General features: G+C 62.3%; 226 protein-coding genes (2 of these 226 only partly in view). 132 read left to right on the top strand and 94 right to left on the bottom strand.

What is annotated here, in order from left to right; genetic code table 11:
* From K3762_RS14995 to K3762_RS14980, 4 genes are all read right to left on the bottom strand, one after another.
* Window positions 1-3,023, bottom strand: partial view of a hypothetical protein gene (locus K3762_RS14995; RefSeq protein ID WP_260010318.1) — the 5' portion only. Its footprint begins 2,719 nt before the window's first position; only the first 3,023 of its 5,742 coding nucleotides appear in the window; its start codon is at window positions 3,021-3,023; the stop codon falls past the left edge of the window.
* A gap of 119 nt (window positions 3,024-3,142) precedes the next feature.
* Window positions 3,143-5,776 (bottom strand): NEW3 domain-containing protein, encoded by a 2,634-nt coding sequence (locus K3762_RS14990; RefSeq protein WP_260010316.1) that lies wholly within the window; start codon window positions 5,774-5,776, stop codon window positions 3,143-3,145.
* A 60-nt stretch (window positions 5,777-5,836) separates the two neighbouring features.
* Entirely contained in the window at window positions 5,837-6,349 is a 513-nt protein-coding gene (locus tag K3762_RS14985) for a hypothetical protein (protein WP_132444215.1), read from the bottom strand.
* Window positions 6,350-6,768: 419 nt separating this feature from the next.
* Window positions 6,769-7,389 (bottom strand): response regulator transcription factor, encoded by a 621-nt coding sequence (locus K3762_RS14980; RefSeq protein ID WP_067624320.1) that lies wholly within the window; start codon window positions 7,387-7,389, stop codon window positions 6,769-6,771.
* 251 nt (window positions 7,390-7,640) lie between these two features.
* Here K3762_RS14980 and K3762_RS14975 point away from each other — a divergent pair, with 251 nt between their 5' ends.
* From K3762_RS14975 to K3762_RS14940, 8 genes are all read left to right on the top strand, one after another.
* Complete coding sequence (locus K3762_RS14975; protein ID WP_260010313.1) at window positions 7,641-8,123, top strand: molybdopterin-dependent oxidoreductase; 483 nt, start codon at window positions 7,641-7,643, stop codon at window positions 8,121-8,123.
* A gap of 78 nt (window positions 8,124-8,201) precedes the next feature.
* On the top strand, window positions 8,202-10,739 hold the full coding sequence (locus tag K3762_RS14970; RefSeq protein WP_260012830.1) for an ATP-binding protein: 2,538 nt from the start codon (window positions 8,202-8,204) through the stop codon (window positions 10,737-10,739).
* Window positions 10,740-11,273: 534 nt separating this feature from the next.
* Entirely contained in the window at window positions 11,274-12,242 is a 969-nt protein-coding gene (locus K3762_RS14965) for an iron-siderophore ABC transporter substrate-binding protein (protein WP_260010311.1), read from the top strand.
* A complete protein-coding gene (locus tag K3762_RS14960) occupies window positions 12,242-13,243 on the top strand; it encodes an iron ABC transporter permease (RefSeq protein WP_132444219.1) in 1,002 nt (333 codons plus the stop codon). Before K3762_RS14965 ends, K3762_RS14960 begins: the two co-directional genes overlap by 1 nt.
* Complete coding sequence (locus tag K3762_RS14955) at window positions 13,240-14,271, top strand: iron chelate uptake ABC transporter family permease subunit (protein ID WP_132444220.1); 1,032 nt, start codon at window positions 13,240-13,242, stop codon at window positions 14,269-14,271. The genes K3762_RS14960 and K3762_RS14955 overlap by 4 nt, the downstream gene beginning before the upstream one ends.
* Window positions 14,268-15,092 (top strand): ABC transporter ATP-binding protein, encoded by an 825-nt coding sequence (locus K3762_RS14950; protein WP_132444221.1) that lies wholly within the window; start codon window positions 14,268-14,270, stop codon window positions 15,090-15,092. The genes K3762_RS14955 and K3762_RS14950 overlap by 4 nt, the downstream gene beginning before the upstream one ends.
* Window positions 15,093-15,189: 97 nt before the next feature.
* Window positions 15,190-17,286, top strand: a complete 2,097-nt coding sequence (locus K3762_RS14945; protein ID WP_132444222.1) for a TonB-dependent siderophore receptor — start codon at window positions 15,190-15,192, stop codon at window positions 17,284-17,286.
* 60 nt (window positions 17,287-17,346) lie between these two features.
* Window positions 17,347-18,390, top strand: a complete 1,044-nt coding sequence (locus tag K3762_RS14940; protein ID WP_132444223.1) for a siderophore-interacting protein — start codon at window positions 17,347-17,349, stop codon at window positions 18,388-18,390.
* 7 nt (window positions 18,391-18,397) lie between these two features.
* On the opposite strand, the gene htpX is transcribed toward K3762_RS14940, so the two are convergent.
* The 3 genes from htpX to K3762_RS14925 form a co-directional block, all read right to left on the bottom strand.
* On the bottom strand, window positions 18,398-19,321 hold the full coding sequence (gene htpX / locus K3762_RS14935; RefSeq protein WP_132444224.1) for a zinc metalloprotease HtpX: 924 nt from the start codon (window positions 19,319-19,321) through the stop codon (window positions 18,398-18,400).
* A gap of 175 nt (window positions 19,322-19,496) precedes the next feature.
* Window positions 19,497-19,745: a DUF6552 family protein gene (locus K3762_RS14930; RefSeq protein WP_132444225.1), complete on the bottom strand. Its 249-nt coding sequence runs from the start codon at window positions 19,743-19,745 to the stop codon at window positions 19,497-19,499.
* Window positions 19,735-20,439 (bottom strand): SDR family oxidoreductase, encoded by a 705-nt coding sequence (locus K3762_RS14925; RefSeq protein WP_120351790.1) that lies wholly within the window; start codon window positions 20,437-20,439, stop codon window positions 19,735-19,737. The genes K3762_RS14930 and K3762_RS14925 overlap by 11 nt, the downstream gene beginning before the upstream one ends.
* Window positions 20,440-20,557: 118 nt before the next feature.
* Here K3762_RS14925 and K3762_RS14920 point away from each other — a divergent pair, with 118 nt between their 5' ends.
* Complete coding sequence (locus K3762_RS14920; protein ID WP_132444226.1) at window positions 20,558-21,445, top strand: LysR substrate-binding domain-containing protein; 888 nt, start codon at window positions 20,558-20,560, stop codon at window positions 21,443-21,445.
* 239 nt (window positions 21,446-21,684) lie between these two features.
* Here K3762_RS14920 and K3762_RS14915 read toward each other — a convergent pair whose 3' ends face one another.
* The gene (locus tag K3762_RS14915; protein WP_260010294.1) at window positions 21,685-22,674 is read right to left on the bottom strand and encodes an IS1595 family transposase; all 990 of its coding nucleotides are present in this window, start codon (window positions 22,672-22,674) and stop codon (window positions 21,685-21,687) included.
* Between the two features lie 365 nt (window positions 22,675-23,039).
* The gene (locus tag K3762_RS14910) at window positions 23,040-24,629 is read right to left on the bottom strand and encodes an ATP-binding protein (RefSeq protein ID WP_260010292.1); all 1,590 of its coding nucleotides are present in this window, start codon (window positions 24,627-24,629) and stop codon (window positions 23,040-23,042) included.
* A gap of 293 nt (window positions 24,630-24,922) precedes the next feature.
* Here K3762_RS14910 and K3762_RS14905 point away from each other — a divergent pair, with 293 nt between their 5' ends.
* A complete protein-coding gene (locus K3762_RS14905; RefSeq protein WP_067622831.1) occupies window positions 24,923-25,777 on the top strand; it encodes a fumarylacetoacetate hydrolase family protein in 855 nt (284 codons plus the stop codon).
* Window positions 25,778-25,837: 60 nt separating this feature from the next.
* On the opposite strand, the gene K3762_RS14900 is transcribed toward K3762_RS14905, so the two are convergent.
* From K3762_RS14900 to K3762_RS14890, 3 genes are all read right to left on the bottom strand, one after another.
* The gene (locus tag K3762_RS14900; protein WP_260010290.1) at window positions 25,838-27,910 is read right to left on the bottom strand and encodes an ATP-binding protein; all 2,073 of its coding nucleotides are present in this window, start codon (window positions 27,908-27,910) and stop codon (window positions 25,838-25,840) included.
* Between the two features lie 169 nt (window positions 27,911-28,079).
* Entirely contained in the window at window positions 28,080-28,943 is an 864-nt protein-coding gene (locus K3762_RS14895) for an alpha/beta fold hydrolase (RefSeq protein ID WP_132444229.1), read from the bottom strand.
* Window positions 28,940-29,077: a hypothetical protein gene (locus K3762_RS14890; protein ID WP_162931873.1), complete on the bottom strand. Its 138-nt coding sequence runs from the start codon at window positions 29,075-29,077 to the stop codon at window positions 28,940-28,942. Before K3762_RS14890 ends, K3762_RS14895 begins: the two co-directional genes overlap by 4 nt.
* Before the next feature lie 111 nt (window positions 29,078-29,188).
* On the opposite strand from K3762_RS14890, the gene K3762_RS14885 reads away from it, so the two are divergent.
* The gene (locus K3762_RS14885; protein ID WP_067622839.1) at window positions 29,189-29,794 is read left to right on the top strand and encodes a helix-turn-helix transcriptional regulator; all 606 of its coding nucleotides are present in this window, start codon (window positions 29,189-29,191) and stop codon (window positions 29,792-29,794) included.
* Window positions 29,795-29,806: 12 nt separating this feature from the next.
* Here the strand turns inward: K3762_RS14885 and K3762_RS14880 are convergent, their stop codons facing one another.
* Entirely contained in the window at window positions 29,807-30,028 is a 222-nt protein-coding gene (locus K3762_RS14880; RefSeq protein ID WP_132444230.1) for a hypothetical protein, read from the bottom strand.
* Between the two features lie 284 nt (window positions 30,029-30,312).
* Here K3762_RS14880 and K3762_RS14875 point away from each other — a divergent pair, with 284 nt between their 5' ends.
* Both K3762_RS14875 and K3762_RS14870 read left to right on the top strand, forming a co-directional pair.
* Window positions 30,313-32,829, top strand: a complete 2,517-nt coding sequence (locus K3762_RS14875; protein WP_260010287.1) for a PAS domain-containing protein — start codon at window positions 30,313-30,315, stop codon at window positions 32,827-32,829.
* Window position 32,830: 1 nt separating this feature from the next.
* Window positions 32,831-33,469 (top strand): response regulator transcription factor, encoded by a 639-nt coding sequence (locus tag K3762_RS14870; protein ID WP_260010285.1) that lies wholly within the window; start codon window positions 32,831-32,833, stop codon window positions 33,467-33,469.
* Window positions 33,470-33,572: 103 nt separating this feature from the next.
* Here the strand turns inward: K3762_RS14870 and K3762_RS14865 are convergent, their stop codons facing one another.
* Window positions 33,573-34,694, bottom strand: coding sequence for a Do family serine endopeptidase (locus K3762_RS14865; protein WP_132444232.1), 1,122 nt, complete (start codon window positions 34,692-34,694; stop codon window positions 33,573-33,575).
* Between the two features lie 162 nt (window positions 34,695-34,856).
* On the opposite strand from K3762_RS14865, the gene K3762_RS14860 reads away from it, so the two are divergent.
* The 6 genes from K3762_RS14860 (at window position 34,857) to K3762_RS14835 (ending at window position 40,579) form a co-directional block, all read left to right on the top strand.
* Window positions 34,857-35,528 (top strand): response regulator transcription factor, encoded by a 672-nt coding sequence (locus K3762_RS14860; protein ID WP_120351781.1) that lies wholly within the window; start codon window positions 34,857-34,859, stop codon window positions 35,526-35,528.
* A complete protein-coding gene (locus K3762_RS14855; protein ID WP_260010282.1) occupies window positions 35,525-36,874 on the top strand; it encodes a HAMP domain-containing sensor histidine kinase in 1,350 nt (449 codons plus the stop codon). The genes K3762_RS14860 and K3762_RS14855 overlap by 4 nt, the downstream gene beginning before the upstream one ends.
* A gap of 88 nt (window positions 36,875-36,962) precedes the next feature.
* Window positions 36,963-38,411 carry a cytochrome ubiquinol oxidase subunit I gene (locus K3762_RS14850; protein ID WP_132444233.1) on the top strand — a complete coding sequence of 483 codons (1,449 nt, stop codon included), beginning with the start codon at window positions 36,963-36,965 and terminating at the stop codon, window positions 38,409-38,411.
* A 1-nt stretch (window position 38,412) separates the two neighbouring features.
* Complete coding sequence (cydB, locus tag K3762_RS14845; RefSeq protein ID WP_067629754.1) at window positions 38,413-39,420, top strand: cytochrome d ubiquinol oxidase subunit II; 1,008 nt, start codon at window positions 38,413-38,415, stop codon at window positions 39,418-39,420.
* Window positions 39,420-39,530, top strand: a complete 111-nt coding sequence (locus K3762_RS14840) for a DUF2474 family protein (protein WP_082849496.1) — start codon at window positions 39,420-39,422, stop codon at window positions 39,528-39,530. The genes cydB and K3762_RS14840 overlap by 1 nt, the downstream gene beginning before the upstream one ends.
* Before the next feature lie 83 nt (window positions 39,531-39,613).
* Entirely contained in the window at window positions 39,614-40,579 is a 966-nt protein-coding gene (locus tag K3762_RS14835) for an NADPH:quinone oxidoreductase family protein (RefSeq protein ID WP_132444234.1), read from the top strand.
* Here K3762_RS14835 and K3762_RS14830 read toward each other — a convergent pair.
* Window positions 40,576-41,556, bottom strand: coding sequence for a DMT family transporter (locus tag K3762_RS14830; protein ID WP_260010276.1), 981 nt, complete (start codon window positions 41,554-41,556; stop codon window positions 40,576-40,578). The genes K3762_RS14835 and K3762_RS14830 overlap by 4 nt on opposite strands.
* A 103-nt stretch (window positions 41,557-41,659) precedes the next feature.
* On the opposite strand from K3762_RS14830, the gene K3762_RS14825 reads away from it, so the two are divergent.
* From K3762_RS14825 to K3762_RS14780, 10 genes are all read left to right on the top strand, one after another.
* Entirely contained in the window at window positions 41,660-42,181 is a 522-nt protein-coding gene (locus tag K3762_RS14825) for a CoxG family protein (RefSeq protein WP_260010274.1), read from the top strand.
* A gap of 63 nt (window positions 42,182-42,244) precedes the next feature.
* Window positions 42,245-43,174 (top strand): ABC transporter ATP-binding protein, encoded by a 930-nt coding sequence (locus K3762_RS14820; protein ID WP_260010272.1) that lies wholly within the window; start codon window positions 42,245-42,247, stop codon window positions 43,172-43,174.
* Complete coding sequence (locus K3762_RS14815) at window positions 43,171-43,932, top strand: ABC transporter permease (RefSeq protein ID WP_067629772.1); 762 nt, start codon at window positions 43,171-43,173, stop codon at window positions 43,930-43,932. Before K3762_RS14820 ends, K3762_RS14815 begins: the two co-directional genes overlap by 4 nt.
* A 60-nt stretch (window positions 43,933-43,992) precedes the next feature.
* Window positions 43,993-44,790 carry a S49 family peptidase gene (locus K3762_RS14810; protein WP_260010269.1) on the top strand — a complete coding sequence of 266 codons (798 nt, stop codon included), beginning with the start codon at window positions 43,993-43,995 and terminating at the stop codon, window positions 44,788-44,790.
* Between the two features lie 167 nt (window positions 44,791-44,957).
* Window positions 44,958-45,917: a calcium/sodium antiporter gene (locus tag K3762_RS14805; protein ID WP_260010267.1), complete on the top strand. Its 960-nt coding sequence runs from the start codon at window positions 44,958-44,960 to the stop codon at window positions 45,915-45,917.
* 12 nt (window positions 45,918-45,929) lie between these two features.
* A complete protein-coding gene (locus K3762_RS14800) occupies window positions 45,930-46,709 on the top strand; it encodes an SDR family oxidoreductase (protein ID WP_120351773.1) in 780 nt (259 codons plus the stop codon).
* 285 nt (window positions 46,710-46,994) lie between these two features.
* Window positions 46,995-48,863, top strand: coding sequence for an excinuclease ABC subunit UvrC (uvrC, locus tag K3762_RS14795; protein WP_067628891.1), 1,869 nt, complete (start codon window positions 46,995-46,997; stop codon window positions 48,861-48,863).
* A gap of 78 nt (window positions 48,864-48,941) precedes the next feature.
* Window positions 48,942-49,607 carry a CDP-diacylglycerol--glycerol-3-phosphate 3-phosphatidyltransferase gene (gene pgsA / locus K3762_RS14790; RefSeq protein WP_132444239.1) on the top strand — a complete coding sequence of 222 codons (666 nt, stop codon included), beginning with the start codon at window positions 48,942-48,944 and terminating at the stop codon, window positions 49,605-49,607.
* A complete protein-coding gene (moaD, locus tag K3762_RS14785; protein ID WP_132444240.1) occupies window positions 49,604-49,852 on the top strand; it encodes a molybdopterin converting factor subunit 1 in 249 nt (82 codons plus the stop codon). Before pgsA ends, moaD begins: the two co-directional genes overlap by 4 nt.
* A 3-nt stretch (window positions 49,853-49,855) precedes the next feature.
* Window positions 49,856-50,299, top strand: a complete 444-nt coding sequence (locus K3762_RS14780) for a molybdenum cofactor biosynthesis protein MoaE (RefSeq protein ID WP_132444241.1) — start codon at window positions 49,856-49,858, stop codon at window positions 50,297-50,299.
* A gap of 9 nt (window positions 50,300-50,308) precedes the next feature.
* Here K3762_RS14780 and K3762_RS14775 read toward each other — a convergent pair whose 3' ends face one another.
* The 4 genes from K3762_RS14775 to ubiA are packed head-to-tail and all read right to left on the bottom strand — an operon-like array spanning window position 50,309 to window position 53,998.
* Complete coding sequence (locus tag K3762_RS14775) at window positions 50,309-50,704, bottom strand: VOC family protein (RefSeq protein WP_132444242.1); 396 nt, start codon at window positions 50,702-50,704, stop codon at window positions 50,309-50,311.
* A gap of 24 nt (window positions 50,705-50,728) precedes the next feature.
* On the bottom strand, window positions 50,729-51,052 hold the full coding sequence (locus K3762_RS14770; protein WP_007118939.1) for a hypothetical protein: 324 nt from the start codon (window positions 51,050-51,052) through the stop codon (window positions 50,729-50,731).
* The gene (locus K3762_RS14765; protein ID WP_120351767.1) at window positions 51,039-52,964 is read right to left on the bottom strand and encodes an OmpA family protein; all 1,926 of its coding nucleotides are present in this window, start codon (window positions 52,962-52,964) and stop codon (window positions 51,039-51,041) included. The genes K3762_RS14770 and K3762_RS14765 overlap by 14 nt, the downstream gene beginning before the upstream one ends.
* A 59-nt stretch (window positions 52,965-53,023) precedes the next feature.
* On the bottom strand, window positions 53,024-53,998 hold the full coding sequence (ubiA, locus tag K3762_RS14760; protein ID WP_120351766.1) for a 4-hydroxybenzoate octaprenyltransferase: 975 nt from the start codon (window positions 53,996-53,998) through the stop codon (window positions 53,024-53,026).
* A gap of 12 nt (window positions 53,999-54,010) precedes the next feature.
* Between ubiA and K3762_RS14755 the strand changes: the two genes are divergently transcribed.
* From K3762_RS14755 to K3762_RS14745, 3 genes are all read left to right on the top strand, one after another.
* On the top strand, window positions 54,011-54,730 hold the full coding sequence (locus K3762_RS14755) for a 16S rRNA (uracil(1498)-N(3))-methyltransferase (RefSeq protein WP_259946114.1): 720 nt from the start codon (window positions 54,011-54,013) through the stop codon (window positions 54,728-54,730).
* Window positions 54,731-54,746: 16 nt separating this feature from the next.
* The gene (locus tag K3762_RS14750) at window positions 54,747-55,277 is read left to right on the top strand and encodes a hypothetical protein (protein WP_120351764.1); all 531 of its coding nucleotides are present in this window, start codon (window positions 54,747-54,749) and stop codon (window positions 55,275-55,277) included.
* Window positions 55,278-55,373: 96 nt separating this feature from the next.
* Entirely contained in the window at window positions 55,374-56,744 is a 1,371-nt protein-coding gene (locus K3762_RS14745) for a glutamate--cysteine ligase (RefSeq protein WP_260010253.1), read from the top strand.
* Window positions 56,745-56,778: 34 nt separating this feature from the next.
* Here the strand turns inward: K3762_RS14745 and plsY are convergent, their stop codons facing one another.
* The 4 genes from plsY to K3762_RS14725 form a co-directional block, all read right to left on the bottom strand.
* Complete coding sequence (plsY, locus tag K3762_RS14740) at window positions 56,779-57,387, bottom strand: glycerol-3-phosphate 1-O-acyltransferase PlsY (RefSeq protein ID WP_260010251.1); 609 nt, start codon at window positions 57,385-57,387, stop codon at window positions 56,779-56,781.
* Complete coding sequence (gene pyrC, locus K3762_RS14735; protein WP_260010249.1) at window positions 57,387-58,667, bottom strand: dihydroorotase; 1,281 nt, start codon at window positions 58,665-58,667, stop codon at window positions 57,387-57,389. The genes plsY and pyrC overlap by 1 nt, the downstream gene beginning before the upstream one ends.
* Window positions 58,668-58,918: 251 nt before the next feature.
* Complete coding sequence (locus tag K3762_RS14730; protein WP_120351760.1) at window positions 58,919-59,452, bottom strand: hypothetical protein; 534 nt, start codon at window positions 59,450-59,452, stop codon at window positions 58,919-58,921.
* Window positions 59,453-59,508: 56 nt separating this feature from the next.
* Entirely contained in the window at window positions 59,509-60,456 is a 948-nt protein-coding gene (locus tag K3762_RS14725) for an aspartate carbamoyltransferase catalytic subunit (RefSeq protein WP_120352278.1), read from the bottom strand.
* 108 nt (window positions 60,457-60,564) lie between these two features.
* Here K3762_RS14725 and K3762_RS14720 point away from each other — a divergent pair, with 108 nt between their 5' ends.
* The 3 genes from K3762_RS14720 to moaB are packed head-to-tail and all read left to right on the top strand — an operon-like array spanning window position 60,565 to window position 62,475.
* A complete protein-coding gene (locus K3762_RS14720) occupies window positions 60,565-61,329 on the top strand; it encodes a uracil-DNA glycosylase family protein (protein ID WP_132444249.1) in 765 nt (254 codons plus the stop codon).
* Entirely contained in the window at window positions 61,322-61,936 is a 615-nt protein-coding gene (locus K3762_RS14715) for a LysE family translocator (protein WP_260010245.1), read from the top strand. The genes K3762_RS14720 and K3762_RS14715 overlap by 8 nt, the downstream gene beginning before the upstream one ends.
* Window positions 61,933-62,475, top strand: coding sequence for a molybdenum cofactor biosynthesis protein B (gene moaB / locus K3762_RS14710; protein WP_132444251.1), 543 nt, complete (start codon window positions 61,933-61,935; stop codon window positions 62,473-62,475). The genes K3762_RS14715 and moaB overlap by 4 nt, the downstream gene beginning before the upstream one ends.
* A 9-nt stretch (window positions 62,476-62,484) precedes the next feature.
* Here the strand turns inward: moaB and K3762_RS14705 are convergent, their stop codons facing one another.
* The gene (locus K3762_RS14705) at window positions 62,485-63,297 is read right to left on the bottom strand and encodes a protein-disulfide reductase DsbD domain-containing protein (protein WP_260010243.1); all 813 of its coding nucleotides are present in this window, start codon (window positions 63,295-63,297) and stop codon (window positions 62,485-62,487) included.
* Window positions 63,298-63,461: 164 nt separating this feature from the next.
* On the opposite strand from K3762_RS14705, the gene K3762_RS14700 reads away from it, so the two are divergent.
* Complete coding sequence (locus K3762_RS14700; protein WP_120351756.1) at window positions 63,462-64,016, top strand: YqgE/AlgH family protein; 555 nt, start codon at window positions 63,462-63,464, stop codon at window positions 64,014-64,016.
* On the opposite strand, the gene K3762_RS14695 is transcribed toward K3762_RS14700, so the two are convergent.
* The gene (locus K3762_RS14695; RefSeq protein ID WP_132444253.1) at window positions 64,013-64,945 is read right to left on the bottom strand and encodes an L-threonylcarbamoyladenylate synthase; all 933 of its coding nucleotides are present in this window, start codon (window positions 64,943-64,945) and stop codon (window positions 64,013-64,015) included. The two genes, K3762_RS14700 and K3762_RS14695, sit on opposite strands and share 4 nt — an antisense overlap.
* Before the next feature lie 158 nt (window positions 64,946-65,103).
* On the opposite strand from K3762_RS14695, the gene K3762_RS14690 reads away from it, so the two are divergent.
* The 5 genes from K3762_RS14690 (at window position 65,104) to K3762_RS14670 (ending at window position 69,301) form a co-directional block, all read left to right on the top strand.
* Window positions 65,104-66,831 (top strand): acyl-CoA dehydrogenase, encoded by a 1,728-nt coding sequence (locus K3762_RS14690; RefSeq protein ID WP_132444254.1) that lies wholly within the window; start codon window positions 65,104-65,106, stop codon window positions 66,829-66,831.
* Window positions 66,831-67,907, top strand: coding sequence for an MBL fold metallo-hydrolase (locus tag K3762_RS14685; RefSeq protein ID WP_132444255.1), 1,077 nt, complete (start codon window positions 66,831-66,833; stop codon window positions 67,905-67,907). The genes K3762_RS14690 and K3762_RS14685 overlap by 1 nt, the downstream gene beginning before the upstream one ends.
* Window positions 67,908-67,910: 3 nt before the next feature.
* On the top strand, window positions 67,911-68,369 hold the full coding sequence (locus K3762_RS14680; RefSeq protein WP_132444256.1) for a DUF6173 family protein: 459 nt from the start codon (window positions 67,911-67,913) through the stop codon (window positions 68,367-68,369).
* Between the two features lie 155 nt (window positions 68,370-68,524).
* On the top strand, window positions 68,525-68,659 hold the full coding sequence (locus K3762_RS14675) for an aa3-type cytochrome c oxidase subunit IV (protein ID WP_067625061.1): 135 nt from the start codon (window positions 68,525-68,527) through the stop codon (window positions 68,657-68,659).
* Window positions 68,660-68,692: 33 nt separating this feature from the next.
* Window positions 68,693-69,301, top strand: coding sequence for a hypothetical protein (locus K3762_RS14670; protein ID WP_120351752.1), 609 nt, complete (start codon window positions 68,693-68,695; stop codon window positions 69,299-69,301).
* Between the two features lie 9 nt (window positions 69,302-69,310).
* Here K3762_RS14670 and K3762_RS14665 read toward each other — a convergent pair whose 3' ends face one another.
* On the bottom strand, window positions 69,311-69,637 hold the full coding sequence (locus K3762_RS14665; protein ID WP_067625053.1) for an AzlD domain-containing protein: 327 nt from the start codon (window positions 69,635-69,637) through the stop codon (window positions 69,311-69,313).
* Entirely contained in the window at window positions 69,637-70,359 is a 723-nt protein-coding gene (locus K3762_RS14660) for an AzlC family ABC transporter permease (RefSeq protein WP_132444257.1), read from the bottom strand. The genes K3762_RS14665 and K3762_RS14660 overlap by 1 nt, the downstream gene beginning before the upstream one ends.
* A gap of 55 nt (window positions 70,360-70,414) precedes the next feature.
* On the opposite strand from K3762_RS14660, the gene K3762_RS14655 reads away from it, so the two are divergent.
* Genes K3762_RS14655 through K3762_RS14645 form a run of 3 tightly spaced genes read left to right on the top strand, consistent with a single transcriptional unit; the run spans window position 70,415 to window position 73,664 of the window.
* Entirely contained in the window at window positions 70,415-71,299 is an 885-nt protein-coding gene (locus K3762_RS14655) for a formate dehydrogenase accessory sulfurtransferase FdhD (protein WP_409202458.1), read from the top strand.
* Window positions 71,300-71,301: 2 nt separating this feature from the next.
* Complete coding sequence (gene mobA, locus K3762_RS14650; protein WP_132444259.1) at window positions 71,302-71,904, top strand: molybdenum cofactor guanylyltransferase MobA; 603 nt, start codon at window positions 71,302-71,304, stop codon at window positions 71,902-71,904.
* Window positions 71,901-73,664 (top strand): bifunctional molybdopterin-guanine dinucleotide biosynthesis adaptor protein MobB/molybdopterin molybdotransferase MoeA, encoded by a 1,764-nt coding sequence (locus tag K3762_RS14645; RefSeq protein WP_132444260.1) that lies wholly within the window; start codon window positions 71,901-71,903, stop codon window positions 73,662-73,664. Before mobA ends, K3762_RS14645 begins: the two co-directional genes overlap by 4 nt.
* A 9-nt stretch (window positions 73,665-73,673) precedes the next feature.
* On the opposite strand, the gene K3762_RS14640 is transcribed toward K3762_RS14645, so the two are convergent.
* From K3762_RS14640 to K3762_RS14630, 3 genes are all read right to left on the bottom strand, one after another.
* Window positions 73,674-74,741 (bottom strand): hypothetical protein, encoded by a 1,068-nt coding sequence (locus K3762_RS14640; protein ID WP_240791571.1) that lies wholly within the window; start codon window positions 74,739-74,741, stop codon window positions 73,674-73,676.
* A gap of 14 nt (window positions 74,742-74,755) precedes the next feature.
* Window positions 74,756-75,226 (bottom strand): transcription elongation factor GreA, encoded by a 471-nt coding sequence (gene greA, locus K3762_RS14635; protein WP_067624274.1) that lies wholly within the window; start codon window positions 75,224-75,226, stop codon window positions 74,756-74,758.
* A gap of 142 nt (window positions 75,227-75,368) precedes the next feature.
* Window positions 75,369-75,749: a VOC family protein gene (locus tag K3762_RS14630; RefSeq protein WP_260010229.1), complete on the bottom strand. Its 381-nt coding sequence runs from the start codon at window positions 75,747-75,749 to the stop codon at window positions 75,369-75,371.
* Between the two features lie 85 nt (window positions 75,750-75,834).
* Here K3762_RS14630 and soxR point away from each other — a divergent pair, with 85 nt between their 5' ends.
* The 4 genes from soxR to K3762_RS14610 all read left to right on the top strand — a co-directional run bounded on the left by soxR (window position 75,835) and on the right by K3762_RS14610 (window position 80,816).
* Complete coding sequence (gene soxR / locus K3762_RS14625) at window positions 75,835-76,290, top strand: redox-sensitive transcriptional activator SoxR (RefSeq protein ID WP_067624292.1); 456 nt, start codon at window positions 75,835-75,837, stop codon at window positions 76,288-76,290.
* Window positions 76,291-76,416: 126 nt separating this feature from the next.
* Window positions 76,417-78,069, top strand: coding sequence for an electron transfer flavoprotein-ubiquinone oxidoreductase (locus K3762_RS14620; RefSeq protein ID WP_120351746.1), 1,653 nt, complete (start codon window positions 76,417-76,419; stop codon window positions 78,067-78,069).
* Between the two features lie 168 nt (window positions 78,070-78,237).
* Window positions 78,238-79,947 (top strand): tetratricopeptide repeat protein, encoded by a 1,710-nt coding sequence (locus K3762_RS14615; RefSeq protein ID WP_120351745.1) that lies wholly within the window; start codon window positions 78,238-78,240, stop codon window positions 79,945-79,947.
* Window positions 79,944-80,816, top strand: a complete 873-nt coding sequence (locus K3762_RS14610; protein WP_132444264.1) for a 4-(cytidine 5'-diphospho)-2-C-methyl-D-erythritol kinase — start codon at window positions 79,944-79,946, stop codon at window positions 80,814-80,816. Before K3762_RS14615 ends, K3762_RS14610 begins: the two co-directional genes overlap by 4 nt.
* On the opposite strand, the gene K3762_RS14605 is transcribed toward K3762_RS14610, so the two are convergent.
* On the bottom strand, window positions 80,813-81,811 hold the full coding sequence (locus tag K3762_RS14605; protein ID WP_132444265.1) for a polyprenyl synthetase family protein: 999 nt from the start codon (window positions 81,809-81,811) through the stop codon (window positions 80,813-80,815). The two genes, K3762_RS14610 and K3762_RS14605, sit on opposite strands and share 4 nt — an antisense overlap.
* A 55-nt stretch (window positions 81,812-81,866) precedes the next feature.
* Here K3762_RS14605 and K3762_RS14600 point away from each other — a divergent pair, with 55 nt between their 5' ends.
* The 3 genes from K3762_RS14600 (at window position 81,867) to K3762_RS14590 (ending at window position 83,111) form a co-directional block, all read left to right on the top strand.
* Window positions 81,867-82,082 (top strand): DUF2007 domain-containing protein, encoded by a 216-nt coding sequence (locus K3762_RS14600; RefSeq protein WP_040700850.1) that lies wholly within the window; start codon window positions 81,867-81,869, stop codon window positions 82,080-82,082.
* Window positions 82,079-82,846 (top strand): tRNA1(Val) (adenine(37)-N6)-methyltransferase, encoded by a 768-nt coding sequence (locus K3762_RS14595; protein WP_132444266.1) that lies wholly within the window; start codon window positions 82,079-82,081, stop codon window positions 82,844-82,846. Before K3762_RS14600 ends, K3762_RS14595 begins: the two co-directional genes overlap by 4 nt.
* A 100-nt stretch (window positions 82,847-82,946) precedes the next feature.
* Complete coding sequence (locus tag K3762_RS14590) at window positions 82,947-83,111, top strand: YdcH family protein (RefSeq protein ID WP_082849498.1); 165 nt, start codon at window positions 82,947-82,949, stop codon at window positions 83,109-83,111.
* Window positions 83,112-83,299: 188 nt separating this feature from the next.
* Here the strand turns inward: K3762_RS14590 and phbB are convergent, their stop codons facing one another.
* From phbB to K3762_RS14575, 3 genes are all read right to left on the bottom strand, one after another.
* A complete protein-coding gene (gene phbB, locus K3762_RS14585; RefSeq protein WP_067629533.1) occupies window positions 83,300-84,022 on the bottom strand; it encodes an acetoacetyl-CoA reductase in 723 nt (240 codons plus the stop codon).
* A gap of 76 nt (window positions 84,023-84,098) precedes the next feature.
* Window positions 84,099-85,274, bottom strand: coding sequence for an acetyl-CoA C-acetyltransferase (locus tag K3762_RS14580; protein ID WP_132444267.1), 1,176 nt, complete (start codon window positions 85,272-85,274; stop codon window positions 84,099-84,101).
* 164 nt (window positions 85,275-85,438) lie between these two features.
* Window positions 85,439-86,281: an EAL domain-containing protein gene (locus K3762_RS14575; RefSeq protein ID WP_260010217.1), complete on the bottom strand. Its 843-nt coding sequence runs from the start codon at window positions 86,279-86,281 to the stop codon at window positions 85,439-85,441.
* 106 nt (window positions 86,282-86,387) lie between these two features.
* Here K3762_RS14575 and K3762_RS14570 point away from each other — a divergent pair, with 106 nt between their 5' ends.
* The 5 genes from K3762_RS14570 (at window position 86,388) to K3762_RS14550 (ending at window position 90,727) form a co-directional block, all read left to right on the top strand.
* Window positions 86,388-86,957 carry a DNA-3-methyladenine glycosylase I gene (locus K3762_RS14570; protein WP_132444269.1) on the top strand — a complete coding sequence of 190 codons (570 nt, stop codon included), beginning with the start codon at window positions 86,388-86,390 and terminating at the stop codon, window positions 86,955-86,957.
* A 168-nt stretch (window positions 86,958-87,125) separates the two neighbouring features.
* Complete coding sequence (gene rpsD, locus K3762_RS14565; protein ID WP_007118979.1) at window positions 87,126-87,746, top strand: 30S ribosomal protein S4; 621 nt, start codon at window positions 87,126-87,128, stop codon at window positions 87,744-87,746.
* Window positions 87,747-87,933: 187 nt separating this feature from the next.
* Window positions 87,934-89,016, top strand: coding sequence for a histidinol-phosphate transaminase (hisC, locus tag K3762_RS14560; protein WP_120351740.1), 1,083 nt, complete (start codon window positions 87,934-87,936; stop codon window positions 89,014-89,016).
* Window positions 89,016-89,936, top strand: coding sequence for a prephenate/arogenate dehydrogenase family protein (locus K3762_RS14555; RefSeq protein WP_120351739.1), 921 nt, complete (start codon window positions 89,016-89,018; stop codon window positions 89,934-89,936). Before hisC ends, K3762_RS14555 begins: the two co-directional genes overlap by 1 nt.
* Window positions 89,933-90,727, top strand: a complete 795-nt coding sequence (locus K3762_RS14550) for an extensin family protein (protein WP_120351738.1) — start codon at window positions 89,933-89,935, stop codon at window positions 90,725-90,727. The genes K3762_RS14555 and K3762_RS14550 overlap by 4 nt, the downstream gene beginning before the upstream one ends.
* Window positions 90,728-90,734: 7 nt before the next feature.
* On the opposite strand, the gene K3762_RS14545 is transcribed toward K3762_RS14550, so the two are convergent.
* Entirely contained in the window at window positions 90,735-91,742 is a 1,008-nt protein-coding gene (locus K3762_RS14545) for a DUF2125 domain-containing protein (RefSeq protein WP_132444270.1), read from the bottom strand.
* Between the two features lie 66 nt (window positions 91,743-91,808).
* Here K3762_RS14545 and K3762_RS14540 point away from each other — a divergent pair, with 66 nt between their 5' ends.
* From K3762_RS14540 to K3762_RS14530, 3 genes are all read left to right on the top strand, one after another.
* A complete protein-coding gene (locus K3762_RS14540; protein WP_132444271.1) occupies window positions 91,809-92,339 on the top strand; it encodes a gamma-glutamylcyclotransferase in 531 nt (176 codons plus the stop codon).
* Window positions 92,340-92,410: 71 nt separating this feature from the next.
* Window positions 92,411-93,610: a biopolymer transporter ExbB gene (locus tag K3762_RS14535; RefSeq protein WP_132444272.1), complete on the top strand. Its 1,200-nt coding sequence runs from the start codon at window positions 92,411-92,413 to the stop codon at window positions 93,608-93,610.
* Window positions 93,610-95,547 carry a peptidoglycan -binding protein gene (locus tag K3762_RS14530; RefSeq protein ID WP_260010204.1) on the top strand — a complete coding sequence of 646 codons (1,938 nt, stop codon included), beginning with the start codon at window positions 93,610-93,612 and terminating at the stop codon, window positions 95,545-95,547. Before K3762_RS14535 ends, K3762_RS14530 begins: the two co-directional genes overlap by 1 nt.
* Window positions 95,548-95,563: 16 nt before the next feature.
* Here K3762_RS14530 and K3762_RS14525 read toward each other — a convergent pair whose 3' ends face one another.
* The 3 genes from K3762_RS14525 to gloB form a co-directional block, all read right to left on the bottom strand.
* Window positions 95,564-96,514, bottom strand: a complete 951-nt coding sequence (locus K3762_RS14525) for a M23 family metallopeptidase (protein ID WP_132444274.1) — start codon at window positions 96,512-96,514, stop codon at window positions 95,564-95,566.
* Entirely contained in the window at window positions 96,511-98,832 is a 2,322-nt protein-coding gene (gene clpA / locus K3762_RS14520) for an ATP-dependent Clp protease ATP-binding subunit ClpA (RefSeq protein WP_132444275.1), read from the bottom strand. Before clpA ends, K3762_RS14525 begins: the two co-directional genes overlap by 4 nt.
* Window positions 98,833-99,007: 175 nt before the next feature.
* Window positions 99,008-99,775 carry a hydroxyacylglutathione hydrolase gene (gene gloB, locus K3762_RS14515; RefSeq protein WP_260010200.1) on the bottom strand — a complete coding sequence of 256 codons (768 nt, stop codon included), beginning with the start codon at window positions 99,773-99,775 and terminating at the stop codon, window positions 99,008-99,010.
* Between the two features lie 63 nt (window positions 99,776-99,838).
* Here gloB and K3762_RS14510 point away from each other — a divergent pair, with 63 nt between their 5' ends.
* The 7 genes from K3762_RS14510 (at window position 99,839) to K3762_RS14480 (ending at window position 106,225) form a co-directional block, all read left to right on the top strand.
* Window positions 99,839-100,585: a class I SAM-dependent methyltransferase gene (locus K3762_RS14510; protein ID WP_132444277.1), complete on the top strand. Its 747-nt coding sequence runs from the start codon at window positions 99,839-99,841 to the stop codon at window positions 100,583-100,585.
* A 286-nt stretch (window positions 100,586-100,871) separates the two neighbouring features.
* Window positions 100,872-101,432, top strand: coding sequence for a F0F1 ATP synthase subunit delta (locus K3762_RS14505; protein WP_206054286.1), 561 nt, complete (start codon window positions 100,872-100,874; stop codon window positions 101,430-101,432).
* On the top strand, window positions 101,433-102,971 hold the full coding sequence (gene atpA, locus K3762_RS14500; RefSeq protein WP_132444279.1) for a F0F1 ATP synthase subunit alpha: 1,539 nt from the start codon (window positions 101,433-101,435) through the stop codon (window positions 102,969-102,971).
* Window positions 102,972-102,986: 15 nt separating this feature from the next.
* Window positions 102,987-103,868 (top strand): F0F1 ATP synthase subunit gamma, encoded by an 882-nt coding sequence (locus tag K3762_RS14495; RefSeq protein WP_067629562.1) that lies wholly within the window; start codon window positions 102,987-102,989, stop codon window positions 103,866-103,868.
* Between the two features lie 18 nt (window positions 103,869-103,886).
* Window positions 103,887-105,311 carry a F0F1 ATP synthase subunit beta gene (atpD, locus tag K3762_RS14490; RefSeq protein WP_067629563.1) on the top strand — a complete coding sequence of 475 codons (1,425 nt, stop codon included), beginning with the start codon at window positions 103,887-103,889 and terminating at the stop codon, window positions 105,309-105,311.
* Window positions 105,312-105,323: 12 nt separating this feature from the next.
* Window positions 105,324-105,764 carry a F0F1 ATP synthase subunit epsilon gene (locus K3762_RS14485; RefSeq protein ID WP_067629565.1) on the top strand — a complete coding sequence of 147 codons (441 nt, stop codon included), beginning with the start codon at window positions 105,324-105,326 and terminating at the stop codon, window positions 105,762-105,764.
* A 110-nt stretch (window positions 105,765-105,874) separates the two neighbouring features.
* Window positions 105,875-106,225, top strand: coding sequence for an H-type lectin domain-containing protein (locus K3762_RS14480; RefSeq protein ID WP_260010196.1), 351 nt, complete (start codon window positions 105,875-105,877; stop codon window positions 106,223-106,225).
* Between the two features lie 80 nt (window positions 106,226-106,305).
* On the opposite strand, the gene K3762_RS14475 is transcribed toward K3762_RS14480, so the two are convergent.
* Window positions 106,306-107,325: a ribose-phosphate pyrophosphokinase gene (locus K3762_RS14475; protein ID WP_120351729.1), complete on the bottom strand. Its 1,020-nt coding sequence runs from the start codon at window positions 107,323-107,325 to the stop codon at window positions 106,306-106,308.
* Window positions 107,326-107,427: 102 nt separating this feature from the next.
* Between K3762_RS14475 and K3762_RS14470 the strand changes: the two genes are divergently transcribed.
* Complete coding sequence (locus K3762_RS14470; RefSeq protein ID WP_120351728.1) at window positions 107,428-108,024, top strand: 2-hydroxychromene-2-carboxylate isomerase; 597 nt, start codon at window positions 107,428-107,430, stop codon at window positions 108,022-108,024.
* On the top strand, window positions 108,021-108,818 hold the full coding sequence (locus tag K3762_RS14465; protein WP_120351727.1) for an alpha/beta fold hydrolase: 798 nt from the start codon (window positions 108,021-108,023) through the stop codon (window positions 108,816-108,818). Before K3762_RS14470 ends, K3762_RS14465 begins: the two co-directional genes overlap by 4 nt.
* 4 nt (window positions 108,819-108,822) lie before the next feature.
* On the opposite strand, the gene K3762_RS14460 is transcribed toward K3762_RS14465, so the two are convergent.
* The 7 genes from K3762_RS14460 to K3762_RS14430 all read right to left on the bottom strand — a co-directional run bounded on the left by K3762_RS14460 (window position 108,823) and on the right by K3762_RS14430 (window position 114,148).
* Window positions 108,823-109,857, bottom strand: coding sequence for a low specificity L-threonine aldolase (locus tag K3762_RS14460; protein ID WP_132444281.1), 1,035 nt, complete (start codon window positions 109,855-109,857; stop codon window positions 108,823-108,825).
* Complete coding sequence (locus K3762_RS14455) at window positions 109,857-110,327, bottom strand: YcgN family cysteine cluster protein (protein WP_120351725.1); 471 nt, start codon at window positions 110,325-110,327, stop codon at window positions 109,857-109,859. The genes K3762_RS14460 and K3762_RS14455 overlap by 1 nt, the downstream gene beginning before the upstream one ends.
* Window positions 110,324-111,256: a bifunctional riboflavin kinase/FAD synthetase gene (locus K3762_RS14450; protein ID WP_132444282.1), complete on the bottom strand. Its 933-nt coding sequence runs from the start codon at window positions 111,254-111,256 to the stop codon at window positions 110,324-110,326. The genes K3762_RS14455 and K3762_RS14450 overlap by 4 nt, the downstream gene beginning before the upstream one ends.
* Window positions 111,257-111,317: 61 nt before the next feature.
* Window positions 111,318-111,761: a MaoC family dehydratase gene (locus K3762_RS14445; RefSeq protein WP_067940580.1), complete on the bottom strand. Its 444-nt coding sequence runs from the start codon at window positions 111,759-111,761 to the stop codon at window positions 111,318-111,320.
* A gap of 90 nt (window positions 111,762-111,851) precedes the next feature.
* Complete coding sequence (locus K3762_RS14440; protein WP_132444283.1) at window positions 111,852-112,724, bottom strand: TIGR01459 family HAD-type hydrolase; 873 nt, start codon at window positions 112,722-112,724, stop codon at window positions 111,852-111,854.
* Window positions 112,725-112,774: 50 nt separating this feature from the next.
* Window positions 112,775-113,695, bottom strand: coding sequence for a manganese-dependent inorganic pyrophosphatase (locus K3762_RS14435; RefSeq protein ID WP_260010179.1), 921 nt, complete (start codon window positions 113,693-113,695; stop codon window positions 112,775-112,777).
* Window positions 113,696-113,794: 99 nt separating this feature from the next.
* Entirely contained in the window at window positions 113,795-114,148 is a 354-nt protein-coding gene (locus K3762_RS14430; RefSeq protein WP_260010177.1) for an MmcQ/YjbR family DNA-binding protein, read from the bottom strand.
* 64 nt (window positions 114,149-114,212) lie between these two features.
* On the opposite strand from K3762_RS14430, the gene K3762_RS14425 reads away from it, so the two are divergent.
* The 3 genes from K3762_RS14425 to groL all read left to right on the top strand — a co-directional run bounded on the left by K3762_RS14425 (window position 114,213) and on the right by groL (window position 117,055).
* Complete coding sequence (locus K3762_RS14425) at window positions 114,213-114,893, top strand: DUF2161 domain-containing phosphodiesterase (protein ID WP_260010175.1); 681 nt, start codon at window positions 114,213-114,215, stop codon at window positions 114,891-114,893.
* Between the two features lie 166 nt (window positions 114,894-115,059).
* The gene (gene groES / locus K3762_RS14420) at window positions 115,060-115,347 is read left to right on the top strand and encodes a co-chaperone GroES (RefSeq protein ID WP_067267338.1); all 288 of its coding nucleotides are present in this window, start codon (window positions 115,060-115,062) and stop codon (window positions 115,345-115,347) included.
* Window positions 115,348-115,411: 64 nt separating this feature from the next.
* A complete protein-coding gene (gene groL / locus K3762_RS14415) occupies window positions 115,412-117,055 on the top strand; it encodes a chaperonin GroEL (RefSeq protein ID WP_132444287.1) in 1,644 nt (547 codons plus the stop codon).
* A 112-nt stretch (window positions 117,056-117,167) separates the two neighbouring features.
* Here the strand turns inward: groL and K3762_RS14410 are convergent, their stop codons facing one another.
* Complete coding sequence (locus K3762_RS14410; RefSeq protein WP_067629591.1) at window positions 117,168-117,596, bottom strand: response regulator; 429 nt, start codon at window positions 117,594-117,596, stop codon at window positions 117,168-117,170.
* Window positions 117,597-117,619: 23 nt separating this feature from the next.
* Window positions 117,620-119,650 (bottom strand): ATP-binding protein, encoded by a 2,031-nt coding sequence (locus tag K3762_RS14405; protein WP_260010156.1) that lies wholly within the window; start codon window positions 119,648-119,650, stop codon window positions 117,620-117,622.
* Between the two features lie 67 nt (window positions 119,651-119,717).
* Here K3762_RS14405 and K3762_RS14400 point away from each other — a divergent pair, with 67 nt between their 5' ends.
* From K3762_RS14400 to K3762_RS14390, 3 genes are all read left to right on the top strand, one after another.
* A complete protein-coding gene (locus tag K3762_RS14400) occupies window positions 119,718-121,166 on the top strand; it encodes an extracellular solute-binding protein (protein WP_311198985.1) in 1,449 nt (482 codons plus the stop codon).
* A 70-nt stretch (window positions 121,167-121,236) separates the two neighbouring features.
* Window positions 121,237-121,992: an ATP-binding protein gene (locus K3762_RS14395; protein WP_132444289.1), complete on the top strand. Its 756-nt coding sequence runs from the start codon at window positions 121,237-121,239 to the stop codon at window positions 121,990-121,992.
* 181 nt (window positions 121,993-122,173) lie between these two features.
* Window positions 122,174-123,022 (top strand): DMT family transporter, encoded by an 849-nt coding sequence (locus K3762_RS14390; protein WP_132444290.1) that lies wholly within the window; start codon window positions 122,174-122,176, stop codon window positions 123,020-123,022.
* Here K3762_RS14390 and K3762_RS14385 read toward each other — a convergent pair.
* Window positions 122,988-123,452, bottom strand: coding sequence for an NUDIX domain-containing protein (locus tag K3762_RS14385; protein ID WP_132444428.1), 465 nt, complete (start codon window positions 123,450-123,452; stop codon window positions 122,988-122,990). The two genes, K3762_RS14390 and K3762_RS14385, sit on opposite strands and share 35 nt — an antisense overlap.
* Before the next feature lie 63 nt (window positions 123,453-123,515).
* On the opposite strand from K3762_RS14385, the gene K3762_RS14380 reads away from it, so the two are divergent.
* Window positions 123,516-124,316 carry an alpha/beta fold hydrolase gene (locus tag K3762_RS14380; protein ID WP_132444291.1) on the top strand — a complete coding sequence of 267 codons (801 nt, stop codon included), beginning with the start codon at window positions 123,516-123,518 and terminating at the stop codon, window positions 124,314-124,316.
* Window positions 124,303-125,445 (top strand): alpha-D-ribose 1-methylphosphonate 5-triphosphate diphosphatase, encoded by a 1,143-nt coding sequence (locus tag K3762_RS14375; protein WP_260010152.1) that lies wholly within the window; start codon window positions 124,303-124,305, stop codon window positions 125,443-125,445. Before K3762_RS14380 ends, K3762_RS14375 begins: the two co-directional genes overlap by 14 nt.
* Before the next feature lie 2 nt (window positions 125,446-125,447).
* Here the strand turns inward: K3762_RS14375 and K3762_RS14370 are convergent, their stop codons facing one another.
* The 3 genes from K3762_RS14370 to K3762_RS14360 form a co-directional block, all read right to left on the bottom strand.
* Window positions 125,448-126,518, bottom strand: a complete 1,071-nt coding sequence (locus K3762_RS14370; protein WP_132444293.1) for a 5-(carboxyamino)imidazole ribonucleotide synthase — start codon at window positions 126,516-126,518, stop codon at window positions 125,448-125,450.
* Complete coding sequence (purE, locus tag K3762_RS14365) at window positions 126,511-126,996, bottom strand: 5-(carboxyamino)imidazole ribonucleotide mutase (protein WP_206054287.1); 486 nt, start codon at window positions 126,994-126,996, stop codon at window positions 126,511-126,513. The genes K3762_RS14370 and purE overlap by 8 nt, the downstream gene beginning before the upstream one ends.
* Window positions 126,997-127,091: 95 nt before the next feature.
* Window positions 127,092-127,316, bottom strand: coding sequence for a YdcH family protein (locus tag K3762_RS14360; protein ID WP_007119020.1), 225 nt, complete (start codon window positions 127,314-127,316; stop codon window positions 127,092-127,094).
* Between the two features lie 163 nt (window positions 127,317-127,479).
* Here K3762_RS14360 and K3762_RS14355 point away from each other — a divergent pair, with 163 nt between their 5' ends.
* From K3762_RS14355 to K3762_RS14345, 3 genes are all read left to right on the top strand, one after another.
* Window positions 127,480-127,893 carry an Hsp20 family protein gene (locus tag K3762_RS14355; protein ID WP_067267324.1) on the top strand — a complete coding sequence of 138 codons (414 nt, stop codon included), beginning with the start codon at window positions 127,480-127,482 and terminating at the stop codon, window positions 127,891-127,893.
* 4 nt (window positions 127,894-127,897) lie between these two features.
* Entirely contained in the window at window positions 127,898-128,116 is a 219-nt protein-coding gene (locus tag K3762_RS14350; protein ID WP_007119022.1) for a DUF1150 family protein, read from the top strand.
* A gap of 79 nt (window positions 128,117-128,195) precedes the next feature.
* Window positions 128,196-129,074 (top strand): PhzF family phenazine biosynthesis protein, encoded by an 879-nt coding sequence (locus tag K3762_RS14345; RefSeq protein WP_120351713.1) that lies wholly within the window; start codon window positions 128,196-128,198, stop codon window positions 129,072-129,074.
* A 59-nt stretch (window positions 129,075-129,133) separates the two neighbouring features.
* Here the strand turns inward: K3762_RS14345 and K3762_RS14340 are convergent, their stop codons facing one another.
* Both K3762_RS14340 and trxB read right to left on the bottom strand, forming a co-directional pair.
* Window positions 129,134-130,846: a bifunctional sulfate adenylyltransferase/adenylylsulfate kinase gene (locus K3762_RS14340; protein ID WP_132444294.1), complete on the bottom strand. Its 1,713-nt coding sequence runs from the start codon at window positions 130,844-130,846 to the stop codon at window positions 129,134-129,136.
* 193 nt (window positions 130,847-131,039) lie between these two features.
* Complete coding sequence (trxB, locus tag K3762_RS14335; protein WP_132444295.1) at window positions 131,040-132,044, bottom strand: thioredoxin-disulfide reductase; 1,005 nt, start codon at window positions 132,042-132,044, stop codon at window positions 131,040-131,042.
* A 216-nt stretch (window positions 132,045-132,260) separates the two neighbouring features.
* On the opposite strand from trxB, the gene K3762_RS14330 reads away from it, so the two are divergent.
* Window positions 132,261-132,761: an Lrp/AsnC family transcriptional regulator gene (locus K3762_RS14330; RefSeq protein WP_040700523.1), complete on the top strand. Its 501-nt coding sequence runs from the start codon at window positions 132,261-132,263 to the stop codon at window positions 132,759-132,761.
* A 1-nt stretch (window position 132,762) separates the two neighbouring features.
* On the opposite strand, the gene K3762_RS14325 is transcribed toward K3762_RS14330, so the two are convergent.
* From K3762_RS14325 to lgt, 5 genes are all read right to left on the bottom strand, one after another.
* Window positions 132,763-133,482, bottom strand: coding sequence for a Hint domain-containing protein (locus tag K3762_RS14325; RefSeq protein ID WP_132444296.1), 720 nt, complete (start codon window positions 133,480-133,482; stop codon window positions 132,763-132,765).
* A gap of 272 nt (window positions 133,483-133,754) precedes the next feature.
* Complete coding sequence (locus K3762_RS14320) at window positions 133,755-133,898, bottom strand: hypothetical protein (protein WP_165935549.1); 144 nt, start codon at window positions 133,896-133,898, stop codon at window positions 133,755-133,757.
* A 270-nt stretch (window positions 133,899-134,168) separates the two neighbouring features.
* Window positions 134,169-134,924 (bottom strand): peptidoglycan editing factor PgeF, encoded by a 756-nt coding sequence (gene pgeF / locus K3762_RS14315; RefSeq protein WP_120351709.1) that lies wholly within the window; start codon window positions 134,922-134,924, stop codon window positions 134,169-134,171.
* The gene (locus K3762_RS14310; protein ID WP_132444297.1) at window positions 134,921-135,979 is read right to left on the bottom strand and encodes a class I SAM-dependent methyltransferase; all 1,059 of its coding nucleotides are present in this window, start codon (window positions 135,977-135,979) and stop codon (window positions 134,921-134,923) included. The genes pgeF and K3762_RS14310 overlap by 4 nt, the downstream gene beginning before the upstream one ends.
* A complete protein-coding gene (gene lgt, locus K3762_RS14305; RefSeq protein WP_132444298.1) occupies window positions 135,976-136,860 on the bottom strand; it encodes a prolipoprotein diacylglyceryl transferase in 885 nt (294 codons plus the stop codon). The genes K3762_RS14310 and lgt overlap by 4 nt, the downstream gene beginning before the upstream one ends.
* 94 nt (window positions 136,861-136,954) lie before the next feature.
* Here lgt and K3762_RS14300 point away from each other — a divergent pair, with 94 nt between their 5' ends.
* From K3762_RS14300 to K3762_RS14280, 5 genes are all read left to right on the top strand, one after another.
* Entirely contained in the window at window positions 136,955-137,197 is a 243-nt protein-coding gene (locus tag K3762_RS14300; protein ID WP_067622764.1) for an accessory factor UbiK family protein, read from the top strand.
* Window positions 137,198-137,508: 311 nt separating this feature from the next.
* Window positions 137,509-138,009, top strand: a complete 501-nt coding sequence (locus K3762_RS14295; protein ID WP_067622761.1) for a YbjN domain-containing protein — start codon at window positions 137,509-137,511, stop codon at window positions 138,007-138,009.
* A 31-nt stretch (window positions 138,010-138,040) separates the two neighbouring features.
* Complete coding sequence (gene proC / locus K3762_RS14290; RefSeq protein WP_132444299.1) at window positions 138,041-138,856, top strand: pyrroline-5-carboxylate reductase; 816 nt, start codon at window positions 138,041-138,043, stop codon at window positions 138,854-138,856.
* Complete coding sequence (locus K3762_RS14285; RefSeq protein WP_067935119.1) at window positions 138,849-139,187, top strand: tRNA-binding protein; 339 nt, start codon at window positions 138,849-138,851, stop codon at window positions 139,185-139,187. Before proC ends, K3762_RS14285 begins: the two co-directional genes overlap by 8 nt.
* Window positions 139,184-140,134, top strand: coding sequence for a D-glycerate dehydrogenase (locus K3762_RS14280; protein WP_132444300.1), 951 nt, complete (start codon window positions 139,184-139,186; stop codon window positions 140,132-140,134). The genes K3762_RS14285 and K3762_RS14280 overlap by 4 nt, the downstream gene beginning before the upstream one ends.
* Here K3762_RS14280 and K3762_RS14275 read toward each other — a convergent pair.
* On the bottom strand, window positions 140,131-140,712 hold the full coding sequence (locus K3762_RS14275) for a thymidine kinase (protein WP_120351703.1): 582 nt from the start codon (window positions 140,710-140,712) through the stop codon (window positions 140,131-140,133). The genes K3762_RS14280 and K3762_RS14275 overlap by 4 nt on opposite strands.
* Before the next feature lie 87 nt (window positions 140,713-140,799).
* Entirely contained in the window at window positions 140,800-141,924 is a 1,125-nt protein-coding gene (locus tag K3762_RS14270; RefSeq protein ID WP_132444301.1) for a beta-ketoacyl-ACP synthase III, read from the bottom strand.
* A gap of 418 nt (window positions 141,925-142,342) precedes the next feature.
* Here K3762_RS14270 and K3762_RS14265 point away from each other — a divergent pair, with 418 nt between their 5' ends.
* The 3 genes from K3762_RS14265 to K3762_RS14255 are packed head-to-tail and all read left to right on the top strand — an operon-like array spanning window position 142,343 to window position 145,133.
* A complete protein-coding gene (locus K3762_RS14265) occupies window positions 142,343-144,046 on the top strand; it encodes a Tad domain-containing protein (RefSeq protein ID WP_132444302.1) in 1,704 nt (567 codons plus the stop codon).
* On the top strand, window positions 144,043-144,573 hold the full coding sequence (locus tag K3762_RS14260) for a TadE/TadG family type IV pilus assembly protein (RefSeq protein WP_120351700.1): 531 nt from the start codon (window positions 144,043-144,045) through the stop codon (window positions 144,571-144,573). The genes K3762_RS14265 and K3762_RS14260 overlap by 4 nt, the downstream gene beginning before the upstream one ends.
* Window positions 144,570-145,133, top strand: coding sequence for a TadE/TadG family type IV pilus assembly protein (locus K3762_RS14255; protein WP_132444303.1), 564 nt, complete (start codon window positions 144,570-144,572; stop codon window positions 145,131-145,133). The genes K3762_RS14260 and K3762_RS14255 overlap by 4 nt, the downstream gene beginning before the upstream one ends.
* Before the next feature lie 54 nt (window positions 145,134-145,187).
* Here K3762_RS14255 and carB read toward each other — a convergent pair whose 3' ends face one another.
* Both carB and K3762_RS14245 read right to left on the bottom strand, forming a co-directional pair.
* The gene (gene carB, locus K3762_RS14250) at window positions 145,188-148,547 is read right to left on the bottom strand and encodes a carbamoyl-phosphate synthase large subunit (RefSeq protein ID WP_260010124.1); all 3,360 of its coding nucleotides are present in this window, start codon (window positions 148,545-148,547) and stop codon (window positions 145,188-145,190) included.
* A gap of 168 nt (window positions 148,548-148,715) precedes the next feature.
* Entirely contained in the window at window positions 148,716-149,492 is a 777-nt protein-coding gene (locus tag K3762_RS14245; protein WP_120351697.1) for an alpha/beta fold hydrolase, read from the bottom strand.
* A 53-nt stretch (window positions 149,493-149,545) separates the two neighbouring features.
* Between K3762_RS14245 and K3762_RS14240 the strand changes: the two genes are divergently transcribed.
* Window positions 149,546-149,920 carry a hypothetical protein gene (locus K3762_RS14240; RefSeq protein ID WP_132444305.1) on the top strand — a complete coding sequence of 125 codons (375 nt, stop codon included), beginning with the start codon at window positions 149,546-149,548 and terminating at the stop codon, window positions 149,918-149,920.
* Window positions 149,921-149,938: 18 nt separating this feature from the next.
* Here the strand turns inward: K3762_RS14240 and K3762_RS14235 are convergent, their stop codons facing one another.
* Window positions 149,939-150,337 carry a cupin domain-containing protein gene (locus K3762_RS14235; protein ID WP_067916484.1) on the bottom strand — a complete coding sequence of 133 codons (399 nt, stop codon included), beginning with the start codon at window positions 150,335-150,337 and terminating at the stop codon, window positions 149,939-149,941.
* Between the two features lie 176 nt (window positions 150,338-150,513).
* Window positions 150,514-151,791: a serine hydroxymethyltransferase gene (gene glyA / locus K3762_RS14230; protein WP_132444306.1), complete on the bottom strand. Its 1,278-nt coding sequence runs from the start codon at window positions 151,789-151,791 to the stop codon at window positions 150,514-150,516.
* A gap of 181 nt (window positions 151,792-151,972) precedes the next feature.
* On the opposite strand from glyA, the gene K3762_RS14225 reads away from it, so the two are divergent.
* Window positions 151,973-152,734, top strand: a complete 762-nt coding sequence (locus K3762_RS14225; protein WP_120351695.1) for an NAD kinase — start codon at window positions 151,973-151,975, stop codon at window positions 152,732-152,734.
* 142 nt (window positions 152,735-152,876) lie between these two features.
* Window positions 152,877-153,074 (top strand): CsbD family protein, encoded by a 198-nt coding sequence (locus tag K3762_RS14220; RefSeq protein WP_132444307.1) that lies wholly within the window; start codon window positions 152,877-152,879, stop codon window positions 153,072-153,074.
* Window positions 153,075-153,140: 66 nt separating this feature from the next.
* On the opposite strand, the gene K3762_RS14215 is transcribed toward K3762_RS14220, so the two are convergent.
* From K3762_RS14215 to K3762_RS14205, 3 genes are all read right to left on the bottom strand, one after another.
* Window positions 153,141-154,382, bottom strand: a complete 1,242-nt coding sequence (locus K3762_RS14215; RefSeq protein ID WP_067631291.1) for a saccharopine dehydrogenase family protein — start codon at window positions 154,380-154,382, stop codon at window positions 153,141-153,143.
* Between the two features lie 19 nt (window positions 154,383-154,401).
* Entirely contained in the window at window positions 154,402-155,496 is a 1,095-nt protein-coding gene (locus K3762_RS14210; RefSeq protein ID WP_260010112.1) for a carboxynorspermidine decarboxylase, read from the bottom strand.
* A 227-nt stretch (window positions 155,497-155,723) separates the two neighbouring features.
* On the bottom strand, window positions 155,724-157,616 hold the full coding sequence (locus K3762_RS14205) for a propionyl-CoA synthetase (protein WP_260010110.1): 1,893 nt from the start codon (window positions 157,614-157,616) through the stop codon (window positions 155,724-155,726).
* A 189-nt stretch (window positions 157,617-157,805) separates the two neighbouring features.
* Here K3762_RS14205 and K3762_RS14200 point away from each other — a divergent pair, with 189 nt between their 5' ends.
* On the top strand, window positions 157,806-158,567 hold the full coding sequence (locus tag K3762_RS14200) for a MipA/OmpV family protein (RefSeq protein WP_132444311.1): 762 nt from the start codon (window positions 157,806-157,808) through the stop codon (window positions 158,565-158,567).
* A 142-nt stretch (window positions 158,568-158,709) separates the two neighbouring features.
* Window positions 158,710-158,820, top strand: a complete 111-nt coding sequence (locus K3762_RS14195) for a malic enzyme (protein ID WP_120351690.1) — start codon at window positions 158,710-158,712, stop codon at window positions 158,818-158,820.
* Window positions 158,821-158,878: 58 nt separating this feature from the next.
* Here the strand turns inward: K3762_RS14195 and K3762_RS14190 are convergent, their stop codons facing one another.
* Window positions 158,879-161,152 carry an NADP-dependent malic enzyme gene (locus K3762_RS14190; RefSeq protein ID WP_067940135.1) on the bottom strand — a complete coding sequence of 758 codons (2,274 nt, stop codon included), beginning with the start codon at window positions 161,150-161,152 and terminating at the stop codon, window positions 158,879-158,881.
* A gap of 221 nt (window positions 161,153-161,373) precedes the next feature.
* Between K3762_RS14190 and K3762_RS14185 the strand changes: the two genes are divergently transcribed.
* The 5 genes from K3762_RS14185 (at window position 161,374) to K3762_RS14165 (ending at window position 166,531) form a co-directional block, all read left to right on the top strand.
* Window positions 161,374-161,766, top strand: a complete 393-nt coding sequence (locus tag K3762_RS14185; RefSeq protein ID WP_120351689.1) for a cytidine deaminase — start codon at window positions 161,374-161,376, stop codon at window positions 161,764-161,766.
* Between the two features lie 4 nt (window positions 161,767-161,770).
* Window positions 161,771-163,075, top strand: a complete 1,305-nt coding sequence (locus tag K3762_RS14180) for a thymidine phosphorylase (protein ID WP_260010099.1) — start codon at window positions 161,771-161,773, stop codon at window positions 163,073-163,075.
* Window positions 163,075-164,265, top strand: coding sequence for a phosphopentomutase (locus K3762_RS14175; protein ID WP_260010097.1), 1,191 nt, complete (start codon window positions 163,075-163,077; stop codon window positions 164,263-164,265). Before K3762_RS14180 ends, K3762_RS14175 begins: the two co-directional genes overlap by 1 nt.
* Before the next feature lie 70 nt (window positions 164,266-164,335).
* Complete coding sequence (gene upp, locus K3762_RS14170) at window positions 164,336-164,977, top strand: uracil phosphoribosyltransferase (protein ID WP_067626049.1); 642 nt, start codon at window positions 164,336-164,338, stop codon at window positions 164,975-164,977.
* An 87-nt stretch (window positions 164,978-165,064) separates the two neighbouring features.
* Complete coding sequence (locus K3762_RS14165; RefSeq protein WP_260010094.1) at window positions 165,065-166,531, top strand: SPOR domain-containing protein; 1,467 nt, start codon at window positions 165,065-165,067, stop codon at window positions 166,529-166,531.
* A 76-nt stretch (window positions 166,532-166,607) separates the two neighbouring features.
* Here the strand turns inward: K3762_RS14165 and K3762_RS14160 are convergent, their stop codons facing one another.
* Together K3762_RS14160 and K3762_RS14155 are read right to left on the bottom strand one after the other, a co-directional pair.
* Window positions 166,608-167,621: a hypothetical protein gene (locus K3762_RS14160; RefSeq protein WP_132444314.1), complete on the bottom strand. Its 1,014-nt coding sequence runs from the start codon at window positions 167,619-167,621 to the stop codon at window positions 166,608-166,610.
* A gap of 84 nt (window positions 167,622-167,705) precedes the next feature.
* Window positions 167,706-169,331 carry an AMP-binding protein gene (locus K3762_RS14155; RefSeq protein WP_120351684.1) on the bottom strand — a complete coding sequence of 542 codons (1,626 nt, stop codon included), beginning with the start codon at window positions 169,329-169,331 and terminating at the stop codon, window positions 167,706-167,708.
* Window positions 169,332-169,425: 94 nt separating this feature from the next.
* On the opposite strand from K3762_RS14155, the gene K3762_RS14150 reads away from it, so the two are divergent.
* A complete protein-coding gene (locus tag K3762_RS14150) occupies window positions 169,426-170,358 on the top strand; it encodes a DMT family transporter (RefSeq protein ID WP_260010091.1) in 933 nt (310 codons plus the stop codon).
* The gene (locus K3762_RS14145; protein WP_260010089.1) at window positions 170,355-170,996 is read left to right on the top strand and encodes a sulfotransferase family protein; all 642 of its coding nucleotides are present in this window, start codon (window positions 170,355-170,357) and stop codon (window positions 170,994-170,996) included. The genes K3762_RS14150 and K3762_RS14145 overlap by 4 nt, the downstream gene beginning before the upstream one ends.
* A gap of 201 nt (window positions 170,997-171,197) precedes the next feature.
* Here K3762_RS14145 and K3762_RS14140 read toward each other — a convergent pair whose 3' ends face one another.
* The 7 genes from K3762_RS14140 to K3762_RS14110 all read right to left on the bottom strand — a co-directional run bounded on the left by K3762_RS14140 (window position 171,198) and on the right by K3762_RS14110 (window position 179,119).
* On the bottom strand, window positions 171,198-173,402 hold the full coding sequence (locus tag K3762_RS14140) for a 3-hydroxyacyl-CoA dehydrogenase NAD-binding domain-containing protein (RefSeq protein ID WP_260010086.1): 2,205 nt from the start codon (window positions 173,400-173,402) through the stop codon (window positions 171,198-171,200).
* Between the two features lie 21 nt (window positions 173,403-173,423).
* Window positions 173,424-174,638, bottom strand: coding sequence for an acetyl-CoA C-acetyltransferase (locus K3762_RS14135; protein ID WP_067630090.1), 1,215 nt, complete (start codon window positions 174,636-174,638; stop codon window positions 173,424-173,426).
* Window positions 174,639-174,656: 18 nt separating this feature from the next.
* Entirely contained in the window at window positions 174,657-175,295 is a 639-nt protein-coding gene (locus K3762_RS14130) for a glutathione S-transferase family protein (protein ID WP_067940122.1), read from the bottom strand.
* A 139-nt stretch (window positions 175,296-175,434) separates the two neighbouring features.
* Window positions 175,435-176,586 carry an acyl-CoA dehydrogenase family protein gene (locus K3762_RS14125; RefSeq protein ID WP_132444317.1) on the bottom strand — a complete coding sequence of 384 codons (1,152 nt, stop codon included), beginning with the start codon at window positions 176,584-176,586 and terminating at the stop codon, window positions 175,435-175,437.
* Between the two features lie 17 nt (window positions 176,587-176,603).
* Complete coding sequence (locus tag K3762_RS14120) at window positions 176,604-176,816, bottom strand: hypothetical protein (protein WP_067630099.1); 213 nt, start codon at window positions 176,814-176,816, stop codon at window positions 176,604-176,606.
* A gap of 50 nt (window positions 176,817-176,866) precedes the next feature.
* On the bottom strand, window positions 176,867-178,648 hold the full coding sequence (locus K3762_RS14115) for an acyl-CoA dehydrogenase C-terminal domain-containing protein (RefSeq protein WP_260010074.1): 1,782 nt from the start codon (window positions 178,646-178,648) through the stop codon (window positions 176,867-176,869).
* Window positions 178,649-178,717: 69 nt separating this feature from the next.
* Complete coding sequence (locus tag K3762_RS14110) at window positions 178,718-179,119, bottom strand: MerR family DNA-binding transcriptional regulator (protein ID WP_067630105.1); 402 nt, start codon at window positions 179,117-179,119, stop codon at window positions 178,718-178,720.
* A 183-nt stretch (window positions 179,120-179,302) separates the two neighbouring features.
* On the opposite strand from K3762_RS14110, the gene K3762_RS14105 reads away from it, so the two are divergent.
* Window positions 179,303-180,064 carry a LuxR family transcriptional regulator gene (locus tag K3762_RS14105; protein ID WP_259945864.1) on the top strand — a complete coding sequence of 254 codons (762 nt, stop codon included), beginning with the start codon at window positions 179,303-179,305 and terminating at the stop codon, window positions 180,062-180,064.
* Window positions 180,065-180,164: 100 nt separating this feature from the next.
* Window positions 180,165-180,389, top strand: a complete 225-nt coding sequence (locus K3762_RS14100; RefSeq protein WP_260010072.1) for a hypothetical protein — start codon at window positions 180,165-180,167, stop codon at window positions 180,387-180,389.
* 9 nt (window positions 180,390-180,398) lie between these two features.
* Here the strand turns inward: K3762_RS14100 and K3762_RS14095 are convergent, their stop codons facing one another.
* A complete protein-coding gene (locus tag K3762_RS14095; RefSeq protein WP_260010070.1) occupies window positions 180,399-180,779 on the bottom strand; it encodes a MerR family DNA-binding transcriptional regulator in 381 nt (126 codons plus the stop codon).
* 118 nt (window positions 180,780-180,897) lie between these two features.
* Between K3762_RS14095 and K3762_RS14090 the strand changes: the two genes are divergently transcribed.
* From K3762_RS14090 to K3762_RS14080, 3 genes are read left to right on the top strand one after another with little or no spacing between them, the layout of a single operon-like run.
* Window positions 180,898-181,320 carry a PaaI family thioesterase gene (locus K3762_RS14090; protein WP_067938691.1) on the top strand — a complete coding sequence of 141 codons (423 nt, stop codon included), beginning with the start codon at window positions 180,898-180,900 and terminating at the stop codon, window positions 181,318-181,320.
* A complete protein-coding gene (locus K3762_RS14085) occupies window positions 181,317-181,829 on the top strand; it encodes a PaaI family thioesterase (RefSeq protein WP_067938682.1) in 513 nt (170 codons plus the stop codon). Before K3762_RS14090 ends, K3762_RS14085 begins: the two co-directional genes overlap by 4 nt.
* Before the next feature lie 37 nt (window positions 181,830-181,866).
* A complete protein-coding gene (locus K3762_RS14080) occupies window positions 181,867-183,204 on the top strand; it encodes an MATE family efflux transporter (RefSeq protein WP_206054292.1) in 1,338 nt (445 codons plus the stop codon).
* Here the strand turns inward: K3762_RS14080 and arsC are convergent.
* Genes arsC through K3762_RS14065 form a run of 3 tightly spaced genes read right to left on the bottom strand, consistent with a single transcriptional unit; the run spans window position 183,201 to window position 184,929 of the window.
* On the bottom strand, window positions 183,201-183,542 hold the full coding sequence (gene arsC, locus K3762_RS14075; RefSeq protein WP_132444321.1) for an arsenate reductase (glutaredoxin): 342 nt from the start codon (window positions 183,540-183,542) through the stop codon (window positions 183,201-183,203). The two genes, K3762_RS14080 and arsC, sit on opposite strands and share 4 nt — an antisense overlap.
* Window positions 183,539-184,579: a quinone-dependent dihydroorotate dehydrogenase gene (locus tag K3762_RS14070; protein WP_120352272.1), complete on the bottom strand. Its 1,041-nt coding sequence runs from the start codon at window positions 184,577-184,579 to the stop codon at window positions 183,539-183,541. The genes arsC and K3762_RS14070 overlap by 4 nt, the downstream gene beginning before the upstream one ends.
* A complete protein-coding gene (locus tag K3762_RS14065) occupies window positions 184,579-184,929 on the bottom strand; it encodes a DUF952 domain-containing protein (protein WP_132444322.1) in 351 nt (116 codons plus the stop codon). The genes K3762_RS14070 and K3762_RS14065 overlap by 1 nt, the downstream gene beginning before the upstream one ends.
* Window positions 184,930-185,058: 129 nt before the next feature.
* On the opposite strand from K3762_RS14065, the gene K3762_RS14060 reads away from it, so the two are divergent.
* Window positions 185,059-186,615: a bifunctional UDP-sugar hydrolase/5'-nucleotidase gene (locus K3762_RS14060; protein ID WP_132444323.1), complete on the top strand. Its 1,557-nt coding sequence runs from the start codon at window positions 185,059-185,061 to the stop codon at window positions 186,613-186,615.
* 143 nt (window positions 186,616-186,758) lie between these two features.
* A complete protein-coding gene (locus K3762_RS14055; protein WP_132444324.1) occupies window positions 186,759-187,172 on the top strand; it encodes a VOC family protein in 414 nt (137 codons plus the stop codon).
* A gap of 83 nt (window positions 187,173-187,255) precedes the next feature.
* Here K3762_RS14055 and K3762_RS14050 read toward each other — a convergent pair whose 3' ends face one another.
* Both K3762_RS14050 and K3762_RS14045 read right to left on the bottom strand, forming a co-directional pair.
* On the bottom strand, window positions 187,256-187,588 hold the full coding sequence (locus tag K3762_RS14050) for a hypothetical protein (protein WP_150120555.1): 333 nt from the start codon (window positions 187,586-187,588) through the stop codon (window positions 187,256-187,258).
* 89 nt (window positions 187,589-187,677) lie between these two features.
* A complete protein-coding gene (locus tag K3762_RS14045) occupies window positions 187,678-188,574 on the bottom strand; it encodes a LysR substrate-binding domain-containing protein (protein ID WP_067938686.1) in 897 nt (298 codons plus the stop codon).
* Between the two features lie 97 nt (window positions 188,575-188,671).
* On the opposite strand from K3762_RS14045, the gene K3762_RS14040 reads away from it, so the two are divergent.
* Window positions 188,672-189,895, top strand: a complete 1,224-nt coding sequence (locus K3762_RS14040; protein WP_067630156.1) for an acyl-CoA dehydrogenase — start codon at window positions 188,672-188,674, stop codon at window positions 189,893-189,895.
* A 130-nt stretch (window positions 189,896-190,025) separates the two neighbouring features.
* Window positions 190,026-192,200, top strand: coding sequence for a thiamine pyrophosphate-dependent enzyme (locus K3762_RS14035; RefSeq protein ID WP_132444325.1), 2,175 nt, complete (start codon window positions 190,026-190,028; stop codon window positions 192,198-192,200).
* Window positions 192,201-192,422: 222 nt separating this feature from the next.
* Here K3762_RS14035 and K3762_RS14030 read toward each other — a convergent pair whose 3' ends face one another.
* The 4 genes from K3762_RS14030 to K3762_RS14015 are packed head-to-tail and all read right to left on the bottom strand — an operon-like array spanning window position 192,423 to window position 196,512.
* Window positions 192,423-193,655: a mandelate racemase/muconate lactonizing enzyme family protein gene (locus K3762_RS14030; RefSeq protein ID WP_132444326.1), complete on the bottom strand. Its 1,233-nt coding sequence runs from the start codon at window positions 193,653-193,655 to the stop codon at window positions 192,423-192,425.
* A 23-nt stretch (window positions 193,656-193,678) separates the two neighbouring features.
* Window positions 193,679-194,521, bottom strand: coding sequence for an NAD(P)-dependent oxidoreductase (locus tag K3762_RS14025; RefSeq protein ID WP_120351667.1), 843 nt, complete (start codon window positions 194,519-194,521; stop codon window positions 193,679-193,681).
* Window positions 194,522-194,533: 12 nt separating this feature from the next.
* Entirely contained in the window at window positions 194,534-195,313 is a 780-nt protein-coding gene (locus K3762_RS14020) for an HpcH/HpaI aldolase/citrate lyase family protein (protein ID WP_132444327.1), read from the bottom strand.
* Window positions 195,310-196,512 carry an FAD-binding oxidoreductase gene (locus K3762_RS14015; RefSeq protein WP_132444328.1) on the bottom strand — a complete coding sequence of 401 codons (1,203 nt, stop codon included), beginning with the start codon at window positions 196,510-196,512 and terminating at the stop codon, window positions 195,310-195,312. The genes K3762_RS14020 and K3762_RS14015 overlap by 4 nt, the downstream gene beginning before the upstream one ends.
* Window positions 196,513-196,752: 240 nt before the next feature.
* On the opposite strand from K3762_RS14015, the gene K3762_RS14010 reads away from it, so the two are divergent.
* From K3762_RS14010 to msrB, 4 genes are all read left to right on the top strand, one after another.
* The gene (locus K3762_RS14010) at window positions 196,753-197,301 is read left to right on the top strand and encodes a sigma-70 family RNA polymerase sigma factor (protein ID WP_120351664.1); all 549 of its coding nucleotides are present in this window, start codon (window positions 196,753-196,755) and stop codon (window positions 197,299-197,301) included.
* Entirely contained in the window at window positions 197,298-197,990 is a 693-nt protein-coding gene (locus K3762_RS14005) for an anti-sigma factor domain-containing protein (protein ID WP_120351663.1), read from the top strand. Before K3762_RS14010 ends, K3762_RS14005 begins: the two co-directional genes overlap by 4 nt.
* 170 nt (window positions 197,991-198,160) lie before the next feature.
* The gene (locus K3762_RS14000; RefSeq protein WP_120351662.1) at window positions 198,161-198,715 is read left to right on the top strand and encodes a fasciclin domain-containing protein; all 555 of its coding nucleotides are present in this window, start codon (window positions 198,161-198,163) and stop codon (window positions 198,713-198,715) included.
* An 82-nt stretch (window positions 198,716-198,797) separates the two neighbouring features.
* Window positions 198,798-199,280 (top strand): peptide-methionine (R)-S-oxide reductase MsrB, encoded by a 483-nt coding sequence (gene msrB / locus K3762_RS13995; RefSeq protein ID WP_260010044.1) that lies wholly within the window; start codon window positions 198,798-198,800, stop codon window positions 199,278-199,280.
* Between the two features lie 54 nt (window positions 199,281-199,334).
* Here msrB and hrpB read toward each other — a convergent pair whose 3' ends face one another.
* Window positions 199,335-201,758 carry an ATP-dependent helicase HrpB gene (gene hrpB, locus K3762_RS13990; protein ID WP_132444429.1) on the bottom strand — a complete coding sequence of 808 codons (2,424 nt, stop codon included), beginning with the start codon at window positions 201,756-201,758 and terminating at the stop codon, window positions 199,335-199,337.
* A gap of 80 nt (window positions 201,759-201,838) precedes the next feature.
* Between hrpB and meaB the strand changes: the two genes are divergently transcribed.
* Window positions 201,839-202,813, top strand: coding sequence for a methylmalonyl Co-A mutase-associated GTPase MeaB (meaB, locus tag K3762_RS13985; RefSeq protein ID WP_132444330.1), 975 nt, complete (start codon window positions 201,839-201,841; stop codon window positions 202,811-202,813).
* Here the strand turns inward: meaB and K3762_RS13980 are convergent.
* The 3 genes from K3762_RS13980 to K3762_RS13970 all read right to left on the bottom strand — a co-directional run bounded on the left by K3762_RS13980 (window position 202,810) and on the right by K3762_RS13970 (window position 204,992).
* Window positions 202,810-203,238 (bottom strand): PACE efflux transporter, encoded by a 429-nt coding sequence (locus tag K3762_RS13980; RefSeq protein WP_067935974.1) that lies wholly within the window; start codon window positions 203,236-203,238, stop codon window positions 202,810-202,812. The two genes, meaB and K3762_RS13980, sit on opposite strands and share 4 nt — an antisense overlap.
* A gap of 105 nt (window positions 203,239-203,343) precedes the next feature.
* Window positions 203,344-204,288 (bottom strand): tyrosine recombinase XerC, encoded by a 945-nt coding sequence (locus tag K3762_RS13975; protein WP_206054288.1) that lies wholly within the window; start codon window positions 204,286-204,288, stop codon window positions 203,344-203,346.
* Window positions 204,285-204,992: a DUF484 family protein gene (locus K3762_RS13970; protein WP_132444331.1), complete on the bottom strand. Its 708-nt coding sequence runs from the start codon at window positions 204,990-204,992 to the stop codon at window positions 204,285-204,287. The genes K3762_RS13975 and K3762_RS13970 overlap by 4 nt, the downstream gene beginning before the upstream one ends.
* 269 nt (window positions 204,993-205,261) lie before the next feature.
* On the opposite strand from K3762_RS13970, the gene K3762_RS13965 reads away from it, so the two are divergent.
* Window positions 205,262-206,182: a nitrilase-related carbon-nitrogen hydrolase gene (locus K3762_RS13965; protein ID WP_162931871.1), complete on the top strand. Its 921-nt coding sequence runs from the start codon at window positions 205,262-205,264 to the stop codon at window positions 206,180-206,182.
* A 63-nt stretch (window positions 206,183-206,245) separates the two neighbouring features.
* Here the strand turns inward: K3762_RS13965 and fsa are convergent, their stop codons facing one another.
* Window positions 206,246-206,899, bottom strand: coding sequence for a fructose-6-phosphate aldolase (gene fsa, locus K3762_RS13960; protein ID WP_067623130.1), 654 nt, complete (start codon window positions 206,897-206,899; stop codon window positions 206,246-206,248).
* A gap of 122 nt (window positions 206,900-207,021) precedes the next feature.
* Between fsa and K3762_RS13955 the strand changes: the two genes are divergently transcribed.
* The 4 genes from K3762_RS13955 (at window position 207,022) to K3762_RS13940 (ending at window position 212,233) form a co-directional block, all read left to right on the top strand.
* Window positions 207,022-209,211 (top strand): primosomal protein N', encoded by a 2,190-nt coding sequence (locus tag K3762_RS13955; protein ID WP_132444333.1) that lies wholly within the window; start codon window positions 207,022-207,024, stop codon window positions 209,209-209,211.
* A 379-nt stretch (window positions 209,212-209,590) separates the two neighbouring features.
* Complete coding sequence (locus K3762_RS13950; RefSeq protein ID WP_120351657.1) at window positions 209,591-210,823, top strand: MFS transporter; 1,233 nt, start codon at window positions 209,591-209,593, stop codon at window positions 210,821-210,823.
* A gap of 82 nt (window positions 210,824-210,905) precedes the next feature.
* A complete protein-coding gene (locus tag K3762_RS13945) occupies window positions 210,906-211,778 on the top strand; it encodes a 50S ribosomal protein L11 methyltransferase (RefSeq protein ID WP_260010040.1) in 873 nt (290 codons plus the stop codon).
* A 110-nt stretch (window positions 211,779-211,888) separates the two neighbouring features.
* On the top strand, window positions 211,889-212,233 hold the full coding sequence (locus K3762_RS13940; RefSeq protein WP_067942535.1) for a hypothetical protein: 345 nt from the start codon (window positions 211,889-211,891) through the stop codon (window positions 212,231-212,233).
* A 96-nt stretch (window positions 212,234-212,329) separates the two neighbouring features.
* Here K3762_RS13940 and K3762_RS13935 read toward each other — a convergent pair whose 3' ends face one another.
* A complete protein-coding gene (locus K3762_RS13935) occupies window positions 212,330-212,548 on the bottom strand; it encodes a DUF1127 domain-containing protein (RefSeq protein ID WP_120352269.1) in 219 nt (72 codons plus the stop codon).
* Between the two features lie 353 nt (window positions 212,549-212,901).
* Here K3762_RS13935 and ruvC point away from each other — a divergent pair, with 353 nt between their 5' ends.
* From ruvC to ftsH, 13 genes are all read left to right on the top strand, one after another.
* On the top strand, window positions 212,902-213,408 hold the full coding sequence (gene ruvC, locus K3762_RS13930) for a crossover junction endodeoxyribonuclease RuvC (protein ID WP_067916382.1): 507 nt from the start codon (window positions 212,902-212,904) through the stop codon (window positions 213,406-213,408).
* A complete protein-coding gene (gene ruvA / locus K3762_RS13925; RefSeq protein WP_067626450.1) occupies window positions 213,405-214,082 on the top strand; it encodes a Holliday junction branch migration protein RuvA in 678 nt (225 codons plus the stop codon). Before ruvC ends, ruvA begins: the two co-directional genes overlap by 4 nt.
* A 46-nt stretch (window positions 214,083-214,128) precedes the next feature.
* Window positions 214,129-215,148: a Holliday junction branch migration DNA helicase RuvB gene (gene ruvB, locus K3762_RS13920; RefSeq protein ID WP_132444352.1), complete on the top strand. Its 1,020-nt coding sequence runs from the start codon at window positions 214,129-214,131 to the stop codon at window positions 215,146-215,148.
* Window positions 215,149-215,179: 31 nt separating this feature from the next.
* Window positions 215,180-215,797, top strand: a complete 618-nt coding sequence (locus tag K3762_RS13915) for a hypothetical protein (RefSeq protein ID WP_132444432.1) — start codon at window positions 215,180-215,182, stop codon at window positions 215,795-215,797.
* Window positions 215,794-216,192: a YbgC/FadM family acyl-CoA thioesterase gene (locus K3762_RS13910; RefSeq protein ID WP_067626446.1), complete on the top strand. Its 399-nt coding sequence runs from the start codon at window positions 215,794-215,796 to the stop codon at window positions 216,190-216,192. The genes K3762_RS13915 and K3762_RS13910 overlap by 4 nt, the downstream gene beginning before the upstream one ends.
* A gap of 119 nt (window positions 216,193-216,311) precedes the next feature.
* On the top strand, window positions 216,312-217,007 hold the full coding sequence (gene tolQ, locus K3762_RS13905; protein ID WP_120351653.1) for a protein TolQ: 696 nt from the start codon (window positions 216,312-216,314) through the stop codon (window positions 217,005-217,007).
* A gap of 3 nt (window positions 217,008-217,010) precedes the next feature.
* Window positions 217,011-217,484: a protein TolR gene (tolR, locus tag K3762_RS13900; RefSeq protein ID WP_067626442.1), complete on the top strand. Its 474-nt coding sequence runs from the start codon at window positions 217,011-217,013 to the stop codon at window positions 217,482-217,484.
* Window positions 217,485-217,487: 3 nt separating this feature from the next.
* The gene (locus K3762_RS13895) at window positions 217,488-218,666 is read left to right on the top strand and encodes an energy transducer TonB (protein ID WP_132444353.1); all 1,179 of its coding nucleotides are present in this window, start codon (window positions 217,488-217,490) and stop codon (window positions 218,664-218,666) included.
* 1 nt (window position 218,667) lies between these two features.
* Window positions 218,668-220,014 carry a Tol-Pal system beta propeller repeat protein TolB gene (gene tolB / locus K3762_RS13890; RefSeq protein ID WP_067624240.1) on the top strand — a complete coding sequence of 449 codons (1,347 nt, stop codon included), beginning with the start codon at window positions 218,668-218,670 and terminating at the stop codon, window positions 220,012-220,014.
* A 100-nt stretch (window positions 220,015-220,114) separates the two neighbouring features.
* A complete protein-coding gene (pal, locus tag K3762_RS13885; RefSeq protein WP_067624244.1) occupies window positions 220,115-220,645 on the top strand; it encodes a peptidoglycan-associated lipoprotein Pal in 531 nt (176 codons plus the stop codon).
* A gap of 73 nt (window positions 220,646-220,718) precedes the next feature.
* Window positions 220,719-221,579, top strand: a complete 861-nt coding sequence (gene ybgF, locus K3762_RS13880) for a tol-pal system protein YbgF (RefSeq protein ID WP_132444433.1) — start codon at window positions 220,719-220,721, stop codon at window positions 221,577-221,579.
* 6 nt (window positions 221,580-221,585) lie between these two features.
* Window positions 221,586-222,857, top strand: a complete 1,272-nt coding sequence (tilS, locus tag K3762_RS13875) for a tRNA lysidine(34) synthetase TilS (protein ID WP_132444354.1) — start codon at window positions 221,586-221,588, stop codon at window positions 222,855-222,857.
* Between the two features lie 101 nt (window positions 222,858-222,958).
* Window positions 222,959-223,021, top strand: partial view of an ATP-dependent zinc metalloprotease FtsH gene (gene ftsH / locus K3762_RS13870; protein ID WP_067942389.1) — the beginning only. 1,854 nt of this gene lie beyond the right edge of the window; the window shows 63 of its 1,917 coding nt (coding positions 1-63); the start codon lies at window positions 222,959-222,961; its stop codon lies off the right edge, out of view.

Here is a 223,021-nt window from a genome sequence, read left to right as displayed (position 1 = left end):
CCGAAGCCGTCACGGCCCACCAGCGTCAGCACGTTCTCGCCCGAGCCCAGTTTCACCGCCACATATTCCAGCGCCTGCACGTTGTTCTTTTCCAGACTGGTGCGCTCTCCTACCCGGTCGCCGCCAAGCTCGCGGCCATTCACCAAAAGCGTCAGCGTCAAGTCAGCCTTGCCCTTAATCCGGATGTTCTGGGTGGCGCGGGTGACGGCGGTGTCTTCGGCAAAGTCGACAAAGCCGGGGGCGCTATCAAGGTTAGGGATCATGCTGTCGAGCGTTTGGCGCTGCGCCGAGGCACGGGCGGCTTGAGCCACAGAGGAGGCGTCGACCCCGGCCTCTTCGTTTTGTGCGGCGACCATGCCGGGGGTCAGCTGGGTGGTGGTGGCGATGCCAGCCTCGCCGCGCACCGACCGGGTGCTGCTGCGCTGGCCGTCGATCGGCAGATCGGTTGCATTCACGCCCGGGGTCTGACGTTTTCCGGCGAAATGATCACGACGTTTGCTGACTTCTTTGAGCGCTTCGGGGGTGCATTGGGCCACGGCAAAGTTCTCGGTTCTAAGCTCGCCCTTTTTCAGTGGCACCACGCGCGACCCACCGCGGCGCAGATCGTTGGTGCGGGTCACTTGCACCGCACTCCCAGCGGGGAGGGTTTCGGGCTGCACGAGGAAAGCGTGGGTCACCGGGCGCATGCCGTTGAGCGAATAGGCACCATTGATATCGGTCACAACAAAGAGCCCTTCTTGGGTCACGATGCGCACGCCGGGAATGCCCGGCTCATCCTCGGCGCGGTCGCGCAGACCGTTGCCGTTGCAATCCATGAACACGGCGCCCAGGACGGTGCCCTGCCGGGCAAAAACACCGCCCGAATTGTCGAGCCGTACCATCGCGCGGGCGGTCTGCGACTGCTGCAGCGCCCCGGTGCCTGCTTGGCGGCCCGACAGGATCGCGGTGTTTTCAATGCGGCCTTCGCGGGCTGCTGCAGAGAATTGCATCACATAGGACAGCTCATGGCTTGTCAGCGGCTCAAGCATGCCCACGTCAAAGCGCAGATCGCCGTTGCCGATCTCTTGCGGATCGTCCAGCGGCTCGCCGTTAAGGGTGACCGTGCCGGGAACAAAGTTCACACCATAGGCCGGGCGGTCGAGGATCTCGCCACCGATCAGGGCCTGATGCATGTTGTTGGTAAAGCTGAGCGTATAGGTGACGAATTCACCATGGCCCACGCTGTCGAGGTCCGCAGCCTTGTCCAAGGCCAGCGGCGTGCCGTAATTCGGATCCACCGGAATATCGGAGACAAAAAGCGCGCCGCCTGCGTGGTTGAAGGCGTTGCCCCAACCTGCATCCATCACCTTGCGGCCCATCCCGGCATAGTCCAGCCGGGCGGAGGGGAAGACCCAAGTGGGCGCATCCATCACGGCATAGCGGTAGTCGCCTTCGGGCATTTCGGAAAAGGTAAAGAACCCGCGTTGGTCAGTCTGCGTGCGGGCCATTTCATTGCCCGTACGCGCATCGACAAGGGCGACGGACACATCGGAAACCGGGGCGTTGGAGACGGAGTTGAACAGGAAGTTGCCGGGGTTGATCATCAGATCGTCCTCAAGCACCTCACTGTCGCAGGTCGCCGTGGCGATGAAGCTGTCGCCAAAGTCTGTGGCCATGACCTGATCCCCGGCGACGGCGGGCGACATCTGCGCCAACGGCAGGGCGGGGGTGAGGAAGATGCCGGTATTCGCGCCGGTCTCGGTCGCGATGATCGTTTCCACGTCGCCGGTCAGCATGCTGCGGATCGTCACCGCTGTGCTGTCGACCTCGGTGCTGACGTTGCAGGTGCCTGAGGTGAGACGCAGACGGGTGTCGCTGCCCGGTGTGCCATAGGGTTGATCGGCGCCGGTTTCGGGGTGCTCGAACACCAATGTGCCAGCTGTCTCCGACTCGCGGTCATAGATCACGGTGTTGGAGGCCAGCAGTAAGGTGCTCTCTTGGTTGTTGTAAAAGGCAGAGGCGGTGTTGTGCACCTCGACCTTGCCCAAGGCGGCAGGCACGCGCACCGAAAAGCTGGGATCGGTGGCATGGCCGATGGCGTAGTCGCCCTCATGAAAGAAGGCCACCGCATCTACATCGTGGGAAAGCCCTGCGGGGACCACGCTGAGGTATTGGTGCGCGGGGGCGCCGCGCATATGGACAAGGGCCGTCATGGTTCCCGAATCCTGCACCGTGTTAAACACGGTATTCAGCGGGATCGCATCGCGCAGCAAGACACCGGTCCGGGGTGTGCCGTCGATCACGATGGGCTGGCCGTCGATCTGCGGATAGCCAAAGGCGTCCCGCTCGGAGTCGTTGCGCAACCGCAGGGTGTAGGTGATGAGCGCGCCTTCGTCGTTTTCCGAGACGACCTGCTCTTTGGAAACTTCGAGCCCGCCTTCTTCGACGCGCGAGACTCCCACCGCTTCTTCGCTCAGGCTTTGGCCATCTTCGGTCACGGCAGAGGCCGTCAACATGCTGGCGAACTGGGTGCTTACAGGGGTGTCTGCGGAAATGCGGAACTCATAGATCAGTTGCAGCCGCTCTCCCGCCGCAAGCATGATGGGCGCGGACATGTCGACCGCCCGGTCTTCGACATCGATCAGGCCGTTGCCGTTCAGGTCGGGGAAAAGCGATTGGCGGGACATCATTTGGGCGCTGCCCTGTTCGCCAATGCTGAGCGATGTGGAAAGCGGCACGTTGCCGGTGTTGATCACGTCGAAATGGTAGCGGCCAAAGGCGCCGCGGGTCAGCAGAAGGTCGGAGTAGCCGGTCACTTCCAGCCCGGGAACTGCGGCGACTTCGGCCCGAACCGGGTTTGAGAAGACACGTTCCATGATGCCAAGGGAGGTATTGAAATAGCTGACTTCTGCCACGTTGCGGATGAAAGATCCGGCGGGGGCCGGGGCGGCGGCGGCGGTGTGGGGCAGAAGGCTCAGGCTCATTGCGGAGGCGCTGATCAGGGCCAGAGCCGGGCGGGCTTTAGACATAAGGAAACTGCGCATCAGCTTGCTCCTGTGCGATCCCTAGAAAGGGCATGAAATAATTGGGGAGACGAAAACGGGGGTAGAAGGGGGTGCCCCCGGGTGAGCGTTGCTCAGCCCGGGGGCACCGGAGAGGTCGGTTAGTCGTCGACCCGCACGGTGAACTCTACCCGGGCAAAGCCGCCGGGAAGGATCGTGCCATGTGTGCTCGATACGTTGGTCGAGGTGACGGTGGCCGTGCTGGTGCCCGGGAACAGGCTCTCTGGGCAGGCACCGCCACAGTTTGTGACCGCGGTATAGGCCGGTGCGGCGTCCGAGATGATCACGTTGTCCGCCGCAGAGGCGCCCGTGTTCTCGGCTTCGACCATGTAGCGGATGCACTGGCCGGGCTCGACATCAAGACGGGTCTTGGTGAAGGTGCCCACGGTGCCATCGCAGCCCGCGTCGATATACTGATACTTGCTCAGTGTGACATCGCCCGAGATGATGACCACGCGGTCTTCGACGGCGTTATTGGTCTGGTCGATATCGGTCCCGGTACCGTTCAACGTGTTGTTGATCGAGATCGTGCCGACTTCGGAGACACCTTGGGTGGCTGTCGATGGCGTCTGTACACGGTAGATCAGCGAGATGCTGTCGCCCGGAGCAAGCCCGTTGACACCCGGCGAAACACCGTCTGTCAGGTCATCAAAGTTGTCGATCACCGGCTCGGATGGATCGATCACGCCATTGCCGTTCTGGTCCCAGAAGATCGCGCCGGAGAAGTTGGTCAGACCGGATTCGGTGATCGACGCCTCGGTGATGGCCACGTTCCCTTCGTTCGAGATGGTGTGGAGGATGTCCACGATACCACCCGGCGAAGCCTGCGCGCTTTGGTTGTCGATGATCTTCACGTCGTAGATTTCGTTGACCGTGACTTGGTTGACGATACGGTCACCCTGTCCCGAGACGGAAGAGACGACCGCGATGTCGACCAAGGTATCGCCGGGCAGGGCGTCATCGGCCGGGGTGATCACCGCACGGATGGCCTGCGAATCACCTGCCGGGATGGTGCCTGTGTTCGACACGATCGACCCGTCTGGCAGTTGGAACTCAACCGTCCAGCCTGCGGGCAGGGCCTGATCCAGCGACAGGTTGAAGCTGTCCGAGGTCGGGCCGTTGTTTTCGACCAGCATGTCAAAGACGACAGATTCACCGGGGTCCGCCGTTTCGGTGATCCATGGGTTGCCACCGTTTGTCGGGGCCGCGCCATCACCTTCGGAACCGACCACGGCGTTTTCAAGGTCAACCGAAGCTGCCAGCACCGCGCCTGAGAATTCAGCGGTCGATACGTCAGAGACGCCCGAGTTGTCCGACGTGGTGGTGATTGTCGCGGTGTAGTTGGTGGTCGCGGTTGGTGTGACGTCTGATGGCAATGTGGCAATCAACGTCACCTTGGCGCTTTCCCCGATGGCCAGCGGACCAACAGAGCTTACCACCGGTGTGACACCATCCGCACCGACAAAGCGGAAGGTGGTACCGTTCGGGAAGTCCACATTGGCCACGTCGAGCTGCAGGCTGTCCGGGCTGTTGGAGAGGTTGGTCAGCACGAATTCCTGACGGATCACGCCGCCTTGGTAGACATCGCCGGTTTCCGTGACGACATCGTTGCTCGCGGCGTCATCGTCGGTGCCCGAGGCAATCGCCGCATTGGCGGTGCCGTTGGAGTTGATTGCCGTATCGGCAATCGCCACTGCATATTGGTTGTCCACGGTGACAGAGGCGGTGTTCGACGGCGGGAAGGCTGTGCCGTCAACGTCTTGGGTCGCCACGTTGGTGATGATGCCCGCATTGGCGGTATCCGCGATCACGGCACGGAAGGTCACCTCACCCGAGCGGCCAGAGCCGACAGAGGAGATCAGGAAGTTGACGTTTTGGCCGTCATCATAGTCCCAAGCGATTGTCTCGCCGGAGCCGTTTGTGGTGTCCACGACGGTGGAACCGTTGTCATCGTCCAGCGGTGTAGCAGAGTCAGACCAGCGGGCCGAGCCGGGAACGTAGGCCAGGCGGCCATCGAGCACGTCCTGCACAGAGTAGTTGTTGGCGGCAGCGAGACCGGTGCTGGAGTAGGTCAGCGTGATGGTCACTACGTCGCCCGCGTCGATGATGTTTGGATTGGCGCCGCCTGAGGGGTCTGCTGTCATCGATTTGACCAACTCGACAATCGCGTCGTTAGAGATTGTCAGCGTGTCCGTGTTGGTGCTCAGCACGGTGCCGTCGAGGGTCGAGGCCGCCGTCACGGTGATCGTGTCAGAGCCGGTCGCCGTGGAGGCGACGGAGGCTTCGATCACGATGCCGAACTGCTCACCCGGGGCAAGGGTCGGAGTCTCGGTCAGCGGTGTGGCGCTATCGGCCACGCCGTCCATATTGGCGTCGGGGTAGAAGACCAGTTGCGACGTATCAAGCGTGCCGGTGTCGGTTTCCACCGCGGTAAGAGCGAAGGCATCCGGGCCGTTACCATCGTTGGTAATGATGTGCGGCAGGAAGGCCTTGCCGCCGGGGGCGATCGTCTCGGAGTTGTCGGAGGTCAATGTCACGCCGGCAACTTGCTGAACGATCGTCTCAACGGTGTTGGAGGTTACCGTGATCGTGTCGCCCGCCGCGTTGGTATAGGTCGCGACGGCTTGGTTGCCGATGACCGAGCCCGCTTCGGGTGCCGCGAAAGCGACAGTGCCGATCACGGCGGTCAGAGCAACAGCGCTCACGGAGCGCAGGAAGGTTGTATGGTTTTTCACGTTAATATTCCCTAGTTCTATAGTAGTTGGAGAGAGAGAGTGGAGAGAGAGGCGCCGGAATTAGTTCAGGCGCACGCGGTAGCTGTTGAAGGCGGAGGCGCCTGCTTCGAGCGGTTCCGAGAGGGTCCAGCGCACGGCGGCGACGGCTTCTTCGGGAAGAGGCTCTTCGGTCATGTTGCCATTGGCATCGACGACCTTGCGGGTGGCGGGAACGGTCGACCATTCCAGCCCTTCCTGCTCTGGGTCCATCTCGGCCTGGACTTCAAAGACCGCGGCGACAGAGGTCACTTCGGCCCCAAGGGCGAGAGAGACGCCATCAGGAACCGGGGCGGCGATGACGAGCCCCTCCATCGCGCCTTCGGTCGTGTTCTGGTGGCGCAGCTCATAAGAGATCACCTCGCCCGGGCGGATCGTTTCACGCTCAACGAGGACTTCTTCGCCCTCGGCATTGGTTTCCACCACGCGGAAGGAGAATTCGCTCGTGAGCGCGTCGGCGGCAGCCGCGAAACCCGCGAGGGACAAGGCCGTACTCGCAATGAGTGTCTTGGATAATTGGGAGATATGGATACGCATCTAGTAGTTCCCTTGTGGGCCGGTGAAGAGCCGGCAGTTGCAATGAACGGACACGCTCATTGCGTTGTCCTGTTCTCATCTTCGGGGAATCGAATACCGATATCATCTGAGCGAAGGGTTAACTCGCTGAGCCTCTGGTCAGACGGTTAGTCGAAAGGATAGGCGCCCCTATCGGGTCGCGCCCCGGCCTATCATTTGGCGCGGGGATGGCGCTGGGGGCGGGGCGGATAGATGGTTAATTTTGCAGGGAAAAATGCAGTTTCCGAATCTTTGATCCGGTGCAAAACGCCATAGGCTAAACGCAAAAACGCCCGCGCGGGGCGGGCGATTATGGTTTACAAGCCAGAGGGCAAATTGGGCGCGCTACGGGGGGCCGCGCAGGGTCCGGGCCGGGGCGTTTCAGGCGGCGAAAACGGGCCTCAAACGAAGCCCGCGTCGCGCGCAATGATCGCTGCATCCGTACGATTCTTTGCGTCCAGTTTTCGGCAAAGTGTTTTCACGTGCAGTTTGATCGTCACTTCTTGCAGATCGAGGTCGCGCGCGATCTCTTTATTCGACTGCGCGCTCATCAATCCGCGCAGCACTTGGCGCTCACGCTCGGACAAGGCTTTCTCGAAATCCGTCTCTTCGGGATTGTCTTTGCCCGACATGAAGGTGACCGGGGCATAGGTCTCCCCGGCGGCCATAAAGCGGACCGCGTTGACCAGTGACTTGGCGGGCAGGGTTTTGGGCAGAAAGCCGATTGCCCCCATTTCCAGCGCCTGTTCGGCGATCAGCCGGGTGGCGGTGCCAGAAATCAGCCCGACGGGGCGGCCCTCGTTGATACCAAGCACGGTTTGCAGGCCCTGCAACCCTTTCATACCGGGCATCGTATAATCGAGCAGAACCAGATCGTAGGGCGGCTCGGACTTGATCTTGTCCAAGGCACCGGCCAGATCGCATGCCGCTTCGGTGACGGTCGCCCCATCGGCATCAAGGAACATGGCAATGGTCTCTCGAACCATGTCGTGATCATCGGCAATTAAAATACGCAAAGACATAATAGATCTCCTGAAGCCCAAATGGCCGGCGTTCTCTAATGGGTAGAGTGTGCCCGTTCGAAAAGAAAGATGAAAGCCCAAGGAACAAAGGACGCAAAGGCATGCGCCGCTATCCTTTGGTATGGCAGGGCGGGGCGCTCCGGGGCAGGCGCGCCTATCCTTTGGTATAGGGGGGATGCGCTTCTGCGCATTCGCGCCTCTCATTAGGTCAGGGTATGGTCAGGTCATAACGCCAGATAAGGAACCAAGACATGATTTTTCAGAATCTTAGCAAGACCATCACCGCAGCCGCGCTCACAATGGGCCTTGCTTCGGCGGTTGCCGCCCAAGACGAAGAGGCCGTGCTCAACGTGACGCTGGCCGGTGAAACCCATAACTTTACCCTGTCTGACCTGCAGTCGATGCCGATCTCAAGCTTTGAAACGACAACCATCTGGACCGATGGCTCGCAGGAGTTCGAAGGCGTTTCCCTCAAGGATCTGTTCGACACGTTGAACGTCGAAGACGGCACGATCACCGCGACGGCCATCAATGACTATGCTGTGGAAATCCCGATGTCCGACGCCGTCGAAGGCGGCCCGATCATCGCCTACTACACCAATGGCGAGGAAATGTCGCGCCGGGACAAGGGGCCACTTTGGGTCGTCTACCCTTACGACAGCGACATCGCCTACCAGACTGAACTGGTCTACAGCCGGTCGATCTGGCAGCTTGACCGCATTAGTGTCGAGTAACTGACAATGGCGCAGAGGGCTTGGATGAACGACGCAGGAAAATTCGGACCCGCGCGCGCCAGAAGCCGACAGGTATTGATGCTTATCCTCGTGGCGGGGATGAGCATCGCCGCCTATCTGGCCTATAACGTCTGGGATCGCATTCAGGCGCTCGACAGTGCGCAACAAGACCACGCCGAATGGGTTTTTACCCAGATTGAGATCGAGTTCCTCAAGACTGACCGCGCATTGGCGCAGGCGAAATCCGCCACGCCCGAGGCGCTGGAAGAGTTCCGCAAGCGGTTCGACATCTTCTACAGCCGCGTTTTGCTGGCCGAACGGATGCGCAATAACGCAAAGGCCAAACCCAAGATTCGCGAACTGCGCATCCTGCTGGATGGGTTCTTACCGGCGATTGATGGCACTGACGTCGAACTGGCCGCAGCGCTGGATGATATCGATACGATGCTGCGCAGCGTCGAGGATGTCCCGCGTGAGATTGCCTTGACCTCTATCGCCATCGCCAACGAGATGTCCCAGAACGAACGCCATGAGATCGTGCGACTGATCGCAGTGATGGCGGCGATCGTGTTGATCGTCACCCTTGCCTTGGTCGGCGCGGTCTACCGCCTGTCGCGGCAGGCCAGCCGGTTGAACCGCACCTCGCAATTGGTTGAAGAAAACCACCTGCGCCTTGCCACCACCCTTCAAGCATCGCTCGACGCCATCGTCGTTATCAACGACCACGGCGAGATCGAAGATTTCAACGGCTCCGCCGAAGAGATATTCGGAATCACCCATGAGGCCGCAAAGGGCAGGGACTATATCAGCCTGTTGATCCCGCCCGCCGACCGCAGCGTGCACCGCGAACGGCTTGAAAAATTCCGCCAGACTGGAGAGACGGAGGTCGCCGATAAGGGCCGCCGCGAGTTTGAAATGATCGACCAAACCGGGCGCATTTTCCCGGTCGAGATGTCCGTGTCGCAATCGCCCGTGGGGCAGGGGGCGCTGTTCATCGCTTATATCCGGGACATCACCGAAAAACGCCTCCGCGAGGCCGAGATCATTGCCGCGCGTGACGAAGCCCTTGTTGCCTATCAGGAAAAGTCGCGCTTCTTCGCCATGATGAGCCACGAGATGCGCACGCCCCTCAATGGTGTGATCTCGGCTTTGCAACTGCTGCAAGATGACCGGCTCGACGATGAGCAAAAGCGCTATCTCGATGCGGGGATGACCTCGGGTGAGATTTTGTTGGGCCATATCAACGACGTGCTGGCCATCGAGCGCAGCGAGGCGGGCACCTATGAACAGGTGCGTCAGACCTGTGACATGACGGTGCTGATGGCGGGAATCATCAACACGATGGACCCTCTGGCCGAGGCCGGGGGCACGCGGCTGCACCTAGATTTGACGCAGTTGGACGACAAGGCCATCGTGACGGACCCACGGGCGATCCAGCAGATTTTGGTCAACCTTCTGAGCAACGCGATCAAGTTTAGCCCCGGCGGTGATGTGACATTGCGCGGGTGGTTCGCCGAATCTGGCTCAGAGGGGGAGGAGTTCCACCTTCAGGTCGAGGATGACGGACCCGGCATTCCGGCGGGGGATATCGACCGTATCTTCGAAGACTTCGTCTCGCTCGACAGCCGCTATGAGCGGCGCACTGGGGGCACCGGTTTGGGGCTTGGGATCGTGCGTCGTTTGGTCAAACGTTTGGGCGGCGAGATTACCTGCGACTCGACCGTGGGAGAGGGGGCATGTTTCACGCTGCGCTTGCCGGTGAAACTTGCTGATCTGGCAGAGATCGACTGCGACGCCGCCCCCGACCCACAGAAAAAACGCGTCGAGATGCTGCCAGCAAAGCGGCTCAACCTGCTGCTGGTGGACGACAATGAGATCAACTGCGAACTGATCATGGCAATGCTGGAGAAGATCGGCCATGATGTCACCCTTGCCACCGGTGGGCGCGCGGCGATCGAGCTTGCCGAAGACGCGCCCTTCGATGCGATCCTCATGGATATCTCCATGCCCGAGGTGAATGGCATTCAGGCGACCAAGGCGATTCTCTCCGGCGATGGCCCCAATCGGGAGACGCCGATCATCGCCGTGACCGCCCACGCCTTGCCGAAAGAACGGGCGGAGTTCAGCGCGGTCGGGATGTCGGGGTTTTTGCAAAAGCCGCTGGATATGAAAGTGCTGCGTGCAAAGCTGCGCGAGCTTTCGGGGCGTGAGGTGATGCCGGAACAGGCCCTGCCAGAGCGTTTGGCCAGCGCGCAGACATCGGTGCAGGCGAAATCCGCGAAACGGCCTTTGTTGAACGAACAACAGATCGCGGACCTGATCGACCTATTGGGCGTGGAGAAACTGCGGGAGCGGATGGAAAAGCTTGGCCAAAAGGGCGCGGATGACCTGCCCGCATTGATGGCCGCCGATGGCCTGCCCGATTTGCAGGCGCAGGCCCATGCCATGGCCGGGATGTGCGGCATGCTTGGGGCGGACCGGCTGCACGGCCTGCTCAAGGAGATCGAGACCGCCTGCAAGACCGGCAAAGACGGCGAAGCGCGCGGGCTGTCAAAGGCTTTGCCCGAAACTTGGGACGCGACGCTGGCGGCAATGAAGGCGCAGGTCGGTCTGTAACGGGGGCGTGTCTGACCGGGGGGGCGGCAACCTATCCTTAAGACTAGCCCGTTTATACCCCCGCCCAGATGCAGCGATGCAAAGCGCGACCTATAGTTAGACATACCCGCCGATAGACGGGTCTGCACGAAGGCGTCGTTGACCAGAACAATGACCGCGTCCCAAGCTGGCAACCGGTTCATTTCGACCGTTTCGCCTGAGAATATGCTTCACGACGCGGGCCTTCTCGGGAGCTGCTGCCCGTTCCCCTACCCCAGGGAGTGGCTCCTCGATAGACTTGCAGCGATGCGCCCCACCGGTTTTCCTGTCCCTCCCCTCGGGGGAAACCGGGGGCGCATACGGGCGGTCTGGCGGGGCTGTTTCACCTATCTGTGCGTTTATCACGCTTGTCGCAGCCGCATCTGGGCCGACCGCGCGCACCTTCGCTTTGGCACGGCCCAACCCCACGATCCGATGAACTGCCCTGTTGCATCCCCGCCCACTGGGGCATAACAGACAATAGTTTACTAAAAGAATCGGATTAAGGGGGCCGCAGTGCTCAGAACATTGTCATTCATTTGCTTGGCCTTTGGCGCGACTGCCGCCTCGGCACAGGACTTTCCCGTCACCGTTGAACACGCCTTTGGCGAAACCATCATCGAAGAGCGGCCCGAACGGGTGGCGTCTGTCGGCTGGGCCAATCACGAGGTGCCCTTGGCGCTCGGCATCGTGCCCGTCGGCTTTGCCCGCGCCTCATGGGGGGACGACGATGGCGATGGGCTGCTGCCTTGGGTGATCGAAAAGCTTGATGAATTGGACGCAGAGGTGCCCACGCTTTTTGACGAGGGCGATGGCATTGATTTCGAAGCCGTGGCCAGCACCCAGCCCGATGTGATCCTTGCCGCCTATTCCGGTCTGTCGCAGTCGGAATATGAAACGCTCAGCCGCATCGCGCCGGTCATCGCCTATCCCGAAGCCGCATGGACGACGACATGGCGCGAGATGATCCGCCAGAACGCGGCGGGCCTTGGCATGGCCGAAGAAGGTGACGCGATGGTCGCCGAGATCGAAGAGCGTATCGCCACCGCCCGCGAAGAATATCCCGAACTGGCTGGCAAAACCGGGATGTTCGTCACTCACCTCGATCCGCGCGACCTCAGCACCATCGGTTTCTACGCCGCCGCCGACCAGCGGGTGCAGTTCCTGACCGACATCGGCATGGCAACGCCCCAAGCGGTGCGCGAGGCCAGCGAGGCCGGGAAATACTCGGGCCGTGTGAGTGCCGAGCGGATCGATCGGTTCGAAGACGTGGATGTCGTGGTCACCTATGGCGATCAGGCGCGGTTGGACGAACTGGCCAAGAACCCGCTGATCGCGCGTTTCCCCGCCGTCGCCCGTGGCTCGGTCGTGCTACTGGCGAATGACCCGATGGGCACCGCCGCGAACCCGACGCCGCTGTCGATCGACTATGTGCTCGACGATTATCTTGCACGGCTGAGCGCGGCCGCCACGCGCGGGGAATAATGCAGGTGCAGCGCCCCCAACGGCTGGCTGGTCTCGCGCTTTTGCTGGGCCTGCTGCTGCTGATGACCGGCCTGTCGCTGACCGTGGGCGCGCGTTCAGTGCCTTGGGCCGAGACCTGGGCGGGCATGACCGGCCGGATTGAGACCATCGGCGCTGCGGCGGTCGCGGTGCGGATGCCGCGCACGGCGCTGGCCATTCTCGCGGGGGGCGCGCTTGGCCTTGCGGGGGCGGTGATGCAGGGCATCAGCCGCAACCCACTGGCCGATCCGGGTATTCTGGGCGTGAATGCGGGCGCGGCGCTTTTCGTCGTGGTGGGCATCGCTTGGTTCGACATCAGCGGCGCGCAGAGCTTTCTGTGGCTCGGCATCGCCGGGGCCGGGGTGACGGCGGTTTTCGTCTATCTGATCGGCTCCGCCGGGCAGGGCGGGGCGACCCCGCTGAAGCTGACCCTTGCTGGCACGGCGACCTCTGTGGCGGTGTCGGCCTTTATCATCGCGGTGGTCCTGCCGCGCAATGACATCGCGGGCTCTGTGCAATCTTGGCAGGTGGGCGGCATCGGCGGCGCGAGCTTTGAGACGCTCTTGCCCGCCTTGCCCTTCGCGCTGGTCGGGTTTGCGCTAAGCCTCGCCTCGGCCCGGGTGCTCAACGCATTGGCCTTGGGCGAAGAGCTTGCCACCGGCCTTGGTCAGAGCGTCGCCTTGGGCCGGGTCATGGCGGCGGCGGGGGCTGTGATCCTCTGCGGCACGGCGACGGCGCTTTGCGGGCCGATTGGCTTTGTCGGGCTGGTGGTGCCGCATCTGTGCCGGATGATCGCAGGCGTTGATTACAAGCTGGTGTTGCCGCTCTCGGCCTTGGCGGGGGCCTCCATGCTGGGGCTATCGGACGTGCTAGGCCGGGTCATCGCGCGCCCGAATGAGTTGGACGTGGGCATCGTCACTGCCTTTGTCGGCGCGCCCTTCTTTATCTGGACGGTGCGCAATCACAGGATGCGTGGGCTATGAGCGATGTGACCTTCACCGCCCCGCGCAGCACCCGCCCCGTGGCGGCGGGCCGCCTTCAGGTGCTGGGGTTTCTGGCGGCGCTTGTGCTGGGCTTGGTGCTGCTGACGCTCAGCTGCGGACGGGGCTGCGTGCCGCCGGGCGATGTCTGGGCCGCGCTGACCGGTGCGCCGGAGGCGAATGCCGTTTTCGTGGTGACCGAGTTGCGTTTGCCGCGCGCGGTCATGGGGCTGCTCGCTGGGGCCAGCTTTGGCTTGGGCGGGGTGGCGTTTCAGATCATGCTGCGCAATTCGCTGGCCAGCCCCGACATCATCGGCATCAGCGCCAGTGCGGGGGCGGCGGCGGTCTTTGCCATCGTTATTCTGGCCCTCGATGGGTGGTTGGTGTCGCTCGTCGCGGTGGCGGCGGGGCTTGGGGTCGCGGCGCTGATCTGGGCGCTGTCCTCGCGCCGCGGCGCTGCGGGGGCGCGGCTGATCCTGATTGGCATCGGCGTCTCGGCCATGCTCGATAGTGTGACAGCCTATGTCTTGCTCGAAGCGCCCGCATGGGACCGGGCCGAGGCGATGCGTTGGCTGACCGGCAGCCTCAACGGTATGCAGCTTGTCCAAGCCCTGCCCGTGGCCGGGGCGCTGTTGGTGTTCGGAGGGCTGCTGGCCGTTACCGCCCGCGATTTGGAGGTGCTGCGCCTTGGCGATGACACCGCCGAAGCCCTTGGCGTGCGGGCCGATGCCACGCGGCTGCGGGTGACACTGGCCGCCGTCGGCCTTGTGGCCATCGCGACGGCTGCGACCGGGCCGATTGCCTTTGTCGCCTTCCTCGCGGGGCCCATTGCGGCGCGGCTCTTGCCGGGGTCCCGCGGATTGCTTCTGGCGGCCGGTCTGGTGGGTGCAGTGCTGGTCATCGCGGGTGACTTCGTGGGGCAGTTCCTTTTGCCCGCGCGCTTGCCTGTCGGCGTCGTCACCGGAGCAGTCGGCGCGCCCTTCCTTTTGTATCTCATCGTCCGCGCCAATAGAAATGGGGGCACGCTATGACCCACGACCACCGTCTTGAAACGCGCAATCTGGGCGCGGGCTATGAAACGCGCGTGATTTTGGAGGATGTCTCTCTCTCCCTGCCTGCGGGCAAGATCACCGCCATCGTGGGCGGCAATGCCTCGGGGAAGTCGACCCTGTTGCGGACGCTGGCGCGGATTTTGCAGCCCAAATCCGGCGCGGTCCTGCTCGATGGACAGTCGGTGCATCAGATGAAATCGCGCAAGCTGGCGCAGGTCATGGGGTTGTTGCCGCAATCGCCCGTCGCGCCCGAGGGGATCGCCGTGGCCGACCTTGTCGGGCGCGGGCGGCATCCGCATCAGGGGCTATTCTCGCGCTGGTCGGCAGAGGATGACCGCGCCGTGGCCCGCGCGCTCGCCGCGACCGGGACCGAAGAACTAGCCGAGCGCGATCTTGATACCCTGTCGGGTGGTCAGCGCCAGCGGGTGTGGATCGCCATGGCCTTGGCGCAAGAGACCGACCTGTTGTTGCTTGATGAGCCAACAACCTTTTTGGACGTCGCGCATCAAGTAGAGGTGCTGGACCTGCTTGTCGATCTCAACACCGCGCAGGGCACGACGATCGTCATGGTGCTGCATGATCTCAACCTCGCCGCGCGCTATGCCGACCACCTGATCGCCGTGGGCGATGGCGGCATCCGCGCCGAGGGGCCGCCCGCTGAGGTCCTGACAGAGGACCTGGTGAAAGCCGTCTTCGGCCTGTCGTGCCGTATTGTCAGCGACCCCGTTTCGCAGACCCCCTGCATGGTGCCGATCGGGCGCCATAAAATCGGGCAATCACGAAAAGAAGTCGCAGCTTAAAATAACTTACTAAATCAGTCAGATTGACTCTGGCGCCCTCCGTATCATAGGGGTAAGGAAATCCCGACTGATTCACTAGGTTATTACGGAGACCGCCATGCCCTCTTTTAAATTCATTCCCCTGCAACTAGGGCGCGGCTCTCTCAAGACGGCGCTATTGTGCTGTACGGCGCTGGTGCCCGGCGCAGTTTCCGCGCAAGCGACCTACCAGTTGGACGACGTGATCCTAGAGACCAGCGCGCAAACCTCAGGCGCGGCGGATGCCGAAACCGTGGTCGCCAGCGAACTCAGCAGCGGCGGCAAGCTGTCGGGAGAGATCATTGATATCCCGGCCAGCGTGTCTGTCATCACCAGCCGCGAGATCGAGGCGCGCGGTGCGGATAGTGTGGAGCAGGTGTTGAACTACACCGCCGGCGCCAGTACCGACAGCTATGGCGCGGACGACCGGTTCGACTATTTCATTCTGCGCGGGTTCGAGGCCTATACCTACCGCGATGGGCTGACATTAGGCCCGAACTTTGGGGCCATCCGCGAAGAGCCCTTTGCCTTTGAGCGTGTGGAAGTCATCCGGGGCGCATCGTCTTCGACCTTTGGCCTGTCCGACCCCGGCGGCTCGGTCAACTATGTCACCAAACGCCCGCGCGACGAGCGGTTTGGCAGTGTTTACACCTCGGTGGACTCCTACGGCAGCTTGGAAACCGGTGTGGATTTCGGCGACACGCTGGATGAAGAAGGCACGCTCAGCTACCGTTTCACCGGCCTGCTGCGCAACGGCGAGCTTGAGTACCCCTATTCCGAGAATGACGAGATCTTTGCGATGGGTGGCCTCACATGGCGTCCCTCCGATGCGTCTGAGCTGACCATGATCGTCGATCACCTTGACCGCGATTCTGTGCCCGGCAGCGGTGGTTTCCCGGCGGGCGGCGATTTTGACCGCAGCGACGTGTTCTACGGTGAGCCTGCCTATAACTACCGCGGCACCGAACGGACCACCGTTTCCGTTCTGGGCGCGCATGACTTTGGCAACGGGCTGAGCTTTGGCGGCACCCTGCGCTACAGCGACAGCGCGGATGACTTCGGCTATGCCTATGTCAGCGACTATACCCCGAATGACAGCATGGTGGACCGCGCGTACTTTGCCAGCGACGGCACGAGCGAGAACATGATCTCCGACCTGCATCTGACCTATGAGGGTTTCCTTGGCAGTGCGGCCAGCACCACCACGGCGGGGGTCGAATTCTCGTGGTCCGACGAGACCGATCAGCGCTTTTATGGCGCGGCGCCGTCGGTTGACCGCGACAACCCGAGCTACACAGGCCGTCCCACCAGCGTTCCGATTTTTGCCGATCTCGACACAGAGACGGAAGGCAAGGCGCTTTACCTTCAGCAAGAGCTGAACTGGAACGAACGTTTCATCGCCTCCTTCGGGCTGCGTCACGACTGGATCGACGTGACCGAAACCAACAACCTTGCCGGTACGGTGCAGACCAACGACATCAGCGAGACGACAGGCCGCGTGGGTCTGACCTATAAGATCAAGCCGAACGTTTCGGTCTTTGGGAACTACGCGCAGTCGGTCGTGCCCGCAGGCTTTGGCGTCGAGCCGGAAGAGGGCGAGCAGTTTGAGCTGGGCACGAAATGGCAGCCCATGGGCACCAATGCGCTGCTGACGGCCTCGGTCTATGACCTGTCGAAAAGCAACATCACCCGCACCAACCCGGCGACCAACCAGCCGGAAACCATCGGTGAAATCGGTGTCCGCGGCATCGATCTGGAAGCCAAAGCCGAGATGGGCGCCTATACCCTCACCGCGGCCTACAGCTATCTGGATGCCGAGATCAAAGAGAACGGCACCTCCGGCAACGTCGGCAACCGCCCCGGTCTGGTGCCTGAAAATGTCGCCTCGATCTGGGCCAGCCGGACATGGGAAAACCTTGGTCATGGTGATCTGACGGTCGGGTTGGGCGCGCGGTTCAACAGCGGCTATTACTACAGCGACAGCAACGCGACAGGCGAGACGGGCAGCTTTGTCGTGGTGGATGCGGCCGTAAGCTATGACCTGTCCGAGCAGACCACCCTGTCGGCCAATGTCACCAACCTGTTTGACGAAAAGCACACCTCCTACGGCGGTTTCTACGCTGACTTCTACAGCCCCGGCCGTGAAGTCACCGTGAAGCTGGCCCATAGCTGGTGAGCCTAAAGCGCGGCACCACCCTCGTGTGCCGCGCTTTTCTTTGACCGGGAGGAGCCCCAGATGACCATCGCCAAAGCCAAGACCACCATCCCGATGGACGCGCCGCAGGAGATGCTCTCGCAGATCCTGTCGCATCTTGTTGATGACCACGGCATGGCGTTTCGCGCCAAAGGGGCGACCGGTCATGTGTTTGAGCAAGACGGCTACCGGGTGGAGTTCGATCTTTGCCCGCGGGGGCTGGAAGTCAGCCTTCAAGCGCCCGGCGAAAACGCCATGCAATTCTCGAAAGAGGGCATGGTGCATCACGTGGCGGAGTTTGATCTCGCGCTGGCCGATCGCATCCGCTGGCAGGGCATCTCGCAAGAGGCCGGTGCCACGCCGCAGAACTTCCGCCTGCTGACTGTGTTGAACAGCGAAATCCTGTTCGAGGGGATGCAGCGCGTCACCCTGCATTACCCGGATATTGCCGAACTCGCCGCGCAGGGGCTGCATCTGCGGTTGATCCTGCCGCGCGATCCCAGCCGCGCACCCGTGTGGCCCGTGATGGGCGCCAACGGTGCGCCGGTCTGGCCAAAGGGCGCGGATGAGTTGCACGCGCGCTATGTCACGCTCAAGAATATCCGCGCCGCGCGCGAAGAGGTCGATATCGACGTGGTGCGCCATGGATCGGGCCTGATTTCGCAATGGGCGCAGAACGCCCATGCCGGGCAACGGATCGGGGCGATGGGACCGGTGGGCATCAGCGCCTTGCCCGAAGCCTCCTCCTATTTTCTGGCCGCAGATGGCACGGGGCTGCCCGCTGTGGCGCAGCTTTTAGCGCGCCTGCCAGAGGATGCGGTGGGCGATGTGGTGGCGGCCCTGCCGCGTGGCGTGTCCTATCGCGACTACCTGCCCAAGACCAAGCTGCGCGTCCATGCGCTGCCGCCCGCCGCGTTCGAGGCCGAGGTGCTAGGCCATGCGCAGGCGCTGACGGATGACGGTTTGGGCTATGCCTTTTTCGCCGGAGAGTTCCGGAACGCCCAGCAGTTGCGGGGGCATTTCAAAACCACCCTCGGCATGGATAAGACACGCCAGATTTGCACGGCTTACTGGCGGCGGGGCTGAGCGCGGCTTAGCGCCACGGCCCCGCGTCACCACGTCTGCCGGCCTTGGGGATACGGCTGCTGGTGGTGGGGCGGGCGCTCTCGGTCCGCACCGGGGCCGCCGTGGGCGTCATCGCACGCAGGGCCGCGATGCGGTTTTCCGTCGCCGGGTGTGTGGCAAAGAGGCTGTCATGTTTATGCGCGTGCAGCGGGTTGATGATGAACATATGCGCCGTGGCCGGGTTCCGCTCGGCGGCGTGATTGTCGATCCGCGCGGCGCCCATCGCGATTTTCTCAAGCGCTGAGGCCAGCCAGAGCGGGTGGCCGCAGATCTCGGCCCCGGCCTTGTCTGCGGCATATTCCCGCGTTCGGCTGATCGCCATCTGCACCAGCGCTGCGGCCAAGGGGGCAAGAAACATCATCATCAGCGTGCCGATCATCCCCATCCGTTCACGCGCGCCGCCAAAAAATAGGGCGAAGTTCGCCAGCATCGAAATTGCACCCGCGAAGGTGGCCGTCACGGTCATGATCGCGGTATCATGGTTGCGGATATGGGCCAGTTCATGCGCGATGACGCCCGCCAGTTCCTCGCGGCTGAGGCTTTGCATCAGCCCTTTCGTCACTGCCACGGCAGCATTGGCCGGGTTGCGCCCGGTGGCAAAGGCGTTGGGTTGCGGCGTGTCGATCAGATAGACCTTCGGTTCGGGCAGGCCCGCGTTCCGCGCAAGCTCGGCTGTGAGGGCATAAAGCCCGGTGCGGTCATTGGGGGAAACCGGCTGCGCGTTGTGCATCTTGAGCACCATGCGGTCGGAGTTCCACCACGTAAAGGCGTTCATCCCCGCCGCCACCACAAGTGCGATCAGCGCACCGCCCGATCCGCCGATCAGGTAGCCGACCCCCATGAAAAGCGCGGTCATCGCCGCCATCAGCATCGCTGTCTTTACATAGCCCATCTTGGTCTCTCGCGGTTGTCCTTTGATAGGAAATATGGGGCAGCTTTCGCGCTGTGCAAGGCAAGTGGCGGCGGGAGAGTTTGGCCCACGGTCCCGCCGCCGGATGCGATGTGCCGTTAGGCCGGGGCCGTTCCTGCGGGGCGAGTGGATCATCCCGCAGAGAACAAGGGGCCCGCTACTGGCTCGCCATCCCCGCCAGCATCGCGGCCATGGCAACGAGATGGACCAGCGTTATCGCCCGATCATTCCAAAGCACCCCGACGATCAGCCAGCCCAGAACCCCCACCACAAAGAGGTAGAGGTTCCAAGGCGTCCAGCCAAAGCCGGTGGCGGCATAGCCAAGGATCTGGATCACCGAAGCCACCCATTTGACCCAGAACGCCAGCTGCGCAGGGGCCGCGCCCGCGATCGCCTCAGACGCCACGGGTCAGCCCGCCGTCGATGCGCCAGTTCTGCCCGGTGACATAGGCGCCGCCTTCGGAGGCGAGCCAGCCGATCAGCGAAGAGACTTCAGCCTCGGTTCCATAGCGCCCCATGGGGATGCGCGCGCGGCGGTCTTCGGTCTCGGGCAGGCTGTCGATAAAGCCGGGGAGGACGTTGTTCATGCGGATGTTTTGGCCCGCGTATTGATCTGCATAGAGCTTGGTGAAACCCGCGAGCCCGGCCCGGAAGACGCCTGAGGTGGGGAAAAGCGGGTCCGGCTCAAAGGTGGCAAATGTCGAGATATTGATGATTGCGCCGCCGCCCTGCGCCGCCATGATCCGTGTCACCAGACGGGTGGGGCGGATCACGTTCATCAGATAGACATCCAACCCGCCGTGCCAGTCTTCGTCAGTCATCTCTAGGATGTCGCCTTTCGGCCCATGTCCGGCGGAGTTCACCAGCACATCGACGCGGCCCCAGCGGTCCATCGCGCCATCCACCAACTGCGCCAGCGCCTCTTGCGATTGGTTCGAACCGGTGATGCCAAAGCCGCCCAATTCGGCGCCAAGCGCCTCTCCCTTGCCGGAGGATGAGAGCACGCCGACCTTAAAGCCATCAGCGGCCAGTTTGCGGGCCGCCCCCGCGCCCATGCCGCTGCCGCCTGCGGTGATCAGGGCTACTTTTTCTGTTGTCATCGGATATACTCCATATGCTGTGCAGCGATTGCGCTGCGGTGTTATGGTCTTTTAATTAGGCACGGTACGCTGTGCTGGCCAGCCAGATGTATTGTCGTATGACTGTAGGAATTCTATCGTGCCCACAGACTTTCCACTGCCGCCCCTGAACGGCCTTCGCGCTTTTGCCGCGGCGGGGCGTCATATGAACTTCCGCGCCGCTGCGGATGAATTGGGCGTCACCCAAGGGGCGGTCGCCCAGCAGGTGCGCGGGCTGGAGGATCATCTGGGGCTGCGCCTGTTTCTACGCGAACCGCGCGGCCTTGCCTTTACCGACGAAGGGCGGGCCTATCATGCCTCTGTATCGCGGGCTTTTGAGCAGTTGAGCGAGGCGACGGATGCCCTGCGCAGTGCGCCCGCGCGGGTGACGGTCAGCGTGACACCGACTTTTGCGTCGAAATGGCTGATCCCCCGCTTGTCAGACTTCACCGAAGCCCATCCCGGCATCGACCTGCGCATCACGGCGACGGAGCGGGTGGCGAGCTTTCATGCGGATGGGATCGACCTTGCCGTGCGTCAGGCGCGTCCGCCTTTCGGTGCCAGTCTGCGGGCTGATCTGCTGTTCGCGCAGGAGGTTGTGGCGGTTTGCTCGCCCAGTTTGACGGCTGACGGCATGCCACTGGATGCGGTGGGTCTGGCGCGACTGACCCTGCTCCACGATACGCATGATCTTTGGCCGCGCTTTGCGCAAGAGGCGTTTGATAGCGCTGTAAAACCAGCGCGGCGGCTTCGGTTTAACCAAACAACGCTTAGTCTGGATGCCGCTCTCGCCGGGCAGGGGGTGGCGCTGGCGAGCCGCTTTTTGGTCCAGCGCGATCTTGAAGCGGGGCGGTTGGTTTGCCCGGTGCCTCATGTGATGGAGGTCGGGCAGGATTTCTATCTGCTTTCTCCGCGCCAAGGGGTTTCAAGTGCTGCGATCATCGTGCGCGATTGGCTTTGCACGGTGGCAAAACGCGAGGCAGGTTAGCCCGGCGCGCGGGCCTTCAGGCGTAGGAAGCTGTCCTCCCTTGCCAAAACATAGTGCTTTCGCTCTCCTCCGCGTCCAATGTGCGCTCGGATTGCTCGACCGCGCGGGTGAAGGGGCGATGTCATCTTCGGTCAGCTGATTGCGCCAACCCCACACCGAAGACGGCCTTCCCTCGTTGCACTTTCTGCTCAGCGGTCTGTCGAAACCTTTAGTAGTGTCCGCATTTCGTGTTGGTAAGTTTAGACAGCGCGCAAGACATCGCCGGGCGGCACCTTCCCGATACGGGCAATGAACCACTGCAAATACCCTTCGAGATACTTTGACGCCGGTCCCCTGAATGGCTTGATGAAGGTCTCATAGCGCGAATGAAGGTTGTTAATGTTCTGGATGTGATGAGTGGCAGATGCGGTCTTCTGTCCCGGCTTGGTTTTGATGACGAAGTGCTCGATACTGCTCGCCTGTGCGAACGCTGCGTAGGCTTTCATTCCATCAGTGCATAGCACGGAATCCGGTGCCAAAATTGGCGCAAGAGCCATATGTATCGTGCCGTTAGAACGGCCTGACACGAGTTGGAAGCGACGGGCACCACTGCGATCAGCCACCGTGAGTATGGGCAACTGCCAGCGCGAGAGACCTCGCATCATTGGGATGCCCTTCTTACCATACTCATACCAGCGCCGCCGAGGAGGCTTAGGATGACTTCCCTTGTTTTGTTGGTATCTCACCCATTCACGGGACCCCTTACGCGACTCTCGCTGGAATGTTTCGTCTGCCTCGACGATCCCAGCAAAGGCACTCGAAGACGCCCCAGAAAGCGCCCGCAGAATGATCATTCGCCATCGCCAAACGGTGTATTTGTTCAGGCCCAGAAGCCGAGATAACTGACGAATAGAAGACGGCGGCCTGTCTCCCAGCATATCTTTGACCACTTCCAAGAAAAGATCAGGGCGATGAAGATTTTGGATCTCTGACCCAGTGCGGCCGGTAAAGGTGCGCCCGCACCCAAGACACCTGTATCTCTGGATGTTAGTTCTTGTGCGGCCCCATTTCTCTCGGTCGCTGCATTGGCAGTGCGGACACCTACCACTGGCCCGGCCACGGCTCTCAATTTCGGTAATAGCCTCAGTTCTACGGCGCAGCTCCGTGATCCGGGCCTCCGCATCCTGGACCTGTGCCGGGTTAAGATCTCCCAAGCGCTTGATCAGTTTTCGAAAATCGTGTGGCTTCATAAGGTCCTCCGCATCATAAGCGAAGGGCTATATTGGCCATTATTGGCAAAACGATGGCTACCAACACGAAATGCGGACACTACTAAACCTTTTGGTTTCACGTTTAACACTTTGCCGATCCGGTCATTGGGTAGAGGCGGAAAATATCATCGCCCATTGGGATGAGGATGTGGCGCTGGCCTTGCCAGCCCGACCGATCCGGACCCGCGCGGGGCGGTCTTATGGTGGTTTTGCCCGATCATATCGACGCTGCCGATGTGGTGCGCAACTGGCGGCGGTGGTCAGCACCCCCGCGGGGACCGACCGCACGGGGTACGCGCTCCGGGCTCTCTTGGTCTAGCGTTTGGGGATCCTACGATGTGCCGTCAGGAGGCGGCCACCGCATCGGGCCGCCCTTTGAGAGTGGGGAAATCCACAAAAAGGGTCGTGCCCTCACCCTCGGCTGTTTCAAAACGGATTTCGCCGAGGTGCTGATCCACGATGGCTTTGACGATGCTCATGCCCAGCCCATGCCCTTCTTCGACGCGGTAGCTGGACCCGCGGGAAAACCGGTCGAACAGGACCGGTTGCAGCTCCAACGGCAAGCCGCTGCCGTGGTCCTTGACCCAAAACCCGGTGCCATCCTCCGACAGGCCAAGCTGGACCGTGCCCCCTTCGTCAGAGGCTTTGATCGCGTTGGACAACAGGTTTGACAACAGCCGCATGAGCCGCCCCTCGTGCAGCCGCAAAAGCGGGGCGGGGGCCTCGGATGGGGTCATTTCCAAACCGACACCGCGCTCTTTGGCGTAGGCGACCAAGGTCTCTGAGGCTTGGGCCAACAATGGCGCCAAGGGGCGCTCAGAAAAGCCGGATTGATCCGGTCTGCGCAGGGTTTCCACATCCAGAATATCCCCCACCATCTGATCGATTGCCCGCGCGTTTCGCAGCGCAAGTTCCAGCAGCTTGCGCTTTTGCGGCGGCAGGTCGCCGGGGCTGACCTCAAGCAAGCGCAGCGCCCCGGTAAGCGCGGTCAGCGGTGTCTTCATCTCGTGGCTGACCGTGGCGATAAGCTGATCCTTGGCGCGCTCAAATTCGCGCTGTTCGCTGACATCGCGCACCACCCCAAGATAGCCCAGATGTTCGCCGCGATCGGTCTCGACCTTGGCAGTGGCGACTTGGCCTTCGAAGGTCGAGCCATCGGCGCGGCGGCAGGCAACGGAAAACGCGCCCTGCGTGCTGGCCGTGCTGGCATTTGACAGCTCTTCGCCTATGCGCTCATAGCTGCCAAGGGTCTCATAGAGAACGGCCGTCTGCCGCCCCAAAAGCGCGTCGGGGGCATAGCCGAACAGGGTTTCGACCGCCGGGTTCACCAGCGCCACGCGGCGGTTGGGGTCGGCCATGATAATGGCCTCGGGCACGGCATCCACCATTGCCTTGAGCAGCCCGCGCTGTTCGCGCAGCGCACGGCGTTCGGATTGCAGGGACAGCTCGCTGCTCAGCCACCGGGCGAGGAATTGGACGAATTGGCTCTGCGCCTTGCTGAACGGGGCCGGGCGCGGGGCGGTGCCGGAAAAGTTCAACGTCCCAAACAGCGTGTCCCCGGTTTTCAGCGGCGCCCCGATATAGCTTTCCAGACCGAAATTCTTATAACACGGATGGGTCGAAATCTCTTGCTGACCGGCGTGGTGGAAAGAGGTCACATCGGCATTGGCAAGCGTGTGCAGGCAATAGGTGCCATTGATGTCAAAGGTGCTGCCGGGGGCAGGCGCCCAGTCAGGGCCGTGGACATAGACACATTCGTAAACCGGATGATCCACGCGAGAGACGATGCCGAGTTCAAGACCAAGCGCCTCTGTGCCCAGTTGCAAGAGCTTGGCGATTTTGTCTTCGACGGAAAGATCAGGCTCGACAGCAAGCATATAGAGTTGCCGCAGCGGATCATCGAAATCCGCCAAAGCGTTGTAAAAGTCGTTCATTATTGCCTCTGTCGTGGTCTTTGCACCTGACTTGGCGAGAAGGCAGATGTTTGACCCAAGGTATCCCCCTCACGCTCTGCTGCCAATGCCGCAGCGGGTGAATTGGGGCAAGAATGGGGCTTTTCACCCCGGTAATGCAGATAATTGTGGATTATCGGACGGGAGAGGGCGGCTAAGCGCGGCAAGTCCTGCCTCAGGAGGGCAGAAACCGGTGACCTTTGCAAAGCGGTGGTCATCGCCGTTTCTATGGCTATGGTACCGCCAACGAGGGTCGCCAAAGGGGAGAGTTGACCATGCGATTGATGCGATACGGGGCGCGGGACGGGGCAAAAACGCCGGTGGTGCTGGATGCGGCAGGGCAGGCGCGGGATGTCAGCAGCCTTGTGCCAGACTTCACGCCCGAAACCATTCCGACATTGCGCAAGATGTTGGATGGCGTCGATCTGGAAAGTCTGCCGCTGGTCGAGACCCAAGGCCAGCGTATCGCTGCACCGGTCAGCCAGCCGCGCAACATCTGGGGCGTGGGGTTGAACTATTCCGACCATGCGGCGGAATCGGGCATGGACGTGCCGACCGAGCCGATCCTGTTCACCAAGGCCAGCCGCACCTATTGCGGGCCGAATGATCCGCTCCTTTACTCCAAAGAGATGAGCAAACTCGACTGGGAGGTCGAGTTGGGCGTGGTGATCGGCCATACCGCGTTGAATGTCAGCCGTGATCAAGCGCTGGACCATGTGCTGGGCTATTGCGTCGTCAATGACGTGTCGGAACGCGCTTGGCAGGCCGAACGGGGCGGGCAATGGGTCAAGGGGAAGAGCTTTCCCAACTTTTGCCCCACAGGGCCGGTTTTGGTGACGGGCGATGAGGTGGGCGATCCCGGCAAACTGTCGCTCTGGGCCGAGATCAACGGAGAACGGCTGCAAAACGGCACGACCGAGAAGATGGTTTTTGATGTGGCGACGATCGTTTCCTACATGTCCGAATTCATCCAGCTAGAGCCCGGCGATCTGATCTGCACGGGCACCCCACCGGGCGTGGGCATGGGGTTCAAACCGCCACGCTACCTTAGCCCCGGCGACCGGGTTCGGCTAAGCGTCCAAGGGTTGGGCGAGCAAGAGCAGGTGGTGGAGCGGCTGCCCGTGCGTTGAAGGGGCCAGCCGCCACGGGTGCCACCGGCGAGGGCGATGGCGGGTGACAGGATCGGGTGTCTAGGCGACCTCGGCCGCGCGCGCTTCGGCGGCGGCGACAGCGATGGCGGGACGCAGGGGCAGGGTCAGCAAAAAGCTGCTGCCCTTGCCCATGATGCTGGTGGCGACAAGGCTGCCGCCATGGGCCGTGGCGATATCGCGTGAAATCGCAAGGCCCAGCCCGGTGCCGCCAAAGCGGCGGGTGGCGGTGGAATCAACCTGATGGAAGGGCTCGAAGACGCGCTCCAACTCGTTTTCCGGGATGCCGATGCCCGAATCCGTCACGCGGAATTCAACCACTTCCCCGCGGATGCGGCAGGTTAGCGAAATGGTGCCTTGGTCCGAGAATTTCGTCGCGTTGCTTAGCAGATTGATCAACACCTGCTGGATGCGTTTGCCATCCGCCAGCATCACGCCGGTTGCCGATTTCACGTTTAGCTCCAGCCCCTTGTCTTCGATCATCGGGCGTAGCTGATCGGCGGTAGGGGTGACGATATCGTCGATCTGCACTGGTTCCATCGCGATCGAAAGGCTGCCTGCGTCGATCTTGGCAAAATCGAGCACCTCGTTGATCAGGGTCAGCAGGTGATTGCCCGAACGCTCCACCGTTTGCATGATATCGCCCAGTTTGCCCATCGTGGCGGACAGTTTGGGCGCCAGCGTTTCACGGGTCTTGGGGTCTTCCTCAATAGCGGTACGAAGATCGCGCGCTGCCGGGGTGCGGTCGAAATGCCGCGCAAGGCGGACATGGCCCAAGATGACCGTCAGCGGCGTGCGCAACTCATGGCTCAGCACGCCCATGAAGTCGGTCTTGGCCTTGTTCGCGTCTTCGGCGGTCAGCAGCGCCTTTTTCAGATCGGTCACGTCAATGCGCAAACCCACGACGCTGCCGTCCTCCATCCGCCGGTCCGAGGTGCGGATGATGCGGCCATCGGGCATGCGCTGTTCGGTTTCAAAAGCGCCGTTCTCTCGTTTTTCCAACCAGACGCGAATCCACTCTTCTTCCTTGCCGATGGCATCGGGCACGATCCCACGGCGGATGCTGTCACGGACAATCTTTTCATAGGATGATCCGGGCTTCACCACCTCGCTATAGTTGTGGATTTCGCGGTATTTTTCATTGCAAAGCACCAAAATACCCTTGGCGTCATACATGACAAAACCATGGTCCAAAGCCTCGACGCCCGTGCGCAGACGTTCTTCGGCGAGTTTGCGGTTCTCGGCCAAGCCGATGATATACCAGGCAAAAATGGTGACCCCTAGGGCGCCTTGCAGACGCAAAATCCAGTTCAGCCAGAAGTCGGGACGATGCTCTGGCCAGCCGCCTTTGACGGTGGCGGCCAATTGCCAAGCGCCGAAAGCAAAGTTGAAGTCGAGCTCGATGGGGTCGATCAAAGTCATCTCGGGGTCGCCGATGATCGTCTGTTCGATCTCTCCCTCGGGGGTCAGCTCGCGGATGGCCAGATCGTATTTTTCGGTCAGTTCGGGGATGCGCAGCTGCGTGACGAGCGCGTCGTAATCCACAACCATGGAGAGGATGCCCCAAGGTTCGTTCGGGGCGGCGGCGGTGCTGGTTGAATCAAAGATCGGATGCCGCAGGATCAGCCCGCGCCCGCCTTGCACCAGATCAACCGGGCCGGTCACCAACCCTTCGCCGGTCCGGAGGGCCTCTTCGACCTTGGGCAGTTGCGCCGCGTTTTGGCGGTAGTCCAGCCCCAGCACGCCGCGATTGGCCTCATAGGGGTGGACGATCGTCACGACGAGATCGGGGGCCACGGCGAGGTTAATCACATCCGGGTTCTCGGCCATGAACTCGGCCGCGCGGGCGCTGAATTCGGACTGGGTGATTGTGGGGTTCTCACTGATGACCGTGGCCAACTCACGCAGCTTCAGGATCTGGTCAAAGATATCCGCGCGGATTTGTTCGCGGACTTCGATCAGCTCTAAGGTGGTATCAAGCTCCAGATTCTGCATGTAGGTCTGATATGACAGGGTCTCGATCCGGTGGCCAAAGCCCAGGACAACGCCGCACAACACGACCAGAACGATAATCCGTTTCGCACGCTGAGACAGCGCATTTCTCATTTTTTCCATGCCGGCTTTGCCCAAATCGGTCTCTGTCCTCCGCCCTCCGCGCTCCGGCCTTCTTAGTGCCGAATACGCCCTTGGGGTATTAGACTGCAGGGGGCTTTGTTGACGCAAGGAAAATACCCGGATGCAGACAAATGCTGGGCAACAGCGTCAAATTTGCAAGTGACGCCTTTTATCCTTGGGGCGATCGCCCCAGCAATTCAACCAAAACGCGGTGCAAAAGGGCGATATCCTGAGGGTTGGACATATTGGGCGCGTGGCCGCAGTCGGGGAATTCACTCATCCCGGGCCGCGGGCCGCTTTGGGTCATGCGCTCTGCAGCCTCGGGCAGCAACAGGTCCGACCGGGCGCCGCGCAAAAGATGCGTGGGCGTGGTGGTCCGGTCCCAACGGTCCCAAGTGGAAAGCTCATGGGCTGAGGCGGTGAACTGCACGGTGATGCGCGGGTCATAATGCAGGGTCAGCCGTCCGTCCCCCCGGCGGCGCAGCGAAGACCGCGCCATGCGCCGCCAATAGGCATCGGCCGCCGGGCCGAAGGGGGCATAGGTCTGGCGCAGCCACGCTTCACCTTCGGCAAAGCTGCCAAAGTCTGGCAGGCTGCCCACATAGGAGAGGATCCGGTTCACCGCCGTCGCGGGCAGTTCGGGGCTGATGTCGTTCACCACCAAGGCGCTGACCCGCGCGGTCTCGGGGCCCGAAGCCATGTGCATCCCGATCATGCCGCCCAAAGAGGTGCCAAACCACGCGGCGCGCTCAATCTGGAAGTGATCCAACACCCCTGTCGCGATGCGCGCATAATGTTCGACCGAATACTCCGCCTCAGGGCTGGCCGCCCAACTTGACCGGCCCCGCCCGATCATATCGGGGCAGAGCACGTGGAAATTTTGCGACAAGGTCGCGGCCACTTCGTCAAAGTCGCGCCCGGTGCGGGCGAGACCGTGCAGCATCATCAAGGCAGGGTTCTTGCGCTCGCCCCATTCAGTGACATGGATTTCGTGTCCCATGACGGGGATGAAATGGAAACGGGGGGAGGTCATCCGCGCGCGCCTTTCTGTATCAGGTTCAGCGCGCGGTTGGTGCTGCCATCCGCGCCGTCGGTGAATTGCGACAGCGGCGGTCTCCGCACCTGTGCGACCGGGGCCAGCTTGGTCATGGAACGGCGGCGATCCATCTGCGTGTCTTCATGGTATCCTCCCTAAACGGGCCAGCGCCATGTTGCGCCGTCTCCCCCCGTCGACTAGCTTAAGTTTTCAGCATCCGAAAAAGAAATAAACGGAGCAAGATGGTGGAAATACGTACCGATGATTGCTTCGAGACGGGGCGCTTTGCAGAGCTTGCCTTTGTGCATGCGCCCATCGGGCTGGTGGTGACCGAGAACCGCTGCATCCGCGATTGCAACAATGCCTTTGCGCAAATGTTCGGCTATGCGCGCGCCGACCTGCGCGACCAGCTTTTCGCCATTCTCTACCCCTCGGATGAAGAGTTCGTAAACATCCGCGACCGTGGCGTGGACCAGTTGCGCAAGACCAACACCTATTGGGACGAACGCATCATGGCGCGGCGCGATGGCAGCCTGTTTTGGTGCCGTGTGCGGGGCCATTCCTTCACGCCCGAACGCCCGCTCGACCGCGCGGTCTGGAGCTTTGCCGACCTCTCCGCCGAGCGGCCCTACCTGCCGCTTACCCGGCGCGAGCGCGAGATCCTGAGCCATCTGGCAGAGGGGCTGACCAGCAAGCAAATTGCGCTCAACCTCGATATTTCGCACCGGACGGTCGAAGTGTACCGCGCGAAACTGCTCAAGAAATTCGGCGTCAGCAATACCTCTGGCCTGTTTCATTCGTTGGGCGGCATCGACAGCGATCATGTGGTGTCCAACAGTTCTAAGTGACGCGCCCGGCGCTCAGCCCGCATCACTCTGCCTGTCGGGCAGTTTTGACTGCGCCGGGGGCGGGGCCGCCGCGTGGGGCTGATCCTCATCGTCGGGTTTCTCGGCAGCCTCGGCCATTGCGTCGGCCTGAGCGTAGAGGCTGCGGATCTCCATCAGATCGGCTTTGGTTGGCGCCTTGCTCTGTTTCGTCGTTCCCTCAAAGGGATGCGAGTCTGGGGTTTCACTATTTGTCACTGGCTAATCCGAATATTGAGCTTAAATCTCACGGCCAATTCCGTGGTGGGGCACAGAGTACCGAGCCCGAATTTCGACGCCAATTGGGCAAAGCCCCAGCCAAATCAGGGTTATCCCCTACAGGGGCGAACAAGGTGCTGAAATTGAGGCAGATATTTTCACGATATCATTTCAGTCGGTCGTATTTGCATCCGAAGACATGGTTAATGACCGCCTGTCAGGGTTTCCCCCAATAGACAGAGCGGCGGAAAAAGCCGAGGTTTCAAGGGAAAGTAGAGGTGCGCATGAGCTTGGTCGCGGCGTTCACATTGATTGCGCTGTGCGGAATCGTCTTGTCCGGCGTGATGATCGCAAAGCAGGTTGGCGATGCGGTAAACCGGTTTGCCGTGGCTGGCGAGATCGCGGTTTTGTCGATGTATATCGCCGTGGTGTTGGCGTCTGCGCCGCGCGGCGGGGCCTATAGCGACCCGGTCGAACTGGTCTTTGCGGTCGCCTCGTTTGCCGTTCTGGTGGCGCAGGTTTGGCGCGTGATGCGCAACCGACGCAAGCTTCAGGGCAGCGCCAACTCCGATGAGACCCGCAGGAAACTGCCCGATTTACTGAACGATGTGCCCGTGCAGGCGGCCTTTCTGACACCGGATATGACCTATGCCTTCGTCAATGATGCCTATAGCGCCTCCTTTGGGAAATCCGCCGATGAGATCGTGGGCAAACACCTGTCGCAGATTATCCCGCCGGACCTGCTGGAGGAGGTGTCGGACAACCTCGAAAAGGCGCTGGCCGGGCGGCAGGTCACATGGCGTTTCGATTTCTCGCGCCCGGTTCTGGCCCGCTCCCAAGGGGCGGCGATCTATCAGCCCCTATCCGACCGGGGGCAGGTGGTGGGGGTGCTGGTGATGATAATGGACCGCTCCGCCTCGCAGGACGCGGTGCATGACGCAGAGGTCAGCGCGGCGAAACACGCGCTCGCGGCTGAGGTGGCGGGGGTGGGCTATCTGGAATGGGATCAAGAGGGCGCGCTGGTTGATGTCTCTCCCGAGGTGGAGGCGCTCTTGGGCCGCGATGCGCAGAGTCTGCGCGAGATGTGGCAGCAGGGCCAAAGCTTTGTCGAGCCGCGCAGCCGCGCCACGATCCGCAACAACCTGCATATGGCTGGCAGCCGCCCCCGCGACGTGGTCGAGAATGTAAAGTTTCTGGCCGCCAACGGTCGCCAGATCGAAGCGCGCACCTGCATTCGCCGCTTGAACCGGGGGCGTCAGGTGCATCTTTTGGCCGCGATCCAAGATGTTACGGATCAGCAGAACGTCCTCACCGATCTGGTGGAAAGCGAAACCCGGTTTCGCGATTTCACCGAAAGCGCGACCGATTGGGTCTGGGAGATGGACGCCGATGGGCGGTTCACCTTCCTGTCCGGCGGGGGCCGTCAAACCGATGCGGAAACCCCGATTTTCGCTCTGGGCAAGACCCTCGCCGAGGCCGATCTGGCGCAAGACCAAGGCGATTTCGACCAGCTTCAGCAAAGATTGGCCGCCCGGGCGCCGTTCCGGGACTTGCGGTTGGTTCTGCCCCTCGGGGATGGGCGGGCGCGGCAAATCGACATGTCGGGCAAACCCTTTTTTGACAGCCACGCTCAATTGGCAGGCTATCGCGGCACCTGTTTCGACATGACCGAAATCGCCATGGCCGAGACTGAGCGCAAAAGCGCGCTGGAGGCGCTGGCGCTGGCTTTTGAGACCATCTCGACCATGGTGGCGCTTTTCGACAGCAACGACCGCTTGGTCTATTGCAACGAGGAATACCGCGCGACCTACGCCGGGATGGACGGCGACATCATCGGAAAGCACTTTGATGAGTTGCTCGCGCATTTCACGCGAACCGGCACACTGGCCACGACCGCCGAAGGCAAGGTCCGCTGGAGCGAGCAGCGGCGCGATCGGCGCAACACCCCGGCCAAGTTCTTTCGTGCGCGGTCTTCCAAGGGGCGCTGGTTGGAGGTGACGGATTACCCCGTGGCCGCAGGCGGGCTTTTGACCATCGCATCCGACATCACCGAAAAGGTCGAGCGCGAAGAGCGGTTGCACCGCCATGAAACGGCGCTGCAACTGCTCAACCGGCGCGAGACATTGGGCCAGATGACCGCTGCCATCGCCCATGAATTGAACCAGCCTTTAGCGGCTATTCACAATTTTGCCGCAGGCTGTGTGTTGCGGGCCAAGAACGACCAGCTTGAGAGAGAGGATATGATCGCCGTGCTTAATAATATGCAAAGCCAATCGGAACGGGCCAGCGCCATCCTGCGGTCCATGTCGAACTATCTGCACAGTGACGATGCCGACCGCCATGCGGTGCGCTTCGAAGATATCCTGCGCTCGGTGCAACTGTTGATCCAGCCGGAAAGCTCGGCCACCGGCGTCGCCGTGGAGATCGACGATCAATGTGGGGAGGTCGAGTTGACCTGCGCCCGGATCGAGATTGAGCAGCTTTTGATCAACCTGATCAAGAACGGCATTGATGCCTGCCGGGAAGCGGGTCGCCCTGATGCCGAAGTTTCGGTTTCTGCGCGGTGCGAGGCGGAGGAGATCGTGATCGACGTGGCCGATGCGGGCCGCGGATTTGCCCCGGACATGCCTGCGCAGACGGCCTTCAGCGCCTTCCGCTCGACCAAGGACAAGGGGCTTGGCGTGGGGCTGGCGATTTGCGAAACGATCGTTCTGTCGCATGGCGGGACAATCGCCGTGACGAAATCCGATGCAGAGGGGGCCTGCCTGAGCGTGCGTCTGCCGCTGGAGGTGCAAAAGTAAAATGTCAGAAAACGGGATCGTTTACGTCGTTGATGATGACGCCGCGGTGCGGGAGTCTCTGGTGTGGTTGCTGGGGTCTGTCGGGCTGCGCGCGATTCCATTTGCATCGGCGGCCGCGTTCCTCGACAGCTATGAGGACAGTGGCAACTGCTGCCTCGTCAGCGATGTGCGGATGCCGGGGATGAGCGGGCTGGAACTGCAAAAGGCACTGAATGCGCGGGGGATCAAAGTGCCGCTGATCTTGATGACGGCCTTCGGCGATGTCTCTACCGCCGTGACGGCGATGAAGGCAGGCGCGGTGGATTTCATCGAAAAACCCTTCAACAACCAGAACATGCTCGACCTCATCAACACCGCCCTTCAGGCCGATGCCGCGCGGCGCAAGGGCGAAGAGGCCGAGGTAGAGAATGCGCAGCTGCTGGCCCGGCTCACCCCGCAAGAGCATCGGGTTTTTGAACGGGTGGTGGCGGGGCTCTCGAACCGTGAGATCGGCAGTGAGATGGATATCTCCATCAAAACGGTTGAGGTGCACCGCGCGCGGGTGATGCGCAAGCTTGAGGCGAATTCGGTCGCGGAACTGGTGCGCTTTCATATCTACAATGCGCCGCCCGCCTCAGCCGAAGACAGCGAGCGCGCGTAAAAAGCCCCGGCAGTGCAGGACCACCGGGGCAGGCTGCCCAGCCCCGGCGAGGGTTAAGGGCTGGGGTTTCCCGGCGGCATGAGGGGCGCCGGGAAGGCATGGATCACGCCGGCTTGGGTTCCAGCGTGCCCACGGTCACGTCGAGGGTCTGCTCAGATCCTTTGCGCAGCACGACAACCTCTGCTGCCGTCTCAGGCGTGGTGGTTGCCACCGCGCGGGTCAGGTCGCGCAGATCGTCCACCTCTGTGTCGCCAAAGGACAGGATGATATCACCTTTCTTAAGGCCCGCTTTGGCGGCGGGGCTGTCCTCGGAAACCGCTTCGATCACCGCGCCGCGCGGCTCGTCATAGCCCAGCACATTGGCGACCTCGGGGGTCATCTGCCGGATTTGCACACCCAGCCAGCCACGCTCGACCAAGCCGTCATCGGCCAGATCGGCCACGATGGTCTGCACGAGGTCAGAAGGCACCGAGAAGCCGATCCCGACAGAGCCGCCACCCGGCGACAGGATCGCGGTGTTCACACCCACAACTTCGCCATCGTTGTTAAACAGCGGCCCGCCGGAGTTGCCGCGGTTGATCGCCGCGTCGGTCTGGATGAAATCATCGAACGGCCCGGCCTGAATGTCACGCGACAGGGCCGAAATGATGCCCGAAGTCACGGTGCCGCCAAGACCAAAGGGGTTGCCCACGGCCACGACTTCATCGCCGACGCGCAGGGTCTTGGAGGTGCCGAAGTCCACCTTGGGCAGGTCCACATCCGCGGCGACCTTTAGCAGCGCGATGTCGGTCATCGCGTCGCTGCCCACGACCTCGGCGTCAAAGCTGCGGCCATCGGCGAGCTTCACGGTTACCGTCTCGGCGCCTGCGACGACGTGGTGGTTTGTCACGATTTGGCCATCTTCGGAGATGATGAAACCGGACCCCAGACCTTGGCGCGGAGTCGCTTCGGCGCCGGGTTGGTCGGGCAGCATATGTTCAAACCGGCGGCGCAGTTCTTCGGGCATGCCGGGGGGCAGTTGCTGCTGGATCTGTGTGCTTTGCTGTTTGGCGGTCACTTCGATAAAGACCACGGCGGGAGAGACGGCCTCGACCAAGTCGGCATAGCCGCCAGCCGGGACGGCCAGCGCGGCTGTGGGCGCAAGCGCCAGCATCGGGGTCGCGGCGACGGCGGCGCTCAGCGCAAGGGCGGCGGCGCGGGGGGCCTTGGAAAAGGTCTGGTTCATGAGATGCTCCTTGCTGTGCATTCGGTGTTTCTGGACCCCTATTTGGGGCGCAGGTTTTACAGCCCCGTCGCAGGGGCTATACAAATTTGTGAGAATGCAGGCCGCAGGATGCGTGGGCCGCGGATTTGCCCTAAACCTTTGGTGATCCTACATGAGACTGCGATGAAACTGCTTGTTGTCGAAGACGATACCACCACCAGCACCTATATCGCGCGCGGCCTGCGCGAAGAGGGGCATGCGGTGGATGTGGTGGCCGATGGCCGCGACGGGTTGGTGCAGGCCACCACCGGGCAATATGACGTGCTGATCCTCGACCGAATGCTGCCGGAACTTGATGGGCTGACCCTCCTGAAAACCCTGCGCGGGGCAGGCAATGCCACACCGGTGTTGCTGCTCACGGCAATGGGCGCGGTCGAAGACCGGATCGACGGGCTGAACGCCGGGGCGGATGATTATCTGGTCAAACCCTTTGCCTTTGGCGAACTGTCGGCACGGGTGAACGCACTGGCGCGTCGTCCGCAGGCGTTGGAGCAGGAGACCACCCTGCGCGCCGGGGATCTGACGATGGACCTCATCAGCCGCCGGGTGACGCGGGCCGGGCAGGACATCGACTTGCTGCCGCGCGAATTTGCGTTGTTGGAGCATCTGATGCGCCGCAAAGGCCGGGTGCAGACGCGCACCATGCTGCTAGAGGCCGTCTGGGATATCTCTTTTGATCCGATGACCAATGTGGTCGAAACCCACATCAGCCGGTTGCGCGCCAAAGTGGACCGGCCCTTTCACACCGAGTTGATCCAAACCGTGCGCGGCGCGGGCTATAGGATCGACGCATGAGGGCGCGGCTGGCGGGGCTCTGGCGGTCGATGCCGCTGCGTCTGGCGCTTTTGCTGGTGCTTTTGTTCACCATCGTCAGCCTTTTAAGTCTCGCGGCAAGCTATGCGGTCACGCAGCGGTCGTTCGAGCAGGCCATCCGCGCCGATCTGGCGCAGGACATGGCAGGCTTTCGCGCCGCCCCGGGCGCCTCGGCATTGGCGCGGCTGGTCGAGGCGGAATCGCGTGAGACTGATCCCAACCGTCTGATCCTCAGCTATATCGGCCCGAATGGGCGTATCTACGGCAACGGGGCCATCGCGCGGGACAACGAGGGCTATCACATCGTCTCAATCGGCGCGGCGCGGGCGCAGTATACCGGGGTTTATCTGACCCTGACCGACACGCTTTATGGCGGGCTTTTGACCATCGCGCGCAGCCGGGCCGAGATCACGGCCCTGCGTGAGGTTTTCGTCAACATTCTGTTGGTCAGCCTTCTGCCCACGGTGCTGATTGCGCTCTCGGGCGGGCTGATCCTTGCCCGACGCTCTAAACGTCATGTTGAGGTGATCCGCGCCACGCTGGACCGGCTCACTGCGGGCGATCTGGCAGCAAGGGTCGCGCCGGGGGCACGCTGGTCGGATGACCTGCTGCGCATCGGAGAGGCGGTGAACCAGATGGCTCGGGCGCAGGAAACCTCCGTGGCGGCGTTGCGGCAGGTGTCACTGGATATCGCGCATGATCTGAAGACGCCGATACAGCGTGTCTCGGTGCATCTGGACGATCTGGATCGGGCCGAGGCCACGGGCGAGGACCGCGCCGAGCCGCTGGCCCGCGCCCGCGCCGAGTTGGACGGTATCGCGGCCATTTTCCAATCCCTGCTGCAATTGGCGCAGGTAGAGCAGGGCGACGCCCGCGCCCATTTCGCCCCCGTCGATCTGGCCGCGCTTTGCCGCACCATGATCGAGCTTTATGAGCCCGCAGCGGGGGAGCAGGGCAAACGTCTGCTCTGCGATCTGCCGGAGACATCGACCCATGTCACCGGCGACCGGGCGCTGTTGGGCCAACTGCTGGCCAATCTGATCGAGAACGCTCTGCGCCATTCCGGCGATGCCGAAGCGGTAGAGATATCGTTGAACCAGACGGCAGGACAGGTCGTGCTCACTTTAGCGGACAGCGGCCCCGGCATTCCGGCGGCGGACTGCGACAAAGTGCTGCAGCGGCTCTACCGGCTTGACCGCAGCCGGGGCACGCCGGGCCATGGGCTGGGGCTGGCGCTGGTCGATGGGGTGGCGAAACTGCATGGGGCAAGGCTGGAACTGATCGACAACGCGCCGGGGCTGCGCGTCGTGATAACCTTCGACAGTTAGCGCGCGCAAAGGACTGCGGCAATTTAGCCTGTGCCTCTCCCTCCCCCCGGTCCTATATAGGTCAGGAAACAACACGCGAGGGCTTCTCATGCTCGACGGTTACACCGCCGAAATCCTAGCGCGGGTGCAGTTTGCATTCACGGTTTCGTTTCACATCATCTTCCCGGCTTTCTCGATCGGGTTGGCGAGTTTTCTGGCCGTGCTGAACGCGCTTTGGCTGTGGAAACGCGAAGAAACCTATCTGAAGCTCTTTAACTATTGGAAGAAAATCTTTGCCGTGGCCTTTGGCATGGGGGTCGTCTCGGGCATCGTCATGTCCTACCAGATCGGCACAAACTGGTCGGTGTTTTCCGACAAGGCAGGGCCGGTTGTCGGGCCGCTGATGGCCTATGAAGTCCTCTCGGCTTTCTTCCTCGAAGCCGGGTTCCTTGGCATCATGCTCTTTGGCCGCAAAAGGGTCGGCGACGGGCTGCATATGTTTGCCACAGCGCTGGTGGCACTGGGCACGCTGGCCTCGGCGACATGGATCCTGTCGGTCAACAGCTGGATGCAAACCCCTGCGGGCTTTGGCATCAACGACGTCGGTCAATTCGTGCCCGAGGACTGGTGGGCGATCGTCTTTAACCCCTCTTTCCCCTACCGGTTGGTGCATATGGTGCTGGCGGCCTATCTGACCACGGCGCTGGTCGTGGGCGCGGTCGGCGGTTTGCACTTGCTGCGCGATCACGCCGACCGGGCCGCGCGGCGGATGTTCTCGATGGCGATGTGGATGCTTCTGTTGGTCACGCCGCTACAGATTTTTGCGGGCGACATGCACGGCCTCAACACGCTGGAGCATCAGCCCGCCAAGGTCATGGCGATGGAGGGGCATTACGACAGCCATCCAGATGGCGCGCCGTTGATCCTTTTCGGCATCCCGAACCCTGAGGAAAAGCGCATTGATTACGCGGTCGAGATCCCCAAGCTGTCTTCCCTGATCCTCAAGCATGATCTGAACGCGCCGCTGCCGGGGCTGGACACAATCCCGGACGAGGATGAGCCGCCCGTGGCAATTGTTTTCTGGTCTTTCCGCATCATGATCGCACTAGGTTTTGCGATGCTGGGGCTGGGTCTTTGGGCCGCACTCGCGCGGCTGCGGGGGCGGCTCTACGACGCGCCGCTGTTGCACCGGTTGGCGCTGCTGATGGGGCCGACCGGCTTTGTGGCGGTGCTGGCGGGCTGGATCACGACCGAGGTCGGGCGGCAGCCCTTCACGGTTTACGGGCTGCTGCGAACCTCTGAAAGCCTTGCACCGATTGAGGCACCTGCCGTGGCGACCTCGCTGATCGCTTTCATCGTGGTGTACTTTTTCGTCTTTGGCGCGGGCACGTGGTATATCGTGGCGATGATGCGCAAACCGGTTGTGGATCATGTGCTGGAAGACGAACGCGACGCGGCGCAGGATGACGCCGCGCAGGATGACGGGCCGATCCTTGCTGTCGGCGAAGAGGCGGCGGTCAGAGACAAAGCGGTCAAAAACAAGCGCGGGGATAGCTGAGATGTTTGGACTGGAACTTTCGTTCATCTGGGCCGGGATCATCGCCGGTGCCGTGCTGATCTATGTCGTCCTCGACGGGTTCGATCTGGGGGTTGGGCTGCTCTTTCCGATGACCAAGGACGAGGGCGAGCGCAACGTGATGATGAACTCGGTCGCCCCCATCTGGGACGGCAACGAGACTTGGCTGGTGCTGGGCGGCGGTGGGCTTTTTGCGGTCTTTCCACTGGCCTATGCGGTTGTCATGCCAGCGCTTTACATGCCGATCATCCTGATGCTGCTGGGGCTGATCTTTCGCGGCGTGGCGTTCGAGTACCGTTGGCGCACCAAACGTTGGAAGCCCCTGTGGGACATGGCGTTTTTCGGCGGCTCGCTGGTGGCCTCCTTCTGTCAGGGCATCGCCCTTGGCGCGCTGGTGCAGGGGATCGAGATCGAAGGCCGCGCCTATGCGGGCGGCTGGTGGGATTGGCTCACGCCTTTCTCGATCCTGACCGGGGTGGCGGTGACCGTGGGCTATGCTCTGCTGGGGGCCACGTGGCTCAACATGAAGCTTGAGGGCCGCATTCAGGCCCACATGCGCCGCCTCGCCTGGCCGCTGGCGGTGGCGACTTTGGTCTTCATGGGGATGGTCAGCCTTTGGACGCCGTTCACCGATGCCGTCTATTTCGAGCGGTGGTTCGCGTGGCCCACGGCGCTGTTCAGCGGCTTGGTGCCGCTTTTGGTGGCGCTTGCGGCCTTTGGGATGCTGCGCGGCTTGCAACGCAAGGCGGACATTCAGCCGTTCCTCTGTGCGCAGGCGCTGTTCGTGTTGGGCTTCATCGGCATCGGGATCAGCTTTTACCCGCATATGGTGCCGCCAAGCCTGACCATCGCCGATGCCGCCGCCCCCGATGAAAGCCTGATGTTCGCGCTGGTCGGCACGCTGGTGCTGCTGCCGCTGATCCTCAGCTACACGGCCTATGCCTATTGGGTGTTCCGCGGCAAGATCGACCCCGAGGAGGGCTATCACTGATGGGAAAATGGCTGAAACGCAGCGGCTGGTTCGTGGCGCTTTGGCTGGCCAGCGTCGCCTTGCTGGCGGTGGTGGCCTATGGCATCCGGCTGGTGATCATGCCCGGCTGACGCAGCGGCGCGTGCCTCGGGCCTTGCCAAGTGCGGCGGCATCTGGCCTCTTCAATCCCAAAGCAGCACGAAAGGACAGCCCGATGCGCGCCATGCAAGTCACCGCCTATGACGAACCGCTCACCTTGCAAGAGCTTGAGATGCCGATGCCGGCGCAGGGCGAGGTGCTGATCCAAGTCGATACCTGCGGGCTGAACTTTGGGGACCTGCTGATCATCAAAGGCACCTATCAGGAAAAACCGCCGCTGCCATTTACCTTGGGGATGGAGATGGCGGGCACGATCACCGCTTTGGGCGCGGGGGTCGATCACCTGAAAGTCGGGCAGCGCGTGGCGGCCTATACCGGATTTGACGGGCTGGCCGAATATGCGGCCATTCCCGCCGCGGTCTGCGTGCCGATCCCCGAAGAGATGACCGCCGTGGATGCGGCAGCTTTCCTCATCGCTTACGGCACCAGCCATGTCGCGTTGGACTATAAGGCGCGGTTGCAACCGGGTGAGCGGCTGTTGGTCTTGGGTGCCTCGGGCGGCATTGGCCTGACGGCGGTGGAACTGGGCAAGCTGATGGGGGCCGAGGTGATCGCCGTGGCACGCGGCGCGGATAAACTCGCAGTCTGCAAAGAGGCCGGGGCCGACCATCTGATCAATTCCGAGACCGACGACATCCGCGCGATCGTCAAGGAATTGGGCGGCGCCGATGTGGTCTATGACCCCGTGGGCGGCGATCAGTTCAAAGCCGCCATGCGCGCCTGCAACCCCGAAGCGCGGCTGATCCCGCTAGGTTTTGCCAGCGGTGAGGTGCCGCAGATCCCGGCGAATATCCTGCTGGTCAAGAACCTGAGCGTGTTGGGCTTTTACTGGGGCGGCTATGCCAAGATTAAGCCCTCGGTGCTGACCGACAGTTTCGCTGAGCTGATCGAATGGTATGTCGCCGGCAAGCTCAAGCCCCATGTCAGCAACGTCATGCCGCTAGAGCAGGCCAACGAAGCGCTGGCCCTGCTGCGCGACCGCAAGGCAACGGGCAAGGTGGTGGTCGAGGTGGCCCGCTAGGCCCGCCGCCCGCCCTGCAAACGTGTTACGCGCAGCGCCTTTTGGCGCTCGCGCAGGTAAACGAAAAGGCCAGAGGCGAGGATCAGCGCGATCCCGACCCAGACCTCCCAAACCGGGAGGTCACCGAAGACCACGAAACCCCAGAACACCGCCAGCGGCAGGCCGATATATTCGAACGGTGCCACGGTGGCGGCGTCGCCCAGCCGGTAGGCTTGGCTTAGGCAATAGCCGATCAGCGCGATGTTGAGGCCGATGCCGAGGAAGGTGAGGTAATCCTCTCGTGCGGGCCAAATCCATGCGCGCAGCAGGAATTGCAGCGAGGGGTTGCTGCCTTCATCCACGAAACGTCCATCGCCCGCGATCAGGAAAAACCCCAGCGACACGGCGACAAAAGCGGCTTGGATATAGACCATCAGGGCCGAAGCTTTGGAGTTCACGCCGAGCTTGCGGGTCATAAGCTGGTTCAATGCATAGGTCAGCGCTGCCAGCACCGGCAGCAGCAGAACCCAGCGGGAAACTTCGAGCGTCGCCGTAGAAGCCCAAGGGCGCATCATAATGACCACACCAATGAACCCCACGATCACCGCGCCAAGGCGCAGCGGGCCGACTTTTTCGCCCAAGACCGGGATCGACAGCAGCGTGATGAACAGGGGTGCGGCAAAGAACAGGGCCGTCGCTTCGGCCAACGGCAGGACCGAAAGCGCCAGAAAGAACGACATGTTCGAGATCACGATCAGCAGCCCACGCAGCAGGTGCAGCCCCGGCTGCCGCGTCTTGAGCAGGTGAAACCCGCCTTCAAGTTTGACCAGCAACAGCCCCAACACGATCCCGATGGCCGAGCGGGTGAAAACGATCTGATGCAGCGGATAGCCGCCCGACAGGCGTTTGATCAGCATGTCATTGACCGAAATCGCGGCCACGCCGAGAAGGATCAGCCCGATCGCCAGACCGGCGCGGTTATGGGGAGTGGTTGTCATGGCAAAGACCTACCAGCCCGGCGGGAAAGGTCCAGCGCTTTGACATTGGTTTGCGCAGAATTACCCGCTAGGCTGGGCGCATCGCTTTAAGGGAGAGCCAGCCATGCAGATGTCCGACACCCGCCAGATCGCCGCCACCCCGGCCGAGGTCTATGCAGCCCTTCTGGACCCTGAGATGCTGCAAACCTGCGTGCCCGGCGCCCAAGACGTGACCGGCTCGGTCGAAGACGGCTATGACGCCACGGTGGTGCAAAAGGTCGGCCCGGTGAAGGCGACCTTTAAGGGCCATGTGAAACTTTCTGATCTGGTGCCGAACGAAGCACTGATAATCACGGGCGAGGGCAAAGGCGGCGCTGCCGGTTTCGCCAAGGGCGGCGCGGAAGTGCGGCTTGCCGAAAAGGACGGCGGCACCGAGTTGAGCTATGATGTGGAGGCCAAGGTTGGCGGCAAACTGGCGCAGCTTGGCAGCCGGATCATCGACGGTTTTGCCAAGAAAATGGCGGATCAGTTCTTCGACAATCTGCAGTCTTCGCTCGAAGGCACGCCGGAAAAGGGCGCTGAGCCCGAAACCCCCGGCGAAGACGCCCCCGCCAAAAAGGGCTGGTTCGGCCGCGCCAAGACTTGAACGCATCTGTTCACCCAGCCCAAAGCCCGTTAGGTTGCCCGTCTTACCAAAGCGGAGACGACCATGCCGACAATCGTGGATATTCAGAACCTGCGTAAATCCTACGCGGGCGGTTTCGAGGCGCTTAAAGGGGTCAACCTACAGATCGAACAGGGCGAGATTCTCGCGCTCTTGGGCTCCAATGGGGCGGGCAAGACGACGCTGATCTCGACCATTTGCGGCATCACCACGGCGACCAGTGGCACAGTGACCGTTGGTGGCCACGACATTAAGGACGATTTCCGCGCTGCACGCACGATGATCGGGCTGGTCCCGCAAGAAATTAACCTTGAACCGTTTGAAAAGGTGCTGAACACCGTGCGCTTCTCGCGCGGGTTGTTTGGCCGTCCGGCGGATGAGGCGGTGCTGGAGAAAATCCTGCGTCAACTCTCGCTCTGGGACAAGAAAGACAGCCAGATCCGTGAGCTTTCGGGTGGGATGAAACGCCGCGTGCTGATCGCCAAGGCACTGTCGCATGACCCGCAGGTGCTGTTTTTGGACGAACCAACAGCGGGCGTCGACGTGGAGCTCCGTAAGGATATGTGGGAAATCGTGGCGGGGCTGAAAGCCTCGGGCGTGACGATCATCCTGACCACCCATTACATCGAAGAGGCCGAGGCAATTGCCGACCGTATCGGAGTCATCGCCAAAGGCGAGTTGCTGCTGGTCGAAGAGAAAGACGCGCTGATGGCGCGGATGGGTAAGAAACAACTCGAAGTGCAGCTCACTGAGCCGATTGCCGAAGTGCCGCTGGCGCTGCAATCACCGGATGTTGAACTGTCCGCCGATGGACGGTCTCTCATCTATACCTATGACACCAACGCCGAGCGGACCGGGATCACCAAGCTGCTGTCCAAAGTCGCCGAAAGCGGTTTGGTGCTGCAAGACGTGGCGACGCGGCAGAGCAGTCTGGAAGATATCTTTGTCGATCTGCTCAAGGAGGATGCGGCATGAACTGGACCGCGATCAAAGCCATCTACGCCTTTGAAATGGCGCGTTTCTTTCGCACCATCACACAAAGCATCATCTCGCCGGTGCTGTCGACGTCGCTTTACTTCGTCGTCTTCGGCGCAGCCATCGGCAGCCGTATCGAAGAGGTCGAGGGCGTGAGCTATGGCGCCTTTATCGTGCCGGGGCTGATCATGCTCAGCGTCATCACGCAGTCGATCTCAAACGCCTCTTTCGGCATCTATTTCCCGAAATTTATCGGCACGGTCTATGAACTGCTCTCGGCCCCGATCAACTTTTTCGAGATCGTCATCGGCTATGTCGGTGCGGCGGCCACCAAGGCGCTGTTCATCGGCACGATTATCTTGATCACGGCGTTTTTCTTTGTCGATATCACCATCCAGCATCCCATCGCCATGGTCGCTTTCCTGATCCTGACCTGCATCAGCTTCGCGCTTATGGGGTTCATCATCGGCATCTGGGCAGGGAATTTTGAGCAGTTGCAACTGGTGCCGCTCTTAATAGTCACGCCGCTGGTCTTCCTTGGCGGGTCCTTCTACTCAATCTCGATGCTGCCGCCGGTCTGGCAGGTGATCTCGCACTTCAACCCGGTGGTCTATCTGATCTCAGGCTTTCGTTGGGCGTTTTTCGGCTCTGCCGATGTGCCGATCCTGACCAGCCTTGCGGCAATCGCGCTGTTCACGGCGCTTTGCCTTGGCGTGATCTGGTGGATTTTCCGCACCGGCTGGCGTCTGCGGGCCTGAGGGCCGCGAAACTTCTGCGCCCGCCTTGTTTGCACCGGGTGGGCGTTCTACATGAGAAGAATGAGAATTCGGCTGCCCTTCCTAAAATCCCCGCCCAGCGTTTCCGTGATCCGGCTTGCCGGCATGATCGGCTCGCAGGGCCGTGCGGTGTTGAACGATGCCACGATGGGGCCGGTCATCGAAAAGGCCTTTGCTAAGGGCAAGCCTGCCGCTGTCGCGCTGGAGATTAACTCTCCCGGTGGGAGCCCGGTGCAATCCTCGTTGATCGGCGCGCGTATTCGGCGGCTGTCTGAGGAAAAGAACATTCCCGTCATCGCATTCGTCGAAGATGTCGCCGCGTCGGGCGGCTATTGGCTGGCTGCGGCGGCAGATGAGATTTACGCGGACCCAAGCTCGGTCGTGGGCTCCATCGGGGTGATCTCTGCCTCTTTCGGGGTGCATGAATTCATCCGCGAACACGGGGTTGAGCGGCGCGTCTATACGGCAGGGCAGAGCAAATCCATGCTCGACCCCTTCCGCCCGGAAGACCCCGAAGATGTCGCGCGGCTGAAAACGCTGCTCGAAGACATTCATGAGAACTTTATCGACCACGTAAAGACCCGCCGCGCGGGCAAGCTGCCCGAGGGGCAAGACCTCTTTACCGGGGAAATCTGGCTGGCGAAACGCGCCGCCGAACTGGGCTTGATCGACGGTGTCGGCCATCTGAAACCGCTTCTGAAAGAGCGCTTTGGTGACAAGGTGAAACTGCGCCGCTACGGTGTGAAACGCGGGCTGCTGTCACGCTTTGGCGTGCAGATGGTGCAGGACGCGGTGCAGGGCATAGAGGAACGCGCGGCCTATGCGCGGTTTGGTCTCTAGCCCATGGTTTTTAAGATCGTTTTGCTCTTTCTGGTGGCCATGGGCCTGCTCGCTTGGTTTGGAAAAATGCATTGGCTGGGGGGCAAACGCCTATCCCGGACCAAATGCCGTGACTGCGGACGTTACCGCATTGGCAAAGGCGATTGCGCCTGTAAGGGAGGGCGTTGATGCTGATGCCGTGGCTACTTTCGGGGCTTGGCCTCGTGATCCTGCTGTTTGCGGGGGATGCGTTGGTGAAAGGTGCGGTGAACCTGTCGCTGCGCCTTGGCGTGCCCGCGCTGATCGTCAGTTTGACGATCGTGGCCTTCGGCACCTCGGCACCGGAACTCCTGATTTCGGTCAAGGCGATCTTGGACGGGGTGCCGGGGCTGGCGCTTGGCAATGTGGTCGGGTCGAACACGGCTAACATCCTGATGGTGCTGGGCATTCCCGCTCTGTTGGCGACGATGCACACCTCTGAATGCAGCACGCGCAAGACCTATAATCAGATGATCGCGGCCTCGCTGCTCTTTATCGCGTTGGCCTTCCGCGGTGTGTTCGACTGGATCTCGGGGCTGATCCTGCTCTCCGGTCTGGCCTATATGCTCTACGACGCCTTCAGCGATGCCAAGGACCACCGCCGCGCCTGCCGCAGCGTGGAGGTTGAGGAAGAGGAAGAGCCCGAAGGCGCCGACCCCGACATGGCGGGCTGGCAGATTGCGCTGTTCCTGATCCTCGGGCTGATCGGCCTGCCCTTGGGCGCGAGCCTTTTGGTGGATAATGCGACGCTCATCGCCCAGACCTACGGTGTCAGCGACACGGTGATCGGCCTGACGCTGGTGGCGGTGGGCACGTCGCTCCCGGAACTGGCGACCACGGTGATGGCGGCGCTGCGCCGTCAGGCGGATGTGGCGCTTGGGAACGTCATTGGTTCGAACATGTTCAACCTGCTGGCAATTATCGGCATCGCAAGCCTTGTCGGCCCGATCTCGGTCGACGAAGCCTTCTTGCGGATCGACCTGTGGGTGATGCTGGGCGCGTCGCTACTGCTGATCCCCTTCGTCTATCTGGGGCGCGACATCACACGGCTTTGGGGTGTGGCGCTCAGCGCGCTTTACGGGCTTTATTTGTTAATCATCCTGATCTGAGGAGGGCGGCAGATGCGGCGGGCATTGGTGACCGGAGCCGGGCAACGTCTGGGCCGCGCCATGGCGCTCTATCTCGGGCAGCGGGGCTTTGACGTGGCGGTGCATTACGCCACCTCGCGTGCCGGGGCCGAGGCAACCGCCGCTGAAATCACGGCCATGGGCCGTCGCGCCGTGGCCCTGCAAGCCGACCTTTTGGACGATACCGCAGCCGGGGCGCTGTTGCCCCGCGCGGCAGAGGCGCTTAGCGGGCCGATCACCTGCCTGGTGAACAACGCCTCGATATTCGAGCAGGACGATATCGCGAGCGCCAGCCGTGAAAGCTGGGACCGCCATATGGGCAGCAACCTGCGGGCGCCCTTCGTGTTGACGCAGGCGATGGCGGGGCAGGGGCTGATGCCCAAGGTCGACGCCGGGGGCGAGCCGCGTGCGCGCGGTTTGATCGTCAATATGCTGGACCAGCGGGTGCGCAACCTGACGCCGGAATTCACCACCTATACGATCGCCAAGATGGGCCTTTGGGCAATGACGCGCACCACTGCGCAGGCGCTGGCCCCGGCGATCCGGGTCAATGGCATCGGTCCCGGCCCCACGTTGCAAGGCCCGCATCAAGACGCCGAAGACTTTGCCGCGCAGCGCCGCGGCACGGTTTTGGGCCGGGGGGCAAATCCAGAGGATATCACGGCGGCACTGGGCTATTTCATCGATTCGCCGGGCGTCACAGGGCAGCTTATCTGCACCGATGGCGGCGAACATTTGCAGTGGGATACAAGCCCTAAAAGCCCCCGAAACTGACGGCCATGCGGGAAGTTTTGCACCTCGTTAACCTATGTAACCAAAGTGTTACCGAAACCCTTTTGTTTTCAGGGGCTTGTTTCACGGCAAACAAAAAAATGAGCGAAATCAGTGCATTACGATCGTGCCTAAAAAACAGGCAAATCAGCGAACCATGTTAAAAACAAAGAGAAATCCAAGATGCCCAGAAGTTATCGGCAGAGTTATCCACATGTTTGGTGGACATGTTAAAGCTTGCCCCCATTGCCGTCCTATTGCAGCGAAGCACGAGAATCAGCGCCTGAGATGACCACGCCAAACGACAGCCCTCCGCCGCAAGGCCGCCAAGTGATTCAGGCCTATCTGAAGTCGCTCGATTCCTCGCCGGGCGTCTACCGGATGCTCGATGCGGAGAGCCGCGTGCTCTATGTTGGTAAGGCGCGGAACCTGCGCGCGCGGGTGTCGTCCTATGCGCGGCCGACGGGGCATTCGGGCCGCATTTCGCGGATGATTGCCAATACCGCTTCGATGATGTTTTTGACCACGAAGACGGAAACCGAGGCGCTGCTTCTTGAGCAGAACCTGATCAAGCAGCTCAAGCCCAAGTTCAACGTGCTGCTGCGCGACGACAAGAGCTTTCCCAACATCCTTGTCACCGCCGATCACGACTATCCGCAGATCAAGAAACACCGCGGCGCGAAGAAAGAGAAGGGCAGCTATTATGGGCCCTTCGCCAGCGCGGGCGCGGTGAACCGGACGCTCAACCAGTTGCAGCGGGTCTTCCTGTTGCGGGACTGTTCCAATGCGATGTTCGACAGCCGCACACGGCCCTGTCTGCAACACCAAATCAAACGCTGCTCGGCCCCCTGCGTCGGCAAGATCTCGGCCGAGGAATACCGCCAGACCGTCCGTGATGCGGAGCGGTTTCTGAGTGGCAAATCGACCGAGATTCAGGGCCGTCTGGCGCAGGATATGGCCGAGGCATCTGAGGCGATGGAGTTTGAACGCGCCGCCGCTCTGCGCGACCGGATCAAGGCGCTGACGCAGGTGCAAACGGCCCAAGGCATTAACCCGCAAGGGGTGAACGAGGCCGACATCATCGCGCTCCATATGGAGGGCGGACAGGCCTGCGTGCAGGTCTTCTTCATCCGTGCCAACCAGAACTGGGGCAATCGGGACTACTACCCCCGCGTCGGGGCCGATGTGGACGCCGCCGAAGTGCTGGAGGCTTTCATCGGCCAGTTCTACGACACCCGCGAGCCGCCGCGGCAGTTGATCCTGAGCAATGAGATCGAAAACCCCGATCTGATGGCCGAAGCGCTGAGTGGCAAGATTGGTCGCAAGGTGGAACTGTTGGTGCCACAGCGGGGCGAGAAGGCCGAACTGGTCGACGGTGCCCTGCGCAACGCGCGCGAAAGCCTAGCCCGCAAGATGGCCGAGACGGCGACCCAGACCAAGCTATTACAGGGACTGGCCGATGCCTTTGATCTGCCAAAACCGCCCGATCGGATAGAGGTTTACGACAACTCGCACATCCAAGGCACCAATGCGGTGGGCGCGATGATTGTCGCGGGCCCCGAAGGGATGATGAAAAACCAGTACCGCAAGTTCAACATCCGCGGCGATGACCTGACCCCCGGTGATGACTTTGGCATGATGAAAGAGGTGCTGCACCGCCGGTTTAAACGCCTGATTAAAGAAGACCCAGACCGAAGTCGTGGGCTTTGGCCCGATCTGTTGCTGATTGATGGGGGCGCCGGGCAGGTGAGCGCGGTGGCCTCGATTATGGCGCAGCATGGGGTGCAGGACATTCCGATGGTCGGCGTCGCCAAGGGCATTGATCGGGATGCGGGCAAGGAAGAGTTCCACCGTGTCGGCAAGCGCGTCATGGCGCTGCGGCACAATGATCCGGTGCTATATTTTGTGCAGCGGCTGCGTGACGAGGCGCACCGTTTCGCCATCGGCACCCACCGTGCGAAACGCGCCAAGGGGGTCAGTGCCACGCCGCTTGACGATGTGCCGGGCGTCGGGGCTGCGCGCAAGCGGGCGCTTTTGGCGCATTTCGGCTCGGCCAAGGCGGTGGGCCGCGCGAACCTTAGCGATCTTAAGGCCGTCGAAGGGGTGTCGGATGCGCTGGCAGAGACAATTTATGGCTACTTCCATGAAAAGGGTTAGGTATGCGTCCGCCGAAGGGCAGGCCGCTGGCGCGGTTTCGTCCTTTCAGCCGCGAACGGCGCAAGATAGGATAACGTCATGAAATGGAATTTGCCCAATATCCTGACCCTGCTCAGGCTGGTCGCGGCCCCCGGTGTGGCGGTCATGTTTCTCTATTTTACGCGCCCCTACGCCGACTGGTTCGCATTGGTGCTCTTCGTCGGGGCGGCGGTGACGGATTGGTTTGATGGCTATCTTGCCCGCGCTTGGGGGCAGGAAACCAAACTGGGCGCCATGCTCGACCCGATTGCCGACAAAGCGATGGTCGTGATCGCGCTGATGGTGATCGTGGCCTTCTCAAGCTGGTCGCCTTGGCTGGTGCTGCCCGCCACGCTGATCCTGTTTCGGGAAGTCTTTGTCTCGGGCCTGCGTGAATATCTGGGCGACGTTGCGGGCACTTTGAAGGTCACCCAACTGGCCAAGTGGAAGACGACCCTGCAGATGATCGCCATCGCCGTGCTGTTCTCGCAAGGTGTGTTCGAGCATTACCTCGGCATGAGTGTTTTCGGCATGGACCAGCAGATGATCGAAGCGATCCTTGATGGCGAGGTCGAAGATACTCTGGGGCTGGGTTGGAAACTCGCCGGGATGGAATGGGCCGGGCTGTTGGGGCTGGTCCTGCTGTGGATCGCCGCGGTGCTGACCGCCATCACCGGCTTTGACTACCTGCGCAAGGCGCTGCCACATCTGAAGGAGCCACGCTGATGGATGTTCTGTATTTCGCTTGGGTCCGAGAACGGATCGGCCTGCCCCGCGAGCGGGTGGAGAGCCAAGCCACCACAGTGGCCGAACTGATCGAAGAATTGCGCGGGCGCGAAGAGCGCTATGAAGTGGCGTTTTCTGACCTCTCCGCATTGCGCGTGGCCGTGGATCAGGAGTTGACCGACTTCGACGCCCCGCTGAATGGCGCGCGCGAAGTGGCCTTTTTCCCTCCGATGACCGGGGGCTGACCCATGCGCGTTTTGGTGCAGGAAGCGCCCTTTGATCTGGCCGAGGAAACCGCACGTTTCGCCAAGGGCGAGGGCGGCAGCGGTGCGATTGTGACCTTTACCGGCGTCGTGCGCGACAATGATGCAGGCACGCTGAGCGCGATGGAGATCGAACATTACCCGGGCATGACCGAAAAGGCGCTGCGCGAGATTGCGCAGCAGGCCGTTGCGCGGTTCGATCTGCAAGATGCGCTGGTGATCCACCGCCATGGGCGTCTGGTGCCGGGCGAACAGATCATGATGGTCGCCACGGCAGCGCGGCATCGCCGCAGCGCATTTGAGGCGGCGGAGTTCTTGATGGATTATCTCAAATCCCGCGCGCCGTTTTGGAAGCGCGAGATCACGGCTGAGGGTGAGGCTTGGGTCGCTGCAAAAGACGATGATGAGGCTGCGCTAGAGCGCTGGTAAGCCTCTGCTTCAGGCGAAGCGTCCGCCTTTTTCGATGACTTCGATCTGATAGCCGTCCGGATCCGCCACAAAGAAGAACTTCGCCACCGTTTCTCCGGCAGGGCGAAAATCGACGATGTCCCGCGGGGCGGCACCAGCCTTGAACGCGGTGTCGCGGGCGGCCTCAAGGTCTTCGACCACAAAGGCCAGATGGCCATAGCCGTCGCCCAGATCATAGGGCGTATCGCGGTCCTTGTTGACTGTCAGCTCCAGCTCGAAATCGCCCGAGGCGTCGCGCAGGTAGATCAGGGTGAAGCTGTCAAAATCCAAACGGTCCGCAATCTTCAGCCCGAAAACGTCTTCGTAGAATTTCACCGATGCCGTCTCATTGAAGACGCGGATCATGGAATGGGCGAGTTTGGCCATGGGAGCCTCCGGAAGGGCGTGGGGCTAGGCTTTCTGACGCTCGATATAGGCGCGCATCTCTTCGGCCTCGTGGCGGGCATCGCGCAGGCCGTCCATCGCGGCGCGCAGCTCTGCCTCGGTCTGGGCAAGCTGGTTGGTCAGTTCGGCTTCGCGCTGCTGCAGATAGGTGATCGCCTGATCGCGGGTTTCCTCGGCCTCGTGAAGCTCTTGGCTCATCCGGTCAAGCTGGGCCACATCATCGGCGGCCACACGGGTGAAGCGGTTCAGCAGCCAGTTGGCGAACCATCCCATGCAGAAGGCCACGAAAAGAATGATGGCTGTTGCCAGGACAAACTCAGTTCTGCTCATCACCGCTGCCTTCTTCGGTTTCGTCGGATTCCCCGATCTCTTCTGCCGTGGTATCGCCCGTTTCTTCAGCAGATTCCAGCGCTGTTTCGTCTTCGGGCGTCTCAGCCTCGGGTTGGATCAGGCGGAATTCGATGCGGCGGTTGGCTTCGCGGCCATCCTCGGTCTTGTTGTCGGCGATGGGGTTTTCTTCGCCGTAGCCCTTGGCAAGGAAGGACGAGGTCAGCACCCGGCGGGCGCGCAATTCGTTCAGAACCGATTCCGCGCGGCTTTGCGACAGCGACAGGTTCATCGATTCGCGGCCTTGGCTGTCGGTGTAGCCCTGAATTTCCAGCGGGATGTCACCGCAGCGTTTCAGCACCTCGGCGATATCATCCATCGTACCCAAAGCGGCCGCGTCGATCGTGGCGCTGCCCGGCTCGAAGGTGATCTTGCCGATTTTCAGGATTTCGCGAATCTCGGCTTCGCATTCTTCGGGTGTGGGCAGACCCGCGATGGGGTCGAGCTTTTCTTGATAGGTGATGTCGATGCTGTAATCCGCACCTTCGCCCAGCTTGTCAGCCAAGAGTGAGGCAACGGTGGTGTTCGCATCCTTGTTGCCGGTGTTGCCCATCACCTCAAGCCGGTCGGGCGTGACGTTGACAGAGCCGTTGGCCAGCGAGGCCATGGCCTCTAGCCCGGTCAGGACCCGGGTGGCCCAATCGTCCGGCAGGGTCTCGTCTAGACGTGCGGCGGTATAGACATTGGCCGATCCGAAATGCGATTTTGCGTAGCTGTCCGCCAGATCGCGTAACCCCTCGGTCGAGAGCCGTCCGCGCAGTTGCACCTGCCCCTCGGGAGAGAGGGTGGCGGTGAATTCGGGCGGGCCTGCGTCGGGGTCTTCGACTTTCGGCAGTTTCGCGGTCAGGGCGAAAACATCCGGAAGGGCGTTTTCCAACTCGCCCACAACGCGGTCGAAGGTGTTGGAATCGGTGCCGGGCGCAGCCAGCAATGTAATGTCTGCATCCGCGAAAGAAATGGCGCCTTGGCCCACGCGGCTCAGCGCTTCGATGGCCAGCGCCACGGCGCGGCCCCAGTTCGGGCTGGGCACACCCAGACCGATGGTGCAATCAGCACTTTCTGACGCGCCGGCGGCGATGCCCGCTTTCAGGATGCGGTTGGCGGCGGCTTCGGTATCGGCAGAGCAAGCATCGAAACGCGCGCCTTCGGCGTCGATCTCAAACCGCAGGGTAAAGGGGGTGATCACCGGGCGGGGTGCTGCAATGTCGAGCCGCAGCCGCAGGCTGGGCGGGGCCGCGCGCTGCAGTTTACGCTCCATCTGGGCCTTGGCGGCGGCGCTGTCGGCGATGGCGGTAATCGTCACGCGCCCCGCATCGACCGAGGCTTTGGCGCGGGGCAGGTCCGCCATGGCACGCACCGCAAAGTTCAGCGCGTCTTCCCAGCCTTCGGGGGCTGGATAGTCGGCAGCTTCCAACAGGTCAGTCACCGTGGCGTCACCCGCCATGTCATCAAAGGCGTCGATCACCGCCTCGCGGTCGGTGCTGGTGGGGATCAGGCCAATGATCGAGATGCCCGCATCATTGCGCAGAACCTCGGCAGAGAAACGCGGCGGGGCGATGCCGGATTGGGCCTCGACCTCCATCTCGTCGATCACGCGGGCGGCGTCGACCACGGTGCCTGCGGTCGACAGGGCGCGGAAACGCACGGCCTCGGTCGGGGCGATCCCGGCGAGGGTGACTTGCAGACCATCGGCCTGCACCTCGGCCCATGTCATGCCCTGATCGTCCAGCGCGTCACGCACACCGATTTCAGAAGTATCCTCGATCAACTGCACCGAAAAGCTTGCCGCCACGAGAGAGACCACCCCTGCGGCTGCAAAGGTCAGGGCGATCATGAAAATGGCGGAGAGGCGCATGGGCGGCCTTCTGGTTGTTAAGCTCAAGACTTGATACGCGCGTCCTGCCGGGGGTGCAATCAGGCCAGAAGACTTGCTGCGAAAAACAACAGCGGGATCATGCCGGTATCGCGGTTGGCGCGAAAGAGCTGCAAAAGCTTGGCGTTGTCCTTGGTGTCCAGCCCGCGCAATTGCCACGCCATATGCCACCCCATGGCCCAAGGCCCGCCAAGCGCAATCGCCAGCGCCAGCACCGAGGCCTCTGGCAGACCGGCATAGATCACGGCGATCCCCATCAAACCGACAGTCGCCATGAGGAAGCGCCGCAGCCATTTGCCCGAATTCTCGCCAAAAAGCCGGGCGGTGGATTTGACGCCGATCAGCGCATCATCTTCGGCATCCTGATGGGCATAGATCGTGTCATAGAACAGAGTCCAAGCGATCCCGGCGAGGTAGAGTACGATCGCAGGAGCGTGCAGTGTGCCAGCGTGCGCCGTCCACGCCAGCATCGCCCCCCAGTTAAAGGCGAGCCCCAGAAAGACCTGCGGCCACCATGTGAACCGTTTGGCGAAGGGATAGACAGCCACCGGCAGCAGCGCCAGCACGCCCATGGCAATGGCCGCTTGGTTAAAGGAAAGCAGGATCAGCAGCGCCAGCAGCATTTGCCCCACCATCCACGCCAGCGCCTGTTTCACCGTGACCGCCCCCGAAGGGATCGGCCGCGAGCGGGTGCGCGCGACCTTGCCGTCGATGTTGCGGTCGGTGATGTCGTTCCACGTACAGCCCGCCCCACGCATCAGGAAAGCGCCGATGCCGCAGCCCGCGAAAATCCACAGATCCTCCCACCGGGGCGCCTGATCGAAAAGGATCGCAAGGCTCAGCCCCCACCAGCAGGGCAGCAGCAACAGCCATGTGCCAATGGGCCGATCCGCGCGGCTCAGCCGCAGGTAGGGGCGCAGTCCGGCAGGGGCGTAACGGTCGACCCAATTGTCGGTCACAGCATCGGCAACAGGCGCATCGGGCGTAGCATCTGGCGAAGGCGGCTGGTTGTGCATATATCTGGCCCCATGAATGCGAAAATCAGATTGTATGTAGATCAGCCCTTGGGGCAGGGGCAAACGGTTCCTTTGGCGCGCGAGCAAGCGCATTACCTCTTTGGGGTGATGCGCCTGTCGGTCGGGGCCGGGGTGCTTTTGTTCAACGGGCGCGATGGCGAATGGCTGGCCGAGGTCGCCGAGGCGGGCAAGCGCGGCGGGGTTCTGACCTGCGTCGAGCAGAGCAAACCTTTGCAGATGCCGCCTGACCTGTGGCTGCTTTTCGCGCCGATCAAAAAGACCCGCACCGACTTTATTGTTGAAAAAGCCGCCGAGATGGGCGCGTCGCGCATTGTCCCGGTGATGACTGAATTTACCAACGCAGGCCGCGTGCAGCAGCCGCGCCTTCAGGCCCATGCGGTCGAGGCGGCAGAGCAATGCGGCGGCACCTATGTGCCCGAGGTGGCCGAGGCGGTGAAGCTAGGACGGCTGCTGGATCAATGGGACAGCAACCGTCAGATCATGTTCTGCGATGAGGCTTTGGCTGGCGAGAGCGGCGCGCTTCCCACGGGTGCAGGCGGGCCATGGGCCATTCTCATCGGCCCCGAAGGTGGTTTTTCGGAAGGAGAACGCAAGCGCTTGCACGGGTTTGATCATGCCCACGCCGTCACACTGGGGCCGCGCATCCTGCGGGCCGATACGGCGGCGGTGGCGGCGATGACGATGTGGCAGCAGGCTTTGGGAGACTGGTGATGCAAAGGATGGCCCAATGAGTTTCCTGCGCCAAGGGGCCCGCGACCAGCTTTGGCGCTGGCGCGAAGCGATCGTCGGCGGCGGGCTGATGCTCTTTGGGCTCTGGCTGGTGGCCGGGCCGGGCTTTTTGCTGGCGGTCCCGGGCTATGCGGCGCTTGCCGGGGGCGCGGCGCTGATCTGGATCGGCGTACAACGTGCCCGTTTTCGCGGTGAAGGTGACGGGGCGGGGGCCGTTCAGGTTGTCGAGGGGCAGATCACCTATTTCGGCCCGCTGACCGGCGGCACGGTCGCTCTGCGCGAACTGCAGCGGCTCAGCCTCGACCGACAGATGTTTCCAGCCCATTGGCGGCTTGAGCCGCGCGACGATAAAGCGCCCCTGCTGATCCCGGTGAATGCCGCTGGCTCCGAGGCGCTTTTTGACGCTTTCGCCGCCCTGCCGGGCCTGCGCACCGAGCGGATGCTCTTTGAGTTGCGCAAGACCCGCCATGACGCCGTTGTGATCTGGGAGCGCGCGCCGCTGCGTCCGGCGCATGTCTTGCTGCATTGACAGCCCCGGCAAATCCGCCCATCCCTGCTAAACACGACGCCAAGTCGTCACCTTAGAAGACACACAAGACGACCCTTCAAAACGGAGCCCTCGCAAATGTCCATTCCTCAATCCGGCGGCGGCCCGATCGAACATCATGACCAAATGGCGCAGTATCTGGCCGACGGCTGCAAGCCAAAAGAAGATTGGCGCATCGGCACAGAACACGAGAAATTCGGCTATTGCACCGATACCCATAAGCCGCTGCCCTATGAGGGCGACCGCTCAATCCGGGTGATGCTGGAAGGGCTGCGTGACCGTCACGGCTGGGCGCCGGTCGAAGAGGGTGGCAAGCTTATCGGGCTGGAAAAAGAGGGTGCGAACATCAGTCTTGAGCCGGGCGGGCAGTTGGAGCTGTCGGGCGCGCCAGTCGAAACCATCCATGAAACTTGCGATGAGGTGAACACCCACCTGCGCGAGGTCAAAGATGTGGCCGATGAGATCGGCGTGGGCTTCATCGGTCTGGGCGCCGCGCCCGAGTGGTCGCATGAGCAGATGGATTTGATGCCCAAGGGCCGCTACAAGTTGATGGACGGCTATATGCAAAAGGTCGGCACCATGGGCACCACCATGATGCGCCGCACCTGCACCGTTCAGGTGAACCTCGATTTCGCGACGGAAGCCGACATGGTGCAAAAGATGCGCGTCGCCGTGGCAATGCAGCCCATCGCCAATGCGCTTTTTGCCAATTCACCCTTCCTCGACGGCAAGCCCAATGGCGTGAAATCCACCCGCGGGTTGGTGTGGCGCAATCTGGATGATGCCCGCACTGGGATGGTGCCTTTCGTCTTTGACGAGGGTTTTGGGTTTGAGGCTTGGGTGCAATATGCGCTCGATGTGCCGATGTATTTTGTCTACCGCGATGGCAAATATATCGACGCGCTCGGCCAGTCCTTCCGCGATTTTCTGAAGGGCGAGCTGCCTGCGCTGCCCGGCGAGAAGCCGACGCTGAGCGATTGGGCCGATCATCTGACCACGCTCTTCCCCGAGGCGCGGGTGAAGAAATTCATCGAAATGCGCGGCGCCGATGGCGGCCCGTGGCGGCGTCTTTGCGCCCTTCCGGCCTTCTGGGTCGGGCTAATGTATGACCAGAGCGCGTTGGATGGCGCTTGGGATTTGGTCAAGGATTGGGATGCCGACACCCGAGAAGAGCTGCGTATCGCGGCCTCGACCCACGGCCTTCAGGCCGAGGTTGGCGGGCTAAAGATGCATGATCTGGCCCGCGAGGCGGTGGCCCTGTCAGAGGCCGGTTTGAAAGCCCGCGCCCGTCCCGGCGCAGGCGGGCTGGTCCCGGATGAGACGCATTTCCTCAACGCCCTGCGCGATAGTATCGAGACGGGCCGCGTGCCTGCGGATGATCTGCTGGCGGATTATCATGGGCCATGGAACGGCGATCTGAGCCGTATCTACGCCGAATATTCCTACTGAAACATGAATTGGCTGATGCCGCCTTCGGGCGGTGTCAGCCCTTCTGACCAATCCGCGATTCCGTACCGCTTCGAATGCGGCGAATGTTGTCGCGGTGCCGCCAAAAGATCAGCAGCGTCAGGGCGATGCCCAAAAGCAGCATTTCTCCATAGCCGAGGAACACCAGCAAAAAGGTTGAGCTTGCCGCTGCTGCCAGCGCCGACAGGGACGAGATGCGCGAGAGTGCCGCAGTAATCAACCAGACCGCACAACACGCCAGCCCGACAGGCCATGCCAGCGCCAGCATGAGGCCCAAAAAGGTCGCCACGCCTTTGCCGCCACGAAAACCCAGCCAGACCGGATAGCAATGGCCGATCATCGCGCCGAGCGCCGCCGCCTGTGCGGCATCTTCGCCCGCAAAGGCCCGGGCCAGCAGCACCGCCACGGCCCCTTTGGCCCCATCCAGCAATAGCGTCAGCGCCGCGGCCTTTTTGTTGCCGGTGCGCAGCACATTGGTCGCGCCGATGTTGCCCGACCCGATATCGCGCAGGTTGCCCAGCCCCATCAGCCGCGCCAGCAGCATGCCAAAGGCGATAGAGCCGATGACGTAGCCCGCCAGCGCCCAAAAAAGGATCATTTCAATAGAAGTGTCGATAGGGGGCATCAATTCGCCTCGTAAACGCAGGAGCCTGCTACATAAGTTGCCACGACCTTACCCTGCATCCGCATCCCGTCAAAGGGCGTGTTGCGGGATTTCGACCGCAGCGTCGCGCGGTCCAACACGAAGGGCGCGTCGGGGTTGAACAGCACCATATCCGCAGGCGCCCCCACGGCAATCCGCCCACCGGGCAGGCCGAGCCGTTTGGCCGGGTTCAGCGACAGCGCGCGCCAGAGCGTCGGCAGGTCCATCATCTCGGCATGGACCAATCGCAGGGCGGCGGGCAGCAGCGTTTCCAGCCCGACCGCGCCGCTGGCGGCTTCCTCGAAGGGCAGGCGTTTGCTTTCTTCGTCCTGCGGGGTGTGCATAGAGCAGATGATATCGATCAGGCCGCTGGCGACGGCTTCGACCACGGCGATGCGGTCTTCCTCGTCGCGCAGTGGCGGTTTCACCTTAAAGAAGGTCCGATAATCGGCCACGTCGAGCGCATTCAGCGTCAGATGGTGGATGCCCACGCCCGCGGTGATGTCGAGCCCGTTGCGCTTGGCGCGTTCCAGCGCGGGCAGGGCGCGTGCGGTGGTGATCTGGTCTGCGTGATACCGCGCGCCGGTCATCTCGATCAGGGCAATGTCGCGGTCCAGTCCCATGCGTTCGGCCATGGGCGACACGGCAGGCAGGCCGCGCAGCGAGGCGAATTTGCCGGAGGTGACAGCCGCCCCCTTGCTCAGCCCCGGATCCTGCGGGTGGGCGATGACGAGTGCACCAAGGCTGCGCGCATAGGTCAGCGCGCGGGAGAAGACTTTGGTATCCGTCACCACGCGATCGCAATCGGTAAAGGCGGCGGCGCCTGCATCCATCAGAAAACCGATCTCGGTCATCTCGCGGCCTTCGCGGCCTTTGGTAAGTGCGGCCATGGGGACCACATTCACCGGCGCTGCCTCATTGGCGCGGCGGGTGACGAATTCGAGTGTTTCGGGGCTGTCGATGGCCGGATCGGTATCAGGGCGCGTGACCATTGTGGTCACCCCGCCCGCTGCTGCGGCCAGCCCGGCAGAGCGGTAGCTTTCCTTGTGCCGCTCGCCCGGTTCGCAGACTTTCACGCCGATATCGACGATGCCGGGGGCGAGGATATGACCACCGCAATCGATCACCTCTGCGCCGTCGGGCGCTGTGGCGCCACCGACCAGAACCTCGGCAATCACCCCATCGCGGACCAAAACAGCGGCTGGCTCAAGCGTGCTGGCTTCGGGGTCTAGAAGGCGCAGGTTGGTGAAGAACTGGGTCATGGGCGGGCCTTTGATGCGATAGCGGATGCGCCGCTGTCATGCCCCAAATCGCCCCCCAGACCAAGCGGTTTTCGCGGTTTTCTGAGGCAGGTGTCGCCCTTAACCGCCGATCCAAATCATCATACCGACCACGCCAAAAGCCACCAGAAGGGCGACCATCGCAATACGGCCAGACATCTTGGGATCGTGTTCAGGTTCTTGCATGGGCCAGATGTAACCCGCCAGCACCAAGGGTGCCAGCGGTTTTCGCCTTAGGCCAGCAGCCACCAGATGACCAGCAGGATCAGCGCGACAACGGCCACGATCACCATCGTCTTGCCGCCACCGCCCTTTGCAGGCTCAGCCGGAGAGACGCGGGGGATGCCGGTGTAGGGCTGTGCGGCTTCGGCTTCCATCGCTTGCACGGGCGTGTCGGGGCCGCCTTCGGTATAGGTGCCGATATGGGTCAGCGCCGGGATCGGAGCCAGTTGCAGCGACTGCCCGGCGAAAGCGCGGGAGTAGACGATCATTACCCAGCCGTCGAGCGCGGCAAGCTTGCTGCGGTCCGTCTCGATCTGGTTGGGGTTCACGCCATTGCCGTCGCGCAGATAGCCCGCAAGCCCCAGTTGATCTAGGTCGGCAACCCGAAAGACCTCTGTATAGGCCGCGTCAATCCGCTCGACCCCAAGGGCGGCGGCCTGTGCGGTCTCATCATCACGCATGGCCCGCGCCTCGTCATCCGAGAGCGAGAGGGTGTAGACCCGGACTTTGCCGGCTTCTTGCGGGGCGACTTCTGTATGGGGCATGACGGCTTCCTTTAACTGTTCTCAGGAAAACGCCGCTTGGCCCATTGGGGTTCCGCTCAGATCGCGCCGGGCTGGGCGGCGATGTGGTTGCGCGCCAGCAGGTCCATTGCGGCCATGCGCACGGCGACGCCCATCTCTACCTGATCTTGGATCACCGAGCGATTGATGTCATCGGCCAGCGTGCCGTCAATCTCAACCCCGCGGTTCATCGGGCCGGGATGCATGACAATGGCATCGGGGCTGGCATGGGCGAGCTTTTCGGCATCCAGCCCGTAGCGGTGATAATACTCGCGCTCGGAGGGGATGAACCCGCCGTCCATCCGCTCTTTCTGGAGGCGCAGCATCATCACCACATCGACACCTTCGAGCCCCTTTTTCATGTCGTCAAAGACTTCGACGCCAAATTGGTCGATCTGGCTCGGCATCAGGGTCGGCGGGCCGACAAGGCGGATGCGGTTCTCCATCTTGCCAAGCAGTAGGATGTTCGACCGCGCCACCCGGCTGTGCGCGATATCGCCGCAGATCGCGATGCTGAGGCGGTGCAGCCTACCCTTGGCGCGGCGGATCGTCAGCGCATCCAGCAGTGCCTGTGTGGGATGCTCGTGCCGCCCGTCGCCTGCGTTGAGCACGGCGCAGTTCACCTTCTGCGCCAGCAGGTCCACCGCGCCGGATTGCGGATGGCGTACCACCAGCAGATCTGGGTGCATTGCGTTCAGCGTCATCGCGGTATCAATCAGCGTCTCGCCCTTTTTGATCGAGCTGGCCTGCATCGCCATGTTCATCACATCCGCGCCTAGACGCTTGCCCGCGATCTCGAAACTCGCCTGCGTGCGGGTGGAGTTTTCAAAGAACATATTGATCTGCGTCAGCCCGCGCAGCGCGTCCGAATGCTTGTTCGGCTGGCGGTTGCGGTCTGCATAGGTGTCGGCCAAATCCAGCAGGGTGGTGATGTCTGCCTGCGAGAGTTGTTCGATGCCAAGCAGGTGGCGATGGGCGAATGACATGGTGGCGATCCCTTCTGCTGTTGCCGCCTTATAGGCGCGGGCGGCTTGGCAGGTAAAGCGCAGCGATAGGGCATTTCGCCCCTCGCCTACAGGGCGTAAGCTGCGGCCATGGAATCATTCGATTATCATCAGGCGGCAGAGATGCTGGCGCGGCAGGTTGAGCTTGGCGCGACCGAAGCGATTTGCGACGCCCCGGTCAACCGCTATGAGGTGCCCGCAAGCCCGCCCAAAGCCAGTGCCAAGATCGGCAAAGGCCCCCAGCCTTTGCAGGCGTCGGAAACGCCCGACCCCGTCGCCTTGGCCCGCCGCGCCGCGCGGGGCGCGCAGACCTTGGAAGAGTTGCGCGCCGCGGTCCAAGGGTTCGAACATTGCGAGCTTCACAAGGGTGCGCGCAATCTGGTCTTTGCCGATGGGGTGCCGGGCGCGCCTTTGATGATCTTTGGCGAAGCGCCCGACCGCGACGAAGACCGCGCGGGCAAGCCTTTCGTGGGGCGCACGGGTCAGATGCTTGACCGGATGCTGGCGGCGATCGACATGGGGCGGGACCGCAATGTCTACCTGTCGAATATCCTACCGTGGCGCACGCCGCAGGGGCGCGACCCGAAACCGGATGAGATTGCGATGATGCGCCCCTTTGTGCAGCGTCATATCGAATTGGCCAAACCCAAGGTGCTGGTGCTCTTTGGCAATTGGTCCTGCCAGTCGCTGCTGGAAAAACGCAGCATCATGCGGTTGCGGGGCAATTGGACCAAAGCCGCCGATCTTTCTTGCATGCCGATGGTCCATCCCGGCTACCTTCTGCGCAACCCCGAGGCCAAGCGCGAGGCTTGGGCCGATTTGTTGAGCGTTCAGGCCAACTTGCGCGATGGTTGATGCGCTGACCCTTCTGGCTTTCGTGCCTGCCGCCTTGGCTCTGAACCTGACACCGGGGGCGGATATGATGTTTTGCCTTGGGCAGGGGCTGCGTTCGGGCCCGCGTGCCGCGCTGGCGGCGAGTGCCGGGATCTCCGCGGGCGCTTTGGTGCATGTGACGCTGGCGGGGCTTGGTCTTGGGGCGCTGGTGGCGGCGCTGCCTTGGGCGCTTGATCTGATCCGCTGGCTTGGCGTGGCCTATCTGCTGTGGCTTGCGGTTCAAACGCTGCGACAGGCTGGAAAGCCGCGCGACACGACGCCCGGCATGGGCGGCTGGCGGGCGTTTAACACCGGGTTTATCGTCAATTTGACCAACGCCAAGGTGATCCTTTTCGTGCTGGCCTTTCTGCCGCAATTCGTGGTGCCAGAGGCTGGGCCGGTCTTGGCGCAGTTCTTGACCTTTGGCGCGGTGCTGGCCTTGGGCGGTTTCGTCATCAACGGCGCGGTGGGAGTCTTCGCTGCCGGAATCGGGCGACGGCTGGCCGGGGGCGGGCGTGTGCTCGGTTGGATCAGCAGCGGCATTTTCGTGGCACTGGCCGCGCGTTTGGCAATGATGGAGCGGACATGAGCAGGATCGACGACAGCCGGGAGTTCATCCCCGTGAGAATTGCCGTGCTGACCGTTTCGGACAGCCGCAGCTTGGCCGAGGACCGTTCGGGTGATGTGCTGGTCGGACGGATTGAAGCGGCGAGCCATGTGCTGGCCGCGCGCGAGATCGTGACCGACGACCGACCCGCCATCGCGGCGCAACTGCGCGACTGGTGCGCGGACCCTGAAATCGACGTGGTGATCAGCACGGGCGGCACCGGGCTTACGGGGCGCGACGTGACCGTCGAGGCGCACCGCGATGTCTATGAGAAAGAGATCGACGCTTTCGGCACAGTCTTCACCATGATTTCAATGGAGAAGATCGGCACCAGCGCCGTGCAAAGCCGTGCGACGGGCGGGGTGGCGCAGGGGACGTATCTCTTCGCGTTGCCCGGCAGCCCGGGGGCCTGCAAAGACGCATGGGACGGCATACTGCTCAAGCAGTTGGACTACCGCCATATGCCCTGCAATTTCGTAGAGATCATGCCCCGGCTAGACGAGCATCAACGCCGCAAGTAGCGCCGTGGCTTAGCCAGAGGTGCAGCCCGTGATCTCGACACTGTGATCCTGCCCGATGACGGTGATCCGAATGGCAGAGCGGTCCAATGCCAGCGCCGTGCCGTTCTCGGCGATCATCTCTCCGCTGGCGACAAGTGTATTGCCCGACCGCTGGCTGTCCATCTCGCTCATCCACATGTTGGGGTTGCCGGGCTCAATCACCACGGTCTCCTTACCCCCGGCAGAGGGCAGGGCAAGCCGGGTTTCGATCTCCAGCCCCCGCGCGGTGGGGCGCAGGCTGCATTGGGCGCTTTTCAATCCAGCCTCGGCCCCCGAATAGGGCCGCGCTGCAAAGGCGGCGGCGATGGCCGGGGTGGGCTTGCTGTCACGGGTGTCGAGCAGGGCGCGCAGGCGGATGGTTTGTGGCAGGCAGATGTCACTGCACACGCCAAGGTCGATGCTGGCGTCCAAGCTTACCGGGGCACCGGGGCGGCGCGGGGTGATGGTCAGCGGCAGGATCACTTCGCGGGCATAGCCAATGGAGTTCACCCCGCCTTGGTCAAAGACCTTGGGCGCGGGCCATGTGATTTGCACATCGCGCATGTTGTCAGAGCCGGACCAGTCGAACTCTGGCGGAATGCCAGCGTCACCGGGGCTGCGCCAATAGGTCTTCCACCCCGGAGCCATGCGCAGCCGGATCGCCGCCACCCGCCGCCCGTCGGCCTGTTGCCAACCAGTGAGCAGATCACCCTGCAGTGGCGTGCCGACACCGTCCTGTGCGGCGGCGGGCAGGGCAAGGGCAAGGCAGGAAAGAACGGCGGAGAAGAGGCGCGATATATTCATGGGGTCTTGATGGGGTATCCATCCGCGCCTGCCAAGTCACATTTGCATCATCCATGTTTCGCCGATGGGGCGGGCGGCGGGCGGCATCTCTTGTTTTGTAGGGCGCAAGCGGCCATGTTTAAAGAAAGGTTACCTTCAGGAGGTGGGCGTTGACGGGTCAGACAATGGAACTGACGGGCAAACTGCTGGTCGCGATGCCGGGCATGGGCGATCCACGTTTCGCACATTCCGTAATCTATCTTTCTGCGCATTCAGAACAGGGCGCGATGGGGCTGATGGTCAACAAACCCGCCCCGGAACTGCGCCTGTCGGATGTGCTGGATCAATTGGTCGATGACACGCCGCCGCAGGCGAAATCTCTGGCCGTACATTTCGGCGGCCCGGTCGAGACGGGGCGCGGCTTTGTGCTGCATTCCGATGAATACCGCTCTGCCCTTGAAACGCTGCGGGTCGGCGATGGCATTGCGCTGACCGCCACGCGCGACATCCTAGAAGACATCGCCACCGGCAAGGGGCCAGAGCGCGCGCAGTTGATGCTGGGCTATGCGGGCTGGGGGCCGGGGCAGTTGGAGGGCGAGATTGCGCAGAACGGCTGGCTGACCTGCGAGGCCTCGCCAGAGGTGATTTTTGACCTGCCGGATGCAGAGAAATGGGCGGCGGCGCTCAAAACGCTGGGCATTGACCCCTTGGGGCTTTCGGCCTCAGCCGGCCACGCCTAGCGCGGGGCGGCGGCGCGGGCCAAACGGTCGTTGATCGCGCGGCCCAAGCCGTGATCGGGGATCGGCGCTACGGCGATGCTCTGTCCGGTGGCGTCCAACTGGTGCAGATGGTCAAAAAGCTTCGCCGCAGCCTCGGTCAGGTCGCCGGAGGGCGAGAGGTTGAGGTCGCAAACCATCGTTCCAAAGCCAAGCAACACTTCGCCCGGCCCAGCCGTTTCCGCGTTCAACCGCACCGCCGCGCCAGGGGCGTAGTGAGAGGCCAACTGCCCCGGCGCGATGATCTCTGCCCCATCGACGATCTCTAGCGGTTGCCCGAGCGCCGCCTCTATCGCCTCACTCGGCAGGCCGCCTGCGCGGAGCAGGGCAGGGCGGGGGCCGGTCAGACCGAGGATCGTGCTTTCCAAACCAACAGTGCAGGCGCCGTCATCCAGTACCGCCGCGATCTTACCGTCGAGGCCCGCCAGCACATGCGCAGCCGTGGTCGCGCTGATCTTGCCCGAGGGGTTGGCCGAGGGCGCGGCCACGGGACCGTTGAGTGCCTGCAAGACCTGCCGCATGGCGGGGTGGGCTGGCACGCGCACCGCAAGGCTGGGCAATCCCGCCGTGACCAGTGACGACAGCCCGCTGTCGGGTTTGAGCGGTAAGACCAATGTCAGCGCGCCGGGCCAAAAGGCCTGCGCCAACCGGTCGGCATCGTCGGTCCATTCCACGTATCGTTTGGCGGTCTCGATATCCGGCAAATGCACGATCAGCGGATTGAAGCTGGGCCGCCCCTTGGCGGCATAAATGCCCGCCACGGCTTCCCCATTGCGGGCGTCCGCGCCAAGGCCATAGACCGTCTCGGTCGGCAGAGCGACCAGCGCACCGTCTTGCAGCAGCTTCGCCGCGCGGGCGATGCCTTGGGGCGTGGGGGTCAGCGTCTCGGTCATAGCAGGGCTAATCCTGTCTAATCCTGCAGCATCCCGTGACGCCGCGTTTGGGTTGCGGGGGGCGGCCGGGCATTTCATGCTGGCGGCAACATAAACCAGCCTTTATCAGGGCCATGTTAGGCTTGCCAGATCAAGCGCGCCTTTCAGGAGGATATGATATGCCGTACCGCGCCGCCGTGGATGACTACCGTTTTCTGATCGAAGATGTGCTGGATTTCGCAGCCCTCCGCGCCACTGACCGCTACGCCGAGGCCACCGATGACGTGACCGGCGCAATTTTGGAGGAGGCGGGGCGGCTTTGTAATGACGTGCTGGCGCCCCTGCAACGTGGCGGCGATCTGCATCCCGCGAAGTTGGAGAACGGCATCGTGCGGACCTCTCCGGGTTTTGCCGAAGGCTTTGCCGCGATTGCCGAGGGCGGTTGGATCGGCATGTCGGCCGACCCTGAATTCGGCGGCATGGGCCTGCCGATGACCCTGACCAGCGCAGTCAACGAGATGATGAGCGGCGCTTGCCTGTCGCTTCAGCTTGCGCCTTTGATGAGCCAAGGCCAGATCGAAGCGTTGGAGCATCACGCAAGCGACACGATCAAGACCCTCTACCTGCCCAAGCTGATCTCGGGCGAATGGACCGGTACGATGAACCTGACCGAGCCGCAGGCCGGGTCGGACGTGGGCGCGCTCAGCAGCCGGGCCGAAGACAATGGCGACGGGACCTACGCGGTCTCGGGCCAGAAAATCTATATCTCTTGGGGCGACAATGATTTCGCGGGCAATGTCTGCCATCTCGTTCTTGCCCGGCTGCCGGGGGCACCCGCGGGCACCAAGGGGATCAGCCTGTTCCTCGTGCCTAAGTTCATCCCCGATGAGAATGGGGAGCCGGGCCAGCGCAATGGTGTCAGCGTAGTCAGCCTTGAGCATAAGATGGGTCTGCACGGCTCGCCCACTGCGGTCATGCAATATGACGACGCGACCGGTTGGATCGTTGGCCGCGAAGGCGGCGGCATGGCGGCGATGTTTACGATGATGAACAATGCGCGGCTAGGCGTTGGAGAGCAGGGCATTGGGGCCGCTGAAGGGGCCTATCAACTTGCGCTGGACTATGCGCTGGACCGCAAACAGGGCCGGTCGCCTGTCGAGGGTGGCACGGGCACCATTGTCGATCACGCCGACGTACGCCGGATGCTGCTGAGCATGAAGGCCGATATCTTTGCCTCTCGTGCCATCGCGCTGAGCTGCGCCTATGCCAGCGACATGGCGCGCGCCGGGCAGGGCGACGAATGGGCGGCGCGGGCGGCGTTCCTGACGCCGATCACCAAGGCTTTCGGCACTGACGTAGGCATGAGCGTTGCCGAGATGGGCGTGCAGGTGCATGGCGGCATGGGCTTTATCGAAGAAACCGGCGCTGCGCAGTTCAGCCGCGATGTACGCGTCACGGCGATTTATGAGGGCACCAACGGCATTCAGGCGATGGACCTTGTCGCCCGCAAAATGATGGACGGCGGTGAGGCAGCGAACCGGCTGCTGGACGAAATCGAAGCCGATGCCGAGACCGCACGCGACCCGTTCCCGCGCATGGCCGATGCCGTCTGGCAAGCCAGCGAGACCCTGCGCGAAGCGACTGAATGGATGACCGCGCAAAAGGACATGAACGAACGCTTCGCCGGGGCCGTGCCTTACCTGCGCGCCTTTGCCCGTGTGCTGGGCGGGCATCTGCATTTGCAAGCCGCCATGGCCGAGAAAGCCGCAGGCGGCAGCGGTGCACGTGAAAAGCTGGCGCGATTTTACATCCAACGCCTCTTGCCCGAGCATCAGGGGCTGCTGGCCCATGCGCAGGCGGGGGCCGAAGACCTCTATGCGCTTGATGTCGAAGACCTGAGAAGCTGATGACAGAACAGGCCACCCTCTCCGCCACCACGCCGAAACCGCCCAAGGGGCTGCGCTATCCATGGGACGTGCCCCCCGCCGAGGGGGAGGCGATAGAAGTGGCGCCGGGGGTGCTTTGGTTCCGCCTGCCGCTGCCGATGAAGCTGGATCACGTCAACGTCTATGCGCTGGACGAAGGTGACAGCTGGACGGTGATCGACACCGGTTTCGCTTCGCGCCGGGCAAAGGACATCTGGCAGGGGCTGATGGCCGGACCGCTGGGCCGCAAACCGATCTCGCGCGTGGTCGTCACCCATCATCACCCCGATCACATCGGCCTTGCCGGTTGGTTGCAGACGGAGCATGGCGCGAAACTGGTCACCACACGGACCGCATGGCTCACCGCGCGGATGCTGACGCTGGACGTGCAAGAGGTGCCGGTCGCCGAATCCCTGTCGTTTTATCGTAAAGCGGGCATGGCGGCGGAGCTCTACGACAAACGCGCCAACGAACGACCTTTCAATTTTTCCGACGTCGTGGCCCCGCTGCCGCTAGGCTTCACCCGGATCCGGCAGGATGACGTGATCCGCATGGGCGGGCGCGATTGGGATGTGCATATCGGCAATGGTCATGCGCCCGAACACGCCACCTTCTGGAGCCGGGATGACAATTTGGTGATCGCGGGGGATCAAATCCTGCCCTCCATCAGCCCCAACATCGGCGTCTACCCGACGGAGCCCATGGCCGACCCCATCGGCGAATGGTTGGAGGCTTGCGAGCGTTTCCTACCCTTGGCGCGCGAGGATCATCTGGTACTTGGCGGGCACAAACTGCCCTTCACCGGCCTGCCGACGCGACTTAAACAGTTGATCGAGAACCACCACAGCGCCCTGCGCCGCCTGCTGGCCTATATCGACACGCCGAAATCAGCCTCGGAATGTTTCGCGCCGCTGTTCAAGCGCAGCATTGGCGAGGCGGAATATGGCCTAGCGCTGGTTGAAGCCGTCGCCCATCTGAGCCACCTTTACCAAGCCGGAGAGGCCACACGCGTGCTGCGTGAGGCAGACGGCGCATGGGTGTATCAGCGCAAGGGGTGAGCGATGGGCGATCAGGTGAAAACGGCGGCCGAAGCCTATGAGGAGGCCGCACTGCCGCGTATGCATGAGGTGCATACAGGCGCGGATCAGCCCAAGTCAGGCGACCAGCCGCTGCCCAAATCGGTAACCGACAAGCCGGTGAAACAGAAGTCGCCAGCGCAATGGGCCTATGAGCGGGTCGTGCTTTATCTCAAGAATTTTGAAGAAAAGCTCGACAATGACCATGAGGCGGCGATTGGCTTTGCCGGGGGCGACGCCGGGGTGCTGCGGATCGAAGGCATGGGGTATTTCGACCCCGACATCATCACTTTTTACGGCGTCGATCCGGCAGGGGCGCGGGCGCAATTGGTGCAGCATGTGGGGCAGTTAAACGTGATGTTGCGGGCCCTGCCAAAGAAAGTGCCCGATGCCGCACCGCAAAGGATCGGCTTTCGTTTGGTCGCCGATCTGGAAGAGACCTGACCTGCACGACTCTTTCGCGTGCGCGCAAGTGTAAGATTCCCCTCTAGCGCGTAATTTCGCGTAACGCTAGTATGGTTTTCTGATTATCATCCCCCCGTGACAGGGTGTTACGAATAGGTTAATCAGCGCCAACAGATTGTCTTAGGGAGACGAAAATGGCTGAACACGAACACGGCAGCATGAATTACGAACCACAGCAAAAGACCTTTGACGGGTTCATGACCTTCGTGACGCGCAGCGCCGTTGTCATCCTGGCGATCCTGGTTCTGCTGGCGATCTTTGCCGGTTGATCACGCCCTATCCCTGCGTGAGAGGGTAACCCTTTGAAAACTCTCTTGACGACGATTGCGCTGGTAGGCGTTCTGGCTGGCTGTTCGGTGGATCAAAGCCCCGATAGCCCGCCCGATGTCGTGGCGCGTGCGGCCTATCGCTCGCCCGAGCCGCCCTCCCTCACTTTGATGACCATGGTGAACAACCGTACCGGCAGCGGCGGACATACTGCCCTGATGGTAAACGGCTCGCAGCGGGTGATCTTTGACCCCGCCGGATCGTTCCGGGACGCGCGGATGGCCGAGCGGGGCGATGTGCTCTACGGGGTGACGCCCGCGTGGCTGCAGGCCTATAAATCCGCCCATGCCCGCAGCACCTTTCATGTGGTCAGTCAGGAAATTCCCGTCAGCCCCGAAGTGGCCGAACGGGCGCTTCGGTTGGTGACCTCCAACGGGGCGGTGCCCGGTGCATTTTGCGCCAATGCCACCAGCGGCATTCTCAGCCAAATCCCCGGCTTCCAAAGCGTTGGGTCGACGTTCTACCCCGTCAAGCTGCAAGAGCGGTTTGAGACTCTGCCGGGTGTCACCACAACGAAATATTACGAAGATGATGAGGGCGATGTGATCGACGCCCTGCGTGCAGCGCAACTGGCCCGCCAGTAGCGCCCGCGCTTACCCCACCAGATAGAGCATCCCATAGAGCGCCGCGGCCCCTGACAGGATCGCGGCGAGCACGTTCTTGCTCGCCAGTCCCACGCCCAGCGTGACCACCGCCGCAGTCACACGCGGCAGGTCGAACTGCCCGTCCGTGCCCGAGGGCCAAAGCACCTGCGGTGCCACCAGCGCGGGCAGAATCGCCACGGCGGTATAACGCAGATGCCGCAACAGCCACGCGGGCATCTGCTTGTTGCCGACCAATCCGGTAAAGACAAAGCGCAGGAAAAAGCTGCCCAGCCCAAGACCGATGATCACGATCCAAAGTGAGGTTCTGTCGATCATCATGCCGTGCTCCCCGGTTTGCGCCGTTCCATCCACGCCTCGACCTGCGCGCCGGTGATCATGCCCGCGAGCCCCGCGATGATCAGCCCAAGCGCATAGGGCACATCGACAGCGATGAGGCTCACGATCACCGCAACAAGCGCCGCCGCCACATGGGCCAGTGTGCGAAACATCGGCGCGATCATGGCCAGAAAGGTGATCGGAATGGCAAAGTCCAGCGCCCAACTGTCCGGCACGCTGGAGCCAACCATCGCGCCAATCAGCGTGAAGATATACCAAAGCGGCACCACCGGCGTCACGGTTCCAAAGAAATAGGCCATCCGCTGCGGCACCGTCATCTGCGGTTCCCGCTCATATTGGGTCATCGCCGCCACATAGGATTGATCGACCGTCATATAGGCCGCCAGCGCCCGCTGCCACAGCGGCGCGCCGCCGATCCACGGGGTGAGAGAGGCCGAATACATGGCCATACGCAGGTTCACCGCCAGCGCCGAGGCCAGCACGATGGCCGTGGGTACGTCTTCTTGCAACAGTTGCAGCGCCGTGAACTGCGCGGCCCCGGCGATCACCACGATCGAGAATGTCAGCGTCTCGAATACGTTCAACCCGGCCTCTGTCGCCAATAGACCAAAGAGAGAGGCGAAGGGGATGATCACCAGCACGAAAGGCAATGCGTCAACGATACCTTTGCGATAGGCGGATTTGGTGGTGGTGATGGCCATGACGAACTCTTAAATATAATGTCAAAGGCTTAGACCTAACCGGAAGGGGATACAATTGGCCCGCGACAATGAACTTAGCAATTATCTGATCGCCCCCGATCCCACTGCTGTTCGACTGACGCGGAATGTCTCTGGCGTGGATCACACCGGCGCGGAGGTGGCGATCAATGTGGTCGAAGAACGCCCCCTGACGATATTCCTCAACCGACAAGAGATCGTGACCGCCATGACCATTGGCGATTACCCGGCCTATCTGGCGCTCGGCTTTCTGCGCAATCAGGGGATGCTGCGCCCGGACGAAGAGATCACCGGCGTCGACTATGACGAAGAGCTTGAGACCGTCGTCGTGCGCACCAAACGCGCCACCGATTACGAAGACAAGATGCAGCGCAAGACCCGCACCAGCGGTTGCGCCGTGGGCACGGTCTTTGGTGATATGATGGAGGGGCTGGCCGATGTGCGCTTGCCCGACACGCCGGTGCGCACCTCGGACCTTTACGCGCTGGCGGCCAAGATCAACCGGACGCCGAGCCTTTATCTTGAGGCCGGGGCGATCCACGGCACCGTGCTGTGCCAAGGCGACCGACCGCTGGTCTATATGGAGGATGTGGGCCGTCACAATGCGGTCGACAAGATCGCGGGTTGGATGCTCTCCGAAGGGGTCGGGGCCGAGGATAAAGTGCTCTATACCACCGGGCGGCTGACCTCTGAGATGGTGATCAAGACGGCGATGATGGGCATTCCGGTGCTGGCGTCCCGCTCGGGCTTTACCGCTTGGGGGGTGGAGATTGCGCAGCAGGTGAATCTTACGCTGATCGGGCGGATGCGCGGGCAGCGATTTACCTGTCTGGCGGGCGAGGGGCGGTTGATCCGCGACGCGGATCCGACCACCGTGGCCGAGGAGCCGCGCAAAAGCGGGCGCAAGGGCGCGAAGGATTGACCATGAAACAACCACTTGGCGTCATTTTGGCGGGCGGGCAGGCGACCCGTATGGGCGGCGGTGATAAGGGCTTGCTGCCGCTGGGGCAGGGCACGCTGCTATCCTCGGTGATCGACCGGCTGGAGCCGCAGGTCGCGGGACTTGCGCTCAATGCCAATGGCGATGCGGCGCGCTTTGCGGATCTGGGCCTGCCGGTGCTGGCGGATAGTATCGAGGGTTTCGCCGGGCCGCTTGCGGGCGTGCTGGCCGGGCTCGACTGGGCCGCCGAACAGGGGGCCGATACGATTGTGACCGCCGCTGCCGATACGCCTTTCTTCCCCTGTGATCTGGTTCCCCGTCTGCTACTCGCCGCTGATGATATGGCCCATCCGCTCGCCTTGGCCGCGACGCCGGACGTGAAACGCGGCACGGCGCGGCATCCGACCTTTGGCCTCTGGCCCGTGGCGCTGCGCGACGATCTGCGCAGCGCTTTGGCGGGCGGGCTGCGCAAGGTGGTGCTCTGGACCGATCAGCACGATGGGCGCGAGGCGCTGTTCCCCGATGAGGCCGCTTTCTTCAACGTGAACACGCCCGAGGATTTGGCGAAAGCAGAGGCGATGGCATGAGGGTTTACGGTGTCGTCGGTTGGAAGAACGCGGGCAAGACCGGATTGATGGAGCGGTTGGTGGCCGAGATCACCGGGCGCGGCTTCACCGTCTCGACCGTCAAACATGCGCATCACACTTTCGACGTGGACCACCCCGGCAAGGACAGCCACCGCCACCGCGTCGCGGGCGCGCGCGAGGTGCTGCTGGCCTCCGGCGCGCGCTTTGCCTTGATGCATGAGTTGCGCGGGGCCGAAGAGCCACCGCTCGACGCGCATCTGGCGCGGCTTTCGCCTGTCGATCTGGTGCTGATCGAAGGCTACAAACGCGATGGCCATCCCAAGGTCGAAGCGCACCGGGCCGAGACCGGAAACGCGCTGATCGCGCCGGATGACCCGACGGTGCGGGCGTTGGCCAGCGACGTGGCGCTTGAGATGGACCGGCCTGTTTTTGACCTGAACGACACCCGTGCGATTGCCGATTTCATCCTGCGCGAAGTGGGGCTGATCGCCGCCCCAACGGCACCTGCCACCACCGCACCCCCGCCCCTGCGCAACGATTGCTTTGCCCTCCCACCCGGCGTGCATTGGACCCCGGTGGATGATGCGCTGGCGCTGTTGAAAGAGCGCCTCCACCCTGTGACGGGGGCGGAAACCTTTCCCGCCGCCGATGCCGGGGGGCGTATCGTGGCCGAAGATGTCACAGCCCTCCGCGCGAACCCGCCGCTGCCGAACACGGCGGTCGATGGCTACGGTTTTGCCGGTGGGCGCGGCGAAGGGTTGCATGAGCTTCCGCTGGTGCCGGGCCGTGCAGCGGCAGGGGATCGCCCCGGCGCAGTGCCTGCGGGCCAAGCGATCCGCGTGCTGACCGGCGCGGCGCTGCCTGAGGGCGTAGATACCGTGATCCTGCAAGAAGACGTGACCGCCGAGGGCGGCATGTTGCGGTTTCACGGGCCGGTGAAACAGGGGGCGAACACCCGCAAAGCCGGAGAGGATGTACAAGCCGGCGATGTGATCCTCGCCGCAGGCACGCGCGTTGGTCCGGCGGAACTGGCATTGATGGCGGCAGCAGGTGTGGCAGAGGTGCGCCTACGCAAGCGATTGAAGGTCGGCGTGATCTCAACCGGCGACGAATTGGTCGAGATGGGGGAGGCAGCACGCGACGGGCAGATTTACGACGCCAACCGCCCCATGTTGCTGCAACTCGCGACGGACTTTGGGCACGAGACCGTCGATCTGGGCCGCGTGGCCGACGACCGTGCCACCCTGCGCAATCGGCTTGACGCGTCGGCGGGGCAGGTGGATGTGATCCTGACCAGCGGCGGCGCTTCGGCGGGGGACGAAGACCACGTCTCGGCCCTGTTGACCGAGGCGGGAGCGATGCAGCTTTGGCGGATCGCGGTGAAGCCGGGGCGGCCTTTGGCGCTTGGCCTGTGGCAAGGCGTGCCGGTGTTCGGGCTGCCAGGCAATCCGGTGGCGGCGATGGTCTGTTCGTTGATTTTCGCGCGGCCCGCCATGACGCTGCTTGCCGGGGGCGGCTGGCAGGAACCGCAGGGCTTTGATGTGCCTGCCGCCTTTGAGAAACGTAAAAAGGCCGGGCGGCGTGAATACCTGCGCGCCCGGATGCGCGATGGCCGGGCCGAGGTTTTCGCCTCCGAAGGATCGGGGCGTATCAGCGGGCTAAGCTGGGCCGAAGGGCTGGTCGAGTTGGACGAGACCGCGCGCGACATTGCGCCCGGCGATCTCGTCCGTTTCATTCCTTACGGCAGTTTTACCAGCTAAGGTCGCGCGTCAGTCGAAGGTGCCCGCACAGCGGCCCAGCAGCATAAAGGCGCGGGCAGTGCGGGTGTCAGCCAGCGATGAGATTTCCTCATCCGTTGCCTGTTTCTCGAACTCGGCAAAGGTCCGGTCAAACCGGCGCAGGAAGTGATGCGCGGCATCGCGAAAGATCGGGTCTTGCCGCATACGCGCATTGGCCAGTGCCAGTGAAGAGCGGTCGCGGATGCCACCCAAAGGCGCGATTGTACGGCCCCGCGCTCCGCTGGCGAATTGTCGCCAGACCTCGGGCCGCGCGCGGTCGGGGCGCAGGTCGTCCATATAGATGCCGTCTTGGCTGAGCAGGGTCAGCACGTCCTGCGCGGCCTGCACCAGTTGCGAGGCGGAGCGGTCTTTCAACGCACGGCGCAGCGCGTCGAACCCGGCTTGGTCTTCCGCCGTTTCGGGGAAGTTAAGCGCGCGGGTGAAATCCTCGGCAGAGAGCGGCTGTGTCTTGTCGCCCGCTTGCGTGCCAAGCGCCAGCGTCGGCTGGTCTTCGGCGGCGGGCGGTGTTGGCGCGGGGGCTGGGGTGACGGGGCGCGCAGTCTCGTCGCGGCCCTGAAGCCCGGCCAACGCGATCTCGGTCTTGCGGGCGCTGGCGGCGAGTTCATCGAGCTTGCGCGCGATGTTGCTGTCGCCCGCAGGTTTGTTGCCCTGCTGTTGCGAGATATAGGAATACCGGATGGCATCAATCGCGGCTTGTAGGCGTTGGATTTCCTCGCGCATGACCCGCCCGGCACGGGCGGCGGTGGCCCCGACCCAGATCATCGCGACCGGCAAGATCACCACCAACAGGATCAGCAGCCCGCGCAGCCCCCCGTCATTGGCCCCTTCCGGCACCTCTGCGGCAATGAAGGTGAAATAGATCGCCGTGCCAAGCAGCCAAAGCGCTGAAAGCGCGCTCGCGATGATCTCTATCTCGGTGATGCTGTTGGGTTTTGGGCGGTCGTATACGCCCATCGACGTAGGCCGCGCGGCGCCGTTCCCGCCGCGCGGGGCGCGGGGGGCTTGATCTTGGGGTGTCGAAGCGTCGGGCTCTGCCATGTCAGCCTTCCCGGTCAAGCGTAAACGATCTTGAGAACCTCATAGGACTTTTGCCCTCCGGGGGTGCGCACCTCGACGGAATCACCTTCGTCTTTGCCGATCAGCGCGCGGGCGATGGGCGACTTGATGTTCAGCAAGCCCTTTTCGATATTGGCCTCATATTCACCAACGATCTGATAGGTCTTCTCTTCGTCGGTGTCCTCGTCCACCAGCGTTACCGTGGCCCCAAACTTGATCGACCCCGACAATTTCTTGGGATCAATCACATCGGCGAGCGAGATCACGCCCTCAAGCTCTTTGATGCGGCCTTCGATGAAAGACTGCTTTTCCTTGGCGGAATGATACTCGGCATTTTCCGACAGGTCACCATGTTCGCGCGCTTCGGCGATGGCCTTGATGATGGCGGGCCGTTCAACCGACTTGAGCTGCTTGAGTTCGACTTCGAGCGCGGTGTGACCGTCGCGGGTCATCGGGATCTTTTCCATGGCGGTGTGCCTACATAATGAGGGCCGCACCCGGGTTTTCGCCGGGGGGCGGCCAATTGCGTGTTAACTTGGCAGATACCTGACCCAAACTGCCCGCCAATTGCAAGTGCCTAACGGCCTCAGGGTCGGCGGTTGACTGCCGTCAATCGTATTGCACGACCTCATATTCGATCCCGTCCGCATCGTGGAAATAAAACCGCCGTCCGGGCTCATAGTCGGCGTGGTTTCCGGTGGTGAAACCCTGCGCCAGCACGGTTTTTTCGGTGGCGTCGAGGTCATCCACCACGACCGCGATGTGGTTGAGCGCACCGATAGTTTCGTAGCTGGTGTTCGTAAGAGTGCCCGCATTGCCGGGATTGTAGAGCGCGACGTAATGCGCCTCGGTGCCGACATGTTTGGTGTGGCCCCCGGCCATGGCGTCGCCCTCCCATCTCAGGTGCCAGCCAAAGACTTCGCGCATCCAATCGGCGGTGGCGGCGGGGTCAGAGACGGTGAAATTGGCATGTTCAAGTTGCGCGGGCATGGCGTTTATCCTTTTTGTGATCGCTTGTGCCATCTGAGCGTAATTGTTAAACCTAACTTTAGGTCAAGAGATTTGTGAGGGCGAAATGGCGGTGAATGAGGGGCTGTCGATCGGGGCTTTGGCCAAGCGCACCGGGCTCGCCGTTTCGGCCATTCGCTACTATGAGGCGCAGGGGTTGATCGCGCCGTGGCGCAATGCGGGCGGGCAGCGGCGGTTTGATCGGGCCGATCTGCGGCGGCTGAGTTTCGTCATGATCGCCCAGCAATTCGGTTTCACCCTGCCACAGATCAAGGCTGAGTTGGACCGCTTGCCGGGCGGGCGCACGCCCACCAAGGCCGATTGGACCCGCATTTCCGAAGGGTTTCGCGCCGCCCTCGACGCGCGCATCGCCACCCTAAACAGGCTGCGTGACAATCTTGACGGCTGCATCGGCTGTGGCTGTCTGAGCCTCGAAGCCTGCGCGCTTTACAATCCTATCGACCAAGCAGGTGAAAAAGGCCCCGGACCGCGCTATCTGATGGGGGACGAACCGGCGGCCTGACAGGTCGCGCGTCATGTTATGTCGCTGAGGCCATGTTTTGCGCAATAAACGCAGGGTCGCGATTGCATTGCGCGCGGCGGTGGTTTAGCCAAATCCAAACCGAATTTGCCGTGAGGGAGCACCAAAATGGCCGAGATTGAACGCGAAGCGATGGAATATGACGTTGTGATCGTCGGCGCCGGGCCTGCTGGCCTGTCGGCTGCGATCCGGCTCAAGCAGTTGGACGCCGATTGCAATGTCGTGGTGCTGGAGAAGGGCTCGGAAGTGGGCGCGCATATCCTCTCGGGCGCGGTGCTTGATCCTTGCGGGTTGGATGCGCTGATCCCGGATTGGAAGGAAAAAGGCGCGCCGATCAATGTGCCGGTGAAAGAAGACAACTTCTATCTGCTGGGCGAGGCGGGCAAGCTGCGCATCCCCGAATTTCCGATGCCACCGCTGATGAAAAACCACGGCAATTACATCGTCTCCATGGGCAATGTCTGCCGCTGGATGGCCGAACAGGCCGAGGAACTGGGCGTCGAAGTCTTCCCCGGCATGGCCTGCTCTGAACTTGTGTTCGGCGAGAATGGCGAAGTCAAAGGCGTTGTCGCCGGTGAGATGGGCCGTCAGGCCGATGGCACCCCCGGCCCAAGCTATGAGCCGGGCATGGAGTTGCACGGCAAATATGTCTTCCTCTCCGAAGGCGTGCGCGGCAGCCTGAGCAAACAGGTGATCGCGAAATACGGGCTGGATGAGGGCAAAGAGCCGCAGAAATACGGTCTCGGCATGAAAGAAATCTGGGAGATCGACCCCGCCAAGCACAAAGAAGGCACCGTCACCCACACGATGGGCTGGCCGCTGAACAGCAACGCGGGCGGCGGGTCTTTCATCTATCACCTTGAGAACAATCAGGTTTACGTCGGCTTCGTCGTTCACCTTGGCTACAAAAACCCGCATGTCTTCCCTTACATGGAATTCCAGCGCTTCAAGCATCACCCGATGGTGGCCGAGTTGCTCGAGGGGGGTAAACGTGTGGCCTACGGCGCGCGGGCAATCACCGAAGGCGGCTATCAGTCGATGCCCAAGATGGTGGCCCCCGGCGTGGCGATGCTGGGCTGCTCGGTCGGCATGGTCAACGTGCCGCGCATCAAGGGCAACCACAACGCCATGCTCTCGGGCAAGGCAGCGGCTGAGGCCGCCTATGCCGCGATCCAAGCAGGGCGGGGCGGTGATGAGCTGACCGAATATGAGACGGATGTGCGCGAAGGCCCGATTGCCGAAGACCTCAAGAAAGTGCGCAACGTCAAACCGCTGTGGTCGAAATACGGGCTCACCGCTTCGCTGGCGCTTGGTGGCTTTGACATGTGGACCAACACGCTCGGCTTCTCGCTTTTGGGCACGCTGAGCCATGGCAAATCGGACGCCGAGGCGACCGAGCCTGCGGATAAGCACAAGAAGATCGACTACCCCAAGCCCGACGGGAAGCTCAGCTTTGACCGTCTGACCAACGTGGCCTTCTCGTTCACCAATCACGAGGAAAGCCAGCCTGCGCACCTCAAGCTGAAAGACCCGAGCATTCCGGTCGAGGTGAACCTGCCGAAATACGCCGGCCCCTCGGCCCGCTATTGTCCGGCGGGGGTCTATGAGTTCGTCGAGGATGAGAAAACCGGCGAGACGCGGTTCCAGATCAACTTCCAGAACTGCGTGCACTGCAAAACCTGCGACATCAAGGACCCGACGCAGAATATCGTCTGGACCACCCCGCAGGGCGGCGACGGGCCAAACTATCCAAACATGTAAACGGGTCGCCAACAGGCACAATCAAAGGACCGGCATGCGAGGGCGTGTCGGTCCTTTCTTTGTCTGAATCGGCGAAATCCTGTCGGCTGCATGCCTCATCGCGGCCCCGCCATTGCGCCCGGGCACAGAGATGATAGCCTGAGCGCAAAGCGATATGAGGCGGTTTGCATGTTTCGGAATGTCCTAGGTTTCACCAGCGTTGCGGCGCTTTGCATCGGCCTTTCTGCGCCACTGATGGCGCAGTCGATCGCGGGCCCCTATCTGGCGGGGCGGCATGCCGCCGTGAACAGCGATTACCCCGAAGCCGCGCGCTACTACACCGAGGCGCTGGCCCGTGATCCCAAGAACATCGAACTGATGGAAAGCGCGGTGCTGTCCTATCTCTCGCTTGGGCGTGTGGATAAGGCGCTGCCGCTGGCGCGCAACATGATCACCCTCGGCACCAAGAGCCAAGTGGCCGAGATGACCCTCGTGGCCGCGATGGCGAAAGAGGGTGATTACAAGGCCCTGTTAGAGCGGGACACATCTTCCATCGGCCCTTGGGTCGGCGGGTTGGTGCAGGCTTGGGCGCATATGGGCGCAGGCGATGTCACCGCCGCCATGGCTGCATTTGACGGCCTCAGCGAAGAGGCCGGGATGCAGGGCTTTGTGATGTATCACAAGGCCCTCGCGCTGGCGAGTGTGGGTGACTTCGAAGGGGCAGAGGCGATCTTTGACAGTGGTGCGGCGGGCGCTGCGGGCCAGACCCGGCGCGGGGTCATGGCCCATGCCGAGATCCTTGGCCAACTGGGGCGCAGCGACGATGCACTGGCCGTGCTCTCGGACGGCTTTGGCGCAGATACCGATCCCGAAATCGCGCGGTTGATCGAGGCCCTGCAGCAAGAGGCACCGGCCCCCTTCAGCCATATGCCCGACGCCCAAGCGGGTATGGCCGAGGTGTTTTTCACCTTTGCCGCCGTGCTGCGCAACGAGGCGGCGGGGGACTACTATGTGCTGCTCTACTCGCGCATCGCGCGCTATCTGCGCCCCGATCATGTCGATGCGCTTTTGCTGACGGCCAGCCTTTTGGAAAACCTCGGCGAGCATGATCTGGCGATTGCCGAGTACAAATCTCTGCCTGCCGACAGCCCCGCCTATCACGCTGCGGAATTGGGCCGCGCCGATGCGCTGCGGCGCTCGGGCAAGACGGCGCAGGCCATCGAAGTGCTGGAGCAACTCGCCCGCAGTCATGGGGAACTGGCGGTGGTGCATTCCACGCTGGGCGACATGCTGCGCGCGGAGGAAGACTATGAGGCGGCCATCGCGTCCTACGACGAAGCGCTGGCGCTTACGCCTGAAACCGCCCGCGCCCGCTGGGTGCTGTTCTACGCCCGTGCCATTGCCAAAGAGCGCAGCGGCGATTGGGAAGGGTCAGAATCCGATTTCCGCGCCGCACTTGAGCTGAACCCAGAGCAGCCGCAGGTGTTGAACTACCTCGGCTACTCGCTGGTTGAACAACAGCGCAACCTGGACGAGGCGTTGGACATGATCGAACGCGCCGTCGCGGCTAGCCCCGACAGTGGCTATATCGTCGATTCGCTAGGGTGGGTGTTCTACCGTTTGGACCGCTACGAAGAGGCGGTCGAGCAGATGGAGCGCGCGGTGGAGCTGGAGCCGGTGGACCCTGTGGTGAACGACCACCTCGGCGATGTCTACTGGGCCGTGGGCCGCCAGCGCGAGGCCGAGTTCCAGTGGCGTCGGGCGCTGTCTTTCGTGGACCTGACGGATGCGGATTCCGAGGCCGACCCTGAGCGGATGCGCCGCAAGCTGGAAGTCGGGCTTGATGCCGTGCTGTCCGAAGAGGGCGCGGCCCCGCTGAAGGTTGCTGCAGACGAATGAGCCTTCCGAACAATGGGGCACCCGCTGGTCCCGGCGCTGCGGCGTCGCGGATGGCTTGGGCCAAGGTGAACCTGACCCTGCATTGCACCGGCCAGCGCGCTGACGGCTATCACCTGCTGGATTCGCTGGTGGTGCGGGCGGGCGTGGGCGATGCGCTGCATGTGGCGGCTGCGAGTGATCTGACCCTGGCGGTCAGCGGCCCGCGTGCCGAAGGTGTACCGACCGATGCCCGCAACCTCATCCTGCGCGCGGCAGAGATGCTGGATGCCGGCGCAGGCCAAGGCGCGGCGCTGCATCTGGAGAAACATCTGCCCGCGGCGGCAGGGATCGGCGGCGGCTCTGCCGATGCGGCGGCGGCTTTGGACCTGCTTGCCGCGCATTGGGGCGTCCCATTGCCCGCAGACACGGCGCGGCTCGGGGCGGATGTGCCGGTCTGCCTGACACGCGGCCCGCAGCGGATGCAGGGGGTGGGGGAGATCCTCACGCCGCTTTCGCCACTGCCGCCCTGCCATATGGTGTTGGTGAATCCCGGCGTCGATGTGCCGACGCCTGCCGTTTTTTCGGCCCTGACCGATAAGAACCAACCGCCGATGCCGGAGGTGATCCCGACCTTCACGGGCTTTACTGAATTCATCGATTTTCTGGGCGAACAGCGCAATGACCTCGCCGCCCCCGCCATCGCGCGGGAGCCGATCATCGGGGCCTGTCTGGAGGCGCTGAGCGATGCGGCGCTGGCGCGGATGTCCGGCTCGGGCGCGACCTGTTTCGGTCTCTACGCCACCGCGTCGCAGGCCGAGAACGCGGCCCACCGCATCAGCAGTGCCGCGCCCCAGTGGTGGGTCGCCGCCGCGCCGATCTTGGCCGCTTAGCTGATCCGGCTGACGACGTAGTCGGCCAGATCGATCAACATGTCTTTCAACTCATGGTCGGGCAGGGGGGCAAGGGCCGATTGGGCCTTTTCTGCCCAGTCCCGCGCATCGCGCTGTGTTGCCGTCAGCGTATCGTGTTTGCCCAAGAGCATCAGCGCATGGTCGAGATCGCCCTCTTCCTGTTTGCCCTTTTCAATGGTGCGCACCCAAAACGCGCGCTCGGTCTCATCGGCTTTGGCAACGGCCTTGATCACTGGCAGGGTCAGCTTGCGCTCGCGGAAATCGTCGCCGACGTTTTTGCCCGTGGCCCCTGTATCGCCTTGATAATCCAAAAGATCGTCAACGATCTGGAAGGCGATGCCAAGCGCGTCCCCATAGTCGTAAAGCGCTTTGACCTGATCCTCTGGCGCGTCGGCAATTACGCCGCCCACCTCGGTCGCGGCCGAGAACAGCGCCGCCGTCTTGCCACGCACGACTTGCAGGTAGACCTGTTCATCCGTGGCAAGGTTCTGCGCGGCGGTCAGTTGCAAGACCTCCCCCTCGGCAATTGTCGCGGCGGCGTTCGACAGGATTCGCATGACGGGCATTGAGCCCGGTTCGGTCATCAACTGAAAGCTGCGCGCGAAAAGGTAATCGCCCACCAGCACCGAGGACTGATTGTCCCACAAAAGGTTCGCCGTGGGCCGCCCGCGGCGCTGCGCGCTTTCGTCCACTACATCGTCATGCAGCAGGGTCGCGGTGTGGATGAACTCCACCGTCGCCGCGAGATGGACGTGATAGGGGCCGCCGTAGCCGCACATCCGCGCTGCGGCCAGTGTCAGCATCGGGCGCAGGCGCTTGCCGCCAGCTTCGACCAGATGGGCGGTGACTTCGGGAATGCGGGGGGCGTGCTTCGACGCCATCCGCTCACGGATCAGGGCGCTGACCGCCGCCATATCATCGCTTAGATAGGCCGCCATGCGGTCGTGCGGTTTGGCCGTTGCATCACTTTTCATCATCATTTCCCGCGTCCCGCTCGACATGCCGGTGATCCGGCTCTACATCTTTGATATGAAGGAACTTTTGCGCAGCACCGATATGACCATCATCGCCTTTGCCACCGCCCTTCTCAGGGGGGAGGATATAGACTGCTTTGAAATGGACGTAAACATGAGCGTGCTCGAAGGCGGCATCGGGATTTTCCCGCGCCGCTTGATGGTGCACCCCGATGACCATGACGCCGCTTTGCGGGTGATGCGCGATAATGAGATTCCACTGGGGCTGTGACCCGTTTCGCCGAAGATGACCTGACCTGTGACGCCTTTCTGGGCGGCAAGCTGCACCTCTGGCAGCCGCGCCGGGGGCGGGGCTACCGCGCCGGGGTGGACCCTGTTTTGCTGGCCGCGAGCATTGAGGCCACGGCGGGGCAAAGCGTGCTGGAATTGGGCTGTGGGGTCGGTGCGGCGGTGCTTTGTCTGGGCGCGCGGGTGCCGGGGCTGGCGCTGACGGGGTGTGAGCTGCAACCTGCCTATGCCGAACTCGCGCGGCGTAATGGCGGCGCGGCGCTGGAGGTGGTCGAGGCCGATCTGACCGACATGCCCCTGCATCTGCGGCAGCGACAATTTGACCACGTTCTGGCCAATCCGCCCTATTTCGACCGGGCCGCCTCGGTTCAGTCCCGCGATCCGGGGCGGGAGGCCGCCTTGGGCGAAGCCACGCCCCTGCGACAATGGGTCCGCATCGCAGCGAAACGGCTGAAACCCAAAGGGCAGGCACATTTTATCCACCGCGCAGAACGGCTGCCCGAGATTCTGGCCGCCCTTCCGCATGAGATGGGATCGGTCGAAGTGCTGCCTCTGGCCTCGCGCGCGGGGCGGATGCCGGAGTTGATTCTTTTGCGTGCCCGCAAGAATGGCCGCGGTGCTTTTCGGCTCTATCACAGCTACGCTATGCACCTTGGCGCGCGGCATGAATCGGATGGCAACAGCTATGTGCCGGAAATCGAAGCGGTCCTGCGTCGCGGCGCGCCGCTGACTTATCCTACTTCTTAAGCGTTTTTTTACCAACTTCACCCCTATGCTGCGGTGCTGCGTGACTTGTGGGTCGCGCTGTGGTCCACTGAAATTCCACACACCAATCATGGAGGATTGTATGGCTTTGAACGCACATCTGGACACCCTGAAGCGCAAGCATCAGGCGATGAGTGAGGCGGTGGAAACCGCGCAACGCGCCCCCGGTATGGACGATTTACAAGTGGCTTCCATGAAGAAGGAAAAACTGCGCCTGAAGGAGGAGATTAGCCGCCTGTCGAGCTGACCTCACCCCGTGAATTGAGATTTTCATTCGAGGGCTGTCGTTTCGCTGGGGCGGGGCGGCAGCCTTTGCCTAGGGCAGGGGGATGCCAGAAGCGATACTGAGCGTGATGGGTGAACGGCCCCTCCCGCCGCAATGAAAAAGGCCAGCCCGTCGAGGGGCTGGCCTTTTCGATTCCATGCTGGCGTCGATCAAACGACGAATTGCGCGCCATTGGCTGAGATGGTCGAACCATTGATGAAGCCCGCGTCGTCAGAGACGAGGAAGGCCACCGCGCGGGCGATTTCCTCAGGCTCCCCCAGACGCCCCGCGGGGATCTGCGCGATGATGCTTTCGCGGACCTTCTCGGGCACGGCCATGACCATATCAGTCGCGATATAGCCGGGGCAGATCGCATTGGCGGTGATGCCTGCGCGCGCGCCTTCTTGGGCCAATGACTTCACAATGCCCAAATCGCCCGCCTTGGTCGCGGCATAGTTCACTTGGGCGAACTGACCTTTCTGGCCGTTGATCGAAGAGATCACGACGACACGGCCGAACTTCCGCTCGCGCATGCCGGGCCAGACCGGGTGGATCGTGTTGAACACCCCGGTGAGGTTGGTGGCGATGACCTCGTTCCACTGATCGGGGGTCATCTTGTGGAAAGGCGCATCGCGGGTGATGCCTGCGTTGGCGACAACCACCTCGATGGGGCCAAGATCGGCCTCGACCTGTTCGATACCGGCTTTGGAGGCGTCGTAATCTGCCACGTTCCATTTATAGGTCTTGATGCCGGTCTCTTCGGTGAATTTTGCGGCGGCTTCGTCATTGCCCGCATAGGTGGCGGCGACGGTATAGCCTTTGTCTTTCAGCGCGGTGGAAATGGCCGCGCCAATGCCGCGGCTGCCCCCGGTGACCAAAGCGATGCGTGACATGTAACTCCTCCCTCAAGGTAATGTTCTTGCAATTGCATGTTTTGGCGCGCAACAAAATTGCGCGCCAACTGTAGTTTTAGGGGCGCTCAAGACACATGGCAACACCCATACCGCCGCCGATACACAGCGTCGCCAAACCTTTTTTGGCCCCGCGGCGCTGCATTTCGAACAGCAGAGTGTTGAGCACGCGCGCGCCGGAGGCGCCGATTGGGTGGCCGATCGCGATTGCACCGCCGTTGACGTTCACGATTTCCGGATCCCAGCCCATTTCCTTGTTCACGGCGCAGGCCTGCGCGGCGAAGGCTTCGTTGGCTTCCACAAGGTCGAGGTCTTCTGGTTTCCAACCGGCTTTCTCCAGCGCCTTGCGCGAAGCATAGACGGGGCCGACGCCCATGATCGACGGGTCGAGACCTGCCGTGGCATAGGAGGCGATGCGCGCCAATGGGGTGATGCCGCGCTTTTCGGCGTCATCCGCGCTCATCAGCAGGGCCCCGGCTGCACCGTCGTTCAGGCCCGAGGCGTTGGCCGCAGTGACCGAGCCGTCTTTGGTAAAGGCAGGGCGCAGCTTTTGCATGGCTTCCATGGTGGCCCCATGGCGGATGTATTCGTCCTGATCAACGACAGTCTCGCCTTTGCGGGTTTTGATCGTGTAGGCGACGATCTCATCCGCGAATTTGCCAGCTTTCTGCGCGGCCTCGGCCTTGTTTTGCGAAGCGACGGCGAATTCATCCTGCTGGTCGCGGGAAATCTGCCATTTTTCGGCGACGTTTTCGGCAGTTTGGCCCATGTGGTAGCCGTTGAACGCATCCCACAGACCGTCGCGGATCATCGTGTCGATGAACTGCAGATCGCCCATCTTCTGACCCGCACGCAGGTTCTGCGCGTGGGGGCTGAGGGTCATATTCTCCTGACCGCCAGCGGTGACGATGTTCGCATCCCCCAGCTGGATGTGCTGGGCCGCCAATGCCACGGCGCGCAGGCCCGAGCCACAGACTTGGTTGATGCCCCAAGCGGCGCTTTCTTTCGGCAGGCCCGCATTGATATGTGCCTGACGCGCAGGGTTCTGGCCTTGAGCGGCGGTCAGCACCTGCCCCAAAATGGTCTCAGAGACTTCGGACGGGTCGACCCCGGCGCGGGCCACCAGTTCTTTTAGAACGGCGGCACCCAGATCATGGGCGGGTGTATTGGCAAACGCCCCGCCGAAACTGCCCACGGCGGTACGGGCGGCGGATGCGATGACGACATTGGTCATGATGTGACTTTCCTCTACCTTGTTGGGCGGGGGCACACCGACACGCGCCATCGTCGGGCGTGGGCGCTCCCGTCCCTCTATGGTAGTGATAGCGGATGCGCTGCAATGCGGCAACTGAGCAGGCAGCGCCACGCTGCCGACATGGCGTTACCCTCTTTACCCGGTCAGCCTGTGGCGCGCATGCGGTCGAACCCAAGCCAGGCGGGCCGGGTCGTGGGGGCGGCAAAATGGTAGCCCTGCAAACAGTCGACACCCATCTCGACCAGGACCGCTGCGTCGGCCGCGTTCTCCACGCATTCGGCCACGGTGAGCATGTCGAAATGTGTGGCGATCGACATCAGCGCGGCGGTCAGGGCGCGGTTGTCGGGGTTCGTCGCGATGCCCCGAATGAACTGCCCGTCGAGTTTCAGGATGTCGAAGTAGAAATCCTTGAAATAGCGGATCGCCGTTTGCCCCGCCCCGAAATCATCCATGGCAAAGCAAATGCCATAGGGCTGTAACTGATCCATAAAGTTCGCCACCAGTTCCGGCACCATCATGGCCGAGCTTTCGGTAATCTCTAGAATCAGCCGTTCGCCCAAGGTCGCGTCGCGGGCCAGCCAGTGGCGCAAGACGCGGGTCCATTCCTGATACCCGATGGAACGGGCCGACATATTGATCGACAGCCGCAATCTGGGGTGGTGGTGCAGCGCGTTCAGGCCAAGGCGCAGGGCCAGAACATCCACCTGCCGCCCGGTTTCCGTATCCTCAATCGTTGGCATGAAATCCTTGGCCGGGATCACGCGGCCAGTGGGATCCAGCAGCCGGATCAACCCCTCGTGAAAGGCGATGGACGTCGGATCGCTGGCCCGCATGACCGGCTGAAAGGCCAGCAGGGTCTGACGGTGCGCCACGGCGTCGCGCACCATTTCTAGGGTCGCGGCATCGCGCTGCGTTACCGCATGGTTAAGCGGGCTGTCCCCTCCGGGGGGGATATCGGCGATAGGGCGTTGGAATCGACGGGGCACGGCGGTACTCTTCTTTCTGTCCTGCCGTGGGTATGGGCGCAAAGGTGATAACACGGTCTTAATCAGCGGCGTTTTCCGCGGTGGATCACGGGCAGGAGACGCAAAGATGCAGCGCTGTGACTGGGCCGGGGAGGACCCGATTTACCAAGCCTACCATGACACCGAGTGGGGTGTGCCCGAATATAACAGCCGCGCGCTTTGGGAAAAGCTGATCCTGGATGGGTTTCAGGCCGGGCTGAGCTGGATCACGATCCTTAAAAAACGCGACAACTTTCGCGCCGCTTTCGCCGGGTTTGATCCGCATCAGATCGCCGAGTGGGGCGAGGCGGATGTCACGCGCCTGCTGGGCGATCCGGGCATCATCCGCCATCGGGGCAAGATCGAGGCCGCGATTACCAATGCCCGTGCTTGGCAGGAGCTTGAGGCACGCGAGGGCTTTGACAGCTTCATGTGGCGCTATGTGGATGGGGTGCCGTTGCAGCCCGGCTTTGCCACACAGGCTGAGGTCCCGCCGAAAACCGCGCTGTCAGAACAGGTGAGTAAAGACCTGAAGAAAGCCGGTTTCAAGTTCTGTGGGCCGACGATCACCTATGCGTGGTTGGAGGCCTGCGGGCTGGTGAACGATCATATTCTGACCTGCCACCGCCACGGCCCCTGTGCGGCGATGGCGCGGTAGGGCGGGGCGTATTGCCCCTGCTGAAATCCCCCGTTGACTCCCGGCCATGGCACCGTATAAGCGCCCCTTCATTGGTGTTGGTGGACCCCGCAAGGGGAAGCCTGTCGGGCTTCGGCCAAAGGACAACGCCCTTTACCGCCCCTCGGGGCCTTATAAAGGAGAACAGCCGTGACAAAACGCACAGCTGCCAAGCACAAACTAGACCGCCGCATGGGCGAAAACATCTGGGGTCGTCCGAAGTCCCCGGTGAACCGTCGTGAATACGGCCCCGGCCAGCACGGTCAGCGCCGTAAAGGCAAGATTTCCGATTTCGGTATCCAGCTGCGCGCCAAGCAGAAGCTCAAGGGCTACTACGGCGACCTGACCGAAAAGCAGTTCCGCCGCATCTACGGCGAAGCCGAGCGTGTTAAAGGCGATACTGGTGAAAACCTGATCGGTCTGCTTGAGCGTCGTCTGGACGCCGTTGTGTACCGCGCCAAGTTCGTTGCGACCGTTTTCGCAGCGCGCCAGTTCGTGAACCACGGCCACGTTCGTGTGAACGGCAAAAAAGTGAACATCCCCTCCTACCGCGTGAAAGAGGGTGACGTCATCGAAGTGCGTGACCGTTCCAAGCAGTTGGCTTCCGTTCTCGAAGCGGTTCAGCTGCCCGAGCGTGACGTGCCTGACTACCTTGAGACGGATCACTCCAAACTGACAGCAACCTTCGTGCGCACACCCGGTCTGTCCGACGTGCCATACCCGGTTGTGATGGAGCCGAACCTCGTCGTGGAATTCTACGCGAAGAACTAAGTTTCTTCGCCAGTCGACAATCGAAAGGCCGCGTGGTGCACACCGCGCGGCCTTTTTCTTTGCGCGGGGCCGGGCCGGGGCGCAGCAATGCAACAGCCTGTCCGGGGCAGGCGCGGATGCAGAATGATTCTGGCATCACCGCTGCGGCCCCGATAGAAGGGCGGCAGTAGCGTGAGGAAAGAGCGAGATGACACAGATCGCACCGCAACCGGGCATTATGGAGATTGACCTTTATCAAGGGGGTGCGGCGCATGTCGCGGGCCTTGATAATGTGGTCAAACTCAGCTCGAACGAAAACCCGCTGGGGCCCAGCCCTGCCGCCGTCGAAGCCTACCGCCGCGCGGCCTATGATCTGCATCGCTACCCGTCTTCCGATCATAGCGCGCTGCGCGCCGCCATCGCCGAGGTGCTGGGCCTTGATGCGGGGCGGATCATCTGCGGCGCGGGCTCGGATGAAATCATCGCCTTCCTTTGCCAAGCCTATGCCGGACCGGGGACCGAAGTGGTGCACACCGAACACGGCTTTGCCATGTACCGCATCTCTGCCCTCGCCGCGGGCGCCACGCCCGTGGAGGTGCCCGAGCGTGAGCGGGTGACCGATGTAGATGCCATCCTCGCCGCCTGTACCGACGCCACGCGGCTGGTGTTCATCGCCAACCCCAACAACCCGACCGGTACGATGATCGGTCTGGCCGAGATCGAGCGGCTGGCCGAGGGGCTGCCGCCGCAGGCGCTTTTGGTGCTCGACGGGGCCTATGCCGAATATGTCGAGGGCTACGACGGCGGAGCCGCACTGGTGGACCGGCGCGATAACGTCGTGATGACGCGCACCTTTTCCAAGCTCTACGGGCTGGGCGGTCTGCGCATCGGTTGGGGCTATGGACCCGCCCATGTGATCGACGTCCTCAACCGCGTGCGGGGGCCGTTCAACCTCTCACAGGCCGCACTCAACGCTGCCGAAGCGGCGATGCGTGATCGGGCCTATACCGACCACTGCCGGGCCGAGAACGCCCGCTGGCGCACATGGCTCGCCGATGCGCTGGCCGAGATCGGCGTGGCCTCGGATGTCTCGCTTGCCAATTTTGTGTTGGCCCGTTTCGCCAATCAGGCCGAGGCGGAGGCCTGCGACGACTACCTCAAGTCCCAAGGGCTGATCGTGCGCCGGGTGGCGGGCTACAACCTGCCCAACTGCCTGCGCATCACCGTAGGCGACGAAAGCGCCTGCCGCCGGGTGGTCCATGCGGTGCGGCAGTTCAAGGGGGGCAGCTGATGGCTCAGGTCTATGACAGGGTCGCTCTGATCGGGCTGGGGCTGATCGCCTCGTCGCTTTTCTGGGCGATGAAGCGCGGTGGGCTGGCGGGCGAAGTCACAGGCTATGCCCGTAGCGACGAGACCCGCGCCACGGCGCGCGAGATCGGCCTCTGCGACCGCGTCTGCGACAGCGCCGCCGAAGCCGTTAAGGGGGCCGATCTGGTGGTGCTCTGCGTACCGGTCGGCGTCATGGGGGCCGTCGCCGCCGAAATCGCGCCGCATCTGGCCCCCGGTGCCACGGTGACGGATGTGGGCTCGGTCAAGGCCGACGTAATCGCGCAGGTGGGGCCGCATCTGCCCGAAGGCGCGCATTTCATCCCTGCTCACCCGCTGGCAGGGACCGAGCATTCCGGCCCGCGCAGCGGCTTTGCCGAGCTTTTCGACAACCGTTGGTGTCTGCTGGTCCCGGTCGAAGGCACCGACGCGGACGCCATCGCCCGGCTGCGCGCGCTTTGGGAAGGGGCGGGCGCCAATGTCGAAGAGATGGACGCCGAGCATCACGATCTGGTGCTTGCGGTCACCTCTCATGCGCCGCACCTCATCGCCTATACGATGGTGGGCGTGGCCGACGACCTGCGCCGGGTGACCGACAGCGAAGTCATCAAATATTCCGCCGCCGGTTTTCGGGACTTCACCCGCATCGCGGCAAGCGATCCGACCATGTGGCGCGATGTGTTCCTGACCAACAAGGACGCCACGCTGGAGATCCTTGGCCGCTTCACCGAAGAACTTTTTGCCCTGCAACGCGCGATCCGCACCGGCGACGGCGATCATCTGCACGCCTATTTCACCCGCACCCGCGCGATCCGGCGCGGCATTATCGAGGCGGGGCAGGACACCGATGCGCCCGACTTTGGCCGGGGGGCACGCAAGTCATGAAGGGCTGGGCTGTCCTGCCGCTGATTGTGCTGGGGCAAGTCGCCCTCGCTGCGGGGCCGGACAGTTCGCAACGCCCGGTCCCGCGGGACAATGGGGATACCTTGCCGCTGATCGTCGTGCCCTCGGGCGCGATTGAACAGCCCAAGCGTGACCCCGCCGCCCGTGCTGCCGCTGAAGGGGGGCGGGGGATGGAAACCTCGCTTCGCCCCGCGCTGCGCAGCCGCAAGATCGAGAAAGCCGCCCGCGCACGTCGGCAGATGTTGGCCAAGGGCGCGGTCTGCGGAGACTTGGCAATACAGGGCACGCCGGTGGGCCGGGTGCCCGGCAAGATCAACGGTTGCGGGGTCGAGAACGCGGTTAAAGTGCGCTCCGTCTCAGGCATCAAGCTCAGCAATGCCGCGGTGATGGATTGCACCACGGCCAAGGCGCTGGACACATGGGTGCGCCAGTCGGCGGTGCCCGCTTTGGCGGGGCAGGGCGGCGGGCTGAAAGAGCTAAGGGTCGCGGCGCATTACGCTTGCCGGACGCGGAACAACCGCAAAGGCGGCAAGATATCCGAGCACGGTAAGGGCCGCGCGATTGATATCTCCGGGTTTGAACTGGCGGACGGCAGCTTGGTCACCGTGTTGAAAGGCTGGCGCGCCCGCCGCAGCAGCAAGGCGATGCGGCGGATGCACCGGGGCGCTTGCGGGCCGTTCGGCACGGTGCTTGGGCCAGAAGCGGACCGCTATCACCAAGACCATTTCCATTTCGACACGGCGCGGTATCGCAGCGGCAGCTACTGCCGCTAAGGCCCGCTTACGGCTGGATTAATCGCGGTGCCGAGCCAAGCGGAAGACCCGCAAGGACCATCTGCCCATCGGCAAAGACCAGATCAAGATCCAGACCGCCCGGCGTGCTGCCCCGCGCCTCCAACAGCCGCAGCATGGTATTCACCTGCCCGCGCATGGAGGGCGGCAGGAAACCCCCACGTTCGCCCGCATCAAGCAGTTTGGTCCAATTGGTGACCCGCAGGCTCAGCACCCCGTCGGGAATGCCCTCGGCATCAAAGGTCAGCGCGCCTTCGGCGCCCAGAGCCACGTCGCCCCATGCGGCATCGACATTCTCAACCGTCAGCGCATCGATCTGCGGCAGGGTGCCCGCCACCGCGCTGTGACGATCCAGCGGGCGGGCAAAGGTCACGGCCATCCGCGCAGACAGGATCGGCTGCCCGCCGGGCTGCACCGCGCCGTCCCCCAGAACCTTGCGCAGCAGCGGGCCGGGGGTGATTCCGCCGGGCAGCAAGGCAATGTCATAGTCCCGCGCCGCGCCCGAAGACTGCGTGACCCGCATCCGGGGCTCTTCGGCTTCCAGCAACAGCCCGTCGGGGCCATTGACCTCAAGATGCGTGCTGCGGAACTCAATCGCTTCGAGTTGCAGCGTGGTCCCGGGGTGCAGCGCCAGATCGGCACGCAGGTCACGTATGTTCAGCGTCAAGGGCAGCGCGCCTGCAGGCAGCGCGGCGCTTGCGACCGAGGCGCGCGCAGAAAGGTCGCCGGGCCACCAGACCGGGGCGGAAAGATCAAGCTGCGGGGCCTCAAATGCCAAGCCGCGGGCGGGGGCCGCCACGGCAAGCCCGCTCAGCCGGTTTTGCAAGGAGAGGGGGAATCCCGATTTGCTGATGTCCTTGAGCGTAACCTCCCACCCCGCCGCGCGGCGGGTGTCGAGCAGGCCGGTCAGGGTGCTTTGCATCTGCGTCGTCGCAGTGGCCCACCACGCGCCCCAAAGTACGGCGAGCACAATCAGCAGCCAAACCAGTTTCCGCATTTCGATAGCCCTTCAAATCGTGCTTCAGATGCGGTTTACCGAAGGCCAGCAGAAAGGACCAGCAGGATGACAATGTGGGTATTTGGCTATGGCAGCCTTTTGTGGAACCCCGGTTTTGAGGTGGCGGAAAGCGTGATCGCCACGCTGCCGGGCTATGCGCGGTCGTTCTGCATGCACTCGATCCACCACCGCGGCACGGTGGAGCAGCCGGGGCTGGTGCTGGCGCTCGACGAATCTGTCCGCTCGGCCTGCGAAGGCATGGCGATGCGCGTGGCTCCGGGGCAGGAGGCGCAGACGCTGGACTATCTGCGCGAACGTGAGCTGATCTCCTCGGCCTATGTCGAGAAAAACCTCACCGTGCATCTGACCGACGGCCGCGACGTGGAGGCGGTGACCTATGTGATCGACGCGGCGCATGACCAATATTGCGGCGGCTTGCCACTGGAAGAACAGGCCCAGATCATTGCACGCGCCGTAGGCGGCCGCGGGCCAAATACCGAGTATTTAATCAACACTGCCGTGCATCTTTCCGAAGTGGGCTTGCATGACCCCGCGTTGGAGTGGTTGCATGATCGCGTAAGGGCTTTGGCCTCATAAAAACTTGGCAACTCCGCGCCGTTTCAGTGTAAGCTGCGCCAAGAGCAGAATAGAGGGTCAGGAAAGGCCGCATGGCACAGCCAGACCGCAAGGCAAAACCGCAGTTTTCACAACCGGTGCGTCAGATTTCTCTGATGCTGATCGTATTGGCATTGACCGGCGTGGGCGCTTTTTTGGCCCTGCCCAGTGTGCTGCCGATCTTTGCCGCGAACCCATGGCTTAATGGGGTAATCATCTTTGTTTTCGTCGTCGGCGTGCTGGCCTGTTTCTATCAGGTGACGCAGCTGATCGGCTCGGTCCGCTGGATTGAGGATTTTGCCGCCGACAATGCCGAACCCGACGCGCAACCGCCACAGCTGCTGGCGCCTTTGGCGTCGCTGTTGCGCCAGCGCGGTGCGCGGATGCAGGTCAGCACAGCCTCGACCCGGTCGATCCTCGACTCTGTCGCCTCACGTATCGATGAGGTGCGCGAGATCACGCGCTATATCGTCAACATGCTGATTTTCCTTGGTCTTCTCGGTACCTTCTACGGGCTTGCCACGACCGTGCCTGCTGTGGTCGACACGATCCGCTCGCTCGCCCCCGGCGAAGGGGAGGCGGGGGTTGATGTCTTTGGCCGCCTGATGACCGGGCTTGAAGCGCAGTTGGGCGGCATGGGCGTGGCCTTTGGCTCATCGCTTTTGGGGCTTGCGGGCTCTCTCGTCGTCGGGCTGTTGGAGCTTTTTGCGGGCCACGGTCAGAACCGTTTCTACCAAGAGTTGGAAGATTGGCTAAGCTCCATCACGCGGGTCGGGCTGACCTCGGGCGACGATGTGGGCGACCAAAATATCATGGCCAGCGTGATGGACCAGATGGTCGAACAGATGGCCGAGATGCAGCAGATGTTCACCCAGTCCGACGTCAGCCGCGCCATGGTCGACGACAAGCTGGGCAAGCTTGCCGATGCCGTGGACCGGATGACCACGCGGATGGAGCATGACACGACGACGAACAACGCGCTTGATCGGGTGGCCGACGGGCAAGACCGGTTGATTGCCGTGCTCGAAGGGCAAGTGGCGGGCGAAGGGATCGACGCGGAGAGCCGGATGCGGCTGCGCTCAATCGACGTGCAGATGCTGCGCATTCTCGAAGAGATTTCTGCCGGGCGGCAAGAGACGATGGCCGAATTCCGCAAGGATATCTCACTGCTGGCCAAGGCGCTTTCCGGGCAGCGCGCGCCTGAGGCCCGTCGCCTGCGGGCCGGCGATGTCCCCGGTGGCGGGGACCAGTAATGGCACTTTCCCGGCGGACAGGCGCACGGTTTCAGGGCTCGATCTGGCCGGGGTTCGTCGATGCGATGACCGGGCTTTTGCTGGTTCTGATGTTCGTGTTGACGATCTTTATGGTCGTGCAATTCGTCCTGACCGAACGCATCAGCGGCCAAGAGAGCGAGTTGAACGAATTGGCCGGAGAGGTCGCGGCCCTTGCCCAAGCGCTTGGCGTCGAGGAACGCACCACTGCGCGGCTGGAGGCCCGGCTTGGGGCGCTGAATGCCTCACTGAACGATGCCCGCGATGAGGTCTCGCGCCAAGAAGCGGTGATCGCCGGGCTGACCTCTGAACGCGACGCCCAAGAGGCCGCGTTGCAGGCCGCCGAGGCCGAGATCACCGGGTTCGAGGCGCGGGTGGCGGCCCTTCTGGCTTCGCAGGCCGAAGATCAGGCGCGCATCGGAAGCTTGGAAGACCGCGAAGCCGCGTTGCTGGATGAGCAAGAGGCGCTGAACCTCGCGCTGAGCACCGCGCGGGAAGAGATCGACGCGCAGGCGGAAACGGCCCGGCTGGCCGCGGCAAAGCGCGAGGCGCTGGATGCGCTGGTGGCCGATCTGCGTGCCCAGAACGCTGAATCCGAGGCGGAGGTCGCAGCACTCAACGCCGAGGTATTAGAGGCTGAAGAGGCGCTCAGCGCCGAGGAAGCCGCCCGTCTGGCCGAAGCCGCAGCGGCGCAGGCATTGCGCGACCGGCTTGAGAATGCGGATGCGGAATTGACGGCCATGACCCTCTCGCTTGAGGCGCAGCGCAAGAAGGCCGAAGACACCTTGACCTTGCTGGCCGCCGCGCGCGCGGCGCGAAGCGATCTGGACAGTGAACTCGCCGCAACTCTGCTGAGCTTGGAGGCGGCTGAACAAAGCGGAGCAGGTCTCGAGGCCGAGCGCGCCGCGCTGGCCGAAGAGTTGGACGCGGCAGAGGGCACCGAAGAGGACTTGCGCGCACAACTGTCGCAGGCCGAGGTGACCGAGCAGGCGTTGAATGCCCGCTTGGCCGAGGCGCTGGCCCGCGTGCAGAGCCTTGAACAAGAGGGCGAAGCACTGAGCGGCTCGCAGTCGGATCTGCGCGAACGTCTGGCGCAGGCGCTGGCGGCAAAGCTTGCCGCTGAAACGCTGGCCGAGGACAAGACCACCGCCGCCGAGCGCCGCGCCGCCCTACTGGCGCAGGCCGAAGCGACCTTGGCCGACGAGAAGGCGGTCAGCGCCGAGGCGCAGCGTCAGACCGAATTGCTGAACCAGCAGGTCGCGGAACTGCGCGCGCAACTGGGCAACCTACAGGCGCTGCTCGACGATGCCGTGGCGCGGGATGCGGCAAGATCGGTTGAGTTGCAATCGCTCGGGTCCGAGTTGAACACCGCGCTGGCACGGGTGGCGGCAGAGGAACGGCGTCGCGCCGAGCTCGAAGCGGCAGAGCGCAAGCGGCTGGAGGAGGAGAGCAAGAACCTCGCCCAGTACCGCTCGGAATTCTTTGGCCGGTTGCGTGACCTTCTGGGCAATCAGGAGGGCGTGCGGATCGAAGGCGACCGCTTTGTCTTCTCTTCCGAGGTGCTTTTCGGGCCGGGCAGTGCGGTGCTGAGCCAAGACGGGCAGGGCGAGATTGCCAAGGTGGCGGGCATTCTGCGCAGCGTGGTAGACGAGATCCCGGCAGAGATCGACTGGGTGATCCGTGTCGATGGCCATACCGATAATGTGCCGCTTTCCGGCTTTGGGGCGTTCGCGGACAATTGGGAACTGAGCCAAGCGCGGGCGCTGTCGGTGGTCAAATATATGGTCAACTTCCTTGGCATCGCGCCGGATCGTTTGGCGGCCAATGGCTTTGGCCAGTACCAGCCCGTGGCCGAGGGCAATACCGAAGCCGCGCGGGCGCAGAACCGGCGGATCGAGCTTAAATTTACCGAAAAGTGAGCGGGGGAAAGCCGGCCTATTGCAGCGTCAACGCGCCGGTCTTTTCGTCAATCACCCGGCCATCGCGCAGCAGGGTAACCGTGCCGCGATAGCGCCCGGCGGGCCATGTTCCGGCGGCGGCGCGTTTGCCGATGGCACGAAACGACTGCGCCTGCGGTTTCTCTAGCACCACATCCCTTTCGATCACGGTGCCGCTTGGCCCCGCAAGGCTGAGGCGCAGCACGTCGTTCTTTTGGGTGCCATAGCTGTAACCGTAGATGACCAAGGCAGGCGCATCCTTGGGGAGGGTGTCGTGATTGGCATCGCCCGCCTTGATTTCATCATAGCTGGGAATGCGGTCCGCAAAGCCGAGCGCGATCAGCCCACCGGGGCGGTAGGGCGGGGTGTCTTGCCAGAGAGACACAGCTGGTTCCTCGCAGCCGTTGCCTTCGGGGGCGAATGGATCAACCGGATTGCCATTGTGGCGCAACGAAAGGTGAAGATGCGGGAAGGCGGCCTTGCCGGACTGGCCGACCAGCCCGAGAGCGTCGCCGACAGCGACCTCTTGCCCGTCCGTCACGCGCAGTGAGCCGCGTTTCAGGTGGCAGTACTGTGTTTCCCACCCGCGGCCGAGGTCGATCACCACGCCGTTGCCGCATTCGCGCCCTTGGACTTTCGAGAGTGGCGCGCCATCGGCCATGCCGTCTCGTAGCCCTTTGACCACGCCAGCCGCCGCTGCGCGAACGGTGACACCTGCCGCCATCGCTGCTCGGTCGGGCAGGGCGAAATCGGTGCCCTTGTGTCCGTCATAGGTCAGCCTCGAACAGCGGTAATCGTGCGCCGCGGCACTTGGGTCTTGGTCCATATACTGTTGGATGTGGCAATCCTGCCCGAGGGTGCAATCCAGCGGAAAGGCCAGTTGCACATCCTCCGCCAGCGCAGGGCTGGCGGAGGAGAGGATCAGGGCCAGCGCGGCCCGTGTGATCATTCCGCGGTGAGCAGCGGGGGCCGATCACCTGACAGGCGCTTGCTTTCGGTGCCCAAGACCTTGAGCGTCAGCGCGTCGTCCTTGACGCCAACCTTGACCACACCGCCTTTGGCCAGTTTGCCAAAGAGCAGTTCCTCGGCCAGCGGCTTTTTGATGTGCTCCTGGATCACGCGGCCCAAGGGGCGTGCGCCCATCTTGTCGTCGTAGCCCTTGTCGGCAAGCCATTCGGCGGCCTTCTTGCTGAGTTCGATGGTCACGTTGCGGTCCATCAGTTGCGCTTCGAGTTGCAGCACGAACTTTTCGACCACCCGCAGGATCACCGATTTCGGCAGCGGCGCAAAGCTGATGATGGCATCAAGGCGGTTGCGGAACTCCGGCGTGAAGGTCCGCTCGATCGCAGCGGTGTCCTCACCAGTGCGGCGTTCGCGGCCAAAGCCTACGGCCTCTTTCGCCTGCTCGGAAGCACCAGCGTTGGAGGTCATGATCAGTACCACATTGCGGAAATCCACTGTGCGGCCGTTGTGATCGGTCAGCTTGCCGTGGTCCATCACCTGCAACAGGATGTTGTAAACATCCGGATGCGCCTTCTCCATCTCGTCGAGCAGCAGCACGCAGTGCGGATGCTGGTCCACGCCATCGGTCAGCATGCCACCCTGATCAAAACCGACATAGCCCGGAGGCGCGCCGATCAGACGAGAGACGGCGTGTTTCTCCATATACTCCGACATGTCGAAGCGCAGCAGTTCCACGCCCAGCGTGTCGGCCAGTTGCTTGGCCACCTCGGTTTTACCCACACCGGTTGGTCCGGCGAAGAGGTAGTTGCCGATGGGTTTGTCCGGCTCGCGCAGGCCCGCGCGGGACAGTTTGATGGCTGAAGACAGCGCCACGATGGCATCGTCCTGCCCAAAGACCACCCGCTTGAGCGAGCTTTCCAGATCCTTCAGCACCACCACGTCGTCCTTGGAGACGTTTTTCGGCGGGATGCGGGCGATCTTGGCCACCACGGCTTCGACCTCCTTGGTACCGATGGTCTTGCGGCGCTTGGAGGCGGCCACGAGATGCTGTGCGGCACCCGCTTCGTCGATCACGTCGATCGCTGAGTCAGGCAGCTTGCGGTCGTTGATATAGCGGTGCGCCAGTTCGACAGAGGTCTTGATCGCGTCGGAGGTATATTTGACGCTGTGATGCTCTTCGAAATAGGGTTTCAGACCCTTGAGGATCTTGGTGGCGTCTTCGACCGAAGGCTCGCTCACGTCGATTTTCTGGAACCGGCGCGACAGCGCGCGGTCTTTCTCAAAGTGCTGGCGGAACTCCTTATAGGTGGTGGAGCCCATGGTGCGCAGCTTGCCGCCCTGAAGCGCAGGCTTCAGCAGGTTGGAGGCATCCATCGCGCCACCCGAGGTAGCACCGGCACCGATCACGGTGTGGATCTCGTCGATGAACAGCACTGCGTCTTTATGTTCTTCCAGCTCGGTCACGACAGCTTTGAGCCGTTCCTCGAAATCACCGCGGTAGCGGGTGCCAGCCAGCAACGCGCCCATGTCGAGCGAGTAGATCGTGGTGTTGGCCAAAACCTCGGGCGTTTCACCGGCGACGATCTTGCGTGCCAACCCCTCGGCGATGGCGGTTTTGCCCACGCCCGGATCACCCACCAGCAGCGGGTTGTTCTTGCGGCGGCGGCAGAGCACTTGAATGCAGCGCTCAACCTCACCCTCGCGGCCGATCAGCGGGTCGATATCGCCCTCGCGGGATTTGGCGTTGAGGTCCACGCAGTATTTCGCCAGCGCGGATTCCTTCTTGTCGCCATCGGTGACACCTTGGGCCTCTTCTTCGGCTTCTGGTGCGCCTGTGACGGGGCGGGATTCACCATATGCCGGGTCTTTGGCGACGCCATGGGCGATGAAGTTCACCGCATCATAGCGGGTCATATCCTGTTCTTGCAGGAAGTAGGCGGCGTTGCTTTCACGTTCGGCGAAGATGGCGACCAGCACGTTCGCGCCCGTCACTTCGGTCCGGCCCGAGGATTGCACGTGGATCGCGGCGCGCTGGATCACGCGCTGGAAGGCCGCCGTGGGTACCGCTTCGGAACCGTCAATGTCGGTGATCAGGTTGCTCAGATCATCGTCGACGAATTCGACCAGCGTTTCGCGCAGGTCAGAGACATCAACGGAACAGGCTTTCATGACCTGCACGGCGTCGGGTTCGTCGAGCAAGGCCAGCAGCAGATGTTCGAGCGTTGCAAATTCGTGGCGGCGGGCGTTTGCCAGCGCGAGGGCCGCGTGGATTGCCTGCTCAAGTGTAGTCGAGAATGAAGGCACGGGCGTGCTCCTTTTCGATCGGGGTCGGTGAGGTGCTGAGATATCTCAGGCCCCGGTCCGACCATGGCCTCATAGTATTAGAGTTTGGTTGATCATCGCCCATCTTCAAGAAGATTCTGGTCCGAATCGGTCACATTTGCCGTGAGCGAGGACTTTGGGCCATGATTGCAGGCATTCAGAACTGGTCTTTGCGCCTGCGGATTTCGGTGAACACTTCTGTGTCGGTGGCGTCTGGCATCCCCAATGTCGCGCGAATGGCCGGGTCGGAAGGGCGCAGGAAGGGATTGGTTTCTAGTTCCAGTGAAAGCGGCGAGGGGACGGTCGGCTGCCCCTTGGCGCGGGCGCTGTCGATGTCCTTGGCCCTTGATATAAGGGCGGGATTATCCGGATCAACGGTCAGGGCGAATTTTGCGTTGGTGGCGGTGTATTCGTGGCCGGAGCAGATCGTCGTATCGCCGGGCAGGGCGGCCAGCTTTTGCAGACTGTCCCACATCTGCGCGGGCGTGCCTTCGAACAGGCGGCCACAGCCAAGCGCCATGAGGCTGTCGGCGGTAAAGGCCGCTTTGGCATCCGGCACGTGAAAGGCGATATGGCCGACGGTGTGGCCCGAGACATCCAGCACCTCGGCCTTTAGCGCGCCAAGTTCAACGGTGTCGCCCTCTGCCATGTCGCGGTCTAGCGGGGGCAGGCGGTGAGCGTCGGCCTTGGCCCCGATCACTTCGGCGGGGAAGCGGGTCAGGACCTCGGCCAGCCCTTGGACATGGTCGGGGTGGTGGTGGGTCAACCAGACTTGGCTCAGCGTCCAGCCCCGGCGGTTAAGCTCTGCCATGATCGGGGCGGCTTCGGGTACATCGACCAGCGCTACCGCGCCGCTGTCATGGTCGCGCAGCAGGAAAGCGTAATTGTCCGACAGACATGGAATCGTGACCAGATCAAAGGCCATGGCGTCTTACCTCGCTGTGTTGTTATGGTCGGGTCAGAGTGACACTCACCAAGGCGGGCTGCAATGCATCTTGATGTACAGGATCTGCGCAATTTCTATTATCGCAGCGCGTTGGGACGTGCGGCGCAGAAATCCCTGCGCGGGCGCTTGCTGGAACTTTGGCCCGAAGCGAAGGGGCAGACCGTCGTTGGCTTTGGCTTTGCCGCCCCCCTCCTGCGGCCCTATCTCGCGGATGCACGAAGGGTGATGGTGTTGATGCCCGGCCCGCAAGGTGTGATGCCCTGGCCTGCGGGGATGCCCAATACATCGGTCCTTACCGAAGAGACACTTTGGCCGATAGAGACGGGGGCGGTCGATAAGCTGGTGCTGATGCACGGGCTTGAGACCTCGGAGCGGCCCAGTGAGTTGTTGGATGAATGTTGGCGCGTGCTGGGGCCGGGGGGCAAGGCCCTGTTCATTGTGCCAAACCGGGCAGGCATGTGGGCGCGGCGGGATCGCACGCCCTTTGGCTATGGGCGGCCTTATTCACCGGGGCAGCTGGAGACGCAGCTGCGCAAACATCAATTTTTACCTGAACGGCACCTTGGCGCGCTGTTCCAGTTCCCTTCACAGCAGCGAATCTGGATGAAATCAGCCCCTTTGTTTGAGAAAATCGGTCGCCAAATGCCAACGATGATGGGCGGTGGTGCGATCTTGGTGGAGGCGACGAAACTGGTCTACCCGCCGCGGGGTCGTCCGCAGCGCAGCACCGCGCGGCGCGCGATTGGGGTGTTGGAGGGCATCGGCGAGCCGCAGGCAAAGCCGGTCTAGGCCTTGCCGCTCTGGGCTAAGCTCGTATTGGGACCATGGATTCGCCCTCGGCCCGCGGGCGCGCCCACAACGGCAGCATTTTCCTGCGTCAAAAAGCCGTTTCATGCAGCAGCCCTTGTAATATTGCCGCGCGTGGGAACATTACCTGCCTATACTGTGTTGCCGGGCGCGAACCTGTCTGCTACATCGCCCCTGATTTAGACGTCTTGGGTAACTTCAAGCCGCGCCAACTGCTGGTGACGCGACATCTTCGCATATCCGGCGCTTATTGAACGAGAGGATGGACGTGTCCGAACCTGCTTCCATTTCCACCGGCATCGCGGAACGCTACGCGACAGCCGTGTATGATCTGGCCCGCGAGGCCAATCAGGTCGATGCCATCGAGGGCGATCTTGACGCGCTTGAAGCGGCCTTGACCGACAGCGATGACTTTCAGCGCCTGATCTCTTCGCCGCTCTATACCCGCGATCAGCAGGCCGGGGCGATCAAAGTGCTGGCCGACAAGATGGGCCTGACCAAGACCATGGCGAACACGCTGGCGCTGATGGCGCAAAAGCGTCGTCTGTTTGTGCTGCCCGCGCTGGTTAAATCGCTGCGCGAGACGATTGCCGAAGCCAAAGGCGAGATCACCGCTGATGTCACCACGGCCAAGGCGCTGACCAAGACGCAGGCGGACAAGCTGACCAAGTCGCTCAATGCCTCCACCGGCAAAAAAGTATCACTTCATGCGACCGTTGATGAAAGCCTCATCGGCGGTCTTGTCGTCAAAGTGGGCTCGAAAATGATCGATACGTCGATCCGTTCCAAGCTCAATTCCCTCCAGAATGTAATGAAAGAGGTCGGATAAATGGGTATCCAAGCAGCAGAGATTTCTGCGATCCTGAAAGACCAGATCAAGGATTTCGGTCAGGAAACCGAAGTGGCCGAAGTGGGTCGCGTTCTCTCCGTCGGTGACGGTATCGCCCGCGTCTATGGTCTGGACAACGTTCAGGCTGGCGAGATGGTCGAATTCCCAGGTGGCATTCAGGGCATGGCCCTGAACCTCGAAGCGGACAACGTGGGTGTTGTTATCTTCGGCTCCGACCGTGACATCAAAGAAGGCGACACCGTCAAGCGCACCAACTCCATCGTGGACGTGCCAATCGGTGACGAACTGCTGGGCCGCGTTGTTGACGGTCTGGGTAATCCCATCGACGGCAAAGGCCCCATCGGCGCGACCAAGCGCGGCATCGCCGACGTCAAAGCGCCGGGCATCATCCCGCGTAAATCGGTGCATGAGCCGATGGCAACTGGCCTCAAGTCCGTTGACGCGATGATCCCAATCGGCCGTGGCCAGCGTGAGCTGATCATTGGTGACCGTCAGACCGGTAAAACCGCTGTCGCCCTCGACGCGATGCTGAACCAAGCGCAGGTTAACGCTGCTGCTGGCGACGACGAAGGCAAAAAGATGTACTGCGTGTATGTCGCCATCGGCCAGAAGCGTTCGACCGTTGCTCAGCTTGTGAAAAAGCTCGAAGAAACCGGCGCGATCGACTACTCCATCGTTGTGGCCGCGACCGCGTCCGAGCCTGCGCCGATGCAGTTCCTCGCACCCTATGCCGCCACCGCGATGGCCGAGCACTTCCGCGACAACGGCCGCCACGCGCTGATCATCTATGATGACCTTTCCAAGCAGGCCGTGTCCTACCGTCAGATGTCCCTGTTGCTGCGCCGCCCGCCGGGCCGCGAAGCTTACCCGGGCGACGTTTTCTACCTCCACTCCCGCCTGCTTGAGCGTTCCGCGAAGCTGGGTGACGAAGCTGGCAACGGCTCGCTGACGGCTCTGCCGATCATCGAAACCCAAGGTGGCGACGTTTCCGCGTTTATTCCGACCAACGTGATCTCGATCACCGACGGTCAGATTTTCCTTGAGACCGAACTGTTCTACCAAGGCATCCGTCCTGCTGTGAACACCGGTCTGTCGGTTTCGCGCGTTGGCTCCTCGGCTCAGACCAAGGCGATGTCGAGCGTAGCTGGCCCGGTGAAACTGTCGCTGGCTCAGTACCGCGAAATGGCGGCCTTTGCTCAGTTCGGCTCCGACCTTGACGCCGCAACTCAGCAGCTGCTGAACCGTGGTGCGCGTTTGACCGAACTGATGAAGCAGCCGCAGTACGCGCCGCTGACCAACTCGGAAATCGTCTGCGTGATCTACGCTGGTACACACGGCTATCTCGACAAGGTCGCTCTGGCAGATGTCGGCCGTTTTGAGGCAGGCATGCTGGCGCATTTGCGTAGCAAGCACGACGACCTTCTCAAGGACATCACCAACAATGACCGCAAGGTCAAAGGCGAGTTGGAAGAGAAGATCAAAGCCGCCATTGACGGTTTCGCCGCCGACTTCGCTTAAACGGGAGATAAGGCAATGCCAAATCTCAAGGACCTGAAGAACAGGATCGCGTCGGTCAAATCGACCCGCAAGATCACCAAGGCCATGCAAATGGTTGCCGCGGCGAAACTTCGCCGCGCGCAGGAGGCTGCCGAGGCTTCGCGTCCCTATACTGAGCGGTTCAATGCCGTGATGGCAGGGCTCGCGGCCAGTGTCGGCGGCTCCGATAGCGCGCCCAAGCTGCTTAGCGGCACGGGTGAAGACAAAGTGCATCTGCTGGTGGTCATGACCGCCGAACGCGGGCTGTGCGGCGGCTTCAACAGCAACATCGCGAAGAAGGCGAAAGCCCATGCGCGTGAACTGCTGGCCCAGGGCAAAGAGGTGAAAATCCTCACCGTTGGCAAAAAAGGCCGTGATGCGCTGCGGCGTGACTTGGGCGACCATCTGGTCGGTCACGTTGACCTCAGCGAAGTCAAAAAGATCGGCTATGGTGATGCGCAAAACATCGCGCAGGACGTGCTGAACCGCTTTGACGCGGGCGAATTTGACGTGGCGACGATCTTCTATGCGAAGTTCGTGAACGTGGTGATGCAGACGCCGACGGCGCAGCAGATCATCCCCGCCAAATTCGAAGCAGACGCGGACGAAGACAGCGGTGCGTCCACATTGTTCGACTATGAACCCAGCGAAGAGGCGGTCTTGGCCGATCTTCTGCCGCGCGGGGTCGCCACGGCGATCTTCTCGGCTCTGCTGGAGAATGGCGCGTCCGAGCAGGGTGCGCGGATGTCGGCGATGGACAACGCCACACGCAACGCGGGTGAGATGATCGACAAACTGACCATCCAGTACAACCGCTCGCGTCAGGCTGTCATCACCAACGAGCTGATCGAAATCATTTCCGGCGCGGAAGCGCTGTAAGCAAATCGGAGAAACGACATGGCAAATGCTGTCGGTAAAATCACACAGGTCATCGGCGCTGTCGTTGACGTTCAATTCGAAGGCGACCTGCCGGAGATTCTCAACGCGCTCCACACCGAAAACCAGGGCAAAACGCTGGTTCTCGAAGTGGCGCAGCACCTTGGCGAAAACACGGTTCGCGCCATCGCGATGGACGCGACCGAAGGTCTGGTGCGCGGTCAGGCCGTGACAGACACAGGCGACCAGATCCGCGTGCCCGTGGGCAACGCCACACTGGGCCGTATCATGAACGTCACCGGCGACGCGGTTGACGAACAGGGTCCGGTAAACTCTGACGCGACACGCGCCATTCACGGCGAAGCGCCTGAGTTCGCTGAGCAGTCCACCGAGACACAAATCCTCGTGACAGGCATCAAGGTCATCGACCTTCTGGCGCCTTACACCAAGGGTGGTAAAATTGGTCTCTTCGGCGGTGCCGGCGTGGGCAAGACGGTTCTCATCATGGAACTGATCAACAACATCGCCAAAGTGCACTCCGGTCTGTCGGTGTTCGCGGGCGTGGGTGAGCGTACCCGTGAGGGCAACGACCTTTACCACGAGATGATCGAATCCGGCGTTATCGTCCCTGACAACCTCGTCGATTCGAAAATTGCACTGGTCTACGGCCAGATGAACGAACCTCCCGGTGCGCGGATGCGGATCGCCCTGACCGGCCTGACACTGGCCGAGCAGTTCCGCGACGAATCCGGTTCCGACGTTCTGTTCTTCGTCGACAACATCTTCCGCTTCACGCAGGCCGGTTCCGAAGTGTCCGCTCTGCTGGGCCGTATTCCTTCGGCTGTGGGCTACCAGCCAACGCTGGCGACCGATATGGGCGTGATGCAGGAGCGTATTGCGTCGACCAAATCCGGTTCGATCACCTCCGTGCAGGCCGTCTACGTTCCTGCGGATGACCTTACCGACCCGGCGCCTGCGACCTCCTTTGCGCACCTCGACGCGACAACGGTTCTTGACCGTTCGATCTCGGAAAAGGGCATCTACCCGGCGGTTGACCCGCTTGGCTCCACCTCGCGTCTGCTCGACCCGCTGATCATCGGCGACGAGCACTACAAGGTGGCGACAGACGTGCAGCAGGTGCTTCAGCGCTACAAATCGCTTCAGGACATCATCGCCATTCTCGGCATGGATGAACTGAGCGAAGAAGACAAACTGACCGTGGCACGTGCGCGTAAGATCGAGCGTTTCCTCAGCCAGCCCTTCGACGTGGCGAAAGTGTTCACGGGCTCCGACGGTGTTCAGGTGCCGCTGGAAGAAACCATCGCCTCCTTCAAGGCCGTGGTTGCCGGTGAATACGATCACCTGCCCGAGGGTGCCTTCTACATGGTTGGTGGCATCGAAGACGTGAAGGCGAAAGCCGAGAAAATGGCGGCAGACGCCGCTTAAGGAGCGCTGACAATGGCAGACACAATGCAATTCGACCTCGTTTCGCCGGAACGGCGGCTGGCATCGATGCAGGTGACGGCCGTGCAGATTCCGGGCACTGAGGGCGACATGACGGCCATGGCCGATCATGCGCCCACCATCACCACCCTGCGTCCGGGCCTTCTGCGCGTGGAAGGGCCGGAGGGCACGTCTGAATATGTCGTGACCGGCGGTTTCGCCGAAATCGGCGGTCAGGGCGGCGTGTCTGTGCTGGCGGAACGTGCCGTGGCGCGTGCCGACATGACGCAGGAGCAGATGGACAGCATGGTGGCAGAGGCGCATGCCGTCTACACCCGCGCCAAGGACAACTGGGAAAACGAACCCGGTCCCGTGGATGACGCAGCCAAGCTTTTGGCCGATATGGTTGCCGTTGGCGATCACATCGGATTGTCGAGCAAGCAGCCCAGCCTGTAATGCTTTGAAAATCAGTGAAAAGCCCCGCCTCGGCGGGGCTTTTTGCTTTTATGCCTCCCCCTGCTGCGGCATCATTGCGCGGTGACCCTAAATTCAAGCAGGCCCGAGATATGAAACGACTTCGCAGCCATACCATCGGCGTGGACAGTGGCGATGTCATGCTGTTTTCTGAGTTCGAAGACGGCGGATCGATGTGGACGGGCGAGGGCCAGCGCGAACGCCGCCGCCGGATCAGCTTTTCAGAACCCTTCCGGGAGCCGCCGCATGTTCAGGTGAGCATGTCGCTTTGGGACATCGACGCCAGCACCGTCACCCGCGCCGATATCGGCGCCGAGGTGGTGACCGAGACTGGCTTTGACATGGTGTTCCGCACATGGGGCGACACCCGCGTTGCACGGGCGCGTTTGGCATGGACAGCGATTGGCGCGGTGGGGGGGGATGACGACTGGGTCGTCGGCTAGGTGCATCGCTCGGTGGGGGAGAGCGGCCCAGCAGGGGGAGGGCGGCCCGCGGAGGCCAGCCCTAGATCACAGTCTGCGGCCTAGCTTGCCGCGTACATCCCGTCATAGATCGGGCCCAGCGTTTCCGCCTCGAACAGAGAAGAGACCGAGGTGCCGTTCCAGATGTTCAAGATCGCTTGGGCAAACATCGGCGCGGTCGGGACGATGCGGATGTTCGGCGCTTTCTTGATCGCAGGGGTCGGCGCGATGCTGTCGGTGATGACCAGCGATTTCATGACCGAGTTCTCGACCCGCTCAACCGCAGGGCCGGACATGACACCGTGGGTGATGTAGGAGTGTACTTCCTTCGCGCCATTCTCCAGCAGGACTTCGGCAGCTTTGCACAGCGTGCCAGCCGTGTCGCAGATGTCGTCTACGATCAGGCAGGTCTTGCCTTTCACGTCGCCGATCACGGTCATTTCAGCCACTTCGCCTGCCTTCTCGCGGCGTTTGTCGACGATCGACAGGGGCGAGTTGATCCGCTTGGCCAGTTCACGCGCACGGGCCACGCCGCCAACGTCGGGGCTGACGACCATCAGCTCATCCATCCGGTCTTTGAAGGCGTCTTTGATATCCAGTGCAAAGATCGGCGAGGCGTAGAGGTTGTCGACCGGGATATCGAAGAAGCCCTGAATCTGCGCCGCATGCAGGTCCATCGTCAGGATCCGTTCAATACCGCTGCCGGTCAGCATATTGGCGACCATCTTGGCGGTGATCGGCGTCCGGGCTTTGGTGCGGCGGTCCTGACGGGCATAGCCGAAGTAGGGCAAAACGGCCGTTACACGCGCCGCCGAGGAGCGGCGCAGCGCGTCGGCCATGATCATCAGTTCCATTAGGTTGTCGTTCGCGGGATTCGACGTTGGCTGGATGATGAACATATCCTCGCCGCGCACGTTCTCATAAACTTCGACGAAAATCTCGCCGTCGTTGAACCGTTCGACCCGCGCATCGACGAGCCCCACGTTAACGCCGCGATGCAGCGACATGCGCCGCGCGATGGCCTTGGCAAGCGGCATATTGGCATTGCCTGAGATCAGTTTTGGTTCTGAAGTGCGTGGCATAGGGGCTCCGGGGCAGCGGTAGGTTGCAGATTCGTGACGTTGACACCGCTTAGCATGCGCTTACGGTCGGGCAAAGCTACACCGCCCCCGAAGGAGAGCCAAATGGCCCGGATCGACTATTTTTTCGCGACCCTGTCACCCTATTGCTACCTCGCCGGGAATCGGCTTGAGGAGATCGCCGAAAAGCACGGTGCTGAGATCGTGTACAAGCCTTTCGACATTATCGCGGCCTTCCCGCGCACCGGCGGCATGCCCCCGGCAGAGCGTCACCCCAGCCGCAATGAGTACCGCGCGCAAGACTTGCCGCGTCAGGCGCGCAAGCTGGGTCTGCCCTTCAACCTCAAGCCCGCGCATTGGCCCACCAACGGCGCGCCTGCGGCCTATGCGGTGATCGCCGCGCAGAATGCCGGGGGCGGTGATCTGGGCAAGCTGACCCATGCCATCACCCGCGCCGTCTGGGCCGAAGAAAAGGACATCGGCCATGACGATGTGGTCCGGGCCTGTTTGGAAGAGGCTGGTTTTGACCCCGATCTGGCGAACAGCGGCTTGCTGCAGGGGGCCGAGACCTATGCCGCCAACCTTGAGGAAGCCGTCACTCAAGGTGTCTTTGGCGCCCCCTTCTATATCGTTGGGGATCAGCGGTTCTGGGGACAGGACCGTTTGGAAGACCTTGATCTGCACCTCGGGGGCAAGCTGTGATCCCAGAGGTCAACGCGCGCCGTTTCGGTCACGGCCCGCGCCCGGCCTTGGCGATCCATTGCTCGCTTGCGCACTCCGGTGCGTGGCGGGGCGTTGGGGCTGCCCTATCGGACGAGCTGACCCTGCGGGCCTTCGATCTGCCGATGCACGGGCGGTCCGGCGATTGGGACGGGCAGGGCAATATCCACGACGTAGCAACCGACATGGCGCTCAGCTTGCTCGAAGCGCCGATGGATCTGATTGGCCATTCCTTTGGTGCGACGGTCGCGCTGCGGCTGGCGATCGAGCACCCCGAATTGGTGCGCAGCATTACCCTGATTGAGCCAGTCTATTTCGCCGCTGCCAAGCAGGACGATCCTGACGCGATGGCTGAATACAATGAACAGAACGCGGCATTTGAGGCCGCCTTGGCCGAGGGCGACAAGGAGACCGCTGCACGGCTGTTCAACCGGGTCTGGGGCGATGGCACGAAATGGGACCAAATTCCCGAACCGACCCGCGCCTATATGGTGGATCGGATCGGTTTCATCCCCGCCTCTTCGCCCTTCCTCGGAGAGGACAGCGCCGGGTTGCTGGCGCCGGGCATGTTCGACCGCGCGTCAATGCCCGCACTGCTGGTGGAGGGGAGCGGGTCGCCCAAAGCTGCGCATGCGATCAATGCGTCGCTGATGCGCCGTCTGCCGAACGCGCGGCGGGTTTCAGTCGATGGGGCAGGGCATATGGTGCCGATCACGCACCCCGCCGAAGTCGCCGAAGCGATACGCGATTTCCTGAACGACGTGCCGCTGGCGTGACTGCTTAGAAGTGGCTTAGGAACTGGTCGATCTGGTCACGGCTGATCGACCAGTCGCAGACCATCCGCGCGGCCAGCATCTCGTTACCATCGCCGTCCAGCGTGCCATCCCAAAGGTAATAGCGCGCGCCTGCGTCATGCAACTTGCGGTGAATGGCGCGGGGGAAGCGGGCAAAGATCATGTTTGCCGCAGGCTCATGTAGGAATTCCGCCCCCGCTTTGCGCAGCCCTTGGGCCAGATGCGCCGCATTTGCGTTGGCCGTCTTGGCCGTTTCCAGCCAAGCCCCATCCGCAAGGTAGCCCGCCATCTGCGCCGACAGAAAGCGGTGTTTGGAAAACAGATGCGCCCCGCGCTTGCGGCGCAGCTCGAATTCCCATGCTTTTTTGGGGTCGAAAAAGACCACCGCCTCGACCCCCATGCAGCCGTTCTTGGTGCCGCCGAAGCTGACCACATCAACGCCCGATCTCCACGTCATCTCAGCCGGGGTGCAGCCCAGAGCCACCACCGCATTGGCAAAACGCGCGCCGTCCATATGTACGGGCAGGTCGTATTCCTTGGCCACCGCTGTCAGCGCCTGCAATTCTTCAAGGCTATGCACCCCGCCGCGTTCCGTAACCTGCGTGATCGACACCGGGCCGCGTTGCGGCGTGTGCACATCGCCCGCCGCCCGCGCGACGATGGCGCGGCGCAGGGCGTCGGGGGACATTTTGTCGTCGGTCTCTACCAGTGTCAGCTTGGCCGCACCTGCGTAGAACTCCGGCGCGTTGCACTCATCCTCTTCGATATGCGCGACCTTGGAGCAAAAGATCGTCTGCCACGGCTGGGTGTAGCAGGCCAGCGCCAGCGCATTGGCCGCGGTGCCGGTGGCGACGAGGTAGACCTCCGCCTCAGGTGCCTCAAACTGTTCGCGAAACTGCGCGCGCACCTCATCCATGATCTGGTCTTTGCCGTAGGGCATCGCGTAGTCGCTATTGGCCGCGATCACGCGCTCCATCACCTTGGGGTGGACGGGGCCAGCGTTGTCAGAGGCGAAAAACATCAGGTGGGCTCCTCGATAATATGGTCTTCCCATTCTTCGAACGGGGTATCAAATTCGGACACGGTATCAAATTGCACGCTGACCCCGGCGTCATGGACGCTGTCGGGAGTGCCGGTCAGCAGGGGGTGCCATTCGGGCAGGGGCTTGCCCTCCCACAGGAGGCGGTAAGCGCAGGTCTGGGGCATCCAATAGGCGTGGGTATCGAGGTTGTCGGGGCGCAGCACGATGCAGTCGGGCACGAATTCATGCCGGTTTTCGTAATGCACACAGCGGCAGGTGCTATCATCAAGCAGGCGGCAGGCGACGCGGGTCAGGGCCACTTCGCCGCTATCTTCGTCTTCTAGCTTGTTCAGGCAGCATTTACCGCAGCCATCGCAGAGCGCCTCCCATTCGGTCTGCGACATCTCTTTGAGCGGCTTCTTCTCCCAGAATTTCGGGGTCAGGCCCTTGCGGGGTATCGGATCGCTCATAGCGCCGCCAGAATGGTTCGAGCGCGGTCGCAGTCGGCCCCCATCTGGGTGATCAGCGCGTCGAGGCTGTCAAACTTTTCTTCGCCGCGCAGGTGTTCGACCAGCCCGACAGACAGCGGCGCGCCGTAGAGATCACCTTTGAAGTCAAAGAGATAGGTTTCCAGGTTGGCTTTGTTCTCACCGAACATGGGCCGCACACCAATGCTGGCCGCACCGTGATAGCTGCCCTTATGCGGCCCCGCGAGCACATCCACCAACACGGCATAGACACCAAAGGCAGGCGGGTGCAGCCCGTCAATCGACATGTTCGCGGTAGGAAAGCCCAACTCGCGCCCGCGCTGCTCGCCCGAGATCACCGGTCCGTCGATGCGGTGCCAGTGACCCAGCATCGCCGCCGCTTCGCGGGTTTCACCACGCGTCAGCGCTTCGCGGATCGCGGTTGAGGACACGGTGAGGTCATCGCGCTCCATCAGCGGGGCGATGGTGACGCCGAAACCATATTGCGCGCCGAAACGGGCGAGATCTTCCGCCGTGCCCGCGCGGCCCTTCCCAAAGCAGAAGTCAGCGCCCACAACCACATGCGCCAGCCCCAGCCCGTCGTGGAGCACGTCGCGGGCGAATGCCTCGGGGCTCAGGCTGGCCAGTGTGCTGTTGAATGCCAGCTCATAGAGCCGCTTAACGCCGATCTTTTCCAGCCGATGCGCGCGGGATTCGCGGCCCATCAGGCGGAAGGGCGGGGCATCGGGGGCGAAATACTCGCGGGGATGCGGCTCGAAGGTGACGACGCCAAGGGGCGCATCGGGGGCGGCACTCTGTGCAAGTTCGATCACCGACCGGTGGCCAAGGTGCACGCCATCAAAATTGCCAATCGCAGCGGTGGCACCGCGATCTGCAAGGTCGACGAATTGATAATCTCGGATGATCCGCATGTGCCTTGCCTAGCTGCGCGGCGGCGCAAGGGCAAGATGCTCAGGCAGCGAAACCGTCCCCTCAGTCTAGCTTGGCCGAGGGGGCAAGCACCGTGGCCTCACCGGCGAGCACCGGTTTGCCATCGACCGAACAGCGGCAGTCCATTTTTACGCGACGTTTGGCGATGTCCATGTCGGTCACTGTGACTTCGGCCAGCACCATGTCGCCGGGGCGCACGGGGCCAAGGAACTTGAGCGATTGCCCGAGGTAGATTGTGCCGTGACCGGGAAGCTGTTCACCAATCACCGCCGAGATCAGCCCGGCGGTCAGCATCCCATGGGCAATGCGCCCTTCAAAGATCGTGTCGCGGGCGTAATCGTCATCCAGATGCACTGGGTTATGGTCGGTAGAGACCTGCGCAAACATCTCGATATCCGTATCGGTCACGACCTTACGCAGATGGCGTGTCATCCCGATTTCGATGTCTTCGATGCAGATCGTCCCGCGTGGCATATTGTCCAACATGACGGCTCCTTGGTAACAAAGTGGCGCGTTCGCGCGTCAAGATGCAACTTTATTACTTTGCAGCTGCAGAAAATCAAGCCCTTTTCTGAGTTAGCGCAGGAATCCGATGGCATAGGTCGGGGCCGAGGCTTCGCGATCGAGATAGGCGCGGAGCTTGTCTTCGTCGGGTTGCTCGGTGGTCGCGGTTTCCGCGGCGGCCAGTCCTCCGGTGATGAACAGCGAATCGATGCCTTCGTCCATCGCGCCTTTGACGTCCGTCAGGATGCCGTCACCGATGGCGAGGATGCGATTGTCGGGGATGTCGACCTCAAAGGCGGCAAGGCGACGGCGGGCGAGATCGTAGATCGGGCCATGCGGCTTGCCGAAATAGAGGCTTTCGCCGCCCATCTCGGTATAGAGTGCGGCCAGTGCCCCGGCGCACCATTCGCGCACTTCGCCCCGGTCCACGACGATATCGGGGTTGGCGCAGAGCAGTTTCAGCCCGCGGGCGATGGCCTGTTCGAACTCGGGGCGCATGATCTCGGGGTCGGCCATCGGGTCGACCGGGCCGGTGCAGACGATGCCTTCGGCTTCGGCCAGCCCGACGGTTTCTACATTTACCGGGTTTTCGAGGATCGCAAGCGGCTCGAAAAACTTGCGCTCAGCGGGGTGGCCGATGAACCAGACCTTTTCGCCCACAGCACCGCGGAACATGGCAGAGCGCGCGGAATCGCCGGAGGTGGCGATGCTGTCCCATGCGTCTTCTGGCACGCCAAACTGCTGCAACTGTTTCTCCACGCCCGTGCGGGGGCGGGGGGAGTTGGTGACCAGCACGACCTTGCCGCCGGTCTTGCGATAGGCCTGCAAGGCCGCCACCGCATCGGGCAGCGCCTTGCGCCCGTCGTGAACGCAGCCCCAAAGATCGACAAAAAGCGCGTCATATTGATCGGAAACTTGCGGCAGGGCAGAGATAATGCGGGTCATGGGGCGGCCTTTCAAAAAGCGAGGGCGGGCACTTGGCCCGCCCGATTGGCTTACATCTTGAGGTTGGGGATGATCTGCTTTTTGCGGCTCATCACGCCGGGCAGCACGACCGTGTCGCCCGAGACCTCAGCGCCAAAGCTCTGCTCGGCGATATGTTTGACCATGTCGTTGGGCACCAGCAGCGTCGCCTCTTCTTTCAGGATATCGACGATGAACAAGAGCACCTGCGCGGCACCGTCGGCCTCGGCCACTTTCGGCATCTCAGCCATCAGCGCGTCCTTGCGCTCCAGCAGCGGTGCGGGGGAGGTGGTTTCCAGCACGCTCACGCGCAGGTTGGTGCCATCGAGGTCGAATTCCTTGCTGTCCATGCGCAGCAGTTCCGCCTCGCCGAAGGACGAAACGTCGGATTTCGCGGCGAACATCTCTGCAGCGTAGTCGCTGATGTCGACGCCCAGGTCCCGCGCGATGTCTTCGGCAATGGCGCGGTCTTCTTGGGTGGTGGTGGGGCTGCGGAATTCCAGCGTGTCAGACAGGATGCAGGACAAGGCAGCCGCTTTGACGCCGCGCGGGGCTTGCGCCCAGTCTTTGCCGATCATCTTGAACATGATGGTTGCCGTGCAGGCCAGCGGCTGGATGTTGATCTCAATCGGGCCGCGTGTTTCCAGCCCGGCCACCAGACGGTGGTGGTCGATGATGCCGGTGATGTCGGCCTCGTTGATGTTGGCGGGCAGCTCGGCTGGGTTGTTGGTGTCGACGATGACAACCTTGGTGTCGGCCTCAAGCGCGGTCAGGATTTCCGGCTTATCGAGGTTCCATTTGTCGAGCATGAACAGCGCTTCGGTGTTCGGCTCGCCCAGCAGAACGGGTTTGGCGGGGATGCCCTTAATCTCGTTAAGATACCAAGCCCAGACGATCGGGCTGCCGGTGCTGTCGGTGTCGGGGGATTTATGGCCAAAAACAAGCGTTGTCATGGGGTGGTCCTGTCTGTTCGGGTGGATTTGCGGGCCTTATAACAGGTTCAATTGGCTTGTCACCTGCGCCTGCTGCAATGCGGCATTGCGCGCCAGCGGCTAAAGCCCCAGTTCCGCGCGCTTCTTTTTGGAGAGCGCGGCGACGATCATGTCATAAGAGGCGCGGATGTGGTCGCGCAGGCTGTCATCGCTCAGCCCCGGCGCGGCGTAATGCTGTATCCACTTAAGCCCGCGCGAAGCCAGATAGGGCGCGGGCCGCAAGCCGGGGCTGTCGGAGAGCACCTCAAACCCCAGTTCAGTCACCTTGAAAGTAAAGGCGGACGCATCCTCGGCCCAGCCGCAGATCGCAAAGACCTTGCCGCCGACTTTCCAGACGTCAGCATTGCTCCATTGCACGACGTGGGATGTCTGAGGCAGGGCGGCGCAGAAGGCGTTGAATTCGTCGCGGGTCATCGCGTCAGTCTAGGGCTGCGCGGCCCCTTTGCATAGCGCCGCGCGATGGGGCAAGTTGCGCGCCATGAGCAACCCGCGCGAAACAGATCTTTACCCGCCGATCAAGGCTTTCCTTGAGGATCAGGGCTATGTGGTGAAGGCCGAAGTCGGCGCGGCAGATGTGGTGGCCCTGCGCGGGGCCGAGCCGCCGGTTGTGGTTGAGCTGAAGCTCGGCTTTTCGCTGGCGCTGTTCCATCAGTGTCTGGCGCGGCTGAAGGTGTCGGATGATGTTTACCTCGCCGTTGCGCGGCAACCGGGCAAACGCTTTGCCAAGGCGGTGAAGGACAACGTCACGCTGGCGCGGCGGCTGGGGTTGGGGCTGATTACCGTGCGGCTGTCGGATGGGTTGGTCGAGGTGCATTGCGATCCCGGCCCCTATGCGCCGCGCAAGAATGCCAAACGGGCGGCGATGCTTTTGCGCGAATTCGCCCGGCGGCAGGGGGATCCGAACGACGGCGGCCAGACCCGCGCGGGGCTGGTGACCGCCTACCGTCAGGATGCGTTGAAAATCGCGGTCTATCTGTTCGAAGCCGGCGCAAGCAAAGGCGCGCATGTGGCCCGCGCAACCGGTGTCTCGGCGGCAACCCGCATGATGCGGGATGACCACTACGGTTGGTTTGAAAAGGTCGACAAAGGCATATACGGACTAACGCCAACGGGGGCCGAAGCGGTGGCCACAGCGGGCCGTGTTTTGGGTGCTGGCTAACAGTTCCCGGCCCTGCAAAATTTTTCGAAGCCGTTGTTGACAGAACGCAGACTGCTGCTTAGCTATGCATCGTTATCACTCACAAGGGTTGAGTGCTAACGGCTGCACCCCTCGCCCGGAGGGGGTGGCTTGGAAGAGTAACTTTGAGCCTTAAGGAGCTGCAAAGATGGCATTGAAACCGCTTCATGACCGTGTGCTGGTAAAGCGTACCGAAAGCGAAGAAAAAACCGCCGGCGGGTTGATCATTCCTGATTCCGCCAAAGAAAAGCCTTCCGAGGGTGAAGTTGTTGCCGTGGGCACCGGCGCACGCAAAGACAACGGCGAGTTGATCGAAATGGCCGTCGCACCCGGCGACAAAATCCTGTTCGGCAAATGGTCCGGCACAGAGGTCACCGTCGACGGCGAAGAAATGCTGATGATGAAAGAAAGCGACATCATGGGGATCATCGCGTAAGCCACCCGGCTTGCCGACCCTCTGAAGACGCTCACATCAATCCAAGATTTTAGGAGAAGACAACATGGCTGCTAAGGACGTCAAATTTGACACCGATGCCCGTAACCGGATGCTCAAGGGTGTGAACATCCTTGCCGACGCGGTGAAAGTCACACTCGGCCCCAAAGGCCGGAACGTGGTTCTGGACAAATCCTTCGGCGCACCGCGCATCACCAAAGACGGTGTATCCGTGGCGAAGGAAATCGAACTGGAAGACAAGTTCGAGAACATGGGCGCACAGATGGTCAAGGAAGTTGCTTCCCGGACCAACGACGAAGCAGGCGACGGCACCACCACCGCGACTGTTCTGGCCCAAGCCATCGTCAAAGAAGGCATGAAATCGGTTGCCGCTGGCATGAACCCGATGGACCTTAAGCGCGGTATCGATCTGGCCACTGCCAAGGTCGTCGAAGCGATCAAAGCCGCTGCTCGTGACGTATCCGACAGCGACGAAGTCGCGCAGGTTGGCACAATCTCCGCCAACGGTGAAAAAGAGATCGGCCGTCAGATCGCAGACGCGATGCAGAAAGTCGGCAACGAAGGCGTGATCACCGTCGAAGAGAACAAAGGTCTGGAAACAGAGACCGATGTCGTCGAAGGCATGCAGTTCGACCGCGGCTACCTGAGCCCCTATTTCGTCACCAATTCCGACAAGATGACTGTCGAGCTGGAAGACGCGATCATCCTGCTGCACGAGAAGAAACTGTCGAGCCTTCAGCCGATGGTTCCCCTGCTTGAGCAAGTGATCCAGTCGCAGAAGCCGCTTTTGATCATCGCCGAAGACGTTGAGGGCGAAGCCCTGGCGACACTCGTCGTGAACAAACTGCGCGGCGGTCTGAAGATTGCTGCTGTGAAGGCACCGGGCTTCGGTGACCGTCGCAAAGCGATGCTGCAAGACCTCGCGGTTCTGACCGGTGGTCAGGTGATCTCCGAAGACCTCGGCATGAAGCTTGAGTCCGTGACCATGGACATGCTGGGTTCTGCCAAGAAAGTCGCGATCACCAAAGACGAGACCACTGTCGTTGATGGCGCAGGCGAGAAGGCCGAGATCGAAGCACGTGTTGCTCAGATCCGTAACCAGATCGAAGAAACCACCTCCGACTACGACCGTGAGAAGCTGCAAGAGCGCGTTGCCAAACTGGCAGGCGGTGTTGCCGTGATCCGCGTCGGCGGCATGACCGAAGTCGAAGTGAAAGAGCGCAAAGACCGCGTTGATGACGCCCTGAACGCGACACGTGCCGCTGTTCAAGAAGGCATCGTTGTTGGCGGTGGTGTTGCTCTGGTTCAGGCGGGCAAAAAGCTCGAAGGTCTGGCCGGCGACAACAACGATCAAAACGTTGGTATTTCCATCGTGCGCAAAGCACTGGAAGCACCGCTGCGTCAGATTGCTGAGAACGCTGGTGTGGACGGTTCGGTTGTTGCCGGCAAAATCCGCGAAAGCGACGACCTGAAGTTCGGCTTCAACGCGCAGACCGAAGAATATGGCGACATGTTCAAGTTCGGCGTCATCGACCCGGCGAAAGTGGTGCGTACAGCATTGCAAGACGCGGCTTCGATCGCTGGTCTGCTGATCACCACCGAAGCGATGGTCGCCGACAAGCCTGCTAAAGACGGCGCACCCGCCGGCGGCGGCATGCCCGACATGGGCGGCATGGGCGGCATGATGTAAGCCAGCCCTATTGGCTAAAGTTCAGGAGGCGTGCCAGCAATGGCGCGCCTCTTTCCGTTTAAAGGCAGCGACTATCCGGGTTCGATGGCCCTTTATCTGGTTCTCACGGTGATCAAGCTGGCAGTTCTACGATCCGCGAATAGGCATTGAGCATGCCGAGCGCATTGGCAAAGGTCTCTGACGGGTTTTCCTTCACGATATAGCCCGCGACATTCTTGCTATAGGCGGATTGCACGTCCGTGGGCATATCGGAGGTGGTGAAAACAAAAACCACCATCCGCTCCAACGCCGGATCGGCTCGGACAACTTCCAAGAACTCAAGCCCGCCCATGCGCGGCATATTGAGGTCAAGTGTGACGATATAGGGCGGCAATCGCCCATGCCGCTTCACCTCCTCCGCTAAAAATTCGAGCGCATGTTGCCCGTCGTGACAAACCGCCGTTTCGTTGACGATCTTCAACTTGCGCATCGCCCGTTGCATGGCCATCACGCTGACTTTGTCATCGTCTACGATAAGAAATTTCGCGGGCGTCGTTTTCATCCAATATTCCTTTTCGGCTTGGGTCACGCCGCCGCCGCCACGGCCAGATTGCGGTGCGTTTGCGTTGCCAATGGAAGCTCCACAACAAAGGTCGATCCGCGCTTTTTGTTGGGGTCGGAGACCAGCGTGATCTTCCCTTTCTGGTGAGACGCAAGCTTGCTTACGATGGCGAGGCCCAAGCCGCTCCCTTCAACCTCATCACGAGATTTAAGTGTTTGAAACAGTTCAAATATCTTCTCTTGGTGCCGAAGTTCTATTCCAGGCCCGTCATCGCGCACGCTTAGAACAACACGGTCCTGCTGCACCTCGGCATTAACATGGATGGTGCCATGATCCCGGTCATGGTGTTTGATTGCATTTGAGATCAGGTTGCCCAAAATCTGCTGCAACGGCGAAAGCTGTACGTCGATGATCTGGTTTGTCCCGGCAAAGCTAATTTTGAACCGACCCTCGGTGTCGGTATATCGGGCAAGGTCTGCCACCAATCGGGCAAGGTGCACCGGCTCTGGCGCGGGTTGGTCCTGTCCCGCCCGGGCGTAGTCCAAAAGATCGTTAAGAAGGCGGTTGAGCCGATCGATCCGTTGTTGTGACATAAGCAAATAGCTTCGGCTTTCCGCACTCAGCGCATTTTCCTCATCCTCAAGGACCCAAAGGCTTAGTTCATGCACCGCACGGAGGGGAGATCGCAGGTCGTGGGCGGCCACATAGGCGAATTTCTCGAGCTCAATGTTCGAGCGCCGCAACTCTTCCGCAGTTGTGCGGAACACAACTAATGCACGTGCCATCTCTCCTAGTTCGTCCTGCCCTCGCACGGTGACGGGGTGATCAAGGTCACCCTGAGCGATAGCCGTGACGGAATTGGTCAATCGATTGATGCGACGGTTAAACTGCCGCTCAACAACAAAGCCGTTGGTAAGGGCAATCACGAGAAGCGCGCTTCCAACGGTGAGGCCAACAGTCCATATGACCCGATGGATGGTGTCGCGCAGCTCATCTGTCGCGAGATCCACCCGCCGCAAAGTGTTCTGAGTAAGATCGGAGGATATGTCCGAAATCCTCACGATCATGGGCAGGTGTTCGGCTTGTAGCGTTTGAACGCTCTCGTGAAACTGCAGACGTGCCGTTGAATGTGCGAAGAAGCTTTTTTCGGGATCAAGCAGCACGTCGCGCAGCGCGTCGATTTGGCGGGCCAGCGACCGTCTACTGGCTGCTTCATGAATGCGCGGTAACCGGGTGATGGCATCCTGGAAATGCTCTTCGACAAGAAGTCGCGCGCGCTCAAGTTGAAGAAGTTGGTTCTGTAGCCCTTGTGAATTGATGATGTTAATAAGCGTGTCGAGACTTAGCCGAATGTCATTGAGATTAATTGCGCTCAACAACATGTCGGGAAAGCCTGAAGGGCGATTTTCTGGGGCAACATCACCGGATGCAAAGCTTCCTGAGACTTCACTCAGCAGGGCTTCGGTTTGCCGTGAAAGTCGGTAGGCTAACTCATCAATAATAGTATGATTCTGTACTTGGATTTGCTCGACAAGATCAAGCGTTGTGAGGATCTGGCCCTCGGCGCGCCGCATTTCCTGAAGGCTGAAAACTGTCGCATCAGATGCCCGCCGCGCCATATGCAGCCGTCCCTCCAGCCGCTCTGCCAGCGGGAGCGCGATCTCCATTGTCTTCAGATTTTCTAAAAGCTCAAAAGTTTTGTCGATTTTTGTTGTGATGTCTTTCCCGAGCGTATCTGGCGACACGGAGGTATCTAATTGATTAAGCTGCTCAATCGAAAGGAATACACCGTTCAAGGACCGCTCAATTTGCTGGGAAATAGCCAACGTAGGAAGGGCCGATTGGCTCAAATGAGCGTGACTGACCAGCACAGATCGCATCTGACCCGTAGCAGCCCATCCCGCAACGCCAATAATGGCCGCCACGAGAAGGAGCGCTGCCCTTAGGCGGGTGCTGATACGACTGCCGAGAAACTGCCGCAGCGACCATGGGGGATGCATCGTAGCCATGCTGACTGAATAGCTGGGACCAATTAACGCAATGTTAATCGCCACGGCTCTAAAACCGGGTTCATCAAAGCGAGAGGGGGCATCCCCCAGCCGCTGATTGGAGGATTGCAGTGTGTTAGGCGGGCGCAGGTTGACAAGGCGAAGGTTCTCTATCGGCCTGGGTGCCGGTCTTAGCACGCTTATCGCCGGTCCGGCATTTGGGGAGACGATTGATATAAAAGTGGCCGCGCGTGCCCGTGGTTTGGTTGGAGATGCCAGAACGCTCTCTGTGCTGCTTCCGGAAGGGTCACGTGCCAATCTTGAACCGGTCGCGGCGGTGTTTACGGAGCGAACCGGGGTGAAAGTCGACCTTCAAGAGGTGCATGTCGATCAGATCAATGCGGAGCTAATGCTAAATAGTGTACTTGGGGAGGCGAAATATGACGTTGCCCTGCCTGCGACCTTTGGGGTGGCAGACCTCGTTGCCGCAGGGGCAATCCACGCTTTGGATGACTACGCCGCACGCTATGAGCCGACGGGATTTCGCGACCCTATGCTCTATCAGGAAGGGGATAGGTTTGACGGTCAGAACTATGGTTTCCAAACAGATGGCGACGCCTATGTGATGTTTTACCATCGCGAAATGCTTCACGATCCGGATGAGCAGGCGCGCTATGCGGATCGTTTTGGTTATTCTCTCGCCATGCCAGAGACTTGGGTGGAGCTGGATCGGCAAATACGTTTTTTTCATGCGCCAGAAGCGGGTCGATATGGCGGGTTGTTGTTTCGCACGCCGGGGTATCTGGCGTGGGAGTGGTGGATTCGATTTCACGCCAAAGGGTATTGGCCGTTGTCCCCCGATATGACCCCGCAAATCGCTGAAGACCCGGGTGTAGCGGCGTTGGAGGAATTGATTGCGATTTCAGACAGCCTCGTCCCCGATAGCTCTAACCTTGGGCTGTTTGAAAACTGGGCGCGATACGCGAAAGGCGATGTCTATTGCAATATTGGCTGGGGCGGTACGCAGAAATATCTAAATTCTCCCCGGTCGTTGATGAGAGGGCGGATGATTTACGGCCCGACGCCCGGTGGGAAAGTTGGGGGGGAACTCCTTGCAACACCCTATTTCAACTGGGGGTGGAGCTTTGTGGTCAGCGCAACATCGGCACAGAAGGAACTCGCCTATTTATTTGCCCTATTTGCCGTCACACCTGAGATGTCGACACTGGCCGTTCGGCAGGCAGATGGCTTTTTCGACCCTTACCGAAAGGAACACTACAGCGATCCGGGCGTAGAAGATGCTTATTCAAAATCGTTTCTTAAGGTACATCGCGCGTCGCTTGACGGGGCAATTCCAGATTTCTACCTAAAAGGGCAATCTGAGTATTTTCAGGCTTTAGGAAGAGGGTTGGATCGGGCGCTGCAGGGCGAGGTTGCGCCGAAAATAGCCCTGAGCCGTGTGGCGCAGCAGTGGCAGCTTATCACCAGCCGGGCGGGGCGGGAGAGGCAAATACAAAGATGGGCGCGCCTTCGTCGAAAGTATCCGCCAAATGCGCGGCGTTTGCTGAGGGATATCACGTAATGGCAGCTTTACTCTTCGATCCGGCAGGTGCGGGGCTCTGTCCAACGGTCAAGCGTAGGGCGTTAGTGATATGACCCATCCCCAGCTATATTCGTCACTCGACGTTGAAATCCCTTTGGGGAAACAGCCAAATACGGCGCCGGACGCAGAGGAGTTTATCCATTTGGTAAGCCATGATCTGCGCGGTTCCATCCGCGCGCTATTGGAACTGCCAGAATGGATTGCCGAGGATATCGAGGAGTCTGGGCTTGAGGTAAGTCCTTCGGTGCATAGTTCCATTACTTTGATGAAGCGGCATACGCAGCGTTTGGATCGGATGCTGTTCGATCTGTTGCAGTATTCCCGCGCAGGGAAGATGGCGAATATACAAGAGGTTAGTCTCCAAGAGAAATTCGATGCTGTGGTAAAGGAAATTGGGCCGACCAGTGGTTTCCGGATCGATCATGACTTTGGTTGCGGCTCATTTCTTATTGATGAAGCAGACCTTCACACGCTCCTTTCGGCATTGATCGGAAACGCGATCAAGCATCATGATAAGTTTTCAGGAAGGGTCAAGGTGGCGGCATGGCGCGAAGGGTCTGCCCTGATGTTGACCGTTTCAGACGATGGGCCGGGGATTCATCCGCGATTTCACGAGCGTGTTTTCAAGCCGATGACCACGTTGCGATCCCGGGACGAGGTGGAAGGCTCCGGGCTTGGGCTGGCTTTGGTTCGAAAAATCGCCGGGAATTATGACGGACATGCCCGTTTGATTTCGACCGGTGCCGAACGCGGTGCGTTGGTAGAGGTGCGTTTGGAGGGAGGCAATATAGGCAGTGCAACATGAAACCCGAATGATCCTGGCAAAGGCATCTGGTTTCACCTGTCGGAATGATGCGCTGATTGGATCCCGTCATCCGATCGCGCTGGTCAAATCGAGGGGGTTTGTCATCACGACCCAGTTAGATTGCTATGTAGGGGGAAATCAGCGCTTGGCGCAGCTGGGTAGGGGGGCTAAGCGAATGGTCATGCAGCTTTTCCTTCTCTCCGCTCTCACCATGTGCGCTTTTGCGGCAAACTCCATTTTAACACGGATGGCAGTAGATGGTGGGCATATTGATCCTGCGGGCTTTGCGCTCGTTCGCGTCGCCGCAGGTGCTTTGGTTTTGGGGGTCATGGTGGCGCTACGGGGCGGGCGACTGCCGCTCTTGCGACGCAACAGGATCGGCGGCGCTGTCAGCCTTGCTGTCTATATGATTGGTTTTAGCCTCGCTTATCTAACGTTGGATGCCGGGCTCGGTGCGCTTATTCTTTTTGGTGTCGTGCAGATTACCATGTTTACCTACGCCGCGATGACCGGCGCGGCCCCCACCGCGCGGCAAATCACAGGCGCCGCCGCGGCCTTTGCCGGATTGGTGCTTGTTCTTTGGCCGGATGGGCAGGGTTCGACAGATATCATCGGCGCTGGGTTGATGGTCGCCGCGGGGATGGGCTGGGCCGCCTATACGATCATTGGTCGCACATCGGGCGATCCCTTAGCAGCGACTTCGGCGAATTTTCTGCTTTGCCTGCCTTTCATGCTTATCCTGCCTGCTTTGACAGGGTCGCATTTCAGTATGACGGGCCTGCTGTTGGGCGCGCTTTGCGGTGGGGTAACTTCGGGCCTTGGGTACGCATTGTGGTATGCGGTGCTGGCCCGGATCGACGGTGGCACGGCGGCGGTGGCACAGCTTAGCGTGCCGATCATCGCCATCCTTGCTGGCGCGCTGCTTTTGGGTGAACCGCTGGACCTCACGCTGCTTATCGCGACGGCGTTGGTTTTGGGCGGGATTGCTTGGGCGATCAGCGCAAGATCGGCTCCAACGGATCGTAGGTGATCGCCGCCTCCGCCGGACCAAAGGCGACTGCGCCGAGGCTGTCGGGCTTGTGTGGAATCTGCGCCAATTCGGATTTGGTGACCCATTGATGTCGGGTGACGATGGCTTCGTGATCCTTCCAGTCTGACGCGATCTGGGCGGGGCCGAGGATATGGCACCTGAAATAGATATCCACCTGATGAAAATCGCCGCTGGGGTCGTGGAATTCGTTGACCAGACAGGGCGCGCCGACCGAGATTGTCAGGCCCGTCTCTTCGAACACTTCGCGGCGCAGGTTGTCGGGCACGGAGGCGCCGGCCTCTACTCCACCGCCGGGGGCGCACATCAAACCCAGTCGATTGTCGGCATAGGCATTGACCAGCAGGAGGCGGTCCTCGTGCAACAAGACAGCGCGGGCGGCTAATCGGGGGCAGGGGCGGGGCATCGGCATACTTTCGTCAGGTAACACGGCAAGACCATTTCACAGTCCCGCCAATCAGTCTATCTGGAGGGCATGATGAAACCTCTCACCTTGCTGATCGCCGCGATTTGGCTGGCGATTCCTCTGCCTGCGGCGGCTGAAACGGCTGCGGGCCGCTGTGTTGTATTGCTGCATGGGCTGGCACGAACCGAGATGTCTTTCGCTGTTATGGAGGCCGCCTTGGCCGCCGAAGGGTACCGCGTGGTGCGCCCCGGCTATCCCTCAACCGAGGCCAATATCGCTGAGTTGACCAAGCAGACCTTGCCACAGGCGGTTGCCGCTTGTGGCACCGCGCAGATTGATTTCGTGACCCATTCTATGGGTGGTATTCTGGTGCGCAAATGGGTGGCAGAGGCTGGCGCCGACCGTGTCGGCCGCGTGGTGATGCTGGGGCCGCCCAATCACGGCAGCGAAGTGGTCGACGAGTTGGTCGAGAACCCCGCCTTTGAGTGGTTGAACGGCCCGGCCGGGGCCGAGATCGGCACCGGGGATGGGGCGCTCCCGAACCAATTGCCGCCTGTGCCGTTTGAGTTGGGCGTGATCGCGGGGTCACAGTCTCTAAACCCGTATTTCTCAAGCCTTTTGCCGGGTCCGGATGACGGGAAGGTCTCGGTCGCGTCGACCCGTGTGGCGGGGATGAAAGAGCATATCGTTTTGCCCGTGACCCACACTTTCATGATGAACAACCCGCGCGTTATCGCCCAGACCATGGCGTTTTTGAGAACCGGCAGTTTTGACCGGTCGATGACCTTTATCGATGGCGTATTGAACGCGATTGGCTGCCCCGAAGGCGGGTGCCTGCCGGGGTTGGGAGGGGACGATGCCAAACCTTGACCTGATGAACGCAGAGGTCCTGCATCCCGAAGGACTTAGCCGCGCGCCGCTGTCTTTTGCCGAGGGGGTGATTAATGACCGCCCGGTGGGGCGGAGCGTTGATTTAACCGGCTTCCAAGTGCTGCCGGGGATTGTCGATCTGCATGGCGATGCGTTCGAGCGGCATTTGGCACCGCGCCGCGGGGCGATGAAGCAGCTTTCCGAAGGGCTGGTCGCCGCAGAGGCGGAACTGGCGGCCAACGGCATGACCACGGCTGTTTTGGCCCAGTTCGTCAGCTGGGAAGGCGGCCTGCGGGGGCTGGGATTTGCCGATCAGGTCTTTAGCGGCATCCGCGACACGGCGCCGGAATTGGTCACTGATATCCGCCCGCAGTTGCGCTTTGAGACCCATATGCTCGACCTCTACGACAGTCTGCCGCGGCGTATGGCGGAGTGGGGCGTGGGCTATGTGGTGTTCAACGATCACTTGCCGCATGACCGCTTGGCGGCGGGTAGGATGCCGAAACGGCTGGTGGGGCAGGCGCTGAAGGCCGGGCGTAGCCCCGAGAGCCATCTGGCGCAGATGCAGGAGATGCACGCTCGGCGCGATGAGGTGCCAGCGGCCTTGGATCGACTGTGCGCAGAACTGGCGCAGCGCGGGGTCAAGATGGGCAGCCATGATGATCAGACCGCCGAGGGGCGCGGTCTGTGGCGGGCGCGGGGTGTGACACTGGCAGAATTCCCCGAAACGCAGGAGGCCGCCGTGGCCGCGCATGGGGCGGGCGATGCGGTGATCATGGGCGCGCCCAATGTGGTGCGCGGCGGGTCGCATAACGGCAATCTGTCGGCGCTGGACCTGATCATCATGGGGCTGTGTCACGCCTTGGCGTCAGACTACCATTACCCTTCGCCGCGCCGTGCCGCCCTCATGCTGGCGCAAAGCGGGCTGCTCGACCTTGCGGGGGCATGGGCGCTGGTCTCATCCGGGCCGGCGCAGGTGCTAGGGCTTACCGATCGTGGCACGCTGGCGCCAGGCAAGCGCGCCGATATCGTTGTGTTGGACAAGGCCACAGGCCGCGTCGCCGCCACTTTCGTGGCGGGGCGGGTAAGCTTCATGTCCGGCGCGGTTGCGGAGCGTTTCGTCGCCTGACCTCAGGCGCGAATGATCTGGTTCACATGGCCCATCTTGCGGCCCGGTTTCACCTCGGCCTTGCCGTAGAGATGCAGCGCTGTGTCGCGCGCGCGGGCAAGCTCTGGCACGCGGTCCATATCGTCACCGATGAGGTTGGTCATCACCACATCCGCATAGCGCTGACCATCGCCCAAGGGCCAGCCCGCGACGGCGCGGATGTGCTGCTCGAACTGGTCGATCGCGCAGCCATTCTGGGTCCAATGGCCCGAGTTATGCACCCGTGGGGCGATTTCGTTCACGATCAGCCCCTGCGGGGTGACGAAAAGCTCAACCCCCATGACGCCGACATACTCAAGCGCGTTAAGCACCCGACCGGCCAGCAAAACCGCATCGGTGCGCTGCGCGTTGCTGATCTTTGCCGGGACGGTGGTGGTGTGCAGGATGCCATCGCGGTGGACGTTCTCACCGGGATCGAAACAGGCGACTTCGCCCGTGGCGCTGCGCGCGGCGATGACGGAAATCTCGGCGCTAAAATTCACGAACCCTTCGAGCACCGAAGGCGCGCCGTTCATCTCGGCCCAAGCGGTGTCGAGGTCGGTATCGTCTTTCAGCCGCGCTTGGCCCTTGCCGTCATAGCCGAAACGTCGGGTCTTGAGGATTGCGGGCGTGCCGATCTGCGCCACGGCGGCCTTCAAAGTCGCGGCGTCGGTGACATCGGCAAAAGGCGCCACCCGCAAACCAAGGTCACCGAGGAAGGTCTTCTCGGTCAGCCGGTCTTGGGAAATGCGCAGGGCTTCGCGGCCCGGACGGAGCGGGGTGATCGCCTCAACCACGTCGAGCGCCTCGGTTGGGATGTTCTCAAACTCGAAAGTGACGATGTCACAGGCGCGGGCGAAAGCCTCTAGCGCGCTGTGGTCGTCATAGCCTGCGGTGGTCACCGCATGGGCCACATCGGCGGCGGGCGGGTTGGCGCCCGGCTCAAAGATATGGGTGCGAAAGCCAAGCCGCGCGGCGGCGACCGAGAGCATGCGCCCCAGTTGACCTCCGCCCAGAATGCCGATGGTGGCGCCGGTTTGCAGTGGCTCAGTCATGCGGCACCTCGGGGATTGAGGCGCTAAGCGCGTCGCGCCAATCGTCCAACCGCTTGGCCAGTTCCGCATCTTGCAAGGCAAGGATGCCCGCCGCCATCAAGGCCGCATTGGCCGCGCCTGCGGCACCGATGGCCATGGTCGCGACCGGAAAGCCGCGTGGCATCTGCAGGATGGAATAGAGCGAATCCACACCCGACAGCGCTTTGGTTTGCACCGGCACGCCAATCACCGGCACGCGGGTTTTGGAGGCCATCATGCCCGGCAAATGCGCCGCACCGCCAGCGCCCGCGATGATAACTTGCAAACCCCGGTCAACTGCCGTTTTGCCATAGTCCCACAGCCGGTCCGGCGTGCGATGGGCGGACACGATGCGCGCCTCAAAGGGGATGTGAAGCTCGTCTAACAGGGTCGCTGCTTCGCGCATGGTGGCCCAGTCGGACTGGGACCCCATGATGATGCCAACCGGGGGCGTGGTCATTGCGCAGGGCCTTCTCTTGGTGGATCAGAGCGCGCACTATACCCATCCCGGCCCATGTGGCAACGATGATTGCCGCAGGCAACAGAGATCAAAGTTTAGGCGATGATATCGGGGGTCAGGCGGTCTTCGATCTGGGCGATAAGATCCTTGAGCCGCAGCTTGCGCTTTTTCAGCCGCTGCAGGGTCAATTGATCGCCAGTTCCTTTTTCAACAAGAGCGTGGATGGCGTCATCCAGATCGCGATGTTCCCGTCGGAAGACCTCAAGCTCAACACGCAGCACTTCATCCGTTTTCATCGACAGATCGGTAGGGGCATTCATGGGTAGGTGATTCCGTTGGGCATCTGAACCTTGAATATAAGCGCTTGAGATCATTTGGCATAGCCCTTGCGCCCCTGCTTAAGCCCCCCCATATTCAATGCAACGGGTTGCCGGTTGCGGGGCCTGTGAAACACTGTCGCTTGACCTGATAAGGACGTGTCGCATGACGAAACTAACGCTTGCCTCTTACCCTCACATGCTGGGGTTTGAACAATTGGAACGGGTGCTGGAACGCAGCGCCAAGGCCGGAAACGAAGGTTATCCGCCGTTCAACATCGAGCAGACCTCTGATTACAGCTACCGGATCACACTGGCGGTTGCGGGTTTTTCGGAACAGGATCTCTCGATAACAGTTGAGGATAGACAGCTCGTGATCCGTGGGCGTCAGTCTGACGATGGCGAAGACCGGGTGTTCTTGCACCGTGGGATCGCTGCGCGACAGTTTCAGCGCTCGTTCGTACTGGCCGATGGGGTCGATGTGGGCGAAGCCGTTATGGAGAATGGTCTGCTGCATGTCGACCTGACCCGCGCCAAGCCTGAAACAGTGGTTCAAACCATCAAGATCAAGAAGGGGTAATATCATGCAAGACGCAATCACCCACGGGAATGACCGTATGGTCTATGTCAAAACGATCGCTGTCGCTGATCTGCCGCGCGAAGTGCGCGATCAGGCAGAAGGGCTCGAGCTTCTTTATGCGGTCCATGACGCCGAAGGGCAGCAGTTGGCGCTGGTTGGCGATCAAAAGCTCGCGTTCTCTTTGGCACGTGAGCATGACTACCGCCCGGTCATGGTGCATTGACGCCGACATTCACGACGATACGCTAAGCCCGATGCAAGGCCGCAGTCCGCTGCGGCCTTTTGTTATTGGGAGCGGGCGTATGGATTTCGATTTCGACTGGGTGGATGCTTTCACCGATCAGGTCTTTGGGGGCAACGGCTGTGCCGTGGTGCATGGCGGGGCGGTGCTGCCTGATGCCATTTGCACGGCCTATGTGCGTGAGACATCTTTGGTAGAATGCACCTTTACAGGGCCGTCCGAGATCGCAGACTTCAAGGTGAAATACTACCTCGCCAGCCGAGAGATACCCTTTGCCGGCCATCCGACCATCGCCACCGTCGCGGCCCTGCGCCATCGCGGGCTGATCGGTGAAGGGCCGCTGCGGCTGGAGACGGGCGCGGGTATCGTGGAGATAGAGGTCCGCGGTGCCCAGATCGCAATGACCCAGATCGCGCCGGTTTTCGGGGTCGAAGTGCCTGTCGATCTCGTCGCAGACGTGGGCGGTTTGGAACCGGCCGATATCATCGGGCAGCCGCAGGTGGTCTCTACCGGGTTGCCCTTTTGCATCACGGTCTTGCGCAGCCGCAGGGCGCTGGAAAGGCTGAAACTCGATCCCCGGGCGCTGGCGGATTACAACACCCATCTGGGGCAAGACAGCGATATGATGGAGCCTTTTTGGGTAACACTCGACGGCGCAACTTCGGCGGGCGATACCTATGCGCGGCTGCTATTGGCCCCGCCCAGCCCCGCCGAAGACCCTTTCACCGGATCGGCAACAGGCGCGATGGCGGCCTATCTCTGGGCGCGGGGGCTGATCGATAGCCCCCGATTTGTCGCCGAACAGGGGCACCTCATGGGCCGTCCGGGGCGGGCAGAGGTCGAAGTGCTGGGCCCCCGCGATGCGATCTCCGGGGTGCGCGTCGCGGGGCAGGGGCGTGTGGTGATGTCGGGGCAGGTCTTCATGCCGGAAACGGCCTGACCAAAACGCAAAACGCAGCCCCGAGGGGCTGCGTTTCCATTCTAGGAAGGCCGAGCGGTTTAACCCGCGATCAGCCCCATGTTTTCGAGCTTCAGCAACACCTGATGCGCGCAGTTATCGACCTCAACGTTCTCGGTCTCCAGTACCAGCTCGGCGTTCTGCGGCACATCGTAGGGGTCAGAAATGCCCGTGAACTCTTTGATCTTGCCTTCGCGCGCCAGCTTGTAGAGCCCCTTGCGGTCGCGGCGCTCGCATTCCTCGATAGAGGTCGCGACATGCACTTCGACGAAGGCGCCGAAGTTCTCTACATCCTCACGCACCGCGCGGCGGGTGGTGGCATAGGGCGCGATCGGCGCACAAATGGCGATGCCGCCGTTCTTGGTGATCTCTGACGCGACATAGCCGATGCGGCGGATGTTCAGATCGCGGTGCTCTTTGGAGAAGCCCAACTCAGAGGAAAGGTTCTTGCGCACGATATCGCCATCCAGCAGCGTCACGGGGCGGCCGCCCATCTCCATCAGCTTGACCATCAGTGCGTTGGCGATAGTGGATTTGCCCGAGCCGGAGAAACCAGTGAAGAACACGGTGAAGCCCTGCTTCGAGCGCGGCGGGGAGGTGCGGCGCAGTTCCTTGACGACCTCGGGGAAGGAGAACCACTCAGGGATCTCCAGCCCTTCGCGCAGGCGGCGGCGCAGCTCGGTGCCCGAGATGTTCAGGATGGTGACATCGTCTTTGTCCTTGATCTCATCCATGGCCTCATATTGAGCGCGTTCCTGCACCCAGACCATATGTTTGAAATCGACCATTTCGATGCCCATTTCCTCCTGATGCGCGCGGAACAGATCCTGCGCATCATAGGGGCCATAGAAATCTTCGCCGGCGGAGTTCTTGCCGGGGCCAGCGTGGTCGCGGCCGACGATGAAGTGTGTACAGCCGTGGTTCTTGCGGATCAGCCCGTGCCAGACGGCCTCACGCGGGCCAGCCATGCGCATGGCGAGGTTCAAGAGGCTCATCGAGGTGGTGGCGGCAGGGTATTTATCGAGCACTGCCTCATAGCAGCGCACGCGGGTGAAGTGATCGACGTCGCCGGGCTTGGTCATGCCGACGACCGGATGGATCAGCAGGTTGGCCTGCGCCTCACGGGCGGCACGGAAGGTGAGTTCCTGATGCGCGCGGTGCAGCGGGTTGCGGGTTTGGAAGGCCACGACGCGGCGCCAGCCCAGCTTGCGGAAATAGGCGCGCAATTCGTTGGGCGTGTCGCGGCGGGCACGGAAATCATAGTGCACGGGCTGCTGGATGCCGGTCACCGGACCGCCGAGATAGACGTTGCCCGCTTGGTTGTGCAGATAGTTCACCGCCGGATGCGCATCGTCATCCGCGCCAAAGACCTTCTCGGCCTCGCGTGCCTTATTGGGGGTCCAACGGTCGGTGATGGTCATGGTCGCAAGGATCACGCCCTCTTGGTCGCGCAGGGCGATGTCCTGACCGAGTTCCAGCTTTTCGGCGAAGGCTTCGCTGACGTCGAGGTTGATCGGCATGGGCCAGAGGGAGCCATCGGCCAGGCGCATATTCTCGACCACGCCGTCATAGTCTTCCTCGGACAGGAAACCTTTGAGCGGATTGAAACCGCCGTTCATCAAAAGCTCCAGATCGCAGATCTGACGCGGGGTGAGATCAAGGCTCACCAGATTGCCGGCTTCGATCTTCAGTTTCTGCGAAGACTCGTAAGAGACATAGAGTTCGGGGATCGGCGTCAGGTTGCTGGGCATCATAACTATCACTTTTCTTCAGGGGGCAGGCGGCTTCGGTCTTGGCTGCCATAGCTGCAAAAGGCGTAAAAAGTCTATAGTTCTAGGGGGTAGCGTATCGTTAAAGGCTGATATCCCGTGATCTCGGGATGGCCTGCAATTCGGGTGTGCAAGGGCGGCGGAAACCAGAATTATCTCCGCCGCGCCTTCGGTTGACTTAAACGTCTTCCTTCACTTCGGCCCCATAGCCAAGCGGAAGGGAGGTGTCTTTGCCCTCATCATCGCCCACTTCGGCCAGAAAACGCTCAGCTTCCAGCGCGGCCATGCAGCCCATGCCGGCGCTTGTCACCGCCTGGCGATACTTGTGGTCCGTTAGATCGCCTGCGGCAAAGACGCCGGGAATGGAGGTTTCGGTGCTGTCCGGTTTGGTCACGACATAGCCGCCCATGTGGGTTTCCAACGTGTCCTTAACCAATTCATTCGAGGGCGCGTGACCGATGGCCACAAAGACACCTTTGGCCGGGATATCAGTGATTTCGCCGGTCTTAACGTGTTTAACCTTCACACCTTCGACGCCCAGCGGGCTGTCGGTGCCATAGACTTCCTCAAGCTCGTGGAACCACAGCGGCTCGATCTTGGGGTTCTTCATCAGCCGGTCGATCAGGATTTTCTCAGCACGCAGCTCATCACGGCGGTGTATCAACGTGACTTTTGAGGCGAAATTGGTCAGAAACAGCGCCTCTTCCACGGCGGTGTTGCCGCCGCCGATCACCATAATCTCTTGGCCCCGGTAGAAAAAGCCGTCACAAGTGGCGCAGGCCGAGACGCCGAACCCTTTGAACTTTTCCTCGCTCTCCAGCCCCAGCCATTTGGCCCGCGCCCCGGTGGCAAGGATCACAGCGTCGGCGACATAGGTCGTGCCGCTGTCGCCTTTGGCGTGGAACGGGCGGCTTGAGAGGTCAAGATCGGTGATGATGTCGCCGATGATCTCGGTGCCCATCGCCTTGGCGTGGTCCTGCATGCGGATCATCAGGTCGGGGCCTTGCACCTCGCTGTCGCCGGGCCAGTTCTCGACCTCGGTGGTGGTGGTCAGCTGGCCGCCGGGCTCAATCCCTTGAACGAGGATCGGCTCCAGCATGGCGCGGCTCGCGTAGACCCCGGCGGTGTAGCCCGCAGGGCCGGAGCCGATGATCAGTACCTTGGTTTTACGTGTCTCGGCCATCTGGCGCCCCCGGGCTGTCATTGATATTGCCCGCCTCATATAGCGATAGCGGGGAAGCCGTTAAACCCCCACCGTCACCGCCCTGCCATTACGCTTGCGTGAGCAGGCGGCTGGATCGGCTCGATGGTGTGAGACAAAGAATATTGCGCCTGCGTGAAACTTTATTGCGCGTACCACGCAGGCTGCTATAAGAATCGAAAATTCACTGAGGATGATATGGCGGGTACACGACTAGATCCGATCGACCGGATGATCTTGGCCGAATTGCAATCGGATGGCCGGATGACGAATGTCGAACTGGCCAAGCGCGTGGGCATCTCTGCGCCGCCCTGTTTGCGCCGGGTCCGCACCTTGGAAGAACAAGGCTACATCAAAGGCTATCACGCCGATGTTGATGCGCGCGAACTGGGCTTTGAGGTGCAGGTTTTCGCCATGGTCGGACTTGCCAGTCAGGCCGAGGCCGATCTGAGCGCTTTTGAAGAGAAATGTCGCGGTTGGCCGTTGGTGCGCGAGTGCCATATGCTCAACGGTGAGGTTGATTTCATCCTGAAATGCGTGGCGCCGGACCTGTCGAGTTTTCAAAGCTTCCTCACGGGGCAATTGCTGACGACGCCGAATGTGGAAAGCGTAAAGACGAGCCTTGTGATCCGTGGGGCCAAGGATGATCCCGGCGTGCCCTTCGACGTGCTGGAAGCGCGGCTGTCGACCGCGCCCTGAATCAGTCCTTTGGGCTGTCTTCTGTGGTTTCAGGCGCGCGGGGATGGGCGAGGGGGCCGAAATCCGTCGCATGCGCGATCTGCGGAAACATTGACAGAAACCGATCCCGAAGGTTGGGCGCGGCGTCGCGCAGAGCCTGTGCACCGGGGTGAAAGGTCTCCATCTCCAACCCGCCTGCCTTGATCGCCGCATGGCGCGACAGGCAGATATGGAACAGGCGCACCGGGGTCGGCGGGGCGACCTCAATCACGTTGACCCCATCCAAAAACGCGCGAACCGGGGTCAGCATACGGGTGCTGCCCGCCTCTGCCCGCAGGTGAGGCGGCGTTTGTAGCACCCGTGCGGCGGGACCAAGGGTGAGGAACGAGCTGGGGCGCCCCTCTCCGAAACTGTCGGGCATGATGCGGATCAGCGAAAGCCGCCGCCCGCTGTCCGCCGGGATAAAGCTGCTGGACCCGATCCAGATCAATCGCGCCGGTTCCCCCGATGAGGTATTGATCATGTCGCCGGGCTGAAGGTCCTCAATGGCGATGTCGCCCTGCACCGTCTGGATCAGCGTCCCGCGGGCGAAGGCCGCAAAGGCGGATTCGAAAAGCGGCGCGGCGGGCGCAGTGTCTTGCCCGATATAGAGCGAACCATCGGCGCGCAGGGCGGCAACTTCATAGCTGCGCATTGGCGCAGGCGGCGGAACTTCAAGATCGGTGGCGGCGGTCTGTGTCATGCAAAACCCCTTATCTACCCGGCGCAGCGGGGCGGAACGCGGCCCTTTTGGGCGCGGACTGACAGGTAATTCGCCATGTTCTGCCGGAATTGTCAAAATATCCGGAATATTCACAGCCCATCCCGCGCCAATTTCCGCTAAAATCGCGGTATGTTTCTTGGCCCGGCTCTTGGCTGCCATATTTGCAGGAAAACGCCCCCCGAAACGAATCAACGTCCTGAGGGGCGGTCATTTGTACCGGACGCTTTGGCGCCGGTACCGGGGGAAACTTTTCAGGCGGTCTTGCGGACCGGGGCGTTGCCAGCGCGCTTTGCGATAAAGGCGGCGCGGCGCGCGCCACGCGCCCATGGCATGACGGTGTCCGTCTTTGCGGCGGTCTCGACGACGGACTTGATGAAGTGCGGGTTCTTTTTCATGGCTCGGTTCCTCTTCGGTCATGCGGGCATCGTTCCATTCACTATCGCAGTGCAATCGGGCCGGTTTTTGACGATGGGTGAGAAACTTGCGCAAATTTGACGGCTAAGTTGGGCGCTTTGGGGCGCGTAGGCCACAATCTATAAAGTGTTTAAAATCCTACAGTTATCGCCAGATCAGGAAACAATTGAGCAAACCGGATGCGATTACGTCCAGTCTGGCGACAGTAATGCGGCATGAAACGGGCGACCCTCGCCCCAATCTCGCCCCGTTCAGAGCGTGATGGCCGAGAGCAGGCGGCCATAGTCAGCCTCTTTGGCGTGGGTCGTGCGCCGGTAGGAATAGAATCGCGAGGCGTCGGCATAGGTGCAATGCCGCGTCCATTCCGCATGGCCCACACCCGCCGCGCGCAGACGGTTCAGGCCAAAGCCCGGCAAGTCGAAATGCAGACGGTCACCTTCGCCTTGGGCAAAGTAACGGGCAAACTCGGGGTCGGCGCTCATGAAGTTGTCAAGAAACTCTGGCCCGACCTCATAGGCGCGCTGGCTGATCGAGGGGCCGATCACCGCGGTGATCTTTTCGCGCGTGGCGCCCAGATCAACCATCGCATCGACGGTCGCCTCAAGTATCCCATCAAGCGCGCCGCGCCAGCCCGCATGGGCCGCGCCGACCACACCGGCCTGCGCATCCGCAAAGAGCACGGGCTGGCAGTCGGCGGTCAGGATCGACAGGGCGATGCCGGGGGTTTTGGTCACCAGCGCATCGGCGCGGGGCTTGTCGTCGCGCGGTTCTGTCACGGTGACGACGGTGGCAGAGTGGACCTGATGCACCCCGACAAGGTGGTCAGCGGGCAGGCCCATCGCCTCGGCAGCGCGGGCGCGGTTGATGCGCACAATCTCGGACTGGTCCGAGCTGCCGCTGCCGCAGTTCAGCCCGGAAAACACTCCCGATGACGCGCCGCCACGGCGGGTGAAGAACCCGTGCCGCAGAGGGGCAAGCGCATCGGATGTGAGAATTTCGAGCGTCATACTTCTGTCCCCGGGGGCGGGGTCTGACCTTTTTGGTAGAGCCCCATTACTTTGAACAGGTTTCCCATTTCCGCCGGGTGCGTCAACCGCCGATGTGCGGCAATGTGGCTGCCAAGCGCGTCACCGGTCAGGAGTTCGGCCAATTTCTGCGCGCGGGGGGTGATGCCCAAACGCTCAAGAAAAACGCCTTGGGTGACGACGCGGCTATGGGGGCAGGGGCAGGCGAGGGCGAGCGCCTCGAAATCGACATGAGCGGTCAGATCGGCATGGCCCGGGCTGGCCAGCGGGTCTACGGGGGCGTGATTCTGCAAGGCTTGCAGGGTGTCGCCCAAGGCCCGCCAATCGCCATAGTCGACGATCAGTGCGGCGCCGCCATGGGCTGCGATGCGGCTGCCGATCTGTTGCATGATCTCTGCCGCTGGGGCGCAACGCTCGACCAGATCGCCGTCCTTCGTATCCTCCAGCCGGTGCGTGAGGGCGGGCTGCGGGGTCACGGGCCCAAGGCCGAAGGCCAGCGCGCCCTCTGCCGCGCCGACCCGCCGCTCCGCCCAGCCTGCGCCTTGGCGGATGAACTGGCGGATCGGGAGCGCGTCAAAAAACTCGTTCGCAATCAGGAAAAGCGGCGCTTCGGGCAAGTCTGCAGCGCTATCCAACCAAGTGATGTCATGGCCTTGCAACGTCTCACGCTGCACGTCGCGCAGAGCGGGGGAGGCTTCGACCAGCGTAATCTTCGCAGCGGCCAGAAATCCCGGCACCTGCGCGCAGGCGCGCAGCATATCGGCCATCAATGTGCCGCGCCCCGGCCCAAGCTCGGCCAACGTGAAAGGCGCGGGCGCACCCTGATCCAGCCAGCTTTGCGCCAGCGACAGGCCGATCAACTCGCCAAACATCTGGCTGATCTCCGGCGCCGTTATGAAATCCCCCTCTGCGCCAAAGGGCGCTCGGGTCGTGTAATAGCCCCAGTCGGGATGCAGCAGGCAGGACTGCATATAGTCGTCCAGCCGCATCGGCCCTTCCAAGGCGATCCGCGCGAGCAGATGGTCCTTCAGGCTCATGCCTGCCGCCGCGCCCGAATGATCAAAAAGATGCCTACGGCAATCATCGGCAGCGACAGGATCTGCCCCATGGTCAGCCCCCAGCCGCCGATATGCCACGCCAGCCCCAGTGGGTTGCCGGGGGTGACGAATTGCGCATCTGGCTGGCGCAGGAACTCAACCGCGAAACGTGCCGCGCCATAGCCCGCAAGGAAGGTGCCGCCGATCAGGCCGGGCATTTTCAGCGCACCGCGTTTCCATGCCATCCAGATCAGCACGCCGCCCAAGACCAGCCCCTCCAGCAGCGCCTCATAGAGTTGCGAGGGGTGCCGGGCGCAGATGCCGGCCACGTCGGGGCAGAACTGCGCTGCCTCGCCGGGGAAGGCCACGCCCCAAGGCAGATCGGTCGGACGGCCCCAGAGCTCGGCGTTGATGAAATTCGCCAGCCGCCCCAGAAACAGGCCCGGTGCCAACCCCAAACACACCATATCTCCGGTCGAGATCACCGGGATGCGATGCCGCCGTGTATAGAAGAGTCCGGCCAGAATGACCCCAAGCGCCCCACCATGGAAGGACATGCCGCCCTCCCAGAGCTGCAAGATGGCGGCGGGGTTCGACAGGTAATAGGCCGGTTGGTAAAACAGCACATAGCCCAACCGTCCGCCAAGAATGACGCCCAGAATGACCCAAAAGAGCAGGTCCTCGACCTGACCGGGCTTCATGACGGGCGTGTCATTCTTCCACAGTTGTGGGCGTTTGACCGCCGCGGTGGCGATGCGCCAGCCCAGCAGAATGCCCACGATATAGGCCAGCGCATACCAGCGCAGCGCGAAGGTGGCACCAAACAGGTTAACCGAAAAAATTTCCGGCGCGATATCGGGGAAGGGGAGCATGGCTATCATGGTGCTGATTGAGCAAGGCCACGCGGGGAAGTCAACCTTGCGAGTAAGGGCTTCGCGCCCCATATAGAGGCTAACAAACCTCCGGAGGCCAGACATGCAGACCCGTAACAAGTTTTTCGATGACGTCTCACAGATGATGACAAACGCGATGGGCGTCGCCCAAGGTGCCAAGGATGAGGCCGAGACTGCCATGAAGGGCATGCTCGACCGTTGGCTCGCTGATCGTGATTTTGTCACCCGTGAAGAGTTCGACGCGGTGCGTGCCATGGCGCAAAAGGCCCGCGAAGAGAACGAAGCGCTGAAAGCGCGGCTCGACAAGCTCGAAACCAAGGGCTGAGGCCCGACCCTAGGCCAAATCTGATCTGCCGCCCCCAAGGTTGGGGCGGCGATCCTCCGCGCCGACTGAGACTAATTATGCCCCGGCGCAGCACCTCTCTCCAAATTGTAGACGTTTTCCACGATTTACCCACAAGTTATTGCGGTTATCCCCTATCAATTGTGGTTATCCCCAAGAAAAACCTTGCCAGACTGTTCCGCTAGAAGCACCATATCTTGTATAGGTGATGTGAACCTACACGCCTATTTGTGCAGGCTTCCATGAATGGTGGGCCACGTCCCGCCCCGTGGAACAGATTGAGAGGTGGCGAAATGGCCCTGTCCGAGCATTACCTTGAAGAAGACGTTCACCCGATTGATATCGTTGAAAATATCGCGGCGCACCATGATTGGGAGTTTGACCGCGTGGCGGATGACCAGATCGCCATGGCTGTCGAAGGCCAATGGCGAACCTATTCGATCACGCTGGCATGGTCTGCCTACGACGAAACGCTGCGCCTGATTTGCACCTTCGAGATGGAGCCGCCTGCCGAAAAACTGCCGCAGCTTTACGAATTGTTAAACCTCGTCAACGATCAATGCTGGGCGGGGGCGTTCAGTTTCTGGCCGGATCAGCAGTTGATGGTCTACCGTTACGGCTTGGTGCTGGCCGGTGGGCAGGTCGCGGGGCCAGAGCAGATTGATACGATGATCGGTGCCGCTGTCATGAGCGCCGAACGCTACTACCCCGCGCTGCAATTGCTCGTCTGGGGCGATCAAACCCCCAAGGCCGCGATGGACGTCGCCATTGCAGAGGCTTACGGCCGGGCGTAACAAAGTCCCCGAACAACTTCGGGGGATGACGATGAAAGACGGCAGAGTGGCGCGCGACGGCTTGGTTTTGCTGGGCTGTGGCAAAATGGGATCGGCCATGTTGGAAGGCTGGCTGGCAAAGGGACTGCCTGCAAGCTCGGTTTGGGTGGTGGACCCCAAGCCCTCCGATTGGCTGCAAAGCGCGGGCGTGAACCTTAACGCCACGCTGCCTGCCGCTCCGGCCGTGGTGCTGGTGGCGGTCAAGCCGCAGATGATGGCGGATGCGCTGCCGACGCTTCAGGCGATGGGCAACGGCGAGACGCTATTCGTCAGCGTCGCAGCGGGCACCACCATCGGCTATTTCGAAAGCGTCCTTGGCGGCGACACACCCATCGTGCGGGCCATGCCCAATACCCCCGCTGCCATTTCCAAAGGGATCACCGCCATCGTTGGCAACGCCAAGGCGGGCAGCCGATCTTTGGATGAGGCCGAGACCCTGCTCAGCGCCGTGGGTGAGGTCGTGCGTCTGACCGAAGAGGCGCAGATCGACGCGGTCACGGGGGTCAGCGGCTCGGGCCCGGCCTATGTCTTTCACATGATCGAATGCATGGCCGCCGCCGGGGTGGCCCAAGGCTTGCCCGAAGAACTGGCCATGCAATTGGCCAAGGCGACCGTGGCCGGGGCAGGGGCGCTGGCGATGCAGGCCGAAGAAGACCCCGCCCAGCTTCGCGTCAACGTGACCAGCCCCAATGGCACCACCCAAGCGGCGCTTGAGGTGCTGATGGATGAGACCGAGGGCTTCCCGCCTTTGTTGAAACGCGCCGTGGCCGCTGCCGCAGACAGATCGCGGGAGTTGGCCAATGGCTGAGATCACTTTCGACGATTTTCTGAAAGTCGACATTCGCGTCGGCACCGTGACCCGGGCCGAAGCCTTCCCCGAAGCGCGCAAACCGGCGATCAAACTCTGGGTGGATTTCGGCGCTGAGATCGGGGAGCGTAAGACCTCTGCCCAGATCACGGCGCATTATACACCCGAAACGCTGGTGGGGCGGCAGGTCATGGCCGTGGTGAACTTCCCCGCGCGCCAGATCGGGCCTTTCATGTCCGAAGTGCTGGTGCTTGGTCTGCCGGATAAGGACGGAGAGATCGTGCTGTTGTCGCCCGATCAAAAAGTGCCCGAAGGAGGGCGGATGCATTGAAAAAGATACTAATTGCCAGACCCTTGCCCGACGAGGTCACCGTCACCTTGACGGGCTGCGAAGTAACCGTTCGCGAGGAAACCGCGCCCCTCTCGGCCGATGAAATGCGCGCGGCTTTGCGCGACTATGACGGGGTAATGCCGACCTTGGGGGATGTATTCTCGGCCGAAGTCTTTGCCGATGTGCCCGTTCCGCGCTGCAAGATCCTCGCCAATTTTGGCGTCGGCTATAACCACATCGACGCGGCAGCGGCCCGCGCGGCGGGGGTGGAGGTAACTAACACCCCCGGCGCGGTCACCGATGCGACGGCGGATGTCGCCATGACGCTGATGCTGATGTCCGCCCGCCGCGCCGGCGAAGGGGAGCGGTTGGTCCGCTCGGGCGCGTGGGAAGGGTGGCACCCGACCCAGATGCTGGGGCTGCACCTGACCGGCAAGCGGGTCGGCATCGTCGGCATGGGCCGGATCGGGCAGGCCATCGCGCGGCGGTGTCACTATGGCTTCGAGATGCAGGTCAGTTATTTTAACCGCAGCGCGAAGGAGTTGGATTTCCCGGCCACCCGTGTCGAAAGCCTGACTGCGCTGGCCGAGGCCGTGGATGTGCTTGTCGTTGCCGTGCCCGGCGGCGGTGCCACGCGGCATTTGATCGATGAAACCGTGCTCGGCGCGATGCAGCCCCATGCGCATCTGATCAACATCGCCCGCGGCGATGTGGTGCAGGAGGCGGCGTTGATCGCGGCCTTGCACGCGGGGCGCATCGGTGGCGCCGGGCTGGATGTCTATGAATTCGAGCCCAAAGTGCCGCAGGCGCTGCGGGATCTCGACAATGCTGTGCTGCTGCCGCATCTGGGCACGGCGGCGCATGAGGTCCGCGTCGATATGGGGCTGATGGCTGTGGCCAATCTACAAGCCTTCATTGACGGAAGCACCCCGCCGAACCGGGTTTAGCCATCGCCCACGGCGGCGCGCCAGTGTTTGCGGCAGAGGGAGACATAGGTCTCGTTCCCGCCGATCTGCACCTGCGCGCCGTCGCGCATCGCTTGCCCTTCGGCGTCGCGGCGCACGACCATCGTAGCCTTCTTGCCGCAATGGCAAATGGTGCGCACTTCGCGCATCTCATCGGCCAGCGCGAGCAGCGTGGCAGAGCCGGGGAAAAGCTCACCCCGGAAATCTACCCGCAGCCCAAAGCACATGATCGGCACGCCCAGATCATCCACCGCGCGGGCCAGTTGCCAGACCTGCTCGACCTCAAGAAACTGCGCCTCATCGACAAAGATACAGGCGCAGGGGCCTTGCTCTAACCGGCTTTCGATCTTGGCCAAAAGGTCTTCGCCCGGGGCGAAGGTATCGGCCTCTTGCCCGATGCCGATGCGCGAGGCGATGCGCCCTTCGCCTGCGCGATTGTCGAACTGCGCGGTCAGCAAAAAGGGCACCATGCCCCGTTCCACATAGTTATGCGCCGCCTGTAGCAGCACCGTGGATTTGCCAGCGTTCATGGTGGAGTAATTGAAGTAGAGCTTTGCCATGGGCAGGGTGTTACGCCGCCCATGACAGCGGATCAAGATAGAAACCCCGACCCGTTCTCACGAGCGGGCGGGGCAAGGCGCGGGCGGTTAACCGCGCTTTTTAACGATCACCGACCCGACGGAATAGCCCGCCCCGAAAGAGCAGATCAGCCCCGTGTCCCCGTCTTGCAGGTCATCGGAATTCTTCGCGAAAGCGATGATCGACCCAGCGGAGGAGGTGTTGGCGTAGTCTTGTAGAATGTTGGGCTGTTCGCCTAGCTCAGGCTCTCGGCCCAGCACCTTGCGCCCAATGAAATCGTTCATCGATTTGTTCGCCTGATGCAGCCAAATGCGTTTAAGGTCGTCGGACTCCAGCCCATTGTCGGCCATATGCCCGCCGATATGATCGGCCACCATGGGCAACACTTCCTTAAACACTTTGCGCCCATTCTGCATGAACTGCATGTCGCGTCGGTCGCTCAGCCCGTCGGGGCGGGACCGGCGGAGGAAGCCGTTGTTGTTGCGGATGTTGTTGGAGTACTCAGTCGCGCAGCGGGTCGAGATGACATCGAAACAGGGGCCTTCGACATCTTCGGCACGCTCCAGCAGCGTGGCGGTGGCGACATCGCCAAAGATGAAGTGGCAATCCCGGTCGCGCCATTCGAGGTGGGCCGAACAGATTTCCGGGTTCACCACGAGGGCGGAGCGGATGGAGCCGGAGCGGATCATATCCGCCGCCGCCTGAATGCCGAATGTAGCCGAAGAACAGGCCACGTTCATGTCGAAGGCAAAGCCCTTCACGCCCAGAAGCTCTTGAATTTCGATGGCCACGGCGGGGTAGGCGCGCTCAAGATTGGAGGCCGCGCAGATCACCGCATCCACATCATCGGCGGTCTTTCCAGCGGCGGCGAGCGCCTTTTGCGCAGCATCAACGGCCATTTCCGCCATCAGGGAGGGTTCCTCATCCGCGCGCTGGCGCAGCAGGGGATGCATGACATTGGGGTCCAACACGCCGGATTTGTCCATGACATAGCGCTGCTCGATGCCGCTGGCTTTGACGATGAACTCTTCCGAAGAATGCGCCTTGGCCTCTAGGGTGCCCGCGCCGATCGCCTCGGCATTCTCGGCGTTGTAGAGGTCGGCATAGGCGTTGAAGGCTTCGACCAGTTCGGCGTTGGTGATGGTCTGCTGAGGCGTGAAAACGCCCGTGCCGGTGATGGCGGCTTGATACATCGGTGTGATCCCTTTCTCTCCAACGGCGTGGCTGGTCTACTAAAGCTGAGCAGCCCCGGTGGAATTGCAAGGGGCCGTTGTCATGGTCGGCGCACGCTGACGCAGGGGGCAGCAAGGTGCAGGTTCCATACTTTAGCGAAACCGCGCGGGACTTGCCACGGCTTTGAGGTGGCAGGCGTGTGAATGCCGCTACAGTTGAAAAATTTGATCGCCTATGACGATACGCGCTGGCTTGACTATGCAACCAGCAGGGCGCAGTGATCGCTCGTTAGCAATCATTAATTGAACAAGAACAGACAGATTTTTTTCAGGGCAGCGGCCATTTCGGTGCGTGATTTACAGGTCCATCAATGGCGGATGCTGCAGCCTAGAGCACAGAATTTGCTCACGAATTCAACCTCCGAAAAAGAGAGGTGTCATGAGGCGCAAAGTTATTAGTCGAATGCTTTTCGATCGGGTGAAGCGTTTTTCCAAGGACGAGACCGGCGGCATGCTGGTCCTCATGTTGGTCGTGTTTTTCGGCATTACGATCTTTGGCGGTCTGGCCGTGGATCTGGCGAACCACGAGCGGACGCGGACCACATTTCAGACCCACCTCGACAATGCCGTGCTGGCCGCGGCCAGCCTGTCGCAAAACCTCGACCCCGAAGAGGTCGTGCGCAGCTACCTGACGTCTGCGGGGCTTGACCCCTCCGAGGTGGCGATCGACACGAGCGAAGAAAAGATCGGCGGCATTCTGGTGGGGCGGACGGTCGAAGCCTCGCTTCCCGCCGGGCTGAACACTTATTTCTTCCGGTTTTTCGACATCGACACGCTCGGCATGACGATCACGTCAGAGGCGACCGAACGGGTGGAAGATATCGAGATTTCGCTCGTGCTCGACGTGTCGGGGTCGATGGGGGAGGAAACCAGCGACCGAAGCGGGATTAAGCTGACCCTGCTTAAGCGCGCGGCCATAGATTTCGTGGAGACAATCCTAAGCGATTCCGAAGAGGGGCGTGTGTCGATTTCGATTGTTCCCTATTCGACGAAGGTTAACGCAGGGGAGGCTCTGCTGGGCCAATATGCAGCAACCACAGAGCATAACTATTCGCATTGCGTAGATTTTGACGCGAATGATTACGGCTCCTTATCGATCGATCCCGACCAACAGATCCAGCGGACCGGACACTTTCAGTTCCAGAGCATGTCGACTTCTGATCGGGATCGTGGCCAGTGGGTTTGCCGTAAAGACGGGGGCTTTGCGATCACGCCACTGTCGGACTCGGTATCGGTACTGAGATCGCAAATTCTTGCCTTGACCGCCGAAGGGTCAACGTCGATCGATGTTGGTGCGAAATGGGGGTTGGCGTTGCTTGACCCCTCCGCGCAAGAGCCAGTGAACGGATTGATCAACGCCGGTTTGGTGGAACCTGAGTTCCAAGGCCGTCCACATCCGCATGGCGCTGAGAACAGCATGAAAGTACTGGTGCTGATGACGGATGGTGAGAACTATCCGGAATATCGACTTGAGCCCGAATATGCATCTGGCGAGTCCGACGTTATCCGCACTGATTACGGTTCGGTCGTGTTTTATACAGCGGATTCGGCGGAACGCTCAAACGAGTACGACGGGGATAATTCCTATCCCGAAGCCTACTTTTACGCGACCCATCCTTGGGGGTCCGACCGGATGTGGCATGACACCACACTGCTTAATCATCCTAGTTTAGAGAAATATAAGAGTCAGGGAGAGGAAGAGCGGCTCGACTGGCCCGAGGTTTGGGCAGAGATGTCCCCCTACTACTACGGATATAATCTCTATGGTCGGCGGCGATCGGTGACCTGGTGGGGCGGATCGCAGGTTTGGAGCTCCCTTGCGAGCAGCTTCTGGGCCAACATGCATAACACAATCAGTGCGAGCGAGAAGGACCGGCGGCTGCGTCAAATCTGCGGTGTCGCGAATACCGCTGGGGTCGTGGTCTATTCCATCGGCATGGATGTCGACAGTACCAACTCACTCAACCTCCTGAAAGATTGCGCCTCATCCGACGCCCATTATTTCGACGTTCAGGGTTTGGAAATCCAAACCGCATTCGACATGATCGCCGCGTCCATCTCTATGCTGAGGCTGACGAAATGATCCGCTTTCTCAAAGACCGCTTTCGCCGATCCGAGGCGGGCGGGGTCACCGTTGAGTTCGTCATCCTGTTGCCGCTGGTCTTTTACTTCTTCTTCCTTGCGCTTGAGACCGGTCTGTGGAGCGCGCGTGAGATCATGCTGCGCCGTGCCACGAATTTGGCCGTGCGGGACGTGCGTTTGGCGACTGGCGCCACGCCGGGCTATGACGCGATGAAAGCGCTGATTTGCGAGCGTTCGGTCTTTGATGCGGGCTGCCTAGAGAATATCCGGATCGAGATGCGCGCCTTGCCGATTGCCGATTGGGCTGACTTGGGCGGCCCTGCGCCTTGCGTGGACCGGGACGAAGATTTCGACCCGGCAAACGGCTTTCTGCCCGGCCAGCAGAACAACCTGATGATGATGCGCGTATGTCGTCTTTTTGAGCCACTTTTGCCGGGGACCGGTTTGGGCCGTCAACTGCCCGAAGGCTCCGACGGGCAATACGGCGTGCGGGTCACAACAGCTTTCGTAACGGAGCCACGCGGATGAGGGCGATTTCTTTAAAGCGTTTTTTCCAGTCCGAAGAGGGCAGCCAGACGATTGCCTTCTTGGTGCTGCTGCCTTTGCTGGTTTGGTCGATCATGGCGATGCTGACCTTCACGGATGCCTTTCGGGTGCGCGGGATGGCGACCGATGCCACCGCCGTCATCGCCGACAGCCTGTCGCGCCAGACGACGCCAATCACCGCCAATGACCTCTTGGGGCTGCAATCGGTCGCAGAGCAACTCACCGGGTATGAGGTCTCTTTGCGGATCACTCAGGTGCGCTGCATTCTGGACTGTGACAGTCTGGGCCGTCGGATCCTCGCGGTGGATTTCTCGCAGGGGATCGGTCTGGACAGCCTGCTTGATCTCGACTTTATCGCCGGTCTCTCGCGTGAGCGCGTGCCGCTGATGGCCGATGGCGACCGTCTGGTGCTGGTCGAGACAAGTTTTACCCACGAACCGATTGCGCAGATCGGCTTGGAAGCCAAAGAGGTCAGCGTGTCGCATGCCACAAGGATGCGTTTCGCGCCCCAGCTTTGCTGGATAAGGTGCGTCATCAGCTAAGCGGGCACTGCGCCGCCTGAAAAAAGGGGCTGCCCAATGGACAGCCCCGATTTCTTACCCCTGAAGCGCTTTCACACCGATTGCATCCTCGGCCTGCGCCTTGATCGCCAGTGCCGCGGCATGGGCACCTGCGGCGGTGGTGAAGTAGGGGATCTTGTCGTAAAGCGCGATAGAGCGGATCGACTTGCTGTCTTCGACCGCCTGCGCGCCTTCGGTGGTATTCATCACCAGATGTACATCGCCGTTTTTCATCATGTCGGTGATGTCGGGGCGTCCCTCGTAGACCTTGTTCACCACATCGCAGGCATGGCCATTGGCGGTGAGCCATTCCGCGGTGCCGCGGGTGCCGATCAAGGTAAAGCCTTGGTCCAGCAGGATTTCCGCGGCCTCCAGCATGTTTTGGCCCTTGTCGGCGTCCTTGACCGAGAGGAAGGCACAGCCGTTGCGCGGCAGTGGGTTGCCAGCGCCCATCTGCGCCTTGAGGAAGGCGCGGGGGAAGTCGCGGTCCCAGCCCATGACCTCGCCGGTGGAACGCATTTCCGGCCCCAAAAGCGTGTCGACGCCGGGGAAACGGGCGAAGGGCAGCACCGCTTCTTTGACGGAGAACCACGGCATATTCGGGTCGGCCAGTGTCATCGGATCGCCAAGCGGAAGGGTGTCTTCATATGCGGCCTGATCGGGGTAGGGCGGGCGCTGCGGGAAGTTGCTGAGCGGCTCCCCGGCCATGATCCGCGCGGCGATGGAGGCGATGGCGCTGTCCGTCGCTTTGGCCACGAAGGGCACGGTGCGCGAGGCGCGGGGGTTGACCTCAATGAGGTAAATCTCGCCGTCTTTCACCGCGAACTGGATGTTCATCAGGCCCACGACGTTGAGCGCTTTTGCCAGCGCGCGGGTCTGCTCTTCGACCTCTGCGATGATCTCGCGCGGGAGCGAGTAGGGCGGCAGGGAGCAGGCGCTGTCGCCGGAGTGAACGCCCGCCTCTTCGATATGCTGCATGATGCCCGCGACATGCACATTCTCGCCGTCGCAGAGGGCGTCGACATCCAGTTCCACCGCGCCCGACAGGTAGCTGTCGAGCAACACCGGGCTGTCGCCGGACACGACCACCGCATTGGTGATGTAGCGCTCGAGGCTGGCCTGATCGCGGACGATCTCCATCGCGCGGCCACCCAGAACGTAGGAGGGGCGGATCACCAGCGGAAAGCCGATTTCCTTGGCGATTTCCATCGCTTCGGCGTCGGAATGGGCGATGCCGTTGTGTGGTTGTTTCAAGCCAAGGTTCAGCACAAGCTGCTGGAAACGCTCGCGGTCTTCGGCCAGATCGATCATGTCGGGCGTGGTGCCGAGGATCGGGATGCCGGCCTCTTGCAGGCCATTGGCAAGCTTCAAGGGGGTCTGGCCGCCGAACTGAACGATGACGCCGTGCAGCGTGCCGTTCTCCTGCTCGACGCGCAGGATTTCCATCACGTGTTCAAAGGTCAGCGGCTCAAAGTACAGGCGATCCGAGGTGTCATAGTCGGTCGAGACCGTCTCGGGGTTGCAGTTGACCATGATGGTCTCATAGCCCGCGTCGGTCAGCGCATAGCAAGCGTGGCAGCAGCAGTAGTCGAACTCGATGCCTTGGCCGATGCGGTTCGGGCCCCCGCCGAGGATGACGACCTTCTTGCGGTCTGATGGCCGCGCTTCGCATTCCGCCTCGCCCATCAGCGGGCTTTCGTAGGTGGAGTACATGTAGGGGGTCTGCGCTTCGAATTCGGCGGCGCAGGTGTCGATGCGTTTGAAGACGGCTTTGACGCCGAGAGCCAGCCGCGCGTCGCGAACCTGCGCCTCGCGGCTGTCAGTCAGCATGGCGAGCCGGGCATCGGTGAAGCCCATCATTTTCAACTCGCGGAAGGTATCTGCATCGTCGGGCAGACCGCTGGCGCGGATGCCCTCTTCGGCTTCGATGATCTCGCGGATCCGGGCAAGGAACCACGGGTCGAACATGGTATGCGCGTGCAGATCGTCGTCGGACATGCCGTGACGCATCGCTTGGGCAATGGTGCGCATCCGGTCAGGGGTCGGGGCCGACACGGCTTTGATCAGCGCCGCCATATTCTCTGGCGCGTCGCCGGGCAGGTCGCTGTTGAGACCGGTGATGGCCACTTCGTCAAAGCCGGTGAGGCCCGATTCCATCGACGCCAGCGCCTTTTGCAGGCTTTCGTGGATTGTACGGCCGATGGCCATGGTCTCGCCCACCGATTTCATCGCGGTGGTGAGGTAAGGCTCGGCTCCGGGGAATTTCTCAAAGGCGAATTTGGGGATCTTGGTGACCACATAGTCGATGGTCGGCTCGAAAGACGCGGGTGTGACGCCGGTGATGTCGTTGTCGAGCTCGTCCAGCGTAAAGCCCACGGCCAACTTCGCCGCAATCTTGGCGATGGGGAAGCCGGTGGCCTTGGACGCCAGCGCCGAGGAGCGCGAAACGCGCGGGTTCATCTCGATCACGACCATGCGGCCATCGGCGGGGTTCACGGCCCATTGCACGTTGGAGCCGCCGGTCTCTACTCCGATCTCGCGCAGCACGGCGATGGAGTGGTTGCGCATGATCTGGTATTCTTTGTCCGTGAGCGTCAGGGCTGGGGCCACGGTGATGCTGTCGCCGGTATGCACGCCCATCGGGTCGATGTTCTCGATCGAGCAGACGATGATGGCGTTGTCGGCGGTGTCGCGCACCACTTCCATCTCGTATTCTTTCCAGCCCAGCAGCGACTCATCGACGAGGATTTGCCCCATCGGCGAGGCATCCATGCCCGAGCGGCAGTAGAATTCGTAATCCTCGCGGTTGTAGGCCACGCCGCCGCCGGTGCCGCCCATGGTAAAGGCGGGGCGGATGATCGCGGGAAGGCCGACGTATTCCAGCGCCTCAAGGGCGAGGTTCACGCCAGCGGCGAGGTCTTTCTTGCCGTCCTCGCGCTTGGGCGCGGTGACGATGGTGGCTTTTGGGTTTTCGATGCCCAAACGGTCCATCGCCTCGCGGAAGAGCTTGCGGTCTTCGGCCATTTCGATGGCTTCGCGCTTGGCACCGATCATCTCGACGCCGAATTTCTCAAGCACGCCCATCTCTTCGAGCGCGAGCGAGGTGTTCAGCCCGGTTTGGCCGCCCATGGTGGGCAGCAGCGCATCGGGGCGCTCTTTTTCGATGATCTTGGCGACGATTTCAGGTGTGATGGGCTCGATATAGGTGGCATCGGCGAGCCCTGGATCGGTCATGATCGTGGCCGGGTTGGAGTTGACGAGGATGACGCGGTAGCCTTCCTCTTTCAGCGCCTTACAGGCTTGAGCGCCGGAATAGTCAAACTCGCAGGCTTGTCCGATGACAATCGGCCCCGCACCAATGATCATGATCGACTGGATGTCGGTACGTTTCGGCATGGCGGCCCCCTAAATTTGCAAATTGTCCTGCCTTATAGGCAAGGCGGCTCTGGCTGCAAGGGGGGAATGGCCATCACGGCCCGAGAAATAAGGGTGGCGCTGTGGCTTCACCCCCTCAAGGGCAGCGATCGGGGGGGGCTTAGGGGGCTGCTGAAGGGATCAGCTTGGCTAGTCAGACCCTTCGGTATTAAGGAAGATGCGCAGCGTCGCCTCGAACTCGCGCGGTTTTTCGGCGTGGAGCCAATGCCCCGCGCCGGGAATTTTGGCAAAGCGCGCTTGCGGGAAAAGCGCCTTGATCGCCTCGCGGTGTTCGGGCTGAACATAGTCCGAGGCCCCCCCCGAGAGGAACAGGGTCGGTCCCTCGAATTGCCCGCTCACATCATCGGGCCAGCCGATGATCTTGGGCATCTCAGCCTCGAGTGCGTCAAGGTTCAGCCGCCAGCGTTTTCCGGGCACGTCGAGCGATTGGGTAAAGAAGCTCTGCAACGCGCGCTCTACCCCGGCTGTGGCCAGTTGCGCTTCGGCGTCCGAGCGGCGTTCGATCTGGGTGAGGTCCACGCCGCGCATGGCGTCGATGAACATCTGCTGTGTGTGCCCATAGGTGACGGGCGCGATATCGGCGACGATCACCCGGCGCAGCAGATCGGGCTGGGTCAGCGCCAGCATCATCACCGCCTTGCCGCCCATGGAGTGACCGCAGATGTCCACCGGGCCGCCCAGATGCGTGATAACCTCGGCCAGATCCTGCGCCATCTCGGGATAGCTATGGGTGTCGTGATGCGGGCTGCTGCCGTGGTTGCGCATGTCCACCGTGACGACGTGGCGATTGTCGGAAAGACGTTTCGCGATGACGCCCCAGTTGCGGCCAGAGCCATAGAGGCCATGAACGATAAACAGGGACGGACGGTCGGCGGCGGCTTCGCCATATTCGGTGTAATTCAACATGCGGTCAAATTACGGGCATTGCAGCCCGGGGACCAGAGCGATTAGATGCGCGCATGATTGACCGCCAAGATTTCAACACCCGTGCCGAGGCGCTGCGCCCCCTGTTCGAGGATCGGCTGCGCATCAAAGCCCGCGATTTGCGCGAGGCGTTTCACCGCGCCGGGCCGGAACTGCCGCGCGGCATTCGCGGCGATGGGGTGTTGCTGAGCAAGACCGAACATCTGGTCGCAAACCCTCATATCGCCCGCCAGCTGGAGGATGCCCCCGTTTGGGCGGCCTTCAACCGGGTCACGGCGCATCTGCGTGAGATCGACCCCAAGGCCCGGCAGCGCGGGATCATTCTGGATCGTTTGGCGGTGGTGGCCTTTAACATCCTCGTGGTTTTCGTGGGCTTCGTGATCTGGCTTTGGTGGCGCGGCTACGTTTAAGCTGCCGCGCCCAAGGGCTTAGGCCGGGTCGTAATCCGCGTCCGTCACCTTTTCCATCCATTCGACAGCCTCGCCGACCTGCGCCTCTTGCAGGGCGATATGGGTCATGGCGCTATCTGGCGCGGCGCCGTGCCAGTGTTTCTCTCCGGGGCCGAACCAGACGACATCGCCTTTGTTAAGCGTTTGCACCGGGCTGCCTTCGGTCTGGGCGCGGCCGGTGCCTTCGGTGACGATCAGGGTCTGGCCCAAGGGGTGGACATGCCACGCCGTGCGCGCTCCGGGCTGGAAGGTCACCGTCACCCCGCGCAGGCGGGCGGGGGCCGGGGCAGAGATCAGCGGGGCCATCTCGACCTCTCCGGTGAAGTAATCTTCGGGACCGGGTTCAGAGGGGCGGCTGCCTTTGGGGTGAATGATCATGCGGTTCTCCTTTGCAGAAGAATGTGGCGCGGGGAGGGGGGATCGGCAAGGGGGAGCGTGACAGAGCATCAGAGGGCAGCGCCCGCCCATGGGGCGGTCGGGCGCTGCCCGGCGGCGCAGGGCGCCTTGATTCCGGGCAAAGAAAGGCCCCCGCATCGCTGCGAGGGCCAAACTTCTCAGAGGTTCGGATACATCGGGAAACGCTGGCACAGCGCTTCGACTTCGGCGGCGACTTTCGCCTCAACCTCGGCATTGCCTTCAGCACCATTGGCCGCAAGCCCGTCGACCACTTCGATGATCCAATCGGCGATCTGGCGGAACTCGGCCTCACCGAAGCCGCGCGTCGTGCCTGCGGGGGAGCCGAGACGAATGCCCGAGGTTACCATCGGCTTTTCGGGATCAAACGGCACGCCGTTCTTGTTGCAGGTGATATGCGCCCGGCCCAGAGCCTTCTCGGTGTCGTTGCCCTTCACGCCTTTGGGGCGCAGATCGACCAGCACCACATGGGTGTCGGTGCCATGTGTCACGGTGTCGAGGCCGCCTTTGATCAGCTGGTCCGACAGCGCTTGCGCGTTGGCGATGACCTGCTTGGCGTAGGTTTTGAACTCGGGGCGCTGTGCTTCGCCAAAGGCCACGGCCTTGGCTGCGATCACATGCATCAGGGGGCCACCCTGAATGCCGGGAAAAATCGCCGAGTTGATTTTTTTCGAGATCGCTTCGTCATTGGTCAAGATCATGCCGCCGCGCGGGCCGCGCAGGGTTTTGTGGGTGGTTGTGGTGGCCACATGCGCATGCGGGAAGGGGGAGGGGTGCTCACCCGCCGCCACGAGGCCCGCGAAATGCGCCATGTCGACCAGCAGGTAGGCGCCCACGCTGTCGGCAATCTCACGCATTTTGGCAAAGTCGATCTGGCGTGGAATGGCGGAGCCACCGGCGATGATCATCTTGGGCTTATGCTCAGCCGCCAGTTCGGCAACTTGATCGTAATCCAACAGGTTGTCCTGTTTGCGTACGCCGTATTGTACAGCGTTGAACCATTTGCCGGATTGGTTCGGCTTGGCCCCGTGGGTCAGGTGACCCCCGGCATCAAGGCTCATCCCCAGAATGGTGTCGCCGGGTTGCAGCAGCGCGGTAAAGACACCTTGGTTTGCTTGGCTGCCCGAGTTCGGCTGGACGTTGGCGAATGCGCAGTCGAACAGCACGCAGGCGCGTTCGATCGCGAGGTTCTCGGCCACGTCGACATGCTCGCACCCGCCATAATAGCGACGGCCCGGATAACCTTCGGCGTATTTGTTGGTCATGATGCTGCCCTGCGCCTCAAGCACCGCAGCAGAGACGATGTTCTCACTGGCGATCAACTCGATCTCGTCGCGCTGGCGGCCCAGTTCGGCATCAATCGCGGCGGCGAGGGCCGGGTCGGAATCAGCAAGAGATTTGGTGAAGAAATCGGACATCAGGGGATCCTCATTGGGGCTGGTTTCGCGTGTTGCCTATCGGAAACGCGGGCCGAGGTGAAGGCTGTAAACCGACAGGTTGCAAGATATGTGCGTCAACACTGGTGGCGCGCGGAATAATGTGATTGTTTTGGCCCCAAACGCCGATGATCGGAAACTTCGCCGGAATGAGCCTGCTGACATGTCTCTAAAGATCGCTTTTGTGGCTAGCCGGGCCAGCGTGGCCCAAACGGCGCGGGCCGCTTTGATCGGGCGCTATGGTGACGTATCCCTGCGTCAGGCCGAGGTGATCGTGGCCTTGGGGGGTGACGGTTTCATGCTGCACACGCTGCACAGCACCCAAGACATGGACGCGCCGGTCTATGGGATGAACCGCGGCACCATCGGCTTTTTGATGAACGCTTACCGCGAGGGCGACCTGCAAGCGCGGCTGGCGGCGGCGGAAGAGGCGGTAATCAACCCTCTGGTCATGCGCGCCACCCATATCGACGGGACCATCTCGACCGCGCTGGCGATCAACGAGGTGTCCCTGCTGCGCGCCGGGCCGCAGGCGGCCAAGTTGCGCATCACGATAGACGGGCGGCAGCGGATGGAGGAACTGGTCTGTGATGGGGCGCTGGTGGCGACGCCTGCGGGCTCCACCGCCTATAACTATTCCGCGCATGGGCCGATCCTGCCAATTGGTTCGGATGTGCTGGCCTTGACCCCGATCGCCGCCTTCCGCCCACGCCGCTGGCGCGGGGCGTTGCTGCCGAAACGGGCGACGGTGCGCTTTGACGTGCAAGAACCGCAAAAACGCCCCGTGATGGCGGATGCCGACGGGCAATCGCACCGCGATGTGACCACGGTTGAGGTCTCTTCGGATCCAAGCGTAAGCCATCGGATCCTCTTCGATCCCGGTCATGGGTTGGAAGAGCGGTTGATCTCGGAACAGTTCAACTAACGTCCCCCGTCACTGCGGCCCTGCAGACGGCGTCTTTCCGCCTCTGCGCTCCTCGGACAGGGAACCCTGACTTCGCGCCAGCGTTGTACCTGCAAGAGCGGGACAATCCCGCATCTTCACAGCCTGTGAAAGGAGACCTGACATGAATTGGGACCGTATCGAAGGCAATTGGAACCAGATGACCGGCGCGGTGAAATCGCAATGGGGTGATCTGACCGATGATGAAATCACCGAAGCGCGCGGCAACCGCGAGCAGCTGGTGGGTAAGATTCAAGAACGCTATGGCATCGCCAAAGATGAGGCCGAGCGTCAAGTCGATAACTTCGCTGCGAAATACTGATTTTCGTAGCTGGCATTAAAAAAAGGCGACCCCCTCGGGGGTCGCCTTTTGCGTTTCAAGAGAGGCTCAGGCCTCGTGCCAAGCGCGGTCGCCCTTGTCGTCTTTCACGCGGGTCGGCAGACCAATGTCATCCAGCAGACCGAACAGCGGTTTCGGGTCCAGTTCTTCGACATTGACCATGGTGCCGCCATCATAGGTGCCATCGGCGATCAGCATCGCAAAGGCCACGGGCGGCACGCCTGCGGTGTAGGAAATGCCTTGGCTGCCGACCTCGTTATAGGCGTCCTTGTGATCGGCGACGTTGTAGACAAAAACCTCAACCTCTTCGCCGTCCTTCACGCCTTTCACCAGATCACCGATGCAGGTTTTGCCGGTGTAGTTCGGCGCAAGGCTCGAGGGATCGGGGAGTACGGCCTTCACCACTTTCAGCGGCACGACCTCAAGCCCTTCGGCGGTGGTCACGGGCTGTTCGGAGAGCAAGCCGAGGTTTTGCAGCACGGTGAAGACGTTGATGTAGTGATCGCCAAAGCCCATCCAGAAGCGCACGTCGGCATGGGGGTAGTTCGCGGCCAGCGAATGCACCTCATCATGGCCCGACATATAGGCTTTCTGCTTGCCGACGACGGGCAGATCCCATTCGCGGCCCACTTCGAACATCTTGTTCTCTTTCCACTCGCCTTCCTGCCAGCTGTAGACCGTGCCGGTGAACTCGCGAAAGTTGATCTCAGGGTCGAAGTTGGTCGAGAAGTACTTGCCGTGGTCGCCTGCGTTGATGTCGACGATGTCGATGGATTTGACCTCGTCCATGAACTCATCAACTGCGAAACGGGCGAAGGCGTTGACCATACCCGGATCAAAGCCAGCGCCTAGAATCGCGGTCACACCCGCCTCGGCGCAGGCCTCGCGGCGCTTCCATTCGTAGTTGCCATACCACGGCGGGGTCTCGCAGATTTTGCGGGGGTCTTCGTGGATCGCGGTGTCGATATAGGCGGCACCGGTGTCGATGCAGGCCTGCAGCACGGTCATGTTCACGAAAGGCGAGCCCACGTTGATCACGATCTGGCAGCCGGTTTCCTTGATCAAGGCGGCGACAGCGGCGGTGTCCATGCCATCGACTTCGTGCGCCTTGAACACGCCGTCCTGTTTCATCGCGTTTTTCTCATGCACGCTGGCGATGATCGCCTCGCATTTGGAAACCGTGCGGCTGGCGATATGAAGCTCACCCAAACGATCATTATTCTGAGCGCATTTATGCGCCACAACCTGTGCGACGCCGCCCGCGCCGATGATAAGAACATTGCGTTTCATAGTGTTGACCTCTTTCTTGTCACGACAGGGCGGCGGCGAAATCGTCATAGTCGAAATCGCGCACCATTCGGGTGGTTCCGTCCAACTCGCGTACTGCGATGCCGGGCATTTTGACGCCGTTGAACCAGTTTTTCTTGACCATCGTGTAACCGGCAGCGTCTTGGAACGAGAGGCGGTCGCCCGCCTTTAGCGGCGCGTCAAAACGGAACTCGCCAAAGATATCGCCGGCAAGGCAGGACTTGCCGCAGATCATCCATTTGTGGTCGCCGGTGTCGGGCGCGATCTTGGCCGGTTCGCGGTAGATCAGCAGGTCAAGCATATGTGCCTCGATCGAGCTGTCGACGATAGCGAGGTTCTTGCCGTTGTGCATCGTGTCGAGCACGGTGACCTCCAGCGTCGCAGCCCCGGTAATCGCGGCCTCGCCCGGCTCCAGATAGACCTGCACGCCAAAGGCTTCGGCGAAGGATTTCAGCCGCAGCGCCAGATCATCAAGTGGGTAGTCCGCGCCGGTGAAATGGATGCCGCCGCCAAGGCTGATCCAGTCCATCTTGTGCAGCACAGCGCCAAAGCGCTCTTCGATCAGGGTCAGCATCTCGTCGAAACGCGCGAAGTCATCATTCTCGCAATTGTTGTGGAACATTAGCCCGGTGATCCGGTCTGCGACCGCGTCGATCGCCGCCGGGTCATGTTCGCCCAGACGGCTGAAGGGGCGGGCGGGGTCGGCGAGGTCGAAATCCGAGGTCGAGACGCCGGGGTTCACCCGCAGCCCCCGGATATGCCCGCGCGACTGCGCGTCGAACTTGTCGAGCTGGCCAATGGAGTTGAAGATGATCTTGTCGGCGTGGCCCAGCACCTCGTCGATCTCATGCTCGGCATAGGCGACGGAGTAGGCGTGGGTCTCACCGGGGAATTTCTCGGCCCCCAGCCGCACTTCGTAGAGCGATGAGGAGGTCGAGCCGTCCATATACTCCGACATGAAGTCGAAGACCGACCATGTGGCGAAACACTTCAGCGCCAGCAGGCAACGCGCGCCCGAAAGCGCGCGGAGGCGGGCGATCTTCTCCATATTGTCGCGGAGATTGGCCTTGTCGATCAGGTAATAAGGTGTCTGCACGTCGAAAACCTTTCTGCGCGGCCGGAGGGCAAGCTCCGGGAGGGAAAAGACCCACTGGATGTGCTGTCGTGGTTGGCCCCGCTGCGGGGCATTTCCGAGGGCGCTTCGCATATTTCGCGCAAGCAGCGCAATTGTAAAAAAACGCGCGGGCAGGCAAGCCCGTGCGTTTCCTTGGGTGAGAGTTTAGCGCCAGACCTGCGCAGGTCCACCGCCTTGAGGTTTATTGGTCAGGCCTGCGGGTAGCCGATGCCTTTCAGCGCGTCACGAATCTCGTCCAAGATTGCCGGGTCGTCGATGGTTGCGGGCGGCTTGAAATCCTCTCCATCGGCGATTTTCACGATGGTCGCGCGGAGGATTTTGCCCGATCGGGTCTTGGGCAGGCGGTCCACCACAATGGCCTGTTTAAAGGCGGCGACGGGGCCAATCTGCTCGCGCATCCGGGTGACGCATTCCGCGACGATTTCTTCATGCGGGCGGTCGACGCCCTTGGTAAGGCACAAAAAGCCCACGGGCGACTGGCCCTTGAGGTCATCGCTGACCCCCACCACGGCGCATTCGGCCACATCGGGGTGGCCCGCCAAGACCTCTTCCATCGCCCCGGTCGACAGCCGGTGGCCTGCCACGTTGATCACGTCATCGGTGCGCGCCATAATCCAGACATAGCCGTCTTCATCAATCCGGCCTGCATCGCCGGTCTCATAATAGCCGGGGAAGGTGGTGAGGTAGGATTTGCGAAAGCGGTCTTCGGCGTTCCACAGGCCGGGCAGGGTGCCGGGGGGCAGGGGGAGCTTGATGGCAATCGCGCCCAACTCTCCGGCAGGGAGCGGTTCGCCCCGGTCATCCAAAATTTGCACGTCATAGCCCGGCATCGGCACGGTGGGGGAGCCGACCTTGACCGGCAGCGCCTCAAGCCCCGCCGGGTTGCCGACAATGGTATAGCCGGTTTCCGTCTGCCACCAATGATCGTAGACTGGCTTGCCCAGCTTTTCTTGCGCCCATTCGACGGTATCCGGATCGGCCCGTTCCCCCGCGAGGTAAAGCGCACGCAGGCTCGACAGATCGTATTTCTTGATCTCTTCGCCCTTGGGGTCTTCGCGTTTTACGGCGCGGATCGCGGTGGGGGCGGTGAAGAAGCTCGACACGCCATGCTCTTCGATCACTCGCCAGAAGGTGCCTGCGTCGGGGGTGCCCACGGGCTTGCCTTCGAACACCACGGTGGTGTTGCCCGCAATCAGCGGCGCGTAGCAGATGTAGCTGTGGCCCACGACCCAGCCCACGTCCGACGCGGCCCAGAACACCTCTCCCGGATTGACGTTATAGATGTTCTTCATCGTCCAGTTGAGCGCCACCAAATGTCCCGCGGTGGGGCGCACCACGCCTTTGGGCGCGCCGGTGGTGCCGGAGGTGTAAAGGATATAGGCGGGGTGGTTCCCCTCAACCGGAACGCATGGGGCCGGGCGCACGCCGTCTTGGGCGGCATACCAATCGATGTCCCGCTCGGGGTTCAACTCACAGGGTTTCTGGCCGCGTTGCAGGATGATGCAGGTGTCGGGCTTATGCGTGGCCTGTTCGATAGCCCCGTCCAGCAAGGGTTTGTAATCGACCACGCGCGATGGCTCGACCCCGCAAGAGGCGGCGAAGATCGCCTTGGGTTTGCAATCGTCGATCCGCACCGCCAGCTCGCTTGAGGCAAAACCGCCAAAGACCACCGAATGGATCGCGCCAATCCGTGCGCAGGCCAGCATCGCCTCCACCGCTTCGGGGACCATGGGCATATAGATCACCACGCGGTCGCCTTTTTCCACACCTTGCGCCACCAATGCCCCGGCGAGGGAGGCGACATGGGCCTGCAACTCGCTATAGGTCAGGGTCGATTTTTTGCCGGTGATCGGGCTGTCATAGATGATCGCCACGCGCTTGCCGTTGCCCTGTTCGACATGGCGGTCCACAGCGTTGTAGCAGGTGTTTACACTGGCATCCGCGAACCACTCATAGATATGGTCGCCCCGGTCATACAGCGCGCGCGTCGGCGCGATGTCCCAATCGATCGTCTCTGCCTGCTCCAGCCAATAGGCTTCCGGATCGGCCTGCCAGCGGTCGTAGGTGTCACGGTATCCCATGGTGTTCCTCCTCCTGTTGCACTGTGCGGCAAACCCGCGGGCCGGGTATAGCTGTACTGACGCGCAAATATTTCCAGCCACTCTGGCCGCTTAGAAAGATTTCGGCAAGCGGATCGCTATTGTTCCTGTCAGTTGCGGCGCGTCATGCTAGATTGCCCCGAAACCCTATTACCTTTGGAGCCTGCCCACATGCGTCTCGCCCTTTCTCTGCCCCTTGCTTCCTGCCTCGCCATGGTTGCCGCGCTGCCGGTGGCGGCGCAGGACCGTTCCTTCAACTTCGCCCTGCGCGGCGGGGTGGGGGCGGCACCTGATTATCCGGGCGCCAGCAGCTACCGCGCGACGCCGGATTTGGCCTTTACCTTTGGCTCGCTCGAATGGGGCGGGCGCAAGATCGGCACCAACATCGGTGAAGCGCCCAAAACGGGTTTCGGCTTTACTGGCGCGTTCCGCTATCTGGGCGAGCGTGACAGTTCCGATCACCCCGAACTGGCGGGGCTTGAGGACATCGATGCGGCGGTCGAACTGGGCTTTGGCGTGGTCTACCGCGAGGTGAACTGGCAGGTCTTCGGCAAAGTGCGCCAAGGGTTTGGCGGGCATGAAGGCGTGACCGGCGACATCGGCGCTGACCTGATTTTCCGCCCCGATGAGCGTTGGACCATCACCGCAGGCCCGCGTTTCAGCCTTGGCAATGACACCTATGCCGACACTTATTTCGGCGTCGACACGGCCACACCGACCTTGGCGGCCTATGAGGCCGAAGGCGGCCTGCTGGGGGCGGGCGTCGAAGTGCAGGCGACCTACCGTCTGGACGAGGCATGGGCGCTTGAGGGGGCCGTGGCCTATCAGCGTCTGCTGAATGACGCCGCCGACAGCCCGATCACGCAGGCCGGTTCTGATGATCAATGGACCATGCGCATCGGCGTTAGCCGCGCGTTCAACTGGCGGTTCTAAGCGGCATTGCGCCGCCTCTCGGGGCGGCGCGTTGTTTGCGACATCTCGGTCGAAAACGGATCAGTTTGCGGCAGGATTCTTGTCATGATGAGGTTAGGCGCGGCATGAGGCCAGCGCCCCTCGCATGACAAAGGGCCCGACCATGGGTGACAAAATCAGCAACAAGAAGAAGCAAGCCAAGGCCGCGGCAAAACCCGCCGCCAAGGCCCCGTCCTCCGTCGCGGACATCAAACCCGCCACGCCCCGTAAATAAACCTATCCCCGACCACGCAGCGCCGTCCCCCGAAGGGGGCGGCGTTTGGCTTGGGGGCTTAGCCGTAATGCGCGACCGGGGTGCCCGCGATGGCGCCCACATTGAGCAGCCCGCGCGCGGTGATTGAGGGCGAGACGATATGCGCCCGGTTGCCCATCCCCATCAGGATCGGCCCAACCTCAAGCCCATCGCCCTTCATTTTCAGGATGTTACGCACGCCCGAGGCGGCATCGGCATGGGCGAAGACCAGCACATTGGCGGCCCCTTCCATCCGGTTGCAAGGCAGCAGCCGCGCGCGCAATTCTGGATCAAGCGCGGTGTCGATGTTCATCTCGCCTTCATAGACGAAATCGTGGTTGCCTGCGTCGAGGATTTGCAGCGCCGCGCGCAGACGTTTGCCCGACCCTTCGCCCTGATTGCCAAACTGGCTTTGCGAACACAGCGCGACTTTCGGCTCAATCCCAAAGCGCCGGACGTGGCGGGCAGCCCCGATGGCGATCTCGGCGATCTGTTCGGGGGTGGGGTGTAGGTTCACCTGCGTATCCGCGATGAAAAGCGGCCCGTCTTCGAGAATCATCATCGAAAGCGCGCCATGCGGGCGGAAACCGTCGCGGCCCAGCACCTGATTGACGTAGTTCAGATGCCAGCCAAACTCGCCAAAAGTGCCACAGATCAGGCTGTCGGCCTCTCCGCGATGCACCATGACCGCGCCGATGGCGGTGGTGTTGGTGCGCATGATCGCCCGCGCGATGTCGGGACTGACGCCGCGGCGGCACATCAGGCTGTGATAGGTCTCCCAATAGTCGCGGTAGCGCGGGTCGTTTTCGGGGTTCACCAGATCGACGTTCTGACCCAGTTGCAGGTTCAGCCCGGCCTTTTCGATGCGCCGTTCGATCACCTCGGGGCGGCCAATGAGGATGGGCCGTTCCACCGTCTCTTCGATGATCGCTTGCGCTGCGCGCAGCACGCGCTCGTCCTCGCCTTCGGCAAAGACCAGACGGCGGGGGGAGGAGCGGGCGGATTCGAAGACCGGCCGCATGATCAGCGCGGATTTGAACACCGACCCGTCAAGTTTGCGTTTGTAAGCGTCGAGGTCTTCGATGGGCCGCGCCGCCACGCCCGTCTCCATCGCGGCCTTGGCCACGGCAGAGGATACCACACCGATGAGGCGCGGATCGAAGGGTTTCGGGATCAGGTATTCCGCGCCAAAGGTCAGCTGTTCGCCTTGGTAGGCCGCTGCCGCCTCAGCACTTGTCGTCGCGCGGGCGAGGGCGGCGATACCATCGATACAGGCGATCTTCATCTCGTCGTTGATCGTGGTCGCGCCCACATCCAGCGCGCCCCGGAAGATGAAGGGGAAGCAGAGCACGTTGTTGACTTGGTTGGGAAAATCGCTGCGCCCTGTGGCGATAATCGCGTCGGGTGCCACGGCGCGGGCAAGATCGGGTAGAATTTCGGGCGTCGGGTTCGCCAGCGCAAAGATGATCGGGCGTTTGGCCATCTTCGCGACCATTTCAGGCGACAGCACGCCGGGGCCCGACAGGCCAAGAAAAAGGTCCGCCCCGTCGATCACATCGTCCAGCGTGCGCAGATCGGACTTCTGCGCATATTCCGCTTTGCTGGGGTTCATGTCCTCGGTCCGGCCTTCATAGACCAGCCCGTTGATGTCACACAGCCAGACGTTCTCGCGCTTCACGCCGAGTTTCAGCAGCATGTTGAGGCAGGCGATCCCCGCCGCCCCGCCACCGGTCGAGACGATCTTGATGTCCTCGAACTTCTTACCCGCCACATGTAGCGCGTTTTTCGCAGCCGCGCCGACGACGATGGCGGTGCCGTGTTGGTCATCGTGGAAAACGGGGATGTTCATTCGCTCACGGCAGATTTTCTCGACGACGAAACAATCGGGGGCTTTGATGTCTTCGAGGTTGATCGCGCCGAAACTCGGCTCCATCGCGCAGACGATCTCGGCCAATTTTTCGGGGTCGGCTTGGTCCAGCTCGATGTCGAAACAGTCGATATTGGCGAATTTCTTAAAGAGCACGGCCTTGCCCTCCATCACCGGTTTCGAGGCCAGCGCGCCGATATTGCCCAGCCCCAGCACCGCGGTGCCATTGGTGACCACGGCCACCAGATTGCCGCGCGAGGTATAGCGGGCGGCGGTGTCGGGGTCGTTCTTGATCTCGATGCAGGCCTCGGCCACGCCGGGCGAATAGGCGCGCGCCAGATCGCGGCCATTGGCCAGTGGTTTGGTCGCGCGGACCTCCAGCTTACCGGGCCGGGGGTGTTCGTGGTAGTCTAATGCTGCTTGGCGCAAGTTGGGGGTGTCGGACATCGTTCATGCTCCTCCCGAATAATGGTTTAGCGTTAAACTAATTTTTGCGCGCAAGCAAAGCGGCATTTGGGCGGGTCGGTCTTGGCGGCGGGTGGCTTTGCCCCAGCGTCGTCCTTGCAGGTCATTTTACGCAGGCTTTATGAGGCGATTGAGGTGACATGTGGTTTTGCATCGCACAGGGCGGGGCAATTTTCTATAGTCCGAGAAAAGGGGAGAGCCTAATGACTGATTTGCGCGAAGCGGCTGTGATGGTGCGGGAAAATGCCCATGCGCCCTATTCGAATTTCAAGGTCGGTGCGGCGATCCGCACGGCGTCGGGCGCGGTATTCAGCGGCTGCAATGTCGAAAACGTCGCCTACCCGCAGGGCACCTGTGCCGAGGCTGGGGCGATTGCCGCCATGGTCGCAGCGGGCGAGCGTGACATCGCCGAGGTCTATGTGGTGGCGGGCAGCGATCTGCCGGTAACCCCCTGCGGCGGCTGCCGTCAGAAACTGGCCGAGTTTTCGGGCGACAAGGTGTCGGTGACCATGGCGACCGTGGCGGGCAAAGAGCAGCAGATGACCATGGGCGACCTGCTTCCGGGGGCCTTTGGCGCCGCCCATATGCAGGGTTAACCTCATGAGCGCGCGGGACATTCTGGCGCGGCTGCGCCATGGAGAGGCATTGGACGCAGAGGCGCTGACGTGGATGGCCCGAGCGCTGGCCGACGGCCGTGTCAGCGACGCGCAGGCCGGGGCCTTTGCCATGGGCATCTGCCTCAATGGATTGGACCAGCAGGGCCGGGTGGCCTTGACCCTTGCGATGCGCGATTCGGGGCAGGTGTTGGACTGGGATTTGGACGGTCCCGTGCTCGACAAACACTCCACCGGCGGCGTGGGCGATTGCGTGTCGCTGATCCTTGCCCCGGCGCTGGCGGCTTGCGGCGCTTACGTGCCGATGATCTCGGGCCGGGGTTTGGGGCACACGGGCGGCACGCTGGATAAGCTGGAGGCGATCCCCGGCGTCAGCACCCAGTTGGAAGAGGCGCAGTTTCGCGCGGTCGTGCGCGACGTGGGCTGCGCCATCGTCAGCGCCAGCGGCGACATCGCCCCGGCGGATCGGCGGCTTTATGCGGTGCGGGATGTGACCTCGACCGTGGATTCGCTCGATCTGATCACCGCCTCGATCCTGTCGAAAAAGCTCGCCGCTGGGCTGGATGGGCTGGTGCTGGATGTAAAGGTCGGCTCGGGCGCTTTCATGAAAGAACTGTCGCAGGCGCGCGCCTTGGCCGAAGCGCTGAGCGGCACCGCCACGGCGGCGGGTTGCCCCACAACGGCGGTGATCAGCGACATGAACCAGCCGCTGGTGCCGAGCCTTGGCAACGCGCTGGAAGTGGCCGAGGTGATGCGGGTGCTGACCGGGGCGGCCACCGGGCCAATCCTTGATGTAACGGCTGAACTAGGGGGTGGTCTGCTTGCCAATGGCGGTTTGGCCGCGAGTGCCGAGGCGGGGGCCGATGCCCTGCGCGCAGCGGTCCGCGATGGCCGCGCGTTGGAGCATTTCACTCGGATGCTGAGCGCCATGGGCGCACCCGCCGATTTCGCCGAAAACTGGGGGCGCATCCTGCCCAAAGCTCCGGTGATCCGCGCTGTGCCTGCACCGCGCGGCGGCACCGTCAGCGCGATCGATGGTGCGGCGCTTGGCATGGCGGTGGTCAATCTTGGCGGTGGCCGGGTGATTGAAGCGGACCAGATCGACCCGGCAGTGGGCCTGTCGGAAGTGCTGCGCTTGGGCGATGAGGTCCCTGCGGGCCAGCCCTTGGCACTGATCCATGCGGCGGGGCCAGAGGCGGCGGATGCGGCAGAGGCGGCGGTTTTGGCGGCAATTACGCTGGGCGATACGCCGATCAAAGTGCCGGAATTGATTTTGGAAAGGATCGGCTGATGGGACGTGCATTCTTGGTCGTGATCGATTCCGTGGGCATCGGCGGCGCGCCGGACGCGGGGGATTTCTTTAACGGCGATCTGCCCGATACCGGGGCCAACACGCTGGGCCATATCGCGCAGTCCTGTGCCGCGGGAGAGGCCGAAGAGGGCCGCAGCGGACCGCTTGTCCTGCCGCATCTTGACCGGTTGGGGCTGGGTGCCGCGCTGACGCTCGCCAGCGGGATGGAAGCGCCGGGTTTGGGGGCGACACCAGAGGGCCGCTGGGGTGCTGCGACGGAGGTTTCGCAGGGCAAGGATACCCCTTCGGGTCATTGGGAATTGGCGGGGTTGCCGGTGCCTTGGGCTTGGCAATACTTCCCGGATGAAACACCGGCCTTTCCGGCCGACCTGACCGAAGAGGTCGCGCGGCTGGCGGGCACCGATGGCATCTTGGGCAATTGTCATGCCTCAGGCACGGCGATCATTGAGCGGCTGGGGGCGGCGCATTGCGAAAGCGGCTGGCCGATCTGCTATACCTCAGCCGACAGTGTTTTCCAGATCGCCGCGCATGAAGAGACCTTTGGCCTCGACCGTTTGCTGAAGCTTTGCGAAGACATCGCACCCCGCCTGCATGAGATGAAGGTGGGCCGTGTGATCGCGCGGCCTTTCACCGGAGAACCCGCCGCGTTTGAGCGCACCGCGAACCGCCGCGACTATGCCATCACGCCGCCCAAACCGGTGCTGACCAATTGGGTGCAAAACGCCGGTGGGCGGGTCTACGCGGTGGGCAAGATCGGCGACATCTTTACCATGCAAGGCATTGATGAATTGCGCAAAGGGCCGGATGCCAAGCTGATGGAACACCTGCATGATCTGGTGGAAGAGGCCGAAGACGGCAGCCTGACCTTTGCCAATTTCGTGGAGTTCGACAGCCTTTATGGTCACCGCCGCGATGTGTCGGGCTATGCCCGCGCGTTGGAGTGGTTCGACACCGAGATCGGCAAGGTGATCGCCGCGCTGCGCGAGGGGGACATGCTGATTGTGACGGCGGATCACGGGAATGATCCGACATGGGCAGGCAGCGATCACACGCGCGAAAGGGTGCCGGTGCTGGTCGCCGGGACCGGGGCAGGGGAGCTGGGTCAGATCGGTTTTGCTGATGTGGCAGCGCTTGTCGCCGGGCATCTGGGGGTAGAGGTGCCAGCCTAGCCGCGCAGCCTTTGCTTGCGAGCGGGGCGCTTGTGCGGCTAGAAGCGAGGCAAATAAAGGAGCCTGCCGCATGACCGATACCCCCAATCATCTGACGATCGTTGACCATCCGCTGGTGCAGCACAAGCTGACCATCATGCGCGACAAAACCACCTCGACCGCCGCCTTCCGGCAATTGCTGCGCGAGATCAGCCAGCTTTTGGCCTATGAGGTAACGCGCGGCCTGCCGATGACGACCAAACGGGTCGAGACCCCGATGCAGGAGATGGACGCGCCGACGCTCGACGGCAAGAAGCTTGCGCTGATCTCGATCCTGCGGGCGGGCAACGGGCTGATGGACGGGGTTCTGGAGCTGATCCCCTCGGCACGGGTCGGTTTTGTTGGTCTTTACCGTGACGAAGAGACGCTGCAGCCGGTGCAGTATTACTTCAAGGTGCCCGAGGCGATGGAAGATCGTCTGGTCATCGCCGTGGATCCGATGCTGGCCACCGGCAACTCCTCGGTCGCGGCGATCAACCTGCTGAAAGAGGCCGGGGCCACCAACATCATCTTCCTTTGCCTGCTCGCCTCGCCCGAAGGTGTGGCCACGATGAAGGCCGCGCATCCGGACGTGCGCATCGTCACGGCCTCGCTGGATGAGGCGCTGAACGAGAAGGGCTATATCATTCCGGGTCTGGGCGACGCGGGCGACCGGATGTTCGGCACAAAGTGATCCGGTAAGTTTCGCTATTCAGCGCGTGGTGCTTTACTCAGACCGCGCGCTGAGGCATCGTTCTACTAGATAGTGTGGGGGCATTAGATGACACTTACCAAAAGTATTGCCATGGCAGTGATCGTGGCCGCTTTGGGCGTCGGCGGATCGCAGACCCAAGCGCAAGACAGCCGCAGCCAGCCAGCGGAGTTTCCGCCGTCTTCCTACAAGGGCAAGCAATATGTCGACAGCGCGGGATGTGTGTTCATCCGTGCGGGCATCGACGGCGATGTGTCATGGGTCCCCCGCATGAGCCGCGCGCGCCAGCAGATCTGTGGTTTCCAGCCCACGAACGGCGTGCAAGTGGCGGCTGCACAGGCGACAACAGCAGCGAAGACCAAGGTCGAAGCCACCCCCGCCAAAACGCCGCCGACCCGCGTCGCCGAAGTGCAAGCGCCCAAGGTGAAACCGCAAGCCCCCGTGGCCCGGCCCGCACCGCAAAAGGTGGTGCGCCGTGTGGCTCCGGCCCCGGTTCGCGCATCCGCCCCCAAAGTCGTGCGCGAAACCGCACCGCGCCCCGTGCCCGTGGTGCCGAGCAAACCCGTCGCTCTGGCTGCTCCGGCACCGGCTGGGTTCGTCACCGCTTGCCCCGGCGCTTCGCCTCTGTCGCAGCGCTATATGCGGCGCGGGGATGGCTATAGCGTGCGTTGTGGCCCGCAGGCCGAACCTATCGTGACAGGCCGTCTTGCGCCCACCACCCCACAGCGCGGCACGGCCCCTCAGCCTTACCGTAGCGCAGGGACGATGCCCGGTGTGGCCGCAGCGCCCGCACGTGTCGTCGCCCCCGCCGTGATTGCCGCGCCGGTGGTCAGCGCGCCGCCTGCCCGGGCCGTGGGCACCCAAACACGGATCGTGCCGAAACATGTGGCGATCAACCGATTGAACACGACAAACGTCAAAGTTCCCCACGGCTATCGTAAGGTCTGGGAGGACGACCGTCTGAACCCGCACCGCGCCGAGCAGACCTTGGAAGGCCGCGCCGATATGCTGCTGGTCTGGACCCAGACCGTGCCGCGCCGTTTGGTGAACAAGGCCACTGGCGAAGATGTGACCGCCAAAGTGCCGCTGATCTACCCCTATCTCGATATCGAAACGCAGCGCCGCAAACTGGGGGTGGTCAAGATTGTTGAACGGGACGGCCAAGTGGTGAAACGTGTTCTGCGCTACCGCAATGCCGCGCCGATCCACCGCGATGCCCGCCCCGTCAAGAGAGCGCCGGTGAAGACCGCGCCGGTTAAGGCTGCACCGGTCTATTCCAGCCGGTCGGCCCCGGCGGCGCAGGTCAGCACCAAGGCAGGCTATGTACAGGTTGGTGTCTTTGGTAGCCCAGCCAATGCGCAGCGCGCGGCGCGTCAGATCGCATCCATGGGCATGCCTGCCCGCATCGGCAAACAGACCCGCGGCGGCAAGACCTATCACAGCGTTCAGGCGGGCCCCATCGCGGGTGGCTCGGCCCAAGCGGCGCTTGGTCAGCTGCGCCGGGCGGGATACCGGGACGCCTATCTGCGCCGCTAAGCGCGTTGCAAGGACAAGCAAAAAGGCCAGCCGTGGTGTCCCCCCGGCTGGCCTTTTTCTTTGGCGGATCGTTCAGTCAGCCGCCGCAGATGCTTTGCAGTCGCAGCCAATCGGCATCCGACATCAGCGGCGCGGTCAGCTTGCCGTTCATCGGGTCGCCTTCGATTAGGGGCAGGGTGCTTTCGCCGGTGATGTCGCGGGCAAATGCATAGGGTTTGCTGCGCAACTCGGCCTTGGCAAAGCGTGCCAACTGGGCGTCGACTTTCGGTGTCGCGGCGGGGCGCATCAGCAGTTGCTCGGCATAGGCGTCCAGCGCTTCCGAAGAGATATCGCCGGTGGTCAGCAGGCGGAAGTTTTCGCGCAGGCCCACGGCCTCTAGCAGCGCGCGCAGCGGGTCATGTTCGCTGCGTGCCACATCTTCGGTGAGCACATAGCCCGCAGCAACATCGGGTTCTTCGTAATCCTCCAGCACCGCGCGGTCGAGTACGATAAGACGCCCCGGCAGATGCAGGCTGGCGCGGGTCATATCGGGCAGGATCGCCACGCGCCCCACCTCCAAGCGTTTGGTGAGCCGCGACAGCGCGGCACTGCCGCCGGGGCTTTCGCAGGCGGGGCCGGACACCCGTTCAAGCCGCTTCAGCAGCGCCGTGCCCAATGAGACGCGCTTGACCTCTGGGACCACTTTGATCGCGTGATCGCGCAGCGCGCCGGGCATCCAAAAGACCGCCAGCGCCGCCACCACGGCGACAGAGGCGACCATGCCCACCCACCGCAAGCGGCCCGGCTTCGGGCGGCTGCGGCTAATGGCGCGGCGCAGCTTTTCGATGGCCTCAATCATCTCGGTTTCATTGTCGGGCAGTTCCAGCGTCTCTCCCGGATCGCCGTCCGGATGATAGAGCGCGGGGGTCTGGCCGGGATTGGTCCTGTCGACGGCAGCCAGCGACCAATGGGTCAGCGCCTGATCTTTGAGATCGCTGATCACCAGTGTCGCATCACCGATAGAGACGATCACCTCGCGCCGCTGCGCATCGGGCGTGGCGCGCCAAAGGCCCGTCGCTTCGAGCCGGGCGTATTTTGTCAAGGCGGTCATGGGGTTCTGCTGCGGGCCTGTCAGTTTTCGCCACTCTACCACGCGCTGCGGGATCAGCAATGGCAGGTGACATAATGCCCCGCCTTAGAGGTCCGCCGCCTGCTTGCGCAGTTCAAACTTCTGGATCTTCCCGGTGGAGGTCTTGGGCAACTCCCCGAAAATCACCCGCTTGGGCGTTTTGAACCCGGCAAGACGTTCGCGGGCAAAGGCGATCAGCGCCTCTTGGCTGGCCTCCGACCCCGGCTTCAACTCGACAAAGGCGCAGGGCACCTCGCCCCATTTTTCATGCGGTTGGGCCACCACGGCAGCCAGATTGACCGCGCCGTGGCCCATCAGCACGCCTTCGACTTCAACGCTTGAGATATTCTCTCCGCCGGAGATGATGATGTCCTTGGCGCGGTCGGCGATCTGGATATAGCCGTCGGGATGCTGCACCGCGATGTCGCCGGAATGGAAGTAACCGCCCGCAAAGGCTTCGGCGGTGGCCTCGGGGTTCTTGAAGTAGCCTTTCATCACCGCATTGCCGCGGATCATGATTTCGCCCTGTGCGGTGCCGTCGCGCGGGGTCTGGGCCATCTCGGCGTCCATCACCGTGATCTCTTCCATCATCGGCATGGCGATGCCTTGGCGGGCTTTGATCCCGGCGCGCTCAGCCTCGGGCAGCCCGTCCCAATCGCCTTGCCACAGACATTCGGTGACATGGCCAAAGGTCTCGGTCAGCCCGTAGACCTGCGTGACGTTAAAACCCAGTTTCTCGATCTTCGACAAGGTCGCGGGGGCAGGGGGCGCGCCTGCGGTGAAGACTTCGACGGGGTGATCGAAGGCGCGTCGGTTTTCCTCACCCGCGTTGACCAGCATGTTCAGCACGATGGGCGCACCGCCGAAATGGGTGACCCCGTGATCCGCGATGGCGTCATAGATCGCGCCCGCTGTGATGTCGCGGCAGCAGACCAGCGTGCCGCCCAGCAGTGGCATCATCCAAGTGTGGTTCCAGCCGTTGCAGTGAAACAGCGGCACGATCTGCATGAAAACCGGGCGCAGCACCATCTGCCAAGAGACGACCGTGCCCATGGTCATCAGATAGGCCCCGCGGTGGTGATAGACCACGCCCTTGGGCCGCCCGGTGGTGCCGGAGGTATAGTTCAGCGCGAGGCTCTCCCATTCGTCGTCGGGCATGATCCAGCTAAAGTTCGGATTGGCCTCAGCCAGCAGGTCTTCGTATTGCGGATGCCGCCCGCTGGGAGGGAGGCCGACGGCGGGGTCGGGCACTTCGATGATCGCAGGGCATGTGCCGTCCATCCGCGCGCAAGCGTCTTCGGCCAGCGGCAGGAATTCCGTATCGACGAGCAGCACCTTGGCCCCTCCGTGGTCGAGGATATAGGCCACCGTTTTAGGGTCGAGGCGGATGTTGATGGTGTTGAGCACGGCCCCGCAGGCCGGCACGCCAAAATGCGCCTCGGCCTGCGCGGGCAGGTTGGGGATCAGGGTCGCGACCACGTCGCCCGGAGCCACGCCGATCTCGGCCAACAAGGCGGCAAGGCGGGTGCAGCGGTCATGGTACTGGGCATAGGTGACGCGGTGGTCACCGTAGATCACCGCGGTTTGCCCGGCGAAGACCTCTGCCGCCCGGCGCAGATGCGACAGTGGCGTTAGCGCCACAAAATTCGCTGCGCATTTTTCAAGCCCGCGCTCATCCGTCATCCACCCCATGTGACCCCTCCCAAGGCATTGGTTGCGATTTGGGGTTGAGTATTGCTGCCGCGACGTGACTTTGAAAAGAGGGCAGGAGCGAAAAGGAGGGCAGATGCAAGACGCAGCGGTGAAATCAGGCTTGGCGGCGCTTTGCGCCGTAAGCGGTATGGCGGCTTTGGGGCTTACGGATAACTTCGTCCCCTTCATAACCGAGCGCGGCTCGCTCTGGCAGTTTCATTTTGTGCGCGGTGTTATGGCGGTGGCCATTCTGATGGTGCTGGCGGCCCTTGGTTTCGGCATCCTGCGGCCAAGGCGGTTTTGGGCCGTGGCGGGCCGCAGCCTGTTTCAGGCCGGGGCCATGTTGATCTATTTCGGCTGTCTGGCCTTTTTGCCCATCGGCGTGGTGGTGGCCGGGCTTTTCACCTCGCCGCTCTTCGTGCTGATGATCTCGGCCCTGTTCCAAGGCAAGCGTGTCGGGCCATGGCGGTGGGGGGCCGTGGCGGTGGGCTTTGCCGGAGCGTTGATGGTGATCCGCCCCGACCCGAGCGATCTTGACCCCGTGGCCTTTCTGCCGCTCTTGGCCGGGGCGCTCTATGCGATCGGCGCCGTGGCGACGCGGGCATGGTGCGAAGGGGAGAGCACGATGGTCATGACCGCAGGCTTTTTCGGCATGTTGGCGGTCATGGGCGGCATCGGTGTCATGGTTTTGCCGGGTGCGGAGGTGGCAGGGCCCGAAGGTTTCGTCAGCCGCACATGGGGGCCGCTGGATGGCGCGATGTGGTTCTGGATCGCGGTGCAAGCGGTAGGCTCGCTCATCGGCATCGGGTTTCTGGTGCGCGGCTACCAATTGGGCGAGGCCGGACATGTCGCCATTTTCGAATACTCCCTGCTGATTTTCGCCAGCTTTTGGGCCTATGTCCTATGGGACCAGCAGGTGCCGCCCATGGGCTTTGCGGGCATGGCGTTGATTGCACTGGCGGGGGCGGTCATCGCGCTGCGCAGTGATGAGCCGTCTACCCTACGCGCGCCGGAGGCGGTGGAGTGATCATCAGCCGGGGCCGTCGCTATGTCTTTGTGCATATCCCCAAAACGGGGGGCACCTCGCTCGCGCTGGCTTTGGAAGGGCGGGCGATGAAGGACGACCTGATGCTGGGTGACACGCCGAAGGCGCTGAAACGGCGGCGGCGGTTGCAAGGCGTGCAGGCGGCGGGGCGGCTCTGGAAACACTCAACGCTGGCGGATGTCGACGGGCTGCTGCGGCCTGAGGAGTTGGATGGGCTGTTTTGCTTCACGCTGGTGCGCAACCCTTGGGACCGGGTGGCGAGCTATTACCGCTGGCTGCGCGGGCAGGGGTTTGATCATCCGGCGGTGGGTCTGGCGAAGCAGTCGGATTTCGCGGGGTTTTTGCGGCATCCGCAGACGCAGGCCAGCCTGCGCGCCTGGCCCGCGCGGCGGTATATGGCGGATGCGGCGGGGCGGGAACACTGTAATCTCTATATCCGGTTGGAGTATTTCCCAGCGGATGCGCAGCCGCTGTTCGAGCATCTGGGTTTTGAATTGGAATTGCCGCGAGTGAATGCCTCAGCAGGAGCTGCGGCCTATACGCCTGAGTTGCGCGATATTGTGGTGGAGGTTTGCGCCGAGGATATCGCGCGATTTGGTTACGCTGACGACGGCCCCTAGGCCCGGAATCAAGCCGCAGGCGCCGGGCCATCGCCTGCCCGCCCCCCGGTTAGGCGATTTGGCGAGGCTGGGCGGTACTTTGCGGGCACACATCACTGCTGCGCCATAAAGTGGCACGAGGCCACCTTGGATCGCCGACTAGCGGGCAGGCGATGGCCCTCATACCTCTACGAAAAAGGGGCGCCGAAGCGCCCCGATCTCTTATGCTGCCTTGCTGGCGTCCGGGTTGAACCGCCCGTAGAACGACTGGTTCTTCTGGGCCATCTCGCGCAGCAACTCGGGGCAAGTAAACCGCTCACCGAACTTCTCGGTCAACTGATCACAACGCTCCGCCGCATAGGGCGCGCCGATCATGTCGAGCCAGCTCAGCGGCCCACCGGACCAAGGCGCAAAGCCCCAGCCAAGGATCGCACCGACGTCACCTTCACGGATGTCCATCAACACGCCTTCTTCCAGCGCGCGCACGGCCTCCAAGGTCTGCGAGAACAGCAAACGGTGCTGCACTTCGATCAGATCGGGCTGTTCCTCGGCCACGGGGTATTTGTCGCCCATGCCCTGCCACAGACCGATCCGCTTGCCCTTGGCGTCATAGCTGTAGAAACCGGCATTCGCCTTGCGGCCCAGACGGCCCTCTTTCTCCATCCAGAACACCAGCGGGTCGATATCGTCGTTGGGATAGTCTGCCCCCATCGCCGCCTTGGTGGCACGGGCAATCTTGGCGCCCAGATCGATCGAGGTCTCATCCATCAACTGCAATGGCCCAAGCGGCATGCCGACGAGCTTGGCCGCATTCTCGATCAGCGCAGGCTCAACACCCTCCTGCACCATGCGCACACCTTCGTTGATGTAGGGAATGATGCAGCGGTTGGCGTAGAAAAAGCGCGCGTCGTTGACCACGATTGGGGTCTTGCGGATCTGGCGCACATAGTCGAGCGCCTTGGCCACGGCCCGGTCGCCGGTCTCAGCGCCCTTGATGATTTCCACCAGCAACATCTTCTCGACCGGAGAGAAGAAGTGGATGCCGATGAACTGCTCCTGACGGCTCGACGCCTTCGCCAGATCGGTGATCGGCAGGGTCGAAGTGTTGGAGGCAAAGATGCAATCCTCGGGGATCACGGCTTCGACCTTCTGGGTCATCTCGGCCTTGACCTTGGGGTCTTCAAACACCGCTTCGATGATCAGGTCGCAGCCCTTGAGCGCATCCAGATCGGTGGTCGCGGTGATCAAGTCGAGCGCTTTGGCCTTCTTCTCTTCGGTCGATTTCTTCCGGGCGATGCCCTTGTCGAAATAGCTCGCGGAATAGGCCTTGCCCTTGTCGGCGGCTTCTTGGGTTTGGTCGATCAGCACGACCTCGATGCCCGCCTGAACCGACACCAGCGTAATGCCCGCGCCCATCATGCCCGCACCCAGCACGCCCAGTTTCTTCACGCGCTGGTCCGGCACGCCTTCGGGGCGCACGGCACCTTTCTCAAGCGCTTCTTTGTTAAGGAAGAGCGAGCGGATCATATTGCCCGAGGAGGGGTTCATCAGCACATTGGTGAACCAACGCGCTTCGATTTTCAGAGCCGTGTCGAAAGGCACCAGCGCGCCTTCGTAGACCGCCGACAAAAGCGCCTTGGCCGCCGGATAGACACCCTGCGTCTTGCCGTTCACCATCGCACTGGCGCCAACAAAGGTCATGAAACCCGCCGGATGATAAGGCGCGCCGCCGGGCATTTTATAACCCTTGGCATCCCACGGCTTCACCATATCGGCGTCCTTGGCATTCAGCACCCAGTCGCGTGCCGCGGCCATCGGGTCTTCGCTGACCTCATCAATAATGCCGGCCTTCTGGGCAGCAGCAGGGGCGACCATTTTGCCTTCCAAGAGGAAGGGCGAGGCCGCCATCGCGCCGAGCTTGCGCACCATCCGCGTGGTGCCACCGGCCCCGGGGAAGATGCCCACAAGGATTTCCGGCAGGCCAATCCGCGCCTTCGGGTTATCCGCCGCAAAGGTGCGATGCGTGGCCAGCGGCAGTTCCAGCCCGATGCCCGCGGCGGTGCCGGGGATCACGCAGGCCATGGGCTTGCCGCCCTTGTTGGTCTTGGGGTCCATGCCCGCGCGCTCGATCTTGCGCAGCAGAGCGTGCATCTGCATCGTGCCCTCGAAAAGCCCCTTGGCCGGATCGTCGCCCGCGTCTTCCTTCATCTTGGCCAGCAGGTTCAGGTCCATCCCCCCGGCGAAAGACCCTTCCTTGCCCGAGGTGATGACGATGCCCTTCACGGCGTCATCGGCCAGCGCGTCGTCGATATGCTTCTCCAGATCGCGCAACCCGTCAAAGGACATCACGTTCATGCTTTTGTCCGGCACGTCCCATGTGATCGTGGCGATGCCGTCGGCGTCTTTATTCAATGTAAAATCGGTCATTCTCTTGCTCCCTTACGCGGCTTACACGCGCTCGATGATGGTGGCGGCACCCATGCCGGAGGCGATGCAGAGCGTGGCGAGCCCCACTTCCTTGTCAGCGCGCTCCATCTCATCGAGCAGAATGCCGATGATCATGGCACCGGTGGCGCCCAGAGGGTGGCCCATGGCGATGCCGCCGCCATTCACGTTCACTTTGCTGTCGTCCACATCAAAGGCCTGCATGAAGCGCAGGACCACGGCGGCAAAAGCCTCGTTGACCTCAAACAGATCGATGTCGCCGATGGTCATGCCGTTGTCCTTCAGGATCTTCTCGGTCACCGGCACCGGGCCGGTCAGCATGATGGTCGGATCGGTGCCGATCTTGGCGGTGGCGCGGATGCGGGCGCGGGGCTTAAGCCCGTGCTGCTCGCCGAACTCTTTGTTGCCGATCAAAACAGCCGCAGCACCGTCGACGATGCCCGACGAGTTGCCCGCGTGGTGGATGTGGTTGATCCGCTCCAGATGCGGGTATTTCATCAGCGCGACCTTGTCGAAGCCGGGCATCACTTCGCCCATCTGCTGGAACGCCGGGTTCAGGCCGCCAAGCGACTGCATGTCGGTCTGCGGGCGCATGTATTCGTCACGATCAAGGATCGCGAGGCCGTTCTGGTCGCGCACAGTGATCACGGATTTGTCAAAGCGGCCCTCTTCCCAAGCCCGCGCCGCGCGCTGTTGGGACTGCATGGCCAACTGGTCGGCCTCGTCACGGGTGAAACCGAATTCGGTGGCAATGATATCGGCCGAAATACCCTGCGGCACGAAGTATTTCTCCATCGCCAGCGTCGGGTCCACGGCAATCGCGGCACCGTCAGCGCCCATCGCGACACGGCCCATCATCTCGACACCGCCAGCGATATAACCATTGCCCGCGCCGCCTTTGACTTGGTTGGCAGCAAGGTTCACGGCTTCCATGCCGGAGGCACAGAAACGGTTGATGGCCAAACCGGGGATACGCTCGTCCAAATCGGACGCCAGCACCGCTGAGCGTGCCAGACAGCCGCCCTGTTCCATCACCTGCGTGACGTTGCCCCAGATCACGTCCTCAACGGCATGACCTTCAAGGTTGTTGCGCTCTTTCAGCGCGTTCAATGTCTGTGCCGACAACCGCAGCGAGGTGACTTCATGCAGCGCGCCGTCCTTGCGGCCCTTGCCGCGTGGGGTGCGGATCGCGTCGTAGATGTAAACGTCTTGGGTCATGTTCATGTCCTCCGAGGGTCAGGCGCGGTCAGCAGGGCTGCCGGGCATCAGGTCGTATGGGGCCTTCCAGCCCGGTGTTTCGCTCAAACGCGTGAGCCACGCGTCGATATGGGGCCAGTCGCTGCGGTCAAAGCCAAAAGGCTCGGGGTAATAAAGATACCCGCAGCAGCTGAGGTCTGCGTTGGTCAATTCGTCGCCCACGATCCAGTCGCGGCCGTCGAGATGGTCGTTCAGCACGCCGTACGCCGCCTTGAGCCGCCCTTGGCTAAAGGCAATAACCTCGGCGGGGCGTTTGTCTTCGGGCAGGAAATTCATCAAGAAACGGGTCATCCCAGCAACACCACTCAGCTTGTGGTTATCCCATAGCACCCAACGCATTATTTCACGCCGTTCCGTCGCGTCGCCGCCGCCGAATTTGCCCGCCTTTTCCGCGACGTAATCCTGAATCACGCCTGATTGCGTGAGCCGGAGATCGCCGTCGATCATCACCGGGGCCTCGCCCATGTTGTTGATCTGCGCGCGATAGTCGGGCTGCCGCGTCTGGCCGCCGAAAAAGTCGACCTTCACCGGCTTCCAGTCCAAGCCTGAGAGTTCCAAAGCAAGCGCGGCCTTATAGGCGTTGCCGGATTCGCCAAAGCAGTAAAGCTGGATGGTCACGTATCATTCCTCCTCAATCTGTCATCGTTCGCGGCACGGTCGGACGGTATTTGGTAAAAGGATGAAGAGGGGGGTCTTGCGCCCTTATTTTCATCCTTTCTTAAATACCTCTGCGCGGCGGCCGGGGCTGGGCGCGCGGTCAGAGATTGCGCGCGATCAGTTCCTTCATGATCTCGTTGGTGCCGCCGTAGATGCGCTGCACCCGCGCGTCGGCCCACATTTCGCCGACCGCATATTCCTGCATGAAGCCGTAGCCACCGTGCAGTTGCAAGCAGGCATCAAGCACTTCGCCTTGGGTGTCGGTCAGCCAGTATTTTTGCATCGCGGCCTTATCGACGGTTAGCTCCCCGCGCAGATGTTCGCTGATGCATTCGTCGAGGAAGGCGCGGGCCACCATGGTTTTGGTTTTCACTTCGGCCAGTTGGAAGCGGGTGTTCTGGAACTGGGTCAGCGGGCCGCCGAAGGCTTCGCGTTCTTTGCAGTATTGAATCGTGCGCGCCACGGCGCCTTCCATCGCGCCGACCGCACCGCAGCCGATGATCAGGCGCTCTTGGGGCAGTTGTTGCATCATTTGGTAGAAGCCTTGGCCTTCGTCTTGGCCAAGGATGTTTTCTGGTGGGATTTCGACATTGTCGAAGAACAGTTCCGAGGTGTCCGCCGCATGCAGGCCGATCTTGTCGAGGTTGCGGCCGCGTTGAAAACCCTGTGCGCCGTCGGTTTCGACGACAACGAGCGAGACGCCTTTGGAACCTTCCTTGGGGTCGGTTTTGGCCGCGACGATGATCAGATTGGCGTGCTGGCCGTTGGTGATGAAGGTCTTTTGGCCAGAGAGCTTATAGGCGTTGCCGTCGCGGATCGCCTTGGTTTTGATCCGCTGCACGTCCGATCCGGTGGAAGGTTCGGTCATCGCCAGCGCGCCGACCAACTCGCCCGAGACCATCTTGGGCAGCCAGCGTTTTTTCTGGTCTTCGGTGCCATAGGCGAGGATGTAATGCGCGACGATGCCCGAGTGGATGCCATGGCCCCAAGAGGCGAGGTTGGCGCGCGAGCCTTCGATCAGAATCGCGGCTTCGTGGCCGAAATCACCGCCGGCCCCGCCATATTCTTCGGGCACCGAGGGGCAGAGCAGGCCGAGCTCACCCGCCTGTGCCCAAGTCTCGCGGTCCATTTGGCCTTGTTTGCGCCATTTCTCGAACTTGGGCGCCCATTCGGCGTTGATGAATTGCGCCGTCATATCGGCGATCATCTGGTGTTCGTCGGTCATCCAGCTGGATGTCTTGCCTTGCGTCATCCGCCCCTCCCCAGGGTTCAGCGTTTGCGGCTTTCCAGTTCGGCGTTGAACAGGCGCAGCCGCGCGGTCAGGTTTTCTTCGTTCATGACCGAGTTAAAATTCTCGAACAGGAACGACAGTGCTTCCCCTTCATCAAGACCTGCATCCGTGCTGAACTTCTTCAGCCTGCGGTAGCCCTCTTCGGTCATGGCGACGGGGAAGCGGCGGGTCAGGCGGAAGCGTTTTGGCATGGTCTCTCCGGGTGTTGGGCAGGGTGGGGGACAGGCCCCCACCACCCGTTTTAGAAGTTTGCGGCCTCCAGCGCCATGACAGTATCCGCGCCCGATTGGATGCGGGTCAGGTGCAGCGCCGTGGCGGGCAGTTGCCGTGCCATATAGTAGCGCCCTGTGGCCAGCTTCGTCTCATAGAACGTGGCGTCGCCGCTGCCGTTCTTCAACGCCTCTTTCGCCGCCAGACCCATTTTGGCCCACATCAGGCCAAGGCAGACATGGCCGAACATATGCATGAAGTCGTTCGACCCTGCGAGCGCGTGGTTGGGGTTCTTCATGCCGTTCTGCATGAAGTACATACCCGCCGCTTGCAGGTCTTTGCTGGCCGCCTTTAGCGGGTCGAGGAAGGCTGCGTCGAACTCGGCATCCTGACCGGCGTTATCCTTGATGAAGCCTTTGACCAGATCGAAGAACGCCATCACATGTTTGCCGCCGTCCTGGGCCAGTTTGCGGCCCACGAGGTCGAGCGCCTGAACGCCGTTGGCGCCTTCGTAGATTTGGGCGATCCGGGCATCGCGGGTGAACTGGGACATGCCCCATTCTTCGATATAGCCGTGGCCGCCGTAGACCTGCTGGGCCTTCACAGTCATGTCGTAGCCTTGATCGGTCAAGAAACCTTTGATCACCGGGGTCAGCAGCGACACGAGGCCGTCGGCGTCTTTATCCTCGGCGCGGTGGGCGGCGTCGATCATTGTCGCACCCCAAAGGATGAAGGCGCGGGCGGCTTCGACAAAGCTTTTTTGGTCCATCAGCGAGCGGCGGATGTCGGGGTGGACGATCAGCGGATCGGCGGGCTTTTCAGGGGCCACGGCACCGGTCACGGCGCGGCCCTGCAGGCGGTCGTTGGCGTAGATCACAGCGTTCTGATAGGCGACTTCGGCCTGTGCCAGACCCTGCATGCCGACGCCGACGCGGGCTTCGTTCATCATGGTGAACATGGCGCGCATGCCCTTGTGCTCGGTCCCCAGCAGATAGCCGGTGGCACCGTCGTAGTTCATCACGCAGGTGGAGTTGCCGTGGATGCCCATCTTCTCTTCGATGGAGCCGACGGAGACGCCGTTGCGCTCACCCAAGGAGCCGTCTTCGTTCACCATGAACTTGGGCACGATGAAGAGCGACACGCCTTTGATGCCTTCGGGGCCGCCTTCGATCTTGGCCAGCACCAGATGGATGATGTTGTCGGCCATGTCGTGTTCACCCGACGAGATGAAGATTTTCTGGCCGGAGATCTTGTAGCTGCCATCGTCCTGCGGCGCGGCTTTGGTGCGCATTAGACCCAGATCGGTGCCGCAATGCGGCTCGGTCAGGTTCATCGTGCCGGTCCACTCGCAGGACACCATCTTGGGCAGATAGGTATCTTTCTGCGCGTCGGTGCCGTGGGCAAGGATCGCCGAGGCCGCGCCGTGGGTCAGGCCCTGATACATGGTGAAGGCTTGGTTCGCGGCAGAGAACATCTCGCCCACAGCGGTGCCGAGGACATAGGGCATGTTTTGCCCGCCATAAGCTTCGGGCATGTCGAGGCCCGTCCAGCCGCCTTCTTTCACCTTTTCAAAGGCTTCTTTGAACCCTTTGGGCGTATAGACGACGCCATTCTCCAAGCGGCAGCCTTCTTGGTCACCCACGGCGTTCAGCGGGGCGAGGACTTCGGAGGTCAGCTTGCCTGCTTCTTCAAGAATGGCGGAGGTGAAATCAGGCTCCAGCTCCTCATAACCGGGGGTCTTGCTTTCGGTCACTTTCAGCACATCGTGCAGAACGAATTGCAGGTCTTTGGTGGGGGCTGTGTAACTGGGCATCTTTGCTCTCCGGGTCGTCTTTTTATGGATGTGGGTGCGGGCCTTGCCGCCGGGGTTATTCGGCTGCGTTTATTCAGCGGCGCGGCGGGGTTGGTTCATGGAGGAGATCATCTTTTCCCCCCATTTTAACTGGTCTTTAAGGTCTTCGATTGCTTCATTCAGCTCTTCGCGGCGCGACTCGAGGTCGGCCAGACGGGCGCGGGCTATTTCATAGGCTGCGGCGATTTGCGTCTGCTGCTGGTCGCCCATGTGATAAAGGTCGAGCAACTGACGGATCTCTTCGAGGCTGAAACCAAAGCGTTTGCCGCGCAGGATCAGCTTGAGCCGGGCACGGTCGCTTTTGGTAAACAGGCGTTTTTGTCCCTCGCGCAACGGAAAGAGCAGCTCTTTCGCTTCGTAGAACCGCAGGGTCCGCGGGGTGACTTCAAAAGCGTCGCACATCTGGCGAATGGTCAGCGTGTCGGCGGTCATCTCTTCACTCTCCAATCGTCGTTTCGAGACTTCAGTTGGGGGCTGACCTTGCTGATACAACGGGAGTTGACGTTGACGTAAGCGATACGTTGCGTCACTTTATACGCGGGGGGATTTCCTGTAGGTTGGGACAGGTGGGGCGCCCCCGCCCCCGATGGGCTTGGGCATCAAAGTGGGTAGGAGATGGCAAACCTCGATCAAAACGGGCCGAAAACGCTGGACGAACTGGTTCACTGCGCGCAGAACGCCACCTCCGCTGCGGGTATTTTGGCCTGCGGTCTAGGCTATTATCAAGGGCTTGGGATTGATCTGGTCAGCTATCACGGGGACAGCCCCGGCGCACCTGCGATCCTCTATAAGTTCAACGGCAATGGCGCGGAGGGGCCGCAGTGGCATTCGCAATTTCTGGATGTAGAGAAGCTGCGCGAAAGCCCTGTCGAAGCGCTGGCCCGACAACAGGTGATGCCGCTCTATTGGTCGGATGTGGCGGGCGCGGCGCGGCTGACCCCTGCGGAAAGCGTCTATATGAAAGGGTTGATGCGGCGCTACCCGAATGACGGCATCTCCCTCAAAGTGCATGGCCCGGGCGGGGATTCCGCCGTTGTGGGGCTGGGGTTTGCCGCCAAACAGCCGCGTCTGTCGCCGGGGGCCTTGTACAAACTTCTCAGCGCGGCCCAAATCGCGCATCTGCGCTATTGCGCCTTGGCCGAAAGCCAATCGGCACGCGATTTCGGCCTTTCTCCGCGTGAAGTTGAGGTGCTGGAGTGGATCGCCACCGGCAAGAGCAACAGCGTCATTGCCGAAATACTGGGGATTTCGCCTCATACGGTCGATACGATCGTGCGGCGGATCTTTTCCAAGCTTGACGTGAATGACCGCACCACCGCCGCCATCCGGGGCTTGGGCGCGGGGCTGCTGCGCCGTCCGAAAGAAGGGCCGCCCTAGGCGGTATGCTGACCCCGCGTCATTGTCGCGTGACTGCGTGACATGACCCTGCGTCGGACCGGCTGTAGGTGCGGGTCCTTCACCCAAAGAGGTTCGAAGCATGTCACAAAAACAAGAACAGACAAGTAATGGGGCTGGCAACGGTTCCGATGCGCAGACGCGCGTACGCGTGGTCGCGGATTTGAAAGCCGCATCTGAAACCATCGAGAACAGCGCATTCGATCTGGCGGGCGATGCGAGCCCCGATGTTGTTTCCGACCTCATCCGCATCACTGCGGATTTGCAGATGCTGATCGCGCAGTTGTCGCAGCCCGGCGGCCGCTGAGGCTGCGGGTCAGCCCTCGTTCGAAGCGATTGCCGCGGCGGTGTCGTCGCGCAGCTTTTGCAGCTCCGCCATGGCTTCGTCCAACTGGCGGCGCTGCTCGGCCAGTTCTTCTAGCTGACCATTTGCCATGGTGACCCACGTGCGCATCTGCGCCTCGGTCCCCTCTTTTTCATAGATCAACAGCCACTGCCGGATGTCTTCCAGCGCAAAGCCGAACTTGCGGCCGCGCAGGATCAGCTTCATCCGCGCCCGTTCACGCGGGCCATAGAAGCGCGAGCGCCCCTCGCGGTGCGGTTGCAGCAATTCGATATACTCGTAATAGCGCAACGTCCGTGGCGTCACGTCAAATGCCGCGCACATCTCTTTGAATGTCAGGCGTTCATCGTCCAAAGCATCTACTCCCTTCAGGCAAACTATGGTCACGCGCGGGGATGCGCAACAGGTGGTCTTGCCCTTTCGCCATCCCCCCATGATAAAGGTCAAAACCAGACGCAAAGGGGTGGGCTGCATGTCGGATAAGTTGAAAATGGCGCGACAGTTCATTCAGGCGCTGCCCCATTCCATGGCGCTCGGGATGGAGCTGCAGGAGTTGGGCGATGGCTCTGCCGTGATCACCATGCCCTATGATGACAAACTGGTGGGCGACCCCAAAACCGGAGTGATCAGCGGCGGGGCGGTCTCGGCCTTGATGGACACTTGCTGTGGCGCGGCGGTGATGAGCCACCCCAGCAATCCCTCGGCTACCGCCACCATGGATCTGCGGATCGAATACCTGCGCGCCGCCACGCCGGGCCAAACGATCACCACCCGCGCGACCTGCTATCACGTCACCCGCTCGGTCGCCTTTGTGCGCGCCACGGCGACGGATGAGGACGCCGAGAATTTCGTGGCCACCGCCACAGGAACCTTCACCGTGGAGGGCCACAAATGACCAAACATCGCAAGCCAGAGCCGGTTCAGGTGATCAAGCAACGCCGCGACGGGGTGCTGCGCGCCATGGTCGAAGGTGTGCCCTATATCCGCTTTCTGGGCATCGAGTTTGAGCGCCGTGGGGATGAGCTGACAGGCATCATGCCCTTTTCCGAACAGTTGATCGGCAACCCGATCCTGCCTGCGTTGCATGGCGGTGCAACGGCGGCCTTCTTGGAGGTGACCGCGATCATCACCCTAAGCTGGGGGCTGATCTGGGAGGACATGGAAAGCGGCGCGCTTGATCTGGACAATCTGGATGCCGATCATTTGCCCCGGCTGCCCAAAACGATCGATTTCACCGTGGATTACCTGCGCTCCGGTCTGCCGCGCGATGCCTATGCACGGGCGCGGATCAACCGGTCGGGGCGGCGCTATGCCTCTGTTCATGTTGAGGCGTGGCAGGACAACCGCAGCCGCATTTTCGCTCAGGCCACGGGCCATTTCCTGATGCCGCAGCGGCGTGGCTGACTCTAAATCAGAAGCCGAGCCGCTCAGCGAGGCAGAAGTGCGCGCGGTTAAGCGTGGCACGCTGGTGGCGCGCGATGTGGTGACCCATCGCCGCGTGCTTAAGATCGCCGTTCCCATTGTCATTTCCAACGCCACCGTGCCGATCCTTGGCGCGGTCGATACCGGCGTGGTCGGGCAGATGGGGGCCGCGGCACCCATCGGCGCGGTGGGGCTGGGGGCGATCATCCTGTCGGCGCTTTACTGGATTTTCGGTTTTCTGCGGATGGGCACCGTGGGCCTGACCGCGCAGGCGGCGGGCAATGGCGAAGAGGGCGAGGTCGCGGCGCTGCTTACACGCGGGCTGCTGATCGGCGCGGGCGCCGGACTGGTGCTGATGGCGCTGCAACTGCCGCTCTTTTGGGCGTCGTTTCAACTCGCCCCCGGATCACCGGAGGTAGAGGGGCTGGCGCGGCAATATATGGCGATCCGCATCTGGTCCGCGCCTGCTGCCATCTCGATCTATGCGATCACCGGCTGGCTCATCGCGCAGGAACGCAGCCGTGCCGTGCTGGTGTTGCAGGTCTGGATGAACGGGCTGAACATCCTGCTGGATCTGTGGTTCGTGCTGGGCCTCGGCTGGGGTGTCGAGGGCGTGGCCATCGCCACCTTCCTCGCGGAATGGAGCGGGGCGGCCTTGGGGCTGTGGTTCTGCCGGGCGGCCTTTGCCGGGGTAGCCTGGCGCGACTGGGCGCAGGTCTTTGACGGACCGCGCTGGACGCGCATGATGCGGGTGAATACCGACATCCTGATCCGCTCACTGCTGTTGCAGGCGATCTTTGTGTCCTTCCTCTTCATGGGGTCGGGCTTGGGCGATGTGACGCTGGCGGCCAATCAGGTGCTGCTGCAATTCCTGATGATCACCTCCTACGGGCTGGACGGTTTCGCCTTTGCCGCCGAGGCGATCATTGGCCGGGCCTACGGCGCGGGGCAGCGTGATGTCCTGCGGCGCGGAGCGGTGCTGACCTCCGCTTGGGCGCTGCTGGTCAGCTTGGCGCTGGCGCTGGTCTTTGCCGTTTCGGGCGGGGGGATCATTGATCTGATGGCCAAGGCGCCACAGGTGCAAGACCTCGCGCGGGTCTATCTGCCCTATATGGTCGCGGCCCCGGTTCTGGGCTGCGCGGCCTATATGTTTGATGGCATCTTCATCGGTGCCACGCGGTCGCGTGACATGCGCAATATGATGCTGGTGTCATTTCTGGTCTATGCCGTGACGGCGCTGATTTTGGTGCCTGGCTTGGGCAACCACGGGCTGTGGATATCGCTCTTGGTGTCCTTCGTGGTGCGGGGCATAACCTTGGCGCTGCGCTATCCGGCACTGGAACGCGCGGCGGGCTAGAGCAGCCTTTGCACCGCTTCCGGCGGGCGCCCGATCACGGCGCCGCTTTGGCCAAAGGCGATGGGGCGTTCGATCAGGATCGGATGGGCGGCCATGGCGTCGATCAGCGTCTCTTCGGGGCTGTCCTTGGTCAGACCCATCTCTTTGAACACCTTCTCGCCGGTCCGCACCATCTCAATCGGGCGGAGGCCAAGAGCGTCGCGGGCGGCGATGATCTCATCCCGCGTCGGGGCGTCTTCGAGGTAACGCCGGAGGCTCACGTCCACGCCCGCCTCTTCGATCAAGGCCAGCACCTGCCGCGATTTCGAACAGCGCGGATTGTGCCACAGGGTGATCATAGCCAATCCTCGCGTTTGCTGCCCACGGCCTCGGCCACGGTGGCGAAACCATCGCGCGCCAAAAGCGCATCGAGCCCCGTGGTGATCTCACGCACCAGCCCAAGACCGCCAAAGACCAGCGCGGTGTAAAGTTGCAACGCCGAGGCACCGGCGCAGATCTTGGCATAGGCGGTCTGCGCATCCGACACCCCGCCAACGCCGATCAACGGAATATCCGTTAGCCCCGCCAGCCGCGCCAAGACGCGAGTCGACCGTTCAAACAGCGGCGCACCGGAGAGGCCGCCCGCCTCGGCCGCATGGGCGCTGGCAAGACCCGTCCGGTCGAGCGTGGTATTGGTCGCAATGATGGCAGCAACGCCTGAATTTTGAGCAACCTCGGCCACGTCCTCAATCTCGGCTTCGCTGAGATCGGGGGCGATTTTCAGGAAAACGGGCGTGGCACCGCGCACGTCCATCACCCCTTCGAGCAGGGCCGAAAGCGCCGCCTTGCCCTGAAGATCGCGCAGCTTCTCGGTGTTGGGGGAGGAGACATTGACCGTCGCGAAATCGACGTGATTGCGCGCGGCGGTCATCACCCGGGCAAAGTCGGCAGCGCGGTCTGGGCTGGTCTTGTTCGCACCAAGGTTCAGCCCCACCGGCACACCGGCGCCGCGGCGCGAAAGCCGGGCGCAGATCGCCTCCATCCCCTCGTTGTTAAAGCCGAAGCGGTTGATCGCGGCGCGGTCTTCGGTCAGGCGAAACAGACGCGGGCGCGGGTTGCCGGGCTGGGGCAGGGGCGTGGCGGCGCCCACTTCGATAAAGCCGAAACCGGCGCGGGAAAGCGGGGCGACCGCGGTCGCGTTCTTGTCAAAACCCGCGGCCAGCCCGACGGGGTTCGGCAGATCCAGCCCAGCAACCGTTGTGTGTAAGCGTGCAGAGGTCTGCGGCCCGGGGGCCGGGGCCAGGCCCGCCCGCAAAGCCCGGATCGCCAGCCCATGCGCCGCTTCGGGGTCAATCCGGTGCAGCGCGTTAAGGCCCATTTTTTCGATCACCGGCATCATGCGCCTGCTGCGCCCAGACCGGCGGGGAATTCATGAGCGCCATCCACCAAGGGCAGGGGCTGTGCCCAGACCACGTCTTCGATCTTGAGCGGGCGGTAGAGATGCGGGAAAAGCGCGCCGCCCCGCGACGGCTCCCATTTCAGCGCATCGCCTAAGCTTTCGGCCTCAAGTGCGAGCAGGAAGAGACCCTCTTCGCCTTTGAAATGCTTGGCGGCGGTTTCCTCGGCCTGTTCGGCGGTGGAGAAATGCACGTAGCCATCGGTGACATCAATCGGCGCCCCGTCAGAGACCCCGTTCTTGCGCAGCGCCGCCCATTCGTCGGCGCGGAATATCTTAAAAATCAGCATGACTTCTGATGCCCGCCGGGCGGGGCGGGGTCAAGACCTGCGGGTGACCATAGGGCAGGCGATATGATCTTTGACACAGACCAAACCCCGCGCCACGATACCGGCATAACAACCAACAGGGGAACTATCATGAAACGATTCCTGACTGCGACCGCAGCGCTGGCTCTGACCAGTGGTATGGCGGCAGCTGAATATAACCTCACCATTCTGCACACCAATGATTTTCACGCGCGGTTTGAGCCGATCAGCAAATATGACGGTCCCTGCGGTGCCGAAGACAATACAGCAGGCGAGTGTTTCGGTGGCTCTGGCCGGCTGATGACCGCGATCACCGAGGCGCGCGAGCGGGCAGGCAACAGCATCCTTGTGGACGGCGGTGACCAGTTTCAGGGCACGTTGTTCTACACCCAGTACAAGGGCGCATTGGCCGCCGAGATGATGAACCAGATGGGCTATGACGCGATGACCGTGGGCAACCATGAATTCGACGATGGCCCCGAAGTGCTGCGCGGCTTTATGGACGCCTTGGAATTCCCGGTGCTGATGTCCAACGCTGATGTTACGGCGGAGCCGCTTCTGGCCGACAAGCTGGCCAAATCGACCGTGATCGAAAAGGGAGGCGAACAGATCGGCTTGATCGGCCTGACGCCGCAAGACACGCATGAGTTGGCCAGCCCCGGCGACAATATCACCTTCTCTGATCCTGTTGCCGCCGTGCAGGGCGAGGTTGATCTGCTGATTGCTAGGGGCGTGAACAAGATCATCGTGCTCAGCCACTCAGGCTATAGCGTTGACCAGAAAGTGGCGGCGGAAACCACTGGGGTCGATGTGATCGTGGGCGGCCATACCAACACGCTGCTCAGCAATACGAACGAGCGTGCCGAGGGTCCCTATCCGACGATGGTGGGCGAGACGGCAATCGTGCAGGCCTATGCCTATGGCAAATTCCTTGGCGAGTTGAATGTGACCTTTGACGATGAGGGCAATATCACCAAGGCCGAGGGCGAGCCGCTGATCATGGACGCTGCCGTGACCGAAGATCAGGACACCGTTGACCGTATCGCCGAAGCTGCCAAGCCGCTTGAGGAAATCCGCAACCGGGTGGTGGCCGATGCAGCCGAGGCAATCGACGGGGAGCGCGGCAACTGTCGCGCGCAGGAATGCTCAATGGGCAACCTTGTGGCCGACGCGATGCTTGACCGGGTGAAGGATCAGGGCATCGACGTGGCGATTGCCAACTCGGGCGGGCTGCGTGCCTCTATCGACGCGGGCGAGGTGACGATGGGTGAAGTGCTGACCGTGTTGCCGTTCCAGAACACATTGTCGACCTTCCAAGTCACCGGCGCGCAACTGATCGAGGCGTTGGAAAACGGCGTGAGCCAGCATGAAGAGGGCGCAGGGCGTTTCCCCCAAGTGGCGGGCATGTCCTTTGCCTTTGATCCCAAGGCAGAAGCTGGCAGCCGGATCAGCGACGTGATGGTCGCGGGTGCGCCGATTGACCTTGAGAAAACCTATGGTGCCGTCTCGAACAACTACGTTCGCAACGGTGGCGATGGCTATGCGATGTTCAAGGACGCCGCCAATGCCTATGACTACGGCCCCGATCTGGCGGATGTCACGGCCGAGTATCTGGCCAAGGATGGCACATACAAGCCCTATACCGACGGTCGTATCACCATGAAATAAGGACAGGTTTTGGCCTGATTGACTTGGGCGCGTCCTGAAAGGGGCGCGCCCTTTTGGTTTGGTGATCCTTGAGAAACGCCGCGCTATTGCACCTTCCACCGGGCAGGATACACAGGGGGCAGCAGATAGATAGGAGACCCTCCATGCTCACCCCCTTCCACCTTGCCTATAACGTCCGCCACCTTGATGAGACCCGTGCTTTCTATGGCGATGTGCTGGGCTGCACCGAGGGCCGCTCGACCGAGACTTGGGTCGATTATTCCTTCTTTGGCCACCAAATTTCGATGCATCTGGGGGAGCCTTTCGCCACAGAAGCCACCGGCAAGGTGGGCGAACATATGGTGCCGATGCCGCATCTGGGGGTGGTCTTGCAGATGGACGATTGGAAGGCGCTGGCCGAGCGGCTGAAAGGCGCGAAGGTTGATTTCGTGATCGAACCGTCGCTGCGTTTCGAAGGGGAGCCGGGCGAACAGGCGACCATGTTCTTCCGCGACCCTTCGGGCAACCCGATCGAGGTCAAAGGCTTTGCCGATATGGAACGTGTCTTTGCCCAGTAAGGCCAAGCGATGAAACACCAAAGCCCCGCGGTTGAGGGCGGGGCTTTGGTAAGTCTGAATGGGCCGTGCAACCGCGGGGCCGGTTAGTCGAAACTGATCGCCCCTTCAAAGGCAGGCTCTTCCAAGGTCTGGCCACTGAAGGTCGTCGGGGTCTCTGCCGTAATGTCGAGCGTATAGCTCCCGTTCACGGGGATCGCGTCACTGGTCCAGGCATCGCCTTCACCGGTGATCGTGTGGCTGCCCGTGGCATTGTTGGTAAAGACCACCTGATCGCCCGGCTGCACATGCGAAAGCGCTGGGAAATAGGCACCGTCAACAATCAGCACGTTGCGGTTCTCGGCCATGGCACTGGCGGCGCAAACGCTCAGGGCGAGGGCCAGAGCACCGGCGCTTTTGCGATATGAACTTAGCATCATCTGCTCCTTTGGATCGCCCGATGCGGGCGGGTTAGCCGGTTTTATACAATGTAAATGCGGCATAACTTTGGCCGGTTCGGGCCGGATTATCAGTCTGTCGCGGGCTCTGCCTGCTGGGCGAGCCAGCCGCGGAAAGACGCAAGCGCCGCGGTCTCATCCCGGTCTTCGGGCCAGACGAGGTAGTAATTGCCGATGCTCTGCGTGGTTTGCGACGCGGCCAGCACCAATTGCCCGTCGCGCAGGTAGGGGCGGGCGAAAAAGGTCGGCAGCAGAGCCACCCCCAGCCCGTGGATCGCCGCCTGCGCCATGGTCGAGAATTGGTCGAACATCATCCCGCCCGGCGGCTCATCGGTTACCCCAAGCGAGGACAACCACCGCGCCCACCCGCGCGGGCGGGTTTCCAGATGCAACAACGGCAGATGCCGCACATCGCGCGCATCCTCCAACGGTTCGGCCAGCAAATCAGGCGCACAGACGGCCACCACCGTTTCCGGCAAAAGCGGCAGATAGCGCACGCCGGGCCAGTCTTCATGACCAAAATGAATGGCGGCGTCGAATCGGCTGCCTGCAAAGGCGAAGGGCCGCAACCGGGTGGAGAGGTTGACTGTCACCTCTGGATGATCCCTTGCAAAATCGCGCAGCCGGGGGGCCAGCCAATGCATGCCAAAGGCGGGCAAGATCGCCAGATCCAGCGTGCCGCCCGTGGGGTTCGTCCGGGCCGAAACCGAGGCCTGCGCCAGCCGGTTCAGGATGTCGCGCACCTGCGTAACATAATCCAACCCCGCCTGCGTCGGGCTCAGCCGCCGCCCCTGACGGATCATCAGCGACACGCCTAGTTGTTCCTCCAGCGTCTTGATCTGGCGGCTTACCGCGCTCTGCGTCAGGTTCAGTTCCTGCGCTGCCGCCGTGGCGGTGCCCAGCCGCACCACAGCCTCGAAGGACAGCAGGGCCGAGATCGAGGGCAGGAAGCGGCGGGGCGCGATCATATGACTTTTTCTCATGAACTCAGGACAAAGCAGCGATAGAGTTTGCGCCGCCAGTTTGCAATACTGCCGCAAATCACATCACCCGAAAGGATGCATCATGACTGCAGACGCCCCCAAGCTGCGCGCCAAGGACAAACCCGATCTTGGTACCTTCGATTGGCAGGATCCCTTCCGCCTCGACAGCCAGTTGAGCGAAGACGAACGCATGATCCGCGACAGCGCCCGTGCCTATGCGCAGGAAAAGCTGCAACCGCGCGTCATCGAAGCCTTCGCCGAGGAAAAGACCGACCCCGAAATCTTCCGCGAGATGGGCGAGATGGGCCTTCTGGGCGTCACCATCCCCGAGGAATACGGCGGGCTGGGCGGCAGCTATGTCTCCTACGGCCTCGTCGCGCGCGAAGTTGAGCGGGTCGACAGCGGCTACCGGTCGATGATGTCGGTGCAGGCAAGCCTCGTGATGTACCCGATCTATGCCTATGGCTCCGAAGAGCAGCGCCAGAAGTATCTGCCGAAGCTCTGCTCGGGCGAATGGATCGGTTGTTTTGGCCTGACCGAGCCTGACGCAGGTTCCGACCCTGCGGGCATGAAAACCCGCGCCGTGAAGACCGAGAATGGCTATAAGCTGACCGGCTCCAAGATGTGGATCTCAAACTCCCCCATCGCCGATGTCTTCGTGGTCTGGGCCAAGTCCGAGGCGCATGACGGCAAGATCCGCGGCTTCGTGCTGGAGAAGGGCATGAAGGGTCTGAGCGCGCCGAAAGTGGGCAACAAGCTGTCCTTGCGCGCCTCGATCACCGGCGAGATCGTGATGGACGGCGTCGAAGTGGGCGAAGACGCGCTGCTGCCCAACGTGCAGGGTCTGAAGGGGCCGTTCGGCTGTTTGAACCGCGCGCGCTATGGCATCTCTTGGGGTGCAATGGGTGCTGCGGAATTCTGCTGGCACGCCGCGCTGCAGTACGGGTTGGACCGCAAGCAGTTCAACAAGCCACTGGCCCAAACCCAGCTTTTCCAGAAGAAGCTGGCCGACATGATGACCGAGATTTCGCTCGGCCTGCAGGGCTCGCTGCAGGTGGGCCGTTTGATGGACGCCGCCAATGCCGCGCCCGAGATGGTTTCGATCGTCAAGCGCAACAACTGTGGCAAGGCGCTCGACGTGGCGCGCATGTCGCGTGACATGCACGGCGGCAACGGTATCTCGGGTGAATTCCAAGTGATCCGTCACATGATGAACCTTGAGACGGTGAACACCTATGAGGGCACCCATGACGTGCACGCCCTGATCCTGGGCCGCGCCCAGACCGGCCTGCAGGCGTTCTTCTAAAGACCGGCATCGGGGGGAATTGTTCCCCCGGCCACTCCCAAATACTTATGGCCAGAAAGAGAGGCGGCGCCTTTCTTTCTGGCCGAAATACTTTCGCCATCGGCGTTTAATTCCTATTCCAAGAGGCCCCATGGACCGCGTTGCCATCGTTCATGAAAACTTCCTCCGTCGCGTCGCGGCGGGGGATTTTCCCGTTTCCACCTCCGACAAAAAGGCGCTTGATCGTGCCGCATTGGAGCGGCTCTACCGCGCGCAGGTCCTGAGCCGCGCGCTCGACCTGCAAAGCCGCGTGATGCAGAAAGAGGGGCAGGGGTTTTACACCATCGGCTCGTCCGGGCACGAAGGCATGGCGGGGGTGGCGGCGGCGCTGCGGGTCGATGACATCGCCTTCCTGCACTACCGTGATGCGGCGTTCCAGATCGCCCGCGCCGATCAGGCCGAGGGGCAGGACATGCTGCGCGATATGCTCCTGAGTTTCGCCTGTTCGGCTGAGGATCCGATCAGCGGCGGGCGGCATAAGGTGCTGGGCTCGCGCCCGCTGATGATCCCGCCGCAGACCTCGACCATTGCCAGCCACCTGCCCAAGGCCGTGGGGGCCGCGCATTCCATCGGCATGGCACGGCGCAACCGGCCCGAGCATGCGATCCTGCCGCGCGATGCAATCGCCATGTGTAGCTTTGGCGATGCCTCGGCCAACCACTCCACCGCGCAGGGCGCGATCAATGCCGCCTGTTGGACCGCCGTACAGGGCGTGCCGCTGCCGCTGCTTTTCGTCTGCGAGGACAATGGCATCGGGATTTCGACGAAGACCCCGACGGGCTGGATCAAAGCCTCCATGTCTGCCCGTCCGGGCTTGAAGTATTTCGAGGGCGACGGGCTGGACCTTCATGCCGCTTTCGCTGCGGCGAAAGAGGCGGCGGATTACGTGCGGGTGCACCGCAAGCCCGCCTTCCTGCATCTGCGCACTGTGCGGCTCTATGGTCATGCGGGGGCGGATGTGGCGACTTCCTATCTGCCGCGTGCAGAGGTCGAGGCAGATGAGGCGAACGATCCGCTGCTGCATTCCGCGCGCCTGTTGGTGGAGGCCGGAATGAACGCCGATGAGGCGCTGGCGATTTACCGTGAGACCCAAGATGCCGTGGCGAAAGCGGCGGCAGAGGTGGTCAAACGCCCGCGGCTCAAGACTGCATCGGATGTGATGGCGAGCCTCGTGCCGCCCAAACGCGACTGCGCGCCGAGCAATGGGCCGAGCGCGGAAGTGCGGGCCGAAACCTTTGGCAGCGACATGGCGCAAATGGACAACCCGCAGCCGATGTCACGGCTGATCAACTGGGCGCTGCATGATCTGATGCTCTCGCATTCCGAGACCATGTTGATGGGCGAGGACGTGGGCCGCAAGGGCGGGGTCTATGGCGTGACACAAAAGTTGCAGGGCCGTTTCGGGCCGGGGCGTGTGATCGACACGCTGTTGGATGAACAGAGCATTCTGGGCCTCGCCATCGGTATGGCGCATAACGGTTTCGTGCCGATGCCTGAGATTCAGTTCCTCGCCTATCTGCACAACGCCGAAGACCAGTTGCGCGGTGAGGCGGCCACCCTGCCGTTCTTCTCGGACGGGCAATGGACCAATCCGATGGTACTGCGCATCGCCGGTTTGGGCTATCAAAAGGGCTTTGGCGGGCATTTCCACAACGACAACTCACTGGCCGTGCTGCGCGACATTCCGGGGATCGTCATTGCCTGCCCCTCGGCCGGGGATGACGCCGCGATGATGCTGCGCGAGGCGCACCGTTTGGCGCGTGAGGACCAGCGGGTGGTGGTCTTTGTCGAGCCCATCGCGCTTTACCCGATGCGGGATTTGTTGGAGGCCGGGGACGGCGGCTGGATGCGGCACTACCCGGCGCCGGACCAGCGGATTGGTCTGGGCGAGGTTGGTGTCACGGGCGAGGGGGCCGATTTGGCGATCGTGAGCTATGGTAACGGGCATTACCTGAGCCAGCAGGCTGCGCATGATCTGGCAGAGCAGGGTGTCGCGGCGCGGGTGATTGACCTGCGTTGGCTGGCTCCGATGCCAGATGAGGCGTTGATGGCGGCCATCGGGGATCGGCCTGTGCTGATCGTTGATGAATGTCGCCGCACCGGCGGGCAGGCCGAAGCGTTGATGGCGCTGATGGCAGAGCGCGGGGTTGAGCGTTTTGCGCGGCTAACGGCGGAGGACAGTTTTATCGCGACGGGTCCGGCCTATGCGGCGACCCTGCCCTCGCGCGAGGGTATTGTGGCGGCGGCGCGGGAGTTGTTGGGGTAGTTGAGGGTCAGCGCCTGCCCGCGGGTCGGCGATCCGCGGGCGCGTTAAGCCACTTTATGATGCAATCTCGGTGCGCCTTCGCGAAGTTGTGCCAAGCCCGGCCAAATCGCCTGCCCGGTCACACCAGAGGTGGGCCAGTATCTGCCGGCACGCCTTCGGCGTGACGGGCGGGCAGGCGATGGCCCGGCGCCTGCGGCTTGAATCCCGCCCGGGTGGGCGCGCCTAGTGGCTATCCGCTGGCGCACCGCCCTGAAAATTATTCCCATTCACATAATCGCAAGGCGCTTCGCGCATCTCGAGATGCAGGCCATCGCCTGTGTAGGGATGCGCGCGGGCGAGGTCTTCGTCCACTTCGATCCCCAGACCGGGCGCTTCGGGTGCGGTGATGAACCCATCCTCCACCCGGATCGACCCTTTGATCAGCTGGTCATGAAACGGCGTCTCAATGCACTCGCACATCAGAATATTCGGGATCGACACGGCAAGCTGCACATTCGCCGCCCATTCCACCGGCCCGGCATAAAGATGCGGTGCGATCTGCGCGTTATAGACTTCGGCCATGGCTGCGATCTTCTTGGCCTCTGCAATGCCGCCCACGCGGCCAAGTGCCGGTTGCAAAATCTCTGCCGCACCGGCGCGCAACAGGGGCGCGAACTCGGCCTTCGTCGTCAACCGCTCGCCCGTTGCCACCGGGATGCGCACGCCGCGCGCGACCTTGGCCATCTGCTCAGGCGCGTCTGGGGGGATCGGCTCTTCGTACCAGAGCGGGCTGTAGGGTTCGATCGCTTGGCCCAGCCGGATCGCGCCTGCGGTGGTGAACTGTCCGTGGGTACCGAACAGGAGATCGGCACGGTCGCCCACGGCCTCGCGAATGGCTTTGCAGAACGCCGCCGAGGTGCTGATATCCGACATCGCAGGCATATGCCCACCGCGCAGCGTATAGGGGCCAGCGGGGTCGAATTTCACCGCCGTATAGCCGCGGGCCACGCAATCCGCCGCCGATTCCGCCGCCATCTCGGGCGAGGTCCAAAACTCCGCCATATCGTGATGCGGCAGGGGGTAGAGGTAGGTATAGCCGCGCACCCGGTCATTGGTGCGCCCGCCGATCAACGCATGCACCGGACGGTCGCGGTCTTTGCCAAGGATGTCCCAGCAGGCGATTTCAAGACCTGAAAACGCGCCCATTACAGTCAGGTCTGGCCGCTGGGTAAAGCCCGCGGAATAGGCGCGGCGGAACATCAGCTCGATGTTCTCGGGGTTCTCGCCCTGCATATGACGGGCAAAGACATCTTTGATCACCGCGCGCATCGCATCGGGCCCGACGCTGGCGGCGTAGCATTCGCCCCAGCCGGTCACGCCGGTGTCGGTGGTCACCTTGACCAATATCCAATAGCGCCCGCCCCAGCCGGGGGCGGGCGGGGCCGTCACGATGATATCGAGGTCTTGTAGCTTCATGACGGTCCCTCCTCGGAGCCTGATCAGGTCTCTTTTTTGTCGTCGACGATGGTCATCTGCGCGATGCCGCTTTCGCCCAGATCGACCTTGGCGAAGGGGCCGCCGTGGCACATCTGGCCGGGGTCGGTGATGTCGACAGGGCCTTCTTCGGCCAGCACTTTTTCGGCGAATTGCTCTGCGTTGTCCTTGGGCCGGTAACCGAGGAACGCGGCCTTGGCATTGTCCACCGGCGCGCGGTCATTGTTCGACACGCCGTAGATGACCGAGAAACCGACCGAGGGGGTGTCAACTGCGCGGGTCACCAGTTGGATCAGATCGTCATAGCTGAGCCACGAGCCAAGCGCGCGGGAGTTGTTGACCTGCGCGGCGCTGAGGATGCGCAGATGCACGGACTCAAGCTGGCGTTTGTCCCAATACATTGAGCCGAGGTCTTCGGTGAAGCATTTGGCGAGGCCGTAGAATGTGTCAGGCTTGTGGGGGGCGTCAATGCCGATGAAATCGGATTTCTTGTGCATCCCCACGGCATGGATCGAGGAGGCATAGACGACGCGGCGTGCGCCTGCTTGATAGGCCGCTTCCCACACGTTGTAAGAGCCGACGAAGTTCGGGCCGAGCAGCTCCATAAAGGGTTTTTCGTCCACGATGGCACCGAAATGCACCACCATGTCGGCCCCTTCCATCAGGGCGGCGACCTGATCGTATTCTGCCAGATCGGCCTTCTGATAGCGCTCGCCCTCATAAAGCTTGCCGATGTCGTCGGCGATGTCGGAGCTGACCAATTCTTCGCACATCGCGGCCAGCGGCTCACGCAGGTAAGAGCCAAGCCGACCGGCAGCACCTGTCAGGACCAGTTTCTTAAATTTCATAATATCTTCCTTTCACGTCTCAGAAATCTTGTCGCGCACTTGGGCGCGCAGCGCATCGGCCCCTTTGGCCAAAAGACCGACGTCCGTGCCGCAGGCGACAAAGGTGAAGCCTTCGTTCAGCAATTCGGCGGCGAAATCGGGGTCGGTGACCAGCGTGCCCACAGGAATGCCCTTGTCCATCAGCAGCTTGGCGGCGGGGCGGATGACCTCCCACACTTCGGGGTGCAGGGTCTGGCCCAGATGGCCCATGTCAGCAGCGATGTCGGCGGGGCCAAAGAAGATGCCGTCGATCCCCTCAACCTCGGCAAAGGCGGCGGCGTTTCCGACGGCGGCGCGGGTTTCAAGCTGGATCAAGATCGCGGTCTGGTTCTCGACCTCGGTGTTGTAATCCTCGACCCGGCCAAACTGGTTGGCGCGGTTCAGCCCGGCCACGCCCCGGATACCGCGCGGCGGGTAGCGGCAGGCGGCAACAGCGGCGCGGGCCTCGTCAGGCGTCTGTACCATCGGAAACAGCAGCCCCGGCGCGCCGAGGTCCATCAGGCGTTTGACCTTGACCGCGTCGTTCCAATCAGGCCGCACCATCGCCGTTGTGTCGCTGCCCGAGAATGCCTGTAGCTGCCCCAGCACCGATTTCATGTCGCTCGGCGCGTGCTCCATATCCAGCATTACCCAGTCATAGCCCGCATGGGCCACCACCTCGGCGGCATAGCCATCCGAGAGGGAGGCCCAGAGGCCCAACTGCTTTTTCCCGGCGCGGATGGCCGTCAGGAATGCGTTCTCGGGGTGCTTCATATCACGGCCTTTTCGATAAATTTCTCCGACCGCGTGATGCGCCCGTAGTCCAATGGAGTGAGGTCCAGCGTGCGATAGGCGCCATGGGTAATCAACTCAGCCGTGCCGCGCCCGATGGCGGGGGCTTGCTGCAACCCATGGCCGGAAAATCCGTTCATAAAGACGAAGTTTTCGACCTTGTCGTGCCGCCCGACGATTGCGTTTTGATCCACAGTGTTGAAGGCGTAGTGGCCGACCCATTCATTGATCACCTTGACCCGTTCAAAGGCCGGAACGCGGGTGGCAATGATGGGCCAGACTTTCTCCTCCCAGATCGAATGATCAAAGGCAAAGTCATCATAGGCCGCGTCATAGTCATCTTCGGGCGGGCAGCCGGCCATATAATACTTGCCCTCTTGGCGCATATGCACGCCGCTGGGGTCGATGGTCAGCGGCAGGTCCATCTCTAGCGGCTCGGCGGCGTCAAAGATGAAGGTGTAGCGTTTGCGTGGCACGACGGGCAGGGTGATGCCCGCCATCTGCGCCGTCGCCGCCGCGCGGGGGCCAGAGGCGTTGACCACCGTGCCACAAGCGACCACTGCGCCGGATTTCAACGTCACCGCATCCACCGCGCTGCCTGCGGGGTTCAGGGTCATGCCCGTCACCTCATCATGGATAAAGGTCACGCCCCGGCGCCTGGCCATACGCTTGAACCAATCAAACATGGTGCCGCCGTCGAAATAGCCTTCGTTCACCGTGTTGTGGTTGCCCGCGATCACATCGTCGAGCATGTAGAACGGATAGCGCGCGGCGATCTCATCCTTGGTCATATGCTGGGTATGCGCGCCCATGGAGGCCTGAATGCTCTGCGCCTCGCGCAGGGTCTGGGCGAACGCGGGCGTATCGGCAAGGTAGAGGTAGCCAAAGCTCTGCAGCGCCAGTTCTGGCACTTCGGGATCATCATGCATAAACTGGCGGAAGTTGCGGATGAACTCGGCCCCGAACTGCGAAATCTGGATGTTCACTGGCGCGGTGAACTGCTGCCGGATGCAGGAATTCGTATGGCTGGTCGAGGCGAATTCATAGGTGGGATCACGCTCCACCACCAGCACCTCACCGTCAAACCCCGGCGTGTTGGTCAGCCACCAAGCCAGTGCCGAGCCGTAGATGGCCCCGCCCACGATCACCACGTCATATGACGTCTCAAGCGCGTTTTGCATGCACAGTCTCCCTTTGCGCATTCCCCTCTGAATTGTGGGTAGCCTAAGCATCCAGAGCCTGCAATCTTTGTGAACGGCAGGGCGATTTTTCGTTTTTCCGCGATGGGTTGCGCGACGGCCCAAGGATGGGGCAGGGTGGCATTCGAAAGATGCGGTTCTATTGCATCGTTGACTTTTGTAGCGGCTGTCGCACCATGATTGCTGTGCCGAAATAGACATCAACGCCCAAAGGAGTGGCCCTTGGACAGCGACCGTGAAGAGATTGAACGTCTGATTGCACAGGTTGCATTAGGGGATCGTGCCGCCTTTGAGGCGCTTTATGATCGGGTGTCTGCGAAACTATTCGGGGTCTGCCTGCGTGTGTTGGATACACGGGCCGCAGCAGAGGACGCCATGCAGGACAGTTTCGTCAAAATCTGGAACCATTCCGACCGCTATCAGGCCAATGGCCTGTCGCCGATGACGTGGCTGATCACCATTGCGCGCAACACTGCGATCGACCGGCTGCGCGCCACCCGCAAAGGCCATCAGAATATTGATACGCCGGGGCTGGAACTGGCCGCGCCGGGGCCGAACCCCGAGCAATCCGCCGTGGCCGCGTCCGAGGCCACGCGCCTCAGCAACTGTCTGGACGACCTTGAGGCAGATCGCAGTGCCGCAGTGCGCGGTGCCTATCTCGACGGCGACAGCTATGCCGACCTTGCGCAGCGTTTCAACGTGCCGCTCAATACCATGCGCACTTGGCTGCGTCGCGGGTTGATGAGCCTGCGGGAGTGTATGAGCGCATGAGTGACACCCCCATCATTCCAGCCGGAGACGACGATCTTCTGGCCGCCGAAGTGGCCTTGGGCCTGCTGGAAGGCGAAGACCGTGTGGCGGCGCGCGCGCGCCTACTTCAAGACCGTGATTTTTCCCGCAGCGTCGCCGATTGGCAGGAGCGTTTCGTGGCGATGACCGACGATATCGCGCCCGTCGACCCGCCTGCGAAACTGCGCCGCACGCTGATGTCGCGGCTCTTCCCCGCGCGGCAGGTGCCGTTGATGCAGCGGCTCTGGCTCTGGCAAGTGATATCGGTTGCGGCACTCGCCACCGTGGCCTTCCTTGCCTTGCCGATGCTGCGCGAGGCACCGGTTCAGTCGCCGGGCGAGGTCTATGCCACCCGCATGGCCGCCGAAGACAGCGCGCTGGAACTGCTGGCTGTCATGGACATGTCGCGCGGCGATATCGCGCTGCGCCGGGTCTCGGGCACCGCACCAGAAGGCCGCGTTCTGGAGCTTTGGGCCATCTTGCCGGACCGCGCGCCGATCTCTTTGGGCGTGTTGCCTGAGGGTGAAGTCAACCGCGTGGTCTTGCCCGCCGATTTGGCACCCGAGGCAGCGCAGATCACACTGGCCATCACGGATGAGCCACCGGGCGGCGCCCCCGACGGCGCCCCTACCGGCACCATCATGGCTGCCGGTACCGTCGCCGAACTTTAGACCCCGAAACGCCCTTCTCTGATCGAGCGGGGCGTTTCACTTTTCTAGGGTAAAACAACGCGCTACATTTTTATTCCGAATTTTTTGAACCATTCTGAAACTCCTCTCACTCTTGGCCCGTGGGTCCAGTATCGCCGCCCACAACGGGGGGCATCTGAGGAGGAAACCAGATGAAAACGCTCAAGACATTTGCCGCCGCGACCGCCACTGCTGTCCTGTTGGCCACCGGTGCCATCGCTGCCAATCCCGAGGTGGGCGGCGCGCCCATGTTCGAGAACAAGAACATCGTCGAGAACGCCGTGAACTCCGCCGATCACACCACACTGGTCGCCGCTGTGAAGGCCGCCGGTCTGGTCGACACGCTGGCCTCCGAAGGTCCGTTCACCGTTTTCGCCCCGGTCAATTCCGCCTTTGATGCGCTGCCCGCTGGCACCGTCGACACGCTGCTCAAGCCCGAGAACAAAGACATGCTGACCAAAGTGCTGACTGCGCATGTGGTCGCGGGCAACTGGTCTGCTGCCGACATCGCCGCCAAGGCGCGCGCCTCCAGCGATGGGTTCTACCACTTTAACGCCGTGTCCGGCGACGCGCTGTCGGCGCAGGTGAAGGGTAAAAACGTCTACATCATCGACGAGAGCGGCAACGCATCGCGCGTGACTATCGCAGATGTGAACCAGTCCAACGGCGTTATCCACGTTGTAAACAGCGTGCTGGTGCCCAAGTAATAGGCAACCCGCACGATGTGGCCGGACCAGTACCTCCATGCTGGTCCGGCGTTGACCTAATCCGAAAGCGAGGAGTAACACCATGAACAGACGTCATTTTCTGGCATCGACCTTTCTGGGCGCCACCGCCATCGGGTTGGGCGCACGCGGCGCTTTGGCAGCCTATGTCGAAGGCGATTTTGAGGTTGAGCGAACGGAAACCGAGTGGCGCGCCATGCTGAGCGATACCGAATATGCGGTCATGCGCGAAGGCGATACGGAACGCGCCTTTACCAGCCCCCTGAATGATGAGACGCGCGCCGGGACATTCATTTGCAAAGGCTGTGACCAGCCGCTCTACGATGCCGCGACTAAGTTCAAAAGCGGCACCGGATGGCCGAGCTTTTACCAACCGCTAGAAAATGCGGTCGAGACGATGTCCGACAACAGCTTTTTCATGCGCCGGACCGAGGTGCATTGCGACCGTTGCGGCAGCCATCTGGGCCATATCTTTGACGACGGGCCCGAGCCTACGGGCAAGCGGCATTGCATCAACGGTGTCTCGTTGAAATTCACCGCCGCCTGAGTACGGACGCTCTGACGATTAGACCGCGCGCCGCTTTCGGCGCGCGTTGTCGTTTCAGGTGCCGCGCGGTTTGGCCCGCAGGGTCGGGTCCGCGACCGTGGGGTCTTCGGGCCACGGGTGGCGGGGATAGCGCCCGCGCATGTCTTTGCGCACATCCCCGTAGGAACTTGCCCAAAATCCGGGGATGTCCATCGTGACCTGCACCGGGCGCTGAGCGGGGGAGAGCAGGGTGACCTGCAATGGCTGCCCGCCCACCGTCGGATGCCGGGTAACGCCGAACATCTCTTGTAGGCGCAAGGCGATGCCGGGGGTCTCACCGCTGTAGTCAATGGCCACGCGCCGCCCCAATGGGGTTTCGAAATGCGCGGGCGCGTTGCGGTCCAACTCTTGCTGTTGCTCCCACGTCAGCCGCGCCTTGAGCGCCGAGGTGATGTCGAGCGCTTTCCAATCGCCAGTGCTGCGCACACCGGCCAGATGCGGCAGCAGCCAGTCGTCCAGCGTCTCCATCAGATGCGCTTCGCTGAAATCAGGGAAGGGCGCGGGCATCAACCGGGCGCGGGCCAGAAACAGCGCCGCCGCCTTGCCGGGGTTCAGCCCCAATTGCCGCACACCGTCAAGCATCGCGACCGCCACCGCATCCGCGGGCGCATCGGGCCATGTGCGGTCTTCGAGTACCAGCGCACCGAACACCTCCTGCCGCCGGGTCAGCACGCGCCCCTCGCGGCGCGACCAGATGCAGACCTCCTGCCAATGGATTTGGTCGGCAAAAGTGCTGCGCAGCTCAGCGTCCGAGATCAGCGCCGCCTGCCGGATACGCGCCTCTCGCGGGTCGCCGTCAAGGTCGGTGGCCACCAGCAATCGCGTGCCTGCCATCGGGTCGGCCGCGGGCAGGATCGCGCCCTTGCCGCCCGATAGGACATAGCGCGGTGCCTCGCCCTTGCGGCGCAGCCCGACGCGGTCTGGGTAGGCAAGGGCCGCCAGCACGCCCAGTCCGTCCGGTCCGTCGCCCTTTGTCATCCGGCCCAGCCGCTTGGCCTCGGCCTTGATCCGCGCCAGTGTCGGGGCATGGGGCGGGGTGGCGCTGCGCTTTCCGTCCAATGCATCCATCCTGAGCGACAGGTCCACCGGCGCGCCGCGCATCGGGTCACGCTCTGCCAAAAGTGCGGCCAGCAGCGGCGCACGCGGCCCGCCGCGGGCCACCATATGCGCCAGACGGGGGTGCAGGGGCAGCTTGGCCAATTTGCGGCCATGGTCGGTGATGCGGCCTGTGTCGTCCAACGCACCGAGCATGCGCAACACCGCCTGCGCTTCGGCCAAACGGCCCGGATGGGGCGGGGTGACAAAGCTTAATTCTTCGGCCTGCGCGCCCCAAAGCGCCAGTTCCAGCGCGAAGCCGGTGAGGTCCCCCGCCTCAATCTCGGCTGGGGGGAAGGCGGCGAGCGCGCCCTCTTCGCCGCGTGTCCAGAGCTTGTAGGCCACACCCGCTTCGACCCGTCCGGCACGGCCCGCGCGTTGGGTGGCCTCGGCGCGGGTCACACGTTCGGTCACCAGTCGCGACATGCCAGAGGCCGGGTCGAACAGCGCGCGGCGCGAGCGGCCAGCGTCGACGACGATGCGAATGCCTTCGATGGTGAGCGAGGTTTCCGCGATGGAGGTCGCCAGCACGACCTTCCGCCCCGACCGCACAGGCGCGATGGCGGCCTGCTGCGCTTTGAATTCCAGCGCGCCGAAGAGCGGGGCCAAGGTGCAATCCGGCGGCAGCGCAGGACGCAACAGCGCCTCGACCCGCCTGATTTCACCTTCGCCCGGCAAGAAGACCAGCGCCGATCCGGGGGCTTCGGCGAGCGCCGTCAGCGTCAGGTCGGCCACCGCATTCTCAAGCCGTTGCTTGCCCATGGGCTTGTCGAGCCAGCGCGGCTCTACCTCAAAACTGCGGCCTTCGGAGGTGACGATGGGGGCTTCCATCAACTCTGCCACCGGGGCGGCATCAAGCGTGGCGGACATGGCGACCAGCAACAGGTCGTCGCGCAAGGCGCCCGCCACTTCAAGGCAGAGCGCGAGGCCCAGATCGGCGTTCAGCGAGCGTTCGTGGAATTCGTCAAAGATCACCGCGCCGATGCCGGGCAGGTCGGGGTTGTCTTGCAACATGCGGGTCAGGATGCCTTCGGTGACGACTTCGATGCGGGTGTTCTTCGATACCGCCGAAGCGCCGCGCACGCGAAAACCCACCGTCTGGCCGGTCTCTTCGCCAAGGCTTTCGGCCATGCGCGCGGCAGCGGCACGGGCCGCAAGGCGGCGCGGCTCCAGCATCAGGATGCGGCCCTTGGTCAGGCGAGCGTCGAGCATTGCCAGCGGCACGCGGGTCGTCTTGCCCGCGCCGGGGGGGGCTTGCAGCACCACGCGGCCCGTGTCGCGCAGGGCGGCGATCACGTCAGGCAGAACGGCGTCGATGGGCAGGGCGAAATCAGCGTTGGACATGGCGCGGTTATCGGGCAAAGCCGCCGCCGCGCCAAGGGTGGGGATGGACAATTCCGCGCCACCCCCGCAAAAGTTGGCCCATGGATATCGACGATCTGGCCAAGGGCATCATAGCAGGCGAGCGCCGCGCGCTGGCGCGGGCGATCACGCTGGTGGAATCGGGCCGTGCGGATCACCGTGCGGCGGCGGCGGACCTGCTGGCGAAGCTGCCCACCGACCGGCAGGCGCTGCGCATCGGGCTCTCAGGCACGCCGGGGGTGGGCAAATCCACCTTTATCGAAAGCTTTGGCATGATGCTGACGGGGCAGGGCAAGCGCGTGGCGGTGCTGGCGGTGGATCCCAGTTCGGCGCGTTCGGGCGGGTCGATCTTGGGCGACAAAACGCGGATGGACCGGCTCAGCCGTGAGCCGCGCGCCTTCATCCGTCCTTCGCCCAGCCAGACCCATCTTGGCGGTGTCGCCCGCCGCTCGCGGGAGGCGGTGCGGCTCTGTGAGGCGGCGGGTTTCGACGTGGTACTGATCGAAACCGTGGGCGTTGGCCAGTCCGAGACCGTGGTGGCCGAGATGTCGGACGCCTTTGTGTTGCTCTTGGCCCCAGCGGGCGGGGATGAGTTGCAGGGCGTGAAACGCGGCATTATGGAGATTGCCGATCTGATCGTGATCAACAAGGCCGATGGTGATCTGAAATCCGCCGCTGCGCGTACCCGCGCCGACTATGCCGGTGCCCTGCGTCTGCTGCGCAAACGCCCGCAAGACCCCGAAGGCTTTCCGCGCGCCACGGCGGTTTCGGCGCTGGAGGAAAACGGTCTGGAGGAGACTTGGGCGGCCTTGCAGGAATTGACCGACTGGCGCCGCGCGCAGGGCTTTTGGGACCGCACCCGCGCCGCGCAGGCGCGCTATTGGTTCGAGCAGGATGTGAAGCACCGGCTCTTGGCGCAGTTGGAGACACCGCAGGCGAAGGACGATCTGGCACGGCTCAGTGACGCCGTGGCCGAGGGCGCGCGCGATCCGGCAGAGGCGGCGGCTGAGTTCGTCAGCCGCCTGCGCGCCGATTAAGACGGGCGGGCAGGCTCTGGCACCGGGAAGAGCACGTCGTAAACCCAGTTAAAAACAAAGGCGTAGATCAGGTAGAACAGCGCGAAGCTCACGTCGATGAGGAAGGCCTCCATCAGCGAAATGCTCAGGTACCACGCGATGAAGGGCATCAGCACGAAGAGCAGGCCAATCTCGAAGGTCACGGCGTGAAGTACCCGGATCGGCACCGTCTTGCGGACCGTGCCGCGCAGACGGCGCAGGGCGTGATCGAAGCCAAGGTTGTAGAGGTAGTTCCACCCCGTCGCGATGCTGGCGCTGACGATGGTGACGACGCCAATCTCATGCAGTGGCTTGTCAAACAGCCAAGCGCCCATGGGCGTGACGATCAACAGGGCGAGAACTTCAAAGCTGATGGCGTGGCGGATGCGGTCTGCGGTGCTGCGCATGGGGTGGTCCCGGTATTGGTCGGGTCGTCCCGAGTGGCTGCCCAAATGGGGGAGGTCGTCCTCGCTTGGCCCCAATATGGCGATTGGCTCGCGGGGCGCAAGGGCTCAGCGGCCCGCTTTGGGATGGGCGTTGTTATAGACTTCCATCAGCCGCGCGGTGTCGACGGCGGTATAGGCCTGCGTGGTCGAGAGCGACGCATGGCCCAGCAATTCCTGAATCGCGCGCAGATCACCGCCCGCATCGAGCAGATGCGTGGCAAAGCTGTGGCGCATGGCATGGGGCGTAGCCGTCGCCGGAAGGCCCAGTTGCATCCGCGCATCGGCCATCACCTGCGCCACGGCCCGCGCGCCCAATGCGCCGCCGCGAATGGCACGAAACAGCGGCGCCTGCGGCTCTTGCGGGTAGGGACAGACAGCGAGGTAATCTTCGACAGCGGCGCGTGCAGCAGGCAACACCGGTACGACCCGTTCCTTGCCGCCTTTGCCGATGATACGCAGGCTATTCGGCAGGGGCGCATCGCCGCCCTTGAGCGCCAGCGCCTCGGAGATCCGCAGCCCGCAGCCCCAAAGCATCGTCAGAACAGCGACATCGCGCGCCGCGACCCATGGGGCGCGGGCTTGGGTTTCGACGCAGTCGATCAGCGCGCGGGCGGCATCTTCGGCCAGCGGGCGAGGGAGTTTTTTCTGAAACTTGGGCGACCGGGCAAGCAGAACGGCGGTGGGCTCAAACCCCTCCCGCTCGGCCAGCCAGCGGTAGAAGGCTTTCACCGCCGAGAGTTTGCGCGCCACAGAGCGTGAGCCGACCCCGCCGCTGCGCGTGCTGGCCATCCAAGCGCGCATGTCGCTGATGGTGATTTTCGCCAGCGCGCCAAGGCCTTGGGTGTCGCCCTTATGCAGGGTCATGAAGGTAAGGAACTCGGTCACATCGCCCCGATAGGCGATGATGGTATTCTCTGCGGCGTCCTTCAAGGCGCTCTGGTGCTCCAGCCATGTCTGAAGCGCGTCCCGCGCGGCGGGGCTGATCAGCAGGGGATTTGCCTTCTCGCTCAAGACAGCCAGCGGCGCATGGATCGCTCCAGCACGCCGGTAAAGAAAGTGAGCAGATCGGTGCCCTGCTGCGGGCCGAACATATGCGGGTCTTCGGCGCCCATGACCAGCAGACCCGGAAGGCGGCCCGCGCCGAAATCGAGCTTCAGGCAGGCTTCGGAGCGGATCCACCCTGCCTTGGTGCCATAGAGCGCCTCGGCACCATCCTGAATCGCACGCAGGGTCACTTGCCGCACCAGACCACCGCGGCCCTGGCTGAGGTAATCGTCGATGAAGCCGGGCTCGGCCACGGTCAACACGTCGCCCAGCCGCTGCACCGCCGGGTCATTGTCGTTCTGGGTTGATTCCAGCACCAGCTTCACCGCGTCGACGCGCAGAATGTCGGCCACTTCGCCACCCAGATTGCGTAGGAAGGTCTCGAATTCCACCGGGTCTAGCATTTGCAGGATCGCGCGGTGGATCTGGTTGGTCCCGGCGAGGTTTTCATAGGCCGCGGCGATGACGCTGCGGTGGGTGTCTTCCAACCGATCAAGCCGGGTTTCCAAACGCTCCATCGCGATGCCGCGCAGGTCGACGATGTTGCCGCCCATGGCCTTCTCATTCGCTGCAATCAGCGCCTGCATCACATCGCTGTCGTCAAGGATGACATCGGGCGCTGAGATGATCGCCTCACGCAGGGCGTCGTCGATTTTGGGGCTGCTGCTCATGGGCGTCTCTTTTTGATTTGCGGTGTCATAGCATGGTGGGGCGTCAAGATCTGCCCCCAATTGGTCACGGGTCTTGCCGCCTGCGGTCTTTGTTGCCGCCTTGCGTCAGGCCGGGATGTAGAACGAAGCCCACGGGAACAAAAGCGGCGCGGGTGTGTTGGCCCCGGTCGACGCGCGGATTTCAGCCGCAAGGCGCGCGCGCCTGATCGAAGCCTGCTGCATATCCCCGGATGCGGCGAAATGGCCCTTGCCGGGAGAGGAAATCTTACATGGAACATGTCTCTGTCGATCTTTGGGCCGCCAACCTTCAGGTCACGCCGGATTCGCTGCAAAGCTGGCTTGCCAGTGTGGAACTGCGTCTGCAACAAGCCGCCGCGCGCGAGGCACAGCTTTTGGTGATGCCTGAGTTTTGCTGCGCACAATGGCTGAGTTTTGCCCCGGCGGACCTGCCCGCAGAGCAGCAACTGGGCTGGCTCGCGCAGACCGCCGCGCTGGCGCTCGACCCGATGCGCCGCATGGTGGAGCAGACAGGCGTCGCCCTGCTGCCCGGCACATTTCCTGTGGCCTTTCCATCGGTCGACGCGCCCGAGGGGTATCTCAATCAGGCGTGGTTCCTGACGCCGGATGGTGGGATGCAAGTTCAAAACAAACTGAGCCTGACGCCGCTTGAGGCAAATGGCGCCAGCGGCGTGACCATCGCGGGCACCGGGATCAACCTGTTCGACTGGAACGGGCTGCGCTGTGTCATCGCGATCTGTCTGGATGCGGAATATACCGCGCTTTGGTCGAAACTGGGCGAGCTGGACCTTGATCTGGTGATCATCCCCGCCAAGACCGACATGATCACCGGCTACAACCGCGTGTTTAGCTGTGCACGGGCGCGGGCGATCGAATTGCAAACCGCCGTGTGCTGTGTCGGCGCGGTCGGCGCGCCGTTGACCCCCTGGCAAGAGGATACCGGCGTGGGCGGGGCGAGCGTCTATCTGCCCTGCGATGTGTCGGTGGCCTTGGACGGGATGCACGCGGCCTTGCCGCCCCAGACGGCGGCGCAGGGCATGGATCTGGTGTTGCAGGCTCCGGCGATTCCCGTGGGGCAGTGCCGTCGCATCCGCGCAGGCGCGGCCGAGGCCGAGGTGCGCCCCGGCCTGTGGTCGGGCGATCACCTGACTGTCGAAGGCAACGCCGCATAGGGCAAAGAAAATCCCCCTCCGCCAGGGACTGAAGGGGTTTGATGTCTTGGCGCTAAGGCCGGATCAGAGGATGTTCTGACCGGTCTTTTTCCAATCGGCCATGAACTGCTCCAGACCTTTGTCGGTCAGCGGGTGGGAGGCCAGTTTCTTGATCACTTCTGGCGGCGCGGTCATCACGTCGGCACCGATGCGCGCGGCGTCGAGCACGTGATTCACGCTGCGGATGGAGGCCGCGAGGATCTGCGTCTCGAACCCGTAGTTGTCATAGATGGTGCGGATGTCTTGGATCAGGTCCATGCCATCGAGGTTGATGTCGTCCAAACGGCCAATGAAGGGCGAGATGAAGGTCGCGCCAGCTTTAGCAGCAATCAGCGCTTGGTTCGCCGAGAAGCAGAGCGTCACGTTGATCATGTGACCTTCGCCCGACAGAACCTTACAGGCTTTCAGCCCGTCCCATGTCAGCGGCAGCTTGATGGTGATGTTGTCGGCGATCTCGGCCAGTTTGCGGCCTTCGGCGATCATCGCGTCGGCTTCCAGCGCCACCACTTCAGCGGAAACGGGGCCGTCGACGAGGTCACAAATCTCTTTGGTGACCTCAAGGATGTTGCGGCCTGATTTCAGGATCAGGGAGGGGTTGGTTGTCACGCCGTCGACCATGCCAAGGTCATTGAGTTCGGCAATGGCGTCGATCTCGGCTGTATCTACGAAGAATTTCATGGGCTTTCCTTCCGGGTTGGAATGTGATCGCTAACAGGTCTATTGCTTGCCTTGGCTTTACCGCATGATCTGCGATGCTTAAAGCCTCAATTCCCCCTAGCGACGCGGAGCATGCGGCAGACATGGCTGAATTCTACCATCATGGCGAGTTGCTCTCGGTGATGACCACCCAGCCTTTGGGCCGCGCGCTGGACTATCGTGCGCCCGAGGGCGGCTGCCATGCGGGGGCGTTTGTCGAGGTGCCATTGGGCCCGCGCAAGGTGATGGGCGTGGTCTGGGGGCCGGGGGCCGGGGATTACGACATCAACAAGGTGCGCCATGTGATCCGTGTGCTGGACGCCCCGCCGATGCGCGATGAGATGCGCGAGTTTTTGCTGCGGTCCGCCGCCTATACGCTGACCCCACTGCCCGCGATGCTGCGGCTGGCCACCCGTGCGCCGGGTTTGGGCGATCCGCCGTCGATGCGCAAGATTTACCGCGCGGGCGAGGGCCTGCCGACCCGCATGACCGACGCGCGCCAGCGCGTGATGGCGGTGTTGGAGGAATACGGCGATCTGGCCTTCACGCTAAAGGAGTTGTCGGAGATTGCCGGGGTCACCTCTTCGGTGGTCAAAGGTTTGGTCGATCAAGGTGCCGTGCGCGAAGAGGAAAGCCCCCGCGATCTGCCGTTTCGGCGGCTGGATCCATCGTTGCCCGGCAAGGCACTGACCGAGGATCAGGCGACAGCGGCGGCGGTTTTGCGCGAAGGGATCAAGGCAGAGACCTATGGCACGACCCTGCTGCGCGGGGTCACCGGATCGGGCAAGACTGAGGTCTATCTCGAAGCCGTCGCCGCCGCCGTGCAATCCGGGCGGCAGGCGCTGGTCCTCCTGCCGGAAATCGCGCTGACCGAACAGTTTCTCGACCGGGTCGAGGAGCGCTTTGGCGCGAAGCCTGCCGAATGGCATTCCGGTGTCACCATGACCGAACGCCGCCGCATTTGGCGCATGGTGGGGCAGGGCAATGCGCAATTGGTGATCGGTGCGCGGTCAGCGCTGTTCCTGCCGTTCCAGAACCTCGGGCTGATCGTCGTGGATGAAGAGCATGACACGTCTTACAAACAAGAGGATGGGGTGCTTTATAACGCCCGCGACATGGCGGTGCTGCGCGCGTCAATCTGCGGGGCGCAGGTGGTGCTGGCCAGTGCGACGCCCAGTCTTGAGACTTGGGCCAATGCAGAGGCGGGCAAGTATCGGCGGCTGGAACTGACCTCGCGCTTTGGTCCGGCGGTGATGCCGAAGATGGGCGCGATTGACATGCGGCAGGCGGGTTTGCCGGGGGATAAATGGATCTCGGGCGAGATGAAGCGCGAGGTCGATGCGCGGCTGGAGCGCGGCGAACAGGCGATGCTGTTCATCAACCGTCGCGGCTATGCGCCGATTACGCTGTGTCGTGCCTGTGGCGAGCAGATTGGCTGTGATCAATGTGACGCGCGGATGGTGGAGCATCGGTTTCTGAAGCGATTGGTTTGCCATCAGTGTGGTGAGACCAAGCCGATGCCAGAAGCCTGTCCTTCGTGCAAAGTGGAGGGCAAGCTTGCGCCCATCGGGCCGGGGGTTGAACGGCTGGGGGAAGAGGCCACGGCTCTTTGGCCCGAGGCGCGGATCGCGACATTGAGTTCGGACATGTACGGCTCGGCGCGGGCGCTCAAGGCCGAGATTGCGGGGATCGCCGAAGGAACGGCAGACATCATCATCGGGACGCAGTTGGTGGCCAAAGGGCACAACTTTCCCAAGCTGACGTTGGTAGGGGTGATTGATGCGGACTTAGGCCTCACCGGGTCGGACCTGCGCGCGGCGGAGCGGACGTTTCAGCTGATGCGGCAGGTGGCGGGCCGGGCCGGACGGGCCGAAGCGCCGGGGGCGGCGCTTTTGCAGACCTATCAGCCCGAGCATCCGGTGATCCGGGCGATTCTAGCGGGCGAGGAGGAGAAGTTCTGGGCCGCCGAGGCAGGCGAGCGGCGGCAGGCCGGGGTGCCGCCTTACGGCCGTATGGCAGGGATCATCCTCAGCGGCAGCGATGCGGCGGCGGTGTTTGATCTGGGCAACCATCTGGCGCGGCATGACGGGCCGCTCAGGGCGGTGGGGGCGCAGGTTTTTGGCCCCGCGCCCGCGCCGATCGCACGGGTGCGCGGGCGGCATCGGGTGCGGTTGTTGGTCAAGGCAGATAAGGGCGTGGCGCTGCAGGAGGCGCTGAGCAAGTGGGTTGGTGCGCTGCGGCTGAAGGGGGATTTGCGGCTGGCCGTGGATATCGATCCTCAAAGTTTTTATTGAGGCTTTAGCCATCGCAGGATGAGAGCCGGCGCCTGCCTGCGGGTTGGCGACCGGACAGTGCCATTGCCACTTAATTGTTCCGGGCCGTGGTGCGCGTTGGCCGCGGAGTAAGGTACCGCCACAGAGCTTTGGGTCGCGACCTACCGAGTTATACGCAACAGCCCGGAAACAAGGCTGTAAGGCCGCCGGGCAGCGCCAGACCGTCCCATGGTCTGGCGCTTTTGCAATCGGAGTGGCGGCTTGCGTATGTGTCACATGCGTTGCAGCCATAAAGTGCCCAGCTGAGAAATTATATGCGCCAGCCCCCGGTCTGGCACTGCCCGGCTCAGCGTTTGCCTTTTCTCTCGCCATTCCCAGAACCCCGGCGTAATAAATCCGCATGACCCGTTTCATCACCCTCGAAGAGGCCAAGGGCCTGCCGTTCTGGCGCCGCCCCGTGGCTCTGCTGTTCCTCATGGCGCTGGCCATGCCCATCGCCTTCAACACATGGTCGGCGCTGCTGAATAACTTCGTCATCGAGGTGGCAGACTTCGACGGGTCCGACATCGGCCTGCTGCACACGGTGCGCGAAATTCCCGGCTTTCTGGCCATCGGGGTCATCGCGATCTTGCTCTTTGTCCGCGAACAGGTGCTGGGGCTGATCTCGCTCGCGCTGCTCGGCGCGGCGACGGCCATCACGGCTTATTTCCCCTCAATGGGCGGTATCCTGACGATCACCATGCTCAGCTCGATCGGGTTCCATTACTACGAGACGGTGAATCAATCGCTGCAACTTCAATGGCTTAAGATCGAAGACGCGCCGCGCATGATCGGCTGGCTTATGGCGGCTGGATCGCTGGCGACGCTGGTGGCCTATCTGGCGATCATGGCGCTGTGGGAAACGCTGAACCTCAGCTACAGCATCGTCTACATGATCGGCGGCGGCGTCACCGTTGCCGTGGCCATCATCGCCATGCTGGCCTATCCACAGTTCGAAGCGCCCACGGTGCAGAACAAAAAGATGATCCTGCGCAAGCGCTACTGGCTCTATTACGCGCTGCAATTCATGTCAGGCGCGCGGCGGCAGATTTTCGTGGTCTTCGCGGGCTTTATGATGGTCGAACGCTTCGGTTTTGAAGTGCATGAGATCACCATGCTCTATCTCATTAACCTCGTGGCCAATATGATCTTTGCTCCGCTGATGGGGCGCGCGGTTGGCCATTTTGGCGAACGCCGGACGCTCACGGTCGAATATGTCGGGCTGATCCTTGTCTTTCTCGCTTACGGCGGTGTCTATTACCTCGGCTGGGGCGTGGTGATCGCGGCGACGCTTTATGTGCTGGATCACATGTTCTTTGCCCTCGCACTGGCGCTAAAGACCTATTTTCAAAAGATAGCCGATCCCGCAGATATTGCACCCACGGCGGCGGTGGCCTTTACCATCAACCACATCGCGGCGGTATTCCTGCCAGTCGGGCTCGGCCTGCTTTGGCTCGTCTCGCCTGCGGCGGTATTCTTCCTTGCCGCAGGGATGGCGGCAGTGTCGCTGATGCTGTCACTGTTGATCCCGCGCCACCCGGCACCGGGGCATGAGACGATCTTTCAAACTGCTGTGCCGCAGGCCGCCGAATAGGCCGCGAAACCCAGCATGGCTTGACCCGACACGCGCGCGGCCCTAGGCGAAGCACAACCGCACCGCAGCAAAGGACCGCGCCATGCCCACTTTCACCGCCCTCACTACCCTCACGGGCCGCGACCCCGCCTATGCCTTGGGCGAGGCGATGGAGCGGCTGATCCCCGAGCCCACCGGCGTTGGCGTGTTTGAGGTCGAAGACGGCTCGGGCCTGTGGGAAGTCGGCGGTTATTTCGAAGAAGCACCTGACACGGCCGCTCTGGCCGTTCTGGCCGCCGCAATGAGCGCCAAGGATTTCACCATCTCGGAGTTGCCCGAAACCGACTGGGTCGCCCATGTGCGCCGCGAGTTGGCCCCCGTCGAGGCGGGTCGCTTTTTCGTCTACGGCAGCCATGACGCTGACAAGGTGCCCGAAGGCTGCCAGCCGCTGCTGATCGAGGCCGCCATGGCCTTTGGCACCGGGCACCACGGCACGACGCTGGGCTGTCTGCGCGCGCTGGACCGTCTGGCGAGCGAGGGGTTCCACGGCAAAAACGTGGTCGACATCGGCTGCGGCACCGCCGTGCTGGCCATGGCCGCCGCGCGCATCTGGCCCGAGCCGGTATTGGCCAGTGACATCGATGAGGTCGCGGTCGAAGTGGCGCAGGCGAATGTCGATGCCAACAACCTGTCGGGCCGTGTGGCCTGTGTCGAGGCCGCAGGCTTTGATCATCCCCAATTGGCCGAAGCTGCCCCCTTTGATCTGGTCTTTGCCAATATCCTCAAAGGGCCGCTGGTCGCCTTGGCCCCGGATATGGCCGGGGCGCTGCAACCCGCGGGCTATGCGATTCTCTCGGGCCTTCTGAACGAGCAGGCCGATGAGGTGATCGAGATTTATGCACGATCTGGCATCAATCTGGTGCACCGTGAGAGCATTGGTGACTGGACGACACTAACGTTGCAAGCTAACGCATAATTCGCGCCTCATTTTCGTTGCATTTGGCCCTTTTGCCGCTTTGTTGCCACAATTTGCCTATATTCAAATTGGCAGCAAACGGTGGGGGCCGGATTGCTACGGAGGCTGTGATGGCTGAAGGACACGCTCAATTCGCGAAACGGATCGAACTTCTGGGGCGCAAGCATCGGAAGATGGAACGGGGATATGTCACCCGCGTCGGGCGCGACGGGTTGATCTCCGTCTTGCCGAAACGTGCCCGTCGGGGTTTCCCGATGATGGGGTTTTTCCTGATCGTTCTGGTATTTTTCGGCTTCAAAGCCTTCACCCTCGCCGCGATTGGCCCGGTGACCTATAACGAACGCCTGTCGCGGCTCGCCAATGGTTCAAACCTAGAGCAGATCGGCGCCAAGATGATGGCCATCGACCCGCTGACCAAGGCAGTGGCCGGGCTGACTGGCCCGATCATGCGGTGATCTTAAGCCACTGACTTTTGACATGAAAAAGCCGCAGCGGATGCCTTCCGCTGCGGCTTTTTCTTTGGGTAGGTATTGATGCGGGCAGGCGCAGGCTTAGCGCACGAAGTGGTTCTGTGCGACGAGGTCAATGTCACCCCGGATCAAGCCGATGTCCTGCAATTCAAGGTCGGTCAGGTCCGACAGCGCCTTGCGGGTGGCGCGGCTGTCTTGCCAATCTTCGACCGCCGCGAAGAACGCGCCGAAAAAGCCAAGGATACGTGTGACGGCCGGGGTGGAGCCGTAAGCGGTGCGGGTGGTGTCGAAAGCTGCCATGGGGCCGTCCTTTGTTTGATCGTCGGTTGTGTCTGCAGGGGCCGAGGAAAGCGCGCCGTGCAAAACGTGATTTTCGGCAATTATGCCTGAAAAGCGCCCCGCGCAATCCCTCAAAAACGACAGTGAGACTTGCGTTTTTTGCATAGGTCGAAATGACGGCTAACCCACTATCTTTACGGGAAAATTCCGGGCATCCGGATGTCGGTTTTGCAGCATGGAAAGGCGCAATCCGACACCGCGGTTCAAAAGCGACAGGATGCTTGTCGTAAAGCGCCCGCCGAGCATCAGGGCTTTGCGATGTTCGCGTTTCGTGCTAGTGCACCAAAAAAGCAACAATTTTAACGAGGGCAGAGATGATACGGGTGATCGGCATAGATCCGGGGCTGCGCAATCTGGGCTGGGGCGTGATCGACGTGTCGGGCAGCCGAATCGCCCATGTGGCCAATGGCATCTGTCATTCCGAAGGCGACGACCTTGGCGCGCGGCTTTTGTCCTTGCACGGGCAGCTGACGCGCGTGCTGACCATGTGGCAGCCACAGGCGGCGGCGGTTGAACAGACTTTCGTGAACAAAGACGGGGCCGGGACCCTGAAGCTGGGTCAGGCGCGGGGCATCGCGATGCTGGTGCCCGCGCAGTTTGGTTTGACGGTGGGCGAATATGCCCCCAACAAGGTCAAGAAAACCGTGGTCGGCGTGGGCCACGCGGATAAGGGACAGGTGGCGCATATGGTGAAGATGCAGATGCCGGGGATCGAGATTGCAGGCCCGGATGCCGCCGATGCGCTGGCCATCGCGATCTGTCACGCGCATCACGGCGGGGCCAGCACCCTTGCGCAGGCGGTGGCGAGGGCGAGCGCATGATCGGCAAACTCTCGGGCCGCATTGACTACCGTGCCGCCGACCATGTGCTGATCGACGTGCGCGGCGTGGGGTACCTCGTCTATGTCTCTGACCGGACCATGGCCGCGCTGCCCGGTGTGGGCGAAGTCGTGGCGCTTTATACCGATCTGGTGGTGCGCGAAGACCTGATGCAACTCTTTGGCTTTCAAACGCTGGTGGAAAAGGAATGGCACCGGTTGCTGACCTCGGTTCAGGGGGTCGGGGCAAAGGCGTCGCTGGCAATCCTCGGAACGCTCGGCCCGGATGGCGTGAGCCGCGCAATCGCGCTTGGCGATTGGAACGCGGTAAAGGCCGCCAAGGGCATTGGCCCCAAAATCGCACAGCGCGTGGTGCTTGATCTCAAGGACAAGGCCCCCGGCGTGATGGCGATGACCGGCACCGTGGCCGACGCTCTGGGAGAGGCGCAGGCCGCCGCCGATGAGACCGTGATCGAAGCCGCGACCCCACGCCCCGCGCCGAAAGCCGCCGCGCCCAATGCTTCGGCCCAGTCCGAGGCGCTTTCGGCGCTTGGCAACCTTGGTTACGGCCCCGGTGATGCGGCAGGCGCCGTGGCGCAGGCGGCGGGCGAGATGCCAGAGGCGGACACGCCGACGCTGATCCGCGCGGCGCTCAAGCTGTTGGCGCCCAAGGGGTGACGCCCCCTCTGGCAGAACCCTCCGCCCTGCGCCATAACGAGGCCCTATGACCGACATTGACCCCACCGTGCGGCCCGAGCCGATGCCCGAAGACTTTGACCGCGCTTTGCGGCCACAGATGCTGGCGGAATTTGTCGGCCAAGCCGAGGCGCGCGCGAACCTTGCCGTCTTCATCCAATCCGCCCGCCAGCGCGGCGAGGCGATGGATCACACGTTGTTTCACGGGCCTCCGGGCCTAGGCAAAACCACACTGGCGCAGATCATGGCGCGGGAGTTGGGTGTGGGCTTTCGCATGACCTCTGGCCCGGTACTGGCCAAGGCGGGCGATTTGGCGGCGATCCTGACCAACCTCGAAGCGCGTGACGTGTTGTTTATCGACGAAATCCACCGGCTGAACCCCGCAGTGGAAGAAGTGCTGTATCCCGCGCTGGAGGATTTCGAGCTTGATCTGGTGATCGGCGAAGGGCCAGCCGCGCGGACCGTGCGGATCGAGTTACAGCCCTTCACGCTGGTCGGAGCCACCACCCGCATGGGCCTGCTGACGACGCCTTTGCGCGACCGTTTCGGCATCCCGACCCGGCTGCAATTCTACACCGAAGACGAGCTTTACATCATCGTCGATCGCAACGCTCGCAAACTGGGTGCGCCCGCCGACGAAGGCGGTGCCCGCGAGATCGCGAAACGCGCCCGCGGCACGCCGCGCATCGCGGGCCGCCTGCTGCGCCGGGTGGTGGATTTCGCGGTGGTTGAGGGCGATGGCCGCGTGACCCGCGATTTGGCCGACATGGCTCTGACGCGGCTTGGGGTCGATCATCTGGGCCTTGATGGCGCTGACCGCCGCTACCTCAAACTGATCGCAGAGAATTATCAGGGCGGCCCGGTGGGGATCGAAACCCTCTCCGCCGCGCTGTCGGAAAGCCGCGATGCGCTGGAGGAGGTGATCGAGCCGTTCCTGTTGCAGCAAGGGCTGATCCAGCGTACCCCGCGCGGCAGAATGTTGGCGGCCAAGGCTTGGCACCATCTCGGCATGGTCGCGCCCAAAGGGCAGAGCGACCTTTTCGGCTGACGCCCCCGGAGCGAAGGTAAAACAGATGACAATGACCGCAGAGCAAATCGAGACCCTTTTCACTCGCCGCGATGGGCAGTTCGCCTTTGCCCGCTGGGGCCGCCCCATTGCGCCGGTGGCCTTTGGGATCGAAGAGGCGGCGCTGCCAGTGGTGAAAGGCGCGCTTGAGGCTGTTGCCAAGCTCGCCGGACACGACATGGTCGAGACCGATCCCGAACTGGGCAGCAATCTGATGATGTTCTTCTTCGCCGATTGGGCAGAGCTTTTGGACGTGCCGGGGATGGACGGGCTGGTGCCCGATCTGGCCCAACAGGTCGAACGCTTGCAGGCCGCTGGGGCCAATCAGTACCGTTTCTTCCGCTTTGAAGAAAACGGCGCGATCAAGGCGGCCTTTGTCTTCCTGCGCATGGACGACAGCTTGCGCGAGATGTCGGCGCAAGTCTTGGCGCTGAGCCAAGCGGTGCAGGTCATCCTGCTCTGGTCCGAGGACGCCTTTGCCGAGCAGTCGCCGCTGGCGCTGGCCGATGAGGCGCTGGTGCTGCGCCCCGAAGTGGCCGACGTGATCCGCGCCGCCTATGATCCGGTGATGCCGCCCGCCGCCAATGACGCAAGCCATGCGCTGCGCCTCGCCGCGCGGGTGCCGTCATGAGCCATACCTTTCCGGTCCGCATTTTCTACGAAGACACCGACATGGCGGGCGTGGTCTATTACGCCAACTACCTGCGCTATATCGAACGGGCGCGCTCGGATATCGTCGAACAGATTGGCCTTGATCAACGCGCCATGCGCGATGAAGGGCTGGTCTTTGTCGTAACGCGGGTAGAGGCGGATTATCTGGGTGCCGCACGCTTTGGCGACCGGTTGGAGGTGCAGACGACCCATCAGGCCGAAGGGCCGGTCCGGTGGGTGTTCGACCAAGACGTTTTGCGCGATGGCAAGGTCATCTTTCGCGCCAAAGTCACCGCCGTTTGCATGACCACAGCGGGTAAACCCACCCGTTTGCCAGCGAAACTCCGCCTGTCGGACGGCGATCCTGCGGCGTGATACCATAATTCTGGCAATCTCGGTTGCAGTCCGTTAGCTTTGCTCCAAATTGAGGCTAGAAAAATACGGCCCGAGAGGCAGAATGCCCCAAAGGGGCGGCAGTAAAAGAGCATAGTTAAATGGAAGCAGAGACGCTGGCATTGGCACAGGGGATGGATTTTTCCCTGTGGGGTCTGTTCGCGAAGGCGACGGTCACGGTCAAACTTGTAATGATCATGCTGATCGGGGCCTCTTTCTGGTCTTGGTCGATCATCGTTCAAAAGACCATCCAGTACCGCAAAGCCCGTGCCGAGGCCGCGCAGTTCGATCAGGCGTTCTGGTCGGGCGAGCCGCTCGACGGGCTCTTTGACACCATCGGCGCTGACCCGGATGGACCCTCGGAAAAGATCTTCGCCGCTGGCATGTCGGAATGGCGCCGGTCGCACCGTGAAGATGGCGCGCTGATCCCCGGTGCCACTGCCCGGATCGACCGCTCCATGGACGTGGCCATCGCCAAAGAGGCAGAGCGTCTGCAAAAGGGGCTGCCGGTGCTGGCGACCGTCGGGTCCACCGCCCCCTTCGTCGGCCTGTTCGGGACGGTTTTCGGCATCATGAACTCGTTCATCGAGATTGCGGCCCAGCAGAACACCAACCTCGCCGTCGTCGCCCCCGGTATTGCCGAGGCGCTTTTGGCGACCGGCATCGGTCTCCTCGCCGCGATCCCGGCGGTTGTGTTCTACAACAAGCTGAGCGCCGACAGTGACCGCATCCTTGGCAACTACGAGGCTTTCTCGGACGAATTCGCCACCATCCTCAGCCGCCAGTTGGACAGCTAAGCCATGGGCGCAGGTGTCATGAAAAAACAAGGCGGCAAGGGGCGGCGTCGCGGACGCGCGCAACCGATGGCCGAGATCAACGTCACGCCTTTCGTCGATGTGATGCTGGTGCTCTTGATCATCTTCATGGTCGCGGCTCCGCTGCTGACTGTGGGCGTGCCGGTGGAATTGCCCAAGACCGCCGCCACGGCCCTGCCATCCGAGCAGGAAGAGCCGCTGACCGTTACGCTCACCGCCGAGGGGGCCGTGCAAATCCAAACCACCGACACACCCCGCGACCAACTGATTACCAAGCTGCGGGCGATTGCCTCTGAACGGGCCAGCGACCGGGTGTTTTTGCGCGCGGATGGCAAAGTGTCTTATGCGCAGGTCATGGAAGTCATGGGCGCGCTCAACGCAGGCGGCTTTTCCAACATCGGTCTGGTGACCGACATCGGCGGCCCGGCGTTGGACGGCAGCGACACGTCGGGTGGCTGAGCGGTGCATACCGGGCATTACATATCAGGTGCCGGGCATCTGGGTCTTATCGGCTGGCTGTTGTTTGGAAGCATCTTCACCTCCGAGCCTGACCCCGTTGAGATGACCGAGGTCTCGGTGATCTCGGCCGCCGAATATGACGCGCTGGTCGCGGCCCAGCAGCCGCCCGCGTCGGCCACCGAAGTGGCCCAGCCCGCGCCGCCTGAGGTAAGCGAACAGACCCCCGAGGTGACGGCGGAGCCGGACACGCAGATCGAACAGCCAGAGCCGGTGCAGACCGAAACCCCGCCCGAAGACCTCCCCCCCGAGGTGACGGAGCTGGAGTTGCCGCCGCAGACCCAAGTGGATGACACGCCGCCCGAAATGAACGAGCCGGTGGGCGATACCGCCGTGCTGGTGCCCGAAATCGCGCCCGAAGCCCGCCCGCGCGAAGCGCCCCGCGTGGCCCCCGAACCGGTAGAGCAGCCTGACCCCGAACTGCGCCCCGATCTGGACGAGCAGCCCGCCGTCGCGCCGGATGCCGAAGCCGAGGCGGAAACCGTCGTGGAAGAGCCGCAAGAGGCCCGCACGCCTGAGGACAGCACAACCGAGATCGTCACCGAAGCCGACAAGGCGCCGGCGGCGTCTGCGCGTCCGCCGGGCCGCCGCCCGACACCGCCGCCGCCTGTCGAGGTGGCCGAGGCACCGGAAGAACCCGCCGAGACGCCAGCGCCCGCCCCGACGCCCGAACCAACGCCCGAGCCTGAGCCAACCCCGGAGCCCGTTGAGGAACCCACGACCTCCAGCTCGACCGAAGATGCCATCGCGGATGCGCTGAGCGAAGTCTTGGGCCAGCCAGAGACAACCGGGCCCGTGCCAAGCGGCCCGCCGCTGTCATCCGGTGAGCGCGAGTCTCTGCGCGTCGCGGTATCGGCCTGCTGGAACATCGGCGCGCTGTCGACCGAAGCGGCGCGTACCACGGTCGTGGTCGGCATGCAGATGAACACCGACGGCACGCCCGTGGCCAGTTCGATCCGCCTGCTGAGTTCCAGCGGTGGCAGCGACACCGCCGCACGTCAGGCCTTTGAAGCCGCGAAACGCGCGGTCATTCGTTGCGGCAGCAGCGGTTACAAACTGCCGCAGGAAAAATACAGCCAATGGCAAGACATCGAGATGACATTCGACCCAATGAGGAGCCGATAACATGCTGACTAGACTTCTGGGACTACTGGCGCTCTGCGCCACGGCGGCCACGTTCACCCTGGCCCCCAATGCGTCGCAGGCCCAACCGCTGCGCATCGTGATCGACGACCCGACGATTGAGCCTTTGCCCTTTGCCGTGCCCAGCTTTCAGCCTGAAAGCGGTGAGGCCGGGCAACTGGCCGTCGATCTGGCGCGCGTCGTCTCAGAAGACCTGACCGGCACGGGCCTTTTCCGCGAAATCCCGGCCAGCGCCTATATCTCGACCGTCAGCGACTTTAACGCGCCGGTGGAATATGCCGACTGGAAAGCGATCAACGCGCAGGCGCTGATCACCGGGGCGGTCAATGTCACCGGCAACAGCGTGAATGTGAAGTTCCGCGTCTACGATGTCTTCTCGGGCGAGGAATTGCTCGACAGCAGTGGGCAGGGCGGTCTGCAATTCAGCGGCACCGTCGATGGCTGGCGCCGCATGGCGCATAAGGTGGCCGATGCGGTTTACAGCCGGATCACCGGCGAGGGCGGCTATTTCGACAGCCGTGTTGTCTTTGTTTCCGAAACCGGGCCGAAGGACGACCGCCAGAAGCGTTTGGCGGTAATGGACTACGACGGGGCCAACCTGAAGTACCTGACCGATTCCGGCTCCATCGTGCTTGCCCCGCGATTCTCTCCCAGCGGTGACCGGGTGCTCTACACCAGCTACGAAAGCGGTTTCCCGCGCATCTATGTGCTGGACATCGGCACCGTCCAACGCCGCGCGCTGCAAAGCGCCGAAGGCTCCATGGCCTTTGCGCCACGCTTCTCGCCCAGTGGTCAAACGGTTGTCTATTCGCTGAGCCAAGGCGGCAATACCGATATCTTCTCGATGGATATCAACAGCGGCCAATCGGTGCGCCTGACCAATACCCCCGCCATTGAGACGGCACCCAGCTTCTCTCCCGATGGCAGCAGAATCGTCTTTGAGAGCGACCGTTCCGGCAGTCCGCAGCTTTACGTCATGCCCGCCACAGGCGGAGAGGCGACGCGGATTTCCTTTGGCGAAGGGCGTTATGGCACGCCCGTTTGGTCGCCGCGCGGGGATTTGGTGGCTTTCACCAAGCAGAACAAGGGCCGTTTCCACATCGGCGTGATGCGGCTTGATGGCTCCGAAGAGCGCCTGCTGACCGCCTCTTTCCTTGATGAAGGTCCGACTTGGGCGCCCAATGGCCGGGTGATCATGTTCGCCCGCGAAACCCAAGGGGCGGGCGGGTCGTCCTCGCTCTATTCGGTCGATATTTCGGGGCGCAACCTCAAGCCGGTGCGCACGCCCGAAGGCGGCTCTGACCCCTCTTGGTCACCGCTGCAGCAGTAACGTTTTCCAGACCTCCCATGCGGGCGCGGGCAATTCCAATGATCTCGCGCCTGTGTTAACACCAGCAACAACAACGCCACCACAGAGAAGGCAGACCCCCATGAAACGCATTTTGACCAGCACGCTTTTGATTTCCGCATTGGCCGTGTCGGCCTGTACAAACCCCGACCGTTTTGGTGCCGATGGCATGGGCGGTGCCGGGGCCAATGCAGGCGCAGGGGTCAACGCCGGCGTGGTGCCGGGCAGCGCGAACGACCCCACCTCCACCGCCTATTTCCAACAGGCTGTCGGCGACCGGGTGCTGTTCCTCGTGGACCAATCCACGCTGACCGACCAAGGCCGTGCCACGCTCGACGGGCAGGTGGCTTGGCTGCAGACCAATACAGATTATCAAGCCGTGATCGAAGGTCACGCGGATGAGCAGGGCACCCGTGAATACAACATCGCGCTTGGCGGTCGTCGTGCCAATGCCGTGCGCGAGTATATGATTTCCCGCGGTGTTGCGGCTTCGCGTCTCAAGACCATCAGCTACGGCAAAGAGCGCCCGATCGAGATCTGCTCGGAAGAGGCCTGCTATGCCAAAAACCGCCGCGCCGTGACCGTTCTGGCCGGTGGCGCACTGACCAGCTAATTGCGGCGACAGTCCAAGCAATGACCAATCCAAGGAGGCCGATGTGCTGAAGCGATATATCTTCGTGGCGGTGATGGGGCTGATGACCGCCCCCGCCGCGCTTATGGCGCAGGACAACGATCAGACGCTGGCGGACATCCGCCAGCAGTTGACCGTGCTCAGTGTCGAGGTGCAAAAGCTGCGCCGCGAACTTTCGACCACGGGCGGCGGCTCGGTTGAGACCGGCGGCAGCTCTGTGCTTGAGCGTGTCGGCACCATGGAAAGCGAATTGCAACGCCTCACCTCCAAGACCGAAGAGATGGAGAACCGGATAAACCGGATCGTTGCCGATGGCACCAACCGGATTGGGGATCTGGAATACCGTCTGGTTGAGCTTGAAGGCGGCGATCTGGGCACGCTTGGAGAGACCTCGACCCTCGGCGGAGGGGAGGCCCCAACCGTGGTCGCACCCGCCCCCGAGGCCGACCGCGAGGTGGTCGAGATGACCCCCGGCAGCGGTGGGGCGGCACCTTCAAACGGCATCATCACCCCCATCAACGAAGCAGAGCTGGCGGTCAGCGAGAAGACCGATTTCGAGCGGGCGCAGGGGGCGCTCGCAAACGGTGACTTTCGCAGCGCCGCCGATCTCTTTGCGACCTTCAGTCAGACCTATCCCGGTGGTCCGCTAGCCGCCGAAGCCGAGATGCGCCGCGGCGAAGCGCTGACCGGTTTGGGCGACAACCGCGAAGCGGCTCGTGCCTATCTCGCGGCCTTCAGCACCGATCCCGAAGGGCCGGTGGCACCGCAGTCGCTGTTTGAGTTGGGTCGCGCGCTTGGCGTGTTGGAGCAAACACAAGAGGCCTGCGTGACCCTCGCGGAGGTTGCCGTGCGTTTCCCGGGCGCCCCGCAGGTGAGCCAAGCCGAAGCGCAGCGCCAGACGCTGGGTTGTTCCTAACCGCTGATGACTGCGCCTGCCGCGACGGCTGATGCAGCGCTGGCCAAGGGGCTGCTGGCGGGGCTGGGCGGTGCGCTGCCCCCCCGCCTTGGCGTTGCAGTCTCGGGCGGGGGCGATTCCATGGCTCTGCTATCGTTGCTGTATGGGCTTTCGGCGGCGGCGGGCACACATCTTGAAACCGTGACTGTCGACCATGGTCTGCGCCCCGAAGCCGCCGGAGAGGCCGCCTTCGTCGCGCGACGTGCCAGCGCTCTGGGCCTGTCGCATGAAACACTGCGTTGGCGGGGGTGGGACGGGCAAGGCAACCTGCAAAACGCGGCGCGTGAGGCGCGGTATCGGCTGATGGCCGATTGGGCAGAGCGGCGCGGGCTGCCCTGCGTGGCGCTTGGCCATACGGCAGATGATCAGGCCGAAACGGTGCTGATGCGATTGGCCCGCCGGTCGGGGGTGGACGGCCTGTCGGCCATGGTACCGCGCAGCAACCGGCACGGCATCACATGGCTGCGCCCGCTGCTTTTTGCCCGGCGTGAGGCATTGCGAGGGCATCTGAGGCGCGCGGCCGTTGAGTGGGTCGACGACCCCAGCAACGATGACCCGCGTTTCGCCCGCATTCAAACCCGTCAAAGTCTTGCCGCCCTCGCGCCGCTTGGCATCGACGTAGAGGCCTTGGCCGAGGTGGCGCGCAACATGGCCACCGCCCGGGAGGCGCTGAAAAGCCAGACCGACAGAACGGCAGGCGATATTCTGCGCATGGAGGCGGGCGCACAGGTGATGCAGGCCGAGGGCTTTTTTGCCGCGCCCGAAGAGATCCGCCGCCGCTTGATGATTCATGCGCTTGGGCAGGTCAACGGCGGCACCTACCCCCCGCGCCGCGGCCCCGTGGCGGCCCTGATCGCGGGGTTGGCCGAGGGGCAGGCGGCCACGCTGGGGGGCTGTCAGGCGCTGCTTCGGCGCGGTGGAATCTGGGTCTTTCGGGAATATAACGCGGTGCGCGACCTGCGGGTGCCTGCGGATCAGCTTTGGGACCGGCGCTGGCGTGCGACGCCCCCAGAGGGGCTGCCGCAGGGCGCTGAATTGCGGGCCTTGGGGGCCGAGGGCCTCGCCCAATGCCCCGATTGGCGCAGCCTCGGGCGGCCCCGTGCTATGCTGCTGTCGACCCCGGCGATCTGGCAGGGCGCGCGCCTGCTTGCAGCGCCCCTTGCCGGACTGGACGAGAAATGGCATGTCCAGCGCGAAAGCGGCGTGGAATGCAACGAAACCGCGCCATTATCGCATTGAACATGAGCGCATCATGTCTATCTTAGTGTGGTGGTTGCCCGAACGGGCGCCCCTTGGGTCGCGGGACTTGCCCGCGGCCATGTGAATTTAGGAGAATTCCCTTGGGAAATGTTCGTAACCTCGCCTTCTGGGTTGTCCTGATGTTGCTGGTACTGGCGCTGTTC

The organism is Sulfitobacter sp. W074 (genome assembly GCF_025142275.1).
Lineage (GTDB): Bacteria > Pseudomonadota > Alphaproteobacteria > Rhodobacterales > Rhodobacteraceae > Sulfitobacter > Sulfitobacter profundi.
The sequence above is the reverse complement of the archived record's forward strand: the minus strand, read 5'-3'. Positions and strand labels throughout refer to the sequence as shown.

Bases quoted from the DNA above. Each gene is read 5' to 3' on its own strand.
- K3762_RS14985 (WP_132444215.1), bottom strand. From the start codon at position 6,349: ATGCGTATCCATATCTCCCAATTATCCAAGACACTCATTGCGAGTACG.
- K3762_RS14980 (WP_067624320.1), bottom strand. From the start codon at position 7,389: ATGTCTTTGCGTATTTTAATTGCCGATGATCACGACATGGTTCGAGAG.
- K3762_RS14975 (WP_260010313.1), top strand. From the start codon at position 7,641: ATGATTTTTCAGAATCTTAGCAAGACCATCACCGCAGCCGCGCTCACA.
- K3762_RS14970 (WP_260012830.1), top strand. From the start codon at position 8,202: ATGCTTATCCTCGTGGCGGGGATGAGCATCGCCGCCTATCTGGCCTAT.
- K3762_RS14960 (WP_132444219.1), top strand. From the start codon at position 12,242: ATGCAGGTGCAGCGCCCCCAACGGCTGGCTGGTCTCGCGCTTTTGCTG.
- K3762_RS14955 (WP_132444220.1), top strand. From the start codon at position 13,240: ATGAGCGATGTGACCTTCACCGCCCCGCGCAGCACCCGCCCCGTGGCG.
- K3762_RS14950 (WP_132444221.1), top strand. From the start codon at position 14,268: ATGACCCACGACCACCGTCTTGAAACGCGCAATCTGGGCGCGGGCTAT.
- K3762_RS14945 (WP_132444222.1), top strand. From the start codon at position 15,190: ATGCCCTCTTTTAAATTCATTCCCCTGCAACTAGGGCGCGGCTCTCTC.
- K3762_RS14940 (WP_132444223.1), top strand. From the start codon at position 17,347: ATGACCATCGCCAAAGCCAAGACCACCATCCCGATGGACGCGCCGCAG.
- htpX (WP_132444224.1), bottom strand. From the start codon at position 19,321: ATGGGCTATGTAAAGACAGCGATGCTGATGGCGGCGATGACCGCGCTT.
- K3762_RS14925 (WP_120351790.1), bottom strand. From the start codon at position 20,439: ATGACAACAGAAAAAGTAGCCCTGATCACCGCAGGCGGCAGCGGCATG.
- K3762_RS14915 (WP_260010294.1), bottom strand. From the start codon at position 22,674: ATGAAGCCACACGATTTTCGAAAACTGATCAAGCGCTTGGGAGATCTT.
- K3762_RS14910 (WP_260010292.1), bottom strand. From the start codon at position 24,629: ATGAACGACTTTTACAACGCTTTGGCGGATTTCGATGATCCGCTGCGG.
- K3762_RS14905 (WP_067622831.1), top strand. From the start codon at position 24,923: ATGCGATTGATGCGATACGGGGCGCGGGACGGGGCAAAAACGCCGGTG.
- K3762_RS14900 (WP_260010290.1), bottom strand. From the start codon at position 27,910: ATGGAAAAAATGAGAAATGCGCTGTCTCAGCGTGCGAAACGGATTATC.
- K3762_RS14895 (WP_132444229.1), bottom strand. From the start codon at position 28,943: ATGACCTCCCCCCGTTTCCATTTCATCCCCGTCATGGGACACGAAATC.
- K3762_RS14890 (WP_162931873.1), bottom strand. From the start codon at position 29,077: ATGGATCGCCGCCGTTCCATGACCAAGCTGGCCCCGGTCGCACAGGTG.
- K3762_RS14885 (WP_067622839.1), top strand. From the start codon at position 29,189: ATGGTGGAAATACGTACCGATGATTGCTTCGAGACGGGGCGCTTTGCA.
- K3762_RS14875 (WP_260010287.1), top strand. From the start codon at position 30,313: ATGAGCTTGGTCGCGGCGTTCACATTGATTGCGCTGTGCGGAATCGTC.
- K3762_RS14870 (WP_260010285.1), top strand. From the start codon at position 32,831: ATGTCAGAAAACGGGATCGTTTACGTCGTTGATGATGACGCCGCGGTG.
- K3762_RS14865 (WP_132444232.1), bottom strand. From the start codon at position 34,694: ATGAACCAGACCTTTTCCAAGGCCCCCCGCGCCGCCGCCCTTGCGCTG.
- K3762_RS14860 (WP_120351781.1), top strand. From the start codon at position 34,857: ATGAAACTGCTTGTTGTCGAAGACGATACCACCACCAGCACCTATATC.
- K3762_RS14855 (WP_260010282.1), top strand. From the start codon at position 35,525: ATGAGGGCGCGGCTGGCGGGGCTCTGGCGGTCGATGCCGCTGCGTCTG.
- K3762_RS14850 (WP_132444233.1), top strand. From the start codon at position 36,963: ATGCTCGACGGTTACACCGCCGAAATCCTAGCGCGGGTGCAGTTTGCA.
- cydB (WP_067629754.1), top strand. From the start codon at position 38,413: ATGTTTGGACTGGAACTTTCGTTCATCTGGGCCGGGATCATCGCCGGT.
- K3762_RS14840 (WP_082849496.1), top strand. From the start codon at position 39,420: ATGGGAAAATGGCTGAAACGCAGCGGCTGGTTCGTGGCGCTTTGGCTG.
- K3762_RS14835 (WP_132444234.1), top strand. From the start codon at position 39,614: ATGCGCGCCATGCAAGTCACCGCCTATGACGAACCGCTCACCTTGCAA.
- K3762_RS14830 (WP_260010276.1), bottom strand. From the start codon at position 41,556: ATGACAACCACTCCCCATAACCGCGCCGGTCTGGCGATCGGGCTGATC.
- K3762_RS14825 (WP_260010274.1), top strand. From the start codon at position 41,660: ATGCAGATGTCCGACACCCGCCAGATCGCCGCCACCCCGGCCGAGGTC.
- K3762_RS14820 (WP_260010272.1), top strand. From the start codon at position 42,245: ATGCCGACAATCGTGGATATTCAGAACCTGCGTAAATCCTACGCGGGC.
- K3762_RS14815 (WP_067629772.1), top strand. From the start codon at position 43,171: ATGAACTGGACCGCGATCAAAGCCATCTACGCCTTTGAAATGGCGCGT.
- K3762_RS14810 (WP_260010269.1), top strand. From the start codon at position 43,993: ATGAGAATTCGGCTGCCCTTCCTAAAATCCCCGCCCAGCGTTTCCGTG.
- K3762_RS14805 (WP_260010267.1), top strand. From the start codon at position 44,958: ATGCTGATGCCGTGGCTACTTTCGGGGCTTGGCCTCGTGATCCTGCTG.
- K3762_RS14800 (WP_120351773.1), top strand. From the start codon at position 45,930: ATGCGGCGGGCATTGGTGACCGGAGCCGGGCAACGTCTGGGCCGCGCC.
- uvrC (WP_067628891.1), top strand. From the start codon at position 46,995: ATGACCACGCCAAACGACAGCCCTCCGCCGCAAGGCCGCCAAGTGATT.
- pgsA (WP_132444239.1), top strand. From the start codon at position 48,942: ATGAAATGGAATTTGCCCAATATCCTGACCCTGCTCAGGCTGGTCGCG.
- K3762_RS14780 (WP_132444241.1), top strand. From the start codon at position 49,856: ATGCGCGTTTTGGTGCAGGAAGCGCCCTTTGATCTGGCCGAGGAAACC.
- K3762_RS14775 (WP_132444242.1), bottom strand. From the start codon at position 50,704: ATGGCCAAACTCGCCCATTCCATGATCCGCGTCTTCAATGAGACGGCA.
- K3762_RS14770 (WP_007118939.1), bottom strand. From the start codon at position 51,052: ATGAGCAGAACTGAGTTTGTCCTGGCAACAGCCATCATTCTTTTCGTG.
- K3762_RS14765 (WP_120351767.1), bottom strand. From the start codon at position 52,964: ATGCGCCTCTCCGCCATTTTCATGATCGCCCTGACCTTTGCAGCCGCA.
- ubiA (WP_120351766.1), bottom strand. From the start codon at position 53,998: ATGCACAACCAGCCGCCTTCGCCAGATGCTACGCCCGATGCGCCTGTT.
- K3762_RS14755 (WP_259946114.1), top strand. From the start codon at position 54,011: ATGAATGCGAAAATCAGATTGTATGTAGATCAGCCCTTGGGGCAGGGG.
- K3762_RS14750 (WP_120351764.1), top strand. From the start codon at position 54,747: ATGAGTTTCCTGCGCCAAGGGGCCCGCGACCAGCTTTGGCGCTGGCGC.
- K3762_RS14745 (WP_260010253.1), top strand. From the start codon at position 55,374: ATGTCCATTCCTCAATCCGGCGGCGGCCCGATCGAACATCATGACCAA.
- plsY (WP_260010251.1), bottom strand. From the start codon at position 57,387: ATGCCCCCTATCGACACTTCTATTGAAATGATCCTTTTTTGGGCGCTG.
- pyrC (WP_260010249.1), bottom strand. From the start codon at position 58,667: ATGACCCAGTTCTTCACCAACCTGCGCCTTCTAGACCCCGAAGCCAGC.
- K3762_RS14730 (WP_120351760.1), bottom strand. From the start codon at position 59,452: ATGCCCCATACAGAAGTCGCCCCGCAAGAAGCCGGCAAAGTCCGGGTC.
- K3762_RS14725 (WP_120352278.1), bottom strand. From the start codon at position 60,456: ATGTCATTCGCCCATCGCCACCTGCTTGGCATCGAACAACTCTCGCAG.
- K3762_RS14720 (WP_132444249.1), top strand. From the start codon at position 60,565: ATGGAATCATTCGATTATCATCAGGCGGCAGAGATGCTGGCGCGGCAG.
- K3762_RS14715 (WP_260010245.1), top strand. From the start codon at position 61,322: ATGGTTGATGCGCTGACCCTTCTGGCTTTCGTGCCTGCCGCCTTGGCT.
- moaB (WP_132444251.1), top strand. From the start codon at position 61,933: ATGAGCAGGATCGACGACAGCCGGGAGTTCATCCCCGTGAGAATTGCC.
- K3762_RS14705 (WP_260010243.1), bottom strand. From the start codon at position 63,297: ATGAATATATCGCGCCTCTTCTCCGCCGTTCTTTCCTGCCTTGCCCTT.
- K3762_RS14700 (WP_120351756.1), top strand. From the start codon at position 63,462: ATGGAACTGACGGGCAAACTGCTGGTCGCGATGCCGGGCATGGGCGAT.
- K3762_RS14695 (WP_132444253.1), bottom strand. From the start codon at position 64,945: ATGACCGAGACGCTGACCCCCACGCCCCAAGGCATCGCCCGCGCGGCG.
- K3762_RS14690 (WP_132444254.1), top strand. From the start codon at position 65,104: ATGCCGTACCGCGCCGCCGTGGATGACTACCGTTTTCTGATCGAAGAT.
- K3762_RS14685 (WP_132444255.1), top strand. From the start codon at position 66,831: ATGACAGAACAGGCCACCCTCTCCGCCACCACGCCGAAACCGCCCAAG.
- K3762_RS14680 (WP_132444256.1), top strand. From the start codon at position 67,911: ATGGGCGATCAGGTGAAAACGGCGGCCGAAGCCTATGAGGAGGCCGCA.
- K3762_RS14675 (WP_067625061.1), top strand. From the start codon at position 68,525: ATGGCTGAACACGAACACGGCAGCATGAATTACGAACCACAGCAAAAG.
- K3762_RS14665 (WP_067625053.1), bottom strand. From the start codon at position 69,637: ATGATCGACAGAACCTCACTTTGGATCGTGATCATCGGTCTTGGGCTG.
- K3762_RS14660 (WP_132444257.1), bottom strand. From the start codon at position 70,359: ATGGCCATCACCACCACCAAATCCGCCTATCGCAAAGGTATCGTTGAC.
- mobA (WP_132444259.1), top strand. From the start codon at position 71,302: ATGAAACAACCACTTGGCGTCATTTTGGCGGGCGGGCAGGCGACCCGT.
- K3762_RS14645 (WP_132444260.1), top strand. From the start codon at position 71,901: ATGAGGGTTTACGGTGTCGTCGGTTGGAAGAACGCGGGCAAGACCGGA.
- K3762_RS14640 (WP_240791571.1), bottom strand. From the start codon at position 74,741: ATGGCAGAGCCCGACGCTTCGACACCCCAAGATCAAGCCCCCCGCGCC.
- greA (WP_067624274.1), bottom strand. From the start codon at position 75,226: ATGGAAAAGATCCCGATGACCCGCGACGGTCACACCGCGCTCGAAGTC.
- K3762_RS14630 (WP_260010229.1), bottom strand. From the start codon at position 75,749: ATGCCCGCGCAACTTGAACATGCCAATTTCACCGTCTCTGACCCCGCC.
- soxR (WP_067624292.1), top strand. From the start codon at position 75,835: ATGGCGGTGAATGAGGGGCTGTCGATCGGGGCTTTGGCCAAGCGCACC.
- K3762_RS14620 (WP_120351746.1), top strand. From the start codon at position 76,417: ATGGCCGAGATTGAACGCGAAGCGATGGAATATGACGTTGTGATCGTC.
- K3762_RS14615 (WP_120351745.1), top strand. From the start codon at position 78,238: ATGTTTCGGAATGTCCTAGGTTTCACCAGCGTTGCGGCGCTTTGCATC.
- K3762_RS14610 (WP_132444264.1), top strand. From the start codon at position 79,944: ATGAGCCTTCCGAACAATGGGGCACCCGCTGGTCCCGGCGCTGCGGCG.
- K3762_RS14605 (WP_132444265.1), bottom strand. From the start codon at position 81,811: ATGAAAAGTGATGCAACGGCCAAACCGCACGACCGCATGGCGGCCTAT.
- K3762_RS14600 (WP_040700850.1), top strand. From the start codon at position 81,867: ATGAAGGAACTTTTGCGCAGCACCGATATGACCATCATCGCCTTTGCC.
- K3762_RS14590 (WP_082849498.1), top strand. From the start codon at position 82,947: ATGGCTTTGAACGCACATCTGGACACCCTGAAGCGCAAGCATCAGGCG.
- phbB (WP_067629533.1), bottom strand. From the start codon at position 84,022: ATGTCACGCATCGCTTTGGTCACCGGGGGCAGCCGCGGCATTGGCGCG.
- K3762_RS14580 (WP_132444267.1), bottom strand. From the start codon at position 85,274: ATGACCAATGTCGTCATCGCATCCGCCGCCCGTACCGCCGTGGGCAGT.
- K3762_RS14570 (WP_132444269.1), top strand. From the start codon at position 86,388: ATGCAGCGCTGTGACTGGGCCGGGGAGGACCCGATTTACCAAGCCTAC.
- hisC (WP_120351740.1), top strand. From the start codon at position 87,934: ATGACACAGATCGCACCGCAACCGGGCATTATGGAGATTGACCTTTAT.
- K3762_RS14555 (WP_120351739.1), top strand. From the start codon at position 89,016: ATGGCTCAGGTCTATGACAGGGTCGCTCTGATCGGGCTGGGGCTGATC.
- K3762_RS14550 (WP_120351738.1), top strand. From the start codon at position 89,933: ATGAAGGGCTGGGCTGTCCTGCCGCTGATTGTGCTGGGGCAAGTCGCC.
- K3762_RS14545 (WP_132444270.1), bottom strand. From the start codon at position 91,742: ATGCGGAAACTGGTTTGGCTGCTGATTGTGCTCGCCGTACTTTGGGGC.
- K3762_RS14540 (WP_132444271.1), top strand. From the start codon at position 91,809: ATGACAATGTGGGTATTTGGCTATGGCAGCCTTTTGTGGAACCCCGGT.
- K3762_RS14535 (WP_132444272.1), top strand. From the start codon at position 92,411: ATGGCACAGCCAGACCGCAAGGCAAAACCGCAGTTTTCACAACCGGTG.
- K3762_RS14530 (WP_260010204.1), top strand. From the start codon at position 93,610: ATGGCACTTTCCCGGCGGACAGGCGCACGGTTTCAGGGCTCGATCTGG.
- K3762_RS14525 (WP_132444274.1), bottom strand. From the start codon at position 96,514: ATGATCACACGGGCCGCGCTGGCCCTGATCCTCTCCTCCGCCAGCCCT.
- gloB (WP_260010200.1), bottom strand. From the start codon at position 99,775: ATGGCCTTTGATCTGGTCACGATTCCATGTCTGTCGGACAATTACGCT.
- K3762_RS14510 (WP_132444277.1), top strand. From the start codon at position 99,839: ATGCATCTTGATGTACAGGATCTGCGCAATTTCTATTATCGCAGCGCG.
- atpA (WP_132444279.1), top strand. From the start codon at position 101,433: ATGGGTATCCAAGCAGCAGAGATTTCTGCGATCCTGAAAGACCAGATC.
- K3762_RS14495 (WP_067629562.1), top strand. From the start codon at position 102,987: ATGCCAAATCTCAAGGACCTGAAGAACAGGATCGCGTCGGTCAAATCG.
- atpD (WP_067629563.1), top strand. From the start codon at position 103,887: ATGGCAAATGCTGTCGGTAAAATCACACAGGTCATCGGCGCTGTCGTT.
- K3762_RS14485 (WP_067629565.1), top strand. From the start codon at position 105,324: ATGGCAGACACAATGCAATTCGACCTCGTTTCGCCGGAACGGCGGCTG.
- K3762_RS14480 (WP_260010196.1), top strand. From the start codon at position 105,875: ATGAAACGACTTCGCAGCCATACCATCGGCGTGGACAGTGGCGATGTC.
- K3762_RS14475 (WP_120351729.1), bottom strand. From the start codon at position 107,325: ATGCCACGCACTTCAGAACCAAAACTGATCTCAGGCAATGCCAATATG.
- K3762_RS14470 (WP_120351728.1), top strand. From the start codon at position 107,428: ATGGCCCGGATCGACTATTTTTTCGCGACCCTGTCACCCTATTGCTAC.
- K3762_RS14460 (WP_132444281.1), bottom strand. From the start codon at position 109,857: ATGTTTTTCGCCTCTGACAACGCTGGCCCCGTCCACCCCAAGGTGATG.
- K3762_RS14455 (WP_120351725.1), bottom strand. From the start codon at position 110,327: ATGAGCGATCCGATACCCCGCAAGGGCCTGACCCCGAAATTCTGGGAG.
- K3762_RS14450 (WP_132444282.1), bottom strand. From the start codon at position 111,256: ATGCGGATCATCCGAGATTATCAATTCGTCGACCTTGCAGATCGCGGT.
- K3762_RS14445 (WP_067940580.1), bottom strand. From the start codon at position 111,761: ATGTTGGACAATATGCCACGCGGGACGATCTGCATCGAAGACATCGAA.
- K3762_RS14440 (WP_132444283.1), bottom strand. From the start codon at position 112,724: ATGACCCGCATTATCTCTGCCCTGCCGCAAGTTTCCGATCAATATGAC.
- K3762_RS14435 (WP_260010179.1), bottom strand. From the start codon at position 113,695: ATGACAACGCTTGTTTTTGGCCATAAATCCCCCGACACCGACAGCACC.
- K3762_RS14430 (WP_260010177.1), bottom strand. From the start codon at position 114,148: ATGACCCGCGACGAATTCAACGCCTTCTGCGCCGCCCTGCCTCAGACA.
- K3762_RS14425 (WP_260010175.1), top strand. From the start codon at position 114,213: ATGAGCAACCCGCGCGAAACAGATCTTTACCCGCCGATCAAGGCTTTC.
- groES (WP_067267338.1), top strand. From the start codon at position 115,060: ATGGCATTGAAACCGCTTCATGACCGTGTGCTGGTAAAGCGTACCGAA.
- groL (WP_132444287.1), top strand. From the start codon at position 115,412: ATGGCTGCTAAGGACGTCAAATTTGACACCGATGCCCGTAACCGGATG.
- K3762_RS14410 (WP_067629591.1), bottom strand. From the start codon at position 117,596: ATGAAAACGACGCCCGCGAAATTTCTTATCGTAGACGATGACAAAGTC.
- K3762_RS14395 (WP_132444289.1), top strand. From the start codon at position 121,237: ATGACCCATCCCCAGCTATATTCGTCACTCGACGTTGAAATCCCTTTG.
- K3762_RS14390 (WP_132444290.1), top strand. From the start codon at position 122,174: ATGCAGCTTTTCCTTCTCTCCGCTCTCACCATGTGCGCTTTTGCGGCA.
- K3762_RS14385 (WP_132444428.1), bottom strand. From the start codon at position 123,452: ATGCCGATGCCCCGCCCCTGCCCCCGATTAGCCGCCCGCGCTGTCTTG.
- K3762_RS14380 (WP_132444291.1), top strand. From the start codon at position 123,516: ATGATGAAACCTCTCACCTTGCTGATCGCCGCGATTTGGCTGGCGATT.
- K3762_RS14375 (WP_260010152.1), top strand. From the start codon at position 124,303: ATGCCAAACCTTGACCTGATGAACGCAGAGGTCCTGCATCCCGAAGGA.
- K3762_RS14370 (WP_132444293.1), bottom strand. From the start codon at position 126,518: ATGACTGAGCCACTGCAAACCGGCGCCACCATCGGCATTCTGGGCGGA.
- purE (WP_206054287.1), bottom strand. From the start codon at position 126,996: ATGACCACGCCCCCGGTTGGCATCATCATGGGGTCCCAGTCCGACTGG.
- K3762_RS14360 (WP_007119020.1), bottom strand. From the start codon at position 127,316: ATGAATGCCCCTACCGATCTGTCGATGAAAACGGATGAAGTGCTGCGT.
- K3762_RS14355 (WP_067267324.1), top strand. From the start codon at position 127,480: ATGACGAAACTAACGCTTGCCTCTTACCCTCACATGCTGGGGTTTGAA.
- K3762_RS14350 (WP_007119022.1), top strand. From the start codon at position 127,898: ATGCAAGACGCAATCACCCACGGGAATGACCGTATGGTCTATGTCAAA.
- K3762_RS14345 (WP_120351713.1), top strand. From the start codon at position 128,196: ATGGATTTCGATTTCGACTGGGTGGATGCTTTCACCGATCAGGTCTTT.
- K3762_RS14340 (WP_132444294.1), bottom strand. From the start codon at position 130,846: ATGATGCCCAGCAACCTGACGCCGATCCCCGAACTCTATGTCTCTTAC.
- trxB (WP_132444295.1), bottom strand. From the start codon at position 132,044: ATGGCCGAGACACGTAAAACCAAGGTACTGATCATCGGCTCCGGCCCT.
- K3762_RS14330 (WP_040700523.1), top strand. From the start codon at position 132,261: ATGGCGGGTACACGACTAGATCCGATCGACCGGATGATCTTGGCCGAA.
- K3762_RS14325 (WP_132444296.1), bottom strand. From the start codon at position 133,482: ATGACACAGACCGCCGCCACCGATCTTGAAGTTCCGCCGCCTGCGCCA.
- K3762_RS14320 (WP_165935549.1), bottom strand. From the start codon at position 133,898: ATGAAAAAGAACCCGCACTTCATCAAGTCCGTCGTCGAGACCGCCGCA.
- pgeF (WP_120351709.1), bottom strand. From the start codon at position 134,924: ATGACGCTCGAAATTCTCACATCCGATGCGCTTGCCCCTCTGCGGCAC.
- K3762_RS14310 (WP_132444297.1), bottom strand. From the start codon at position 135,979: ATGAGCCTGAAGGACCATCTGCTCGCGCGGATCGCCTTGGAAGGGCCG.
- lgt (WP_132444298.1), bottom strand. From the start codon at position 136,860: ATGATAGCCATGCTCCCCTTCCCCGATATCGCGCCGGAAATTTTTTCG.
- K3762_RS14300 (WP_067622764.1), top strand. From the start codon at position 136,955: ATGCAGACCCGTAACAAGTTTTTCGATGACGTCTCACAGATGATGACA.
- K3762_RS14295 (WP_067622761.1), top strand. From the start codon at position 137,509: ATGGCCCTGTCCGAGCATTACCTTGAAGAAGACGTTCACCCGATTGAT.
- proC (WP_132444299.1), top strand. From the start codon at position 138,041: ATGAAAGACGGCAGAGTGGCGCGCGACGGCTTGGTTTTGCTGGGCTGT.
- K3762_RS14285 (WP_067935119.1), top strand. From the start codon at position 138,849: ATGGCTGAGATCACTTTCGACGATTTTCTGAAAGTCGACATTCGCGTC.
- K3762_RS14275 (WP_120351703.1), bottom strand. From the start codon at position 140,712: ATGGCAAAGCTCTACTTCAATTACTCCACCATGAACGCTGGCAAATCC.
- K3762_RS14270 (WP_132444301.1), bottom strand. From the start codon at position 141,924: ATGTATCAAGCCGCCATCACCGGCACGGGCGTTTTCACGCCTCAGCAG.
- K3762_RS14265 (WP_132444302.1), top strand. From the start codon at position 142,343: ATGAGGCGCAAAGTTATTAGTCGAATGCTTTTCGATCGGGTGAAGCGT.
- K3762_RS14260 (WP_120351700.1), top strand. From the start codon at position 144,043: ATGATCCGCTTTCTCAAAGACCGCTTTCGCCGATCCGAGGCGGGCGGG.
- K3762_RS14255 (WP_132444303.1), top strand. From the start codon at position 144,570: ATGAGGGCGATTTCTTTAAAGCGTTTTTTCCAGTCCGAAGAGGGCAGC.
- carB (WP_260010124.1), bottom strand. From the start codon at position 148,547: ATGCCGAAACGTACCGACATCCAGTCGATCATGATCATTGGTGCGGGG.
- K3762_RS14245 (WP_120351697.1), bottom strand. From the start codon at position 149,492: ATGTTGAATTACACCGAATATGGCGAAGCCGCCGCCGACCGTCCGTCC.
- K3762_RS14240 (WP_132444305.1), top strand. From the start codon at position 149,546: ATGATTGACCGCCAAGATTTCAACACCCGTGCCGAGGCGCTGCGCCCC.
- K3762_RS14235 (WP_067916484.1), bottom strand. From the start codon at position 150,337: ATGATCATTCACCCCAAAGGCAGCCGCCCCTCTGAACCCGGTCCCGAA.
- glyA (WP_132444306.1), bottom strand. From the start codon at position 151,791: ATGTCCGATTTCTTCACCAAATCTCTTGCTGATTCCGACCCGGCCCTC.
- K3762_RS14225 (WP_120351695.1), top strand. From the start codon at position 151,973: ATGTCTCTAAAGATCGCTTTTGTGGCTAGCCGGGCCAGCGTGGCCCAA.
- K3762_RS14220 (WP_132444307.1), top strand. From the start codon at position 152,877: ATGAATTGGGACCGTATCGAAGGCAATTGGAACCAGATGACCGGCGCG.
- K3762_RS14215 (WP_067631291.1), bottom strand. From the start codon at position 154,382: ATGAAACGCAATGTTCTTATCATCGGCGCGGGCGGCGTCGCACAGGTT.
- K3762_RS14205 (WP_260010110.1), bottom strand. From the start codon at position 157,616: ATGGGATACCGTGACACCTACGACCGCTGGCAGGCCGATCCGGAAGCC.
- K3762_RS14200 (WP_132444311.1), top strand. From the start codon at position 157,806: ATGCGTCTCGCCCTTTCTCTGCCCCTTGCTTCCTGCCTCGCCATGGTT.
- K3762_RS14195 (WP_120351690.1), top strand. From the start codon at position 158,710: ATGGGTGACAAAATCAGCAACAAGAAGAAGCAAGCCAAGGCCGCGGCA.
- K3762_RS14190 (WP_067940135.1), bottom strand. From the start codon at position 161,152: ATGTCCGACACCCCCAACTTGCGCCAAGCAGCATTAGACTACCACGAA.
- K3762_RS14185 (WP_120351689.1), top strand. From the start codon at position 161,374: ATGACTGATTTGCGCGAAGCGGCTGTGATGGTGCGGGAAAATGCCCAT.
- K3762_RS14180 (WP_260010099.1), top strand. From the start codon at position 161,771: ATGAGCGCGCGGGACATTCTGGCGCGGCTGCGCCATGGAGAGGCATTG.
- K3762_RS14175 (WP_260010097.1), top strand. From the start codon at position 163,075: ATGGGACGTGCATTCTTGGTCGTGATCGATTCCGTGGGCATCGGCGGC.
- upp (WP_067626049.1), top strand. From the start codon at position 164,336: ATGACCGATACCCCCAATCATCTGACGATCGTTGACCATCCGCTGGTG.
- K3762_RS14165 (WP_260010094.1), top strand. From the start codon at position 165,065: ATGACACTTACCAAAAGTATTGCCATGGCAGTGATCGTGGCCGCTTTG.
- K3762_RS14160 (WP_132444314.1), bottom strand. From the start codon at position 167,621: ATGACCGCCTTGACAAAATACGCCCGGCTCGAAGCGACGGGCCTTTGG.
- K3762_RS14155 (WP_120351684.1), bottom strand. From the start codon at position 169,331: ATGGGGTGGATGACGGATGAGCGCGGGCTTGAAAAATGCGCAGCGAAT.
- K3762_RS14150 (WP_260010091.1), top strand. From the start codon at position 169,426: ATGCAAGACGCAGCGGTGAAATCAGGCTTGGCGGCGCTTTGCGCCGTA.
- K3762_RS14140 (WP_260010086.1), bottom strand. From the start codon at position 173,402: ATGACCGATTTTACATTGAATAAAGACGCCGACGGCATCGCCACGATC.
- K3762_RS14135 (WP_067630090.1), bottom strand. From the start codon at position 174,638: ATGACCCAAGACGTTTACATCTACGACGCGATCCGCACCCCACGCGGC.
- K3762_RS14125 (WP_132444317.1), bottom strand. From the start codon at position 176,586: ATGACGCAAGGCAAGACATCCAGCTGGATGACCGACGAACACCAGATG.
- K3762_RS14120 (WP_067630099.1), bottom strand. From the start codon at position 176,816: ATGCCAAAACGCTTCCGCCTGACCCGCCGCTTCCCCGTCGCCATGACC.
- K3762_RS14115 (WP_260010074.1), bottom strand. From the start codon at position 178,648: ATGCCCAGTTACACAGCCCCCACCAAAGACCTGCAATTCGTTCTGCAC.
- K3762_RS14110 (WP_067630105.1), bottom strand. From the start codon at position 179,119: ATGACCGCCGACACGCTGACCATTCGCCAGATGTGCGACGCTTTTGAA.
- K3762_RS14105 (WP_259945864.1), top strand. From the start codon at position 179,303: ATGGCAAACCTCGATCAAAACGGGCCGAAAACGCTGGACGAACTGGTT.
- K3762_RS14100 (WP_260010072.1), top strand. From the start codon at position 180,165: ATGTCACAAAAACAAGAACAGACAAGTAATGGGGCTGGCAACGGTTCC.
- K3762_RS14090 (WP_067938691.1), top strand. From the start codon at position 180,898: ATGTCGGATAAGTTGAAAATGGCGCGACAGTTCATTCAGGCGCTGCCC.
- K3762_RS14085 (WP_067938682.1), top strand. From the start codon at position 181,317: ATGACCAAACATCGCAAGCCAGAGCCGGTTCAGGTGATCAAGCAACGC.
- arsC (WP_132444321.1), bottom strand. From the start codon at position 183,542: ATGATCACCCTGTGGCACAATCCGCGCTGTTCGAAATCGCGGCAGGTG.
- K3762_RS14070 (WP_120352272.1), bottom strand. From the start codon at position 184,579: ATGCCGGTGATCGAAAAAATGGGCCTTAACGCGCTGCACCGGATTGAC.
- K3762_RS14065 (WP_132444322.1), bottom strand. From the start codon at position 184,929: ATGCTGATTTTTAAGATATTCCGCGCCGACGAATGGGCGGCGCTGCGC.
- K3762_RS14060 (WP_132444323.1), top strand. From the start codon at position 185,059: ATGAAACGATTCCTGACTGCGACCGCAGCGCTGGCTCTGACCAGTGGT.
- K3762_RS14055 (WP_132444324.1), top strand. From the start codon at position 186,759: ATGCTCACCCCCTTCCACCTTGCCTATAACGTCCGCCACCTTGATGAG.
- K3762_RS14050 (WP_150120555.1), bottom strand. From the start codon at position 187,588: ATGATGCTAAGTTCATATCGCAAAAGCGCCGGTGCTCTGGCCCTCGCC.
- K3762_RS14045 (WP_067938686.1), bottom strand. From the start codon at position 188,574: ATGATCGCGCCCCGCCGCTTCCTGCCCTCGATCTCGGCCCTGCTGTCC.
- K3762_RS14040 (WP_067630156.1), top strand. From the start codon at position 188,672: ATGACTGCAGACGCCCCCAAGCTGCGCGCCAAGGACAAACCCGATCTT.
- K3762_RS14035 (WP_132444325.1), top strand. From the start codon at position 190,026: ATGGACCGCGTTGCCATCGTTCATGAAAACTTCCTCCGTCGCGTCGCG.
- K3762_RS14030 (WP_132444326.1), bottom strand. From the start codon at position 193,655: ATGAAGCTACAAGACCTCGATATCATCGTGACGGCCCCGCCCGCCCCC.
- K3762_RS14025 (WP_120351667.1), bottom strand. From the start codon at position 194,521: ATGAAATTTAAGAAACTGGTCCTGACAGGTGCTGCCGGTCGGCTTGGC.
- K3762_RS14020 (WP_132444327.1), bottom strand. From the start codon at position 195,313: ATGAAGCACCCCGAGAACGCATTCCTGACGGCCATCCGCGCCGGGAAA.
- K3762_RS14015 (WP_132444328.1), bottom strand. From the start codon at position 196,512: ATGCAAAACGCGCTTGAGACGTCATATGACGTGGTGATCGTGGGCGGG.
- K3762_RS14005 (WP_120351663.1), top strand. From the start codon at position 197,298: ATGAGTGACACCCCCATCATTCCAGCCGGAGACGACGATCTTCTGGCC.
- K3762_RS14000 (WP_120351662.1), top strand. From the start codon at position 198,161: ATGAAAACGCTCAAGACATTTGCCGCCGCGACCGCCACTGCTGTCCTG.
- msrB (WP_260010044.1), top strand. From the start codon at position 198,798: ATGAACAGACGTCATTTTCTGGCATCGACCTTTCTGGGCGCCACCGCC.
- hrpB (WP_132444429.1), bottom strand. From the start codon at position 201,758: ATGTCCAACGCTGATTTCGCCCTGCCCATCGACGCCGTTCTGCCTGAC.
- meaB (WP_132444330.1), top strand. From the start codon at position 201,839: ATGGATATCGACGATCTGGCCAAGGGCATCATAGCAGGCGAGCGCCGC.
- K3762_RS13980 (WP_067935974.1), bottom strand. From the start codon at position 203,238: ATGCGCAGCACCGCAGACCGCATCCGCCACGCCATCAGCTTTGAAGTT.
- K3762_RS13970 (WP_132444331.1), bottom strand. From the start codon at position 204,992: ATGAGCAGCAGCCCCAAAATCGACGACGCCCTGCGTGAGGCGATCATC.
- K3762_RS13965 (WP_162931871.1), top strand. From the start codon at position 205,262: ATGGAACATGTCTCTGTCGATCTTTGGGCCGCCAACCTTCAGGTCACG.
- fsa (WP_067623130.1), bottom strand. From the start codon at position 206,899: ATGAAATTCTTCGTAGATACAGCCGAGATCGACGCCATTGCCGAACTC.
- K3762_RS13955 (WP_132444333.1), top strand. From the start codon at position 207,022: ATGGCTGAATTCTACCATCATGGCGAGTTGCTCTCGGTGATGACCACC.
- K3762_RS13950 (WP_120351657.1), top strand. From the start codon at position 209,591: ATGACCCGTTTCATCACCCTCGAAGAGGCCAAGGGCCTGCCGTTCTGG.
- K3762_RS13945 (WP_260010040.1), top strand. From the start codon at position 210,906: ATGCCCACTTTCACCGCCCTCACTACCCTCACGGGCCGCGACCCCGCC.
- K3762_RS13940 (WP_067942535.1), top strand. From the start codon at position 211,889: ATGGCTGAAGGACACGCTCAATTCGCGAAACGGATCGAACTTCTGGGG.
- K3762_RS13935 (WP_120352269.1), bottom strand. From the start codon at position 212,548: ATGGCAGCTTTCGACACCACCCGCACCGCTTACGGCTCCACCCCGGCC.
- ruvC (WP_067916382.1), top strand. From the start codon at position 212,902: ATGATACGGGTGATCGGCATAGATCCGGGGCTGCGCAATCTGGGCTGG.
- ruvA (WP_067626450.1), top strand. From the start codon at position 213,405: ATGATCGGCAAACTCTCGGGCCGCATTGACTACCGTGCCGCCGACCAT.
- ruvB (WP_132444352.1), top strand. From the start codon at position 214,129: ATGACCGACATTGACCCCACCGTGCGGCCCGAGCCGATGCCCGAAGAC.
- K3762_RS13915 (WP_132444432.1), top strand. From the start codon at position 215,180: ATGACCGCAGAGCAAATCGAGACCCTTTTCACTCGCCGCGATGGGCAG.
- K3762_RS13910 (WP_067626446.1), top strand. From the start codon at position 215,794: ATGAGCCATACCTTTCCGGTCCGCATTTTCTACGAAGACACCGACATG.
- tolQ (WP_120351653.1), top strand. From the start codon at position 216,312: ATGGAAGCAGAGACGCTGGCATTGGCACAGGGGATGGATTTTTCCCTG.
- tolR (WP_067626442.1), top strand. From the start codon at position 217,011: ATGGGCGCAGGTGTCATGAAAAAACAAGGCGGCAAGGGGCGGCGTCGC.
- tolB (WP_067624240.1), top strand. From the start codon at position 218,668: ATGCTGACTAGACTTCTGGGACTACTGGCGCTCTGCGCCACGGCGGCC.
- pal (WP_067624244.1), top strand. From the start codon at position 220,115: ATGAAACGCATTTTGACCAGCACGCTTTTGATTTCCGCATTGGCCGTG.
- ybgF (WP_132444433.1), top strand. From the start codon at position 220,719: ATGGGGCTGATGACCGCCCCCGCCGCGCTTATGGCGCAGGACAACGAT.
- tilS (WP_132444354.1), top strand. From the start codon at position 221,586: ATGACTGCGCCTGCCGCGACGGCTGATGCAGCGCTGGCCAAGGGGCTG.